Source organism: Streptomyces sp. cg35, from assembly GCF_050410835.1.
Taxonomy (GTDB): Bacteria; Actinomycetota; Actinomycetes; order Streptomycetales; family Streptomycetaceae; genus Streptomyces.
The window spans coordinates 4,538,829-4,764,841 of sequence record NZ_CP191268.1 but is presented as its reverse complement, the minus strand read 5'-3'; the positions used below and the strand labels follow the sequence as shown (position 1 = coordinate 4,764,841).

The window sequence follows — 226,013 nt, the reverse complement described above, 5'->3', positions numbered from 1 at the left end:
GTCGGGCTCGGCCTGGCCGTGCTGCCCGTACCGCTGCTGATATCCGCGTTCCGCTGGCTGGACCGGGTGCAGCCCGGGCCCTGGCGGAACATGGTCTTCTCCTTCGCCTGGGGCGCCTGCGCGGCCGCCCTGATAGCGATCGTCGCGAACAGTTTCGCGACCCGGTGGATCGAGACGGCCACCGCCGACCCGACCGGCGCCGATACCCTCGGCGCCACCGTCATAGCGCCCGTGGTGGAGGAGTCCGCGAAGGCCGCGGCCGTGCTGCTGGTCTTCCTGTTCCGCAGACGGGACTTCACCGGCGTCGTCGACGGGGTCGTCATCGCCGGTGTCACGGCGACCGGCTTCGCGTTCACCGAGAACATCCTCTACCTCGGGAACGCCTTCGGCACCGACCAGCTGACCGGCACCGGCCCCGGCCTCACCTCGGTGACGGCCGCGACGTTCTTCGTGCGCATCGTGATGTCACCGTTCGCGCATCCGCTGTTCACGGTGCTCACCGGCATCGGTTTCGGGCTCGCCGCGGTCATGGCGCCCGACCGGGCCCGCACCCGCCGTGCGTTGCTGCCGCTCGCCGGGCTGCTCGCCGCGATGGGCATGCACGCGTTCTGGAACGGCTCGTCGTCCTTCGGCGAGTACGGGTTCTTCGCGGTGTACGCGGTGTTCATGGTGCCGGTGTTCGGCCTGATCACCTGGCTCGTGGTCCATCTGCGCCACCGCGAACTGCGCACCGTCAGGAACGAGTTGCCCGCGTATGTCGCCGCGGGCTGGCTCGCCCCGCCCGAGCCGTTCGCCCTCGGCTCGCTCAAGGCCCGCCGCCTGGCCCGGGAGTACGCCGCGCACTACGGCGGCAGGGACGCGGCCGCGGCGGTCGCCGCGTACGAGGAGTACGCGACGACGCTCGCCCTGCTCCGGCACCGCGGCCGCAAGGGCCGGGCCGGCGCCGATTTCGTCGTACGGGAGCGGGAGCTGCTCGACGCGCTGTGGGAGCGGCGCGGCTACGCGCGGGCCGCGCTCGCGTACGGCTCCCGGATCGCGGCCCCGATGTGGCGGCCGCCGGTGTACGCGGGCCCGCCGATGGCGCCGGGCCCCGCGTACCACCCGTACAGCGCGTACCCCCCGTACCACTCGTACCGCTCCTGACGGGCCGGGGCCGTCAGGCGGACGCGTTCGTGAGGCGGGTGAGGTCCGCGTCCGTCAGTTCCAGGTCCGCGACCGCGAGCAGCGCCGGGAGCTGCTCGACCGTGCGGGCGGACGCGATCGGCGCCGTCACGGTGGGCTGCGCGGCGAGCCAGGCCAGGGCGACCGTGGCGATCTCGGCTTCGTGGGCCTGCGCGATCTCGTCGAGGACGGTCAGCACCTTGCGGCCGCGCTCGCTCTCCAGGTGCTTGCCCGCGCCCGCGGCCCGCGCGCTGTCGACGGTGACCCCCGGGCGGTACTTGCCGGTCAGGAAGCCGGCGGCGAGCCCCCAGTACGGGACGACGCCGAGCCCGGCACGGGAGGCGATGTCCTGCCGCTCGCCCTCGTACGTGTCGCGCGAGACCAGGTTGTAGTGCGGCTGGAGGGCGACGTAGCGGGCCAGTCCCTCGCGGTCGGAGAGGTCGAGGGACTCCTGCAGGCGGGCGGGCGAGATGTTCGAGGCGGCGATGTTGCGCACCTTGCCCGCCTTCACCAGCTCGTCGAGCGCGCCGATGATCTCCTCGACCGGGATGGTCTCGTCGTCGTCGAAGTGCGTGTAGTACAGGTCGATGTGATCGGTGCCCAGGCGCTTCAGCGAGGCGTCGGCGGCGGCCTTGATGTTGTCGCCGCGCAGGCCCTTGAAGTCGGGGTGGCGGGCGACCTTGGTGGCGATGACGACGTCGTCGCGGTTGCCGCGGGCCTTGACCCACTTGCCGATGATCGTCTCGGACTCGCCGCCGTGGTTCCCCTCGGCCCAGGACGAGTACGAGTCCGCGGTGTCGATGAAGTTGCCGCCCCCGGCGGTGTAGGCGTCGAGGACCGCGAAGGAGGTGGCCTCGTCGGCTGTCCAGCCGAACACGTTCCCCCCGAGGGAGAGCGGGAAGACCTCGAGGTCGGAGGAGCCGAGCTTGCGCAGAGCAGGGGAAGAAGTCATGCCCTGCTTCAACGCCTTTGCGGAAGACGGTATTCCATGGGCATGCGAAACCGGCAGCCCTGACGTCGGGGGGTTGCCGCCAGGACCGCCGGAACTCGGAGGAGACACGCCTCGGAGGGAGGCATGACTCAGGGAGAGGCCCGCCTCGGAGAAGAGACGGGGCTCAGAGGGAGGGGACGCGGCTCAGGGAGTGAGGCCCTTGTCGCGCAGCCACGCCGCCGGGTCGACGCCGGTGGCGTCCCCGCCGGGGTGGACCTCCAGGTGGAGGTGGGCACCGGTGACATTGCCGGTGGCGCCCACGCGGCCGATGACGTCGCCGGTGCTGACCTTCTGGCCGACGCTGACGTTCATCGACGACTGGTGGCAGAACCACAGCTCGGTGCCGTCGTCGAGGGTGAGGACCGTGCGGTAGCCGTACGCGCCCGCCCAGCCGGCCTCGGTGACGGTGCCGCCGTGGATGGCGTAGATCGGCGTACCGGTGGAGGCCGCGAAGTCGAGGCCCGTGTGGTAGCCGGAGGACCACATGGATCCGGGCTGCCCGAAGGTGCCGGTGAGGGTGTACGAGGCGACCGGGAGCTTGTAGCTCTTGGCCAGCTTGGCGAGGCGCTCGGCCTCGGCCTTCGCCTTGGCCTCCGCCTCCGCCTTCTTCTTCTCGGCGGCTTCCTTCTTCTCGGCCGCGGCCTGCTTCTCGGCGGCCTCCTGGGCGGCCTGCTTGGCAGCGGCCTCCTCGGCCGCGGCCTGCGCCGCGGTGTCGGCCGCGTTCTGCTGCGTCTCGGCCTGCTGCATGATGCGGGCCCGCAGTGCCTCGCCCGCGTCCGACTGCCCGTTGCCCACCGTGGTGAGCGGGGCGGCCGAGGCGGCACCGGACGAGGAGTCGGAGTCGTCGGATATGAGCGCGCCCACTCCGGGCAGCGACTTGGCCGCGGGCAGCGAGTCCTTGACCGCCGACAGGTCGGGCATGGAGATCTGGACGGCGGGCTTGCCGCCCTGCGCGGTGGCGATGCCGCCCGCGCCGACGGCGGCGATCACGCCGACACCGAGGACGGTGGAGCTGCGCGCGAGTCCGCCGCGCTGACGGGCCACGCGGTGCCTGCCGCGGACGGGACGGACGGATTCCTCGGTGGGATTCCACTCCTCCCAGGTCTCCTGCTCGACGCCGAACTCGCCGGGGGCGGAGTCGGCGGAGAATCCGGAGAACTCGGGGGCAGGCCGGTTCGACGCCACGGGGGCGCTCTCCTTTCCTTCCTTCTCGCCTACCGGGTTAGCTGACGGGTTCGGAGCAGGAAGGTCTCCTACGAGCACGGCCCGACGCCCGAAAAGCGACGGAACGATGCCTGATTCACCCCAAGTTGGTGGTTCCCCGGCTCCCTTGCGGGATTAAGCGTGTGCGCACGGAGCCGTCGCTTGTGACGGCTGGGACGACCGCGCTGCGTTATCGAACGTTAATAGACAGCCGACAGTATTTCCAAGCCGTTCCCACTGATCGTTCACGTCTTTGGCCTGGACTTAACGGGGCACGACCGGGCGGAATCGGGCGAGTTGACCGACGATTTTGACGCACGGGAAACATGCCTTTTCCTGACGGTGCGTCAATTGTTATGCGCAGGGGGGTCGCTCGATCACCGCTCGTGACAATGATCAAGGGCGGTGCACGGCGAGCAGCGCCATGTCGTCCTTGGTGCCGCCTCCGGTGTGCCGGCGTACTTCTTCGGCCAGTGCCGCGAGGAGTTCCTCGGGGCCGGGGAAGATGCGCCCGGAGAGCCGGTCCGCGGGGTCGTAGAAGGCGCCCTTCGTGTCCCGCGCCTCGGAGAGCCCGTCGGTGTACAGCAGCAGCGTCGCCGCGGCCGGGAACTCCGCCTCGGTGGCCCGGTCCGGCCAGGCACCGAGCTCGCCGAGGCCCAGCGGCAGCGCCGCCTCCTCGGGCCTGACCACCCGGACCGTGCCGTCGCCGAGCAGCACGATCGGCTCGGGGTGACCGCGGTTGAGGACGCGCAGGAGGTCGCCGCCGTGCGGGATCTCGGCGAGCACGGCGGTGGTGAAGCCCTCGAAGTCGTCGATGCCGCGACGCCGGGTGCCCTCCCGGGCCAGCGCCCGCTCCAGGCGCTGGGCGACCGCCTCCAGGCTGCCCTCCTGCTCGGCGGCCTCCCGGAAGGCGCCGATGACGACGGCCACCGCGGCGACCGCGCCCATGCCCTTGCCCCGCACGTCCCCGACGACGAGCCGCACCCCGTGCGGTGTGTCCTGCACCGCGTACAGGTCGCCGCCGATGAACGCGCCGGCCTGCGCCGCCTCGTACCGCGCCGCGATGGCCAGGCCGCCGATCCGCCCGGCCGGTTCCGGCAGCACCGCGAACTGGGCCGCCTCGGCGATCTGCCGCGCCGAGGCCAGCTGTTCGTCGCTGCGGCGCACGATCCGGTTGATGAAGCAGGCCAGCAGGCACACGGTGGCCACGGTCACCATCTCGGTGACGATCGGGGAGCCGAACTCCCGCGTGTATCTGACGTGCACGGCGGCTATGGCGCCGATCGAGCCGACCCCGGCCAGGATCGTCCCGGACAGCGAGAAGAACGGGGCGGCGACCAGAGGCGCCGCGCTGAACAAAGGAGCCCCGGAGAACCCGGACGGGGTGCAGTACTCGTAGACCGCGCCGCCGATGATCAGCAGCGCCGGCAGCAGCCGCAGGAAGACGTGGGTGACGCTGGCGTCCGCCACCTGTCTGTGCCGCCCTCCGCGCTGCCCCACCAGTTGTCTCCTGCCGCGTCCGCGCCCCGGTTTCCGGCGTCTCACCAAGGGTTCCCGGGGAGGGGGCGCGGGGCGACCAGTACGGGTCCGTCCGGGTGAGGCGTCCCGGGAGCCCGCGGGGTGCGGCGCCGCGAGAGCCCCGCACCCGATCTCGGCTCACGGGGCCCCTACGGCGCGAGGGCCCCCGCCTTCACCTCCGCCAGCCGCCCACCCCGCCCGAGCCGGTGCAGCGCCACGGCCCCGACCGCCCCGACAGCGGCCAGCGCCCACCACACCCCGGCCGGGGAGCGCGCGATCAGCGCCCCGGTGCCGAGGTTCCCCACGGTGATCCCGATCCCGCACACCGTGTTGTAGAGCCCGTAGTGCGTGGCGACCCAGCGCCCCCGCGCCAGCGACACCACCGTGTCCATCTCGAAGGGGTAGAGCACGGCCGTCGCCGCCGCGAGCCCCGCCGCGCACAGCAGCAGCCCGGCCACCCCGGTCAGGCCCGCGCCGCCCGCCGCGGGCACCAGGAACGAGGCGCCCATCAGCCCGAGCCCGGCGACCAGGCACTGCTCACGGCTCCACGTGCGCCGGCACCAGTCGGTGATCCGCAGCTGCCCGGCCAGCGCCACGAGCCCCGACACCACGAACAGGGCGCCGGTCGCGACCTGCCCGGCCCGGCCCCCGCCGAGCAGCCGCTCCACGGCGAGCGGCAGGGCCAGATAGACCTGGAACGACAGCACGTACGACCCGGTCATCGCGAGCGAGAACAGCCAGAAGGAACGGTTGCCGAGCACCGTCCGCCACTGGCCCCCCTCGTCACCGGAGCCCGCCGCCGCCCGCCGCCGCACGGGCAGCCGCAGCGCCTGCACGACCGAGAGCACCGCGAACAGCACCGCCGACACCGCGCACGTCAGCCGGAAGTCGACGCCGGTCAGGGCGAGCCCGACGAGCGGCCCGAGCAGGATGCCCGCCTGGTAGTAGACGTTGAACAGCGCGAACGCCTCCACGCGGCGCTCCTCACCGGCCTCGGCGGCGACGTACGCCCGCACCGCCGGATTGAACAGCGCGCCGGCGAGTCCGGTCGCGACCGACGCCGCGATCAGGACCGGCAGGGTGTCCGCGAAGGCGAGCGCGCCGAAGCCGACCGTCCGCAGCGCGCACCCGGCGATGATCATCGGCTTGAAGCCGAGCCGGTCCGCGAGCGCGCCCCCGGCCAGGAACATGCCCTGCTGCGACAGGTTCCGCACCCCGAGCACGAGCCCGACCGCCCAGGCGGCGAGCGACAGTTCCCCCGACAGATGCGCGGCCAGGTACGGCATCAGCATGTAGAAGCCGAGGTTGATGGTGAACTGGTTGACGTACAGGAGCTGGACAGCGGGCTCGAACCGGCGGGTACGGACCAGGAGTTGAGGCGCGGGCATCAGCGGGCCCCCTCCGTCGCGCAGCGGGCGCCACGGGCCGCGGGGCCCGGCACGTACGACCAGCTCTCGATGCCGGGGCCCGGCCCGGCCACCGCCCGCGGGGCCTCGGCCACCGCGCCCGCCAGCAGCCCGTGCGCGGCGCAGAACTCGTCGCTGAAGACCGTGTCGAAGTACCGGTGCGGCCCGTCGGGGAAGACGGCGACGATCCGCGTCCCGGCGGGCCGGGTCCGCGCCAGCCACCCGGCCACGAGCGCCACCGCCCCCACGCTCCACCCGCCGGTCGCGAACTGCCGCTCGGCGAGCCGCCGCGCGCTGCGCACCGCCTCCGCCGGGGCGATCCAGTGGATCTCGTCGAACGCGGCCCGGTCGACGTTGCCCGGGTGGATGGACGAGCCGAGCCCGCGCATCAGCCGCGGCCCGGCCGGCAGACCGAACACGGTGGAGGCGACGGAGTCGACGCCGACGAGTTCGAGCGCGGGCATCCGGTGCCGCCCGCGCAGCGCCCGGGCGAGCCCCGCCGAATGACCACCGGTCCCCACCGCGCACACCAGCACGTCGAACTCACCGACCTGCTCGGCGAGTTCGGCGGCCAGTGGGGCGTACGCGGCCGGGTTGTCGGGGTTGTGGTACTGGTTCGGGCACCAGGCGCCCGGCAGTTCGGCCAGCAGCGCGGCGACCCGGTCCACCCGGGCCTGCTGCCAGCCGCCGACCGGGCTCGGCTCGTGCACCCGGTGCACCCGGGCGCCGTGCGCGGCGAGCATCCGCGCCACGATGGGTTCGAGACCGGGGTCGGTGACGACGTGCACGGGGTGTCCGTAGTGCACCCCGGCGAGCGCGAGCCCGAGGCCGAGCGTGCCGGACGTCGACTCGACGATGGCGCCGCCGGGCCGCAGCTCGCCGCGCTCCCGGGCCCGTTCGACCATGTACAGGGCGGCCCGGTCCTTGATGCCGCCGAAATTGAAGCCTTCGAGTTTGGCCCAGTAGCCGTCGATCCACAGCACGGGGGTGTTGCCCACGGCGGCCGGGGCGGCCGGGGGCTGAAGCTTGCCGATCATGGGGTGAGCAGGTGTCCTTCGAGTGGTCGGATCCGGACGCGGAGGCGGACCCGCCTCAGTTCCGGTCGACCCCGAGGGCGATGAGGAGCCGGTGCCCCGCGACCGGCGGGACCTCCCCGGGGTGGGCGGCCCCGGCACACGGGGCCGGGACCCGGGGCGCGGCCGGACGCCGGGTCACCGGGCCGCCGCCCGGCCCGTCCGGGTGCGCGCGGTCGGCCGGCTGGGCAGCGAGGTGCGGTTCGGCGGGGGTGCAGCGGTGATGGTCGTGACGGGCGGCGGCCGCGGTGTCGTACCCGTCGGGGCAGCTGCCGGAGAGGAACAGCGCGCACAGCGCGAGCAGCAGCGCGAGGGCCGCTGCCCGCCGCGTCGACCGACTCGACCCCTGCCGTACGTCACTCATCGTGCGGCTGAGACTACGACGCGTAGCCGTCCGCGATCAAAAAAGAACCGAGGCCGGAATCTCGAAGGATTCCGGCCTCGGTCTTCAGTAGCGGGGACAGGATTTGAACCTGCGACCTCTGGGTTATGAGCCCAGCGAGCTACCGAGCTGCTCCACCCCGCGTCGGTGAAACCAACAGTACGCCATCAGGAGCGACGAACGCGAATCGGTTCTGCGGGGGCCCTCCGCGCCGCTCTCAGACCGACTGCGCGTGGGTGAGCGTCTCCCAGGCCACGAACAGATCGTCCGTGCCCTCGGGCCGCTGCTGCCGGGTGAGCTTCTCCGTCTCGGGGAGGTGCATCTTCAGCCGGCCCTGGAGGTGGCTGAGCCCCACTTCCGTGTCGGGCCCCATGTCGCGCTGCACCTTGCCGCCGCACAGCCAGGACGGGGCGGTGGCGCCGAGCTGGTACTTGGAGTGGAACTCCAGCGCGGCCGCGAGCCGGTCCTTCACCTCTCCGTACAGGTCGAGGCCCTGGTGCCAGGCGGTCTCGGCGATGTGGGAGGTCGCGGCGAGGGAGTAGCTGGCGTGCTTGAAGTTGCGGCAGGTCTCCTGGGCGAGCCCGTCCTTGAAGGTCTTCTGCCCGAACCAGTACGTCTGCAGCTTGGCCGGGGTGTCGATGTCGCTGCCCGCGGGCTTCACCGGCAGCGGCCCGTCGGAGGAGAGGTAGAAGTACGCGGGGACGCGGGTCCGGAAGTGCGCCACGGCCTTGTCGAAGGCGGCCCGGTCGTTCAGGTACACCGCCATGCTCATGGTGGCGTCGGCCATGACCAGGTCCCAGTTGCCGTTGAAGTCGGCGGAGCCGGTCTGCACCACGGGCAGGTACGCGTCGCGCAGCATCCGCTGGAACTTCAGCTCCTGCCCGTCCGGCCAGCCGTCGTACGTGTACTGCATCAGCTCGGCGGCCTTCGCCCAGGACGTGGCGGCCCAGGCGGTCTGCAGCCCGGCGTTGCCCTCGGTGTGCTCCTTCACCTCGGCGGACCAGGCGTCCATGATCTGCACGGCCTTCTCGGCGTGGGCCTTGTCACCGGTGATGTTCCACAGCAGCGCCTGCGTGTACGCGGCGATGGCGTCCTCGCGCTCCTCGACACAGCCCTGGCCGGGGCGCGTGTCGGGCGGACACTCCACGGTGGCGTACGGCTTGGCCTTGTAGTCGAGGGCGGCGTACTTGCTCCCGCTCATCTCCTTGTACGCCGACAGCCAGGGCTCCTCCTTGCGCGCCACGTGGTCGTGAACGGCCGTCAGCTGCGCCTTGCCGACCAGCACACCGGGGTGCGCGAAGGCCTGCCCCGCGGGGCGGGTGTCGGGGTGCGCCGCGACGTCCGCGGTGGTCCCCGCGGACGTGCCGCACGCCGTGACGGCGCCCATCAGGACTGGGACGAGGAGCCCCAGAAGAACGCCTCGCGCCCGCGTGCCCGCTGCCATGCCATACCTCGCCATGCCTCCGGTACCTCCGGTTCGGTCACTGGCAGCCTGACCCGTGCGGGCGAGCGGCGCAGGATCTGTTGCGCCGGTCGGGAGCGCACGCTTCGTCAAGATTGGTCAAAGCACCCGCAGTACGGCCTTCAGACCCGGCCCGAACAGAGCTTCCCGCCGTCTTAGACCTGACGGGTGGGTGCCCTCCCTCCCCCGTGTCCGCCCGGACTTCCCCGCCGTTGGTGGGACATGACCTCAACTCGACGAGCCATCACCGCTGTCCTGCTCGCGGTCGGAGCCACCGCGATCGCCGTCCCGACGGCGGGAGCCGCTCCGCTTCCGCTGGGCGGTGGGAGCGGCGAAGCCATCTCCCCGACCGCGACGCTCGACTCGGTGTCGACCATGGCGATCCCGGCCGAGCACCGCGCCGAGCTGCCCAGCACGGCCGGCCAGCTCTCCGGTCTCGACCGGCTGAACGAACTGCACCAGCTCACCGACCTGGTGGCCCCGGTCACCAACGTGGTGCCCTCGGTCCAGTAGGTCCACGACGCGACGATGGCGGCGGATCGCACGCGATCCGCCGCCATCGTCGTGTCCGGGCCCGGCGACGGGGCCGGAGCACGGCGGAGGGGCAGCCGCACCGGGCGACTGCCCCTCGGGTACTTCAGTTACTTCAGTGGTTCTCGGCGCCGTTGCCGGAGAGGACCGGGATGTCGTCCAGGATGTGCGACAGCGGCTCGTCGCCCTTGGCCTGGGTCGAGTTCTCGACGCACTGCTGGTTCTGCGGAGCCGACAGGATCGGGATGTCCTGGACGGCGACCGGGACGACACCGACGAGGGAGCCGGCGTTGACCTTGGCCGGCAGACCGACACACGGCTTGTTCAGCGAACCCTGGACGAGACCGAGCTGCGGGCTCATGTCGCCGTGGGTCGCGGAGTTGCCGTACGCCTGCATCGCACCGTTGCCGCTGGCGGACGTCGTGCCGCCGTCGTCACCGATGGCCAGGGCCTGGGGAGCGGCCACCGCCGACAGGCCCGCGACGGATGCGGCGATCGTTGCGGTTGCCCACAGCTTCTTCATGAGTTTTCCCTTCACTGAACGAACTCCGATTGGGGAGTTACGTTTGATCAACTGGTCAGCATTCGGACGGTTGCGGAGCGCGACCCGTTCGGCCCAGTGCCGTCCGCCTCACTTGCAGGCCAGCTTGTCCCCGTGCACGACGGTCTGGACGGTCAGGCGCGGCGGGTCCAGGGGTTCGGTCCGGGAGCCGGGCGGGGCCGCGGGGCGGTCCTCCTGGAGGCTCGCGAAGAGACGCCCGGCGCGCTCCTGGTCCCAGCGCAGCGTGGACCCCACGTTCTCGATCAGCGGGTTGAACCCGTCGATGGGCACCGTCCCGAACTCCGTCTTCGCCAGCGGGATCTTGCGGAGGTCCCGCGCCAGGGACACCAGGTCGCCCACGCTGAATCCCTGGTCGACCGAGGCGGATCCGAGGACCGTCCTCGCCAGCCCCGAGGCCTTGGCCGGGTCGGCGAGGATCTTCCCCAGCCGGTCGCCCCGCATCGCGTTGACCAGGAAGCGCTGCTGGCGCTGTACGCGTCCGAGGTCGGCGCTCGCGTCCAGGTGGCGGGAGCGCACGTACTGCAGGGAGGGGCCTCCGGCGAGGCGGTGGCCGCCGGGGGCGAGGTTCAGCTTGGTGGCCGAGTCCGACAGCCGGCGGGGCGTGCAGACCTTCACCCCGTTCACGGCGTCGACGCTGTCGATGAACCGGCGGAAGTCGATCTGCAGGAAGTGGTCGACGCGCACACCCGTCATCGACTCGACCGTCTGCACCGCGAGCGCCGGTCCGCCTTCCGCGTACGCGGCATTGATCTTGGCCGGGTGCTTCTCCCGCACGGTGCCGTCGGCGTCCGTGTGCTCCGGGATCTCCGCGTAGGAGTCCCGCGGCAGGCTCACCACGCTGACCCGGTCGTGCTTCTGCGACAGATGGATGAGCATCATCGCGTCGCTGCAGTTGCAGGCGACCCCGCCGGCGTGGAACTTCTCCTTCTCCGCGCGGGTGATGGTGTCACGGCCGTCCGTGCCCATCAGGAGGATGTTGGTCCCTTTTCCGTTCTCCGGGCGGTCCTGGTCCCGCAGCCCGCCGAAGACGTCCACCTGGGCCGGCAGGGCGCCGGCCACCTGCCCGGCCACGGCGCTCGAAAATGCCAGGAAACCGAGAGCGAGGGCTCCGAGCGCAATCCCTCTACGGCCACCTCGAAGAACACTTTTCCGCATCGTGACACTCCACTGGGAAGGGGTAGGTGCACGAGGAGGATAGGCAGATCTTCTTTTTTTCCAGGGGAGCCCGCGTCGCGCTCGGCGAAAGTAACCCTTTCGCCTCACAAGGCGATTGGCGCCGTGCGCTCCAGAGGTATGGGAGACCCATCGAACCGCTGGACAGCAAGAGGTGATGACATGGGAGTACCTCACGAGCGCTGGCACCGACAGGCGCTGATTCCAACCAGCAGGACGTCACCCGACACCCCGAGCTCGACCCCCACCTACGCGTCCTTGGTGGACGAATGGCGCGCCCTGGGGAAAACGCTTCCGGACCAGTTCGACGCGGAGTGGAGCGACATCGTTTCCCGCGACTTCTGGAACAACCCCTGAACAAAAAAAGTTGGGCCGCCATAAATGGCGGCCCAACGTGCACTGCGTGCTCCGTCAGTGGTTTCCGGCACCGTTGCCGGAGAGCACCGGGATGTCGTCCAGGACGTGCGACAGCGGCTCGTCGCCCTTGGCCTGGGTCGAGTTCTCGACGCACTGCTGGTTCTGCGGGGCGGACAGGACGGGGATGTCCTGGACCGACACCGGCACGACGCCGACGAGCGAACCGAGGTTGGCCTTGGCCGGCAGACCGACACAGGGCTTGTTCAGCGAGCCCTGGATGAGCGCCATCTGCGGGCTCATGTTGCCGTACGTGGCGGAGTTGCCGTACGCCTGCTGAGCGTTGTTGCCGCTCTCGGAGGTCGTGCCGCCGTCGTTGCCGACCGCCAGGGCCTGCGGAGCCGCCGCCGCCGCAATGCCGACGAGGGACGCGGTGACAGCCGCGGCAGCCACAGCCTTCTTCATCATGGGAGGTTCCCCTTCATTTGCCTTTTGGGAGCACCCGGATCAACTCCGAAACACTGGATCGGTTGCCCAGGTTCACCCGGACGGGGATCGCCGCCGCTATCCGTTGGGCCCCTTGCCGCACACCCCACGGACCCGTGCGGATAATCCGATCCGTATGACAAACATGCCCGTCACACCAAGTGCCCGGGACCTGGCCAATCGAGTGAATCCGCAGAACTATTCACCCGTTCCCGGAGTTGTTTCATTCGCAGTAACCGGTGCCTGTCAGAAAAGGAACAGATCAATGCTCAAGAAGGCTATGGCTGCAGCTGCAGTCGCCGTTTCCGTCGTCGGTGTCTCGGCCGCGGCCGCCCCGCAGGCGCTCGCCATCGGCGACGACACGGGTACCACGTCGGCCAGCGGCAACGGTGCCGAGCAGGCCTTCGGCAACTCCGTGACCGAGGGCGACATGAGCCCGCAGCTCGGCCTGGTCCAGGGTTCGCTGAACAAGCCCTGCATCGGCCTGCCGGCCAAGGCCAACGCCGGCTCGCTCGTCGGTGTCGTGCCGGTGTCGGTCCAGGACATCCCCGTCCTGTCCGCCCCGCAGAACCAGCAGTGCGTCGAGAACTCGACCCAGGCCAAGGGCGACGAGCCGCTGTCGCACATCCTGAACGACATCCCGGTCCTGGCCGGCAACGGCGTGCAGAACGGCTGATCCAGCCGCCGCACGGACAGCCCGGGCCGCCCGCTCCTTCCGGAGCGGGTGGCCCGGGCTTTTTTCATCGCGTTTTCTTCTTGCCGGATCAAATTCCATCCATCACGCATGGAACTTCGTCGGGGTGAATCTGGCCGCCGCGCGAGGCAATGCAGTTTCCAACTCGGACGCTGACTCGTTCGCATTTCAGAGGGGCCGGCCGCCCGGAATAAGTAATCCCATTCCGGCGGTCAGGCATCTCGGTCATTTTTCTGAGCAAATGGAGAGAAACATGTCTCTGAAGAAGAGCGCTGTCATCGTGGCCGGTGCGGTCATGGCCCTCGGCATGGCGGCCCCCGCGTTCGCCGACTCCGGCGCCGAGGCCGCGGCCGTGGGCTCCCCGGGCGTCCTGTCCGGCAACGTCCTGCAGGTCCCGGTCCACGTGCCGGTCAACTTCTGCGGCAACAGCATCGACGTCATCGCGCTGCTGAACCCCACGTTCGGCAACACCTGCGCCAACAGCTGACGCAGCGACTGCGGTCACGCCTCCCGGCCGACCCTGGATGCCCTCGGGAACCAGGGTCGGCTTCCACTTTTCGAGCAGGAAGGGAAACGCATTGAGGCAGGCACTGAGAATGGGCATCATGGCGGCCGCGGCGGCGACCGGCATTCTGTCCATGCCCGGCACCAGCGCGTCCGCCATGACCGGCGACCAGGAGCAGTCGGGCGGTTCGCCCGGCGTGCTGTCGGGCAATTCGGTCGCGGCTCCGTTGTCGGTTCCCGTGAACCTCTGCGGCAACAGCGTCGACGGAGTGGCCGCGGCGAACCCCGCCTCGGGCAACCACTGCGCCGGCCGGTCCGACGCCACCGCCGCCGCTGAGCACGATGCGGACGGGTACGGCGACGAAGCGGCCGGGAGCCACGCCGACGAGGCGCAGACGTCCCAGGCGAGCAGCACGGCGCAGTCCGCGCAGTCCGGGGGTGTCCTGTCCGGGAACTCGGTGCAGGCACCCGTGGACATCGGCCTGGATCTCTGCGGCAACACCGTCGACGTGGTGGGCGCCCTCAACCCGGTGACGGGCAACGCGTGCGCGAACTCCGGCGACGCGTCGGCGACTCCGCCGCCCGCCGAGGCCGAGCTTCCTCCCGCGGGCCCCGGCACCCCCGCGACGCCCGCCACCGACCGGGCCGTTCCGGCGCCGGGCCCGGTCCGTGCGGCCCGGCCGGTCGTGCGGCAGGAGGCGCTGTCCGCGGCGCAGGTGCCCGTCGTGCGTCAGGCGTCCGTCGCGCGGGAGCAACTCGCCGACACCGGAGCCGATCAGAACCTTCTGGCGGCCGCGGCCGCCAGCGCCGGGCTGCTGGTCGGGGGCGGGGTCCTGTACCGCAGGGCGCGTGCCGCAGGGCGATGAGCGCCGGGTCGGGAAGAGCTACCCACACGCTCTTCCCGACCCACGGAGGCCACGGAGACGCCGCGGATACAGGCTGCCTCCACACGGCGTGGAGCCGACGGCTGGGAGGAAGGCAGCGCGGCCGTTCTCATGACGCGTGCCAGTGGACCACCGGCCCGCCCGCCCAGAAGAACCGGTTCACCCATTCGCCCGCGAACTCACCCCAACGGGTCCTGAGGGCCCGCGACTCTCAGCCGTCGGACGCGACGGTGACGGGGTCCGGCAGCTGCCTGCGGCCCGGCGGGACCACCGGGCCGCCCCGCCAGGGCTGCCGCGCCAGATGGCGTACGACCCCGTCGACCAGGGCCGGCGCCGTGTACGACGCCCCGTGGACGAACCGCATGGCCGGCCCGAAGTCCGCCGCGGTGACCAGCCCCGCGAGAAAGAGCCCCGGGTAGGCGGACGCGAAGCCGCGCCCCACGCCCGGTGCGGATTCGGGGTCCCGGGCGAGCAGGTTCCGTACCCGGGGCGCCAGCACGGTCATCCGCGCGCGGCTCGCCCGGAAGCCCGTGGCCGCGATGACGTGATCGGTCTCGAAGTCCTCCGCGCCCGCCGCCGGACCGGCCGTGCGGAGGTGGATCCGCCCCGACGACAGGTTCGCGTCCACCACCGTGCGCCCCATCCGGAGGTCGACGGCCCCCTCCGTCACCCGGTCCCGCACCCACCAGGCGCCCGCGGGCCCCAGCGCCGTCGCGGTGACCTCGGCGCGGGTGCGCTCGGGCAGCCGCCGGAAGGCTCCCGGCCGCTCCGCGTAGAACCAGTTGCGCCAGCCGCAGCCCAGGCCGCTGTGGGGTGCGCGCAGACTCTTCCACCAGGGCCGCACCCAGGGCGGCGGGACACTGTTCCAGGCCAGCCCGGGGGCGCGGGCCACGATGCGTACCCGAGTCCCCTGTTCGGCGAGGAGCGCCGCGGTCTCCAGTGCCGCCTGGCCCGCGCCGACGACCGTGACGTCCGCCCCACGGAACCGGCCGAGGTCGCTGTGCATGCTGCTGTGCGTCACGTGATCCTCCGTCAGCCCCCGCAGGGCCTGCGGGATGTGCAGGTACGGCAGCACCCCGGTGGCCAGCGCGACGGCCCTGCTGCGCAGGATCTGACCGTCCTCGGTCTCGGCCGTGAATCCGTGGGGTGCCGCGTCGACGCGGACGATCATCCGCTCGTCCGGGGGCGTCACCGCGTGGCGGGCGAACCACTGCCCGTACGACGCGAACGTGTCCACGGGGATGGGGTGCCCGTGCCGTGCGTCCACGCCGCGGTCGGCGCAGTACTGCTGGAGGCGGTATCCGGGCCGGGGCGCGGAGAGGTCGGAGGCCCACGGTTCCGACTTGAGGAACATGCCGCGGGGCATGTGGTCCCGCCACGACTCCATCGGCCTCCCGAAGACCCGCGTACCGAGTCCGCGGGCTTCGGCGTGCGCGGCGATGGACAAGCCGTAAGGGCCGGCCCCCACGATCAGCAGGTCGTACATCAGCAGTTCGCCTTTCTTTCGGCTGCGGTGGTCCGGACGGCGGCAGGGGGGTGCGTGGCGTCGGGGCGGGCGTCGGCGGCCGTCGGCCTGGCCCGGCGCAGCAGTCGGCGTGCCGCGTGCTGCGGCCACTCGGTGGCCATGCCCCACGCGGGCGAGGGGTCGTCCCGGGCGTGCCAGGCGAACTCCCGTGCTTCGGAGCCTCGTTGGGCGGGGAGGGCGGAGGTCACCAGGGACTTGAGCGCGGTCAGCGGCGCGTAGTTCTCCACGACGAAGGTGCGGCCCGGCAGCGCGCGCCCGGCGGGGAGCGGCTGATGGGTCAGGTCGAGGTACTGGGCCCGTACGACGTCCAGGCCGTTGCCGTCCGCGAACAGCCTGAACTGCGCTCCGGGCCGGGGGTTGAAGTCCAGCAGGCAGTACCGGCCCGTCTCCGCGTCGACCCGGAAGTCGATGTCGAAGATGCCCCGGTACTCCAGCCCCTCGACCAGGCGCTCGACCATGGCCTGCAGTTCCGGGAGAGGGGCCCAGCGGCCGACGGCGGTCAGCCCGGCGCCACGGGGCCACGCCTGACGCTTGCTGCCGGCTCCCCCTGCGTGCAGGCGCCCGGCCCGGTCGACGTAGCCGTGGAAGAACCAGTCGCTGTCCCGCCCCGCCGCCAGGTACTTCTGGAGCAGGAGCTCGCCGCCGGTGCCGAGGCCGCGCCGGTAGAGGTCGCGCGCCTCCTCCGCGGAGCCGATCAGGCAGGTGCTGCGCAGGCCGGAGCCCTGCGGGAGCAGCCACGGGCGGCTCCACTTCGCGACGGCGGGCAGGCCCAGCTCCGCGACCGCGCGGTACGCCTCGTGCTCGTCGCGCGGCTGCACCGTGACGGGGTGTCCGATGCCGGCGGCCCGGCACAGTTCGGGCAGCCGTGCCTTGTCGGCGACCCGCTCGGCGAGGTGCCGGGGCTGCTCCGGCAGCAGGAACGTCCCGGTCAGCTCCTCGCGCAGTTCGCTCACCGCGATGGCCCCGGCGTCATCCATCGGGATCAACACCGCCGGTCGGGCGACCCGCGCCGCGGTCCGCCACAGGACCCTGCCCACCTCGCCGGGCGTCGCGCCCGGGGCCGGCGGGGTATGCATCTGGCTGACGAAACGGGAGCGGGCCACCGGGCTTCCCCCGGCCTCGGCCGCCACGTGCACCTCCGCACCGCAGCGTCCCAGGGATCTGACGGCGCCCAGCGTTCCGTGGTGGAAGGGGTTGGGATCGATCCGCAGCAGCACGACCGGGACACAGGGGTCGAGCATGTGTCGATTCCTTTCCAGGAATTAACCCGTGAGGGTGACGAAGGGCGGCCATCGGCTGTTCCACGATTGGCGCCATAAGCATTCATATGACTGAGTGTCAGGAATGGAGCGAGTACGGCACGAGGAGCAGGCATGGACGGAAAACGCCGAGGGATGAAGCGCAGGCGACTCCCGCTGATCGCGGCAGGGGTCCTGATCCCCCTGGTGGTCGCGTCAGGATCCGTGTCCATCGAGCGCGCGGACGCGAGCCCGCGCGGCGAGCCGACTCCACCCGGCACCTCGTCGGCCGTCCCGTGGTGGCCGACGGAGACGCCCGGCACACCCGTCCCGGCCGCGGCGAGCACCCCGCCCGCTCCGGAGCCGAGCACCGTCCCGAGCCCCGATCCGACGACGGCCGTCCCGCCGTCCGCGGAGACGTCCCCGAGCCCGGAACCGAGCACCGGGGCGAGCGCCGAGCCGAGTACGGAGCCGAGTGCCGACCCGTCCACGAAGCCAGACAAGTTCCCGGCGTTCGGGGCCTATCTGGACTTCGGGCCGCGCGGCGTGACGCGGATGACCAAGCTGTCGAAATGGCTCGGCGGCGCCGACCTGCGCGTGGGGCACACCTATCTGCCCGGCGACCGGTGGACCAACATCGAGGGCACCCCCTCGTTCCTCGACAGCTGGGCGAAGTGGCGCCGGGAGCGTGACGACCGGCTGTTCGTCCTCAACGTGCCCATGCTGGAGCGCAACGAGGAAGGCGTGTCGGACACCGAGGTACGCGGCCTGCTCCGGCAGGGCGCGGCGGGCGACTTCGACGAGCACTTCCGGGCCCTGGCCGAGCGCCTGGTCGACCTGGACGTGCCGGACACCGTCGTGGTGCTCGGCTGGGAGATGAACGGCACCACGTACACGCACCGCTGTGGTCCCGACCCGGCGGCGTGGAAGAAGTACTGGACCCGGATCGTGACGGTGATGCGGTCCGTGCCGGGGCAGAAGTTCCGCTTCGACTTCACGCCCAGCCGGGGCCGGGACGCCGTGCCGTGGACCGAGTGCTACCCCGGCGACGACGTGGTGGACATCGTCGGCATGGACTCGTACGACCAGCCGGAGGGCAAGTCCTTCGACGAGCAGGTGTCCGAGCCGTACGGGCTGCAGCAGCAGGTCGACTTCGCGGCGCAGCACGGCAAGCCGATCTCCTACCCGGAGTGGGGGCTCTTCCGTAACGGCGACAACTCCGAGTACATGAGCCGGATGCTCGCCTGGATGGACGAGCACAAGCCGCTCTACAACACGCTCACGGACTACTGCCCGCACGGTGTGTGGCAGTGCGACGACAACCCGAAGGCCTCGGAGGTCTACCGGAACGCGTTGACCGGACGCGACAAGCCGACCGAGCCCACGCAGCCGACCGACCCGACCGAGCCCCCGAAGTGTTCGCCGATCGATCTGGGTGACTGGGTCGAGCACTGGCTCGGCGGCAAGCTGTGCCTGCGGTTCGACTGGTGGGAGCGCAATTCCTGAACCGGCGTGACCACAGGACGCGGTGGCGGCCCGGGCTCTAGGCCCGGCCGCCACCGCGCTCCTTCCAGGCCCGTCGCGCCTGCTTGGCCAGGGACCGCGCGCGGCGGTCGGCGAGGAGTGCGGCCAGCTGGGGGGCGGAGCCGCGGCGGGCCAGGAGGAACCGCTGGTTGACCACCTGCTCGGGGCGCCAGTGCAGCTTGTAGGGCTCGGTGCCCCGCAGCAGGCTCAGCACCCCGGCCGGGGAACCGTCCTGCAGATGCTGGGCGCAGGAGCGCAGCAGCATCGTGGCGACGTCGATCTTGCGTTCCCTCAGCTCCGGGTGCGCGCCGTAGAGGTAGCCGCCCGCGAGCCGGGGGGACACGAAGGTCAGATCGGCGGCCACCACGGCGCCGTCCAGGGAGAACTCCGTGACGACGGCGTCCCCCGTCTCGGCCATCAGGGCGACCGAGCGGCTCAGGTGCTCGGCGAAGCGCGGCTTGACGTGCTCCGTCGTCACCTTCCGCTCCTGCCACTGCAGCCGGTGGAGGTCCAGGAGACGGCGTACCGACGAACCGGCCTCGGCCGGGGGGACGACACGGCGCTCGATCCCCATCGCGTCCAGCTTGCGCATCTTGGCCCGGGCGCGCTGGGCCCTGGGCCGGGGCAGCCGCTGCACCAGGTCGTCCATCGGCAGGGCGGGCAGTTCCAGGCACGCCGAGTCGTCGAGCCGGCGGCGCGGTCCCGGCCACCTGTCGTGCAGGGCCTCGACCGCGCTGCCCGGCCGCACCTCGCGGAAGTCGATCACGGCGCCCCTGGCCAGCCGCCACAGTCCGGCGCCCAGGGCGTCGAGGGCACGGTCGGCCGAACCGGCCGGATCCGCCTCGACGAGGACATCGCTGAAGTCGGAGATGTCCGTCCCGAGCGGCGTCAGCGTCGGGAAGGGGCGCGGCCGCCGCATCAGCGGGGCGGCGGCCACGAGCCGGCCGCCCTGGCGTACGAGCACGACGCACAGCCGGCTGCCGCCGCCGTAGGACAGCCACCAGGAATGCAGCCAGGCGTGGCTCTGGAACGGTGTCGCGGTGCCGCAGGCCCGGTGCAGCCGGTTCCACTCCTCGCGCAGCGCCCCGAACTCGGCCGCATCGCCGCACACCGTGACCACGGGCCCGGACGCGCCTTCCGGCATCAGGCGCCGCCCCGCACGCCGGCCGCGGCGGCGGGGGCCGGGACGGTGGGCGTGGCCGGTTCGGTCGTCCGGCGCGGACGCAGCAGCAGCGCCAGCCCGCCGAGCAGTCCGCCGGCGCAGGCGCCGACGAGGGTCGTCAGGCCGCCGGAGGCCGACGAGGGCTCGGTCGGCTTCACCGCCCGCGTGAAGCGCAGCAGTTCGACGTGGGTGTCGTCCTTGGTGTGGCTGGCGTTCGTGGTGAGCGCGCGGGCGACGGCGTTGGCCATCGCCATGGCCTGGGCGGGCTTCTCCGACGACGCCGAGATCGCGACCATGGGCGCGTCCGGCGACGTCTGCGCGCGGACGTCCGACTGCAGCGTCCGGACCGGCACGCCCGCCGCGACCTGCGCGTCGCTCAGCACCGCGACCTCCGTGGCCACGCGGCTGTACGCCTGCGCGAAGCCGAGCGCGGACATGGGGTCGGACTTCTCCGTCGGCACGGCGATCACGTAACTCGTCGCCGTGTACTGCGGCGTACTGGCCACCGCGTACGTGCCGCCGGCGAGGGCGCCGACCACGATGCCCAGCGGCAGCGGCCACCATCGCGGCAGTTTCCTCGTGCGCGCCCCGGTCCGGGCGCGCAGCGTGCGGGAGATGTCCCTGTCCTGAGCGGCTTCGGTCATCACGTACTCACTCCTGAGGTCGGTGCGCCCACGGCCGTCGCGTACACCTCGTGGTGCAGTGCGGCACTGCGGGCGATGCTGTAGTGGAGGGCGGCCTCCGACGGCGGCCTGGCGCCGGCCGGCTCGGTGCGGATTCTTCGGATTTCACGGACGAACGAGGCGGGGTCGCACGGGACACGGACGGCTCGGGCGGCCGTTCCCGGCGGCAGGTCGTCGACCGCGGGGCAGGTCACGTAGAGGACGGGCAGCCCCGCGGCCAGCGCCTCCACCACGGCCAGGCCGAACGCCTCGTCGACGGACGGCGAGGCGAGCACGTCCGTCGCGGACATCAGCGCGGGCAGGTCGACGGCGGCGCCGGGGAGGTCCGGGGCCGTGTGCGGGCGCTCCCCCGCGAAGACGACCCGGTCGAGCACTCCGGCGCGCAGCGCCGCCTGCCCGAGGAGCTCCTGCTCCGGTCCCGTGCCGACCAGCAGGAGCCGCACGTCGTCGGGGAGTTCGCGCAGCGCGGCGATCAGGACGTCGAACCGCTTGCCCGGCACCAGCCGCCCCACCCCGCCGATGACGAAGGCGTCGGGCGGCAGGCCGAGGGCGGCCCGGGTCCTGGCCCGGGCGGCGGGGTCGTAGGCGAAGCGCGCGACGTCGACACCGTTCGGGACGACGCGCACGCGCTGCGGGGCGACTCCCCACAGGTGCAGCCGCTCGGCCACGGCCGGGGACACGGCGATGGTCGTGCGGCCCAGCTTCTCGCCCGCCAGATAGAGGGCCCGTACGCCGCGGGTCAGCGGGCGCCCCTCGATCTGGCCGTCGCCCAGGGAGTGTTCCGTGGCGACGACCGCCCGCACCCCGGCCACGCGGGCCGCGATCCGGCCGTACAGGCAGGCGCGGTAGAGGTGCGTGTGGACGATGTCGTAGCGGCCGGCGCGGATGAGCCGGACGAGGCGGGGCAGGGCGCGCTGGTCCCGGTTCCCGGCCATGTCGAGATGGGCGACGCGGACGCCGTCCCGGCGCAGGCCCTCGGCGACCTGGCCCGGGTTGGTCAGGGTCACGACGTCGTGCGAGTCCGGCATGTGGCGCAGGAGGAGCCGCAGTTGCTGTTCCGCGCCGCCGGCGCCCAGGCCGGTGATGACGTGGAGGACCTTCACCGCGCGCCCTCCCCGACGTGCCAGGCGCGTCTTCGTACCCGGTGGATACGGCGCTTGACTTCGAGCCGCCAGGGGCTGTCCCGCTGCCCGACGTACACCCGGGGCAGCGCGTGCACGCTGGTCAGGGAGCCCGGGGAGATGGCGCAGCCGTAGCGGTAGCCGGCCCGGCGGACGGCGTCCACCGTCGGGGTGTCGACGTATCCGTACGGGTAGCAGAAGCCGTGCACCTCGCCGCCGGTGAGCTCTTCGATCTGCGCCTTGCTCCGCTGGATCTCGGCCCGGCGCTGCTCCTCGTCCGCGCGGGTGAGGTCGACATGCGTCAGCCCGTGCGAACCGATCTCCATGCCGGCCGCCGCGGCCGCCCGGATGCCCTGCGCGGTCAGCAGCGGCTTGCGCGGGCCCTCGGCGTCCCAGCCGTTCTCCCCGCCGAGCCGGCCCGGCAGGACGAAGACCGTGGCGGAGCACTGGTAGTGCTTGAGCAGCGGCAGGGCGTTCTCGACGAAGTCCCCGTACCCGTCGTCGAAGGTGAGGCCGACCAGGCCGCGGCCCGCGCCGCGGGTCCGGGCGTCGAGGAGTTCCGCCATGCTGACGCCGCGCAGCCCGCGCGAGCGCAGCCAGCCCAGCTGTTGCCGCAGACGGTCGGGGGTGACGGTGACGTTGTACGGGTCGTCGGTGCAGTCGTCCACGGAGTGGTACATCGCCACCCACGGAGAACGCCCGGGCAGACGTTCCCTGGTCCTGGGGCCGGGTGGTTCCTGGAGCACTGTTTCAACGGGCATTGCGGAGCTTTCTGGTCGCGATGCGGACGGCGGGCAGAAACGCCTGGACGTTCAGGGCCCACAGAAGGAAGCCGAAGACGGCCCCGATGGCCAGGCAACCGACGGCGAGTGCACCCAGCGGCTGCTCGATCCGGGCCGTGCACAGCAGCCCGGCGGCCGTGGCGGCCACGGCCGCGAGCAGCGTCTTGGCGAGTTCGAGCAGCACCACGGGCAGCCGCACGGGGACGCTGCGCTTGTCCATCGCCGTCAGCAGCAGCACAGCGGTGAACGTGATGCCCAGGGCGTTGGCCGCGGCGATGCCGCCGACCCCCCAGATCGCGACGGCCCAGGTTCCCGTGCCGGCCGTGAGCGTCATGCCCGCGGCCATCGAGGCCACCGGGTACCAGGTGGGCCGGCCGGCGGAGAAGTAGGAGCGGACCAGCGCGCCGACGAGGCAGTGCCCCAGCAGGCCCAGCGAGTAGACGCGCATGATGGACGCGGTGGCCGCGGTGTCGGCGTCCGTGAACGCGCCGCGCTGGAACAGCAGCTGGATGATCTGCGGGGCGCAGGCGAACACCACGGCCGCGCCGCTCAGGACGATGCAGGCGGCGAGCGCCACATCGCGCTCGACCCGGTCCCGCGCCCGCTCGGTGTCCCCGCGGGCCAGCGCCTTCGCCACCACGGGGAAGGTGACCGTGCACAGCATCAGCGAGAGCACCATCGGCAACTGCGCCACCTTCTGCGCGTAGTTGAGGTGCGAGATGGCCCCTGACGGCAGGGAGGAGGCGAGGAAGCGCTCGATGAAGACCTGCGACTGGCGGCACAGCGCGAAGAGCAGCACGGTCGCGATCAGCGCCATGTTCATCGACTGCTTCTTCGCCGCCTCCTTGCCGTCCGCGGCGGCCCGGTACGCGGCGCTCTTCAGCCTGCGGCGCAGTGACGGCGCCTGGACCAGCACCATCAGACAGCCGCCCACCGCCACACCCGCGGCGGCGGCGCGCACGCCCCAGCGGTCGGCCAGCACCAGCAGCGTGACGATGATGCCGACGTTGTACGCGACGTAGATGGCGGCCGGGGCGAGATAGTCGCTGTGGGCGCGCAGCGCGGCGCTGCAGTACCCGGTGAGCCCGAAGGTCAGTACGCAGGTCGCGGTCAACCGCGTGCAGTCCACGGCCAGTTGGGGGTCGGGAAGGCCCGGCGCGAGCAGCTCGACGAGCTGGGGCGCGCCGATCATCAGGAGCACGGCGGAGGCCACGAAGGCCAGCGTGAGCCGGGGCAGCGAGGTGGCCACCAGGGCCCGCACCGGGTCCTGGCCCTTCGGCGCCGCGGCGCGCGCGGCGATCGCGGCACTGAAGGCGGGCACGAGCATGAACGCGAGCCCGTCCTCGATGAGCAGCGTCGAGGCGACCTCGGGCACGGTCCACGCCACCAGGAAGGCGTCCGTCTCGCTGCCGGCTCCGAAGAGGTGCGCCAGCGCCTGGTCCCGTACGAGGCCGAGCAGCGACCCGGCGGCGGAGAGCACGGCCGTCAGCAGCGCGGCCCGGGCCAGGAAGGTGTTCGAGGCGCCGTGGGCGTCGCGGCCCTTGTCGACGACGGGCGGGGCCGGCTGCTGCGGCGGCACCGCGGGGGAGCGCAGTGCCTCGTCGCCGTCGGGGGGAAGCGTGGGTTTCATCGCTCGGCTGCCGCCTCGGAGACCGCCGCCGGGGCCAGCGCCCACCAGGCGACCAGGCCGAACACGACGGCGGTGAGCACCGTCGAGGGCCCGCCGATGTCCGCGTACGCGAAGTCGATCATCTGCCAGACGAGCAGCCCGCACGCGATGAGCCCGCAGTCGAGGCCGCTTCCCCGGCGGTGCGCCCCGGCCAGCCGCCGCGCGCCGCACACCAGCATCGCGGCCCAGGCCCCCACGATGGCGCACAGGCTCAGCAGACCCTGCTCGCTGAGCACCAGCAGGTACATGTTGTGCGGCGACAGCAGCGGCTGGCGGCGGAAGTCCGATCCCGCGCCGGCCACGTCGCTGCCCGCGGACAGCGCGATCGACGCGTGGCTGTCGCGGTAGGCGGGGAAGTTCTTGAGCCCCACGCCGGTGGCGGGGTGCTCCTCCCACATGTCGATCGCCGCCGCCCACATGGTGTACCGGTCCGTCACGGACTGGTCCGGCGCGGCCGTGACCTGCGTGATGCTGCTCAGCCGCTCCTGGAGCATCGACGTGCCCACGCCGAACCCGCCGACCAGGACGACCGCCACGGCGACGCCCACGGTGAACAGGCGGGCGGCGCGGCGCAGTCCGGTGAGGGCGATCTGGAGCACGCAGACCACGGCCGTGGCGATCCAGGCACCGCGGCTGAAGGAGAGCGCCAGCGGCACCACGAGCCCCAGCGCGCAGCCCAGCGCGACGAGCCGCGTGCGCGGCGTCCCGCCCCCGAGGGCCAGGGCCACCGCGCAGATCAGCCCGTACGCGACCACGGTGGACATGCCCATCACATCGGTGGCGCCGAACGTGCCGACGGCCCGGATGTCCTCGCCCGCGTACGAGGCGCCCGTACCGGTCAGGTACTGGTAGACGCCGATCGAGCCCTGCCACAGTCCCAGCGCCACCAGCGCCCAGCCGACGAGCCGGAAGTCGCGCCGGTCCCGTACGAGGAGCAGCACGGCGGCGGGGACGAGCACGAGGATCTGGTAGTAACGCACCAGTCCCTGAAGGGCGTTCGGCAGCGAGTCGGCGCCGAGGGCGGCCACCGCGACGGCGATGACGGGCAGCCCGAGCACGACGTACGCGGTGCGCGTCAGGGGGCGCAGCCCGTGCCGCACGGCACGGCCGACACAGAAGATCACGACGAGCCCGGAGACGGCGTCGGCGGGCGTGCCCCCGCTGCCCGCGTCGTGGCTCCCCTCCCCCAGGGGCAGAGCCAGCATGCTGATCAGCAGCAGGACCGGGAGCACGGGCCCGGCCCGGCGCACGGCCCGCCGGACCACGGCGGCGGGACCGGGGTGGAGCCCGCCGACGGCGGGGAGGACTGTCACTTCGTCAACTTCCCGTCGGGCGGAAGAATTCGGTCGCCGTGCGCACCAGGATGCTGATGTCCCGCCAGAGCGACCAGTTGTCGATGTAGGCGTTGTCGAACCGGCAGCGGTCCTCGATGGACGTGTCGCCGCGCAGCCCGTTGATCTGGGCGAGCCCGGTGATCCCCGTCGGCATCCGGTGCCGTTCGCTGTAGCCGGGATGCGTCTCGCTGAACTGCACGACGAAGTACGGGCGTTCGGGCCGCGGGCCGACCAGGCTCATGTCGCCGCGGAAGACGTTCCACAGCTGGAGGAGTTCGTCCAGCGAGGTGCGGCGCAGGAACCGGCAGAACCAGGGCATCTGGTGCTCGTTGGCGACACTCCAGCGCGTCGCGGACTCGATCGGGTCGGCGGGCCGGTGGGTGCGGAACTTCAGCAGGGTGAACGGCCGGCCGTCCTTCCCGATGCGCTCCTGCCGGAACACCACACCGGGCCCCTCGCTGAGGCGCAGCCAGACGGCGCAGGTCAGGAGCACCGGGGAGGCCAGCACCAGCAGCACGGAGGAGACCGCCAGGTCCAGGGCGCGCTTGCCGGGGTGCAGCGGGAGGACCGGCCCCACGACCGGCCGGCAGCGGAACCCCGCGAGATACCGTCCGGCCGTCCGGTCCGCCGGGACGTACGCCGAGGTGTCCGGCTCCAGCTCCCAGATCTCGCAGTGCAGTTCGGACAGGCTGCGCAGCCAGTTCCGGTACTCCGGGGCGCTGGAGCTGCCCAGCAGGATCGCCCGCCGGACCCCGTTCTGGATCACCGCGCGGCGCATGTCGCCCGCGGTCGTCAGCACCGGCAGCGCCGGTGCCGCGTCGCTCGCGCGCTGCTCCGCCGCACCGTCGCTGACGATGCCCACGAGGCGGACCCCGCTGCGCGGGTGGCGCTGCAGGGCGGCGGCGACGCGCGCGGCCGTCGGCTCCGGGCCCACCAGGAGGGTGGTGCAGGGCCGCCGGACCAGGGCCGCCCGGCGCCGCCAGTAGACGAGCGCCCGCCCCGCGAGAGTGAGCACGGCATGGGCGGCGCCGCCGGTGAGCAGCGCCCGGGAGCCGATCTCGTGCAGCGGCGGCAGACCCGCCGAGACGGCCGCCAGCACGCACCAGGCGATCGCGACGCGTCCGGCGACGGCGGGGCAGTCGTCGAGCATCAGCCGCTCGTCGACGCGGCGGTACAGACCGGCGTTCCGGAGCAGTGCGAGGACGAGGAGGACGAACCCCGCCAGCAGCAGCGGATGGCGCTGGAGCGGGGTGAGGGCGACCGTGCCGAGCAGGGCCGCCGTACTGTCCGTCGCGAGCAGCAGCGCGCGGGAGGAGTGGTCCTGGACGGGGCTGCCGACCAGGGTGATCCGGCTGCCGGCGGCGGCTCTCTGCGCGATGACCGTGGCGGGGGCGCCGGCCTCTTCGGCGGGCTGCCGGGCGACGGCGGAGGCGGTTCGTTCCGGGGTCACGTGGTGATCGGCTCTCTGCACTCGATGGTCTCCAGACCCAGAAGTTCGCCGTACACATCCGCGACCGCCGCGGCGGTGCGCCGGACGTCGTGGTGCGCGTGCACATGGCGGCAGGCGTCCCGGCCCCGTGCGCGAAGGCCTTCGGCGTCGCGCAGCAGATCGACGAGGGCCCGGGTCACAGCGGCGGGGTCGTCCGGCGGGACCAGGCACGAAGGTGCCGGGTGGGGCGGCAGACTCTCGCGGGCCCCGTCCACATCCGTGACGAGCACCGGGCTCCCGCAGGCCATGGCCTCCAGCGGGGCGAGAGCTATGCCCTCCCACCGCGAGGGCAGGACGACCAGATCCGCCGCCCGGTACCAGGGGGCCGGGTCGTCGACCGCCCCGGCGAAGTGGACCGAGGGGGGTGCCGAGGCCCGCAGCCGCGCCAGGTCGGGGCCGTCGCCCACCAAGGCCAGGCGGGCCTGTGGCACCTCGCGCAGGACGCCGTCCCACGCCTCGACGAGGACGTCCTGGCCCTTCTGGCGGCACAGGCGTCCCACGCACACGACGAGCGGGCCCGGGGATCCGTCGGCCGGCCCCGGCTCGGCGGGCCCCTCCGGATGGAAGCGCTCCAGGTCCACCCCGTTCGGGACGAGCCGCCACTGCGCGTCGATCCCGTGGCTCTCGCCCGTCTCCCGCTCGGCCCGGCTGACGCAGACCACCCGGGACGCCCAGCGCGCTCCGCGCCGTTCCCAGGTCAGGGCCATGCGCGCGCCGAGCCCGCCGACCGCTTCGAAGGACCAGGCGTGCGGCTGGAAGACGGTGGGCACGCGGCCCCGGACGACGAGCCGGGTGATCAGGCCCGCCTTGGCGCTGTGGGCGTGGATCACGTCGGGGCGGGTCCGGGCCACCACGTCGGCCAGCCGGCGCGCCTCCCGCACCACGCCCCGGTGCGGCGACCGCACGGCCGGCCATTCCAGGACCTCGCAGCCGAGGGCGGCCACGTCGTCGGGGAGCCCGCCGGAGGGCGGGCAGGCCACCGAGACCTTCATCCCGGCGGCGAGCTGCCCGCGCACGAGGTCGGCCACCACGCGCGCCACTCCGCCATCGACCGGTTGCGTCACGTGAAGCACGCGCGGCGGCAAGGGTGCAGACGTCACAGGTATCGCCTTTTCCATGGCTGAACTGAGGAACGCGGCTAGGCCCGGGCGTCGACGGCGCCGAAGAGCACCCCGACCCACGCCGTGTCCCTGGTGGAGACCAGCCGGAAGTCCAACGCCCTGCCGCCCCGGCCGACGGCCTTGTCGAGGGAGAACACGTCGGAGTCGTAGCCGAGGGTGTTGTCATGAGCGGGAGTCCGCTGCAGCGGCCGCTCGCCCGGCTGGCTGATGGTCGAGTTGAGGACATCGCCCGCGGGGTTGGCCCGGTCGGACAGCGCCACCGGCGCGCCCCGGCCGGTCGAGACCGTCAACGAGTCGCCGGTCCGGCCGCGGTCACCGTTGTAGGCGACCAGCCCCGCGTAGCCGCCCGCCCCTTCGGCGAGCGGCGCCTTCACGTGGAAGGACTTGCCGGCGTGCTGCCCGGCGAAGGTGTCGAACCCGTCCCGCACGAACAGATGCCGCAGCGGCTCGGACTCGTTCTCGTACGCGGCCACGAGCGTCCATCCGCCCCAGGCGCCCGCGGCGGTGCGCCCCATGGCGACGTTCAGCTGCGCGACGGTGTACATGCCGGACCCGCTGGACCGCACCAGGTCGGTGACGTCCGCGGAGGCCTGGTAGGCGTCCGCTCCGCCCGCGACCCGGTGTCCGACCACGGTGTCGGCGAGCACCTGCTTGTACTCGCCGCCGGGCTCCGCGACCAGCACGCGCCCGTTGTCACGCGGCGGCTTCTGCTCTCCGACCCGGAGGTTCCCGCCCCAGTACAGACGTGCGTAGGTCACGCGCGATCCGGCCGGTACACGGACCTCCGCGGCGGACGAGTTGTACGTGTTCGGGTCGCGGTCGATGTCCGTGTAGAACATGTCGAAATCGCCGTTGCCCGCCGTCGCGCCCGCTCGCGCCTCGGCGCACCCGACCTTCTCGGTCGAGGCGGCGCCCCGGCAGGTGATGGCCGCGTTGGCGGCGCGGACGATCCCGCCGTGCAGCACGGCGTCGTACCGCTCGGTGAACGGGATACGGGGCTTCTCGGCGACCGGCTCCGTCGGCGTCGCCGTCGCCTGACAGGGCAGGGACACCGCCGCCAGGGACAGCAGACCCACCGTCACGCGGCGCAGGAAACAGCCTTTCGAATTACGCACGGCCGGCTTCCCTTCCAGGAATGAACAGACGTTCTGCAGCACCAGACAGGTGAATAGGAAAATCACACTTATCTGTTGACCCCTTGCAGCGCATACCGCCCGAACGGGGAGCCGCCAACAGTAGCGGCAAGAAAGTGAGTTTCACTTGATACACGATGTGTGTTGGAGTTGTGAAATTGCCGCTCCGGTCATGTCGACACCCTGCGACGCACTTCAATGACCCAACGGACATTCACCCGTTCGGGGCCGCAACTCCGTACGGGGGCTCCCCGTTGCACCACGAGCCGGGCACCTGTCCCGGCCGAACAGAATGACCTCAAGGAGCATGTTCATGTCGCGTACCGCGAAGGCAGTCGTTTTCTCCGCCGTGGCCGCCGCCGCCATGGCCGGCACCGCCGGCATCGCCGCCGCCGACAGCGGCGCGCAGGGTGCGGCCACCGGCTCCCCCGGCGTGATCTCGGGCAACGTCGTGCAGGTCCCCGTGCACGTGCCGGTCAACGTCTGCGGGAACACCGTCAACGTCATCGGTCTGCTGAACCCGGCCTTCGGCAACAGCTGCGTCAACAGCTGACGCGCGCAGCCCGGCTCTTCCACAGCCGCCCCTCTTCCCAAGGGGCGGCTGTTTCTTTTCGCCCACCCCCGTGCCCCGTATGGAGGTGGGTGCCCGACAGTCGGCCGCAGGGCCTCTCACCAGGAAGAACGACAGGGACGCGAGCACGGGACGAACACGGAGAGCGGCGGTTCGGTTGCAGGTCGTAGTGGGTCATTCCACGGTGATCTCAAGCACCAACACACCCTCGAAGGGGAAAAACATGCCCGCTTTGCCCGTACGGCGCCTTGCGACCTCCGCTCTCTGCGCGTCCCTCCTGATCGGCGCGGCCGCTCCGGTCTTCGCCGCGGACTCCGCCAGTGAGCGCGTCAGCCGCACGGTTGTGTCATCCGCCCCGGTGCCCGGAGCCGATGCCCTGCTGAGTCAGACCAAGAGCCTGCACGACACCGGTGGGGTCCTCACTCCGGTCACCGACCTGCTCGACGCCATCCTCAAGACGAAGGACGGCAAGCTGCCGGCCGACGAGGCCCAGAAGCACGCCGACGCGGTCAAGACCGCCATCGACACGGCCAAGGAGCAGGCCGCGTCCGCCCCGGTGCCGAAGGCTCCCGAGGGGACGGTGCCCGACGACGCGAAGGCGCCGCTCGACGTCAAGGGCGACGCCCTGACCGCACTGCAGTCCGCGGTGGACGCTCTCGTGAAGGCGGCGACGGCGGGCGACGTCACTGCCATCGCCACGCAGGCGCCGGTCGTCGTGACCGGGCTGGTCAACTTCGTCGCGGCCACGCTGCTGAGCGGCGGGCTGCCCGCCCCGAACCTGCCCGGCCTCCCGGAGCTGCCCAAGCTGCCGGCCGCCGAGCTGCCGTCCACCCCGGCGCTCCCCGAGACGCCGGCCCTGCCGCAGACCCCGGCCCTGCCGCAGGCCCCGGCTCTCCCGCAGACGCCGCTCTCCTCCTAGCCGGATCCAGCCGGCGCCAGCCGGAACGCGCCTGTGGCGAAGCAGGCGCCTGAGCCCGTCGGGGCGGCCGAGTCGGCCCGCCCCGGCGGGCTCTCGGCATGCCACGAAACTTCATATTTACGCCCGCAGAACCGTTCTTTCGAGTGGGGAATCAATAATCATGGGCGCCCCGGGGTTTCCGTCGGCGAAGTCGGTCGTTGGGTAAAGAGAAGCGAGACATCGGGCATTCAGAATGCCTCGGACAGTGAATATTCCATGCCGATGACGAATTGTCATCGAGGAAAGGATAAACAATGAAGGCTATGAAGGCCGCTGCTGTTGTCGCCGGTTCCATGGTGATTGCCGGTGCCGCTGCCCCCGCCTTTGCCTCCGACCTCACTCCGACGAGCCTGAACGGTGCCCTGGACACGGTCACCAGCCAGCCGACGCTCGATGTCGCGCCGGTGGACAGCAACCTTCTCGACCCGAAGAACGACGACGGTCTCGTCGGCACCGTCTCGGGTGCCGCGGACGGCCTGAACCCGGGTGGCGCCGCCGCCCCCGGCAGCCTGCTCGGTGGTCTCCCCGTCGGCCAGTAACCCTTCTTCGCCCATTGATCCGAATGGGCGAAGGGTTTATGAGGGTGTGTCTTTGCGGCAGCCCGCGCAGACGGCCCTAATACGATCCAGGAAACCCCCTGTAGGAAGGCTCGTGAAATGAACACTGCCAAGAAGGCCGCCCTCGTCCTCGCCACCGCCGGCCTCGCCGCGGGTGCCGCTTCGGGCGCCGCTTTCGCCGACGGTGGCGCTCACGCCGAGGGTGCCGCGGTGCAGTCCCCGGGTGTCCTCTCCGGCAACCTCGGCCAGGTCCCGGTGCACGTTCCGGTGAACGTCTCCGGCAACACGGTCAACGGCATCGCCGGCCTCAACCCGGCCTTCGGCAACACCGCCGTCAACGACTGACACAGCGCAGCGTTCATTCGCACGCTGGGCCACGCATCGAAGGCTGGTTCGGAACCTCCGGGGTTCCCGAACCAGCCTTCGGCGTTACCGCCCTCAATTCATCGCGAGCGAAAGTCAAACCGCTGTGCGTGAATTCCTCGATCGAGTGTGCTTCGTTCCGCCGATCGAGTGACAGCGCGGCGGCGGACAGAAGCTGTCTCGCTAGGCTTCCTCGGTGACTTCAACGCCGAGCATTGACACCACGTTTCGAGCCGCCGATCTCGGAACTCTCGCCGTCATCGCCTGGAGTGGGGAACACGTCGAAGAGGAAAGCGATATGCCTTTCCTCCTCGCCTACTCCCTGGGTGATTCCCCGGCGGGTCCCGAGGCCGCGGAAGCAGCCGTGGCGGCCCACCTGCACAACAACGGGCTGACCGTGGGCACGACCGTCCACGACGGTGCGCGGCATCCGAGCTTCCCCGTCTCGCTGCTGGTCGAGGCGGGCCAGGCCGTCGTCTCCATGCCGCTGTTGAACGCCCAGTGCCCGGTGCCGCCCGAGTGGCTCGCGGCCGCGGAGGCACGCGGGAGCGCGTACTTCATCTTCACCACCCGGCCCTGGCCCACCGCGGCCCCCGGCCGGCCGGTACCCGAGGGCGAGCTGGAGAAGTTCGCGGGCGCCGAGGAGACCCTGACCGCGGCCGCGCACTGCATCCTGCCCATCCGCCGTATCCGCTCATAACCGCCCCCACATGCGTCCGTGGTGCAGCGGCGGATCGGCGGGCTGCCGACCGACACCTCTGCACCACGGCGGATGACTCCTGGTGGGCCTGCTCAGCCGAGGCCGACGCCCAGGCCCAGACCGAGGTCGAGGCCGTGGTGGTGCCAGTGGTGCCAGCACTCCCAGTCGTCGCCGCACGGGTGGGCTGCCGTGGAGCGGACGGGCGTCTGGGGCGTGGCCGCCTGGGCCGTACCGGCCAGCGGCAGGAAGACGGCGACGGCGAGCAGGGCGGCCACAGAGGTCCGCCGGGCGATCTGCTTCACGAGAGAAGTCCTCTCTGTCTGTGTTGGGGACACGAATGACGCTAATGCCGCCGTCCGCGCTTGTCGCGCCGAGCGTCACCACTGAGGACTCTCCGTAATCATGCCTGTTCGTAGCCAGTTGGAGGATGCGGTGAGCACGGACCAGCAGAGGGCCGCAGCGCCCGCCCGGCCTCAGGTCGGCCGCCAGTACACGCGGGCCGAGGACGCGGCGCCCCACGCCGAGCGGGCCAGGGGTGCGGCGCTGCTCATCGTCCTGACCGGGGTGGCCGGACTGCTCGCCTCCTGGGTCATCACCCTCGACAAGTTCAAGCTGCTCGAGGACCCGAACTTCACCCCCGGGTGCAGCCTGAACCCGGTGGTCTCCTGCGGGAACATCATGAAGAGCGCGCAGGCGTCCGTGTTCGGGTTCCCCAACCCGATGCTCGGGCTCGTCGCGTACGGCATGGTGATCTGCGTGGGGGCGAGCCTGCTCGCCGGCGCGCGCCTGCCCCGCTGGTACTGGCTGGGCTTCAATACCGGCTGCCTCTTCGGCGTCGGCTTCGTGACCTGGCTGCAGATCCAGTCCCTCTACCGGATCAACTCGCTGTGCCTGTGGTGCTGTCTGGCCTGGGCAGCCACCATCGTCCTGTTCTGGTACGTGACTTCGTTCAACGTCCGCACCGGTCACCTGCCGGCGCCTTCCGGGGCGCGCGTCTTCTTCGCCGAGTTCTCCTGGGTGCTGCCCACGCTGCACATCGGCGCCGTCGGCATGCTGGTCCTGACGCGCTGGTGGGACTTCTGGACCAGCTGACTTCGCGTCAGCAGTTCGGGTCCGACGCGCACCCGGCCGCGAACCGCCCGTAGATCGTGAGCAGATAGCGGGCCTTGAAGCGGAGCGCCTGCGGATCCAATGGCGTGGTCAGGACATCCGCGACCTCCAACTGGGCCGCCTCGACCACGAATCCGGGCAGGTGCCGACGATCGGACAGCGTGATGACGGGAATGCAGCGCATGGGCGCGAGCCTGCGCATGTACCGGACGACCTCGAGCCGGTCCGCGGCGGGCGGCCCCACCGACAGCACGACCAGCCCCACGCCACCCCGTATCAGGGCCTTGAGGGCTTCGTCGTTGGAGGAGGCGTCGACGATCGGGACGCTCAGCGGGGTGAGCGCGGCCTCCAACGCCCGGACACCCCAGGCGCATTCATCGATCAGCAGAATCTTCACGCGGGGAGACCTCGACCTTCCTCCGGCCGCCTCGGTCGTGGGCGCAACAGAAAGCAGCGCGCGATCTCGGCTGCGCCGACAGAGGGATTGTCCTGCACATCGGCAGCACAGAAGGCCCACTGTCCACGAATTAGTCCCGCCGAGGGAATTCTGCACTGATGTCGCAGGAAGGATCGTTACCCCTGATGCGTCATCATCCTGAGATGAAGGGGATCAAACCCGAAATGAGCATCAAAGTAAGAGGAACGATCGCGGTACTGGCCGGCTGTATCGCCGCCGCCGCGGGCGCCACCCCTGCCGTCGCGTCGGGGCAGGTGCCCGTCGAGGTACCGCTCGGCGGCGTGGAGAGAGCGCTGCACATGGACGTTCCCCGGCTGAGCACCGCGGCGCCCATCCCGATCCCCGGTACTCCCGAAGGCCCCCGGTACGAGAAGGACCACGTACTGCCGCAGGGCACGGTGCCGCGGCTGCCCCTCAGCAGCGAACTGCCCGCCACCGAGGCCGAGGTGCCGCTGCCTCGGCTGCTGGGCCCGGAGGACGCCGAGCACACCGACCGGCTGGGCCTGGACACCGAGGCGTCCCCCGTGCGGACCCTGACGCCGGGTGCTTCCGTGAATCCGCCGCTGACCGGCCCCCGGCCGCACCGGTTCGGGCTGCCGGAGGTCTCGGCTCCGCAGGCCGCTCTCGGTACCCCTGACGTGCAGGCGCAGCCCGGGGCGGACCTGGCGCTGGGCTGACATCCCGAGGTGGGCCCGGCCCACCCGCCGGCCCGCGCTCGTGACCACAGGCGGGCCCCCACACCTGCAGGAGGAGATGGTCGTGAATCCCCATGTGTCGCTGACCGGCGCGCGGGCGGCGAAGAGCGTCACGGTGCCGGCGGACACCGGCCGGACACCGGGCGCGCAACCGCTCCTGACCCGGCGCAGCGCGGGCCTGATCCTGCTGGGCGTGGCCGCCACCGCGACCGCCGTGGTCCAGGTCCGTCCGTTCCGCTCGCCGGAGCCGGCCGCCACGCCCGAGACGTTCGACGAGACGTATCGCGGGCGGCGGATCACCGGCGTCCGGGTGCCCGGCTCGGGGGCGGGCGCGGCCCCCGAGTGGCAGGTCGCCGTCGACGGGCGCCCGCTGCACCTGATGCGCCGGGCCGACGGTTCCTACCTGAGCATGGTCGACCACTACGAGTCGTACGCGACCCCGCTGGCCGCGGCGCGCGGGGCCGTGGCGGAGCTCGGCGACCAGGCACTGCGGACTCCCGAGCGAGAGGTGTGAGGACCGGTGGCCCACGTTCGGCAGAACCAGAGCACGCTCACCAAGGCGCAGAAGAGGCGTTTCGTGGACGCCGTGCTCACCCTCAAACGCAAAGGCCGCTACGACGAGTTCGTGCGGACGCACATCGATTTCTATATGGGCGACGGTGACGGCGGTTTACGGGTGGCCCATATGACCCCGTCGTTCTTTCCCTGGCACCGGAAATTCCTGCTGGAGTTCGAGAGGGCCTTGCAGAAGGTGGACGCGGGCGTCACGGTTCCGTACTGGGACTGGACCGTGGACCGTACTCCGGCCGCCTCTCTGTGGGGTGAGGACTTCCTCGGGGGCAACGGCCGCGGCTCCGACCGGCAGGTGACGACCGGGCCGTTCGCGCGCCGGCTCGGCCACTGGACCGTCACGGAGGCCGTGACGGACGGCGACTTCCTCATGCGGGACTTCGGTCGGCCGCAGGCCCCGGTCGATCTGCCGAGCAAGGACGAGCTCGCCTGGGCGATGAGCGAGTCCGAGTACGACGCGAAGCCGTGGAACTCGCTCGCGCCCAGCGGGTTCCGCAACCGGCTGGAGGGCTGGCCCACCCGCCGCGGCGATCGCACCTGGTTCAACCACAACCGGGTGCACCGGTGGGTGAGCGGCCACATGCTGGGGGCCGCCTCGGTCAACGACCCGGTCTTCTGGCTGCACCACGCCTTCGTCGACCTGTGCTGGTCGCGGTGGCGGCAGCGCCATCCGAAGGCGGCTCCCTATCTTCCGGTGGAGCAGCCCGGGCTCGGCGACGCGCAGCACGGCCGCGTCCTGGTCGCCGGCGACACCATGCCGCCGTGGAACACGCCCCTGCGCGACATGCTCGACCACACGTCGCTGTACCGGTACGAATGACCGCCCGTACACACGTGACGGCCCCCGGCACCGTCGGTGCCGGGGGCCGTCATCAGGGCGCTGCGCGGGGAACCACCGGTCGTGTCAGCCGGAGTTCACCCGTACTCCCTGGAGAGTCAGCCGCCGTAGCCGGCGTCGCCACCGTCGCTGTTGACGCACGTGTTGCCGAACGCCGGGTTCAGCAGGCCGATGACGTCGACGGTGTTGCCGCAGGCGTTGACCGGGACGTGGACGGGGGCCTGGAGCAGGTTGCCCGACAGGACACCCGGCGAGTTGGTGGCTTCGCCCTGGGCGCCCGCGTCGGCCATGGCCAGACCGGCGCCGCTGAGCACCACAGCACCCGTGCCGAAAGCGACAGCGGCTGCCTTCGCGATGCGAGACATCACGTTCTCCTTTTGCTTGGCAGGTGCGGCCGCGTGGTCGCAGCCGTCGCCTGTTCAACGGGCAGGGCCCACAGGCAGTAACGGCTGATAGCGGGATACATCCTGAAAAAGACAGGAATCCGGCCCGCGTGATCGACCGTCATCCCGTCGTTCCCGTTGTTCCCGTTGTTCCCGTCGTTCCCGTCGTTCCCGTCATCCCGGTCAGAAGACGGGGACCACTGTCTTCCCCGCGTAGACGCCTCCCCGGCACACCTGAGATCCGCCGCCGGCGTCGCCTCCCTCTTCCCAGCGAATGACGCCACCGCCGACCTGGCACTCGGCGGGCGACAGATAGTCCAGGTCGAAATGCGGCCGGCGCACGAAGGCGAACCCCGGGTCGGATCCCTCCGCGGCGGGACCGGCGCCCTTCACCTTCTTGACGCACCGATAGGCGTCACCGCCGCCGTAGACCCGGAACACGGGAGCGCCCCCTTGCGCCCGGCACTCCCGCGCGGTCAACAGCACAGGGGGGTCCTGGGTGTCGGCCGTCGCCGGGGACGAGGGAAGCCAGGCGAGCGCCACGGCACCGAGCAGGAACGCACATCGCGTGAAGAACATTCTTGGGTACGCCTTTCCGTCACCGCCCCCCACCGGAGCGGCCGGGCAATTCCAGACTGATCTCGTCCGCGGCCCTGCGCAGTCGGAGAGGACTGAACGGGGCGTCCCGCTGCCGGGAGAAGAGAACAGCTCAAGAACCACCGGGCCGCCCTGTCGTTTCCTGAGTAGTACCCAATCGGTACTTTCCGGGCTCGCGCGTGTCGTGCCGCGCGGGTCCGGCCGCATTTTTCGAGCAGCGCCATCACCTGAAGCGGAGGAGCTCATATGAAGGTGGTCTGCGCCGGCGGGGGGCCCGCGTCCCTGTACCTGGCCATTCTTCTGAAACTGCAGGACCGCGACCGGGACATCACGGTCCACGAGCGCAATCCCGAGGGATCGACGTACGGGTGGGGTGTCACGTACTGGCCGGACATGCTCGACACCCTCAGGGCGCACGATCAGGTCTCCGCGCGCGCCATCGAGGAGCATTCGGTGCGGTGGAGCGACGGCGTGGCGCACGTCGGCGGGCGCACCACGGTCCACCACGGTGACGAGGGTTTCGCGATCGGCCGCCACCAGTTGCTGAGGATCCTCGCCGAGCGGGCGTCCTCCCTGGGGGTCGAGGTGCGCTTCGGTCATCCGGTCGCGCCCGGCGACCCGGCCCTGGACGGCGATCTGGTCGTGGCCGGGGACGGGGCGCGGAGCGTGCTGCGTGACCAGCACGCGGAACACTTCGGCACCCGGGTCGTGTCGGGGCGCAACCGGTTCATCTGGCTCGGGACGACGAAGGTCTTCCGCTCCTTCACGTTCGCCTTCGTGGAGACCGGCCACGGCTGGCTCTGGTGCTACGCGTACGGCTTCGACGGCGAGCACAGCACCTGCATCGTCGAGTGCTCGCCGGGCACCTGGACGGGTCTGGGCCTCGACACCATGGACCGGGACGCCGCCCTGCGGCTGCTGGAGAAGCTCCTGGCCGAACCGCTGCAGGGGCACGAGCTCATCGGCCGTACAGACGTCGACGGACCGTCGCAGTGGCAGCAGTTCCGCACCGTCACCAACCGCGTCTGGTCGCACGGCAATCTGGTCCTGCTCGGCGACGCCGCCCACACCACCCACTACTCCATCGGCGCGGGCACCACCCTGGCAATGCAGGACGCCATGGCGCTGGCCCGGGCCCTGGAGGGCTCCGCACCGCTCGCATCGGCCCTCGGGCACTACGAGCAGGTCCGCAGGCGCGAGTTGCTGCCCCTGCAGAGCGCGGCACGGCACAGCGCCGGCTGGTACGAGAACCTGACCCGGTACATCCATCTGGAACCGCATCAGATGTTCGCCCTGCTCGGGCAGCGCCACTCCCCGTTGCTGCCCTACGTGCCGCCCCAGCTGTACTACCGGGTGGACCGGGCGGTCGACCGGACGCAGGCGCTGCGGTCACTGAAGCGCTGGCTCGGTCACCGGGTCGCGCGCATCTTTCAGAATCAGAACAAGTGACCCGCCATCAGGTGCCCCGACAAGGATGCGCGGAGATTGCGTCGGGATAACGTCCCGTCCCTCCGGCCGGTGCACTTCGTTGAGCACACCATGGAGCAGAAGAGAATCGATCCGACAGACATGTCGAGTCCTCCATCGGACACTCCGATCTACGAAACCGTGGTGCGCCTGTGGCAGGCCCATGGGAGGACGGTGCCGGGGCGGCCCCGGCCGGCGCGGCCGGCCCGTGGCTGGGTGCGGGTCGACGCGGCGACGAAGCCGCGGTTCTGACCGCCGATACGGCCGCCCGCGTACGGGAATTCGACCGATCCCCCGCCTTTCGGGACACGCCCGCCGACGGCTCAATTCGCCGGGCCGGGCGGCGAGCGGCGGTGTGATGGGAAAGTCATATTCCCGCATCTATCAGGGAGATTCGATGCGTCTTCGCGTATTCGCCGCCGCCACGGTGCTGGCCGGGACCTCCGTTCTGGGTTCCGCGGCCGTAGCCTCCGCGCTGGACGGCCCCGACGGGGCCAGCGCCGCCGCGGTCGCCGAGCACAGCCCCGGCGTGCTGTCCGGGAACGTCGTCCAGATCCCGGTCGATGTCCCGGTCAACGCGTGCGGCAACTCGCTCAACGTGATCGGCCTGCTCAACCCGGCGTTCGGCAACGCCTGCGTGAACGGCTAGGTTCCGGGCTCCACGCGAACGAAACAGCGCTCGGGCCGACCTCGGTCGGCCCGAGCGCTGCTCGGCGATTCAGAGGGGCGAACCCCTCTCCCTCACTCGTAGACCCTGTGGGACTCGAACCCACAACCAATGGATTAAAAGTCCACTGCTCTGCCAATTGAGCTAAGGGTCCACGCACCGGCTCGCGCCGACGCACCCCCGAGCATAGCCCGACGGCGCCGCGACGCCGATCGGGTATCGGCATCCCGGGGTGTCCGGGCCCGAACCACCCCCAGGAAGCTCGAACTGGAAATCGCCCTCGTAGACGTTCCAGCCCGTCGCGATCCTCGTCCGCGACGTGGACGAGCCGTTCCCCTTGCCGTCGTTGCGGTACAGGTTCCCGGAGGTGTCCCGCACAACGAAGTCCGGTGGGCCCGCAGATCCGTACAGCCAACGCCCGGTCGCCTGAAGCTCCTTGACCGTGTGCCCGGCGCCCCGGTGGACACAGAAGTGATGGCGCGTTGCACGGGCTCCCGGACGACAAAGCGGGCCCACCCGTAGAGGGGTGGGCCCGCTTCAGCGATCAGTGCTGACCAAGATCAGCCGTTGCGCTTCCAGCGCGGCTTGTCGTCACGGCGGCCGAACGACGAACCCGAGCCGGAGCCGGCGCGGTCGTCACGACGGCCGTAGGGACGGTGGCCGCCGGTGGAGGGGCGGTCGTCACGGCGGTCACGGTTGAACGGACGGTCGCTGCCGCGGTGGCCGCCGGACGGACGGTCGTCACGGCGGAAGCCGCCACGGTCGTTGTCACGACGCTCGAAGCCACGGCCGCCACGGTCGCGGTCGAAGCCGCCCCGCTCGCGGTTGTCGCGGTTGAAGCCGCCACGGTCGTTGTCGCGACGGTCGTCACGGCGGAAGCCGCCACGGTCGTCACGGCGCTCGAAGGAACGGCCACCGCGGTCGTTGTCGCGACGGTCGTCACGGCGGAAGCCGCCACGGTCGTTGTCACGACGCTCGAAGCCACGGCCACCGCGGTCGTCACGGCGCTCGAAGGAACGGCCACCGCGGTCGTTGTCGCGACGGTCGTCACGGCGGAAGCCGCCACGGTCGTTGTCACGACGCTCGAAGCCACGGCCACCACGGTCGTCACGGCGGTCACGACGCTCGTAGTTGCCCCGCTCGTCGCGGCGCTGACGCGGCTCGTACGAGGACGAGCGCTCGGAGCGCTCCGGCTGCTGCGGCACCTCGGCGGCGACGGCCGCGGCGACCTGCTCGGCGGCGGCCTCCGCGGCGGCGGCGACGGCCGCGGCCACGCCCTCCTCGTCCTCGCCGCGCTCACGGGCGGCGCGGGCGGTGAGGCGGTCGGCCTCCTCGCGCAGCTCGCCGGCGCGACGGGTGGCGCGCTCGAGCTGCTTGGTCAGGTCGGTGACCTCACGCTCGGCCTGCTGCGCCGCGTTGCCCGCGGACTCGGCCTGCACCTCGGTCATGGACCGGGCGCCGGTGATCTCGGCGACCTCCGGGTCGAAGGCGGCGCCGCCCTGGATGATGTGACGCCCGGCGTCGACGCCCGCGTCCTCCATCAGGCGGAAGATCTGGCGGCGCTGGTGCGGCAGGGACAGGGAGACGACCGTGCCCGTGCGGCCGGCGCGCGCCGTACGGCCCGCGCGGTGCAGGTAGTCCTTGTGGTCGCCGGCCGGGTCCACGTTCAGGACCAGGTCGATGCCGTCGACGTGGATGCCGCGGGCGGCGACGTCGGTCGCGACGAGCGCGTTGACGTAGCCGTCCTTGAAGTCGGCGAGGGTGCGGGTACGCGCGCCCTGCGTCATGCCGCCGTGCAGCGCGTCGGCCTTCACACCGGCCTCGCGCAGCTGCTCGGCGATGCGGTCGGCGCCCAGCTGGGTGCGGACGAAGATGATCGTGCGGCCCTTGCGGGAGGCGATGGCCGCGGTGACCGGCGCCTTGTCCTTGGGCTTCACGATGAGGATGTGGTGCGACATGGTCGTGACGGCGCCCTGGGCGGCGTCGACCTCGTGGCTGACCGGGTTGTTCAGGTAGCGCGAGACCAGGGTCTGGATCTCGTTCTCCATCGTGGCGGAGAACAGCATGCGCTGGCCGCCGGCCGGGACCTGGTCGAGCAGCTCGGTGACCTCGGGCAGGAAGCCCAGGTCGGACATCTGGTCGGCCTCGTCGAGGACGGCGACCTCGACGTTCTCCAGGGAGCAGGCGCCGCGGTTGATGATGTCGCGCAGTCGGCCCGGGGTGGCGACGAGGATGTCGACGCCGCGCTCCAGGGCGTAGATCTGGTTGCCCATGGACGTACCGCCGCAGACGACCTTCATCTTGAGGCCGACCTGGTCGCCGTAGGGCTGCAGCGCGTCCGCGACCTGCATCGCGAGCTCACGGGTCGGGGTGAGGATGACGGCGCGCGGCTTGTGCTTCTCGGTGCGGCCGCCGGACAGGCGGGCCAGCGTCGGGAGGCCGAACGAGAGGGTCTTGCCGGAGCCGGTGCGGCCACGGCCGAGGATGTCCTTGCCGGCCAGGGCGTCCGGGATGGTCGCGGCCTGGATCGGGAACGGGGTGGTCACACCGTTCTGCGCGAGCTTGCGCACGACGCCCTCGGGCAGGCCGAGGTCGGCGAAGGTGATGGTGGGCTCGTCGTTCTCGATCACGTCGTTCTCGACGATCTCGGTGTTCTCGACGGCGGCGTCGATGTTCTCGACGGGGGTCTGGTCAGCAGAAATGGACATGCGAAATGCGAAACCTTCCGGAGTCTCGGCACGCGCCCGTCAACTCCGTGTATTCGCAAATTCGCAAATCGACCGCCTCAATGCGGTCCAGCCACGGCAAGGGAGAGTACGCGCCACGCGGCGCTCCTGTGCGGCGCCGGGCAAATGGGATCAAACGATCTACCACCATACGCACCCCCCACCCCCGAAGGCAAACCGCACCCTTGAGACCCCGCTCACACCGGAGGCCGAGGCACGGGGTCTACGCCGGTTCCCCGGCCCGGGGCGCGGGCTCTCCCACCATCTGCGGAGCGGTCTGCTGCTCGTGCGCGGACGACGACGGCTCCGCGGTCGACGGGGACGGCGGCGGCGTGGGCGTCGGCGTCTCCTTCGGCGGCTCCGGCGGCGTCGGCGTGGCGCGCGGGGTGCTCGGCCGGGTCGACGGAGTGCTTCGCGAGGGCGACGCCGGCTTCGAGGGCGCGGCGCTGCGCGACGCGGACACGGCGGGCGACGCGGACCCCGAGGCCGAGGCGGAGGCGTCCGGGCCCGCCGACTCCTCGCCGGCCGCCCGCGCGCCGACCCGGCCCCCGCCGCCGGAGACCACCGTGCCGCCGTCGGGCGCGGCGTCGCCGCCGCGGTGCGCCGTGGAGTGCGAGGGCGCCGGCGGCCGCCCGTCGTCGGCCACGCTCATGCACCCGGCGGCCGCGGCGACGGCCACGGTGGTCGCGGCCAGACGGCCCAGTCGAAGGGCACTAAGCGATACGGACAGCTGGCGCACGGGACGCACCTCCGGGCACGTGACGGGGTCACCGTTCCCAACTCCCGCGCCCCACAAGAGGACACGCGCCACGACGGCACGGCACAAAGCCCGCACAAACGGCGCCCGGCCGAGCCCCTCAGCCGTACCCGAGAGCGTGCAGCCGCGCGTCGTCGATCCCGAAGTGGTGCGCGATCTCGTGCACCACGGTGATCTCGGTCTCCGCGACGACGTCCTCCCTGGACTCGCACATCCGCAGCGTCGGCCCGCGGTAGACGGTGATCCGGTCCGGCAGCACGCCCGCGTACCACTCGCCGCGGTCGGTCAGCGGGGTCCCTTCGTAGAGCCCGAGCAGCTCGGGATCGTCGGCGGGCGGCTCGTCCTCGACGAACACCGCGACGTTGTCCATCAGCCGCGTCAACTCGGGCGGAATCCGGTCGAGCGCCTCGGCCACCAGTTCCTCGAACTCCTCGCGCGTCATCTCCAGCACACGGCCCATTGTCCGGTACGACCCCGCATATCCACCCGTCCACTTGGGCATACGGGAGCAATGGCCCGCTCCCCCGCTGCCGCCATACGCCGAGCCCTGCGCCGTACACGGGGCGCACGCACCGCCCCGTCGGCTCTCCTGCGCCGCTTCAGAACCAGGGAAAAACCCCGGCCCCCGGTCCAGGTCCTGGAACCGGTCCACCAACCCCACCCCTACAGGCGAGCGGTCGGCCTGGTCGCGGTCGTCCTGCTGGGCGCCTGGCTCGGGCTCCTCGTCGTCGGCAGCATCCGCGCCCCGGTGGGCCCGATGGACACCCGGATGACCCTGCGCCCGTCCCTCTCCGGCGGCACGAAGATCAATGTGTCCCCGCTCGGCGCCCTGGAGCTGAAGTCCCACACCGCGCCCATCCGCCTCGACGTCGACGTGGACCGCCTGGACCCCGTCCGCTCCCGGGCCCTCGTCGACCACCCGGAACGCATCTCGGGGCTCCAGGACGAGGTGGCCCGCGACGTCGAGCACGGCACGCTCGACCTGGCCGTCCGCTCCTGCGTGGCCGTGGTCTCCGGCGCGACGGCGCTCGGCCTCGCGGTCTACCGGCGCCCGCGCCGCGCGCTGGCGGCCGGCGGACTGGCCCTCGCGCTCCTCGCGGCGTCGGGCGGCACCGCGTACGCGACCTGGAACCCGAAGTCGGTCCTGGAGCCCAAGTTCTCCGGGCTGCTCTCCTCGGCCCCCTCCGTGGTCGGCAACGCCCGCTCGATCGTCACCGAATTCGATGTCTACCAGGAGGAGTTGGCCCGCCTGGTCACCAACGTCACCAAGCTCTACGACGTGACGTCCACGCTTCCCACGTACCGCCCCGACCCCTCCACCATCCGCGTCCTGCACGTCTCCGACATCCACCTCAACCCGGCCGCCTGGAAGATCATCGCGTCGCTCGTGGACCAGTACCGGATCTCGGTGATCGTCGACACCGGCGACACGATGGACCACGGCTCGGCCGCCGAGAACGCCTTCCTGGACCCGATCAAGGACCTCGGCGCCCCCTACGTCTGGATCCGCGGCAACCACGACTCGAAGACGGCGACACAGCGGTACCTCTCCGACCGGAAGCGGTTCAGGAACGTCCACGTCCTCGACGACGGGAAGGCCGTCACGGTCGCGGGCCTGCGCTTCGCCGGCACCGGCGACCCGCAGTACACCCCGGACCGCTCCACCGAGGCCCAGGGCGACCCGGCCGAGAGGATGGCGGGCATTCGGCTCGCCTCGGCGCTGCGCGACCAGAAGGCGGCCGGCACCCCGGTCGACATCGCCCTCGCCCATGAGCCGGCCGCGGCCCGCGAGACGGACGGCGCGGTGCCGCTGGTCCTGGCCGGGCACATCCACCGGCAGCAGACGGAGCTGCTCCCCCTCGGCACCCGGCTGCGCATCGAGGGCTCGACCGGCGGCAGCGGCCTGCGCGCGGTCGACGACAAGTACCCCGATCCCGTCGAGGCCTCCGTGCTCTATCTGGACAGCACGACCAAGCGTCTGCAGGCCTGGGACGAGATCAGGCTCGGGGGTCTGGGCCTGACGAAGGCCGAGGTCAGCCGCCATCTGCCGAAGGAGAACCAACCAGGTGCGACCCCGTCGCCGCGCACCCCGAGCGGTGCCCCGTAAACCGTTTTGGCGATAGGTCCCCGCATCCCATATGCTTCTCACGTCCCCGACGCGCTGCGAAGCGCCCAGGCGGGCCGATAGCCCTCATCGTCTAGCGGCCTAGGACGCCGCCCTTTCAAGGCGGTAGCACGGGTTCGAATCCCGTTGGGGGCACGCACAACCTTGCGCATGCGAATTCGTTCGCACAAGCAAATATGGTCCTGTGGAGCAGTTTGGAGTGCTCGCCACCCTGTCAAGGTGGAGGCCGCGGGTTCAAATCCCGTCAGGACCGCTTGCAGATCACTTCGGTGAACTGCGTGGCTGGGTAGCTCAGTTGGTACGAGCGATCGCCTGAAAAGCGATAGGTCGCCGGTTCGATCCCGGCCCCAGCCACCAGAAACAGAGTCCCGGACGCCATGGCGTCCGGGACTCTGCTGTTGTGTGCCCCAGCAAAGAATCTGGTCTGACAGCAATCGGCTCCAGAGCCTTACCGATGCTGACACGGTGCTGACATGTCAGCACCGGAATGGCATCGTTTCGGGCTCTCGCACCCCTCCCGCTCCCGCGCAGGACCCGTGCTCCTCCAGAGCCGCGCCACATGCTGCCCCATGCAGCAAACAGCAGAGTTACAGTGCACGCGCAGGTAGGCCAATGCCAGGAGTGGGGAGCCAAAGATGTATGAGCGGGCCCGGCTCAGCCTCGGTGATCTGACTGCAGGGCGTGCCGTGTCGGGCATTGTCACCGACGGTGACGTCACATTGGTCGCTGTACAGATGTTCGGGCCGGCGGCGGCGCAGGTGACGTATCGGCGCCCCGACGGCACTGTGGAGGAGCGAATCCTCTACGAGGAGGATGCTGCGCGACTCGCTGAGGTGGCCTGCGGCTCGGTAGGCAGCGGTTTCGACGCGGATCCTGGCTTGTTCCGGCTGGCGGCCGAAGCGTTGCGGATCCGGATGGCTGCGCGCGGCGACGCAATGCTGGCGGTGTCCACCAGTCTCCTCGATCCGCTGCCCCACCAGATCCAGGCTGTCTACAACGAGCTGCTACCGCGGACCCCGCTGCGTTTCCTCCTCGCTGACGACCCCGGTGCAGGAAAGACCATCATGGCCGGGCTTTACATCAAGGAGCTGGCGCTCCGCGGCGATCTGGAGCGCTGTCTCATCGTCGTGCCGGGAGGGCTCGTCGAACAGTGGCAGGACGAGCTGCTGGAGAAGTTCGGCCTCGACTTCACCCTCCTCACCCGGCAGCTGACCGACGCGACGATCGAGGGCAACGTCTTCGATCGTCATCCCCGGCTCATCGCTCGCATGGACGCGTTGGCGCGCTCCGAGGACATGCAACGGCTGCTCGGAGAGAGTGGGTGGGACCTGGTCGTCGTAGACGAGGCACACCGGATGAGCGCTAGTTACTTCGGCACGGAGCTGAAAACCACGAAGCGCTACGAGCTTGGTCGCCTCCTCGGTCGCCTCACCCGTCACCTGCTCCTGATGACCGCCACCCCACACGCAGGCAAGGAGGAGGACTTTCAACTGTTCATGACGCTGCTGGACAGCGACCGGTTCAGCGGCCGCTATCGGGCGGGTATCCACCGGCACGATGTCTCCGGCTTGGTACGACGCATGATCAAGGAGGACCTGCTCACCTTCGATGGCAAGCAACTGTTCCCAGAGCGCCGCGCTTACACCGTGCCGTACGAACTGTCGCCCGCTGAGTATGACCTGTACGAGCAGGTCACGGAGTACGTCCGTCAGGAGATGAACCGGGCGGAGCGGTTGGACGGCCGACGAGGCAATCAGGTCGGTTTCGCACTTACCGTCCTCCAGCGTCGCCTGGCCTCCAGCCCGGCGGCGATCCACCGGTCCCTCGAGCGCAGGCGAATGCGACTGGAGGCCCGACGTCAGGAGATGTTGTCGGATCAGACCGTGGCGAACTTGGTCCTCGCATCCGCACCGTCCATCCCCGTCGAGGACGAGTTGGACGACTTGACCGGTGGCGAGCTGGAGGATCTCGAGGAGCAGGTCGTCGATGCGGCGACCGCAGCCCGCACCCTCCAAGAGCTGGAGCTGGAGATCGCCGCGCTGAGCGAGCTGGAGCGGCTCGCCGCACGGGTACTGGCCTCCGGCGACGACCGCAAGTGGCGGGAGCTGTCGGGGCTGCTCCAGGACGACCCGCTGCTGCGAGATGAGAGGGGGCTGCCGCGCAAGCTGATCATTTTCACCGAGCATCGCGACACTCTTGATTACCTGTCCCGCCGAATCAGGAATCTGATCGGACGCCCCGAGGCAGTCGTCGCCATCCATGGCGGCACCCCACGCCCACAGCGCCGAGACATCCGCGATGCCTTCAACCAGGACCCCGAAGTTCGCGTTCTTGTCGCTACCGACGCCGCCGGCGAGGGCCTCAACCTCCAGCGCGCTCACCTCATGGTCAACTACGACCTGCCATGGAACCCCAACCGCATCGAGCAGCGCTTCGGCCGCATCCACCGCATCGGCCAGACCGAGGTTTGCCACCTATGGAATCTGATTGCCGCCGACACCCGAGAGGGACAGGTCTTCCAACGACTCCTCGACAAGATCGAGCAGCAGTCGAGGGCATACGACGGCAAGGTCTACAACGTCCTGGGTGAGCTCTTCGAGGGCGAGCCGTTGCGAGGCTTGCTCTTGGAGGCAATCCGCTACGGCGACCGACCCGAGGTCAAGAGCCGCCTGGATCAGGTCATCGACGCCCGGGTAGGTGAGCGGGCAGTGGAGCTGATCAAGGGGCTCGCACTCGACACCCATGTCATGGGGTTGGAGGACGTCGAGGCGGTACGGCTGCGTATGGAGGAGGCTCAAGCCAAGCGGTTGCATCCGCACTACGTACGAGCCTTCTTTCGTGACGCCTTTGACCGTCTCGGTGGTCACCTCAGGGCGCGAGAAAACGGCCGTTTCGAGATCACTTATGTTCCGGCCGTCCTGCGCGATACAGGCCGCTTTGGGCTCGGCCTGGGCGGAGTAGTGCAGCGCCGCTATGAACGGGTGTGCTTCGACCGCGAGCGCGTCAATGTGTCTGGCGCCGCCCGTGCCGACCTCATCGCCCCTGGGCACCCGCTCTTCGACGCGGTTCTGGAAGAGACGGTTCACCGGCACGGGGACCTACTCACGCGAGGCGCGGTTCTGATCGACGCCTCCGATGCAGGGACCACCCCCCGGCTGTTGACCGCGCTGGTCCAAGAGGTCGTCGATGGGCACGGACGGTCAGTGGACCGTTCCTTTGCGTTCGTGGAGCTGAATCCCGACGGAACGGCCCACGATGCGGGCCCTGCTCCCTATCTGGACTATCGCCCGCCCACGCCCCGTGAGGCCGAGGCGGTAGGGGAGATACTCACGGATGAGTGGCTCCGAGATGGTGGGCCCGCCCGTGCCATGGACTGGGCCGTGCGGGAGGCCGTCCCGCAGCACCTGAACCGCACCCGGGAACGACTGCTGCCCGTCATCGAGCGTACTCGTGCCCAGGTCGAGCAGCGGCTGCGGCAGGAGATCAGCTTCTGGCATGCGCAGGCCGGAAAACTCGAACTGGACGTTGCCGAGGGCAAGAAAGTCCGTCACCGTCCGGAAACCGCGCGTGCTTGGGCTGAGGACCTTGAGCGCCGCCGTGAGCAACGTTTGGCCGTGCTCGACAAAGACCAGGCTCTTCAGGCCCGCCCGCCGGTAGTGGCGGGGTGCGCGCTCGTCGTGCCGGTGGGCTGGCTGGCCAGACACCTTGGCCCTGCCGCGACCCCGGTGGAGAAGGCTGTACTCGCCGCTATGTATGCGGCCGACGGCTACGAGACCGACCGGCGGGCTGTGGCTGCGGTACTCGGCGCCGAGCGTGGCCTTGGGCGCGTCCCTGAGGAGATGGCCCACAACAATCCCGGCTACGACATCCGATCGCTTAGTCTTAACGGTCACCTCGTGCACATCGAGGTGAAGGGTCGCCGAGAGGGCGCGGAGCACTTCTACGTCAGCCGAAACGAGGTCCTCGTCGCCAAGAATCGCGGCGCGCAGCATCGTCTCGCCCTGGTCTCCGTCAGCCCGCGCGGGGCGGAGCACGACGAGATCCGCTATTTGACCGACGCCTTCGCTGACACCGACTTTGGCGACCTGCAGACCGAGGGTGTGCTGCTGTCCTGGCAGGACGCCTGGAACAAGGGAGGAACCCCGCAGTGAGCGGTGCAACCGAAGACACGGCCTCTGCTCCGGAGCGCCACACCAAGCTCATCGAGGTGTCTCTCCCTCTGGAGGCGATCAACAGGGAGTCGGCCCGGGAAAAGTCCATCCGACACGGGCACCCCGCCACGCTCCACCTGTGGTGGGCACGCCGGCCGTTGGCGGCTGCGCGGGCGATGCTCTTCGCTCAGCTCGTGGACGACCCGGCTTCGCGGCCTGACCTGTATCCGGGGCTGGAGGAGCAGAAGGCCGAGCGGCAGCGATTGTTCGACCTCATCGAGGAGATGGTGCCTTGGGAGGCCACGCGCGATGAGCGGATCATGCGCAAGGTTCGGGAGAAGATCGCCGAGTCGCATGGTGACGGTCCGCTCCCGCCTGTCCTTGACCCCTTCGCCGGCGGTGGGACGATTCCGCTGGAGGCGCACCGGCTGGGGCTTGAGGCTCATGCCAGTGACCTGAATCCGGTGCCAGTCATCATCAACAAGGCGCTGATCGAGATCCCGCCGAAGTGGGCCGGACGCAAACCTGTGTCTCCGAGTGCGGAACTGCGGCACGAGGGGAGCTGGCGAGGGGCGAGCGGACTCGCGGAAGATGTGCGGCAATACGGAAAGTGGATGCGGGAGAAGGCGTTCGCGAAGATCGGCTCCCATTATCCGAAGGCCAAGCTGGAGGACGGGAGCGAGGCACCGGTCATTGCTTGGCTTTGGGCGCGGACGGCAATGTGTCCTGACCCGGCTTGCGGAGCGGAGATGCCCTTGGTGCGATCGTTCTGGCTGAGCAAGAAAAAAGGCCGGGCGCGTTACGTCCTCCCCGAGCAGGTGGACGGGCGGGTTACATTCACGATCGGCGGCCCGGAGGGCGAGCCTCGTGAGGGGACTGTGGACGGCAAGGGCGCCGAGTGCCTGGTGTGCGGCAACCGAGCCACGCTGAAGTACGTTCGGGCCGAGGGAGCGGCTGGGCGGATGGGGGCGATGCTGATGGCTGTGGTCGCAGAGGGGAAGCGGCAGCGGATTTATTTGGCACCCACGGAGGAGCATGCAGGGGCCGCAAACGTGGGGCGGCCCACCACTGTTCCAGAGTCCGATTTGCCCGAGAAGGCGTTGAGCTTCCGAGTGCAGGCCTATGGGATGACGAAGCACGCTGACCTGTTCACGAACCGGCAGCTACTTGGGCTTACCACGTTTAGCGACTTGGTGGACGAGGCCCGGGAGCGGGTTGAGCAGGATGCGCGGGACACTGGCATGGATGAGGCTGAGGCAGCCAAGTATGGGAAATCCGTGGCGCTGTATCTTGGGTTCCTTGTAAGCGCAGTCGCCGACGACATGTCCACCATCTGTTCTTGGCGTTCCTCGCATGGCACGGGCGCAACCCGATCTACATTTGCTCGACAAGCGCTTCCCATGGTTTGGGACTTCGCCGAATCAAACCCCTTCGCCGGTGCGGCCGGTGACTTGGGAACCGCTGCTGTGTCGATCGGGCGGACCATCGACGCCCTGCCCGCGACCGGTTCAGGGCTGGCGCAGCAAGCCGACGCCCGAACTGCCGACCTCTCAGCCAGTCCCGTCATCAACACAGACCCTCCCTACTACGACAACATCGGCTATGCCGACCTCTCTGACTTCTTCTACGTCTGGCTCCGTCGCTCCCTCGGCACCGTCTACCCCGAGGTGATGAGCACGATCCTCACTCCGAAGGAGCCGGAACTCATCGCCACCCCCTTCCGCCACAACGGAAGCCGGGAGGCGGCAGACCGATACTTCGAGCAGGGCTTCGTAGAGACCTTCACGCACATGCGCGCAGGCCACCACCCTGACTTCCCTCTCGTCGTCTACTACGCCTTCAAGCAGTCCGAGACCGACAACGAGAACGGCATCGCCTCCACTGGCTGGGAGACCATGCTGAACGGCCTCATCCAGGCCGGCTGGTCTGTAACCGGTACTTGGCCCGTCCGTACGGAGCGCGCCGGTCGTTCCGTCGGCATCGGTACCAATGCCCTCGCCTCCTCTGTAGTCCTGGCCTGCCGCCCCCGCCACGTCACCGCCGGCTCCACCGACCGTCGTGGCTTCCTCCGTGCCCTGCGCAGTGAACTCCCAGACAAGCTGCGGAAGCTGCAGGAGGGCAATCTCGCCCCCGTCGACCTCCCTCAGTCCGCGATCGGCCCCGGTATCGCGGTGTTCTCGCGATACTCGAAGGTCACCGAGCCCGACGGCACTCCCATGCGCGTACGCACTGCACTCGGACTCATCAACGACGTCCTCGCCGACGTGCTGAACGAACAAGAGGGCGAGTTCGACCAGGACACCCGGTGGGCGATCCGCTGGTTCGAGCAGTTCCAGTGGAGTAAGGGCACCTTCGGGGACGCCGAGACGCTTGCAAAGGCGTACAACGTGTCCGTGAAGGGGCTCCAGGACGCCCACATCACTGCCTCCGGCGACAGCAAGGTATGGCTCATGGCCCCGGCCGACCTGCCGGAGTCGTACGACCCAGAGACGGACAGCCGTATCTCCGTGTGGGAAGCCGCCATGCACCTGTCCCGGGTGCTGGACGGAAAGGGCGCACAGTCCGGCGTAGGGCCGGCCGGTGAGCTGCTCGCCGGGATCCGGGCGCGCGGGGAATTCGACGAGGATGCCATCCGTGACCTCGCCCACCTGCTCTACAGCATCTGCGACCGACGGCGCTGGTCTGAGAGTGGCCAGCGATTCAACAACCTCGCCAGTGCCTGGTCCGACCTCCAGACCGAGGCCCGTAACGCCGAGAAGCGCGGCCCGCGCAAGCCTCAGCACCAGCCCCTCTTCTGAACGCCCGTCCCACTCACAGGCACCCGGAAAGGCAGGACACCCGCACCATGGCGGTGAACAACCGAGACCGTGTCTACCGCATGATCGACATCCTCGGGGAGGGGCTGCTGCCCTTCCTGGAGAGGGAAATGATTAAGCGACAGGGCGACAGCTGGTTCGAGGACGCGGAGAGCGAGGCTCGAGGGCAAGGGAAGCAGATCGGCAGGACCGATCCGCAATTCCTGCTGAACCTCCTCCAGCGATACTGGAGCACCTACTTCCGGCACCTTCTCCCGGCGAGTGCCCGCGGATTCGCCAGTGAGCTGAACGCCGTGCGCAACCAGTGGGCACACAACGAGAAGTTCACCGCGGACGACACCCTGCGCGCGCTGGACACGGCGGAGCGACTGCTGCGGGCCGTGCACGCGGATCCCGTCCTGGTCGAGGAGGTCCGCGAGTCCCGGCAGACGCTGCACCGGCAGGTAACAGAGGAAGAGACGAAGAAGGCGGCTCGCCGCGCGCGTGCCGTGCCGAGCGTGGCCGCCGAGGGGCTGCGGCCCTGGCGTGACGTGCTCACCCCGCACGAGGACGTGGCGCGCGGTGACTTCAACGCCTCCGAGTTCGCCGCAGACCTATGGCGGGTGGCACGCGGCGAGGGCGCCGCGGAGTACACCGAACCCGAGGAGTTCTTCCAGCGGACATACCTCACCGAGGGCCTCGAAGAACTGCTTTCCAAGTCACTGCGCCGGATCAGCGGTGACCCGAACGCCGCCCCCGTCATCAACCTCCAGACCAACTTCGGCGGCGGCAAGACACACTCCATGATGGCGCTGTACCACCTGTACGCGCCGGACCTGAAGGTGAACCGGCTGCCGCAGGACCTTCAGGAGTTGATCGCCGTCGCGCCCGGCGGTGGGCTGCCTGGCGGGACGGTGCACCGGGCCGTGCTGGTCGGCAACGAGCTGGGTATCGGGCAGGCCGACGTCAAGCCCGATGGCACCGTCGTCAATACCATGTGGGGCCAACTCGCCTGGGGGCTCGGCAAGAGGCAGGCATACGACATCATCGCCGAGGCCGATCGCACCAGCACCAGCCCCGGCACCGCCCTGCTCCAGGACCTGATCGCCGCCTACGCGCCCTGCGTAATCCTCATCGACGAGTGGGTTCAGTACGCCGGACCGTTGCTCGGCAACGACAACCTGCCTGCCGGGTCCTTCGAGACACACTTCTCCTTCGCTCAGTCCCTCACCGAGGCCGTCGCCTCCGTCGACGGGGCTCAGTTGTTGGTCTCCATCCCGGCATCCGCGACCGGCGAGATCAGCGCCGCCGACCAGTACGACATCGGCGGCGAGAACAACCGCACCGCGCTGGAGCGTCTCCAGAACGTCGTCCACCGCAAGGCCGACGCTTGGCGCCCCGCCAGCTCCGACGAGTCCTTCGAGATCGTGCGCCGTCGTCTCTTCCAGACCCCCACCAGTGAGGTCCAAGCCGAGATCAACAAGGTGGCGCGGCTGTACACGCAGTTCTACGGCACCGAGAAGCGCGAGTTCCCGGCCGGCTGCGACACAATGGACTACGAGCGGCGAATCAAGTCGACCTACCCGATCCACCCGGAGCTGTTCGCCCGGCTGTACGAAGACTGGTCCACGCTGCCCAGGTTCCAGCGCACCCGAGGTGTGCTGCGGCTGATGAGCACGGTCATTCACGCGCTGTGGCGGGACCAGAACCAGAGCCCCATGATCATGCCCGGTGACGTGCCGATACACGACACCCGCGTCAACCAGGAGCTGACGTACTACCTAGAGGACCGCTGGAAGCCGATCATCGACGCCGACGTCGACGGACCGGACTCCACGCCGGCCTCCGTCGATGCCGAGAAGCCCGTGCTCGGGCAACGTGGCATGAGCCGCCGCGTGGCCAGGACCGTCTTCATGGGCTCCGCGCCCCGCGTGCACGCCGCTCGTAAGGGCCTATCCGAGCCGCACATCCGCCTTGGCATGGCTATCCCCGGTGAGCCGCTGGGTAACTTCCGCACAGCGCTCAACGCCCTCGCCGACCGCTCCACGTACCTCTACGGCGACGGCGAACGCCACTGGTACGACACCCACGCCAACATCACGCGTACGGCCAAGGACGAGGCGAACAAACTCATCGAGGACCCCGACAGGGTATGGGCGGACGTGGTGCGCCGACTGAGTGTGGTCCAGGGGGTACGCGGCCAGTTCAGCGCCGTCCACGCGGCGCCGCTGCCCGCGAGCGACATTCCGGATAACGACAACGCGCGCCTGGTGCTGCTGCACCCCCGCTTCACGCACCGTAGCGCCCGTGACGTGCCCGACACTGAGGCCCTGAGCTTCGCCCAGGAGGCTCTTGACCAATACCGCTCCAGCACCCGGCAACACCGCAACGCCCTCGTCTTCCTCGCCCCCGACCGCAAGGAGATGGAGGAGGTCGCCGAGGCTGTCCGCGAGTACCTGGGCTGGAAGCAGGTCCTCACACAACACGTCCAGCTCGATCTGACGGAGAACCAGAGGACACAGGCGAGGACTCGGATGGAGAAGGCTGACGAGACAGTCAGCCTTCGCCTCGGCAAGGCCTACCGGTGGGTCCTTGTCCCCGAGCAGATCCCCGGCGCCAAGATCGAGTGGGTCAACTTCAAGGTCGACCTGCAAGCCATTGATGACGCGGCCATCCAGGTCGGTGATCGTCTGAAGCGTCAGGGCATGCTTTACGTCCTGCAGGCTCCTGCCGTCCTGCACCAGCGGATCAACGACGCCCTGAGCCAGGAGTGGAACCGGGACGGCCACATCTCCGTCGGTCGCCTGTGGGAACTGCACACCAAGTACCCGTACATGAATCGTCTGCGTGACCGCTCAGTCCTCGACCAAGGTATCGAGGACGTCCTTTCCCATGTCACCTGGGAGACGGATGGCTTCGCCCTGGCCACCAGCCACGATCCCGAGGCCGGCCGCTATCTGGGGCTCGTCCTGCCCTGCCGCAATGTGTCCTTCGGTCAGATCACCGACAGCACGCTGCTGGTACGAGCCGACCTTGCCATCGCTCAGGAGACCGCGGATCTGGCGGCCGCCGCCCAGCACCAGAAGCAAGCCAATCAGATCCATGATGCCGACGACGGCACAGGCAGCGCGGCCGAGCAGAGCTCGGGTGGTTCGTCGGCGTCACTACGCCCTACGCCCGGCGCCCCGGTCCCGGCGCCGACTCCGTTGCCGCGCGTCCCGACCCGGTTCTATGCCCACGCCCGCCTGGACACCGAGCAATACAGCAAGCACGCCACAAAGTACGCCTTCGAAATCCTCCAGCACCTCGAAGCCATCGGGGCGGACGTCGAGGTCACGGTCGAGATCCAAGCGACCGCGCCCGGCGGTTTCCCCGCGGACAAGGTTCGCACCCTCACGGAAAACGCCAACACCCTGAAACTGCAAGCCCAGTTCGAGGAGGAATAGGGTCGGGCCGCGAGCCTGGTGATCCTCACTGGAACCAGGCCTGATCGTTTCGGCTGTCGACGCACTCGATAGGTTGTCAGATCCTGGTAGACCGACTTCGTCCAGAACACTACGGGGGACCGCAGGCATGGCCGCACGCAACCGGGACAGAATCGTCCATTTCTATGAGATCGCAGACGCCGACGCTCCCGACGGTGCCCGTCTACCCCACCGGGACTGGGCAGAGCACATCCGTCGTCTGTGCGCCCAGCCACTGGCCCGGCGCATCGTTCCTGCGGGGGAGGACATCTTGATCGGTGCCGTCGACCCCCATCAGACGGCTCCGCATTTGCTCCTCGCCAAGTCTCGCCAGGACGTACCGCAGCTCATTAATCACGTCGACGGCACCCTCAGTCGGCTCCAGCTTGCCGCCGACAAGGAATTGGTTGACGTTACAACCGTGTACTTCCTACCCTTCGGCAACGTTGTTGCGACCATGGCCGGCGGCATCTCGGCCCCCCGCGCGCAGGCGCTCAAGCGCTGGCTGGAGGGCATGCGCGTCGCAGCTCCGGACGTCCGCAACCTCGTGCTGCGGCCGGTGGTCAACGCCCGATCCCGGGAAAAACTCCAGCATGCCGTCGCCATCGAGAAACTCACGGTGAAGATCGCTCCCGAGCCCGCTGACAGTCCCTCCACCCTGCGCGCCAGTTCCGACCTCGGCACAGCCATCAGCCGCATGCACACGGATAACCCGGACATGGTCATCACTCTGACCCTGGAGGTCCCAAAGAAGTCGGGCATCCTGTCGACGCGCCGCCGGGCCCGTGGTCACAACCAACTCCTCGGCTCGACAAGGGTTTTCGCGAGTGACATTGAGGACTGGCTGGACAACTCTGACGTCGTTGACACGGCTGCCGCGCAGGCCCGTATGGAGGCATGGCACAGCGAGGCTGATGACGAGAAGATCGACTTCGTGAGCGAGCGCATCACTGCAAAATGCGTCGTCCCCTTCTCCTCTGGCGATGGCCACGCCATCGACCTGCAGGTGGCCCTCAACAAGCTGGAGGGAGTCTCCCTGGAGAACGAAAGGGTGCTACGGGCCGCTGTCAGTGCCGACATCTAGCCTGGAGGGTAACTGGGGTGAAAGCCCTGGTCGGGGCGCGCGGGGGGAGATGCGGCAATGCCGAGCCTTGTGGAAGCGGTTCGCCGAGTTCTTAACGGTTGGCGATCCCGTCCGGCGACGGACTGGCTACTGACGGCAGCTGTCCTCGGCGGGCACGGTTTGCTGGTTGCCCTAACCGGACGCGGTGACATCCTCGGTGCGCCTGAGCGCGAACAGCGCTTGACGATCTATACGACCGGCGCCACCGTCGTCGCACTGGTCGGAAGCTTCGTAACTGCCGCCATCGCTCAGTACGCTTCGGCGAGCGGTCGCCGGATGCGAGTTCTGCGTACCGCGCCTCACCTGGCTTCACAATTCCGGCGGAACTGGGTGAGTGTCCTATCAGCCACTCTGCTCATCTCCGGCACATGTCTGCTTGCAACCGTCCTCGACACCAAAAGCGATCCGGGCGATGTGCACTGGGCCGTGGAAGGCGCTCTGATCCTCGGCGTCGCTCGATCCTATCGCCTGCTATGGCTGTTCAACGCTGTCATCCAGGCATCAGATAAAGACCTTGCAGATCTCCCGCAGACAACGGCCCAAGGTCCTCGCTAGCTTGCGGGCGGGTTGCCTTTCGCAGCGGCTGCATCTGATATCGCGCCAAAACGTTCGACACGATCGCACCTGCAAACTTCCTGCCCCTGTGCTGACGTGTCAGCACAGGGGCAGGATCGAGGAGGACCAAACTGGACTCAGGAGAACCCAAAAGGGTGTAGTTGCTGGGCTCCCGCGCATCGTCACAGGTCAGCGAGGTAACGATTTCGGGTTCGAATCCCGTTGGGGGCACGCAAGTCCGTGTGCGACACTGTTGCACGCAAAGCTTGGTCCTGTGGAGCAGTTTGGAGTGCTCGCCACCCTGTCAAGGTGGAGGCCGCGGGTTCAAATCCCGTCAGGACCGCTGAAGTTCCTCGTGAACTTCGTGGCTGGGTAGCTCAGTTGGTACGAGCGATCGCCTGAAAAGCGATAGGTCGCCGGTTCGATCCCGGCCCCAGCCACAGACAGCAGGCCCCGTCTCCGGACGGGGCCTGTGGCGTTTCCGGACCCCGCCCCTCGAACCGCGGCCCCTCAGACCCCATCCCTCAAGCTGCGGCCCCTCAGACCGCGGCCGCGTGCAGCGGCTGTGTCCCGCGCCCGCCCGGATGCCGGTGCCGCCAGAACCAGAACAGCCCGCTCGACACCAGCGCCCAGCCGGCCAGCACCAGGAACGGGAACAGGTGCTGGTTGCCCTGGAAGTACACCGCCGTGTGCTGCGCGTTGTACGAGGCGCCCGGCGGCAGCCACTGGCCGATGCGGCCGATCACCGTCGGCAGCAGCGGCGGCGCCACGGCACCGCCCGAGGCCGGGTTGCCGAGCAACACCAGCAGGCCCCAGGTCGGGATCATCGCCCAGCGGTGGAAGAACGTGTTGAACATCGTGAAGACCATGCCGCACGTGAACATCGTCAGCGCGAGGATCAGCCAGGACTGGACGAAGGGCAGATCGACCGCCCCGAGCCCCCAGTCCGCGACCGCCGCCACCGCGAAGCCGCCGAGCAGCGCGTAGGCGACCGTGAACGCGATCCGCTCGGCCGGGTTCAGGCCCCGCGCGTGCACGCTCAGCTGGATCGCGCCGACGAAGCCGATGATGACCGCCGCGAGCGTGATGTAGAAGATCGTCAGGCCGCGCGGGTCACCGCTCTGCAGCGGGTGCAGGTCCTTCACCGTCACGGGTACGCCCGTCGCCTTGCTGACCGGGGGCGCCGCCTCCGTGAAGACCTGGGCGACCGTGACGCCGGAGGCGCCGGACACGTCCAGGTCGACCCGCGCACCGCCGTCGCGCACATCGAGGACGGCGTAGATCCGCTGCCGGTCGATGGCCTGCCGGGCCGCCTCCCGCGAGTCGTACGGCTTCAGGTCCAGCTGCGCGTCGAGCGCCTTCTCCATCGCGCCGAGGAACTCCTTGCCGCGCGCCTGCTCGTACTCTCCGGTGACGCCCGTCGGGATGTGGTGCGGCGTCGGGTTCGCCATGGAGTACGTGTACGAGGCCGCGAACAGCGCCGCCGCGGCGGCCAGGATGAACAGGAGCACGGTCGCCGGCAGGAACGGCGACTTCTTGAAGTTGCTCCAGCGGTCGGCCCGCGTCGGCGGCCGCCCGTGCTCGCCGTGCGGCGGGTGCGGACGTGGCTGTTCCTCATCGGGCAAGGGCGACATACCTGCACGCTAAAACACGCATAAGCCGCATACATCCCGAGAAGGGCCACCTGTCCGGCCGCCGTGGCAAAACCATTCGCCACGAATTTCCCCGAGGTGAGATCCTGGAGGACGTATGTCTACGCAGCCTGCCCCCGCCGCCGACCGGATCGCCGCCGTAGCGCGGCGCCTGTCCGAGCTGTCCCTCCGTGACGCGCACCGCCTGGGCCGCAGGCTCGAAGGGGCGCGGAAGATCCGCAAGCCGGAGGCCCGTGCCGCCGTGGTCGCCGAGATCGACGCGGAGGCCGAGAAGGCCGAGGTCCGTTCGGCCACCCGGCGTGAGCGCCGCGCCGCGCTCGACGTCACGTATCCCGAGCAGCTCCCCGTCAGCCAGAAGAAGGACGAGATCGCCGACGCGATCCGCGACCACCAGGTCGTGATCGTGGCGGGCGAGACCGGCTCCGGCAAGACGACGCAGATCCCGAAGATCTGTCTCGACCTCGGCCGGGGCGTGCGCGGCATGATCGGCCACACGCAGCCCCGCCGGATCGCGGCCCGCACGGTCGCCGAGCGCGTCGCCGACGAGCTGCACACGCCGCTCGGCGAGGCGGTCGGCTGGAAGGTGCGCTTCACCGACCAGGTCGACCAGGACGGCACGTTCGTCAAGCTGATGACGGACGGCATCCTGCTCGCCGAGATCCAGACGGACCGCGAGCTGCGCGCGTACGACACGATCATCATCGACGAGGCCCACGAGCGGTCCCTCAACATCGACTTCCTGCTGGGCTACCTGGCCCAGCTGCTGCCCAGGCGCCCCGACCTCAAGGTCGTCATCACCTCCGCGACGATCGACCCGGAGCGGTTCGCGCGGCACTTCGGCGACGCCCCGATCGTCGAGGTCAGCGGCCGGACCTACCCGGTGGAGGTGCGCTACCGGCCTCTCCTGGAGGAGGAGTCGGACGACTCCGACCGCGACCAGATCACCGCGATCACGGACGCCGTCGAGGAGCTCCAGCGCGAGGGCCAGGGCGACATCCTGGTCTTCCTCTCCGGAGAGCGCGAGATCCGCGACACCGCGGACGCCCTGGAGAAGAAGAAGTACCGGTTCACGGAAGTACTCCCCTTGTACGCGCGGCTCTCGCACGCCGAGCAGCACCGCGTCTTCCAGCAGCACACGGGCAGACGGATCGTCCTCGCGACGAACGTGGCGGAGACGTCGCTGACCGTCCCGGGCATCAAGTACGTCATCGACCCGGGCACCGCCCGCATCTCCCGCTACAGCCACCGCACGAAGGTGCAGCGGCTGCCCATCGAGGCGATCAGCCAGGCCAGCGCCAACCAGCGCAAGGGCCGCTGCGGCCGTACCTCGGACGGCATCTGCATCCGCCTCTACAGCGAGGACGACTTCCTCGCGCGGCCCGAGTTCACGGACGCGGAGATCCTCCGGACGAACCTCGCCTCCGTCATCCTCCAGATGACCGCGGCCGGCCTCGGCGACATCGAGAAGTTCCCCTTCATCGACCCGCCGGACCACCGCAACATCCGCGACGGCGTCCAACTCCTCCAGGAACTGGGCGCGTTGGACCCCAGCGAGAAGGACGTACGCAAGCGCCTCACGCAGCAGGGCCGCAAACTCGCCCAGCTGCCGGTCGACCCGCGCCTGGCCCGCATGGTCCTGGAGGCCGACAAGAACGGCTGTGTGCGCGAGGTCATGGTGATCGCCGCCGCGCTCTCCATCCAGGACCCCCGCGAGCGTCCCTCCGACAAGCAGGCGCAGGCCGACCAGCAGCACGCCCGCTTCAAGGACGAGACCAGCGACTTCCTGGCCTTCCTCAACCTGTGGCGCTACGTCCGTGAACAGCAGAAGGAGCTGGGCTCCTCCGCGTTCCGCCGGATGTGCAAGCGCGAGTTCCTGAACTTCCTGCGCATCCGCGAATGGCAGGACATCTACACACAGCTGCGCACGGTCGCCAAGCAGATGGGCATCCATCTGAACGAGGACGACGCCCCCGGCGACTCCATCCACGTGTCCCTGCTGTCCGGTCTGCTCTCGCACATCGGCATGAAGGACGTGAAGGAGTCCAAGGAGTCCACGCAGAAGGACCCCAAGCAGGCCGGCCGCGATCGCGGTCGCAACGAGTACATCGGCGCGCGCAACGCCAAGTTCGCGATCTTCCCCGGCTCGGCCCTCTTCAAGAAGCCGCCGCGCTTCGTGATGTCGGCGGAGCTGGTGGAGACGTCGCGCCTGTGGGCGCGGGTGAACGCGAAGATCGAGCCCGAGTGGGTCGAGCCGCTCGCCGAGCACCTGCTCAAGCGCACGTACAGCGAGCCGCACTGGGAGAAGGACCAGGCGGCCGTGATGGCGTACGAGAAGGTCACGCTGTACGGCGTCCCGCTCGTCGCCCAGCGGAAGATCAACTACGGCCGGATCGACCCCGAGGTCAGCCGCGAGCTGTTCATCCGGAACGCGCTGGTGGAGGGCGACTGGCGCACCCACCACAAGTTCTTCGCCGACAACCGCAGGCTCCTGACCGAGGTCGAGGAGCTGGAGCACCGGGCCCGGCGCCGCGACATCGTCGTGGACGACGACACCCTCTACGACTTCTACGACCAGCGGGTCCCCGAGCATGTCGTCTCGGGCGCCCATTTCGACTCCTGGTGGAAGCGCAAGCACAAGGAGGAGCCCGAGCTCCTCGACTTCGAGCGCTCGATGCTGATCCGCGAGTCCGCGGAGGCGGTCACCAAGGCCGACTACCCGGACGCCTGGCACCAGCGGAACCTGAAGTTCCGGGTGACGTACCAGTTCGAGCCGGGCGCGGACGCGGACGGCGTGACCGTCCACATCCCGCTCCAGGTGCTCAACCAGGTCACCGACGAGGGCTTCGACTGGCAGATCCCGGGCCTGCGCGAGGACGTCGTCATCGAGCTGATCCGGTCGCTGCCGAAGCCGATCCGCCGGAACTACGTGCCCGCTCCGAACTTCGCGAAGGCCTTCCTGGAGCGGGCCGTGCCCCTGCAGGAGCCGCTGCCCACCACGCTGGCGCGCGAGCTCCAGCGGATGGTCGGTGTCCCGGTGAGCGCGGACGACTTCGATCTCACGCGCGTCCCGGACCACCTGAAGATCACTTTCCGGATCGTCGACGAGCGGCGCCGCAATCTCGCCGAGGACAAGGACCTGGAGGCGCTGAAGCTCAGGCTGAAGCCCAAGGCCCGCCAGGCGATCTCCAAGGCGGCCGCGGCGACGGCCGAGCGCTCCGGCGGCGAGTCCGTGGAGCGCAAGGGCCTGACCGACTGGACGATCGGCACCCTGTCCCGCGTCTTCGAGACCCGGCGCGCGGGCCAGCCGGTCAAGGCGTACCCGGCGCTCGTCGACGACGGCGACACCGTGTCCGTACGCCTCTTCGACACCGAGGCCGAGCAGGCGCAGGCCATGTGGAAGGGCACGCGCCGGCTCATCCTGCGCAACATCCCGGTCAACCCCGGCAAGTTCGCCTCGGACAAGCTGAGCAACGCCCAGAAGCTCGCCCTGTCGGCGAACCCGCACGGCTCCGTCCAGGCCCTCTTCGACGACTGCGCGATGGCGGCCGCGGACAAGCTCGTCGCGGACTTCGGCGGCCCCGCCTGGGACGAGGAGTCGTACCGCAAGCTCTACGAGAAGGTGCGCGCCGAGATCGTCGACGCGACGGTGCACACCGTCGGCCAGGCACAGCAGGTCCTCGCGGCCTGGCAGGCCTGTGAGCGCCGTCTGAAGTCCACGAACAGCCCGGTGCTGCTCGCCAACCTCCAGGACGTGCGCACCCAGTTGAACGCCCTGGTGAAGCCCGGCTTCGTGACCGCCACCGGCCTGCGCCGCCTCGGCGACCTGATGCGCTACCTGGTCGCGGCCGACCGCCGGCTCCAGCAGATGCCGACCAACGTCCAGCGGGACACCACCCGCATGGAGAAGGTCCACGAGATGCAGGACGAGTACGCCTGGCTGCTGGAGCAGCTGCCGCAGGGGCGGCCCGTGCCGCAGGAGGTCCTGGACATCCGCTGGATGATCGAGGAGCTGCGGGTCAGCTATTTCGCGCACGCGCTGGGCACCGCGTACCCCGTCTCGGACAAGCGGATCGTGAAGGCGATCGACGCCGCGGCGCCGTGACGGAGCAGGCACGTTAAGTGAGTTCGACCGGCGGGCCTGCACTGCTGTACAGTCCTGTCTCGCAGCGCAACGAAGAAACAAGCGCCGCGAAACCTGGTCCTGTGGAGCAGTTTGGAGTGCTCGCCACCCTGTCAAGGTGGAGGCCGCGGGTTCAAATCCCGTCAGGACCGCAGTAGATGAGAAGCCCGCACCGTTCCGGTGCGGGCTTCTTCGTGTGCCCCGGCAGCCGCCCTTGACTCCTGGACGTCCCCTCGGTACGCCAGAACCAGGGCCCTGGCGGGAGGCGAGCGCATGGCGACACCGATACGACGACGCGAGACCCGCGCTCTCCTGCGCGCCCATCTCTCCGCCGCCTCCGGATACGGCCACGTGACCCGTCACTGCCCGATCTGCCACCGACTCCTGCGGCTCGCCATGGACCCCGCCACAGAGGCCCAGGAGGACCACGAGAGCGCCTGGGAGGGCGGCGAGGACGAAAGTCCCCCGAACGGGTGACGAAAGCCGACCCACAGGGCCCTCGACCGATGGGAGCCTGGAGACAGTCGGAGTCTGGTCGAGGACGCCCAGACGCGCGGATCCCCTCTAGCGCACGGGTGTCACCAGCAACAAGCTCCGCGCTGTGTGACGGGTGTCACCGAAATAGTTTTGGAAACACCGTTTCTTACACCCTCCCTACAACTGCTCAATTTAATATGTGCAATTGCACCACCCTCACAGGCGCCCGCGAGGCGCCGGCCAGAGACCGACCAAGGTCCGACAAGGGCGCGCACAGACCCCCGTCGACCACCGCTTCCAGCCGCTTCCGGCGCACAAAAAAGATCGCGCTGGACCCGGCGGAGTCCAGCGCGATCGACGACGTACCCGTGATGCAGTTGAGATGACGCTTCAGTAGGTGTGGGTCCCGTTGGGGCAGGACCCGCGTCGTGTGGAGCTAAGGGGTGGGTGCGATACGGGTTGGGGGACCCGGAACACCCGGTATTGCTGCGTTATGCGGTGCCTCAGGCCTCGCTGCGCTGCTGCGGGATACCCGCAAGCAGTGCGCGGACCTCGGCCTCGCGGTAACGCCGGTGCCCGCCGAGCGTGCGGATCGACGTGAGCTTGCCAGCCTTCGCCCAGCGCGTGACCGTCTTCGGGTCCACGCGGAACATCGTGGCGACCTCGGCGGGGGTCAGCAGCGGCTCGGCATCAGGGGTGCGAGCGGTCATGAGCGGCCTCCTCGGGAGAACCGAACCTTCTCGGTTCTTTCCTTTAAATTCTGCACCTTGACCCGCGTTGCCCGAAATGGCGGACACGGGTCGAGTCGGTTATAGGACGAACGGCTTGTCCTCGGCACTACAACTACACCATCCGTCCAGCCTCGTCGGCCAAACCGATGGAATTGCCCTCCCAGGTGTTCATCAGCGACGGAAGCCGATGGACCATGCCATAGCGGACAGTCACGCCACAGTGACGATCAGTCACAGAGCGATCAGGAGTCGTCAGACCCCCCAGCGACAGTGCAATGCTGAGTAATCCGTCCATGGTTGGACTTAGTTGGACGGATGGAGCCCTCCCCGGACTCCTTGTCCTATTTTGGCACGAGGAGGGGCGATGGACGCAAGGGCGAAGTTAGTGCAGTCCGTCACGCTTGACACAAAAGCCCGGATCGGGACGTAGGTCCCGAAGAAGCCGGTGAGTGCCGTCAGTTGGCGTTCTGCCGGTCCCGCACCGCTCGCCAGCGTGCCACGAGCCGCGCGTACGCCTCGCCCGCGCCGGCCCCGTCACCGGAGCGCAGCGCCTCGATGCCCTCGGCGACATCCGCCGCCGAGTGGTCCTCGTCCAGGAGGTCCGGCGGCAGGGTGTGCACGAGACCGCCGTAGTCGAGTTCGACGTACGAGCGGGGGTGGAACTCCTCGAGCCAGCGCCCCACATCTACCAGGCCCTCGATCAGGGGCCCCTCGTCGATCGCGTCCTTCAGCGCCTTCAGACCGCGCGCGACCCGTCGCCGGGCCTGCACCATCGGGGTGCGGTAGCGCAGCAGCGGGCCGCTGCCGTCCCCGGCCGTCTCCGGCTCGTACTCTCGCTCCTCGTCGGACACGAGCACGAACCAGTTGAGCGGCACCTGCCACGTCGACGTACGGATCCAGGGCCGCGCGTCCGGATTGTGCTCCAGCCAGCGCTCGTAGTCGTCGGACGCCTGCCGGCGCACCACCGCCGGGAGCACCGCGTCCAGGACCGGGGCCGGCAGCTGCCCCGGCAGCTCGTCCAGCGCCTGCCAGCCGCGCAGCCGGGTGCGCCACGGGCACACGCACAGCACGCCCTCGATCTCGATCACGAACGCGTCGTCGCTCTCGTGCACCGGCACCGGAACGGGCGGGGTGGGCAGCAAGTCGGCCAGGGAGCGACGCAGTTCGTCCTGGTAGGAGGGGTGGCGCTCGCGCTTCGCGTAGCGCTCCCAGTGGCCCCGCTCCGGCTCCGGAAAGGCCGCGAGGGGTTCGTACACACGCAGATACGACGCGTACGGGACGGTCACCGACGACACCTTGGGCACGGCTGCTCCCTCCCCCGCCCACCGGCTGGAAAACACTGCAAATCGTCCCACGGCGGGATGCCGCGCGACGCGGCGGGATTCGACCGTACTTGCGCCACCCCTCGACGCGAGAGAGTGATCCTCGGCACTGCGGCCGTGGCGGGCCTGTACACGCTCTACTCTCTTGCCCACGAACGACGGAAGGCCCGCCACCCGCACGGGATTCCGCCCACCGCCGCTACGTACTTGGGAGTCACCACAGTGACCGATGTGACCGGCGACGCTGTCACCACCTCCGGCACCCCTGCCGCACCGGACGTCCTGCACACCCTCTTCCACTCGGACCAGGGCGGACACGAGCAGGTCGTGCTCTGCCAGGACCGCGCGAGCGGCCTCAAGGCCGTCATCGCCCTCCACAACACCGCCCTGGGCCCGGCCCTCGGCGGCACCCGTTTCTACCCCTACGTCTCCGAGGCCGAGGCCGTCGCCGACGCGCTGAACCTCGCGCGCGGCATGTCGTACAAGAACGCCATGGCCGGCCTCGACCACGGCGGCGGCAAGGCCGTGATCATCGGCGACCCGCACGTCGTCAAGAGCGAGCAACTGCTGCTCGCCTACGGCCGGTTCGTCGCCTCGCTGGGCGGCCGGTACGTGACGGCCTGCGACGTCGGCACCTACGTCGCCGACATGGACGTGGTCGCGCGCGAGTGCCGCTGGACCACGGGCCGCTCCCCCGAGAACGGCGGCGCGGGCGACTCCTCCGTGCTCACCGCCTTCGGCGTCTTCCAGGGCATGCGGGCCAGCGCCCAGCACCTGTGGGGCGACCCGACGCTGCGCGGCCGCACGGTCGGCATCGCTGGCGTCGGGAAGGTCGGCCACCACCTGGTCGAGCACCTGCTGGCGGACGGTGCCCGGGTCGTGGTCACGGATGTGCGCGCGGAGTCCGTGCGCGGCATCACCGACCGGCACCCCGAGGTCGCGGTCGTCGCCGACACGGACGAGCTGATCCGGGTGCCGGACCTCGACATCTACGCCCCGTGCGCGCTGGGCGGCGCCCTGAACGACGAGACCGTCCCGGTGCTCACCGCGAAGGTGGTGTGCGGCGCGGCCAACAACCAGCTCGCGCACCCGGGCGTCGAGAAGGACCTCGCCGACCGCGGGATCCTCTACGCCCCGGACTACGTCGTGAACGCGGGCGGGGTCATCCAGGTGGCCGACGAACTCCACGGTTTCGACTTCGACCGGTGCAAAGCGAAGGCCTCGAAGATCTTCGACACCACGCTTTCGATCTTCGCTCGCGCAAAGACTGACGGGATTCCGCCAGCCGCCGCGGCCGACCGGATCGCCGAGCAGAGGATGGCGGAGGCGCGTTCGCGGCACTGATCGCGGGGCCTACGTAACGAGAGTCACGCCGATCGGCGGGTCGTCCGCCAAGAAGAGGTTAAAATCGCAGCTGACCAGCGAGGACAGGGCTCCTTGCTGGTCCTGTGCACAGGCGCGTCCTGCGGGCGACGTACCGTATGGGCGTGGGCTCAGGTACCGTGGAAGCCCTACGGACCGGTCTCCTCATGGGGAGTCCGTTCCAGATCATGAACGCGTGTCAAGACTCTGGGGCCACCGAGCCCCGTATCCGAGGGGGTCGAGCCATGGGGCGCGGCCGGGCAAAGGCCAAGCAGACGAAGGTCGCCCGCCAGCTGAAGTACAGCAGCGGCGGGACTGACCTGTCGCGTCTGGCCAATGAGCTGGGCGCATCGACGTCGAATCCAGTATCGAATCAGCCGCCGAACGGTGAGCCTTTCGAGGACGACGACGAGGAAGACGACCCGTACGCCCGCTATGCGGATCTGTACGACGAGGACGAGGACGAGGACTCCGACGAGTCCGGCCCGTCGTCTCAGCGCCGCGGCGCTTGACCTCGTAGCACTTCCAGCACGTAGCTGATCTCTACTGCCTGATTTCTGCTTACTGCTGCACTCACCCGGTCCGGGGTGGTCACACGCCGGACCGGGTTTTGTGCTGTCCGCACAGCGCCCGCGGGGGCCTACTGCGCGTAGTCCCCGGTGAGCTCGGCGCCCGTGGTGCGGTCGCCGCGGTCGGTGATCTCGCCGGCCACCCAGGAGTCCACGCCGCGGTCGGCGAGGGTCGCGAGGGCGACGTCCACCGACTCCTGCGGGACGATCGCCATCATGCCGACGCCCATGTTCAGCGTCTTCTCCAGCTCCAGGCGCTCGACAGAGCCGGCCTTGCCGACGAGGTCGAAGATCGCGCCCGGGGCCCAGGTGGAGCGGTCCACGGTGGCGTGCAGGCCGTCCGGGATGACCCGGGCCAGGTTCGCCGCGAGGCCGCCGCCGGTGATGTGGCTGTAGGCGTGGACCTGGGTCGTGCTGGTGAGCGAGAGGCAGTCCAGGGAGTAGATCTTCGTCGGCTCCAGGAGCTCCTCGCCCAGCGTCCGGCCGAGCTCGTCGACCTGCTGGTCGAGCGTCATGCCCGCCCGGTCGAAGAGGACGTGCCGGACCAGCGAGTACCCGTTCGAGTGAAGACCGGAGGACGCCATGGCGATCACCGCGTCCCCCGTACGGATACGGTCCGGGCCCAGCAGGTTGTCGTACTCCACGACGCCCGTACCGGCGCCGGCGACGTCGAAGTCGTCCGGGCCGAGCAGGCCCGGGTGCTCCGCCGTCTCGCCGCCGACGAGGGCGCAGCCGGCGAGGACACAGCCCTCGGCGATGCCCTTCACGATGGCGGCGACGCGCTCGGGGTGGACCTTGCCGACGCAGATGTAGTCGGTCATGAAGAGGGGCTCGGCACCGCAGACGACGATGTCGTCCATGACCATCGCGACGAGGTCGTGGCCGATCGTGTCGTACACGCCCAGCTGGCGGGCGATGTCGACCTTCGTGCCGACGCCGTCGGTGGCGGAGGCCAGCAGGGGCCGCTCGTACTTCTTGAGGGCGGAGGCGTCGAAGAGGCCGGCGAAGCCGCCGAGGCCGCCGAGGACCTCGGGCCGCCGCGTCTTCTTGACCCATTCCTTCATGAGTTCTACGGCGCGGTCGCCCGCTTCGATGTCCACGCCCGCGGAGGCGTAGCTGGCACCGGTGGTCTCAGTCATGGTGAATTGAGAGCTTTCGTGTCGTTACTACGGGGGTCTGCGGACCTACGGACGACGGATCGCGTCGCTCGCGGCCGTGGACGCCGGACCTGCGGCCAGTTCCGTCTCCAGGAGCTGCTTGCCGAGCAGCTCGGGGTCGGGAAGATCCATCGGGTACTCGCCGTCGAAGCAGGCGCGGCAGAGGTTCGGCTTGGCGATGGTGGTCGCCTCGATCATGCCGTCGATGGAGATGTACGAGAGCGAGTCGGCGCCCAGCGAGGTGCCGATCTCCTCGACCGTCATGCCGTTGGCGATCAGCTCCGCGCGCGTCGCGAAGTCGATGCCGAAGAAGCACGGCCACTTCACAGGCGGGGAGGAGATCCGGATGTGGACCTCCGCCGCGCCCGCCTCGCGGAGCATGCGGACCAGGGCGCGCTGCGTGTTGCCGCGGACGATCGAGTCGTCGACGACCACGAGCCTCTTGCCCTTGATGACTTCCTTGAGGGGGTTCAGCTTCAGACGGATGCCGAGCTGGCGGATCGTCTGCGAGGGCTGGATGAAGGTACGGCCCACATAGGCGTTCTTCACGAGACCGGCACCGAAGGGGATTCCGCTGGCCTCGGCGTAGCCGATCGCGGCGGGAGTGCCCGATTCCGGAGTCGCTATGACGAGGTCGGCCTCGACCGGCGCTTCCTTGGCGAGCTTGCGGCCCATCTCCACACGGGAGAGGTACACGTTCCGGCCCGCGATGTCCGTGTCGGGACGGGCCAGATAGACGTACTCGAAGACACAGCCCTTGGGCTTTGCTTCGGCGAAGCGGGACGTTCGCAGGCCGTTCTCGTCGATGGCGACGAACTCGCCCGGCTCGATCTCACGCACGTAAGCGGCGCCGCAGATGTCGAGGGCGGCGGACTCGGAGGCGACGACCCAGCCACGCTCCAGGCGTCCCAGGACCAGCGGGCGGATGCCCTGCGGGTCACGGGCCGCGTACAGCGTGCCCTCGTCCATGAAGACGAGGGAGAAGGCGCCCTGGACCTGCGGCAGGACCTTGGCGGACGCCTCTTCGATGGTCAGCGGCTTGCCGTCGTCGTCGACCTGGCCCGCGAGGAGCGCGGTGACGAGGTCGGTGTCGTTCGTGGCGGCGACCTGGGTGGCCCGCCCGTTCTCCTTGGGGAGATCGGCGACCATCTCGGCGAGCTGCGCCGTGTTGACCAGGTTGCCGTTGTGACCGAGCGCGATCGAGCCGTGCGCGGTGGCGCGGAACGTCGGCTGGGCGTTCTCCCATACGGAGGCCCCGGTGGTCGAGTAGCGGGCGTGACCGACCGCGATATGACCTTGCAGGGACCCTAGGGAGGTTTCGTCGAAGACCTGGGAGACAAGTCCCATGTCCTTGAAGACGAGGATCTGGGAGCCGTTGCTGACCGCGATTCCCGCGGATTCCTGACCCCGATGCTGGAGGGCGTAGAGCCCGAAGTACGTGAGCTTTGCGACCTCTTCGCCCGGAGCCCAGACACCGAAGACGCCACACGCGTCCTGGGGGCCTTTCTCGCCGGGGAGCAGATCGTGATTGAGTCGACCGTCACCACGTGGCACGGCACCGAGTGTAGGCGAGATCGACCACTGGTCCGAATTGGGGATACGGGCTTCTGACGTTGACAGGCTCCGTCCGTACGCGCCCGGGGCGGCCGGACGCGCGTAGCTTCCGGGGCGCCGCCGGCCGGGCGGACGGGTCGTGAGTACGCCGGGACCAGGGCGCACGGCCGGCCGGATGCCACCCCGCCGCACCGCGCTGACCTGCGACGACGCACCGCCAACAGGGTGCCGACCGGAGTCCGCGGCGGGCCTGCCGGTGCCTGCGCCGGGGGCGGAGGCGGCCGCGTCGGCCGCGCTCCGGGGGAGCCGCGCGCCGAGTGTGACGGAACTCGCGCCACCGCGCTCCCGCGGACGTCCGCAGTGCGGACCGGCCGTTGACAGGCACACGTCGTCGTCGGCATGGTCCTGGATCATGCAGCCCCGTTGTGACCGCACGGTCACCCTTGTGGAGCGCCGCCACGTCGACCTGGTCCGTGTCGCGAGCGCCATCTGTCGCTGCGCCTGACGCACTGCATCTCTTGATCCGCTGATCCGCGGCCTCGGGGGCCTCCGCACCGCGGGCCTCGGATCCTTCTGTCGCCGCTTCTGTTCCCGCCGGACCCCTCGTGCCCGGCGGCGGCCATCCCGCTCCTTCGCGCCGGAGGAGCGTGACCCTGCTTCTCTCCCGCTCTCCCTGGAGTGCTCTCCGTGTCCTCGCACGCCTCAGAACCCTCGAAGCTGTCCCGGCGCGCCTTCGGCGGGGTGGTGAGCGCCTCGGCGACCGCCGCCGCGCTCGGCGCTTCGGCCGCTCCCGCCGAAGCCGCGCCCCACCAGCCCCGGGAATCCCAGGAACGCCCGTTCCGCGCCGCCGCCGGCCGACACGCCAAGCGGCCCAACATCCTCTTCATCCTGGGCGACGACCTGGGCTGGGCCGACCTCTCCTCCTACGGGGCGCCGCACATCAAGACCCCGAACCTGGACAAGCTGGCCCGGCAGGGCGTCCGCTTCACCGACGCGTACAGCGGCTCCGCGACCTGCTCGCCGACCCGCTTCAGCCTCTACACGGGCCGCTATCCGGGACGTACGAAGGGCGGGCTCGCCGAGCCGATCGCCGACCGGTCCGTCGGACTCGACCCGAACCACCCCACGCTCGCCTCGCTGCTGCGCGGCGCGGGCTACTCGACCGCGCTGATCGGCAAGTGGCACTGCGGCTATCTGCCGGACTACTCGCCGACCAAGTCGGGCTGGGACGAGTTCTTCGGGAACTTCGGCGGGGCCCTGGAGTACTACTCGAAGCTCGGGCTCGGCGGTGAGTACGACCTGTACGAGGGCGACGTGCGGGAGGGCGACACCGAGTACAAGGACCTGCGGTACTACACGCGGATCCTGACCGAGCGGGCCGGCGAGTACGTGCGGCGCGACCACGGCGGCAAGCCGTGGCTGCTCAACCTGAACTTCACCACCCCGCACTGGCCGTGGATCGCCGACGGGGACGAGGCGGAGAGCGCCGAGGTCGTACGGAAGATCAAGGCCGGGGACGCGCGGGCCCTGTTCCACACCGACGGCGGGTCCGTGGAGAAGTACACGGAGATGGTCGAGGACCTGGACCGGTCCATCGGGCAGGTGCTGACGGCGCTCAAGGAGACCGGGCAGGAGAAGGACACCCTCGTCTTCTTCGCCTCGGACAACGGCGGCGAACGCTTCTCCTACAACTGGCCGCTGTCCGGGAACAAGGCGTCCCTCCAGGAGGGCGGCATCCGGGTGCCGACGATCGTGCGCTGGCCGGCCCGGCTCGATGGCGGACAGGTCAGCCACGAGCCCGTCTTCACGCCCGACTGGACGGCGACGCTGCTCGAAATCGGCGGGGCGCGGCCCGACAAGGCGTTCCCACTGGACGGCACCAGCCTCGCCGGATACCTCCTGCGCGGTGAACGGCTCCAGGAGCGCGACCTGTTCTGGCGGGTGCGCGGGGAGCGGGCCGTGCGCCGCGGCGACTGGAAGTACTACCGCGGCAAGGGCGGCACGGACCAGCTGTTCGACCTCTCCGCCGACCGGCGTGAGCAGGCCGACCGGGCCGCGGACCAGCCGAAGCTGCTGGCCGAGCTGAAGGCGGTGTGGGAGAAGAAGGACAAGGAGCTTCTCCCGTACCCGTCCTGACGGACCGCCGTCGCGCGGCGGCGCGTCACTTGGCGGTGGCCCGCAGGCCGATGCCCTGCCCGTCGGGCCCCGTCAGGGTGAGGCCGTCGCCCCGGATCTCGTACCGCGCCTTGCCCTCCAGGACGCCGCGCATCGCCTTCTCGAGGCTCGCCGCCTCGCCGACACAGCCCATCTTCGTGCTGATCAGCGGGCCGAAGCTGATGTGGCCGTCCTTGACGGTGGCCTTGGCGCTGCCGCTGTTGCAGCCGAGGCGCACGCTGACCTGGCCGTCCTTCTCGAAGACGAGCCGGGCCCGGTCCTTGGCCGCCTTCGGCAGGGACTGGGCCGTCTCGCCGCTGTAGAGGGTGTCGACCATCCACCGGGTGCCGACGAGCTTCGCGTCGCGCTGCTTGGCGAGGGAGACGGTGTCGCCGTTGGCGCGGGTGAGGGTGAGGCGGTCGGAGCCGTGGGCCTTGACGGTGTTCTTGTCGGCCAGGGCGCGGGCGAGACGGTCGTCGAAGGCGCTCTGCTTCTTGTCGAGGCAGGCCTCGGTGGTCACGTCGGCCTGTCCCAGGTCGACGCTGTCGTCGGTGACCCGGGCGTCGGCGTCGAAGGTGTGGCAGCCGTAGTTGCCGCGCACTCGATCGTCGGAGACGAACTGCAGGTACGCGCCGCTCGGTGCCTTCGTCGTCGCCCCGTCCACCGTCATGCTCTGCACGGTCCAGGTGACGCCGGCGACGGGGGCACCGGCGACCTTCACCGTGCCGGGCGCCTTCTCGTTCCCGCAGGCCGCGACCGTGGTGAGGGCGACCAGGGGCAGCGCGGCGGCGAACAGGGTGCGGGTGCTGCGTTGCGTGAACATGCCGATGGGACGGGACGGCCCCCTCGATCGGTTCCGTCCCGCCGAAAGCTTCACGCCATGATCGGCAACAGAGCCGACAGGTCGGCCCGTTCACCACTTGCGCTGACGCGTGCTTCGTCGATCGCGGCCGCCCACTCCGTACGCCCCGTGGCGAGGCGGATCCAGGTGAGCGGGTCGGTCTCCACGACGTTCGGCGGAGTGCCGCGGGTGTGCCGGGGACCCTCGACGCACTGGACGACGGCGAACGGCGGGATCCGCACCTCGGTCGAGGCGCCCGGCGCCTTCACGGCGAGCGCGTCGGCGAGGAAGCGCGTCGCCGCGGCCAGCAGCTGCCGCTCGACGGGCAGTCCGAGCCCGGGCAGCGCATCGTTCAAGTCGTCGGTGTGCACGGCGAGCTCGACAGCGCGGGTGACGAGGACGCCGGTGAGGGGCATCGTCCCGACCCGGTGCGCGACGGGCCGCTCGCCGTCGATCCCCGCGGTCAGATACGTGTCGAGCCCGGCGGCGACCTGCGCGTACAGCTCGCTCAGCGGTGCGCTCCGCGCCAGCTCCTGCACGCCGACGGCAACGGCGGGGGCGGCGGGCGCGGTCAGCGCCGGGTAGTCCAGGAGCGCCAGGTCGGCCTGGGGCGGCGCGGGCTGGGCGAGGCCCCGCGGCAGCATGCCGACGGCCATGGTGAAGTGCGCGGCGAGCTCCCGCACCGTCCAGTCGCCGAGCCGGGTCGGCGCGGCGAGCTGCTCGGGCGTGAGGCCCTCGACGGCCTCGCGTACGGCAGCGAACTGGGCCAGGACGGCAGTCCGGAGCTTCTCGGAATCGTAGGAACGCGGACGCTTCCTGGATGTCTTGGGCGAGACCATGTCCGTGACCCTACGCCCGCACCACGACGTCGCTCAGGCCCCTTTCGACCAGGGCGACAGCCCCCGGCGGTGAGCAGGGCGTCCCCGGGCTCCTCGGCGATGCTGCTCGGCACGCTGCCGGCCACGCGACTCCCGCGACGGCACCCCCGGGCTAGCGCCGAGCCGGCGCCCGGCCGCCCGGCGCCGGATCGGCCTGCTCTCGATCGACCGTGAACGTCTCACCGCCCGCGGGTATCCCGACCCCGCGCCACCGGAACGGTAGGCCCGACGCCGAGTCGAGGTCGGGGCCGTCCATCAGCTGGAAGTGGACGTGCGGCTCGGTCGAGTTCCCCGAGTTCCCGCAGCGGGCTAGCCGCTGGCCCGCCCGCACCCGGTCGCCGGGGCGCACGGAGAGAGAGCCGCGCTGCAGGTGCGCGTACATCGCGTACACGCCGTCGCCCAGGTCGAGGACGATGTGGTTGCCGACGATCCAGCCCGCCCCGAACATCTCCCGTATCGCACCCTCCAGCAGCATCAAGTAGGCCAGTGCGGGCGTGGAGTTGCGGCTGAGATGGTCGCGGCGCCAGTCGGTGGCGTGGACGACCTCGGCGTCGGCGACGGCGTGGAGCGGCTCGCCGAAGGCGGGGAAGGCCCGGGGCCGGCGCACCACGGGCCACACCGCGGCGAACTTCGGGCGGGGCCGGTGCTCGGCGCCCTCCGCCACTATGTCGATCGCGTACGTCTGCCCGTACGCGTGCGTCCCGTGGCTGGGCACCTTGTCCGCGGGGCTGTTGAGCGCGGACCAGTGCCCGCGCACCGGTGGGTCCACCTCGACCGGCTCGCGTGGCGCGCGGTCCCGCCGCCCGGCCCGGCTCCTGGCCAGCACGATGACCACGGACAGCCCGGCCGGTATGAACGCCCACCACGTGGGAAACGGCCAGCCGTCGAAGAGGCCGCCGATGACCATGACCAGAAAGGCCAGTTGAAACACTCGGTACAGCACCATCGCCGTCTTGCGCACGAACACGATCGATCCCCCATCGCTCTGTCGTCGTCCTGTCGCTCTGCTCTCGCCCGGGTCAGGCGGGGCGGGCCGCCGTCAGCGCCACCAGGAGTGGCACGACCCGGCCCGCGGGCACCTCGTAACGTCCCCGGCCCGCCGACCGCAGCCACCCGGCAGCGGTCAACTGCCGCAGGTGGTGGTAGATCTGACCGCTCGTCCCCACGTCGTCGAGCTCGGCCAGCTCCGTGGCCGACGCGCGCCCGCCGAGGACCTCTCTCAGCAGCCTCAGCCGCAATCCGTTCCCCAACGCCGCGAAGGCGTCGGCCACGTCCGTCCAGTCGGACGCGAGCAACTCATCGGTGACCGCCGCGTACTGCCACTCGTACTCCTTGTCTCCCGGCAGGCGCACCGCGCCGGTGAACAGCACACCGCCGCTCGCGACGTCGGCCAGCTGTTCCTTCAGTCCGTCGAGGGCCCAGAACGTGCCTCCGGCGACCGTCGGCGCCGCGGCACCCGACTCCAGCGCGTCGAGACGCCGCTCCAGCTCGGCGACCCGCCGCTCAAGATCCGTCATGCATCGAGATTACGTAATTACGTAAAGCTCGACAACCCCTCGTTCGAGTGGTGCCCGCCCCGGACACGACGAAGCCCCCCGCCCTGCTCGGGCGGGGGGCTTCGCGGCCGGACTCAGGCCAGCAGCGCCGGAATCGTGTTCTCGTGCGCCTCGCGCAGCTCGGCCAGCGGCAGTGCGAACTCGCCCTGCACGTCGACCGTGGCGTCCTCGCCGGAACCGTCCACGACACCGATGCGGGTGACGGGCAGACCCCGCGCACCGCACATGTCGTTGAACCGCAGCTCCTCGCTCCGCGGCACGGCCACGACCGCACGGCCCGCCGACTCGGAGAAGAGGAAGGTGAACGCGTCGAGACCGTCCGGGACGACCAGGCGCGCGCCCTTCTGCCCGAGCAGCGCCGACTCGACCACGGCCTGGATCAGACCGCCGTCGGACAGGTCGTGCGCGGCGTCGATCATGCCGTCGCGCGACGCGGAGATCAGGATCTCGCCGAGCAGCCGCTCGCGCTCCAGGTCGACCTTCGGCGGCAGCCCGCCGAGGTGGTCGTGGACGACCTGCGACCAGGCCGAACCGCCGAACTCCTCGCGGGTGTCGCCCAGCAGGTAGAGGAGCTGGCCCTCTTCCTGGAAGGCGACCGGGGTGCGCCGCGCCACGTCGTCGATGACGCCGAGGACCGCGACGACCGGCGTCGGGTGGATCGCCGCCTCGCCCGTCTGGTTGTAGAGCGAGACGTTGCCGCCGGTCACCGGGGTGCCCAGCTGCAGACAGCCGTCGGCCAGACCGCGGATGGCCTCCGCGAACTGCCACATGACGGCCGGGTCCTCGGGCGAGCCGAAGTTCAGGCAGTCGGAGACGGCGAGCGGCTTGGCACCGGTCGTCGCCACGTTCCGGTACGCCTCCGCGAGGGCGAGCTGCGCGCCCGTGTACGGGTCGAGCTTCGCGTACCGGCCGTTGCCGTCGGTCGCGATGGCGACGCCGAGGCCGGACTCCTCGTCGATGCGGATCATGCCCGAGTCCTCGGGCTGCGCGAGGACGGTGTTGCCCTGCACGAAGTGGTCGTACTGCTGGGTGATCCACTTCTTCGACGCCTGGTTCGGCGAGGAGACCAGCTGGAGGACCTGCGCCTTCAGCTCGTCGCCCGAAGCGGGCCGCGGCAGCTTGCCCGCGTCGTCGGCCTGCAGCGCGTCCTGCCACTCCGGGCGGGCGTAGGGGCGCTCGTAGACCGGGCCGTCGTGCGCGACCGTGCGCGGGTCGACGTCGACGATCTTCTCGCCGTGCCAGAAGATCTCCAGCCGGTCGCCGTCGGTCACCTCACCGATGACGGTGGCGATGACGTCCCACTTCTCGCAGATCTCCAGGAAGCGGGCGACCTTCTCGGGCTCCACGACGGCGCACATGCGCTCCTGCGACTCGCTCATGAGGATCTCCTCAGGAGAGAGCGTGGAGTCGCGCAGCGGTACGTCGTCCAGCTCGACGCGCATACCGCCCGAGCCGTTCGACGCCAGCTCGCTGGTGGCGCAGGAGATGCCGGCGGCGCCGAGGTCCTGGATGCCGACGACGAGCTTCTCGGCGAAGGCTTCCAGGGTGCACTCGATGAGGAGCTTCTCCTGGAAGGGGTCGCCGACCTGGACGGCGGGGCGCTTCGACGGCTTGGCGTCGTCGAAGGTCTCGGAGGCCAGGATCGAGGCGCCACCGATGCCGTCGCCGCCCGTCCGGGCGCCGTACATGATGACCTTGTTGCCCGCGCCGGACGCCTTCGCGAGGTGGATGTCCTCGTGCCGCATGACGCCGATGGCGCCGGCGTTGACCAGCGGGTTGCCCTGGTAGCAGGCGTCGAAGACGACCTCGCCGCCGATGTTCGGCAGGCCCAGGCAGTTGCCGTAGCCGCCGATGCCGGCGACGACGCCGGGCAGCACGCGCTTGGTGTCGGGGTGGTCGGCCGCGCCCATCCGCAGCGGGTCGACCACGGCCACCGGGCGGGCGCCCATGGCGATGATGTCGCGCACGATGCCGCCCACTCCTGTAGCCGCACCCTGATAGGGCTCTACATAAGAGGGGTGGTTGTGCGACTCCACCTTGAAGGTGACGGCATAACCCTGGCCGACGTCCACGACACCGGCGTTCTCACCGATGCCGACGAGCATGGCGTCCGACTGCGGGGCCTTCTCGCCGAACTGGCGCAGGTGCACCTTGGACGACTTGTAGGAGCAGTGCTCGGACCACATGACCGAGTACATGGCGAGCTCGGCGCCGGTCGGGCGGCGGCCGAGGATCTCCACGACCCGCTCGTACTCGTCCTTCTTCAGGCCGAGTTCGGCCCAGGGCAGCTCGACGTCGGGGGTCTGTGCGGCGTTGTCGACGGTGTCGAGGCTCATGAGGCGGCGACCAGCTTCTTGAGGATCGAGGTGAAGAAGGGCAGACCGTCGGTGCGGCCGGACCCGACGAGGGGCTCCACGGCGTGCTCCGGGTGCGGCATCAGACCGACGACGTTGCCCGCCTCGTTCGTGATGCCGGCGATGTCGCGCAGCGAGCCGTTCGGGTTGACGTCGAGGTAGCGGAAGACGACCCGGCCCTCGGCCTCCAGCATGTCGAGCGTGCGCTCGTCGGCGACGTACCGCCCGTCCATGTTCTTCAGCGGGATGTGGATCTCCTGGCCCGCCTCGTAGTCGGACGTCCAGGCGGTGCCGGTGTTCTCCACGCGCAGCTTCTGGTCACGGCAGATGAAGTGCAGGTGGTCGTTGCCGAGCATCGCGCCGGGGAGCAGGTGGGCCTCGGTGAGCACCTGGAATCCGTTGCAGATACCGAGGACGGGCAGGCCCGCCTTCGCCTGGTCGATCAGCGTCTCCATGACCGGCGAGAAACGCGAGATGGCACCCGCGCGCAGGTAATCGCCGTAACTGAATCCGCCCGGCAGGACGACCGCGTCGACCTGCTTCAGATCCTTGTCCTTGTGCCAGAGGGCAACCGGCTCGGCGCCGGCCAGACGGATCGCGCGCTGGGTGTCCCGGTCGTCGAGGGAACCCGGAAAGGTGACGACGCCAATACGAGCGGTCACTTTTCGGCCCCCACCACGGGCTCCGCAGCTTCTTCGACCTTGACGGTGAAGTTCTCGATCACGGTGTTGGCGAGGAAGCTTTCCGCGAGCTCGTGGATACGGGCGAGGGCGGCGTCATCCACCGGCCCGTCCACTTCGAGCTCGAATCGCTTTCCCTGGCGAACGTCGGAGATGCCGTCGAAACCGAGGCGCGGCAGCGCACGCTGCACCGCCTGGCCCTGGGGGTCGAGGATCTCCGGCTTGAGCATGACGTCGACTACGACGCGTGCCACTGGCACTCCCGGTGTGTGGTGCTGAGCAGGTCCGTTCAGCGTACCTGCCCAAATCTTCTACTCGCGTAGACAGTAGGAAGCTACGAGAGCCGGATCACGTTACGGCAACGACATCAGATCCGCACGGAAAATTAAGGGAAAGACTCCGGATAAGAGACCCGGCGGACACGCGGAGGTTTTTAACTGGTCTTCCCAGCACAATGCCGGGCAGGGTAAAAAGGAATTGGCAGATACAGGCAACCGGCCTGAACTCGGGCCGGGACAATGCCCGACCTTTGCCCGACAACAGCTGGACAGTCGGCATCACCGCACGTCAAAGCGGGGTGCTGGACGAAGGGACCGATATTCGTGGCGCAGCGTGTCGTGGTCACCCTCTTCGACGACATCGACGGCGGAGAAGCGGCGGAAACGGTCGTCTTCGGTCTCGACGGCAGGTCGTACGAGATCGACCTCAATCCAGCCAATGCGAAAAAGCTCCGCAAGGCCCTGGCCCCGTACCTGCAGGCGGGCCGCAAGCGGTCCAGCCGGACCGGCAAGGCCTTCAAGCACACCGACCTCAGCCCGGACCCGGCGGCCGTGCGCGCCTGGGCCCGCTCGAACGACTTCGACGTGCCGCCGCGCGGCCGGATCCCGAAGCGGGTCTACGAGGCGTTCGCCGAGGCCAACTGAGTCCGCGGCACCCTCCGTCAGGAGCCCCTCGGGAGAACCGACTTGCGTTGCACCCCCAGCGGTCGGCTAGAGTCTGGAGCACGCCGAGGGGCAAGGCCGAAAGAGCCGCACCTCACGGAGTACATGCGGGTGTAGTTCAGTAGTAGAACATCCCCCTTCCAGGGGGAAGGCGCAGTGTGCAATTCCTGTCACCCGCTCCGCATCGCGTACCGATCACCCATACGGGTGCGGTAGGCTGATGCTCGCGCCGATCAGTGAGAGCTGGTCGGAGGCAATGCGAACGTAGCTCAGTTGGTAGAGCGCAACCTTGCCAAGGTTGAGGTCGCGAGTTCGAACCTCGTCGTTCGCTCCAGTTCGGGAAGCCCCGGATCCACCAGGATCCGGGGCTTCCCGCGTGTCGGGCCGCCTTCTGACATTTGTCATGTACGTCGATGACAGCGCGCACTGCCGACCGGGCCGCGCGGCCGGAAGGCTTGAGGCATGACCAACAACGAGCGCGTGATCGACGTCACTGATCTGCGCCGCGCGTACGGGGACGGGACAAGGGGTTCCTTCGAGGCGGTGCGCGGAGTCTCCTTCTCCGTGGACCGCGGCGAACTCTTCGCACTCCTCGGCACCAACGGCGCCGGAAAGACCTCCACCGTCGAGCTCCTCGAAGGACTCGCCGCACCTGCCGGGGGGCAGGTGCGGGTGCTCGGACACGACCCGTACACCGAGCGGGACCGGGTGCGGCCGCGGATCGGCGTGATGCTCCAGGAGGGCGGCTTCCCCTCGGAGCTGACCGTCGCCGAGACCGCGCGGATGTGGGCCGGCTGCACCAGCGGCGCACGGCCCCTGGACGAGGCGCTGGAGATGGTCGGGCTCGCCGCCCGCGGGAAGGTGCGCGTCAAGCAACTGTCCGGCGGCGAGAAGCGCAGGCTCGACCTCGCGCTCGCGCTGCTCGGCCGGCCCGAGGTGCTGTTCCTCGACGAGCCGACCACCGGTCTCGACGCCGAAGGACGCCAGGCCACCTGGGAGTTGGTGCGGCGGCTGCGTGCCGAGGGCACGACCGTGCTGCTGACCACGCACTACCTCGAAGAGGCCGAAGGGCTCGCCGACCGGCTCGCGATCATGCACGAGGGACGGATCGCCGCCGAGGGCCGCGTCGCCGACGTCGTCGCCGCGCAGCCCTCGCACATCTCCTTCGAACTCCCCGAGGGCTACTTCGTGGGCGATCTGCCGCCGCTCGACGCGCTCGGCGTCACCGGGCACGAGGTCACCGGGCGCACCGTCAAGCTGCGCACCGACGCCCTCCAGCAGGCGGCGACCGGGCTCCTGGTCTGGGCGCGGGACGCTGGCGTGGAACTGCGCCGGCTCGACGTACGAGGGGCCTCCCTGGAGGAGGCGTTCCTGCGCATCGCACGGGACGCCAAGGGCACGGCCGACCAGCGGGAGAAGGAGATGGCGGTATGAGCACCGTGACGATGACGACCACCCCCGCCGGGCGGCTGACGTCGCTCGCCCGGGCCGAGCTGACGCTGCTCGGGCGCAGCAAGGGCGTGCTGTTCACGGCCCTGTTCGTGCCGCTCGTGCTGCCGTTCAGCCTCAGCGCGTCCATGAAGCAGGTCGACCTGAAGGAGCAGGGGCTGAGCCTCGGCCCCGTCGTGCTGTCGTCGGCGATCTGCTTCTCGCTGCTGTTCGCCGTGTACAGCGCCCTGGTCAGCGTCTACGCGTCGCGGCGCGAGGAACTGGTCCTCAAGCGGCTGCGCACCGGCGAGCTGCGCGACGGCGAGATCCTCGCGGGCGCCGCGCTGCCGTCCGTCGCGATCGGGCTGCTGCAGTGCGTCGTACTGGCCGTCGCGGTCACGTTCGTGCTGGACACCGGGGCCCCGCAGGCGCCCCAGCTGGCCGTGCTCGGCGTCCTCCTCGGCATCCCGCTGTGCGTGGCGCTGGCCGCGGTCACCACGGTCTTCAGCCGCAGCGTGGAGAGCGCGCAGGTCGCCGCGATGCCGATGCTGATCGTCTCGATGCTCGGCTCGGGCGCCGTCGTCCCGCTGCAGTCCATGCCGGACGCGCTGGCCACCGTGTGCAAGGCGCTGCCGCTGACGTCGACGCTCACCCTGGTCCGCGGCGGCTGGGACGGGAGTCTGTCCGCCGGGGACACGGTGCAGGCGCTGGTCATCGCGGTGGCCTGGATCGCGGTCGCGGTGTTTGCTGTACGGCGATGGTTCCGGTGGGAACCGCGGCGCTGACAGGAGGGCTTCCGGTGGGCCGGGTGCGGTGGCGGGATCGCAGCAAGATCGAGCGGGTCGAGTGGCAGACCGTGTTCTCGCTGCGCGCGGTCAACTGGCTGTTCTTCGTGGCCTGGTCGGGCACGGGGCTCGCGGGGAGCCTGCGCGGCGACCGGACCGCGTACCTCCTCGGCCTCGCGCTCGTCGTCGTGAACGTGGCGCAGTGCCTGGTCGCCGACCGGCACATGCGCGCCGCCCTCGACCAGTACCTGGGGCGGGGGACGGTGCCCCGGTGGATGACGGTCACGGCCGGTGCGCTGGCCGTCGCCGCCCTCGGCCTCATCGCCGCCCTGGCGGTCACCGACAGCGTGAAGGACGGCCTCGTCGCCATGCCGCTGTTGTTCGCGCCGATGCCGTTCGCCGGTGCGTACACGCTGATGGTGCCGGTGCGGACGTTCGTGCGGCGCGCGGCCGTCGGTGTCGTGGCGGGCATCGCCGTCGCGGCGGCCGTCCGGCCCACGAGCGCCGTGCTCGTGGCGGTCGGCCTGCTGCTGGTCCTGGCCGCCGCGATCAGCCTGGGGTCCTACCGGTGCAGCGGCTGGAACCTCTCCGTCATGTGGGAGTCCGAGCGGGCCCGCGAGGTCGAGTCCCGGCTCGCCGTCGCCGAGGAGCGGCTGCGGTTCGGACGGGACCTGCACGACGTCATGGGCCGCAATCTGTCCGTCGTCGCCCTCAAGAGCGAGCTGGCGGTGCAGCTGGCCCGGCGCGGCCGCACCGAGGACGCCGTGACGCAGATGATCGAGGTGCAGCGCATCGCGCAGCAGTCGCAGAAGGAGGTCCGGGAGGTCGTACGCGGATACCGCGAGGCCGACCTGGGCGCCGAACTCGCGGGTGCACGCGGCGTGTTGAGCGCCGCCGGGATCGACTGCACGGTGACCGGTTCGGCGGCCGGGCTGCCGGCCGAGGTGCAGTCGGCGCTCGGCTGGGTGGTGCGTGAGGCCACGACGAACGTGCTGCGGCACGGGAACGCCGAGGCGTGTTCGGTACGGCTGGTCCAGGATGCGGAGGGCGTGGTGCTGACGGTGGAGAACGACGGGGTCGCGGCCGGCGCGGGACCGGTGAGCGGGCGCGGCTCGGGGCTCGCCGGGCTGCGGGAGCGGCTGGACGCGGTGGGCGGGACCCTGGAGGCGGCGGCGGAAGGCAGCCGGTTCCGCGTCGTGGCGGCCGTGCCGCTGAACGCCACGGCGTCAGGGAAAGCCGCCCCGGCCGCGGAGGCCGTCCGATGACCCTGCGCGTCCTGCTCGCCGACGACGAGCACCTCATCCGCGGCGCCCTCGCCGCCCTGCTCGCGCTGGAGGACGACCTGGTCGTCGTCGCCGAGGCCGCGAGCGGGCCCGAGGCGCTCGCCATGGCGCGGGCGCACCGCCCCGACGTCGCCGTGCTCGATCTGCAGATGCCGGGCGCCGACGGTGTGAGCGTGGCCACAACGCTGCGCGCGGAACTGCCCGGCTGCCGGACCATGATCGTGACCAGCCACGGCCGCCCGGGACATCTGAAGCGGGCCCTCGCCGCCGGGGTGCGCGGCTTCGTGCCGAAGACCGTGAGCGCGCAGCGGCTCGCCGAGATCATCCGGACCGTCCATGCCGGAAACCGTTATGTGGACCCGGAGTTGGCGGCCGACGCGATCTCCTCGGGGGACTCGCCGCTGACCGCGCGCGAGGCCGAGGTGCTCGAACTCGCCGCCGACGGGGCGCCCGTCACGGAGATCGCCGAGCGGGCCGCGCTCTCCCAGGGGACCGTGCGGAACTACCTGTCGTCGGCCGTCTCGAAGCTCGGTGCCGAGAACCGTCACGCCGCGGTGCGGATCGCACGCGAGCGAGGTTGGGTATAGTAGGCGTCGCGCTTCGGCGCACGGAGCACCACTCAGGTGATGCTTTGCGAACGTAGCTCAGTTGGTAGAGCGCAACCTTGCCAAGGTTGAGGTCGCGAGTTCGAACCTCGTCGTTCGCTCGGTGAAGAAGGCCCCCGGTCAGTGACCGGGGGCCTTCTCTCATGACCAGCTCTGGCCGGTCAGCAGCTCGTACGCCTCGATGTACTTGGCGCGCGTCGCGGCGACGACCTCGTCGGGCAGGGCCGGCGGCGGCTGCTCGCTCGCACGGTCCCAGCCGGAGGCCGGCGAGGTCAGCCAGTTCCGCACGAACTGCTTGTCGTAGCTGGGCTGCGCGCGGCCCGGCTGCCACTGGTCGGCCGGCCAGAAGCGCGAGGAGTCCGGAGTGAGCACCTCGTCGGCGAGGACCAGCGTGCCGTCCTTGTCGAAGCCGAACTCGAACTTGGTGTCCGCCAGGATGATGCCGCGCTCCCGCGCGATGTCCCGGGCCCGGCTGTAGACGGCGAGGGTCGCCTGGCGCAGCTGCGTGGCCGTCTCCGCGCCGACCTGGCGGGCCACCTCCTCGTAGCTGACGTTCTCGTCGTGCTCGCCGACCGCAGCCTTCGTGGCGGGCGTGAAGATCGGCGCGGGGAGCTCCGAGCCGTCCTCCAGGCCCTCGGGCAGGGCGAGGCCGCAGACCGTCCGCGAGTCGTTGTACTCGAGCAGACCGGAGCCGGTGAGGTAGCCGCGGGCCACGCACTCGACCGGCACCATCTCCAGGGACTTGCAGACGAGGGTGCGGCCCGCCCAGTCGGCGGGGGCGCCCGCCGGCAGGTCCGTGGACACGACATGGTTCGGCATGAGGTCGGCGAGCTGCTCGAACCACCACAGCGAGAGCTGGGTGAGGACCCGGCCCTTGTCCGTGATGGGCGTGGGCAGGACCCAGTCGTACGCCGACATGCGGTCACTGGCGACCATGATCAGGTCGCCGGCGTCGTTCTGGTACAGCTCCCGCACCTTGCCGGTGTGGAGATGCACCAGGCCCGGGACCTGTACTGGCTCGGGCTTTTCGACGAATCCGGACACGGTTCCTCCCCGTGGTTCTGTACGAGTGCCTCTGATTCTCCCGTACATGGGGACGCGTTCCGGCCACGGGTCCCACCGGGGGCTCGGGGGCGGGCCGTGGCCTCAGTCTCGTTTGCAGATGCGGTCGAGGAGATTGGCCGTCGCCCGCTGGATACGGGGGTCGACGTGGCCCGGCCGGTCCAGGGCCGGGGACCATGCGAACGTTCCGGACGCGAAGACCAGCGCGCCCGACGGTGCCCGGTACAGGGACGTCTCCTGGTGGCGGCGGGTCCTGTCGCTGTCGTGGTACGGCGAATGGGCCAGCAGGATGCGGTCCTGGTGCTCGGGCAGCGCGGTACGCGGGAAGTAGCGGTCGGCCTCGCCCGCGACCAGGCCCTCGATCTCGTCGCCCTCGTGCGCGCCGGTCGCCTCCCACAGCCAGTGGTCCGCGTTCCGCACGACCAGCGGGTGCGGCTCGGGGACGCGGCCCGCGTACTGGATGCCCATGAGCTGCTGCTCCGGCTTGTCGATCTCCCGCCACAGGGCCGCCCGGCCAGGGCCTCTGCGCTTGCGGCAGGTGAGGAGCCGGTCCGGGACACCGGACGGCGACGGGCCCAACTCCACCTGCCAGTACATGGTGTTGGCGGAGAGGAAGACGAGGGACGTGCCGTGCTCGCGGGCCGCCTCGGCGGTCCGGCGCATGTTCGCCGACCAGTACTCGTCGTGGCCCGGGAAGACGAGGCCCCGGTAACGCGTCGGGTCGATGCGGCCCGCGTGCAGGTCACGGGTGTCGGCGTACGCGATGTCGTAGCCGTAGCGCTCGGCCCAGCGGATGAAGTCGTACGCGTGACCGACGTGCAGGGGCAGGCCCGCGCCCGCGTACGGACGGTCGAAGGACACCGTGATCGCGGCCTCGCTCTCGCCGAGCAGCCGGCCCTCCTCGTCCCAGGCGTGGTAGAGGCTGGCGCCGGTGCGGCCGTCCTCCGGGTAGAGGTTGTACGCCTGCCAGGTGATGTCCGGGAGCAGCAGGAGCAGGTCGGCGGGCTGGGTGTCGCGGACCGTGAAGGGGACGTGCGAGCGGTAGCCGTCGAGGGTGGTGAGGACGGCCACGTACGCGCCCGTGCTCCAGTGCGACGGGATCTGCAGGCGCCATGACAACCACCAGTGATGGCAGGAGACCGTGCGGTCGGCGGTCAGCGGGGCGGGCTGCACGATGCCGGACAGGCGCGGGCTCGTGGTGATCTTGCGGGCGCCGTCGCCGCCGTAGTGGCCGATGCGGTAGACGTCCACGGTGAACTGCTGCGGCGGGTCGACCGTGACGTGGAAGTCGATCGCCTCGCCGGGCGCGGCCGCGCCGGTCGAGGTGAAGCCCTTGATCTGGCGGTGCACGTCGTCGGCGGTCCGCGGGCCGCTGGTGCGGGGCGCCGGAATGTTGCTGGCGCCGGGCTGCGGGGCGTGGTCCACGTACCAGGGGACGACCTGGCCGGTGTCGTCGAAGTAGTGCTCGCTGCCGCGCAGCCAGGGCAGCGGGCCCTGCCCGAACGGATCGGACACCGCGTGGGCCATCGCGCCGGACTCCCAGCGGGGGGTGCGCGCGCGAGGTGGCGACGCGGCGCTCTGCCGTGCCGCTTCGTCCGGGTGCCCCGCCCTGTCCGGCCCCATGGCTGCTCCCCTCCCTCGCTCCCCCGAGCCCTCGTGCGCGGAGTTGCTCCGCGACCGGTCCCAGCACATCACATTACGCACGCACTCCGTCACCGTTCGTCGCGAATTGACGAGACTGGAACAACTCCCTCCGGTGCGCGCGCATCGCGCGCCGACGGGTCACACGAGGCGTACGGGCTTCTCGGGGCGGATGCCGAGACGGGCCAGCCAGCCCTTGAGGGGCTCCGGGTCACCGTCCTCGACCAGGCTCAGCACGCGCGGCGCGAGGTCCCCGGCGCGCTCCCCGTCGACGAGCAGCGCGGGCCCGTCGAGCCAGTCGAGACCCGGGGTCGCACCGGCCGTGTCCACGGCGGCGCAGCACACCATCGCGGTGACGTGATCGGCCAGCAACTCCCGTCCGCTGCGCGGCGGTTGCAGCGGGAAAAGCGGCAGCGCGCCCTCGTCCCACAGCGCGCCGTCCGGGCTCTGGCCGGTGGGCGCGGGCGCCTCGGGGCGCGCGCTCTCCTCGCGGGCCAGCTCGGTGCTGAGACCGGCGGAGAGGGAGTCGACCTCGGGGCGCGGCGTGGGCGCGAGCAGGGCGTCGAGCTCGGCGTCGGTGTACGTCTCCGGGGAGACCTCGGTGAGGTCCGGCGCGGGCTCCTCCGGCAGCGTCCCGGGGTCCGCCGCGAGGTGGTCGAGGACCCGCGCCAGGGTCGGGCCCTCCGGTGCGGAGACGGCGGGGCGGGTGCTGTGCACGCCCAGGGTGTCCAGGACCCGGTGCAGACGGGCGGCGTCGATGCGCCATTTGCGGTCCACGACCTCGTCCGGGTACTCCTGCCAGTCCACCGGCGCCCAGTCGGGGCCCGGTTCGGCGGGGCCGCCGTGGAAGAGGCGGGCGGCGAGCAGGGAGGCGGCCTCGTCCACGGTGCCGGGCTCTTCGAGGAGGTCGCAGGCGGGGCGCTCGCCGAGCCGGGAGGCGAAGCCCTCCGCGAGCCGGTCGCGGCGGGACAGCTCGGTGAGGGCGGCGACCACGCCCGCGTCCAGGCGGGACGGCCAGCGGCCCATGCGCCAGGCGGGCAGCGCGACCCGGGTGAGCAGCCGGTCCCAGCCCGCGTACGCGAGTCCGACCTGCTCCTGGGCGACGATCCGCAGGCCGTAGTCCACAGCCTGTGCGCGCTCGGCGCCGGCGGCGGCGACGCCGCGCTCCATCTCGGCGGCGTGCACCCGGCAGCCGCTCAGCATCAGCCGCGCGACCCGGCCGACGCCGCTGAGGACGATCCGGGCCAGCGGGCCGCGCCCGGGTGCCGCGGCGACCGCGACGGCCGCGTCCAGGCCCCGCACGAAGCGCCGGGCCGCGGCTATGTCGGGGTGGGCGGAGGGGCCCGTACCGGCGACGACGGGGGCGAGGACGGCCCGCAGCTCGGCGACCCGCATCCACCACAGGAACGGGGAGCCGATGACCAGGACCGGTGCGACCGGGGCCTTCGCGCTGTCGTCCTTCGGCGGACGCGGCGGGCCGTGGGCCGGATGCGTACGGTCCTCGAGCCAGCTGTCGCAGTCCGGCGTGAGGGCTATCGCCGAGGGCGCCGGGACCTCGAGGCGGTCGGCCAGGTCACGCACCAGGCGGTACAGATCGGGGGCGGTGTGCTCGGCGATCGGGACGGTCGGGCTGACGGCGGGCCTGGCCCGCGCCACGACCAGCGCGACGGCCACCGCGGCAAGCAGCACGAGCACCGCGAGGACGGACACGGCCACCCGCGCGATGTCCCAGCCCCGGCCCGTCAGCCGGCCGGTGGCGCTGCCCGCGAGCAGGATCACCGACGCGGCCGCGGGCAGCAGCGCCAGCGCCGTCGCCCTGCCGCGGATGCGCAGCACGGCGACGGCCCGGGAGCGCGCTGCCTGCGCACCCGCTTCCGCACCCATACCGGACACGATCGATGTCACCCCCTGCTGCCTGTGCCTCTTGTCCGGCCACGGGCCGGAACCCGCGGCAGAACACTGGTGGCGTTGCTCACTCCCCCACTGTGGCACCCGCCACCGACATCGCAATGCCGGTGGTCCGTCTGGTTCTTTCCGGTCCCGACGGGCGGTGGTTCCGCTTCGCGAGTGCCGGAACTCCGTGCGCCGCACCCTAGTTGGGAGTCGGGGCATCGTCAGCCGGATGGGCCATCGGTCACTCGATGGAATGGCTTTGGGCAAAGGTGGCTGACATCAGGGGCCGGACGGGAGAGGGTGTCATCCGTCCGGCCCCTTGTCCGAGCCTGGTGCGTCCGGGCCTGTCCCGGCGGCCGCGACCGTCCGTGGCGGTCGGAGATCATCAGCGACCGTCCGTGGCGGTCAGCTTTCGGCGGCGGCCTTCGCGGCGATGTCCGTGCGGTGCTGGGATCCGTCGAGGCCGATGCGGGCCAGCGCGGTGTACGCGCGCTCGCGGGCCTGCGCGAGACCGGCGCCGGTCGCCGTGACGGACAGCACCCGGCCGCCCGCGCTGAGGACCGGCCCGTTGTCGCCGTCCCGCTTCGTCCCGGCGTGCAGGACGTACGCGTTCGGGGCATCCTGTGCGGCCACCGCGTCGAGCCCGGTGATCGGGTCACCGGTGCGCGGGGTGTCCGGGTAGTTGTGGGAGGCGATGACGACGGTGACGGCCGCGTCGTCGCTCCAGCGCAGCGGCTCCAGGTCGGCGAGCGTGCCGTTCGCGGAGGCGAGCAGGACACCGGCCAGCGGGGTGCGCAGCCGGGCGAGCACGACCTGGGTCTCGGGGTCGCCGAAGCGGGCGTTGAACTCGATGACGCGGACGCCGCGGCTGGTGATCGCGAGACCGGCGTAGAGCAGGCCGGAGAAGGGGGTGCCGCGCTTCTTCATCTCGTCGACGGTCGGCTGCAGGACCGTGTCGAGGACTTCCTGGACCAGCTTCGGGTCGGCCCACGGCAGCGGCGAATAGGCGCCCATGCCACCGGTGTTGGGGCCCTCGTCGTTGTCGAGCGCGCGCTTGAAGTCCTGGGCGGGCTGGAGCGGGACGACCGTCGTGCCGTCGGTGATCGCGAAGAGCGAGACCTCGGGGCCGTCGAGGAACTCCTCGATGACGACGCGCTCGCAGGCGTTCGCGTGGGCGCGGGCCTTCTCGATGTCGTCGGTGACGACGACGCCCTTGCCGGCGGCGAGGCCGTCGTCCTTGACGACGTACGGTGCGCCGAACGCGTCGAGCGCCTCGTCGACCTCCGCCGGGGTCGTGCACACGTAGGACCGGGCGGTCGGCACCCCGGCTCCCGCCATCACGTCCTTGGCGAACGCCTTCGAGCCCTCCAGCTGCGCGGCCTCGCCGGACGGGCCGAACACGGGGATGCCCTCGCCGCGGACGGCGTCGGCGACACCGGCGACCAGGGGAGCCTCGGGGCCCACGACGACGAGGTCGGCCTCCAGCTTCTGGGCGAGGGTGGTGACCGCGGTGCCGTCGAGGGCGTCGACGGCGTGCAGCTCGGCGACCTCGGCGATGCCTGCGTTGCCAGGAGCGCAGTGCAGGGCGGAGACGGCGGGGTCGAGGGACAGAGAGCGGCACAGGGCGTGTTCGCGGGCGCCGCCGCCGATGACGAGGACCTTCACGCCCGTCAGCCTATCCGTCCGGGCGGTGTGCTCTTGTACGGGCTTCCCAACGGGGAGCGGACCGTGGTTTGTGGGTTTCTCCAGGGCGGGGTGCGCCACTACTCGTTGATGAATTCCTCGACCACGGTCGCGCCCAGTTCGCGGACGAACAGGTCCTGTCCGGACAGCGCGTTCTCGTCGAGGTCCGGGTCGTCGTCCTCCGGGACGTCGTCCTCGGCGGAGACCGGCTGACGGGCGGGGGCGGGCGCCGGGGCCGGCGCGGGGGCGGGGGCGGGCGTCGGGGCGGATGCCGCCGCGGGAGGCGCGGGTGCCGGGGTCGGAGCCGGAGCCGGGGCCGGGGCCGGGGGCGGGGTGTAGCCGCCGCCGTAGCCGCCGGGCGCGGGCGGTGCCGGGGGGCCGCCCCCGGCGTCGACCACCGCGTCGACCTTCCACTGCACGCCGAACTGCTCGGTCAGGGCCGCCTTCAGTACGTCCTCGCTGCCGCTGCTCACGAAGTTGTCCCGGGCGCCCGCGTTCACGAAACCGAGCTGGAGGGTCGTGCCGTCGAAGCCCGTCACCTGCGCGTTCTGACTGAGCAGGATCCAGGTGAAGCGGCGCTTGTTCTTGACCGCCTCCAGGATGTTCGGCCAGAGCATGCGGGGGTCCGGGCCGCCGGCGGGCGCCGCGGCCGGAGCCGGGGCGGCGGGAGCGGGCTGCGACGGGGCCGGGGCGGTGGGCGCGGGGGCCGCCGCCGGGGCGGGCGGCTGGCCGGAACCGGCGGCCGCGGCGGTGGGCCAGCCGCCGGGCCGGCGCCCGCCGCCTCCGCCGCCCGCGGGGGCGGCGGTGGGCCAGGCGCCGGGGGCCGCGGCGGGGGGTGCGGCAGCGGGGGGTGCGGCGGCCGGGGGTGCGACCGGGGCGGGCGGGGCCGGTGGTGCGGCTTCCGGGGTCGGGGCGGGTGCGGGGGCCGCGGGTGCGGGAGCCGGGGCCGGGGCGTCGGGAGCGGTGCCGCGCACTGCCGCACGGGCCGCCGCCGGTCCGCCGCCGGGCGGGACCGGGGCCACGGGTGCGGACGGTGCGGGCGGTGCGGGCGGCATGGGCGCGTGGGCATCGGGCCCGGGAACGTAGGCCATCGCGGGACCGGGGCCCTGACCGCCCGGGGTGAAGACGCCGCCGCGCTCGATGCGGTCGAGGCGGGCCATCACGGAACGCGCGTCGTCGTACGCGGCGGGCAGCAGCACGCGCGCGCAGATCAGCTCGAGCTGGAGCCGCGGCGCGTTGGCCCCGCGCATCTCGGTCAGGCCTTCGTTGACGAGGTCGGCGGCGCGGCTGAGCTCGGCGGCGCCGAACGTGCTCGCCTGCGCCTGCATCCGCTCGACGACATCGGCGGGGGCGTCGATGAGCCCCTTCTCCGCCGCGTCCGGAACCGCGGCCAGGATCACCAGGTCCCGCAGCCGCTCCAGCAGGTCGGCGACGAACCGACGCGGGTCGTTGCCCCCCTCGATGACCCGCTCCACGACCTCGAAGGCGGCGGCCCCGTCGCCGGTGGCGAAGGCCTCGGTCATGGAGTCCAGCAGCGAACCGTCCGTGTATCCGAGCAGCCCCGTCGCCATGGCGTACGTCACACCGTCCTCGGCGGCGCCCGCGAGGAGCTGGTCCATGACGGACATGGAGTCACGCACGGAGCCCGCGCCGGCCCGCACGACGAGCGGCAGCACCCCGTCCTCGACGGGGATCTCCTCCTTGCCGCACACCTCGCCCAGGTAGTCGCGCAGGGTGCCCGGCGGCACGAGCCGGAACGGATAGTGATGCGTACGCGACCGGATCGTCCCGATGACCTTCTCGGGCTCGGTGGTCGCGAAGATGAACTTGAGGTGCTCCGGCGGTTCCTCGACGACCTTCAGCAGCGCGTTGAACCCCGCCGGCGTGACCATGTGGGCCTCGTCGATGATGTAGATCTTGTACCGGCTGCTCGCCGGGCCGAAGAAGGCCTTCTCCCGCAGATCACGGGCGTCGTCCACACCACCGTGCGAAGCGGCGTCGATCTCGATGACGTCGATCGAACCCGGCCCGTTGCGCGCGAGGTCCAGGCAGGACTGACAGGTGCCGCACGGCGTCGGCGTGGGGCCCTGCTCGCAGTTCAGACAACGGGCGAGGATGCGCGCGCTGGTCGTCTTGCCGCAGCCGCGCGGACCACTGAACAGGTACGCGTGATTGACCCGGTTGTTCCGCAGCGCCTGCTGCAACGGGTCGGTTACATGCTCCTGCCCGATGACCTCGGCGAACGACTCCGGGCGATAACGGCGGTACAGCGCGAGAGACGACACATGTACGAGGTTATAGGCGCCCACTGACAACCGGCCCCGACCGCCCCGGGAACGCAGACGCCCCCCACGCACCCGCCAGAGCCAACCTACCCTTGCTGCCTTCCGGCCCTGGGGGAGTTCAGTCAGATAGCGCCACGTGAGGGGCTGCGCCCAGAGTACATGCTCCGGCCGGGTGGCAGCGACGGGTCCGGACGACGGAGGGGGCGACGGGAGGGCGACGGGGGCGACCGGCGGGAACGGGTTCGCGAGCACTCCTCAACGTCTTGTATTGTTTGCCGCGGAGGATTCGCCTAGAGGCCTAGGGCGCACGCTTGGAAAGCGTGTTGGGGGCAACCCCTCACGAGTTCGAATCTCGTATCCTCCGCCAGTGCCTCACCGGGCACGATGTCGAAGGGCCCCGCTGCTAGCAGCGGGGCCCTTCGACGTTCTCCGTCTCAGTTGTCGTCTCAGTTGAGTTCTGAGGCCGCCGGGGACGGCTCCCAAAGCGCGTCTCCCACTTGCTGCGCGACCTTCCGCAGCATCGGCCCCGTGATGTGCATGTACCGAGCGCGCATCCGGGCCGCTCCCCCGGGCTCCCAACCCATGATCGCGTCGACCACAACGTCCGGGACACCGAGAAGCAGGAGCACGGTCGCAGCGGTGTGACGTGCGTCGCGAAGTCGGCCGTCCCGTACGCCCGCGTCCCGAAGGAGCCGCTTCCAGAGGTGATAGTCGGTGTTGGGGCTCAGCGGCCCACCGGCAGGAGACGCGAAGACGTATCCCTTCTCCTCCGAGTCGGATCCGGCGATGGTCCTCTCCCGGTCACCTTTGGCTGGGCAGATTGGATCACGCCTTAGCTCCGTGCCCCATCCGTGCCCGATAGACCGGGAACTCACGGGGAACCACGGTTACGAGCGGGCAGCACTCAGGACGAAGGCCCCGACGAGTGTTCTTGGTCAGGGGCCTTCAACCACTGCGGTGGGTGTGGGATTTGAACCCACGGTGACTCTCGCCACGACGGTTCTCAAGACTGCTCGGAGGCTGAGTCAGCCTGATGAGCACCGCAGTGCACGCGACCCAGTGCCGCGCCTAGGATCCCCGCTATGGACAGCGCAGAGCACCCCTTCGACTGGCTTCAGCGGTGGTACACCGAGCAGTGCGACGGAGACTGGGAGCACTCATGGGGTGTCAAGATCGGCCCGCTAGACAATCCTGGGTGGACGATTGAGATCGACCTTGAGGAGACCTCGCTCGAACGCAAGAGGTACGCGGCAGAGCGCATCAGGCGAAGCGACACTGACTGGATCTTCACCCATGTCCAGGCGCTACGTTTCACAGCCTCATGCGGACCGGGCAACCTCACCGAGGTACTTGCCATCTTCCGCAAGTGGGCCGAGGGCGCATAGCTGTACAGCAGCGAAGTACCGCAACTGCAGCAACCGATCATGTTCGCCTGTGGCCCACAAGAGCCGCGCGACGGCCGGAATGAACGCTGCTGACCGCTCTGCATAGAGCTACGGATCAGAAGGCATAACCTGTTGAGTGGTGAGGTCGTCCGCACGGTAAAGGCCGGGACCCGGGGTGCGACAAGGCTCGGCTGCCTCACTGCTCAAGCCCGTGCCAGATCCGTGCCAGGTTGGCCGGGGAGCCACGGGGAACGCCGGGCAACGGAGCGTCAGCGACGAGGGCAGAGTAAGCCGCTCCCCCGCAGGTCAGACGCCTAACTCCCCCTGAATCACCCGAGCTTCCCAAGCTCAGAGCGTTCTCTGACAGATCAACCGCTGCCGTCTTGAGGGCCAAACCAGCCGCTCACGCATCCTGCCCGGGGGCTGCTCCTGACGTTGGCAGTGGAGCCCTTGGATGAGCGGTTCCTGGAACTCACGATCCAGGACGACACGTGGATCAACGAACTACCCCCACCGTCGAAGCCAGGCGCCGCGACGTCCCAGATCCACGACTGGTGGTGGCACCGGCGCCCTGACCCGCTCCCCTGGTAGACGCCCTGCCGGCGGGGCCAGAGGCAGGCGCAGGCCCCGCTGCGAACAGCGGGGCCCTTCGACGTCGGGCGTATCCGTTCGGGTCAGCGGCGGCGCAGTCGGTGGCGGTTGGCTGTGGGTGGGTGCTCGGGCCAGTGCAGGAGCAGCACGGACAGCACGAGGGGGGTCACGGTCAGGATCGTGAACGTCACCGGTGTACTCCCTCGGTGGTGGGCCGGCCGGCGCAGCGGGCGGCTTCCATGAGCCGCTGGACCGCGGGTGAGCTGGTGCGCAGGTGGAGACTCCGCCCGTGGCGGCTCCAGCGGTCGAGGACGTTCAGCAGGGCGGAATCGGCGAAGGTGACCCGCCGTACGTCGAGGCTGAGGTGCCGGTAGCCGTGGACGGCTCCCGCGGCCAGGACCGTCCGGAGCGGTCTCGCGCTGTGGTGGTCGATCTCGCCCTGGAGCTCGATCCACAGCGCGGGCCCCGCGGTGGTGCAGGAACGGATGATTATGTCGCCGGGCGTACTGGTGCCCGCCTCCTTCATGCTCTCGGCGTCGCTGCCGACGGCGAGGGAGGCAGAGGCGGAGGTGGACAGTATGAGAGGGGTGCTTTCGGGACTCACGCCGTGATCAACCCGCGAGCCGGGGCACAGGATGCGGCGGATCACCCGGCTGTGCGCACGGGCCCCTCGGCAGGGGGAAAGCATTCAGTCCAGCGGGTGGAGTCCGGCATGGGATCCGTCACAACGGTGGCAGCCGGCTCCCGGGTCCGGATGCGCCGTCATGCCTCCGGCGGGGTCGAACCGGTCTCCGGATTCTTCAGTGCGGCCAGGACCTGCCGTTGCCTCCGGCGGAGCGGGGGGATGTGGACCGGGTCGTGTCCCGGGTGCGGGGTGCGCTCGGGGCGGCTGTGTTCGGCGAGCTCTTCCTTGAGGGGGCCCTGCTGGATCCTGACGCCGCGCTCGAGCGTGCCGTCCCGGGGCTCCGCTCCTCGATCGCCGGGGGGGGCTCCACCGGAGGGGCTCCATAGGGGTAACCCCACCCTCAAGACACCGAGTTCCCCCATGTCCCGGCCCGGCGCCGGGCGCGACGCTTGAGGCATGACCTCGACGACGACGCTCCCCTACGCGGACACCCACCGCACCGCCTCGGCCGCCGCCCCCGCCCCCGCCTTCTGGCGCGGCCCCTTCGCCCGCTCCACCTACCGCGAGATCGGCCACACGCTCACGTCGCTGCCCGTGGCGGTCGCCGGGTTCGCTTTCGCCGTGACGATGTTCGCCCTGGGCGCGGGCACGCTCGTCGTCTGGATCGGGCTGCCGGTGTACGCGGCCATGCTGGGCGGCGCCCGTGCGCTCGGTGCCGCCGAACGCGGCCGGGCCCGCGCCCTCCTCGGCCTGGACGTGCAGGCCCCGGACGCGCCCGCGCCGGGGCTGCGCGGGCGGCTCGCGGACGCCGCCGGGTGGAAGGCCCTGCTGTTCCACACGGTGATGTTCCCGTGGCGGGTGCTGTCCTTCACCCTGTCCGTGACGTTCCTGGTCACCGGCTGGGTGGTCGCGCTGTTCCCGGCGTACTCCTGGGTGTTCCACCGCTACCTGGACTGGCCCGGCTACCGCGTCTACGACTTCACGACCGACGCGGGCGCGCACCACGCGTACTACATCGAGTCGCCCGCCCAGATCGCCGCGGTCTCCGCGATCGGGTTCGTCCTCGTCTTCCTCACGCCGCTGCTGGTGCGCGGCCTGACGAACGTGGACCGCGCCGCGATCCGCTCACTGCTCTCGAAGTGAACCGCGCCGCGTGAGCACCGGCCGCAGCGCGTCCAGCACAGTCGCGTCGTCGACGGTCGACGGCACCGGTTCGTCGAGCCCGTCGGCGATGCCGCGCATGGTCCTGCGCAGGATCTTCCCGGACCGCGTCTTCGGCAGCGCGGCGACGACCGCGACGTCCTTGAGCGAGGCGACGGCCCCGATCCGGTCCCGTACGAGCTGGACGAGTTCGGCCTCGACGACGCCGGGGTCCGCGTCGACGCCCGCCTTCAACACCACCAGCCCGCGCGGCACTTGGCCCTTGAGCGGGTCCGCGACCCCGATGACGGCGCATTCGGCGACCGCGGGGTGGGCGGCGAGCACCTCCTCCATGCTGCCGGTGGACAGCCGGTGCCCCGCGACGTTGATGACGTCGTCGGTCCGGCCCATCACGAAGACGTAGCCGTCCTCGTCGATGTGCCCGCCGTCGCCGGTCAGATAGAACCCGTCGTACGCGGACAGGTACGAGGCCACGAACCGCTCGTCGTCGTTCCACAGGGTCGGCAGCGCCCCGGGCGGCATCGGCAGTCGCACCACGATCGCCCCGTCCTCCCCCGCGGCCACTTCCTTCCCGGCCGCGTCGAGGACCCGCACGTCCCAGCCGGGCAGCGGCCAGGTCGGAGAACCCGGCTTGGCGGGGGCCGCCTCGATCCCCACCGGGTTCGCGACGATCGGCCAGCCGGTCTCGGTCTGCCACCAGTGGTCGACGACGGGGATCCGCAGCAGCTCGCCCGCCCAGTGGTACGTCTCCGGGTCCAGCCGCTCCCCGGCGAGGAAGAGATACTTCAGGCCGCTCAGGTCGTGGCCCCGCGCCAGCTCCCCCTCCGGATCGACCTTCTTGATCGCGCGGAACGCGGTCGGCGCCGTGAACAGCGTCTTCACCCCGTACTCGGCGGCCACCCGCCAGAACTGGCCCGCGTCGGGCGTCCCGACCGGCTTCCCCTCGTACAGCACGGTCGTCGCACCGGCCAGCAGCGGCCCGTACACGATGTACGAGTGGCCGACGACCCAGCCCACGTCGGACGCGGTGAACATCACCTCGCCGGGGCCGACGTCGTACACGGCCTCCATGGTCCAGCGCAGCGCGACGGCATAGCCGCCGCAGTCACGGACAACTCCCTTGGGTTTCCCGGTCGTTCCGGACGTGTACAGGATGTAGAGCGGGTCGGTGGCGGCCACCGGCACGGGCGCCGCCGGGCTCGCCGTGCGCACGGCCTCCCGCCAGTCCACGTCCCGCTCGCCCAACTCGGCCGGCGCCTCGGGCCGTTGCAGGATCACGCACGCGTCGGGCTTGTGCCCGGCCAGGCCGACGGCCCGGTCCAGCAGCGGCTTGTACTCCACGACGCGCGCGCCCTCGATGCCGCAGGACGCCGAGACGACGACCTTCGGCGCGGCGTCGTCGATCCGCACGGCCAGCTCGTGCGCGGCGAACCCGCCGAACACCACGGAGTGCACCGCCCCGATCCGCGCGCAGGCCAGCATCGCGACGACCGCCTCCGGCACCATCGGCATATAGACGACGACCCGGTCCCCGCGCCCCACCCCGAGCCCCGCGAGCACCCCGGCGAAGGCGGCGACCTCACCGGTCAGCTCCTCGTACGTGTACGTGCGGCGCGTGCCGGTCACGGGCGAGTCGTACACCAGCGCGGCCTGCGCCCCGCGTCCCGCGGCGACGTGCCGGTCCAGCGCGTTGTGGCACACGTTCAGCTCGCCGTCCGGGAACCAGCGGTAGAAGGGCGCCCCCGAGGAGTCGAGCGCCCGGGCGGGCGCCACGTCCCAGTCGATCCCGCCGGCGGCGGCGAGCCAGAACCCCTCGGGGTCCTCGGTGCTCGCGCGGAAGACTTCGTCGTACGTCGCCATCGGCCGTACTCCCCTCGGTAGAGACGGGAACACGATCCGGTCAGGCCGTCACCGCAGTCAACAGCACCACCGCGTCCGTCAGTGCCGTGAGCCCGTGCCGTTCCTGCGGGATCGCGCGGATCTCGCCCTGGGCGAGGGTGACGTCGCCGGAGACCGCGGTGAGGCGGACGCGGCCGCGCAGGACCTGGAGGGTCGCGGCCGGCGGGGCGTTGTGCTCCTCCAGGGCGCTGCCCTCCGTCAGCGCGATGACGCTCTGGCGCAGCGGGTCCTCGCGGATGAGGAGTTCGGCGCTGCGGCCGTGGGCGGCGTCATGGGCGGCGGAGAGGTGCTCGTCGGCGAGGGAGGTGAGGTCGTACGTCGTCGTCATGCGCCCAGCGTGGCCCGGCCGCCCGCCGGGCGCGACGCGGCGTCAGCCGATCGGTTCACGGTGTTCGGGCCCGGCGTCCTCGGGCCTGACGCCCGGGCAGCTGCGGCCCACGAAGTCCGCGAAGGTCCTGGCCAGCGGGGACAGCGCGGACCAGCGGCGGACCGCCCAGCCGACCTGGAGGGGCGGCAGGCAGGGGACCGGGAGCAGGGTCAGGCCGGGCGAGGGAGCTCCGCCGGGGCGGCGCAGGCCCGGCAGGTCGGGGACGACGGCGTGGCCGAGGCCCAGTTCGGCGAGGTGCACGGCGGTGTCCCAGTCGGCGATGCCGGTGCCGGAGGCGGGCCCCTTCGTGAGGCCCAGCTCGGCGAACCGCTCGTCGAGATGGGCGCGGGACGTGGAGTGCTCGGGCGGCAGGATCAGCTGGGCCGAGGCCCTCAGGTCCTCGGGCCCGGCCGAGGATCCGGCGGCCAGGGGGTCGTCGTCGCGCACCGCCAGGACCCAGGGCAGCTCGACCACCGGGCGCAGCTCGATGCCGCGCTCGGGGGCGCCCATCGTGATCCAGGCCAGGTCGAGGTCGTGCGCGGCGAGCGCCTCGAAGCAGCTGCGGCTGGAGCTGACCGTCTGGAACTCCAGGCTGACCTGCGGGTGGGCGCGCCGGAAGTCGACGATCGCCGCCGCCATGAAGTGCCGCACCGAGGTGGCGCCGGTCGTCACCCGGACCGAGCCGCTCTCGCCGCGTGCCAGGTCGCCGAGGCGGCGCAGTGCCTGGTCGAGGGCGCCGATGCCGTCGGCCGCGGCGGCGCGCAGGATGCGGCCCGCGGGGGTGGGCACGACGCCGCGCGCGTGCCGTTCGAGCAGGCCGAGACCGACCTCTTTCTCCAAACGCTTGACGTGCTGGCTCACCGCGGACTGCGTACAGGACAGCTCACGTGCGACGGCGCTGAGGCTGCCCGCGCGGCAGACGGCGACGAAGACGCGGAGGTCGTCGAGGGTCACGCGGGCCAAGCTACAGCTTGGGTATGTGCAAGAAAACCCGAGGATTGACTTGGGTGGGGGATCCGAGCACGATCATCGATGGGACGGCCCAGGGCGGCAACCCGTCGTGGAGGTCGCGAACTTCCGGCGGGTGCCGACCCGTTGAGCGCGGGGAGAGACGGTCTGTGGACGTAGGGGAAGCGGTGGCGATCGGTGCCGCCGGGGTCGCCGCGGGCGGGATGAACGCGGTGGTCGGCTCCGGCACCCTGATCACGTTCCCGACGCTGCTCGCCTTCGGCTACCCGCCGGTCCTCGCGAACGTCTCCAACAACGTGGGCCTGGTGCCGGGCGTGCTCAGCGCCGCGTACGGCTACCGCCGCGAACTGCGCGGCCAGCGGCGGCGGTTGATCAGGTTCGGCGCCGCCTCGCTGCTCGGCGGGCTCGCGGGCGCGCTGCTCCTGCTGCGGCTGCCGGACGCCGCGTTCCGCGCCGTCGTGCCGGTGCTGATCCTCACCGCGTGCGTACTGGTCGTGCTCCAGCCCCGCCTGAACCGCTGGATGAAGAACCGGCCCGGCGCCGGCTCGCGCACCGACGGCGGCGTCCCCATGTGGCTCGGCGTCCTCGGCACCGGTGTCTACGGCGGCTACTTCGGCGCGGCCCAGGGCGTGCTGCTCATGGGCATGTTCGGCGCGGTGCTCCGCGACGACCTGCAGCGCCTGAACGCCGCGAAGAACGTCCTCGCGTCCCTGGTCAACGGCATCGCCGCGGTCGTCTTCATCGCCGTCGCCGACATCGACTGGACGGTGGCGGCACTGATCGCGGCGGGCTCCACCGCGGGCGGCCTGCTCGGCGCCCGGCTCGGCCGGCGGCTGCCGCCGGCCGTGATGCGGGGCGTCATCGTCACGGTCGGCGTCACGGCGTCGGTCCTGCTGATCGCCCGCTCGTGACGCCGCCCCGCGCGCACCCGTGAACTACCGGCTGTAGACGGCGAGTTGCGCGCGTTTCTTCGGCAACTGCACCTCGGGCAGGTCGATCTCCGGCAGCACGATCTCCCCGACGAGCTCGAACCCGCTGCGGGCGAACAGCGCGACGGCCTTGTCGTTGCGGGCGTCCGGCTCGACGACGATCCGCTTCCGGCCGAGCTCGTCGAGCGCGTACGAGACGAGCACGCCCACCAGCGCCCCGGTGAACCCGCGCCGGGCGCCCGCCGCCCCGGCCGGGCCGACCAGCAGGTGGGCGCCGATGTCGCCGTCCCGCACCTCGTAGCACTCGCTGACCCGGTCGGCCTCGGGCTCGTAGGTCTGGAAGAGCGCGACGGGCGTGCCGTCGAGCCGGACGAGATAGGCGTGGTGCGTGTCCAGGGAGTCGAGGTGCGCGTATATCTCGCGCACGTCGTCCCGGCCGAGGCCCGTCATCCCCCAGAACCGGGCCCGCTCCTCGCTGACCCACGCGTACAGGACGTCGATGTCGGCGCCGGCGGGGTCGAGGCGCGTGAGCCGGAAAGTGCCGAACCCGTCGACGCTCCGCTCGTACACAGGGGACAGGCCGGGGGTCGCTTCGGTCACGTCGGGCTCCTTGGTGAGGCGGTCGAAGTCGGTGACGACAGGGGCGAGTTCACCGCGCAGCCACAGCGGCAGCTGGTCCCGGTGGTGGGCGGATCCCGGTGTCCCGGACGCACCGAGCGGCACGATCCAGCGGCTGTCGTCGCGCCGCGCGAGATCCCATACGTAGCGGGCGGCCGGGCCGCGCGCGCTGAGGTCGGTCACTCCGGGCACGCTCGACGTGGACAGCACGCAGTCGTGGTCGCCGTCGAGGCCGGGCCGGTCGGCGTCGGGGTCGGGCAGCGCCTGCCAGGGCGCGAGCCGGTGCCGCTCGCCCCAGGTGCCCTCGGCGGCGCCCGCGGCCTCCTCGACCGCCGCGCGGACGGCGTCGAGCCTGTCCCCGTCCGGTATCCGAGGAGACGTCAGCAGGTTCTCCAGGCCGTACGCGATCCGCGGCACGAGCGCGAGCCACGGCCGGAACACCTCCGGGTAGGCGGGGGCGAGGTCCGTGAGCGGCGCGAACAGTTCGTGCCGGGCGAGCCGCCGTACGACTGCGGAACGCACCCGCGCGTACGCGGCCGCCCGCACACTGCCCGCGGCCATCCGCCGGTCCCAGGTCAGCAGCCGCTCACGCAGCGCGGCCGCCGCCGGGGTCAGCCCGTCGAGCCGCTCGACGAGCGCCAGCAGAGGCGCCGCGGAGGCGAGTTCGGTGTCGGTGTGCACGGCGCTCATGTCGTCGGGCCGCCAGTCCGCGCGCTCCCCGAGCAGTTCACGGATGCGGCGGGCCCGGTGCGGCGGCGCGAACTCGACGCCGAGCGGCGCGGCGAGGGACCGCTCGTTGGCCATGACGGCGACCCCGTCGACGTCGGCGCGCGGCAGGGGCGTGTACGTGCCGCGCCAGGCGTACCGCTCCTCCCAGGCGGGCACCACGCGCAGCATGTTCTCCGGGTCGCGCACGGGCACGGTGCCGGCGACGCGGTGCAGCAGCCCGCCCGCGGTGTCGGCGGCGAGCACCACGTTGACCGGCTCGGCCCAGCGGTCGAAGGCCCGGTCGACATCGGCGACGGTGCGGGCCCGCAGCAGCGCGGGCAGCGCGCCGAATCCCAGGTCGGCGCGGACGCGTGCGGGCTGGCGCAGACTGATGCCCTCGCCCTCGTCGGGGCCGCCGATCACGACGACCCCGCGCTCGGTCTCGACGACCTCGACACCGTCCGAGCCGTCCGAGCCGTCCGAGCCGTCCGAGCCGTCCCTGCCGCCCACGCCTTCCTCGACGTGCGCGTGGGCCGCCCGCCAGCCGTCCGGCCCGAACGCCTCGACGCCGCCGTCCGCGGTCCGGCGCAGCCGCTCCCGGTACAGGTCCTGGTAGTCGGCCATGGCGTTGGTGATGGCCCAGGCGACGCCGCCCGCGTGCCCGAAGTGCCCGATGCCGGGCACGCCCGGCACGGCGAGCCCGACGACGTCGAACTCCGGGCAGGAGAGACGGATCTGCTGGTACACGCCCGGGTCCTCGATGAACCGGTGCGGGTCCCCGGCGATCAGCGTCCCCCCGGCGGCGGCGCGCGCCCCGTCGACCAGCCAGCCGTTGCTCCCCGTGGTCCCGGGCCCGTCGGTGGCGAACAGCCCGACGGCGTCCGCCCCGAGCCGCCGCACGACCTCGTCCCGCCACAGCTTCGCCGGGAACCCGGCGAACAGCACATGCGTCGACAGCCACACCCCGAGCGGTATCCATCCCTCCCAGCGCCCCGGCTCGACCCCGGCCCGCCCGAACTCCGGCGCGCTCCGCCCCCGCTGCGCGAGCCCCCGGTTGACCCCGTCGACGTAGGCGTCCACCCACGCCCGGGTCTCCGCGTCCAGGGCCTCGTAGCAGCGGCGCGCGGTGTCCGCGAGCCGCGCCCGCCGGGCGAACCGGTCCCAGCCGAGCTCGCCCGCCCCGAGCGCCCCGGCGGACGTGCCGAGCAGCCGGTGCCGCTCGACCTCGATCTGCCAGGCGCGGTCGGCGGCGGTCACCCGGCCCTGCGCGTACGCGAGCGACAGCGCGTCGCCCGCGCGCAGGTGCGGTATCCCCCACATGTCACGGAAGACCTCGAAGCGCACGCTTCCCCCACCCCACCTTCACGATTTATTAGGCGAGCCTAACCTAATCTTTCGCACGGATGGACCGACTAGCACCCCGGACCTCCGGGCGCGATCATCGACGTATGAGCCGTATGGACGTCACCCTCCACCTCGCCCAGGACCCCGCCGCCGACGAACTGCTCGGCCGCAGCCCGCTCGCCGCGCTCGTGGGGATGCTGCTCGACCAGCAGGTGCCCATGGAGTGGGCGTTCGCCGGCCCGCGCACGATCGCCGACCGCCTCGGCTCCGACGACCTCGACGCGCACGAGATCGCCGCCCACGACCCCGAGGCCTTCGCGGCGCTGCTCTCCGCCAAGCCGGCCGTGCACCGCTACCCCGGTTCGATGGCGAAGCGCGTCCAGCAGCTGTGCCAGTACCTGGTCGAGCACTACGACGGCGACGCGAGCGCCGTCTGGGAGGGCGTCGGCACCGGCAAGGAGCTCCTGAAGCGCCTGAACGACCTGCCCGGCTTCGGCAAGCAGAAGGCCCAGATCTTCCTCGCCCTGCTCGGCAAGCAGCTCGGCGTGCGGCCCACGGGCTGGCGCGAGGCGGCGGGCCCCTACGGCGAGGCGAAGTCGTACCGCTCGGTCGCCGACATCACCGGGCCCGAGTCCCTCACCAAGGTCCGCGCGTACAAGCAGGAGATGAAGGCGGCGGCGAAAGCGGCCAAGACGGCGTAGACCGCGTCAGCACACCGGCCGTTCCGTAGCCCAAGAGAGCGGATCTGGCGGCCCGGAGAGCAGGTCACGGGCGTGTCCGGGGGACAAGACCTTGCATGAGCGCCGCCACGTCCACCGCAGCCCCGGGCCTCCGTGCCCGGAGCTGGGCCCGTGCGCTCGTCCTGGTGCTCGCCCTGCTGCTCGCCCCGCTGGCCGCGGCGCCCACGGAGGCCTCGGCCCCGCCCCCGGCCGCCGCGTCGTCCTGCGAACCGGGCGAGCTCCAGCAGGAAGCCCCCGAGGCGGCCCTGCGCCTGCCGACCGGCCATCCCACGCGGCTGCCCACGACCCCGCGCCCGCGTCTCCTCCGGGCGCCCGCCCCCGGCCCCGTCCCGGCCGACCCTCCCGCACGCCCGTCCCACCGCGCCCTGCGCACCGTCGTCCTGCGCTGCTGACGGACCCGGCTCCGGCCCGGCCCCGCCATGTACCGACGCACGACTTCGGAAGGACACCCCCTCATGCCCAAGGACCCGTACGCCCTGCTGCGCGCCCTGCTGCGCGCGGAAGCCGCCCGTGACAGCCGGGCGGACAAGACCCGGCGGCGCCCGGACGACCGCAGCCTCCGGACGTCCCCGGCCCCGCAGGAGAAGGACAGCCGCTGACAGCCGCTGACGGATACAGCAGGCGGCGGGCCGGCGGACCTCTCGATCCGCCGGCCCGCCGCCTGCCGGTGCGGGTCGCCCTCGGGGCTCAGCGTCTGCGCGTCCCGAAGATCGACCGGGAGATCTCGCGCCCGAGCTGCGTCCCCACGGACCGGGCCAGCGACTTGAAGATCCCGCTTCCGACCACCTGGTCGACCATGGACGCGTCGTGCGCGGGCTTGCCCCGCGCGGCCGCCTTCGCGGCCTTCTCCGCCTCCGCGGCCTCCGCCTCCGCCTGCTTGCGCGCCGCGGTCTCCGCCTCCTGCGCGGTCAGCCGCTCGTACGCCGACTCACGGTCCACGGCGTCGGCGTACCGCGAGTACAGCAGCGATCCCTTCACGGCGGCGTCCAGCGCCCCCGCCTCCACCGGCCCCATCAGCGACTCGGGCGCCCGCAGCCGGGTCGCCGCCACCGGGGTCGGCGCGCCCTTCTCGCTCAGCACGGTGATCACGGCCTCGCCGGTACCGAGCGAGGTGAGCAGCTCCTCCAGGTCGTACGAGGAGTGGGGGAAGGTCTTGACGGTCGCCTTCAGCGCTTTCTGGTCGTCGGGCGTGAAGGCGCGCAGCGCGTGCTGCACCCGGTTGCCGAGCTGGGCGAGCACGTCGGAGGGCACGTCCTTCGGCGTCTGCGTCACGAAGAAGACGCCGACGCCCTTGGACCGGATCAGCCGCACGGTCTGCGTGATGGCCTCGAGGAACGCCTTGGACGCCCCGTTGAACAGCAGGTGCGCCTCGTCGAAGAAGAAGACGAGCTTCGGCTTCTCGACGTCCCCGACCTCCGGCAGCCGCTGGAACAGATCGGCCAGCAGCCACATCAGGAACGTCGAGAACAGCTGCGGCTTGTCCTGCACCCCGGGCAGTTCCAGTACGGAGACGAGGCCCCGCCCGTCCGGCGCCGTGCGCAGCAGCTCGCTCGTGTCGAACTCGGGCTCCCCGAAGAAGTCGCTCATGCCCTGCGCCTCGAAGGCGGTCAGCGCGCGCAGGATGACCCCGGCGGTGACGGTCGACAGCCCGCCGATCTCCTTCAGCTCGGGCTTGCCCTCGTCGGACGTCAGGAAGGTGACGACGGCCCGCAGGTCCTTGAGGTCGACGAGCTCCAGGCCCTTCTGGTCCGCGTAGTGGAAGATCAGGCCGAGGGACTGCTCCTGGGTCTGGTTGAGCTGGAGCACCTTCGACAGCAGCACCGGGCCGAAGCTGGTGATGGTGGCCCGCAGCGGAATGCCGGAGCCGATCCCGCCCAGCGCGTAGAACTCGCAGGGGAAGCCGGTCGCCGTCCACTCCTGGCCGACCTGCCCGGCGCGCTCGCGCACCTTCTCGCCGTCCTCGCCGGGCGCGGAGATCCCCGACACGTCGCCCTTGACGTCGGCGAGGAAGACCGGCACGCCCTGGGCGGCCAGCTGTTCCGCGATGAGCTGCAGGGTCTTGGTCTTGCCGGTGCCGGTGGCGCCGGCCACCAGGCCGTGCCGGTTCAGCATGGGCAGCGGGATGCGGATCTGGGCGTCGGGGTGGCACGCGCCGTCCCAGAGCAGCGCGCCCAGGTCGAGCGCGGGCCCCGTGAAGGCGTACCCGGCGGCGATCTCCAGGGCCTCGGCGGGCAGCGCGGCGCCGCCGGTCACGGTCTCGGGGTGCGCGTCGGCGTCCCCAGAAGGGGCCGTCGGGGCTGCCAGGGTCTCCGAGGCCTGTGGGGTCTGTGGGGCGTCGGGCGCGGGCGTCGCCGCGGGAGCGACGGGCGGCACGAACCGGCCGCGTGCCCGTGCGCCGGCCCCCGCCGCCGCGGGCGCGCCCGCGCCCGTCAACGCGGCGCCCGGCTCTCCCCCGGACGAGCCCGCCGCACTCTCCGACCCGGCCGCCATCGGCTCGCTCTCACTCATTTCAGGCCCCTGTCCCCGGCTTGAGTGTTCCCATTTCACCCCACTTCAGGGCGTTATTTCCCAGAGTCGCACTCCGTCTCCATGGCTGCGCCCGGAGAGCCTCGCCCGGTAGGCTTTCCGTGTGATCTTCAAGCGCATCGGAAACGGCCGGCCGTACCCCGACCACGGCCGGGAAAGCACCCGGCAGTGGGCGGACGTCGCGCCGCGCCCGGTCCGCCTCGATCAGCTGGTGACGACCAAGGGCCAGCTCGATCTGGAGACCCTGCTCGCCGAGGACTCCACGTTCTACGGCGACCTCTTCGCGCACGTCGTGAAGTGGCAGGGCGACCTGTACCTGGAGGACGGCCTGCACCGCGCCGTCCGCGCCGCGCTCCAGCAGCGCCAGGTGCTGCACGCCCGCGTACTCGAACTGGGCTGACGGCCCGCCAAGTCCGCATTGGCCCTTTTGGGTTGGACTGGGCACCGGGCCGTGATCATTTAATAGGCATCGCCGCCGAGCGGCACTACGCTGCGCCCATGAGCATGCTCACTCCCCCCGGCATGGGCGGCAAGTACCGCATCACGGGGGACAAATACCCTCGTATGCGTCGTGGCCGCCCGCGCAGCAGGATCGTGCTCGCGGTCGTCGCGTCCGTCGCCGCGGTCGCCCTGATCGGCTGGGGAACGCTCCAGCTCGTCCACGTCTTCACCGGCGGCGGCAAGTCCACCGCCGCGGGCCCGGGCGCCGCGGACTGCGAGAAGCGGGCGAGCGCGTCGCCCACCGGCACGAAGCCCGCGGACGCGAAGAAGCTCCCCGCCCCCGCCCAGATCAAGGTGAACGTCCTCAACGCCACGCCTCGCGGCGGCCTGGCCAAGGAGACCGCCGCCGAGCTGAAGAAGCGCGGCTTCGCGATCGGGGACGTGGGCAACGCGACGAAGGCGTACGACAAGAAGGTCAAGGGGCCCGGGATACTGCTGGGCGCGAAGACGGCGACCGACGCGGCGCTGCCGGTGCTCGGCACGCAGCTGTCCGGCGCCGAGCAGAAGACGGACGCCCGCACGAAACCGGCCGAAGTCGACCTGATCATCGGCACCGGCTTCAAGGAGCTGACGGCCAAGCCGGCCGCGGACAAGGCCCTGGCGGCCCTGACCCACCCCAAGCCCGCGCCCTCCGCGTCGCCGAGCTGCGCGTAACCGCACACGACAAAGAGCCGCGGTCGCGTCCGCTCACCGGGTGAGCGGACGCGACCGCGGCTCTTGTGTGACGGGCGGAGCCGCTATTCGGCGGCGCCGTACATGCGGTCGCCGGCGTCGCCGAGGCCCGGCACGATGTACCCGTTCTCGTTCAGCCGCTCGTCGACCGACGCGGTCACCACGGTGACCGGCGTCCCCGCCAGCTCCCGCTCCATGATCTCGACGCCCTCCGGCGCGGCCAGCAGCACCACGGCCGTGACGTCGTCCGCGCCGCGCTTGATGAGCTCCTGGATCGCCGCGACGAGCGTGCCGCCCGTGGCGAGCATCGGGTCCAGGACGTAGACCTGGCGCCCGGAGAGGTCGTCCGGCATGCGCGTCGCGTACGTGGAGGCCTGCAGCGTCTCCTCGTTGCGGACCATGCCCAGGAAGCCCACCTCGGCGGTCGGCAGCAGGCGGACCATGCCGTCGAGCATGCCGAGGCCCGCGCGCAGGATCGGCACCACGAGCGGGCGCGGGTACGACAGCTTCACGCCGGTCGTCCGGGACACCGGGGTGTCGATGTCGACCTGCTCGGTGCGCACGTCCCGGGTCGCCTCGTACGCGAGCAGGGTGACCAGCTCGTCGGCCAGGCGCCGGAAGGTCGGGGAGTCGGTGCGCTGGTCGCGCAGTGTGGTGAGTTTGTGCGCCACAAGAGGGTGGTCGACGACGTGGATCCGCATGTCCTCAACAGTAACCGGGGCCCACGGCCACGGCTCCCCCGCGCAGTGGCATCAAGGGCCCCCACGGAGGGAAAGTGGAAAGAACTCGTCGACCGCGGGGGGACTGGGGTGGTGGTGTCGGGATGACCGACCAGAAGCGCCGAGAAGGGCCGGACCGGGGCCCCGAGCCCGGTGAGCCCATGGAGTCGGACGCCGAACGCAGGCGGCGCCGCGCCATGTTCCTGCGCGAACTGACCGAGGCGCGCGAGCTGCGCGACCGGGTCCAGCCGCGCCGCGCGCGGGCCGCGCGGATGCGCCAGCAGATGCGGATGCGCACCTTTCGCTGGTGACTCGGCGGTCCCGTACAGGTGACGCGCCTCACATCGGACACTCTCCCCGGAGACGCGACGCGAACACAGCGCGCGGAAGACCTCTCTTGAAGCCGTTCTTTCTGCCACGATTCCGAGTGGGCGGGGCTTGAACTGCACTCCCCGCCTCCAAGACTCCGCCGGGGGGACCCCCGACCGGCACCTGAGACCAGTGGGAGAGTCACGGTGTACTTCGCCGCACTGCTCGCGCGCACCGAAGACGGGTGGGAAGCGAGCGATACAGAGCTCGACGACGTGGAGACCCTGTCGGACCTGTCCGACCTGGCCCGCGAGGCGCTGGCCGAGGCCGGCGCCGAGGACGACACCGTCCTCGTCTTCATCGAACAAGAGGATGTGTGGTTCGGCGTCGTCCGCGTGGACGGCGAGGACGACCCTCGCATCTACATCTCGGACGCCGCGGCCGCCGCTCGCAGCAGCTACGGCGAGATCCTGCTCACCGACGAACTGCTCGGCAAGGATCCGGACGCCGACGACGATCTGGATTCCCTCGACCTGGACGGCACGGAGGACGGCGAATCGGAGGCACCGGACGACGACGAGGAGAGCGACGACGGCGCGGGCGCCGAGGCCGTGCCCGCCGGGCCGATCGGGGACACCGAGATCCTCGCCGACCTGGGCGTCCCGGAGAAGGAGCTGCTCGCTCTGGACGGTTCGGACGCGCTGAGCGAGATCGCGGACGCGCTGGGCGCCGCGGAGGTGCTCGAGACCGTGCGCTGAGCGGGCGGGGATAGATTCCTGGCCGTGACACCCACCGAGCCCGAACCCGATCCCGTACGAGACCCCTGGAAGCCGCCCATGCGGCAGGCCCTGGCCGAGGCCGGGCTCGCCGCGCGGGACGGCGACGTACCCGTCGGCGCCGTGCTCCTGGCGCCCGACGGGACGACCGTGCTGGCCACCGCGCACAACGAGCGGGAGCTGACCGGCGACCCCACCGCCCACGCCGAGGTCCTGGCCGTCCGCCGGGGGGCCGAGGCCGTGGGCGAGTGGCGGCTCACCGGCTGCACGCTCGTCGTCACCCTCGAACCGTGCACGATGTGCGCGGGTGCCATCGTCCAGTCCCGCCTCGACCGCGTCGTCTACGGAGCCCGTGACGACAAGGCCGGAGCGGCCGGCTCCCTGTGGGACGTGATCCGCGACCGGCGGCTCAACCACCGGCCCGAGGTCGTCTCCGGCGTCCTCGCCGAGGAGTGCGCGAAGCCCCTCACGAGCTTCTTCAGGGATACGGATTTCAGACCAGGGCCCACCTTGGGCTAGAGTTCCTCTCGGTAGCGTGTCCGAGCGGCCGAAGGAGCTCGCCTCGAAAGCGAGTGTGGGGAAACTCACCGAGGGTTCAAATCCCTCCGCTACCGCTGACAACGCCCCTCTTCCACGGGTTCACCGAGGAAGAGGGGCGTTCTGCATGTTCAGTTGTGCGCCCGATGCGGTGCGCACACGAAGAGCCCCGGCGCCTGACCAGTGGCGCCGGGGCTCTCGTCCCGCTTGGTCGGGGGAAGCGGCATCGGGGGGACAAGCCGCTTCCCCCGATGAGGACGGAATCCCGTAAGTCCGCGCCGCGTCAGGGGGGAAGCGAGCGGCGCGAACCCCGCAGTCGGGGACCGTCCCTGCCCTTCGGATTCCTGCCAGACCCTCCGGGCTCATCACCCATCCTGCGCCACTTCCACACTCCCCGGTCACGGCAAAGGACCTGTAGCCACGGGCCGTTGGTCCTTAAAGGTCAGGTGAGCTGATGACCGGGATAGACTCGCGCCCGGCAACAGGGGCCACACGGTGAACAGCGGTGGCGCAGGCGCGGGCATGGGGAGGCCGAACGTAGTGCAGCCGAAGAAAATCGCTCTGTTCGTCGTGGTCGTCTTCGTGGCCTACGTGATCATCACCGACCCCGCCAAGGCCGCCGACTACGTGCAGATAGGGTTCGAGGGCGTCTCGACCGCCGCGCAGTCCATCGGCGACTTCATGACCTGGGTCGTCAACGGCGGCAAGTAGTCCCGAGCCCTTCGAGGGAGAGCACAGCCGTGATCCGCCATCTGGTCCTCTTCAAGCTCAACGACGGTGTGAGCCGTGACGAACCGCGCGTGGTCGAGGGCGTCGCCGCCTTCCGCGCGCTGGGCGAGCAGATCCCCGAGCTGACGTTCTGGGAGTGCGACTGGAACATCACCGACCGCCCCATCGCGTACGACTTCGCGATCAACTCGGCGGTCGAGGACACCGACGCGCTGCAGCGGTACCTCGAACACCCCGCGCACCAGGCGGGCGTCGCGCTGTGGCGGGAGTTCGCCACCTGGGTGATCGCCGACTACGCGTTCTGAGCCGCTCGCACGACTGAACGGCCCCTCACCGGAACGGTGGGGGGCTTTTTCGCGTCCCGATCCATCGAATGCCCCAACTTGCCCGTCAACACGTAGTTATGCGGTGCTTGCACACAGTGCACATGTCTTGTGATGCTATGACCGCTTTTGACCGATGAGTTGACGGAGACAGAGGTGGCGTTGACCGTGCCGGCCAGTACTGCGCCTCAAGCGCCGCCCGCGACGAAGACCACCCGCGGCGCCGACACCCGCGCCCTCACCCAGGTCCTCTTCGCCCAGCTCAAGGACCTGCCGCCGGGCAGCCCCGAGCACTCCCGGGTGCGCGGCGCGCTCATCGAGGCGAACCTCCCGCTCGTGCGGTACGCGGCGGCCCGCTTCCGCAGCCGCAACGAGCCGATGGAGGACGTCGTCCAGGTCGGCACGATCGGGCTGATCAACGCCATCGACCGGTTCGACCCGGACCGCGGCGTGCAGTTCCCGACCTTCGCGATGCCCACGGTGGTCGGCGAGATCAAGCGGTACTTCCGCGACAACGTGCGCACCGTGCACGTGCCACGGCGGCTGCACGAGCTGTGGGTGCAGGTGAACGCCGCGAGCGAGGACCTGACCACGGCCTTCGGGCGCTCCCCCACCACCGCCGAGATCGCCGAGCGGCTGCGCATCGGCGAGGACGAGGTGCTGGCCTGCATCGAGGCCGGACGCTCGTACCACGCGACGTCCCTGGAGGCCGCGCAGGAGGGCGACGGGATGCCGGGCCTGCTCGACCGGCTCGGCTACGAGGACCCCGAACTCGACGGCGTCGAGCACCGCGACCTCGTCCGGCACCTGCTGGTCCAGCTGCCCGAGCGCGAGCAGCGGATCCTGCTGCTGCGCTACTACAGCAACTTGACCCAGTCTCAGATCAGCGCCGAACTGGGTGTCTCCCAGATGCACGTGTCAAGACTCCTCGCCCGCAGCTTCGCCAGACTTCGATCCGCAAACAGGATCGATGCGTAGCTGAAACGGGTAGACCCACCCTGCGGGGATTTCCCGACGGGAAATGTCGTCCGCCGGGCCCGCACCCCCTGTTTCCTGCGCGGATTCGCCCCTTCCATGTCGACATGTCACTACAGCGTGTTGCCGACATGTGACATTCTGCTGGAACCGCGTTTGGCGCAGCCTCACGTCCGGTATTCAGGTGGAGGCTGCGCTCTTACCTGACGGGAGCGTCCGCCGCGACCGTCCGCGACCTCAAGGGGGTGGCATGTCCGTAGACCAGGGCAGCTCGAAGGTGCTCACGCTCACGCCCGGCGCGTCCGATGACGTGAACGCGTCCACGACCGCCGCGCTGATCGACACTCCTGTCCCGGCCTCCGTTCCGGCGCAGGCTCCGCAGACCCCCGAAGCGTCCACAGCGCCGGAGACCACCGGGTCGTCGGGGTCCATCGACACCCGCACCCTGTCCCGCTCCCTGTTCCTGCGCCTTGCCGCACTCGACGAGGACAGCCCCGAGCGGGCCTACGTCCGCGACACCCTCATCGAGCTGAACCTGCCCCTGGTGCGGTACGCGGCGGCACGCTTCCGCAGCCGCAACGAGCCGATGGAGGACATCGTCCAGGTCGGCACGATCGGGCTGATCAAGGCGATCGACCGGTTCGACTGCGAGCGCGGCGTCGAGTTCCCGACGTTCGCGATGCCCACGGTGGTGGGCGAGATCAAGCGGTTCTTCCGGGACACCTCCTGGTCGGTGCGGGTGCCGCGGCGCCTGCAGGAGCTGCGGCTCGCCCTGACCAAGGCCAGCGACGAGCTCGCGCAGAAGCTGGACCGCTCGCCCACCGTCCCCGAGCTCGCCGCGGTGCTGGGCGTCTCGGAGGAGGACGTGGTCGACGGCCTCGCGGTGGGGAACGCGTACACCGCGTCCTCGCTGGACTCGCCGACCCCGGAGGACGACGGCGGCGAGGGCTCGCTCGCGGACCGGCTCGGCTACGAGGACACGGCGCTCGAAGGCGTCGAGTACCGGGAGTCGCTGAAGCCGCTGCTGGCCAAGCTTCCGCCGCGCGAGCGCCAGATCATCATGCTCCGCTTCTTCGCGAACATGACGCAGTCGCAGATCGGCGAGGAGGTCGGCATCTCGCAGATGCACGTCTCCCGGCTGCTCACCCGGACGCTGGCCCAGCTGCGCGAAGGCCTGATCGCGGACTGACGCCGACCCCTCCGCGGCGTACCGCCCCGTGGCCCTCCGTCGATCAGGAGGGCACCCGGGGTTCCTAATTGACGGACCGTCAGACACACTGGCGCGATGGTACGGACGTGGGTGCGAGGGCGTCGTGGGGCCGCTGTAGGGGCCGCCTCTGTCGCTGTGGTGTGTCTGGGTGCCGTCGCCGCCTTCGGCGGGGGCGACGGGCCGGCCGGGTACGTCGCCGTGGGAGCCGCGGGAGGATCCCCCGGTGCGCCCGGGTCGAGCGTGGCGCCCACCGGAAAGGTGCGGCTCGTACCGCTGGACTCGGCCGAGCCGGACGCCCCCGGGGCATCGAGCGGCTCACCGGACGCCGGCGGATCGAGGACCGAGGGCACGGACGGTTCGGCGGCGGCCGGAAGCGGCGCTGAGCAGGGAGCGTCCGGCAGCGGTTCCGCCGCGGACACCGGTGCGGACGGCGGCGGGGCCGCCGGCGAGGACACGGGCCAGGGCGCCGGCCAGGGCGGTGCCGCCAACTCACCGGACACTCCGAGCAGTTCGGCGCCCGGCGGATCGTCCGGCGGCAGCGGGACGCCGGCTCCGGCCGGGCCGGCCGCCCTCAAGGTGAGCGAGCCCGAGCTCAAGGACGCCGACCAGCGCTGGTGCCAGGACGTGACCCTGGTGCTGCGCAACTCCGGTGGCAGCGCGGTGCGTTCGGGCACGGTGACGTTCGAGACGCACATCATCGGCTCGCTCGGGGTCGACTGGGCGACCATCGAGTCCACCGAGAAGCTCCCCGTGCCCATCGGGGCCGGGGAGGAGAAGAAGAAGACGTGGACCGTGTGCGTCGAGTCCTGGCGGGTCCCGCTCGGGATGCACGTCGAGACCCGTGACGTCTCCGTCGACTGGAAGTAGCCGACGGAGCGCACACGGCGCGCGGCGCGGCCTCGACTACGGCCGCATACCTGCTACTTGAGCGCCAGCCACGCCACCGCCGCGATCACGACGACCGCGACCACGATGCCGATGACCAGACCGGCGCCGGGGCCGGACTTCACCGGGGCCGCCTGCGCGCGCGGAGTGGGGGTGCCGCCCTCGTCGACGAAGGCGCGGAACATCTGGGTGCTGCCCGCGGGGTCGTTGTTGCCTTCGGGGCCCGGGCCCTGGGGGTTGTGTGCCATGGGGCAGGACCCTAGCGAATCGGCGCGACAGGCGCCACAGCCTGCCCATAGGTCACTTGAGCTGCGACTTTACCTGCCCACACCTTGCCTTTGCCGTGATTTTAGGGTCGAACGTCCCTTTTAGTTTGCCTGCGGCAACCAACTGCTTCTATGGTTGCCCTAAGCAACAAATAAGGTTTCGGTCAGGAGGTGCTGTGGCCGCACAGCGTCATTACGACGAGTTGGCCCGACAGCTCAGCGCCTTCGGCGCCGTCAAAAGGGATATGGCGCGCATCCTGCCCCATGACTGTCCGGCAGGTTCGGCTGCCGTCCTCACTCTCCTCAAGCGCTACGGCGACATGCGGATGAGCAGGATGGCCGAGCTGATGGCCGTCGACATGTCCGTGGCCAGCCGGCACGTGACCCACACCGCCGACCGCGGCTGGATCGAGCGCCGTCCCGACCCCGCCGACAAGCGCTCGCGCATCCTCACCCTCACCGCCGAGGGGCACGAGCAGATGGACGACCTCAACGTGCGGACGACACAGCTGCTCGCCGACCGGCTGAGCGACTGGTCCGACGACGAGGTCAACCAGCTGATCGCCCTGATGACGCGACTGCGCGACAGCTTCGGGGACTGCCGGACGACGGCGTCCCGCGGACAGTTCCCCGTCGCCGCGCAGACTTCGACACAGACCACCCGTACACCCGCGTAAACGTAAGAAAAGGATTCCCATGGCAACATCCACACCGTCCGGTGTGCGGGGCAGCCATGCCGCCAAGCACGGAGGAGCGGCCGCCGACGGCGCTTCGATGACGCACCGGCAGATCATGGAAGCGTTGTCCGGGCTGCTGCTCGGCATGTTCGTCGCGATCCTGTCGTCGACGATCGTCACCAACGCTCTGCCCGAGATCGTCGGTGACCTCGGCGGCGGCCAGTCCGCCTACACCTGGGTCGTCACCGCCTCGCTGCTCGCGATGACCGCGACCACGCCCCTGTGGGGCAAGCTCGCCGACATCTTCAGCAAGAAGGCGCTCGTCCAGATAGCCCTGATCGTCTACGTGGGCGGCTCGGTCGTGGCGGGGCTCTCGCAGAGCCCCAGCATGCTGATCGCCTGCCGCGTGGTCCAGGGCATCGGCGTCGGCGGTCTGTCCGCCCTCGCGCAGATCGTGATGGCCGCGATGATCTCCCCGCGCGAGCGGGGCCGCTACTCCGGCTACCTGGGTGCGACCTTCGCCGTCGCCACCGTCGGCGGCCCGCTGCTCGGCGGTGTCATCACCGACACCTCGTGGCTGGGCTGGCGCTGGTGCTTCTACGTCGGCGTGCCGTTCGCGATCATCGCGCTCATCGTCCTGCAGAAGACGCTGAAGCTCCCCGTCGTCCGGCGCGACAACGTGAAGGTCGACTGGGCCGGTGCCTTCTTCATCACCGCCGCGGTCTGCACCCTGCTCCTGTGGGTCACCTTCGCCGACGACAAGTACGACTGGCTGTCGTGGCAGACCGGCGCGATGGTGGGCGGCGCGGTCGTGCTCGCCCTGATCTTCATCCTCGTGGAGACCAAGGCCGCCGAGCCGATCATCCCGCTGCGGCTCTTCCGCAACCGCACCATCACGCTCGCCTCGATCGCCTCGCTCTTCGTGGGTGTCGCGATGTTCGCGGGCACCGTGTTCTTCTCGCAGTACTTCCAGCTGGCGCGCGGCAAGTCGCCGACGATGTCCGGTGTCATGACGATCCCGATGATCGGCGGCCTGTTCATCTCGTCGACCGTCGCGGGCCAGGTCATCACCAAGACCGGCAAGTGGAAGGCGTGGCTGGTCTCCGGCGGCGTCCTCATCACGGCGGGCCTAGGCCTGCTCGGCACGATCCGCTACGACACCCCGTACTGGCGCGTCGCGGTCTTCATGGCCCTGATGGGTCTCGGCGTCGGCATGATGATGCAGAACCTCGTGCTCTGCACCCAGAACCAGGTCGCCCCGCAGGACATCGGCTCGGCCAGCTCCACGGTCACCTTCTTCCGCTCCCTCGGTGGTGCGATGGGTGTCTCGGCGCTCGGTTCGATCATGTCCACCCGCATCACGCACTACGTGAAGGACGGCCTCGCCGACCTCGGTCCCAAGGGCGCGGCCCTCGGCCACGGCGGTACCGGCGGCGGCGCCATCCCGGACCTGGACAAGCTCCCCGCGCCGCTGCGCACGATCATGGAGAGCTCCTACGGGCACGGCATCGCCGACGTCTTCCTGATCGCCGCGCCGATCGCGCTGCTCGCCCTCATCGCCACGCTGTTCATCAAGGAGGTTCCGCTGCGTACGTCGGGCGGCCTGGACCAGGCCAAGGAGACCGAGGCGGCCGCTTCCGGCGCCCCCGCCGGCATCACCGCCACCCCCGCCCAGGCCCCGGCCCAGGGCGAGAACGAGCGGGTGCCCAGCCTGGTCGGTGCGGGTGAGCCCGCCGCCGACACCCAGACCCAGCGTCTCGCCGCCATCGCGTCCGTCGCCGGTGACGTCCCGACGCAGAGCACCGGCGGCGGCACCCCGGTCCGTGGCTACGTCCGCGGCGCCGAGTCCGCCCCGGTCCCGCGGGCCGCGGTCACGCTGATCTCGCTCGGCGGACGGCAGCTGGGCCGCGCGGTGGCCCAGGGCGACGGCTCCTACGGGGTCGACGCCCCCGGCGCCGGCTCGTACGTGCTGATCGCCTCGGCGGACGGCTACCAGCCGCAGGCCTCCACGGTCGTCGTCGGCGAGGAGCCGGTCGCGTACGACATCCTGCTCAGCGGCACCAGCGGGCTGAGCGGTGTCGTCCGGGCCGCCGAGTCCAAGGCCCCGGTCACCGGCGCCATGGTCATCGTGACGGACGTGCGCGGTGACGTGCTCGCCACCGGGATGTCCGGCCAGGAGGGCGAGTTCACCTTCGCCGAGCTGGTGCCCGGACCGGTGACCGTCGCGGTGAACGCCGCCGGACACCGTCCGATGGCGCTGCCCGTCGAGGTCGGCGGCACGGGTGTCACCCGCGTCGAGATCGACCTGAGCTCCGGCTCCCAGGTGCAGGGCACCGTACGGGCCGCGGGCCGGTCGCTGAACGACGCGCGGGTCACGCTCATCGACGCCGCGGGCAACGTCGTCGCGACGTCGACGACCGGTGAGGACGGCGCGTACGCCTTCACCGACCTGGACGGCGGCGAGTACACGGTCATCGCGACCGGCTACCCGCCGGTGGCCACGCACCTCAGCGTGCAGGGCAGTGGCGTCGACGGACACGACATCGAACTCTCGCACCCCGGCGAGTAGTCCGAGCGGTTCCTTCAGGACCCCGGACCGGGCGGCCCGCGCTTCGAGCGGAGACGCGGACCTCCCGGGCCGGTTGTGGGAAATGGGCCCCGGACCCGGTGGCGTCGTTAACGGCAGGGGACGGCCGGAGACGTCACGGGCCGGGGCCCGTTCGCGTCGGGGGTGCGACCAACTCCCCCACGTATGTGAGAACTTGAGCTAGGAGATGTGAACGATGGGACTCAGTGCGCGGATCCGTACGCGGGACGGGTGGGCTCTGCCGCACGCCGTCGTCACGGTGACCGACATGACGGGCGCGCAGGTGCTGCGGGCCGAGGCCGACGACGAGGGCGCCGTGCACGACGCGTCCGCCCTCACGCCCGGCCCCTACACCGTGATCGTGACCGCCGTCGGGTACGCCCCCGCGGCCTCCACCGCGCTGGTCACGGCGACCGGCCGCGCCGAGGTCGGCACGGTCGTGCTGGCCCGGCAGGGCGGCGCCGAGCTGCCGCCGCCCGGGCCGTGGACGGTCGACCCGGCGCACTCCACGATCGCCGCGACCGCGCAGCACCTGGGGATCACGTCCGTGCACGGGCGGTTCACCGACTTCGCCGCCCGCGTCGACATCGCGCAGGACGTCGAGAAGTCCCGCGTCGAGGCCGTGATCCGGTCGGCGTCGATCGACACCGGCAACGGCATGCGCGACGGCCACCTGAAGTCGCCGGACTTCCTGGACGTGGAGACGTACCCGGAGATCACCTACCGGTCGACCGGGCTGAGCCCGGCGGGCCCGGACCGCTGGACGGTGCACGGTGAGCTCACCATGCACGGCGTCGCCCGCCAGGTCGACCTCGACCTGAGCTACCTGGGCACCGGCGCCGACCCGTGGGGCGGCACCCGCGCGGCGTTCAAGGCGACGGCCGAGCTGAAGCGCGAGGACTTCGCCATGAACTACAACCAGGTCGTGCAGGCCGGTATCGCGGCGATCGGCGCGACACTGAAGGTGGAGCTGGACATCCAGGCGGTGCAGGGCGACACGCTGCCGCAGGCCTGAACGGGATCGCGCGGCGGGCTCGAGCGGGGTCGAAGTCGTAAGGTGCGGGGCATGGCTCCGAACATCGCGACCAACACCCGCGTATCGCTGGACGAGTTGCTCGACTTCGTACGCCCCCGCCACCGCGCCCTCCTGATCACCGCCCGCGCCGACGGCACCCCGCAGGCCTCACCGCTGACCTGCGGGGTCGACGACTCCGGGCGGATCGTCGTCTCCACCTACCCGGAGCGCGCCAAGACCCGTAACGCCAAGCGGAACCCGCGCGTGAGCGTGCTCGTCCTCAGCGACGACTGGAACGGCCCGTGGGTCCAGGTCGACGGCACCGCCGAGGTCCTCGACTCCCCCGACTCGGTCGAGCCCCTGGTCGAGTACTTCCGCAACATCTCGGGCGAGCACCCGGACTGGGACGAGTACCGCGAGGCGATGATCAAGCAGGGCAAGTCCCTCATCCGGGTCACCCCGCAGAAGTGGGGCCCCATCGCCACCGGCGGATTCCCGGCCAGGCTCACCGAGGGCTAGGAATCGGCCCGCTCCCGGGCCACCAGGGCTTCGATGCCCGCGATCTGCAGTTCGAGCGCGACCTGGAAGTCCAGGTCGCGCATCTCCTCCACGGTGTCGCCCTCCTCCATGGTCTCCATCAACCGCTCGGCGTGCTTGAAGTTCTCCGCCATCTCCGGCGGCACACTGAACGCGTACATCGCCTCGCGGAAGTACTCGTCCTGCGTCATGCCCGCCTCGCCGCACCGCTGCACGAAGTGGCCCTCGATGGTGCCGTACCCGTAGACGAACTGGAAGACGGACGCGATGGCCCCGCGCTGCCGGGGCAGGGAGAGGCCGGTGCGGGAGATGACCAGTTGCACCGCGCGCGAGAACCGCAGCGAGTTCGGGCCGATGTTGAGGAAGTTGCCGGTCAGTGTCGAGGTCCAGGGGTGGCGGACGATGAGCGACCGGTACTCGGCCGCCAGCTCCCGGAGCTGATCGCGCCAGTCCACGTCCGGCCCCTCGTCCAGGGCGAGGAACCGGGGCTCGCCGAAGACCCGGTCGAGCGCGAGCTCCAGCAGGTCGTCCTTGGTGTCGACGTACCAGTACACGGACATCGCGGTGACCCCGAGCTCGCCCGCGAGGCGCCGCATCGAGAACTTGGCGAGCCCTTCCTCGTCGAGCAGCTTCACGGTGGCCTCGGTGATCCGTTCCCGGTCCAGGCCGCTGGGCTGCTCACTGCGCCGACTGCGCGGCGCCTTGGCCCCTGAGTCCTCGAGCCAGACACTCATCCGCGCTGCCTTCACCATGGCGCACCTTCCCGGGAGTTGTCGTACGCGGGCGGACCCTGGGTTCTTGCGGAACCCGGCGGTCCGCCCGCACCGATGCTATGCGGAAGCCACCACGGCTGAGTCTGCCCGCTCCGCCCTGCGCAGCAACGCCGCGGCCAGCAGTCCGCCGACGAGCACGGCGACGGCCCCGACCAGCTGGCTGGTCCCGAGGCCCGAGGAGAACGAGTCGGCGATCCGGGCCCTCTCCTGCGCCGACCCGGCCGCCGCCAGCGCCGCCGGGAGCGAGGCCGCGGAGACCGACACCAGCGCCGCGAAGCGGGCGTTGAGGACGGCGCCGAGCACGGCCACCCCGAGTCCGTTGCCGAACTCGGCGAGCGTGCCGTTGACCCCCGCGCCCACGCCCGCCTTCTCCGGCGGGATCGCGCTCATGATGGCGTTGGCCATGGCCGGCATGGCGAAGGCGATGCCCACGCCCATGACGACCAGGCCCGCCAGCATCCCGCCGTAACTGTCCGAGCCGAGCAGGGCGATCGCCGCGAGCCCCGCCGCCAGACAGCTCATGCCGGAGGCGATGGTGACCGGGGTGCCCACCTTGGCGAGCAGCCGGGCGCCGACGCCGCTGAGGTTCAGCGCGACGATGGTCAGCGCGAGCGGCGCCGTGCGCAGGCCCGCCTCCAACGGCCCGTACCCGAGGACGAACTGGAGGTGCTGGGTCAGCAGGAAGAGGGAGCCGCCCATGCCGAAGGCGACGAGCACGGCGCCCGCCACCGCGCCCGTGAACTTCTGGTTCCGGAAGAAGTGCATGTCCAGCATCGGGTACGGGATGCGCAGCTCCCACAGCACGAACGCGGCCATCACGAGGATGCCGACCGCGGCCGAGGCGAGGGTCGGCGCGGAGGTCCATCCCTTGTCGGGGCCGGAGATGATCGCGTAGACGACACCGGTCATGCCGATCGTGGAGAGCAGCGCGCCGAGCAGGTCGGGCCGGTCGCCCCGCGGGTTCTTCGACTCCGGTACGAGCGCCAGGACGGCGACGAGGCCGATGACCGCGACCGGGATGTTGATGAGGAAGATCGCGCCCCACCAGAAGTGGTCGAGCATCACGCCGCCGAGCAGCGGGCCGACGGCGAAGCCGAGCGAGTTGACCGTCGCCCACAGGCCGATCGCCTTCACGCGCTCGGCCTCGTCGAAGATCTGCACGACGACGGCCAGGGTGGTGGTCATCAGCAGCGCGCCGCCGATCCCCATGCCCGCCCGGGCGGCGATCAACTGCCCGGTGGACCCGGCCAGTCCGGCGACGAGCGAGCCCACGCCGAACAGCACCAGGCCCGCCGCGAGCATCTTCTTGCGCCCGTAGCGGTCCGCGGCGCTGCCGGCGGTGAGCAGCAGGCCCGACTGCACGAGCGAGTAGGCGCTGATGACCCACTGGATGTCCGAGGTCGACGCGTGCAGCTCCTCGGTGAGGGAGGGGATCGCGACGTTCAGGACCGTGTTGTCGAGCAGCACGGTCAGCTGCGCGAGGCAGATGACACCGAGGATCAGCCAGCGCTGCGGGTGGCCTCCGGCCGGGCCCGGCCGGCCGGTTTCCTCGGCGTTCTCAGCGTTCTCGGCGTTCTCTGCGGTCGTCGCTGTCATGGGCCCCCCTCTTCTTATACGGCGTACGACTGAGCGTCGCCGTACACCGTAAGGGATAAGACGTACGGCGTACAACAAGGTTTTCCGCATACGGTTCCGGCATGCCGATACGCACCCGCGCACTGCCTCAACTGACCCTGTCCGCAGCCCTGTTGAGCCTGGTCCTGGCGGTGCCGCCCGCCTCGGCCGCGGCCGGACCCCACGGCGCGGTCCCCCTCCGGATCGCCACCTACAACATCCACGCCGGGGCCGGCATGGACAACGTCTTCGACCTCGACCGGCAGGCGGCAGCGCTGCGCTCGCTGCACGCGGACGTGATCGGGCTCCAGGAAGTGGACGTGCACTGGGGCACCCGCAGCCAAGGACGCGACGTGGCGCGGGAGTTGGCGGAGCGGCTCGGGATGCAGGTGTCGTTCGCGCCGATCTACAGCCTCGATCCGGACCCGGCCGGGGGACCGCGGCGCGAGTTCGGAGTGGCGGTGCTGTCCCGGTATCCGATCCGGGCCGCCGCGAACCACGAGATCACCCGGCTGTCCACGCAGGACCCGAACCCCGTACCGGCGCCGGCCCCCGGCTTCGGCGAGGTCACGCTGAAGGTGCGCGGGGTGCCGGTGCAGGTGTTCGTGACACACCTCGACTACCGCGCGGACCCGGCGGTGCGGGTGGCGCAGGTCGCGGACACGCGGCGGATCATGGCAGCCGAACGGGGTTCCGTCCCGGGGGCGCGGCAGGTGTTGCTCGGCGACTTCAACGCGGCTCCGTCGGCGCCGGAACTCGGACCCTTGTGGCAGGAGTTGCGGGATGCGGGGCCGGCGAACGGCGGCACGTATCCGGCGGACGCGCCCGTGAACCGGATCGATTACGTGGCGGTGGGGGAGGGGATACGGGTGCGGTCGGTGTCGGTGCCGGGCGAGGCGGCCGCGTCGGACCACAGGCCGGTGGTGGCCGATCTGTCCATGCCCCGCTGAGGGGCGCGGGGAACTGCGCGACCAGCCCCCCACCGGCCGCGCGACGGCGAACGACACGGGGCTCCGCCCCGGGCCCCGCTGCTCAATCGCCGCAGGGGCTTGATCGGACGTGCTCTCGCCCCTTCCCGCTTCGGGAAGGGGCGAGAGCAGGGAGAAGGAATCAGCTCTTCGGCTGCGTCAGGTCGTAGAACGTGGCGCTCCCGACCGTCACCTTCTTGAAGTGGGACTCCACCCACGACGTGATCTTGGACGATGAGCCGGAGCTCGATCCACCCATGCCGCCACCGGAACCGCTCCCGATGAAGTAGTGGATCTTTCCGTCCTCGACGTACTGCTTGAACTGGGCCAGCGTCGGCGACGGATCCGTGCCGTTGAAGCCGCCGATCGCCATCACCGGGTCGCCGGTGGCCAGCTGGTAGCTCGCCTGGTTCTGGGAACCGACCGTGGCCGCCACCCAGGTGTAGTCGTCGGCGTTCTTCTCCAGCAGCTTCTTGGCCTTGGTGCTGACCTGGGCGCCGTTGAGCAGTCCGCCCATGCCGCCGCCACCGCCGGGCCCGCCCTCGCCCATGCCGCCCTGCCGCTGGGTCTTGCCGGTGCCCTGGTTGCCCTGCTGGTTCTGGTTGCCCTGCTGGTTCTGGCCGGGCATGCCGCCGCCGGGGAAGCCGCCGCCCTGCTGGTTGCCGGTGCCGGTGCCGGTGGGCGGCTGGCCCATCTGGCCACCCTGACCGCCCTGGCCGGCTTGGCCGCCCTGACCGCCCTGACCGGCTTGGCCGCCTTGGCCGCCGCCGGGGAATCCGCCCCGGCCACCGCCACCGCCCCCACCGGGCCCGCCGCCGCCCATCATGCTCGCCCCCGAGGGACCCGCCGTGACGATCGACCCGGTGTGCCCGGTGTTCAGCGTGCTGATGGTGTACGCGGTCGGCGCCGCGAGGGACGCCACGAGGCCCAGCCCGGCCGCGCCGAGCGCCAGTTGACGGTTGAGGCGACCCGCGAACGCGAGTCCGAGTCCCGCCACGAGCCCGCCGATGAGCACGGCCCACCGCAGCCACGGCAGATAGTCCGCCGTCCGCCCGAGCAGTACGTGACCCCACACGGCCGTGACCGCGACCGAGACGCCGAGGGTCGCCGACGCCGTGATCCGCGCCCGTTCCTCCCACAGGACCGTCGCGCCCATGCCGATCAGCGCCGCGACGTAGGGGGCCAGGGCCACCGTGTAGTACTGGTGGAAGATGCCGGCCATGAAGCTGAAGACCAGGCCGGTCATCAGCAGCGAGCCGCCCCACGCGAGGAACGCGGCGCGTGCCGTGTCCGTCCGCTTCGCCTTCCACGTCAGGACGACACCCGCGACGAACAGGATCAGCGCGGCCGGGATCAGCCACGAGATCTGGCTGCCGATCTCGGAGTTGAACATCCGGCCGATGCCGGTCTCGCCCCACTGGCCGGTGCCGCCCGTGCCGCCGCCACCGCCGCCGACGGAGCCGGTCTCGTCGCCGCTGATCCGGCCGAGGCCGTTGTAGCCGAAGGTCAGTTCAAGGAACGAGTTGTTCTGGGAGCCGCCGATGTACGGGCGCGAGGACGCGGGCCACAGCTCCACGACGGCCACCCACCAGCCCCCCGCGACGATCATCGCGAGCCCGGCGAGGGCGAGCTGGCCCAGCCGCTTGCGCAGCCGCGTCGGCGCGAGGACCGCGTAGAGCACGGCGAGCGGCGGCAGGATCAGGAAGGCCTGCAGCGTCTTGGTGAGGAAGGCGAAGCCGACGGCGACGCCCGCCCAGACCAGCCACTTGGTGCGGCCGCGCTCCACGGCGCGCAGCACGCAGTGGACCGTGACGGTCATCAGCAGCGCGAGCAGCGCGTCCGGGTTGTTGAAGCGGAACATCAGCGCGGCGACCGGGGTCGTCGCGAACACCGCCATGGTGATCAGGCCCGCGGCGGCGCTGAAGCGGCGGCGCACGGCCGCGTACAGGACACCGGCGGTGGCCAGGCCCATCAGGACCTCGGGGACGAGGATCGCCCAGGAGTTCAGGCCGAAGATCCGCACGGACAGCGCCATGGGCCACAGCGCGGCCGGAGGCTTGTCGACGGTGATGGCGTTCGCCGCGTCGGACGAGCCGAAGAAGAACGCCTTCCAGCTCTCGCTGCCCGCCTGGACGGCCGCCGAGTAGAAGGAGTTGGCGTAGCCGGACGCGGAGAGGTTCCACAGGTAGGCGAGGCCGATGACGAGGAGCAGGCCGAGGAAGGCCGGGCGCACCCAGCGCGCGTCCTCGGGCCGGCCGCGCCACACGCGCCGCGGGAGGGAGTCCTTGGGACGGCCGTGTCCGCCGCCGGGAGGAGGTGATGCCTCGGGCGCCGCCGGAGCGGCGTCGTACGGATGGAGGTCTGTGGTCATCGCGGTGTCCTGGGATCGAGATCGTGGTCGTGGGCGCGTACGGCGTTCAGCTGCGCCGTCGCGTCGTCCCAGGCCTGCGGAACCTGAGGATGGTGCACGGGAGCCGGGGCGGCGGGCGCCGGGGCGGTGCGCTCGGGGAACACCCACGCCCGGAAGAGCAGGAAGCGCAGCACGGTCGCCGCGAGGTTGGCCGCGATGAGCACGGCCAGCTCGGTGGAGTGCGCCGGGCTGCCGGACGCCGCGTTGAGGGCGGCGAGGGAACCGCTGGTCAGGGCGAGCCCGATGCCGAAGACGACGAGGCCCTGGGCCTGGTGGCGGACGGCCCGGTCACGGCCGCGCACCCCGAAGGTCAGCCGCCGGTTGGCGGCGGTGTTGGCGACCGCGGAGACGAGCAGGGCGAGCGCGTTGGCGACCTGGGCCCCCGAGAACGTACGGAAGCCGGAGTAGAGCAGCAGGTAGAGCAGCGTCGACAGACCGCCGACGACGCAGAAGCCGACCAGCTGGCGGGCCAGCCCCTTGGGCACGCCCGGGAGCTGTCGGTCGCGCGGGTCGTCGCCGAAGGGGCGGGCCAGCCGGTCGAGGGAGAGCGAGCCGGTGGCGAGCGCCCGGCCGACGCGCCACACGCCCTTGAGGTCCTCGGTGGCCGTCTTGACGATGTGGACCGTCGAGTTCGGGTCGTCGACCCAGTCGACGGGCACTTCGTGGATACGGAGCCCGGCCCGCTCGGCGAGGACCAGCATCTCGGTGTCGAAGAACCAGCCGGTGTCCTCCACCAGCGGCAGCAGCACCTGCGCCACATCGCGCCGGATCGCCTTGAAGCCGCACTGGGCGTCGGAGAAGCGGGCCTGCAGCGAGCCGCGCAGGATGAGGTTGTAGGCGCGGGAGATGAACTCGCGCTTCGGGCCACGCACGACCCGGGAGGACCGGGCCAGCCGGGACCCGATCGCGAGATCCGAGTGCCCGGAGATGAGGGGGGCCACGAGCGGCAGCAGGGCGTTCAGGTCGGTGGACAGGTCGACGTCCATGTACGCGAGGACGGGGGCGTCGGACGCCGACCAGACGGTGCGCAGGGCGCGCCCGCGCCCCTTCTGCTCCAGCCGGGAGTACGTGACGCCCGGCAGCTCGGCGGTCAGCCCGTGGGCGACCTGGGGTGTGCTGTCGGTGGAGGCGTTGTCCGCGACCGTGATGCGGAAACGGTAGGGGAAGGTGCGCACGAGGTGGGCGTGGAGTCTGCGCACGCAGGCGCCGAGGTCCTTCTCCTCGTTGTAGACGGGGATGACAACGTCCAGGACCGGCACATCGCCGCTGCCCACGGGGAGGTGCTCCCGCGCCGGCAGCGCCCCGAACCTCGCGGCGGTGGGGTCGATGCCCGGAGAAGAGTCGGTTCGCATGCCATCGACATTCGCCAACTGCCCTGTTAGCGCTGTGTGGTGACGCTATGCCCTGCCTGTGAGTACATGACGGGCTCCTGATGGGCCGGCAGATGCACGGTGAACACCGTCCTGCCGGGCACGCTGTCGACGGTCACGGCACCCCCGTGCGCGGCCGCGACGGCCTGCACGATGGCGAGCCCGAGACCGGTGGAGCCGGCCTTGCGGGACCGCGAGGAGTCCCCGCGCGCGAACCGCTCGAAAACGTGCGGCTGCAGCTCTGCGGGGATGCCGGGCCCGTCGTCCTGCACGTCGAGACGGACCCAGGGGCCGTGCCGGTGCACGCGGGCGGTGACGGTGGTGCCCGGGGGCGTGTGCGTACGGGCATTGGCGAGCAGGTTGACCAGGACCTGGTGCAGCCGCGCGGAGTCGGCGAGCACGGTGGCCGGTTCGTCGGGCAGTTCGAGCCGCCAGGCGTGGTCCCGGTCGGCGGCGCGGGCGTCGCTGAGCGCGTCCACGACGAGGGGCGACAGGTCCGTCGGCTCGTACGACAGCGGTCTGCCCGCGTCGAGCCGGGCGAGCAGCAGCAGATCCTCGACCAGGCCGGTCATCCGGTGCGCCTCGGACTCGATGCGGCCGAGGGCGTGCCGGGTGTCGGGGCCGGTCTCCTCGCGGCCGCGCCGGGTCAGTTCGGCGTACCCGCGGATGGAGGCGAGCGGGGTGCGCAGCTCATGACTGGCGTCCGCGACGAACTGCCGCACCCGCGTCTCGCTCTGCTGCCGCGCCTCCAGGGCGCCGTGCACATGGTCGAGCATCCGGTTGAGCGCGGCCCCGACCTGCCCGACCTCGGTCCTGGGATCGGCCTCGGCGTCCGGGACCCGTTCGTAGAGGGTGACTTCGCCGCTGTGGAGGGGGAGTTCGGAGACGCGGGTCGCTGTCGCGGCGACGCGGCGCAGGGGGCGCAGGGCGACGCCGACCATCACGGCGCCGGTCACGCCCGCGGCCAGCAGGCCGGCGCCGGTGACGGACAGTTCTATGACGATGAGGGTGTTGAGGGTGGAGTCGACGTCGCCGGAGGGCAGGCCGACGACCAACGTGCCGTCGTCGGACGACTGGACGCGGTAGTTCCCGAGGCCGGGCAGGCTGACGCTGTGCGGCCGGCCATCACGGGGGACGGAGGCGAGGGCGTCCTTCTGGGACGCGGTCAGATCGGTGGTGCCCGTCAGGGAATCGCGGTCGGAGATCGCCGCCTGCGTGAGCGAGCCGTCGTCGACCAGCGCGCCCACCGTGTACTGGCCGCCGGGACCCGGCAGGCCCAGGAACGACAGGTCGTGTGCGCGCGCCTGCCCCCCGGGTTCCCGGCCCTCGGGGCCACCGCCGCCCCCGGCCATGCGGACGACCTGCCCGACCTTGTCGTCCAGCTGCCCGTACAGATACGAATGCAGCGCCAGGGTCGTCACCGTGCCGATGACCACGCTGACCAGGGCGATGAGCCCGACGGCCGTGACGATGAGCCGGATCCGCAGGGTGCGGGCCCGCTTCACGACACCGTCGTAGCGGCAGGCTTGATCAGATAGCCCGCCCCGCGCCGCGTATGGATCATCGGCTCCCGCCCCGCGTCGATCTTCCGCCGCAGGTACGAGATGTACAGCTCGACGACATTGGCCTGGCCGCCGAAGTCGTAGGACCACACCCGGTCCAGGATCTGCGCCTTGCTGAGCACGCGCCGCGGATTGCGCATCAGGAACCGCAGCAGCTCGAACTCGGTCGCGGTCAGGTGGATGTGGGCCCCGCCCCGCGACACCTCGTGGCTGTCCTCGTCGAGCATCAGGTCACCGACGACGAGCACGGACTCGCTGCGCCGGTCGGCCGCCCCGGTGCGCCGGATCAGCCCGCGCAGCCGCGCGACGACCTCCTCCAGGCTGAACGGCTTGGTGACGTAGTCGTCGCCGCCCGCGGTGAGCCCGGCGATCCGGTCCTCCACGGCGTCCTTCGCCGTGAGGAACAGAACGGGGACCTCGGGCAGCTCACGGCGCAGCCGCCCGAGCACGCTCAGCCCGTCCATGTCCGGCAGCATCATGTCGAGCACGACGGCGTCGGGCCGGAACTCGCGCGCGGTCTGCACGGCTCCGGTCCCGTCACCTGCGGCCCGGATCTGCCAGCCCTCGTAGCGCAGGGCCATGGACAACAGCTCGGTGATCGACTGCTCGTCGTCCACGACAAGCACCCGGACGGGGCTTCCGTCCGGCCTCAGCAGTTCGGTACGCCCCTGGGGCGAGGTCGCGGTCATGTTGCAACCTTGCGACGCTCCTCTGAGAGCACCCTTTTCCGAACCTGTGAATTCCCTGAGAAACGCACAGGTGTCTCTCAGGCACGCCCTTGCACGCGGCCTGCGGTCAGCAGGTCAGCCCGCGCCCCGGCGCGACGTGCAGGAGCCGGGTGAAGGAGACGTACAGGTCGACGCGGTGCCGCATCTGCGCGGTGTTCCCGCCGTCGCACTCGGCGGTCCCGTTCAGACTGCGGATGGTCTCCCCGAACCCGGCCCGCGACACCATCGCGTCGTGCCCGGTCATCGTTCCGGGACCGGTCTGCGTGTTCCAGTACCAGAGGGCGGTCATCCAGGCCACGGCCGGATCCTGCTCGACCAGCCACGGGTTGTTCAGCAGGTCGAGACCGAGGGCGTCCCCCGCGGCCTTGTAGTTGAAGTTCCAGCTGAGCATGATCGCGCCGCGCCCGTAGTAGGCGTCGTGCCCGGCGGGACAGCCGTAGGGCTGCGTCTCGTCGCAGAAGACCGGATACGTCTCCTTGTTCTGCGCGACGACGTAGTACAGCCCTCCCGTCTCATGGCTGACGTTGGCGAGGAAGGCGGCGGCCTCCCGCTTCCGCAGCGCCCGGCCGCCGGTGTGCGCGAAGCGCGGGTACGCCTCGGTGGCCTTCACCAGACCCTCGTACGTGAAGAAGGAGTCCCGCTGCGGGAACATCCGCTCGAACTGCGCCTCGCTGACGACGAAGCGCCCCCTGCCGGCCGGGCCGGACGTGCCCGGCGCGGCGGTCGCCGATCCCGGTACGACGACGGCACCGAGCAACCCGACAGCGGCGGCCAGCACCCACACCGCACATCGCCTCAACACACCAGCACCTCCGGGAAGTTGGTCTGGACCAAGCGTCCGCGCCCGAACCTACCCAGCTCACCTCCCGTCACACCCGCCCTACTTGAGGAAGAGCGCCGCCCCGTTCCCGTAACAGACGGACCGCACCCAGTCCGCCCCAAGACCCAACTCCTCGATCACGTGCAGCTGATGCACATACGGATAGGGAATGTTCGGGAAGTCGCTGCCCAGCAACACCCGGTCCCCCAGATCGGCGAGCCGCCCCAGCTCACCCTTCGGAAACGGCGCCTGCCGCTCGCTGAACCCGGTGAACGCCATCGTCGTGTCGAGCCGCACCTCCCGGTACCGCTCGGCCAGATCCAGGAACTCGGCGTACTCCGGCATCCCCAGGTGGGCGACGACGAGCGGCAGCCGCGGATGCCGGGCGAGCACCCGCGCCATCGGCTCGGGCCCGGTGTGTTTGCCGGGCGCGGGCCCCGACCCGCAGTGCGTCACGACGGGCACACCGGCCTCGGCGAGCAGGCCCCAGACGGGATCGAGCAGCGGATCGTTCGGGTCGTACGCCCCCACCTGCACATGCGCCTTGAAGACCCGCGCCCCCGCCTCGACCGCCCGCCGCACATACGCCTCGACGCCCGGCTCGGGATAGAAGGTGGCGGTGTGCAGGCAGTCCGGCGTCCGCGCGGCGAAATCGGCGGCCCATCCGTTCAGCCACTGCGCCATCCCCGCCTTGTGCGGATACAGCATGGAGGTGAAGGCCACGACCCCGAACTCCCGGAGCCGCGCGAGCCGAACCCCCTCCTCCTCCCGGTACGCGATCGGCCACTCGGCCCCCACCAGCGGCCCGGCCGCGTCGAAGTACGCCCACACCTTGCGCAGTACCCGGTCGGGCATGAAGTGGGTGTGCACGTCGACGAGGCCCGGCAACCCGTGCCGCGCGCGAAACGCGGCGATCTGCCGCGCCTCACCACTCCCGTCGCTCCCATCACTCCCGTCGCTGCCGCCGCTCCCCCTGTGCGTCTCACTCACCCCGCCCACTCCGCCCACTTCACTCACTTCGCTCACTCCGCTCACGCGCGAACCCGTGGCCGCGCACGACCTCGGCGACATGCACGGTGTACGCCTCGTACCACTCGGCCCGCCCCTGCCGCTGCGCGTCCCGATGATCGCCGACCGACCGCCACCGCTCGATGGCCGCGACGTCCCGGAAGTACGACACGGTGATCCCGAGCCCGCCGGGCTTGCGCGCCGACTCGTGCCCCAAGTAGCCGGGGATCTCCCGCACCAGCTCGTCCAACCGCCCGGCCGTCTCCCCGTACCCGTGGTCCCCCTCCGTGCGCACGGAACTGAACACCACGACGTAGTAAGGCAGTTCGAAGGCCGGCAACGGCCGGACAGGCGCATCGCTGTGATCACTCATGTCCCCCACGGTCACCGGTCCCCTCCCCGCTGTCCACCCTCCCGCTCCGCTCCTTGCCGTACGGGAGCCGAGACTTGACCCTCCGGTCGACAACCGGCCGGCCGGTCAGCCGGTCGTTCCAGGGGGGCTGGCCACGTCCGGCGGACAGGACCTAGAACAACCCGCCCTGCACCCCGGGCACCTCCCGCACCACGACCCCCGCCCCGCTCGCACCGGCCGGCGCCCGCTCCAACGGCCAACCGGCCAGCACCCGCGTGTCCACCACGAGCCGCCGCCCGGCCGGCTCGACGAGATGCAGATCGGGCCCGGCGGCCGCGACCACGGTCCCCGCCACCACGGCCCCCTCGACGAGCCCGCTCACCACGGCGTCCACCCGGTCGATCGCCGCGAGCCCGAACGCCTCCCCGTGATCGACGACCCGGCACGGCAGCCGCTCCAACGACTCGGGCCACCCGTCCCCGATCCCCGCGGCGACGGCATGCGCCCGCACCAGCTCGGCGCCCCGCCCCTCGACCCCGGCCAGCCCCGCCCGAACGGCACGCTTGCGCTCGTACGGAATCCGGTCGGGCACCCCGAGCGCCACCCGCAGCAGCTCCTCGGCCCGCCGGGCCGCCATCAACGGCCCCCGCCCCAGCCAGGTGAAGGCCACCGCCCCCTGCTCCAGCAGCCGCGCGCTCCCCCTCCCCACACCGGTGATCCCCACCTTCACCAGTCCGTCCCCGAACCACGCCAGATACACGTGGTACGGCCGCGGATCATCGGCGAGGGTGTCCGCGGCCACGGACCGCGCCCGGTCGATCCCCGCGCACTCCCCGCACTGCGCCCGCGTCCCCCGCACCGGCGCGGCCTCCCGCCCCGGACACGGCGTCCGCCGTCCCCCGCGCCACACCCCCGGACACCGCCGCACCCCACCGACCCGGAACGCGACCGGCTCCCCGAACCTCACCCCGCTCTCCCGCTCACCCCCGTCCCCCGTCCATCCGAACACCGGCCCGCCCCCACGCCATCGCATCCCGGTGCACCACCACGTCATACGGCCAGCATGACGCAGCCCACTGACAACGCCGGATACACGAAGAAGCCCCCGGAGGATCTCCGGGGGCTTCTTATCTGTGTGCACTCGGCAGGATTCGAACCTGCAACCTTCTGATCCGTAGTCAGATGCTCTATCCGTTAAGCTACGAGTGCTTGTCTTTAGTTTTCGTCTCCGCTCCCCGGCCTTTCGGCCCGCTCGCGGCGACAGGAAGAACATTACATGACTGCCGCCGCCATGTGAAATCCGTTTGCCGCACCCGTTGTGACCTGCGAAAACGCGCCCACGGCCGGGAGGAAACGCCGAAGCCCCGGTCCGTGTGGACCGGGGCTTCGGATCTTGGGGCGGAGGCGGAGGGATTTGAACCCTCGATGGGATTTAAGTCCCAAACCGCATTAGCAGTGCGGCGCCATAGACCGGACTAGGCGACGCCTCCAGCACAACCGTCCGCGCGAGCGCGATGCGGTGCGTGCAGATGATGACACAGTTGAGCGCCGTGTCACCAATCGCCTCCCACGGTACTAGGAGGGCAGGCCAGAGGGCAAAGCCCTGGCCGGGGCGCAACGTCGTGGCGGGCACGCGCGTTAGGCACGGCATGTTGCTGCGTCGTCTGTCGTCCCGCCTGCTGCTCACCGCCGCCTCGGCCGCGGCCCTCGCCGCCGTGCCCGTCTCCGCGCACGCCGACACCGGCCCGACGCGGATGCCGCCGCCCCCGTTCGGCGCGCCGGACGGCCCCGGCGGCGACCACCTGACCGTCACCGTCGCCGACTCGGGCAACGGCAGCGACGGCACCCGCGAGCTGGAGTGCGGGCCCGCCGGCGGCACCCACTCCGACCCGGGCGCGGCCTGCGACCGGCTCGACGAGCTCGCGGGCGACGGCCAGGACCCGTTCGCGCCGGTGCCCAAGGGATCGCTCTGCACGATGCAGTACGGCGGGGCCGCCACCGCGCACGTCACCGGGACCTGGCACGGGCGGGCCGTCGACGCCACTTACAAGCTGACGGACGGCTGCGAGATCTCCCGCTGGAACCGGCTGGTGCCCGTGCTGCCTGCGACCGCGCCGTGACCGTGGGTCCAACGGTCACATCGCCATGACCCGGCGTGCACCGGGTCCGCACATCCTCTACGTGTGCTCCCTCTCATCCGGCGCCGCGAGCGCAACCACTGCCCGTAGACTCCCTCCCGTGACACGCTGCGGGCCGCGAGGCAAGATGGCCCGCACGGTCGGCAAGTCGCGGTAATCAGGGAGGAAGCGTCGTCGTGAGCAGCAGGCCATCCCGAGGCGCTGCTCGCCTCGCAGCCATACTTGACGCGCTCCCCGATGCGTTGGTGCTGGTCAACACCAACGGGACCGTCGTCAACGCCAACTCCATCGCGCTCGAGGCCTTCGAGGCGCCGGGCACCGCCCTGGTGGGGCGCGGACTGCTCGATCTGCTGCCCCAGTTCGACTCCCGGCTGATCCCCGGATCGATGCGCAGGCCCGACACGGTGACCGACGAGCGCGGGCGGACGAAGCCGACGCGGATGGTCGCGCGGCGCACCGACGGCAGCGAGTTCCTGGTCGAGGTGACCAGCGCGAACCTCGCCGACGGCGCGCGCGACGCCGTGGATCCGTACGGCTCGAGCGGCGGTTCCGGTTCGTACAGCGGCTCCGAGCTGCTGATGCTCGTCGTCCGCGATCTGTCGGGGACCCTCGACACCGAGGCCGAGCTGGCCCGTTCGCAGCGGCAGACCGAGATGATTCTGCGGGCCGCGGCCGAGGGCGTCGTCGGCACCGACACCGACGGGCACATCGTCCTCGTGAACCCGGCCGCCGCGCAGATCCTCGGCTTCCGTGCCAGCGATCTCGGCGGTCAGGAGCTGCATCCGCTCGTCCTGCACTCACGGCCCGACGGCGAGCCGTTCCCGTACGAGGAGTCGCCGCTCGCCGACACCCTGCGCTCCGGGCGCAAGCACCGGGTGCGCGGGCAGGTCCTGTGGAACAAGAAGGGCGAAAAGGTGCCCGTCGACATGACGACGGCACCGGTGCGCGACGGTGATCAACTGGTCGGCGCCGTCATGACGTTCACCGACCGGCGCCCCTACGACAAGCTCGTCACCGAGCACGCCGAGGAGATCGCCCGACGCGAGGAGACGGCGGAGCAGGAGCGCGAGAAGCGCACCGCCGAGCTGGAGCGGGTCCGCGAGGAGCTGACCGCCGAACTCGCCGCGACGCGCGAGGAGCACGCCGAGGAGCTGTCCGCCGAGCGGGAGCGGGGCGCCGCGTTCGCCGAGCGGGAGAAGGACCGGTACGAGGAACTGGCCGCCCGGCACTCGCAGCTGCTCGCCGTGCTGGGCCAGTCGCTGCGCGGGCCGCTCGACGAGCTGCGGCGCGAGCTGGGCCAGCTGGCCGCGGACGACGCCGGACAGCTGTGGCCCGAGGCCAACCAGGTTCTGCACCATCTGTCCGCGGGCTACTCGCGGATCACGACGCTCGTCGACAACGTGCTCGCGTACCAGCTCCTCGACGCGGGCGGCGAACAGCTCGCCCGTACGCCGGTGATGCTGGACGCCGTCGTCGCCGCCGGTGTCGACGGGGCCGTGGAGCTGATCGGTCCCGGTCGCGTCCAGTTCGCCGTGCACGCGCCGCCGATCGAGGCCGAGGTGGACGCGGGGCGGCTCGCCACCGCGCTCGCGCATCTGATCGCCGACGTGGCCGGGATCGACGCCACCGGGAACGCGCGGGTTCCGGCCGGCGCCGGGTACGTCGACTCGACCGTCGTCGTGGCGGCCGCGCAGCGCGGCGAGAGCGTACGCATCGAGGTGCGCGGCCCCTACGCGGGCGGTGACCCGGTGCACGGGCCGATCGTCCAGGGCATCGTGCGGGCGCACGGTGGTGTGCTGCAGACGCACGAGATGCCCGGGATGAGCGGCAGCGCGTACGTGCTCGAAGTGCCGATCGGGAGCGGCGCCGGGGTCGTCACGGCCCCCGCCGAGCCGCTCGCGGAGCCGGCCGCCGAGCCCACCCCGAACCTGCCCGAGCAGGCCGGCGCCGCCACCCCGCACCTTCCCGAGCAGGCGACCGCCGCGACCGGTGGCGGCCGGCGTCGGGCGCGGCGGAGCTCCGGCCCCTCGGTGGACTCGTTCCTGGAGAGCGGGCTGCCGGGCGGCGAGGCCTCCGGCGGTACGGGCCGGCGGCGCGGACGGCGGGCCCCCGAGGAACCGTCGGCCCCCGCGGACGGCGGCGCACAGCCGGAGGCACCGGCGGCGGAACCCGCTGCCGAGAGCCCGGCAGGCGGTACCGGACGGCGCCGGGCGCGGCCCGCGGAGACCGGTGCGGCCGAGGGTGCCGTGCTGACGGCGGCCGAACACGCGGCGGGTTCCGCAGCACTGGGCGAGACGGTGCCGCCGCAGGGCGTGCCCGCGCCCACCGGGCGACGGGCCAGGCGCGCACACGACTCGGAACAGGCGGCGCTGCCCGCGCTGCCGTCGGGTTCCGCTCAGGAGGGCGACTCGGGTCACGGCGGGCTGGAGTTGGCGGGTGCCGGGGCCGGGCAGCCGACGGGCCGCCGGGCGCGCCGTGCGCTCGGTACGGCTCAGGCAGGCCAGGCCGCGGACGAGGCGGCGGCGCCGCGCGAGATGTTCGCTCTGCCGCCCGCCCAGGCCGACCGCACAGCCGAACCCGTGGCCCCCGAGGCGGCCCCGGCGACCGCGCCCGCCGACGTACGAGAAGACGTACCGGACGACGTACGAGGCGCCCCGCAGCAGGACACGGCCGGGGACGGTGCGGCGCACGGTGGCGCCGGGCAGCCCCTGCCGCTGCCGGACGAGGCCCAGCAGCACGACGCCGCCGCGGGCCACCCGGCGGAGGACCACACGCCGCCGCAGCCGCACCCGGCGCAGAGCACGCCGGCGCAGGGCACGCCCGCGCCGGCCGCGCTGCCGCCGGAGAACGCGGCGCGTGCCGCCCAGCCGCTGCCCGCCGAGGCGCCGCAGCACCCGGCCGGGGACACGACCTCGACGCAGGGCCGCGCCTTCAGCGTGCGCACGCTGGGCCAGGGTGTCCCGTTCGGGCGGCAGGTCGCCGAGCAGCAGCGGCCGCAGGGGGCGCCGAAGGCACCCGCCCGTCCCGGGGCCACGCCGCCGCAGGGCGTGCCGCAGGCACCCGAGGGGCAGACGTCGAACGGTTCGGGCCGGCGGCGCAAGCTGTCCACCCGCCAGGAGCAGCCCGAGGCGACCGACCCGCAGACCCCGGCTCAGGGCACGACGCAGACCCCGCCGCAGGGAACATCGCAGACCCCCGCACGGGGTACGACGCAGGCCCCGGCGCGCGGCACGGCGCAGACCCCGGCGCGGGGGACGGCGGCCCGGCCGCATCCCCAGCCGTCCCTGCTGTCGCCGAACTCCTCGGAGGGCCTCGGCCGTTCCTACGCGATCGGTGCCCCCGACCAGGACGCCGACGAGGGGCCCGAGCCGCTGGACGGTCCGGGCGGAGCGGTCGAGATCGCCAACCGGCCGCAGCCGCAGCCGATGGACGACGAGCTGCCCCCGGAGCCCCTCGACAACCCGCGCCGCCTCCTTGTGTGGCCCGCGCCGGACGTGACGACGCAGCAGGCGCTGAGCGACCGCGGCTACCGTCCGGTCACCGTGCACTCGCGCGAGGAGGTCGACGCGCAGATCGCGGCGTTCCCGGCCGCGCTGTTCGTGGACCCGCTGACCGGGCCGATCACCCGGACCGCGCTGCAGTCGCTGCGGCAGGCCGCCGTCGCGGCCGAGGTGCCGGTGCTGGTCACCGCGGGCCTCGGGCAGGCGACGCGTGAGGCGGCGTACGGCGCCGACCCAGCGGTGCTGCTGAAGGCTCTCGCCCCGCGGGACAGTGAGCAGCATCCGCCCCGAGTGCTGCTGATCGAGGAGCACGAGGAGATCGCGCTCGCGCTGACCGCCACGCTGGAGCGGCGCGGGATGCAGGTCGCACGGGCCGCGAGCGACGCGGACGCGGTGACGCTGGCGGCGCAGATGCGGCCGAACCTGGTGGTCATGGATCTGCTCCAGGTACGCCGTCGCCGCGCGGGCATCATCGACTGGCTGCGGGCGAACGGGCAGCTGAACCGCACGCCCCTCGTCGTCTACACGGCGGCCGTCGAGCCCGCCGACCTGCCGCGGCTCGCGGCGGGGGAGACGGTGCTGTTCCTGGCGGAGCGCTCGACGAGCGCCGAGGTGCAGGGCCGGATCGTGGATCTGCTGGCGAAGATCGGCACCAACTGACACATGAGGGCGGCCCGTTGAGGGCCGCCCTCGTTTCACGTGAAACGTCGTGCACGAGTGCACTTGTGCTGTCGTGCTGTCGTGCTGTCGTGCTGTCGTGCTGTCGACGGTGCGCTCGCTCAGAGCTGGGTGACGTCCAGTTCCCCGTCCGCGTACTGCTTGCGCAGCACCTTCTTGTCGAACTTGCCGACGCTGGTCTTCGGGACCGCGGGGATGATCGTCCAGCGCTCGGGCAGCTGCCACTTGGCGACCTTCTCGGCGAGGAAGGCGCGCAGGGTCTCGAAGTCGGCGTCGGCACCCTCCTTCAGCACGACGGTGGCGAGCGGCCGTTCGCCCCACTTGTCGTCGGGCACGGCCACCACGGCGGCCTCGGCCACAGCCGGGTGCGACATCAGCGCGTTCTCGAGGTCGACACTGGAGATCCACTCGCCGCCGGACTTGATGACGTCCTTGGCCCGGTCGGTGAGGGTGAGGAAGCCGTCGGGGCTGATGGTGCCGACATCACCGGTCTTCAGCCAGCCGTCCTCACTGAACTTGTCGGCGGGGCGCAGCGGTTCACCGCCCGAGTCGGCGCCCGCGAAGTACGCGCCCGCGATCCAGTTGCCGCGTACCTCCAACTCGCCCGCGGACTTCCCGTCCCAGGGCAGGTGCTCGCCGCCGGGGCCGCTCAGGCGCGCCTCGACGCCCGCGGGGAAACGGCCCTGCGTGAGCCGGTACGCGAACTCCTCGTCGCTGCCCGGCTCGACGCCGGCCGGCGGCCGCGAGACCGTGCCGAGCGGCGAGGTCTCGGTCATGCCCCAGGCGTGACAGACCCGCATGCCCAGGTCGTCGAACGCCTTCATGAGCGAGGGCGGGCAGGCCGAGCCGCCGATGGTGACCTGGACGAGCGTGGAGACATCGCGCGGCTTCGCCGTGAGCTCGGCGAGCAGGCCCTGCCAGATCGTGGGAACGGCGGCGGCGTGCGTGGGGCGCTCGGCCTCGATCATCTCGGCGAGCGGCGCGGGCTGCAGGAAGCGGTCCGGCATCAGCATGTTCACGCCCGTCATGAACGTGGCGTGCGGCAGCCCCCAGGCGTTCACATGGAACTGCGGGACGACGACGAGCGAGGTGTCGGAGTCGGTCAGCCCCATGGACTGCGTCATGTTGACCTGCATGGAGTGCAGGTAGATGGAACGGTGCGAGTAGACGACACCCTTGGGATCGCCGGTGGTGCCGGAGGTGTAGCACATGGCGGCGGCCTGGCGCTCGTCCAGCTCCGGCCAGTCGTACATGGTCGGCTTCCCGGCGATGAGGTCCTCGTACTCGTGGACCCGGGCGTGGGCGCCGTCGAGCACGGAGCGGTCGCCGGGGCCGGAGACGACGATGTGCTCGACCGTCGTCAGGCCGGGCAGCAGGGGCGCGAGCAGCGGCAGCAGCGAACCGTTGACGATGATCACGCGGTCGGCCGCGTGGTTCACGATCCACGTCAGCTGCCCCGCCGGGAGGCGAAGGTTGAGGGTGTGCAGGACGGCGCCCATGGCGGGCGCGGCGAAGTACGCCTCGACATGCTCCGCGTTGTTCCACATGAGGGTTGCGACCCGGTCGTCGTCGCGGACGCCCAGGTCGTCGCGGAGGGCGTGCGCGAGCTGCGCCACACGGGCCCCCGCCTCGGCGAACGTACGGCGGTGTGGCTCGCCCTCACCCGTCCACGTGGTGATCTGCGAGGTGCCGTGCACGCGCACCCCGTGATTCAGGATGCGGGTGACAGTCAGCGGTACGTCCTGCATCGTGCTCAGCACGGGCGTCCTCCCGGTGGGCGCTACGGAGCAGTAGGGTTCCGCCGATTCTCACCGCATACCGCGTGGTATGTCACTACTCCCGGGAATGATCGATCACCGAGTGACCCAACCGGACGCCCCACTCAGCTGCGCGCGGGCACCAGTTCGGGGTCCTCGCGGAGCTTGCCGAGCGCCCGCGAGACCGCGCTCTTCACCGTGCCTATGGAGACTCCGAGCACCTGCGCCGTCTGCGCCTCGCTCAGATCCTCGTAGTACCGCAGGACGACCATCGCCCGCTGCCGCGCCGGCAGCTTCATGATGGCGCGCCACATCGCGTCGTGCAGCGCCTGCTGCTCGGCCGGGTCCCCGGCGGGCGGTGTGGCCGGCTCCGGCAGCTCGTCGCAGACGAACTCGTCGACCTTGCGCTTGCGCCACTGCGAGGTCCGCGTGTTCAGCAGGGCCCGGCGCACATAGCCGTCGAGCGCCCGGTGGTCCTCGATCCGGTCCCACGCGACATACGTCTTCGCGAGCGCGGTCTGCAGGAGATCCTCGGCATCGCACGGGTTCGCGGTCAGCGACCGGGCGGTGCGCAACAGCACGGGCTGACGCGCTCGGACGTACGACGCGAACGACGGGTACGCCGAGTGCGCTGCGTGCGCCGGGTGCGTCCCCGCCGGGGTACGCGTCGCCGGCTCCGATGCGCCGGTGCAGACAGACGCCAGGGTTGCGGTCATGGCTCCACGCTATGAGCGACCCCTGCTTCTGCGGATCGGCCGGAGGTCCCGAAGCGGCGTCCGCCTCAGGTTGTACGAGGGGTGCTGTCCCCACCTCCTGAAGGTGGAGGAGCGGGTGAGGATCCCTGAGGGTTCGGCCCTGAGAGTGTGCGGAACCGGCGCTGCGGGTTCGGCCCCGGGCCGCGGGCGGGGCGGGCCCCGCGGGCCCGCGGGGCCCGCTCAGCCGATCCGGGCCACCGGGGCACGCACCAGGTTCCGGTCGATCACCAAGGTACGCCCGCCATGGCGCTCCTTCACGTTCCCCGCGTACTGGTGGATCCTGCGCTGCGGGTGCCAGGCATTCCGCCTGAGCACGGGCTCCCGGTACAGATGGGGCTTGGTGTGCCAGCGCGCGAACCACATCACCGCGGGAAGATCCCGCACCCCCGCCCTTCGCGCCGCCTCCATGTGCCGCACCCCCGATCCGGCGCTGCTGTAGAACCCGGGGACGTACCCGCGTCGCTCCACCTCCCTGTCCCACGCCCGCACGAACGACAGCGTCGTACGGGCGCATCCCCGCTTCCGATAGTTGTAGGCCTCCATGTCGAGATAGAGGGGGCTGTGCCGCTGGATGCCGAGCGCCCCGGCCCGGCGCACCGCGTCCCTCGCCTCCCGCACCCCCTGCCGCCACGGGTGCCGCCCGATCCGCACCCCCCTCTTGTGCCGCGCGCTGACGCAGGGCGCCTGCGATCCCACGTACACCGGCAACACCCGCCATCCCATGCCGGTGACCGCCCTCATCCAGCCGCGGTTCAGCGCGGGCTGGTGCCGGCAGGCCCGGCCTCGGCCCGCGTAATAGACGCCCACCGCGCGGTAGTCGGAGGTCCGCCAGCGCCGCATCGTGTCCCGGGACGGCGCCGAGCAGACGTCGAACGCCCGCCCGTGGAAGGTACGCACCCTGGATCCCCACGGCGCGGAACCCGCGGAGCCCTCCGGTGCGGATCCGTCCGGTACGGAGCCCGCCGATACGGAACCCTCCGATGCGGACCCGTCCGGTGTGGATCTGTCCGCGACAGTCCGGCCCGCCGCGGCCGACGGCAGGTCGGCGGTCCCCGGCACGAGAAGCACAAGCAGTACAAGTCCAATGATCATCTTTGGGCGGTCCATGGATCGAGTGAAGGATCCGCCCTCACGCGCGGGCCGGGGACACGCGCCCGGTTCAGCCGTCCGCCCCCAGAATCAGACCCGATGTGGGGACGCCGGTCCCCGCGGTGACCAACACCGTGGCCGCGCCGGATATCTGGTTCACGGCGGTGCCCCGCAGCTGCCGCACTCCCTCCGCTATGCCGTTCATCCCGTGCAGATACGCCTCCCCGAGCTGTCCGCCATGAGTGTTGAGCGGCAGCCGCTCCTCGGCGACGAACCCGGCCGCCTCGCCGGGCGCGCAGAACCCGAACTCCTCCAACTGCATGAGCACGAAGGGCGAGAAGTGGTCGTACAGGATCCCGACGTCTATGTCGTCGGGCCCGATCCCGGCCGTCCGCCACAACTGCTGTGCCACCAGGCTCATTTCGGGAAGCCCGCTCAGATCGTCCCGGTAGAAGCTGGTCATCTGCTCCTGCGCGCGGCCCGCGCCCTGGGCAGCGGCAGTGATCACCGCGGGCGGATGCCGCAGATCGCGGGCACGCTCGACGCTGGTGACGACGATCGCCTGCCCGCCGTCCGTCTCCTGGCAGCAGTCGAGCAGCCGCAGCGGTTCGACGATCCAGCGCGACGCGGCATGATCGGCGAGGGTGATCGGCTTGCCGTGGAAGTACGCGGCCGGGTTCGTCGCCGCGTACTTGCGGTCCATGACCGCGACATGGCCGAACGCCTCGGGGGTCAGCCCGTACGTGTGCAGATACCGCTGCGCCGCCATCGCCACCCAGGACGCCGGGGTGAGCAGCCCGAACGGGAGGTTCCAGCCGAGCGCCGCGCCCTCCGCCGAGGCTTCCCGGTGCTGCACCCCCGAGCCGAACCGTCGGCCCGACCGCTCGTTGAACGCCCGGTAGCAGACGACCACTTCGGCCACGCCGCTCGCCACCGCGAGGGCCGCCTGCTGCACGGTGCCGCAGGCCGCGCCGCCTCCGTAGTGCACCCGGGAGAAAAAGGAGAGCTCCCCCATTCCCGCGGCCTGCGCCACGGTGATCTCCGGGTTCGTGTCCATGGTGAAGGTGACCATGCCGTCGACGTCGGCGGGGGCCAGGCCCGCGTCGTCGAGCGCCGCGTGCACCGCCTCCACCGCGAGCTTCAGCTCACTGCGCCCGGAGTCCTTGGAGAACTCGGTGGCACCGATACCGACGATCGCCGCCTTGCCGCCGAGCCGGTCCCTGGAATGCACGCTCATGACGGGCTCCCCTTGAGCCGGGGCACGGTGACGGTCACGGTGCCGGTGACATGACTCCCGATACCGTTGCGCCCGACCACCGCCACCTCGGCGGTGTCACCGTCGTCCGCACCGGCGACCTCGGTCACCGTCGCCGTCAACACCATCGTGTCTCCCGGGTAGTTGGGAGCACCCAGACGTATCGCGACCTTCCGCAGCACCGCCGTCGGGCCGAAGTGGTCGGTGATGTAGCGGCCCACCAGCCCATTCGTCGTGAGGATGTTCATGAAAATGTCGGGGGAGCCCTTCTCCCTGGCCAGCTCCGCGTCGTGGTGCACGTCCTGGTAGTCACGGGACGCGATCGCCCCGGCGACGATCAGGGTCCGGGTGATCGGGATCTCCAGCGGCGGCAGCTCCGCACCCGCCTTCAGCAGTACCTCACCCCCGCTCATACGGGTTCTCCTTCCGGTCGCTCGACGACTGCGGCTGTGCGTGCGGCTGCTTCCGTGTCCGCACCTGGGGGCGCGGCTGTGTCCGGGCAGGCGCCCGTCTCCGCCTCCCCTGCTGCGGTGAAGGCGATCAACTCGCCCAACTCATCCAGCACTTCACGGCCTCCGCCGAGATAGCCGTCGAGCTGCCGGCCCCACAGGAAGTGCCGGTGCACCGGATGATCGAGATCGGCGCCCATTCCGCCGTGCAGATGCTGCCCGGTGTGCACGACGCGTCGGCCCCCTTCGGACGCCCACCAGGCCGTGGTCAGCGCATGGCTCCGATACGGGAGCCCCTCGTCGCGCCGCCAGGCCGCTTCATAGGCGGTGACCCGGATGGCGTCGACGTCCATATGCGCTTCGGCCGCGCGGAGTTGCACGCCCTGCTTGGCGGCGAGGGGGCGGCCGAACTGCTCCCGCTGGTTCGTGTACTCCACTGCTCTGGCCAGGGAACCCGCACACACCCCTGCCTGCAGCCCGGCGAACGCGGTCCGTGCCGACGCCCGCACGTCCTCGTACGCCCCCGGACCGCCGATCCGCTCCGCCGGCGCCTCGTCGAGCACGAGTCTGCCGGCGGACCAGGGCGCCGTGAGCTCGACCGGCTCACAGACGACGTCGGACGTCCGCACCATCCACAGGCTGTGGGCAACGTGCACGGCCTCGCCCCGGCGCCCCGCCTCGGCCCGGTCACGCACCGCCACCAGGACGTGCGTCGCCTCCCGCAACCAGGGCACCCACGGCACGACCCCGGTCAGCCGCGCCCGGCCCAGTCCTTCGCCCGCGGCCACCACGATCCCACCGCGCCCCGGAAAGGCCCCGGTCGCCACGGCCGATCCGTCCCGCAGGCCCGGCAACAACCGCTCCCGCTGCTCGGCGCCGCCGTGCGCGCCCACCGCCAGCAGTCCGTAGACACAGCTCGCCGCGAACGGGACCTGGGCCGTCGTCCTGCCCTGCTCCTCCAGCATCAGCACGAGACCGAGCAGCCCGGTCTCCTCCACGGCGCCGGTCAGTCCGGCATCGGCCAGCGCCTTCCACAGCTCGCTGTCCGTGCCGGCGCCGAGGCCCGCCAGCCGCTCCGGCGTGGAGAGGTCACCGAAGATCCGCGCGGCCAGTTCCCGGGCCGCTTCCTGCTCCGGAGTGGGGGTGAAGTCCATGTCACGCCTCACCGCCCTCAAGAGCCCGGAACACCGGCAGCTCCAACTCCTCGTCCACGCGCAGGAACTCGACCCGGACCGGCATCCCGATGCGCACCTTGTCGTAGGGCACCCCGATCACATTGCTGACGATGCGCACCCCTTCCGCCAGCTCGATCAGTCCCACCGCGTACGGCGGATCGAAGGCCGGGAAGGGCGGGTGGTGCATGACGACGTAACTGAAGACGGTGCCCTCGCCGCTCGCCTGGACCGTGTCCCACTCCTGCCCGCCGCACGCGTTGCAGCCCGGCAGCCAGGGGAAGCGCAGCGTCTCGCAGCCGCGGCACCGCTGGATGAGCAGCCGGTGGTCGCTGACGCCTTCCCAGAAACCCGCGTTGTCCCTGTTCACGACGGGGCGCGGGCGCTGCCCCTTCGACGCACCCGATGACTTCGGGACCTTGGCGGCGCCCGAACTGCGCTGTGCGGGGGCGTACTTCAGGATCCGGAACCGGTGCGTGCCCGCGAGCTCTCCGCCCGCCCGTACGTCCATGCGCGTCGTGACGAAGTGGCCCGTCCCCAGCTTCGTCGTCTTCAGCGGCGACACCGACTCGATCACCGCGTCGAAGGTGATCGTGTCCCCCGGTCGCAACGGTCGCAGGTACTCCTGCTCGCAGTCGGTGGCGACGACCGAGGTGTACCCGGCGCCGTCCAGCAGCGCGAGCAGGTCGTCGTAGGCCCCCGCGCGTCCCGCGTACCCGGGCAGGCCCGCCATCGTCCAGGCCTGCAGCATCGTCGGCGGCGCTATGGCGTCCGCGCCCTCGTACGCCGGGTTGGTGTCGCCCATGGCCTCGCACCAGTGCCGGATCATCGGCGCGTTGACCGGGTCCCTGCCCTCGCTCGCCGTGGCCGCGACGAGCCCTTCGAACGCCTTCAACCCCTCGTACGCCAACGCCTCATGGCCTGTCATCGCGCTCACCGCCTCCCCCGCTTCATCCCCAGCCGCATCGAGGCCACGATCTCCCGCTGCACCTCGCTCACCCCGCCGCCGAACGTGTTGATCTGTGCCGCCCGGTTCATCCGCTCCAACTCCCCGTCCCCCACCGCGGGATCACCGCTCCCCGCCGCGAACGCCCCGGGCGATCCCCTCCGCACCCACCCGGTCTCGCCCGCGATCTGCTGACACATTTGGTACACCTCGACCGCCGATTCGGTTCCCGCGAACTTCACGCCGCTGGCATCGCCGGGGGCCAGCCGGCCCGCTCCCACATCGCCCACCAAACGCCAGTTGAGCAGGCGCGTCGCCGCCAGCCGGGCATGTGCCTCGGCCAGCTGGGACCGGACCCACGGAGCGTCAACCCGGCACTCGCCCGTCACTGGATCGGGTGTACGAGCGGCGTCGAGCACCCGGGCGTAGAAGTCCTCGGCCTGCATCCCGATCGCGGCGAGCGCGACCCGCTCGTGATTGAGCTGGTTGGTGATCAGCCCCCAGCCGCCGTTCTCCTCGCCGACCAGGTTCGAGCCGGGGACGCGGATCCCGTCGTAGTACGTGGCCGTCGTGGTCAGGCCGCCGACCGTCTCGATCGGGGTCCACGAGAAGCCGGGCGCGTCGGTGGGCACGAGAACGATCGAGATGCCCTGGTGCTTGGGGGCCTCGGGGTCGGTACGGCAGGCGAGCCAGATCCAGTCGGCGTTCTGCGCGTTCGACGTGAAGACCTTCTGCCCGTCGATCAGCCAGTCGCCGCCGGCGCCGTCCCGCACGGCCCGCGTCCGCAGCGACGCGAGGTCGGTCCCGGCCGACGGCTCGCTGTAGCCGATCGCGAAGACCAGGTCGCCACTGAGGATCCGGGGGAGGAAGTAGGCCTTCTGCTCCTCGGTCCCGTACTTCATCAACGTGGGACCGACCGTGTTCAGCGTGACCATGGAGACCGGCGCGCCCGCGCGATAGGCCTCGTCGAAGAACACGAACTGCTCGTCGGCGCCCCGCCCCTGGCCGCCGCACTCGACGGGCCAGCCGAGCCCCAACAGCCCCTCGGCCCCCATCCGGCGCAGCACCCGGCGCTGCCCGGCGAGGTCGTCGGCCGCGGGCGGCCCCTCCGGCATCAACGTACGGAAGCGTGCGCGCAGGTGAACGCGCAGCTCGCGCTGGCGCTCGGTGGGGGCGAGGTGCACGGCGGCGGCCCTCCCGGACCTCGTACGAACAAGGGTTTCTGACTGTCCGTCAGATGTCGTTGGGTGTCAAGAGATCCGCCGAGCCGCCGATGGACGCGAAAACGCCTGCGCGGCGGTGCCGAGGCACCGCCGCGCAGACTGTCACGCACCCCATGGAAGACCCCTGCCGAACAGGAGCCATGAGGTCACCAGAGCTCGGTGAAGTTCACCGCGATGTTCTCGTTGGACTGGTCGATCGCCGTGAAGGCGGATCCGTTCACCTGAGCGGTGTTGTTCTGGTTCGAGGCGCCACTGCCGACGGCCTGCTGCTGCGTGGTGGACGAGTTGCCGTGGTTGTTGCCGCCCACGCCGCTGCCGCTGATCGTCGACACACCCGCGTTCGATCCGTTGTCCGCGAAGGCACCGTTGTCGGCCATCGCCACCCCGGAGAACAGGGCGGCGGCGAGGGGCAGGGCGGCGACAGCGGCGATGGCGCGGGCAGTACGGATGGAAGCCATGTCTTTTCCTCCAGAAGGAAGTACGCACCGGGGGCTCGGACGGGGGTCCGGCACCCGGGGAAGTACGGGTTGCTCCAAGGCAGTTGGCCGACCGCCTCGGCGATGTTCACGACGTCGCGAGACCAGAGTTGCCCACCGAATCCCCCGCGAACCACCCCGGAAGCGGCTATTCGCTCGCAAGCGTGAGGACATGTCGATAAACATGCTTCACGCCCACAAAACCCCAGCTCAGCACTGAATGCACCACCTTGGGGTGATCACAGCCCAGCGCTCCCACGCGATGAAGCGTTTCGGCACATTTTTGGTAAATAGGGGCCTCGTACGGCCCACACCTCTTCCCCATTTCGAACATTCGTACGAACATGAAGGTATGGCCACCACCGACCGGCACCCCTCGCGCTCCGCCCCGTCCGCGCCCCTGGCGACCCTGGCCCTCGCGCACGCCCTGTCCGCCGCCGCGCGCGGGCTCGCCGTCATCCCGCTCTCCCGCACCAAGCTCCCGGCGCTGCCCTCACCGCATCGCGACGACCCCCCGTCAGCCCCGCGCTGCCATGGCGAATGCGGGCTGCCGGGCCATGGCGTGTACGACGCGACGACCGACCCGCGCCGGGTCCGCGCGCTGTTCGCCGCCGCGCCCAGAGCGACCGGGTACGGGATCGCGTGCGGCCTTCCACCGCACCACCTCATCGGCGTCGACCTGGACACCAAGTCCGGTACGGATTCCTCCGCTTCGCTGCGTGAGCTGGCCTTACGGCATCTGTTCACGATCCCCGACACCGTGGTCGTGGCCACCCCCAGCGGCGGTCGGCACCTGTGGCTGTCCGGCCCGCCGGACGTCGTGGTGCCCAACTCCGCCGGCCGCCTCGCCCCCGGCATCGACATCCGCGGCGCCGGCGGCTACCTGGTGGGCCCCGGCTCCCGCACCGAGCACGGGGTCTACAGCACGGTGCCCGGCACGGCCCATCTCGCGCCCGCACCCTGCCCACCGGCGCTCCTGCGGCTGCTCACGCCCCCGCCCCGCGCGCACCACCCCGAACCCGACACCCGCACCGGCCAACACGGCGCGGGCCTCGTCCAGTTCGTCCTCGGCGCCCACGAGGGGCAGCGCAACACCCGCCTCTTCTGGGCAGCCTGCCGCGCCTACGAGAGCGGCCTCGGCGACACCCTCGCCGACGCCCTGACGACTGCCGCGGTCCGCACGGGCCTGACAGCCCGCGAAGCCCGCTCGACGATCGCCTCGGCGGCACGGCTGACGACGGGACCGTAGGGAATGCCACCGCCTACAGGTGCGCCGCCGCGCATACAGGCGGGCCTGCCCGCCTACAGGTGCGCCTGCCCGCCTACGGAGACGTGAACGGCCCCGACCGGAAGCCCGGTCGGGGCCGTTCACCTACGCGGTGGGTGTGGGATTTGAACCCACGGTGACTCTCGCCACGACGGTTTTCAAGACCGTTCCCTTAGGCCGCTCGGGCAACCCACCCCGCGCCCCGAAAGCCGTGCGGCTGTGATCCGGTGGCGCGGGGACCAGGGTAGCGGGTTCGGCGACGGGGTCCGTCAGCTGTCGCCCTTGCGCTCCCCGAGGGTCACGTCGGTCGTGCGCTCCTTGCCGTCCCGCGTGTAGGTCAGCTTCACCGTGTCGCCCGGCTTGTGCGTCCAGATCTGGCCGATCAGGGTCGGTCCGGAGTCGACCACCGTGTCGTCCAGCTTCGTGATGACGTCGCCGGGCTTCAGGCCCGCCTTGGCCGCCGGACCGTTCGGCGTCACGGCGGCGGAGCCGCTCGCGCCCTGCTCGGTGATCTTCGCGCCGCCCGTGCCCTCCTCCAGGGAGACCGAGGCGCCGATCACCGGGTAGACCGGCTGGCCGGTCTTGATGAGCTGCTGGGCGACCATCTTGGCCTGGTTGATCGGGATGGCGAAGCCGAGGCCGATCGAGCCGGACTGCCCCGAGCCGCCGAGGCCGCCGCTGGAGGCGGACTGGATGGCCGAGTTGATGCCGATCACGTTGCCGTTGCCGTCGAGCAGCGGGCCGCCGGAGTTGCCCGGGTTGATCGACGCGTCGGTCTGCAGGGCGCTCATGTAGGAGGCCTTGCTGCTGCCGGTGCCGTCGCTGGAGGCCACCGGGCGGTCCTTCGCCGAGATGATGCCCGTGGTCACCGTGTTCGACAGGCCGAAGGGGGCGCCGATCGCGATGGTCGAGTCGCCCACGGCGACCTTGTCGGAGTTGCCGAGCACGAGGGGCTTCAGATTGCTCGGCGCGTTCTTCAGCTTGATGACCGCGACGTCGTAGCCCTGCGCGTGGCCGATCACCTCGGCGTCGTACTTCTTGCCGTTCGAGAACGTCGCCGACAGCTTGCCGCCGTCCACGGCCTCCGCCACCACGTGGTTGTTGGTGAGGATGTGGCCTTCCTTGTCGTACACGAAGCCCGTGCCGGTGCCGCCCTCGCCGTTGTTGCCCTCGGCCTCGATGGTGACCGTGCTGGGCAGCGCCTTGGCGGCCACGCCCGCGACGGTGCCCGGGTCGCGCTTGAGGTCGGCGGGGTTGGAGGCGGAGACGGTCGTCGAGCCGGTGCCCCCGTCGTCGTTCCGCTGGGCTGCCCAGTAGCCGACACCGCCGCCGACGACGCCCGCGATCAGGGCGGCCGCGATGACACCGGCGAGCAGCCCACCGCGCCGGCCGCCCGGCTTGGGCTGCGGCTGCTGGTAGGAGGCGCCCCACGACGACCCGCCGCCACCGCCCGCGTACGACGGGATCGCCGGCGGCGGGGGCGGCCAGTCACCGGCGGGCGCGGGGCCGGCCGGTCCGGCGGGCGCCCCGTGGTCGACGGCCACCGCGCCCTGGCCCACCGTGTCGTGGCCTGCGCCTTCGGGGGCCGATGGCGCGGGTCCGGCCGGGGCCTGTGCGGGAGCAGCGGGAGCGTCCACCGGCACGGGAGGTGCGGACGGGGCCGGGGGGACCGCAGTGCCCTCGTTCTCGGTGCTCACAGCTTTCTCTCCTCGATCCACGGCTTGTTGTCGCCGGTCCGGCCTGGGGCAGTGCTCGATCATCCTCAAGCACAGTTCGATCTTTTTCAGTCTCTACAGCGGCGCTTGAACGACCACTGTCACCCATCGTTCCGGCATGGTCCTGTCACGGTCCAGTTGTGCTGTTGTACGCCGTCAGCCTTTCCCATGGGGCGTCAGGGCACCATAAGGCGTTCCTGTGCGTCCGAGGCCATCCTTTATGCCGGGCGAAACGGACGCATCCGCTAGGCCGAACTTTCTCGTCGGCCGGCCCCGCGGTGGCACCATGACGCGGTGACCCACGCACGACAGCAGCGCATCCAGGTCGTCGCCCACCGCGGTGCCTCGGAGGACGCCCCCGAGCACACACTGGCCGCATACAAGAAGGCGATCGAGGACGGTGCCGATGCCCTCGAATGCGATGTGCGGCTCACGGCGGACGGCCATCTCGTCTGCGTGCACGACCGTCGCGTCAACCGTACGTCGAACGGCCGCGGAGCGGTCTCGGCACTGGAACTCGCGGATCTCGCCACCCTCGACTTCGGCTCCTGGAAGGACCGCGAGGAGGGCCCCGACTGGACGGTGGGCTCGGCCGACACCTCCGTACTGACCCTGGAGCGCCTCCTCGAACTCGTCGCCGACGCCGGCCGGCGGGTCGAGCTGGCCATCGAGACCAAGCACCCCACACGGTGGGCGGGTCAGGTGGAGGAGAGGCTCCTGCTTCTCCTCAAGCGGTTTGGCCTGGACGCGCCCCCTCCGGATGAGCCGTCGCCGGTCCGCGTGATGAGTTTTTCGGCCCGTTCCTTGTTGCGCGTCCAGGAGGCGTCGCCGACGCTGCCGACCGTCTATTTGATGCAGTTCGTCTCGCCTCGTCATCGCGAAGGACGCCTTCCTCAGGGCGTGCACATCGCGGGCCTCGGCATCCGTATCCTGCGCAGCCACCCCGGTTACGTCGAGAAGCTCACGCGCGCGGGCCACCAGGTTCACGTCTGGACGGTGAACGAGCCGGAGGACATCGACCTCTGCGTGCGGCTCGGCGCCGACGCGATCATCACCAACCGGCCCGCGGCGGTGCTGCACCGTCTCGGCAGGAGCTAGTTCCGGCCACCTTCACCCCTGGTTGTCACGGGGAGTGCTCCGGCGCGTTCGGTCCGTATTCGATCGTTACGAGTGCGTCACCGGACATGGATTGGCCGGTTTCCGGTCCAGTCCATTGGGGCATTCACTCCGTGGCGTGGGGCAAAGGAGGTCTCGGGGGTGGCGTTGGTGGTGGCACAGGAGGTGCCGGCGTCGTCGAGCATGGCCGTTCCCCATGGCCCTGCGGGCGTGGGCGAGGCACGACACCGGATGCGTGATCAGCTGCGCAGCAGCGGGGTGTCGGACTCGGTCGTCGACGACGCGGTTCTGATCCTTTCCGAGCTGCTCAGCAATGCGTGCCGGCACGGCAGGCCGCTCGGCGACGACATGGCCGGCGACGGGGACGTACGGGCAGCGTGGCGCGTGGACGACCGGGGTTGCCTCACGGTCGAGGTGACGGACGGCGGCGGCCCGACCCGCCCGGTTCCGGCCACCCCTTCCGTGACCGCGCACGGCGGCCGCGGGCTCAACATCATCACGGCGCTGGCCGACGACTGGGGCGTGCGGGACGACGCCCGGGGCGAGGTCACCGTCTGGGTGATCGTGCACAAGGACGTGCACGCGCAGGCGGCGGCGTGCCGCCGCGACGGCTTCGCGACCCGGATCGCCTCTCCACCCGTCGGGGACCTGGCGGGTCTCGACTTCGCGGACGCCTTCGACGACCTGGGCTGAAGGCCGCTCCGCGCAGGGCACTTGGAGCGGATCCCACCCTTGTCAGTACGAGCGGCTAGGCTCGCGCCCGTACGTACGAGTGCCGTATCCGGGAGACATCCAAGATGGCCAAGAAGCGCCCCCAGACCAAGGGCAAGCCGCAAGTCACCAGTGGAGAGATCCCGGTCGTCGGTGCCCGCGAGCCCTGCCCCTGCGGCAGCGGCCGCCGCTACAAGGCCTGTCACGGCCGGGACGCGGCGCACGCGGTGACCGAGCTGGTGCAGCGTCCCTTCGAGGGCCTGCCGGGCGAGGGCGACTGGGTCGCGCTGCGCGAGCTGGTGCCCGCGGCGACGGTCGAGCTGCCCCTGAAGGGCGAGCTGCCCGAGGGCGTCCCCTCGGTCACCCTCGCGACCGTGCTGCCGATGGCGTGGCCCGCGCTGCGCCGCGACGACGGCTCGGTCCTGCTCGGCCTGCAGAACGACACGTCGTCCGGCGACATCAGCCGCGACCTGGCCGACACCCTGCAGCGCGCCCTGACCGCCGAGCCGGGCAGCCCGGTGCAGGCCCGCCGCGCGCCGGCCGACGGCCCGCGCCTGCAGGACCTCCTCGACCCGGACGGCACTTTCGAGCCGGTCGTGCACACGGGCTTCGAGTTCTGGGTGCCGGACTCGGAGAACGCGTCGGGTGAGGTCGCCGCCTCCCTGGAGCGGGCCAACGCCGCGGCCATCCCGACCGTGAAGCTCTCCGGCGTGGACAGCGCCTACTGGTGCGAGACCCCGGAGAAGAATCACCTGCGCTGGGTGATGCCGCACCCGGAGGAGAAGCTCCTCGACGCGCTCGCGCGGCTGCACGCGGCGGGCACGTCCTCGCTCGGCGAGGGCACGCGCCTCGTCGGCTCGTTCCGGGCGCACGGCCTCACCGTTCCGGTGTGGGACCTGCCCAGCCCGGTGAAGGCGGAGGACGTCGAGAAGCCGGCCGCCGAGTTCGCCGAGCGGCTCGCCGCCGCGCTCGCCACGGACGCGCCGCTGACCGCGGACGAGCGTCGCGCGCGGGGCGGCCTCACCAACCGACAGGTGACTCTCAGCTGATCCACAGCATCCACCTGGACTGACCGACCGGTCAGCCGCTCGGACCGCCGGAAGCCTGCTCGGAATGGGTGACTCCGGTCACAACTCCCGGTAGTTGCAGGTAAATCCATGTCCGAATAGAAGAGATCGAATTTGCTAACTGCCGATCTCTTGTTACCGTTCAAGTAGCCCGGTTGCTGGTGCATCCCCCGTCGCCAGCAACCGGGCGCTTTCATGCCTGCGAACGGTCGGCGCGCCTCAACCCCCGTACGCGGGCGCCGAGTTGCTGCCCGACCTCAGCAGCAGCGGCTCATCGGCACCGGCCGCGTACTCCACGACCGCGGCGTAGCGGGCGAGGTCCGCCCGGGTCCGTTCCCGCGGGGTCTCGCACATGCCGGGCTCGTCCTCCGCGGCCACCGCGCAATGGATCTGCACCGTGCGCCCGCCGGGCGCCATCAGGGTCAGCACGGCGGTCAGCTCCGCGCCCGTCGTGTTGCGGTAGTAGGTGCGCGCCCAGGTGTCCTGCCCCTTGCTGAGCACACAGGTCTGCGCCTCGATGCCCTCGGGGGAGGCGAGTTGGGGACCGCAGTGGGCGGCGACCGTCAGGCCCAGTCCGGTCAGGAGGGAGGACCGGGGACGGTCCGGCGCCGCATCGGGCTTCTGGTCCGCGGCGCCGCCCGTCGCACCGTCCTTCGTACGATCCGCCGTGCCGTCGGTCTTGTCGTCGACCTTGTCGGCCGTGCCCTCCGACGCCGATTCCGCCTTCTCGGCGGCCGGTCGCCCGGACCCCTCGCCCACCGGACCGGCGGACGCGCCCGCCAACGGCAGTACGGCGGTGAGCACCACCACGGCGAGAAGTCCGAACAGACGGAGGCGCGAATGGGGTCTCCCCTGCTCGGGCCCGTTCGAGAGCGTGGAGAAGGGTGGCGCGGCAGGCATGCGCCGAACATATCGGCGCACACCCCTGCCGGCCGCTCGCCGCGCGCCCGATTCCGCTACAACTCGGGCGCGCTCACACCCGTACGAGTGAGGGCATCCACGACCGCGTCGACCACGGCCTCCACATCGGGCGTCCAGGGCGCCGCCGAACCGGGCAGCGGCGCACGCTCCCAGCGGACCTGCCCCGCGCCCGTGGTGGACGGAGGCAGCGCGATATAGCCGCCCTCCCCGTGGAAGCGGAGCGAGCCGGGGACGAAGTCCTGCGCATACAGGAGCTCACCCAGCTGCTCCATGGAGTACGGCGCCACGAGGATGAACAGGCGCTCCGGGGTCGCGATGACCGGGCCGAGCCGTACGTCGGCACGCTCGAGTGCGGCGAGCGCACGGGCGCCCGCGACGGCCGGGAGGCTCACGGCGCAGGGTGCGCGCCCCCCGGAGGCTCCGGACGAGGCACCTGTAGCGAGCACGATCGGGGCTCCGGGGCGGTTGGTCCACCACCAGCGGACCATGCGCTCGTCGGTCGTCGCGGTGAGGAGTCCCGGGTCGAAGGGGTGGGCACCGGGCACCGTGCACTCCGGGTCGGGGCAGGCGCAGCGAACGCCGTCGCGGCGTCCCGCCGCCGCGAGCCCTATGCCCGGCAGGACCGGCCACTGCCACGCTGTCGCGAACGTGAGGGCCGCGCTGATCAGGTCAGACTTCCCGCTGTCACGCCTGGACAGGAGCCTGCGTCGCCTTCCGAGGATCTCGCGCATGAGCGCTCGTTCCTTTCCGTTGAACGCCGAGGGCCACATCACACCATGTGTCGATCAGTCACTGTGCGTACGTGCTGGAGCACCTGACCTCAGCCTGGATCGTCGGCCTGAGGCAGCGGTGACCCCTATAGTCCGAGCGCCTGCTGTGTCCTTTAAAAGCCTGGCGTGGGGTGGCGGTGCCTGGCGTTTGCCGTCCCGCGTATTTCTCGCCGCCTCCCCCACGGGAGGATGGGGCACGGTCGTCGATGGTTATGACGCCCGGGTCCGTCACCAGGTTCCGGGTGGATCCCAACTACCCCTGGTCTTCTCCGAGTACGTACCCACCGCGGCCGCTATGACGCTCCGTCGAACAATGCCAGTCGACCTCAATATGCTGTTCCCTGAGTCGCTTTTTGGCCAACTTGGAACGATCACGATCGGTACGTGATCACGAGGGAGAACAGAGATCGCATTACCGCAGAAGCCACTTGAGCACCATGGACACCAGGAATCCCAGCAGGACAATGCTGGACATCCCCTCTCCAGTGCGTGTAGATGTGGAGACATTGCTAGCGGCGCAGAGCTAATAAGGCTGACATGGGGGTTTGCGATGCTATTGAGCAATATGCACCAGCCGGAAAGCCGGAAGCCATGACAGCCCCACGCCTGCCGAAAGTGGCTGGAATCGATTCCCCTCCTGGACAGGTTCCCTCTCCCGCCCACACCGTCGCGCCCGCGCCTGCGGCCCCACCGGTCGCTCCCGCACCGGCCGCCCCCGGAGCCGTGATCCAGGACAGACTCGCCGGCTGGGTCTCCGACCTCACGACCCTGCACGAACTCACGGAACGGCTGGCCCGCACGGCAGCACTCGACGAGGCACTGCACGAACTCCTGCGCGCCGGAGCCGCCCTGGTGGGCGCCCGGCGCGGTCTTGTCGTGCTGGAACCGGCCGACGGGCTCGGCCCCGACACCACCGTCGGCCTCGGCCTGTCCCGGCCCGACCTCGGCCACATCGAGACGGTGCCCCGCGGCGCGACGTCGTACGGGCGGATCCTCGACGGATTCAGCACCGAGGACGAGGCGCGCGCCGACCTGCTCTCCGAGGACGGCCTCGACCCGCGCCACCGCGAGGTCGCCGCGCGCCTCGGCTACGCGGCGAGTTACGCCCTGCCGCTCGCCACCGACGACGCGGGCCGGCTCGGCGCCGCCGTCTGGCTCTACGACGAGCCCGCCGAGCCCGTCGAGCGCCAGCGCCACCTCATCGGCCTGTACGCCCGGCACGCCTCCGAGCACCTGGCCCGCCTGCTCGAACTGGAGCGCACGCGCGCGTGGTCGCGCACGATGACCGACGAACTGCTGCCCGCACGGCTGCCGCGCGTCTCCGGTGTGCAGCTCGCCGTCCGCCACCGCACCGGGCCGCGCGGCGGCGGCGACTGGTACGACGCGCTGCCGCTGCCCGAAGCGGCGCTCGGCCTCGCGGTCGGCTCGGTCACCGGATCCGGCGCGAGCGCCGTCGCCGCGATGGGCCGGCTGCGCGCCTCCCTGCGGGCGTACGCGGTGATGGAGGGCGAGGACCCCGTCGCGGTCCTGTCCGACCTGGAGCTGCTCCTGCGGCTGACCGAGCCGGCCCGCAGCGCGACCGCCCTGTTCGCGTACTGCGAGCCCGGCCCGCGCAAGATCGTCCTCGCGGGCGCCGGGCACTGCCCGCCCCTGGTGATCGGGGAGCGGCGCACGGAGTTCGCGGAGACGACCCTGTCCGCGCCGCTCGGCATGCTCGCCTGCTGGGAGGCGCCGAGCGTGGAGATCTCGCCGGACCCGGGCGAGACGGTGCTGCTGTACACGGACGGCCTGCTGCGTCGCACCGGCGATCCCATGGACCGCGCCTTCGCCCGGCTGCACGCGGCCGCGGCGAGCGTCCCCAGGGCGATCCGCGACGACCCCGGCGCGATCGCCGACCACGTGCTGCGCGCGGTGCTCCCGGACGGACTCGACGCGGTGGACAGCGACGAGGACGTGGTGCTGCTCGCGGCCCGCTTCGAGTGACCCCGCGAACGCTGCTGGTAACAGGCCCTCCGCCCCTGGACCCCCTTCCGTACGCTCGTACGATGGAGGGGGTCCACTGCCATTTCAGGCCATACCCAGGTCATACCCGGGCCTTTCACCAGGCCCGCGTCGAGGAGGAACCGTGTCGGAGGAGCTCACCCCGGAGATCCCGGAAGCCCCTGAGGGCGACGAGCCCATCAAGCAGCGCAAGAACGGCCTCTACCCGGGCGTGTCCGACGAGCTCGCCGAGAACATGAAGGCCGGCTGGGCCGACACCGAGCTCCACGACCTGCAGCCGATCGCCCAGGCCGCCGAGACGGCCGCGCGCCGCAAGGCCCTGTCCGCCCGCTTCCCGGGCGAGCGCCTCGTCGTCCCCGCGGGCAACCTGAAGACCCGCTCGAACGACACGGAGTACGCCTTCCGCGCCTCCGTCGAGTACGCGTACCTCACCGGCAACCAGACCGAGGACGGCGTCCTCGTGCTGGAGCCGACGGCCGGCGGGCACAAGGAGACGATCTACCTCCTGCCGCGCTCGAACCGGGAGAACGGCGAGTTCTGGCTGGGCGGCGACGGCGAGCTGTGGGTGGGCCGCAGGCACTCCCTGGCCGAGGCCGAGAAGCTCCACGGCATCCCCGCCTCCGACGTGCGCGAGCTCGCCGAGGCGCTGCGCGAGGCCACCGGCCCGGTGCGCGTCGTGCGCGGCTACGACGCCGGCATCGAGGCCGCGCTGACCGACAAGGTCACCGCCGAGCGTGACGAGGAGCTGCGGGTCTTCCTCTCCGAGGCGCGGATCGTGAAGGACGCGTTCGAGATCGGCGAGCTGCAGAAGGCCGTCGACTCGACGGTGCGCGGCTTCGAGGACGTCGTGAAGGTCCTGGACAAGGCCGAGGCGACCAGCGAGCGCTACATCGAGGGCACGTTCTTCCTGCGCGCCCGCGTCGAGGGCAACGACATCGGCTACGGCTCCATCTGCGCCGCCGGCCCGCACGCCTGCACCCTGCACTGGGTCCGCAACGACGGCCCGGTCCGCTCCGGCGACCTGCTGCTGCTCGACGCCGGTGTCGAGACGCACACGTACTACACCGCCGACGTCACGCGCACGCTGCCGATCAACGGCACGTACAGCGACATCCAGCGGAAGATCTACGACGCCGTGTACGAGGCCCAGGAGGCCGGTATCGCGGCCGTGCAGCCGGGCGGCAAGTACCGCGACTTCCACGACGCCTCGCAGCGTGTGCTCGCCGAGAAGCTCGTCGAGTGGGGTCTGGTCGAGGGTCCGGTCGAGCGCGTCCTGGAGCTGGGGCTGCAGCGCCGCTGGACCCTGCACGGCACCGGCCACATGCTCGGCATGGACGTCCACGACTGCGCCGTCGCGCGGACCGAGACGTACGTGGACGGCACGCTGGAGCCCGGCATGGTGCTCACCGTCGAGCCGGGTCTGTACTTCCAGGCCGACGACCTGACCGTGCCCGAGGAGTACCGCGGTATCGGCGTCCGCATCGAGGACGACATCCTCGTCACCGAGGACGGCAACCGGAACATGTCGGCCGGGCTGCCGCGCAAGGCCGACGAGGTCGAGGCCTGGATGGCCCGTTTGAAGGGCTGATCCTCGGCAAACAGAAGCAGGTGTGGCCGGGGGCCGTGCACGACCGCGTCGTGCACGGCCCCCGGCGCGTGGATCGCCCCCACAGGAGACATGTATGACGTCAGTCGAGCTGAGCGGCGTACCGGAGACGCTGCTGTGGAACCTCTACCACCGTGCCTTCGAGGCGCGGCAGCCCGATCCGGTCCTCGAGGACCCGAAGGCCGTCGAGCTCGTCGAGCGCGTCGACTACCCCTTCGAGGAGACGTTCGGCGCGCCCAGCCCGCTGCTCGCGCAGGGGCAGGCGCTGCGCGTACGCACCTTCGACGACGCCGTACGGGACTTCCTGGCCGACCATCCGGACGGCACGGTCGTCACGCTCGCCGAGGGCCTGGAGACGCAGTTCTGGCGCGTGGACAACGGGCGGGCGCGGTGGCTGTGCGTGGAGCTGCCGGAGACCGCCGGGGTGCGGCGCGCGCTGCTGCCGGGCGGGGAGCGGCAGCGCATCCTCGCCCGGTCGGCCCTCGACCTGTCCTGGCGCGACGAGGTCGACCCCTCGCGCGGGGTGCTGATCACGGCACAGGGCCTGCTGATGTATCTGCGGCCGCCGGAGGTCCGGCAGCTGATCGCGGGCTGCGCCGAGCGGTTCGGCGGCGGGGCGCTGGTGTTCGACGCGGTGCCGCGCTGGTTCAGCGAGCGCACGATGCGCGGGGAGATGCGTACGAAGCAGGGGTACGAGACTCCGCCGATGCCCTGGGGCCTGAACGCGGGGGAGCTGGACAGGGTACGCACGGCGCATCCGGCGATCCGCGAGGTCCGGGAACTGCCGCTGCCGCGCGGCCGGGGCGCCTACTACAGGACGCTCGCACCCCTGCTGGGGAAGGTGCCGGCGCTGCGGAACCTGCGGCCCACCATGACGGCCGTCGTGCGTTTCGCCGACGCTTCTTGAGGGCGCCGGATCACACCGCCATCAGCGGGGTGTCCTTCTTCCACTTGAGGATCTTGTCGAAGCTGACCACGGCACCGCCCCTGCCGGGCTTGTTGGCGACATGTACGTGGTCGGCGAGTTCGTGGATGAGACAGAGTCCGCGGCCGTTCTCGGCCTCGTCGGGTGCCGGTCGGAGCGCCGCGCGGCTTCTGGAAGGGAAGCCCGGGCCGGAATCGGCGACTTCAATGCGGCACTTCTCGCCGTCCAGGTAAGCGGTGACCCTGTATGCGCCCGAAGACTCGCTGGCGATCGTGTTCCCGCCGTGCTCGACGGCGTTCGCACACGCCTCGCTGAGAGCGACCGCCAGGTCGTAGGAGATGTCGGGGTCGACACCAGCGGTCTCCATGGTGCCCATGAGGAGACGCCGGGCGAGCGGAACGCTCGCAGCATCGCGCCGCAGATGGAGGGACCACCAGATGCTCATGTTCCAGCCTCCAGGCCGCGGCTCGACATACCGATACGTATTGCCGCCACGGGCCGCGTGCAATCGCGGAGTTGAGGTGATACCGCCCATACGGCCGATGCGAGAGGGGCGTCCCTGCCTGTAAAGGAGATTCCGGACCTTGTGGACCTGCCGTATGGGACCGGTAAGGCCAGTGGGATGATGAGCCCGCCATGTCTGCCCCCCACACGCGCAAGGCGCACAGCGCGGCCGATCTCCGGCTGCTGAGGGCCGCGATGTTCGCCGCGGTCTGCGTCGTGCTGTCCGCGGCGGGGCACGTCCTCGGTTCGACCGCCACGGTTCCGTGGTGGACGCTGTCGCTCGGCTTCCTCACCGCCTTCTGCGTGACCGCGCCACTGGCCGGCCGCGAGCGGTCGCTGCCGGGCATCGCCGTCACGCTGGGGATCGGGCAGATCGGCCTGCACAGCCTCTTCGCGCTCGGGCAGCACGGCGGCTCGATGACCATGAGCGCCGGGGAGCCCTCCGTCGTGGAGCGGGCCGCGCGGCTGATGTGCGGGGCGGGTGCCTCGGCGCTCAGCCCGGTGCAGGCGCAGCGGATCCTCGACCAGGCCCGGGTCCCGTCGGGCGCCGCAGGTGGCACGCACACCGACATGGCGGCCATGGCCGGCTCCTCGATGCCGCTGCTGCCGTCCCTGCCGATGCTCATCGGACACCTGCTCGCCGCGGTCGGCGCCGGCTGGCTGCTGCGCCACGGCGATCTCGCCCTGGGCCGGATCGTGCGGCTCTCGAAGCTGTCGGCGCAGGGAGTCGCGGAAGGGGCACTCGTCCGTTCCCTGCGCGCGGCTCTCGCTCTCGTACGCGCTCTGAAGGCGGGCCTTCCCGGCGCGCACGAGGTCCTCCCGTGCGCGCCCCGCGCAGGGTTCACCGCTCCACCCGCCCCGCGGGCCGCGGTGCTTCAGCACTCGGTGATCCGGCGCGGGCCACCCGCCGCCGAAGCGTTCCTTCTCGCTGCCTGACACAGCATCCGTACTCCGCCGCGACCCGCGTGGTCCCGCGTGAGGTGAGGCGTGCTGTGCGGCACGCGCGCGTACCCGCTGTCCGCCGCTCATACTGCGGTTTCTTCGCCGCTCTGTAGTGCGGTGTTTCGCGGGCGCGCCCTCTCACCCTTCGTTGGATCCCGCTGAACGTGGAGTTCTCACTGCCATGAAGAAGATGTCCCGCGCCGCTCTCGTCGGTGCCGCCGCCGTCTCCTCCGTCGTCCTCGTGTCCGCTCCGGCCTTCGCGCACGTGAGCGTGCAGCCGGAGGGCCCCGCCGCCAAGGGCGGCTACGCCGTGGTCGACTTCAAGGTGCCGAACGAGCGCGACGACGCCGCGACCACCAAGCTCGAGGTCACCTTCCCGACCGACCACCCGCTCGCCTCGGTCATGCCGCAGCCGATCCCGGGCTGGAAGGCCGAGGTCACCAAGTCGAAGCTCGACAAGCCGATGGAGATGCACGGCGAGAAGATCACCGAGGCCGTCTCCAAGGTCACCTGGACGGCGACCGGCTCCGGCGACGACAAGGGCGTCCAGCCCGGTTACTTCCAGAAGTTCCCGGTCTCCATCGGCGCACTGCCGACCGACACCGACGAGCTCGTCTTCAAGGCGATCCAGACGTACGACAACAAGGAGGTCGTGCGCTGGATCGAGCCGCAGCAGAAGGGCCAGGAGGAGCCGGAGAACCCGGCACCCACCCTGGCGCTGACGGCGGCCACCGACGACGAGCACGGCGCGTCCGGCGCCTCCTCCGACGACGACAAGAAGGAGGCCACCGCGGCCTCCAGCACGTCGTCCGACAGCTCCGACAGCGACACCACCGCCCGCGTCCTCGGCATCGTCGGCATTGTCGTCGGCGTCGCCGGTGTGGCGTTCGGCGTTCTGGCCGGCCGTCGGCGTACCAACAGCTGAGCCACCCATGGCGGGTGCCGGGGTCGCGGTGGGCGACCCCGGCACCGGCCGGACCCCTCACATCTGGGACATTTCTCTATGCGCAAGACCACGAAGATGAGCAAGAAGACCCTGCTCGCCGCCGCCGGACTGGTCACGGCGGCCGCCCTCGCCCTGTCGGCCTGCGGCAGCGGCGACGACAGCGACAAGTCCGTCGCCGACGTGTCCACCGAGACCGGTTCACAGAAGGCCGCGACGGTCCTCGACAAGCCCTTCGAGAAGCCGGACCTGGTCCTCACCGACACCCACGGCAAGAAGTTCGACCTGCGCGAGCAGACCAAGGACAAGCCGACGCTGATCTACTTCGGCTACACGCACTGCCCCGACGTCTGCCCGCTGACGATGAGCAACATCGCCGTCGCCAAGAAGGCCCTGCCCAAGTCCGAGCAGGACAAGCTCCAGGTCGTCTTCGTCACCACCGACCCCGACCGGGACACCCCGGCCGTGCTCGGCAAGTGGCTCAAGGCGCAGGACCCCGATTTCATCGGCCTGACCGGCGACTTCGCCACCATCCAGGGCAGCGCCCGCACGCTCGGCATCTCCATCGAGCCGACGCAGAAGGACAAGAACGGCAAGCTCGTGTCGATGCACGGCACGCAGGTCATCGCGTTCTCGCCGAAGACGAACGGCGGCTATGTCCTGTACGGCGAGGACGCCACCGTCGACGACTACACCAAGGACCTGCCCAAGATCATCAAGGGGGCGAAGCCGTGAGGCGCACGCCCGTCGCGCTGGGCGCCATAGTGCTGGCCTCCGGGCTCGCGCTCACCGCCTGCGGCTCCGACAGTTCCGATGACACACCGGAAATGAAGGTCTCGGGCGCGTTCATCCCCGAGCCCGCGTCCGGTGACATGGCTGCCGGGTTCTTCCTCGTGCACAACAGCGGCGGCGCCGACACCCTCGACTCCGTCAGCAGCGACATCGCCGGGCAGGTCACCCTGCACAGCACCAAGGGCGGCGTGATGAAGGAACAGAAGTCCTTCGCCGTGCCCGCGAACGGCGAGCTGGACTTCGAACGGGGCGGCAACCACCTCATGTTCGAAAACCTCAAGCGGAAGCCGAAGGAAGGCGACAAGGTGTCGGTGAAGCTCCACTTCACCAAAGCCGGAACCCGCACCGTCTCCTTCCCTGTGAAGGCCGCCACCTACAACCCGACGTCGCACACCGCGCACGCTGCTCACTGAAGGGGCTGACCCGTACGTGAAGACCATCGCGCCCCGTTTCCGGCACCTGGTGCTGCTGTTCCTCGCCGTCACCGGCGCGCTGCTGTCCGGCGCCGCCCCCGCGTCCGCGCACGCCGCGCTGACCGGGAGCGACCCGGAACAGGGAGCGGTGGTCGAAGCGGCGCCGAAGCAGGTGTCGCTGACCTTCTCCGAGGACGTCGCCATCTCCAGCGGCGCCGTGCGCGTGCTCGACCCCGCGGGCAAGCGCGTCGACAGCGGGAAGATCGGCCACACCGGCGGCACGACGTACACCGTGGGGCTCCACTCGGGCCTGCCGGACGGCACGTTCACCGTCGCCTACCAGGTCGTCTCGGCCGACAGCCATCCCGTCTCCGGCGCCTTCACCTTCTCCATCGGCGCCCCCTCCAAGACCTCGGCGGTCCTGACCGACCAGAACGCCGGCGGGGGCGTCGTCGGCGCCCTCTACGGCGTCGCGCGCTACGTCTCGTACGCGGGCTTCATCCTGCTCGTGGGCGGCGCCGCGTTCGTCCTCGGCTGCTGGCCGCGCGGGGCCGGCATCAAGCCGGTCCAGCGGGTCGTCGTCAGCGGCTGGACCGCGCTCACCGCGGCCACGCTGGCCCTGCTGCTGATGCGCGGCTCGTACACCGGCTCCGGCAAGGTCGGCGACATCTTCGACATGTCGCTGCTCGGCCAGGTGCTGCAGACCAAGACGGGCGCGGCGCTCACGTCCCGTCTTCTGTTGCTCGCCGCGGCCGCCCTCTTCATTGCGGTGCTTTTCGGCGCTTATGTGAAGCGGGCCGAAGACGGCGACAAGAAGGAGGTCAAGGACCTCACCTTCGGGCTCGCCATCGGCGGTGCCGTCGTCGCGGCCGGGCTCGGCGCGACCTGGGCCATGGCCGAGCACGCCTCGACCGGTATCCAGGCCGGACTCGCCATGCCCGTCGACGTCCTGCACCTGCTGGCCGTGGCCGCGTGGCTCGGCGGTCTGACGACGCTGCTCGTCGCGCTGTACCGGGCGCCCTCCATCGAGGCGTCGGCGGTGCGCCGCTTCTCGCGGGTGGCGTTCTGCAGCGTCGTGGCGCTCACCGCGACGGGGCTCTACCAGTCGTGGCGGCAGGTCGGCTCCTGGTCCGCGCTGACCGGGACGCGCTACGGGCAGTTGCTGCTGCTCAAGGTCGGGCTCGTCGCCGTGCTCGTCGGCATCGCCTGGATCTCCCGCAGGTGGACGAGCCGGCTCTCCGAGAAGCCGGCCCCCGAGGCCACCGCCGCGACCGTGGTGGAGCAGCGTTCGTCCGAGAAGAAGAAGCCGGTCACGGTCGGCGCCGCCAAGGGGGACGACCCCGAGCGGGCCGCCCAGCTGGCCCGTCAGCGCGCCGCGGTGGCCAGCGCCCGCGAGAAGCGCGTCCGCGACGCCGACCCGCACCGCTTCGGCCTGCGCCGCTCGGTGCTCGCCGAGGCGGGTGTCGCGGTCGTGCTGCTCGCCGTCACCACGGTGCTGACCTCGACCGAACCGGGCCGCACGGAGGAAGAGGCGACGTCCGCGTCCTCGGCGGCGCAGCCCCGGTCCGGACCGCTCTCGCTCAAGCTGCCGTTCGACACCGGCGGCGAGGACGGCAAGGGCACGGTCCTGCTCGACCTGGACCCCGGCCGCACCGGCGACAACGAGATGCACCTCTACGTGGAGCGGCCGGGCGGGAAGGCCTTCGACGTCCCCGAGGTGAAGGTCGCCTTCACTCTGGAGGCGAAGAAGATCGGCCCGCTGTCCGTCGTGCCCGACCGCATCGCCACAGGGCACTGGACCGCGAGCGGCGTACAGATCCCCGGGGCGGGCGACTGGAAGATCGCGGTCACCGTGCGCACGTCCGACATCGACCAAGTGACCGTCATCAAGAACGCGAAGATCGGCTGAACCACCATGGCTGACACCGAAAGCCGTACGGCGTCCCCGGACACCGTCCCGACCGGCATCTCCCGGCGCCGTCTGATCGGGACGGCGGGCGCCACCGGCATCGCCCTCGGTGCCGTCGGCGCGGGCGCGGGATACGCCGTGGCCTCCTCGGACTCCCCTGACCAGCAGGCCGCGCTGACCTCGCTGGGCGCGGACGAGGTGATGTTTCACGGGAAACATCAGCCCGGCATCACCACCCCGATGCAGGCCCGCGGCCATCTCGTCGCCTTCGACCTGGCCGCGGGAGCGGGCCGCAAGGAGGCGGCCGCCCTGCTGCGTCGCTGGTCGGCGACCGCCGAGCGGCTGATGGCGGGCAGGGCGTCGGCGTCCGACGACACCGACGTCGCCCGGGACGCGGGCCCGTCCTCGCTCACGGTCACCTTCGGGTTCGGCCACAGCTTCTTCTCGCGTACGGGCCTGGAGAAGCAGCGTCCCGCCGCGCTGGACCCGCTGCCGGACTTCTTCTCCGACCATCTCGACAAGGCCCGCAGCAACGGCGACCTGTGGGTGCAGATCGGCGCCAACGACTCCCTCGTCGCCTTCCACGCGCTGCGCGCCCTCCAGAAGGACGCGGGCGGCGCGGCGAAGGTGCGCTGGCAGATGAACGGTTTCAACCGCTCACCCGGCGCCACCGCCCAGCCCATGACGGCCCGCAATCTGATGGGCCAGATCGACGGCACCAACAACCCCAAGCCGTCCGAGTCCGACTTCGACAAGCGGATCTTCGTGCCGGGTTCGGGCTCCCCGGCATGGATGGCGAACGGCTCGTACGTCGTCGTACGCCGCATCCGGATGCTCCTCGACGACTGGGAGAAGCAGTCGTCGGCGGCGCAGGAGGGCGTGATCGGGCGCCGGAAGTCGACCGGTGCGCCGCTGACCGGCGGCAAGGAGACGACCGAGCCGGACCTGGAGAAGACGGACGCGAACGGCAACCTGGTCATCCCGATCAACGCGCACGCCCGCATCAGCCGCCCCGACCAGAACGGGGGCGCCGCGATGCTGCGCCGGCCGTTCTCCTTCCACGACGGGTTCGCCGCGGACGGCGCCCCGGACGCCGGGCTGCTGTTCGTCTGCTGGCAGGCGGATCCGCTGCGCGGCTTCGTGCCCGTGCAGCGCAAGCTCGACCGCGGCGACGCCCTCTCCCGGTTCATCCGGCACGAGGCGAGCGGCCTGTTCGCGGTGCCCGGCGGCGCGGCCGAGGGCGGCTACGTCGGGCAGGCGTTGCTGGAGGGGTGAGCGCCTCCGGGTGCTGCCGTCGCCGGTCGGGGTGGCCGGTGGCGCATCCAGGAGCCGGGCGGTACCGGGCCCATTAGGGTGACCCCATGCCAGCCAGCTACGCCTATCTCGGCCCCGAGGGAACCTTCACCGAGGTCGCCCTGCGCACGCTTCCGGAGACGGCCACCCGGGAGCTCGTCCCCATGGTGTCCGTGCCGGCGGCGCTCGACGCCGTCCGCAACGGCGAGGCCGAGGCCGCGTTCGTCCCGATCGAGAACTCCGTCGAGGGCGGCATCACCACGACCCTCGACGAGCTGGTCGCGGGCGAGCCGCTGATGATCTACCGCGAGGTGCTGCTCGACATCACCTTCGCGCTGCTCGTGCGCCCCGGCACGACGCTGGGCGAGATCAAGACGGTCACCGCGCACCCGGCCGCCCAGCCGCAGGTCCGCAACTGGATGAAGGCCCATCTGGGCGAGGACGTGACCTGGGAGTCCGCGGCGTCGAACGCGGACGGGGCGCGGCTCGTGCAGGAGGGGCGCTACGACGCCGCCTTCGCCGGGGAGTTCGCGGCCGAGCGCTACGGCCTGGTGCCGCTGGTCACCGAGATCCACGACGCGGAGAACGCGCAGACCCGGTTCGTGCTGGTGGGCAGGCCCGCGCGGCCCGCGGCGCCGACCGGCGCGGACAAGACGTCGGTGGTCATCTGGCAGGCCGACGACCACCCCGGCGGGCTGATGGAACTGCTCCAGGAGTTCTCGATCCGCGGCGTCAACCTGGTGCTGTTGCAGTCCCGGCCCACCGGCACGGGCATCGGCGACTACTGCTTCGCGATCGACGCGGAGGGGCACATCTCGGACCGCCGGGTGGCGGAGGCGCTGATGGGGCTGAAGCGGGCCTGCCCGCAGGTGCGCTACCTCGGTTCGTACCCACGCGCGGGCGTCGCCGTCGAGGACGTGCGGCCGCTGCGGACGGGGACGTCGGACGGCGAGTTCGTGGCGGCGTCCGACTGGCTGGCGCGCTGCCAGGACGGCCGGTTCTAGGGGCGGGCCTCAGGGGCCGTCGTCCCCTGTCCGACCCCTGCCGGATCCGGTTCTCCACCGCCGGATCCGGCTTCTTGTTGCCGTCACACCCGGTCCGACCAGCGGATTTTCTTCATCCACAAAAGTTATCCACAGGTGACCTTCTCGACCTGGGGACAAGTCGACAGGAAGGCATGACATGGTCGACAAATCGCCCTACAGCCCACAAGTCCGTCCACAGCCCCCCACGTCACCCCTCGTCCATCCTTTTCCTTTGATCAACTCTTTGGAGTGAAGCATTTCCACCCGAAAGTGAGCATGAAGCGGGTTTGGATCGGGAATCCTTCGTCGTACATGCGGCTTTCGGAACGACCCCTTCCGGTGTCCACAGTTCTTTCTCACAGCCTGTGGATAACTGGCCGAAGATGCACACTCCTGTGGACAACGGGTGCCCAAGTCCCGCCTCCAGCAAGGGAGTCAGGTCAAGAGGCCGGGGCGATCATGGCCCTTTCGGGGAAAGGGGGCGCTCTTATTGACGTGCCCCCACAGGGTCCCTAGTTGATCTTTTCCGGCCGCACTCCGCCCTTAATTCACATTCCGGCAAATAGGGCATAAAGCCACGCACCGGATATCGGGTCGAGAGCCGGAACCGCGCACCGGTAGCCTGGAGGGGTGATTGACCTTCGCCTGCTCCGTGAGGACCCCGACCGTGTTCGCGCCTCCCAGCGCGCCCGTGGAGAGGACGTCGCGCTCGTCGACTCCGTCCTGTCCGCCGACGAGCGGCGCAGGTCGTCCGGGCTCCGCTTCGACGAACTCCGCTCCGAGCAGAAGGCCCTCGGCAAGCTGATCCCCAAGGCCTCCCCCGAGGAGCGCCAGGAGCTGCTGAAGAAGACGGGCGAGCTCTCGGCCGCGGTGAAGGCCGCCGAGGCCGACCAGCGGGACGCCGAGGAGGAGACCCAGCGTCTCGCCCTCCAGCTGGGCAACGTCGTGCACCCCGACGTCCCGCGCGGCGGCGAGGAGGACTTCGTCGTCCTGGAGACGCACGGCACGATCCGCGACTTCGGTGCCGAGGGCTTCGAGCCCAAGGACCACCTGGAGCTCGGCGAGGCGCTCGGCGCCATCGACGTCGAGCGCGGCGCGAAGGTCTCCGGCTCGCGCTTCTACTACCTCACCGGTGTCGGCGCCCTGCTGGAGCTGGCGCTGGTCAACGCGGCGATCGCGCAGGCCACTGAGGCCGGCTTCACGCCGATGCTGACGCCGGCCCTGGTGCGCCCGCGCGCCATGGAGGGCACCGGCTTCCTCGGCCAGGCGGCCGAGAACGTGTACCACCTGGAGAAGGACGACTACTACCTGGTCGGCACCTCCGAGGTCCCGCTCGCCGCGTACCACATGGACGAGATCGTCGAAGCGGACCAGCTGCCGCTGCGCTACGCGGGCTTCTCGCCGTGCTTCCGGCGCGAGGCCGGCACGTACGGCAAGGACACCCGCGGCATCTTCCGGGTGCACCAGTTCGACAAGGTCGAGATGTTCTCGTACGTCCACCCCGACGACGCGGAGAACGAGCACCAGCGCCTCCTGGAGTGGGAGAAGCAGTGGCTGACCGGCCTCGAACTGCCCTTCCAGGTGATCGACGTCGCCACCGGTGACCTCGGCTCCTCGGCCTCGCGCAAGTTCGACTGCGAGGCGTGGATCCCGACGCAGGGCAAGTACCGCGAGCTCACCTCGGCGTCGAACTGCAACGGCTTCCAGGCGCGCCGCCTGTCCATCCGCATGCGCGAGGGCAAGAAGGTCCAGCCGCTCTCGACGCTGAACGGCACGCTGTGCGCCGTCCCCCGCACGATCGTCGCCATCCTGGAGAATCACCAGCAGGCCGACGGCTCCGTGCGGGTGCCCGAGATGCTGCGGCCGTACCTCGGGGGACGAACCACTCTTGACCCCAAGTAATCGCAGCCTGGAGCCGATCACCAAGTGAGCCATCCCGCTCCCACCGCCCCCGCCTTCCCGTACAAGCTCGTCGCGACCGACCTCGACGGAACGCTACTGCGTTCCGACGACACGGTCTCCGAGCGGACGCGCGAGGCGCTCACCGCGGCCACCGCGGCGGGCGCCGCGCACATCGTCGTGACCGGCAGGGCCGTGCCTTGGACCCGCCACATCCTCGACGACCTCGGTTACGACGGTCTCGCGGTGTGCGGCCAGGGCGCGCAGGTCTACCACGCGGGGGAGCACCGCCTCCTCACGTCGGTGACCCTCGACCGGCAGCTCGCCGGGCTCGCGCTGTCCAAGATCGAGGCCGAGATCGGGCCGATGGCCCTGGCCGCGAGCCGTGACGGCATCGAGGGCGAGGTCATCGTCGGCCCCGGCTACCGAGTGCAGGAGGGACCGCTCCCGGTCATCCCGTTCACGGATGTCGCGGAGCTGTGGGCGGCCCCCCTCAACAAGGTGTACGTCCAGCACCCGGGCCTGACCGACGACCAGCTGGCGGAGGTCGCGCGCACCGTGGCCGGTGACCTGGTGGGCGTCACGATGGCGGGCGAGGGCATCGTGGAGCTGCTCCCGCTCGGTCTCTCCAAGGCCACGGGGCTCTCCCTGGCGGCCCGCCGCCTGGGCGCGAAGTCGTCCGACACCATCGCCTTCGGGGACATGCCCAACGACATCGCGATGTTCGGCTGGGCGTCCCACGGCGTGGCGATGGCCAACGCCCACGAGGACCTGAAGGCGGTCGCGGACGAGGTGACGGCGTCGAACGAGGACGACGGCATCGCGGTCGTCCTGGAACGCCTGCTGGGCTGAGCGCGCCCCTCTGGGGGCGCGGGGAACTGCGCGAGCGACCCACCACACCTCGCATCCGGCAACCGACCTGCGGCACCAACGGCTAGACGCCGTCGCCTGGCCGCAGGCCGGCCCGGACACCGCTGAAGCCAAGCGCAGCAAAAAACGTGGAGGATGCGCGGATCGAACGCGCGCGGGGGTTCCAGCCCCGACGACGGCCTAGCAAGCCGCTGCCTTACCACTCGGCCAATCCTCCGGGTGGGCGGCCCGCGTGCCACAGATGGCACGCGCTCGAAGCGGCCGCCCCGGGCAGCACCCCTGGGCGGGGCTCAACGGAGTGCAGTGACTACTCCGGAGCCTGCCTCGGGCTGCCCTGCCGGGAGCTCGACGGACTACTGACGGACATCGTCGCGCTCCTCTCCCGGTCGATGGACGCCGGTGGTGGACCGGCGCGGTGGTACGACAACTACTGTGCCGCGGCACCGAGTTCGGCGCCACTGAATTAATCGCGGGTGCTTATCGGCGGCGGCGCCGCTTGCGGCGGCGTGCCTTGCTGAAGAACCATCCGGCGGGCGGCTCGTCCGACCGCCACGGCTGCGGGTCCGGGCCCCCGTCGCGCCAGCGCGCGGTGAGCATCCGGGCCCGTGCCGACGGCTCGGTCGTCTCCGCGGAACGGATGAAGTCGGCGTCCAGGACCACGTCGTCCCAGGCGTCGCCCTGCTCGGGCGTATCCCCCTCACGGATCGGCTCGGCTGCCATCGTGGGACCTCCTCGGGCGGCGTAGCGGACAGCGCACCCTCCCACCAGTGTCCAGGTGGGAGGGTGAAAGCGGCGTCAAGACCAGTGCGGGCGGTGCCCGGACCGGCTCCTACTCCTCTCCGGCCAGCTTCAGGGACCGCAGCCGCTGGCCCGCGTACCAGGTCGCCAGCACGGTCACGGCGACGAGCAGTACCGTCGCGAGCGGCAGCCCCACGTCCGAGGTGACGAGGTCGCCGCCGGCCACCTTGTGGGCGACCGCGAGGGACCACTGCTGCACGCTGAGCGTGCGGGCCCCGGCGACCAGGGAGCCGAAGAGCGCCTCCCACACGAGGGCGTAGACCAGGCCGAAGACGACCGCGTGCCGGGTCACCGTGCCGAGCAGCAGGAAGATCGCGGCGTACGCGATGGAGGCCACCAGGGCGGCGATCGTGTAGGCGACGGCGATCTGCTGCCCGTTCCCGTTCAGGATCAGGCCCGCGATCAGGGTCGGGACGGCGGAGAACACCATGGTCACGGCGATCGCCACGATGAGCTTGGTGAAGATGATCGTGGGGCGCTTGACCGGCTTGGACAGGAGATAGACCACGGAGCCGTCGTCGATCTCGGGGCCGATGGCACCCGTGCCCGCGATGACACCGATGAGCGGCACCATCGTGGCGAGCGCGAAACCGCCGAGGAGGTCGGACGCGGTCTGGTCGTCGGCTCCCGTGAGGCCGCGCACCAGCGCGGAGATCACGACGAGCAGCACGGGCAGCGCGAAGAGGATGAGGGCCCGGCGGCGGCCGAGCAGGGCCCGGTAGGTGAGCCGGGCGACAGTGGGGTCGTACATCAGGGCCTCCTACGCCGTGACTAGGCCGCAACCAGGTAAGAGAAGACGGACTCGAGGGACTCGTCGGACGGCGAGACCGTGAGCAGGCGGATGCCGTGTGCCCGGGCGACCTTCGGCAGCAGCGTGGTGAACCGGCCGAAGTCGACGGCCTGGATGCGCAGCGCGCCCTCCTTGAGGTCGACTTCGATGCCCGCGGTCGACGGGTCCGCGATCAGCGCGGCGGCCAGGGCCCGGTCGTCGCTGGAGCGGATGAGGTAGCGGTGCGGGCGGTCGGTCATCAGCCGGCGGATCTTGCGGAAGTCGCCGCTGGCCGCGTGCCGTCCGGCGACGATCACCTCGATGTGGGAGGCGAGCTGCTCGACCTCTTCGAGGATGTGCGAGGAGAAGAGCACGGTGCGGCCCTCGTCCCCCATGCGGCGCAGCAGGTCCATGAGCTGCATGCGCTGGCGCGGGTCCATGCCGTTGAACGGCTCGTCCAGGAGCAGCACGGACGGCTCGTGGACCAGCGCGGACGCCATCTTCACGCGCTGGCGCATGCCCTTGGAGTACGTCGAGATCTTGCGGTCCTGCGCGTACTCCATCTCGACCGTGGCGAGCGCCTTCTGGGCCTCCTTCTTGCCGAGGCCGTGCAACTCCGCGTTGGCGACGACGAATTCCTGTCCGGTGAGGAAGTCGTACATGGCCTCGCGCTCGGGGACGATGCCGATGTGGCGGTAGATCTGTTCGTTGCGCCAGATCGGCTGTCCGTCGAGCGTCACCGTCCCGTTCGACGGGGCCAGGAAGCCGCCCATCATGTTGATGAGGGTGGACTTTCCCGCGCCGTTCGGACCGAGCAGGCCGGTGACGCCCGGGCCGATGTTCATCGTGACGTCGTTGACTGCGACGACGTTGCCGAACCAGCGTGATACGTGGTCGATGTTGATGGCGGTCACAGTCCGACCTTCCGGTAGCGGCGCATCAGCAGCCCGTAGGAGCCGGCGATGAGCCCGAGGACGACGAGCAGATAGACCACGCCCTGGCCCGCCGAGGGGCCGTCGGCGCCGGGGAAGGCGGACGAGGCGCCCAGGAAGGCGGTCTGTACGCCGTCGATGAGCGTGATCGGCGAGAACAGGCCGAGCCAGGACACCGCGCTGCCGTTGTCCTGCGCGTAGGCGATCGCCTGGACCGTGGAGACCGCCCCGTAGGAGATGGTCAGCACGGCGATGACGGCGGCGATGCCGAAGCCCCGGCGCGGTGTGACGGCGGAGACGACAAGACCGATGCCGGCGAAGAGCAGTGACAGCAGCGCCACGGAGACCAGTCCCTGGGCGAATCCCTTGGTCTGCTCGGTGAAGTCCAGCTTGGCGAGCAGAGAGCCTACGTAGAGGACGAGCAGCGGTGCGGCGGTGAGGATGAACAGGGCCGACGCCATGGCCGCGTACTTCGCGACCACGTAGTCGACGCGCTCGATGGGGCGCGAGAAGTACAGCGGCACCGACTTGAAGCGCAGGTCGCGGGAGACGGCCTGGGGTGCCTGCGACGCCACGTAGAGGCCGACCACCGCTTGGAGGAGGACCGCGTAGCGCGTGTAGTCGACGGGCAGGTCCTTCGCCTTGGTGGCGACGGCGACCGCGACCATGATCAGCGCGGGGACGCACATCACGACGAAGAGCAGCATCGGCAGCACCTTGGACTTGGCCGAGCGGCCGAGTCCGTACGCTCCGCGCAGGCTCTGCGAGAACAGCGAGCGGCGGGCGTACGCGCGGCCCAGACGCGGGCCGTCGTAGTGGCGGTAGCCGATGTTGTGGATCTGGGTGGACGCGCGGTCCGTGGGCATGGGCTCAGTGGTCATCGCGCGAGCCTCCCGTCTGCTGTGTGGCGGCGGTGGCCGCCCAGGCGGCGGCCCGCTCGGAGGCCTGCTCCTGCCGCGGCTCGTCCTGGGGGCGGAAGACCTCGGCGATGTGGTGCCTGCGCTGTTCCATCCGGACCAGGCCGAGGCCGAGGTCCGCGACGACGTCGCGCACGATGTCGTACGTCTCCTCGCCCTGCGCGGTGATGAGGACGGTGTGGCCCGCGCCGGGCAGTTCGCCGCCGGTGGTCGTCTCGATCCCGCGCTGGGCGAAGGCCTCGCGCAACGCGCCGGTGCCGTCGGGGTGTTCGTCGCTGTCGGTGACCTCGATCGCGAGCGTCGCCGTGTTCTGCGTGAAGTCCGTGGTGGAGCTGGAGCGCAGCAGCTTGCCGCCGTCGATGACAACGACGTGGTCACAGGTGCGCTCCAGCTCGCCGAGCAGGTGCGAGGTGACCAGGACCGAGATGCCGAAGTCCTGGTGGACGCGGCGGATGAGGTCGAGCATGTCGTCGCGGCCGACCGGGTCCAGACCGTTCGTCGGCTCGTCCAGGAACACCAGCTGCGGGTCGTGGACGAGGGCCTGGGCCAGCTTCACGCGCTGCTTCATGCCCGTCGAGTAGCCGCCGATGGGGCGGTAGCGCTCCTCGTACAGGCCGACGTGGCGCAGTGTGTCGGCGGTGCGCTCGCGGGCGGCGGTGGGCGGCAGGCCGGACATGCGCGCCATGTGGACGACGAACTCGGTGGCCGAGACGTCGGGCGGCAGGCAGTCGTGCTCGGGCATGTACCCCACGCGCTCACGGATCTCAGCGCCCTTGGTCGCGACGTCGAGCCCGAGCACTTCGGCACGGCCCTCCGAGGCGGGGGACAGACCCAGCAGGATCTTGATCATGGTGGACTTGCCGGCTCCATTGGCTCCGACGAGTCCGGTCACCCCGGGCCCGATGTCCATGGTCAGCCGGTCAAGCGCGGTCACCCGGGGGAACCGCTTGCTCAGGCTTTCGGTCGCGATCACAGTCACGGTTCGACGGTAGTGGCGCAGACCACAGCGATTCGTCAGACCACAGGCTCGACCTCGTATGAGACCTGAGTATTACGGGTCCCTAGGGGTCCTCCCTGAGTAGCCCCTCGCGCCCCGGGTCGTCACTCGTCACGGTGCCGACTCTGTGCACATCGCGGACGTTTTCCACAGTCTGCCGCAGGCCTCTTGACGTCGCCGCCAGGCATTGTCACATTCATCAGTGTCAAGTTACGAGCGCGTACGGCGACGGCCCGGTCACGGGACCCGGGCGGCCGGGACACGGACGGACGGTGGCATGACCCCAGCAGTGGTACGGGAACTCTCCGCGGAACTGAGGGGGTTCCGGGAGGTTCAGACGCTCGCGTACGAGTGCGCGGAAGCGGTCGCGGCGCAGCTGAAGCCCGGTGTGACGGAGCGCGAGGCGGCGCGGATGCAGCGGGACTGGCTGCGCGAGCGCGGGGTGCGGGACTGGTTCCATCTGCCCTTCGCCTGGTTCGGGGACCGCACGGCGTTCGTGAACTTCCGTGTACCGCTGCAGTTCTTCCCCACGAACCGGAAGCTGGAGCCGGGGATGCCCTTCATCCTCGACATGGCTCCCGTCCTCAACGGCTGTACGGCCGACATCGGGTACTCCGGCTGTCTCGGGCTCAACCCGGTGCACGACAAGCTCCTCGCGGACCTCGAGGCGCACCGGGAGCTGCTCCTGCGCGAGGTGCGCGAGCGCCGGCCGCTGCGCGAGATCTACGAGGACGTCGACCGGCTGATGGTGCGCCAGGGCTATGCGAACCGGCATCGCGCGTATCCCTTCGGCGTCATCGCGCACAAGGTCGACCGGGCCAAGGAGCGCCGCTTCAACCCCACCCTCTTCGGCTTCGGCACGCAGTCGCTCAAGGGCCTGGCGAGCGACGCGCTGCACGGACACCGGGACGGCTGGTCACCGCTGTGGTCGCCGTACAGATTCTCGGACCATCCGCCGCAGCCGGGGCTGTGGGCGGTGGAGCCGCACCTCGGATTCCGCGGCACGGGCGCCAAGTTCGAGGAGCTCCTCGTGGTCACCGACTCCAAGGACCCCGAGGAGAGCGCCTTTTGGCTGGACGACGATCTGCCGCACGTGCGGCGCTGGGCGGAGGGCATCTGATGACGGACCTGACGAAGATCCACGGCGCGCGCGAGCGCTGGGTGCACACGGGCGGCATCGAGCTGTGCGTGGTCGAGCTGGGCGACGCGGCGCGGCCGACCGTCGTCCTCGTGCACGGCTACCCCGACTCCAAGGAGGTCTGGTCGGAGGTCGCCACCCGCCTCGCGGACCGCTTCCACGTGGTCCTCTACGACGTGCGCGGACACGGCCGTTCCACGGCGCCGGCCCCGCTGCGCGGCGGCTTCACCCTGGAGAAGCTGACCGACGACTTCGTGGCCGTCATCGACGCGGTGAGCCCGGACCGGCCCGTCCACCTGGTGGGGCACGACTGGGGTTCGGTGCAGTCGTGGGAGTTCGCCACGGTCGAGCGCACCGAGGGCCGCATCGCGTCCTTCACCTCGATGTCGGGTCCGTCGCTCGACCACTTCGGGCACTGGATCAAGCAGCGCATGAAGCGGCCCACGCCCCGCAAGGTGGGGCAGCTGCTGGGGCAGGGCGCCAAGTCCTGGTACGTGTACATGCTGCACACGCCCGTCCTTCCGGAGCTGGCCTGGCGCGGGCCGCTCGGCAAGCGCTGGCCGGGCATCCTGGAGCGCGTGGAGCGGGTCCCGGCGGGCGACTACCCGACGGCGTCGCTCCCCTCGGACGCGGCGCACGGCGCCTGGCTGTACCGGGACAACGTACGGGCGAGACTGCGCCGCCCGCGCGAGGACGCGTACGCGCACACGCCCGTGCAGCTCATCACGCCCCTCGGGGACGCCTTCCTGTCGCCGAAGCTCTACGACCAACTGGAGCAGTGGGCGCCCCAGTTGACCCGCCGCACGCTGCCCGCCAAGCACTGGGTGCCGCGCACCCGGCCGGACCAGCTCACGGCGTGGATCGGCGAGTTCGTCACCGCGAACGAGCAGCGGGAGGCGGGCGTGCCCGCACAGCGCAGGACGGCCGACGGCAAGCACGCGGACCGGTTCGGCGGCCAGCTCGTCCTCGTCACCGGCGCGGGCAGCGGCATCGGGCGGGCCACCGCGTTCGCGTTCGCCGAGGCCGGCGCGCGCGTGGTCGCCGTGGACCGCGACGCCGAGAGCGCGGCCCGTACCGCCGAGATGGCCCAGCTCATAGGCGCCCCCGAGGCATGGGCGGAGACCGTCGACGTCTCCGACGAGCAGGCCATGGAGAAGCTCGCCGAGAAGGTCGCCGCCGAGTACGGCACCGTCGACGTCCTGGTGAACAACGCGGGGATCGGTCTGTCGGGGTCCTTCTTCGACACGACCCCGGAGGACTGGAAGAAGGTCCTCGACGTGAACCTGTGGGGCGTCATCCACGGCTGCCGGCTGTTCGGCAGGCAGATGGCCGAGCGCGGACAGGGCGGCCACATCGTCAACACCGCGTCCGCGGCGGCGTATCAGCCCTCGAAGGCGCTGCCCGCCTACTCCACCTCCAAGGCCGCCGTCCTCATGCTCAGCGAGTGCCTGCGCGCCGAGCTGGCCGGGCAGGGCATCGGGGTCTCCGCGATCTGCCCCGGCCTGGTCAACACGAACATCACGTCGACGGCCCGCTTCGCCGGGGTCGACGCGGACGAGGAGAAGCGCCGCCAGAAGAAGTCCTCGCGCCTGTACGGCCTGCGCAACTACCCGCCGGAGAAGGTCGCCGAGGCGATCCTGCGCGCCGTGGTCGACAACAAGGCGGTGGTCCCGGTCACCCCGGAGGCCCGCGGCGCCCATCTCATGTCCCGCTTCACGCCCAGGGCGCTGCGCGCGATCGCACGGATGGAGCCGCCGTTGTGAGCACCGCGGACCGTACGTACGGCCCCGAGGAGTCTTCGGGGCAGCACACGATCGCTGCGCGCCGCGTCTCCTTCGACTGGGAGTCGACGCCGCTGCACTGGATACCGGACGAGCCGACCGCCACCCACGTCATCAACGTGCTGCATCTGCTGCTGCCCGCGGGGGAGCGGTGGTTCGTGAAGGTGTTCAAGGAGGCGCTGCCGCTGGTCGACGATCCCGAACTCCTCAAGGACGTGAAGGGGTTCATGGGTCAGGAGGCCACGCACAGCGTGCAGCACGCGTACGTCCTCGACCACCTGGCCGTCCAGCGGCTGCAGACCGCCGACTACACGAAGTACGTCGACTTCCTCTTCGAGAAGCTGCTCGGTGGGACACCTCCTCCGGGGATGCCGATACCGGCGCAGGAGTGGCTGCGCCTCCGCCTGTCGGTGATCGCGGCGATCGAGCAGTTCACGGCGGTGCTCGGCGACTGGGTGCTGTCTGCCGACGCCCTCGACCGGGCGGACTGCGACGCGGTCATGCTCGACCTGCTGCGCTGGCACGGTGCGGAGGAGGTCGAGCACCGCGCGGTCGCCTTCGACATGTACCAGCACTGCGGCGGCCGGGGGCTGCGCCGCTACGCCCGCCGGACAGCGGGTATGGCGGTCACCGCGCCCGTGATGCTGTACCTGTGGGCGTGGGGCGCGGCCTATCTCGTCCGGCACGACCCGCAGCTCGCCGGGCGGCTGCGCTACTCACTGGCCGAGCACAACAAGGCCGTGCGCAAGGGGCTGCTGCCGAGCTGGCGGGAGCTGGGTGCGGCCGTACCCCGTTATCTGCGCCGGTCGTACCATCCCTCGCAGGAGGGTTCGCTGCGCAAGGCCGTCGAGTATCTGGCGGCCTCGCCCGCGGCCCGGGCCGCGGCCGGTGCGATCGGCCGCTCGGCCATGGCGTGACCGGCCGGCGCACGACCGGACCGGCCCGTCCGCAGGGACGTACGACCGAAGGGCGTGGGGTGTGACGGAGCAGTCGGTCGCCGAGTACCGGATCGAGGACCTGGCCCACCACAGCGGAGCCACGGTCCGCACGATCCGTGCCTACCAGGACCGTGGGCTGCTGCCCCGGCCCGAGCGCCGCGGCCGGGCCAATGTGTACACGGCCGCGCACCTGTCCCGGCTGCGCCAGATCGCCGACCTGCTCGACCGCGGCTACACCCTGGCCTCCATCAAGGAGCTCCTGGAGGCCTGGGACGCGGGCCGGGGCCTCGGCGGGGTGCTCGGCCTGGTCGCCGAGGTGGACGGACCGTGGACGGACGAGCGGGCGGGCCGTATCACGCGGGCGGAGCTGGACGAGCGGTTCGGTGGCCGTCCCGACGAGGCCGCCGTGCAGGACGCGATCGAGCTCGGTGTGCTGGAGCGGGTTCCGGGACGGGACGACGAGTTCCTCGTACCCAGCCCCCAAGAGCTCGCTGTGGCCGTGGAGTTGTACGCGGCGGGCGTGCCGCTGTCCGCGATCTCGGGACATCTGCGGGAGTTGAGGGGACAGATCGAACATATTGCGGCTCGTTTCCTGGAGTTCACCACCGAGCACGTCTTCGCGCGCTACCTCGGCCCTTATCCGCCGACCGACGCGGAAGCCGCCGAAGCCGCCTCGCTCGTGCGCCGTCTGCGCCCGCTCGCCCAGCAGTCGGTCGATGCCGAACTGGCGCGCGCCATGCGTCTGTTCGCCACCAAGCACCTCCACCGGCACCTCGCGGAGGGTCCGGTCGCATCACCGGCGGACGAACCGCAATCCGTCTCCCTGCCCGCCGGGACAATGCGCGCCGTACGCGGGCTTGTTGGGGCTGAGGGCGTGTCCGCCTTCATCGCCGCGGCGGCTGAACGAGAGGTACAAGCAAGGACATTGGACGCACTGACGTCAAAACACCGCAAGTAGAACTTTGTTGATCAAAAGCCTCCTTTCGCGCGGGAGTTGTCCACAGAATCGCCAATTCCCCTGTGGATAACAAGACTTGGCTGTGGATCAAACATGCGAGCGGAAACTCGTGGAAGAAATCCGCGTGCACGGCGGACAGGCCCCCGGGCACCCTGACGCCATGAAGGAACGCATGGATGAACAGCGGACCGTGAAGGTCTCGAAGTACCTCTCGAAGCATCTGCGACATCAACCGGACCGCATCGGGCTGACGCTCGACGAGGCAGGCTGGGTGGAGATCGACACGCTGCTCGCCGCGGCCGCCGCGCACGGCTTCCGGGTCAGCCGGGCCGAACTGGACCAGGCGGTCGCGGAGAACGACAAGCGGCGCTTCACCGTCGACGGCACCCGCATCCGCGCCAACCAGGGCCACACGATCGACGTCGACCTGGGGCTGGCGCCGGAGCGGCCACCGGCGTACCTGTACCACGGCACCGTCGCCCGCTTCCTCGACGCGATCCGCGCCGAGGGCCTGCGCCCCATGAGCCGGCACGACGTGCACCTGTCCGCGGACCGCGAGACCGCCACCCGGGTGGGCGCCCGCCGTGGCCGTCCGATCGTGCTGTCGGTGGACGCGGGCGCGATGCACCGCGACGGCCACACGTTCCGGGTGAGTGCCAACGGCGTCTGGCTCACCACCGCCGTTCCCCCGGGCTACCTGCGCTTTCCCGGCTGAGACCGGCCGACCGGGCAGGACAGCGCCGCCACGGCCCACGGGCCCGGTGGCGACACCGCACGTGCCGACCGCCCCGAGCACCGGCGGAGCCGCCCGCATACGCTCACTGACATGACCGACAAGGCCCGCACGCCCCAGCCCCCGCTCCGCCTGAGCACCGTGATCCTGCCCTACCGCCGCTGGCACGAGGGCGCCCGCGAGGCGTGGCTGCGCGCCGAGGAGCTGGGCTTCCACACCGCGTACACGTACGACCACCTGTCCTGGCGCGTGCCGTTCCGCGACGGGCCGTGGTTCGGCGCGATCCCGACGCTCACCGCCGCGGCGGGCGTCACCGAGCGGATGCGGCTGGGCACCCTGGTGACCTCACCGAACTTCCGGCACCCGGTCACCCTCGCCAAGGAACTGATCTCGCTCGACGACATCTCGGGCGGCCGGGTCACGCTCGGCATCGGCGCCGGCGGCACCGGCTTCGACGCGAGTGCCCTCGGCCGCGGCGACCAGGAGCCGTGGACGCCCCGGGAACGGGCCGACCGGTTCGCCGAGTTCGTCCCCCTGCTCGACCGGCTGCTCACCGAGGACACGGTCTCGTACGACGGCACCTTCTACTCGGCGGGCGGCGCGCAGAACATCCCGGGCTGTGTGCAGCGCCCCCGGCTGCCCTTCGCGGTGGCCGCGACCGGGCCGCGCGGCCTCAAGCTCGCCGCGCGCCACGGTCAGGCGTGGGTCACCACCGGCGACCCGAAGCTGTACGAGACGGGCACCCCGGAGGAGTCGATTCAAGCCATTCGCGGTCAGGTCGAGAAGCTGACCGCCGCATGCGCCGCCATCGGCCGCGACGTGGCCGAACTCGACAAGATCCTGCTCTCCGGATTCACCCCGGACCGCGGCCGTCCCCTGGAGTCCGTCGACGCCTTCGTGGACTTCGCGGGCAGGCACCGGGAGCTGGGCTTCACCGAGATCGTGGTGCACTGGCCGATCCCCGACACCGGCTTCGCGGCCGACCAGAAGGCCTTCGAGGCCATCGCCACGGAGGCCCTCGCCCAACTCGGCTGAAACACGTGGTGTGACAGCGGGCGCCAGGCGGGGCGCATGCGCCAGGACCGTACTCATCTGCGCGCCCCGCCGCACGCCCGTGCGCGCATATGCGCGACCATAGGGCGGTGACCTCACCGACCCCTGGGCCCTGGACCCCGGCCCCCTCCGCCCCCGCGCCCCGGCTGATCGCCACGGACCTCGACGGCACGCTGCTGCACGACGACAAGACCGTTTCCCCGCGGACGGTCGCCGCGCTGGCCGCGGCCGAGGAGGCCGGCATCGAGGTCTTCTTCGTGACGGGCCGCCCGGCCCGCTGGATGGACGTCGTCAGCGACCATCTGCACGGTCACGGCCTGGCGATCTGCGGCAACGGCGCCGCCGTCGTGGACCTGCACGGCGGCCCCGGCAACCACCGCTTCGTGAAGATCCGGGAGCTGGCCGTCCCGGCCGCGCTCGACGTCGTCGCCGTCCTGCGCGCGGCCGCCCCCGGCACGTCGTTCGCGGTCGAGCGGACCGGCGGCCTGCACCACGAGCCGACGTACCCGCCGCTGCACCTCGAACCCGGCGAGAGCGTGGCGGCCGCCGAGAAGCTGCTCACCGCGGACTTCGAGGGGTCCGTCGTCGCGGACCAGCCGGTCCTGAAGCTCCTCGCCTACCACCCGGAACTCGGCCCCGACGCGTTCCTGGCCCTGGCCCGGACCGCGGTCGGCGACCTCGCGGCCATCACCCGCTCCAGCCCGAGCGCCCTCCTGGAGATCAGCGGACGGGACGTCTCCAAGGCCAGCACGCTCGAACTGTGCTGCGCCGAGCGCGGCATCTCCCCCGCCGAGGTCGTCGCCTTCGGGGACATGCCCAACGACATGGAGATGCTCGCCTGGGCGGGCACTTCCTACGCGATGGGCAACGCGCACCCGGACCTGCTGACCGCGGCGACCGGCCGGACGGCGACCAACAACGAGGACGGTGTGGCCCGCGTCATCGAGGACATCCTGGCCGCCCGCTGAGCCCTACAGCCGCACGCCCCGCTCGGCGAACCACTTCACCGGGTCCACCCCGGACCCCAGATACGGCGTGAGCCGCACCTCGAAGTGCAGGTGCGGCCCCGTCGAGTTGCCGGTGGTCCCCGACTGCCCGAGCCACTGTCCCGCGCGCACCTTCTCGCCCTGGTCGACGGTGACGGCCGCGAGATGCGCGTACTGCGTGTAGTAGCCGCCCGGGTGCCGCACGACGACCTCGATGCCGAAGCCGCCGCCGCAGGACACGCTGACCACCCGCCCGGCGCCGGCCGCCCGCACGGGCGTGCCGATGTCGACGGCGAAGTCCTGTCCGGTGTGCCGGTGCGCCCAGCGCTCGCCCGCGCTGTCGAAGCCCGCGGACAGCGTGTACGTCTCCACGGGAGGCATCCACGCGCGCGTGGTGCGGAATTCCGGCTGTGCGAGGCGGACGGCGCCACGGCACTGCCCCGCTGTCACCGACCGGTCGGCCTCGCCCTGCAGCGCCCACTGCGCCTGTTCCAGCTTGCCCGCGATGCTCTTCTTCAGTTGTGCGAGGCGGACGTTGCGCGCCTGTAGGGAGTGCCATTGGGCGGCCGCCTCGCGCTGCCCCTCCGCGAGCTTCTTCTCGGCGCGGCGGCTCTTGTCCACGGCGTTGTTCAGGGCCAGGTCGGCCTGCCATACCGCCCGTTGACCGTGCATCAGCTCTTCGGGATTGGCGGAGAGCAGCATCTGGGCCGTGATCGGGATGTCGCCGCCGCTGCGGTACTGGGCGCGGGCGATGCGGCCGAGATCGTCGTGCAGCACGGCGATCTCACGCCGCTCCCGCACGAGCAGCCGCTCCATCTTCTGCGCCTTGCTCTTCTGTACGGCGGCGGCTCTGCGCCCCGCTTCGTAGTGCTGCGTCGCCGCTGACGCCTCCTCAAAGAGGCGCGCCACTTCGGTGCTTGCTTCCGGGCCGTCCGCCCCCTGGGACAGCGTGGGCGGGCCGCCGAGTGCGACAAGTGCGCACAGCAGCGCCGGGACGACGAGGGAACGGCGAGGTCGTTGGCGCATGTCTCGGATCGTTGCCCGCTGCGCGGCCGCCCTCCTGCGGGACTCGTACGGCCGGGGGAACGCTTGCCCCGTACGGCGCAGAAACGTACCGCCGAATCAGGTACGCCGGGCGTCGCCGGTCAGTACGGCGCCTGCCAGACCACCGTCGTGCCGCCCTCGTCGTCCCCGAGGCCGGGGCCGTACCAGCTGTCGCCGCCGAGCGACTCGGCCCGCCTCTTGAGGTTCTTCAGGCCGCTGCGCCGCCCGCCCTCCGGGATGCCCACGCCGTCGTCGGCGACCGTCAGACGGACGCCCTGCTGCCCGTCGGGCAGGATCACGGTCGCGTCCACGACGACATCGATCCTCGCGGCGTGCGCGTGCCGGAACGCGTTCGAGAGGGCCTCCCGCAGGGCCGCGATGAGGTTCTTGCCGGTGAGTTCGCCGACGACCGTGTCGACCGGCCCCAGGAAGCGGTGCGAGGGCTTGAAGCCGAGCGGCACGGCGGCCATGTTGATCTCCCGCAGCACGCGTGTGCGCAGGCCCGACGGTGCCTCCGTGGGCCCCTGCTGGAGCGCGAAGATGGCGGTGCGGATCTCCTGGATGGTGACGTCCAGCTCGTCGACGGACTTGCCGATGCCCGCCTGCACCTCGGGCACCACGGAGCGGCGCTGGGCGGTCTCCAGCATCATCCCGGTGGCGAAGAGCCGCTGGATGACGAGGTCGTGCAGGTCGCGCGCGATGCGGTCGCGGTCCTCGAAGACGGCCAGCCGCTCCCGGTCGCGCTGCGCCTCGGCCATCATCAGCGCGAGCGCGGCCTGCGACGCGAACTGCGTGGCGAGGGTCCGCTCCACCTCGGTGAAAGGACGCCCCCCACGCGCGCGGGGCGTCACGAGCGTCCCCAGGACGCGTCCGTCGCTCTGGAGGGGCAGCATCATGGCCGGGCCGTAGCCGCGCGCGAGGTCGGTCATCACGCGCGGGTCGGTGGCCGCGTCCTCCACGAACACGACCTCGCCGCCCAGGAGATCGGAGATGATCTCGCTCTCCGGCGGAATGATCACGCCGAGTGCGGCGGAGGGCTCCTCCGAGGCGACGGCGACGATCTCCATACCGCCCTCCTGGGCCGGCAGCAGCACTATGCCGGCCGCCGATTCCGAGAGCTGGCGGGCCTGTTCGGCGACCACTTGGAGCGCGTCCTCGGCGTCGCCGCCCGAGAGCAGCGCGGTGGTCACGGCCACGGACCCGTCGATCCACCGCTCCCGCTGTTTGGCCGCTTCGTAGAGGCGCGCGTTGCCGATCGCGATGCCGGCCTCCGTGGCGAGCACCCGGACCATGTTCAGGTCGTAGTCGTTGAAGTCCCCACCGTCGTGCTTCTCCGTGAGATAGAGGTTTCCGAAGATCTCTCCCTGTACGCGGATGGGAACGCCGAGAAACGTCCGCATCGGGGGATGGTGCGCGGGAAAGCCGCACGAGCGCGGGTCGGCCGCGAGGTCCGCCAGGCGCACCGGCACGGGGTCCTGGATGAGCGCGCCGAGCAGCCCCTTGTGCCCGTCGGGCAGCCGTCCGATACGCCGCGCGGTCTCCTCGTCGACGCCGTAGTAGACGAAGTCCGAGAGCCCCTCGCCGTCCTCGGTGATCACCCCGATCGCCGCGTACTTGGCGTCGGCGAGCTCGGCGGCGGTCTCGCAGATCCGGTCGAGCGTGGAGTGCAGCTCCAGGCCGGTGCCCACGGAGCGCATCGCTTCCAGGAGCTGCGGCACCCGCGCGGTCAGCTCGGTCGACAGCCCCTGGAGGCTGCGGGTGGCCTGGGTCGCCGCCTCCACGGCGTTCTGGGTGGGCTCGGCCGGGGAGGAAGCGGCGGGATCCGTGGGTGCTGCCATGCCCTTGAGACTAGTTAGTCCTATTTAGCGAGGAAAGTCGGGGTTCTCGCTGCCGGGCGCCGGAGATCACCGGGGCGCCCCCGATCCGATCAGCAGCTCCGCAGCGCCCTCCCGGTCCCGCAGTTCCCGCAGCGGCCCGTCGACAGCGGTCAGCTCGGCATACGAGCCGCGCTGCGCGACCCGCCCGCCGTCGAGCACGATCACCTCGTCGACGGCGTCCAGACCGGCGAGCCGGTGCGTGATCAGCACCGTCGTCCGCCCCTGGGTCGCGTCCAGCAGATCCGCGGTGAGCGCGTCGGCCGTCTCCAGGTCGAGGTGCTCGGCGGGCTCGTCCAGGACCAGGACGGGGAAGTCGGCGAGCAGCGCGCGGGCCAGCGCGAGCCGCTGCCTCTGACCGCCGGACAGCCGCGCGGCGTGCTCGCCCACCAGGGTGTCGAGCCCGCCGGGCAGCGCGTCCGCCCACTCCAGGAGACGTACGCGGCCGAGCGCGGCCCGCAGTTCGTCCTCGGTGGCGTCCTTCTTCGCGAGCAGCAGGTTCTCCCGGACGGTGCTGTCGAAGAGGTGCGCGTCCTGGGCGCACAGCCCGACCATGCGCCGTACGGCGTCGCCGTCGAGGGCACACGCGTCGGTCCCGCCGAGCGTGTACGTCCCCGCGTCCGCGTCGAGGAAGCGCAGCAGCACCTGGGCGAGCGTGGTCTTGCCCGACCCCGAGGGGCCGACGACGGCGATCCTGCGGCCGCGCTCCAGGGTCAGGCCGACGCCGGCGAGCGCGTCCCGCGCCTGGCCCTCGTACCGGGCGGTGAGGCCCCGGACGACGAGCGGGAAGGGGGTCTGCGGCGCCTGCGCGGGCCGCTCGGGCTCCCGTACGGGTTCGGGGGCGTCCAGGACCTCGTACACGCGCTCGGCGCTCTTGTGGACCCGCTGCCGGTACTGAACGGCGAGCGGCAGACCGAGCACCGCCTCGAACGCGGCGAGCGGCGTCAGCACGACCACCGCGAGCGCGACCCCGTCGAGCTGCCCGGCGCGTACGCCCTGCACGCCGACGAGCGCGGCGGCGGCCACGGTCAGGCCGGTGATCAGCGCGCTGAGCCCGTCGCCGAGCGCGGTCGCGGTGGCGGCGCGCGACGCGATCCGGGTCAGCACGGAGTCGGCGTCCTTCGCCTCCTTCGTGCGCCGGGGAAGCGCGCCGGCGACGGTCAGTTCCGCGGTCCCGGTGAGCAGCTCGGCCACCCGGGTCGCGAGCACCCCGCGCGCGGGAGCCAGTTTCCGTTCCGCTCGGCGGGCCACGGCCCCGGACAGCAGCGGCACCCCGACCCCGGCGAGCAGCAGGCCGACGGCGAGCACGGCGCCGGCCGCGGGCAACATCCACGCGGTGAACGCCACCGAACCCGCGCCCACGAGGCCCGCGACGGACGCGGGCAGCAGCCAGCGCAGCCAGTAGTCCTGGAGGGCGTCCACGTCGGCGACGAGCCGGGAGAGGAGGTCGCCGCGCCTTGTCGTGCGCAGCCCGGCGGGCGCCAGCCGCTCCAGGCGCCGGTAGACGGCGACCCGGGTGTCGGCCAGCATCCGCAGCACGGCGTCGTGCGAGACGAGCCGCTCCGCGTAGCGGAAGCAGGCCCGGCCGATGCCGAACGCGCGCGTGGCCGTCACCGCGACCATCAGGTACAGCACCGGCGGCTGCTGCGAGGCCCGCGAGATCAGCCAGCCGCTGGTCGCCATCAGGCCGACGGAGCTGCCGAGCGCGAGCGCCCCGAGCAGCAGCGCGAGCGCGAGCCGCGAGCGGCGCGGACGGGCGGCCGCGCGCAGCCGGGTCAGCACGTGGCGCCGGTCCTCGGGGGCCGCCTGAGCAGCCCGGGCCGGCTCGGCCGAGGCGGCTCCGGCCTGCGCCGGGACGGGGAGGGACGCGGCGGCACGTGCCCGCCCCGGCTGTCCCGCCCGCGGCACGTCGATCCGCACCACCCGGTCGGCCAGGGCCAACAGCGCCGGGCGGTGCACGACCAGCAGCACGGTCCGGCCCACGGCGAGCCTGCGCACCGCTTCGACGATGCCCGCCTCGGTCTCACCGTCGAGCGCGGCCGTCGGTTCGTCGAGCAGCACGACGGGCCGGTCCGCGAGGAACGCCCGCGCCAGCGCGAGGCGCTGCCGCTGCCCGGCCGAGAGCCCGGCCCCGTCCTCGCCCAGCGCGGTGCGCACGCCGCCGGGCAGCGCCTCGACGAACTCCAGGGCCCCGGCCTCGCGCAGCGCGGCCAGCACCGCCGCGTCGTCGGCGTCCGGCCGGGCGAGCCGTACGTTGTCCGCGATCGACCCGGCGTACAGCTGCGGCCGCTGCGGAACCCACGCCACGCGCGCGTGCCAGGCCTCCCGCGACATCTCGGCGAGATCGACGCCACCGACCAGAACCCGGCCACTACAGGGACGTACGAAACCCAACAGGGCACTGAGCAGCGTCGACTTACCCGCGCCGCTCGGCCCCACGAGGGCCACGGTCTCCCCTTCGGCGACTTCGAAGGAGACATCGGAGACCGCGTTGTCGACGCGCTCTTCGTAGCGGACACACACGCCGTCGAACCTGATACCGCCGTCGGAAGGGACCGTCCCCGTGCCGGACGGGGGCAGCGGCGTCTCCAGGACGTCGAAGATCTCCTCCGCGGCGGCGAGTCCCTCGGCCGCCGCGTGGAACTGCGCCCCGACCTGCCGCAGCGGCAGATACGCCTCGGGCGCGAGCACGAGGATCACCAGACCCACGTACAGGTCCATGTCCCCGTGCACGAGCCGCATGCCGATGGTCACGGCGACCAGCGCGACCGACAGGGTCGCGAGCAGCTCCAGCGCGAACGACGACAGGAAGGCGATCCGCAGGGTGCGCATCGTCGCCCTGCGGTACTCGCCGGTGATCTTGCGGATGGAGTCGGCCTGCGCCTTGGCGCGGCCGAACACCTTCAGGGTCGGCAGGCCCGCGACCACGTCCAGGAAGTGCCCCGACAGCCGCGACAGCAGCCGCCACTGACGGTCCATCCGGGACTGGGTGGCCCAGCCGATGAGGATCATGAAGATCGGGATGAGGGGCAGCGTGCCGACGATGATCGCCGCCGACACCCAGTCCTCGGTGACGACGCGGGCGAGCACCGCCACCGGGACCACCACCGCGAGCCCCAACTGCGGCAGATAGCGCGAGAAGTAGTCGTCCAGCGCGTCCACGCCCCGCGTCGCGAGCGCCACCAGCGAACCGGTGCGCTGCCCGCTCAGCCAGCCCGGACCGAGCTGCGAGGCCCGCTCCAGAAGCCGCCCGCGCAGCTCCGACTTGACCGCCGCGCTCGCCCGGTGCGCGGCCAGTTCGGTCAGCCAGGACACCAGAGCGCGCCCGGCCGCGACCGCCGCCAGCAGCAGCAGCGGCGTCCGCAGTGAGGAGACCCCGAATCCGTGCTGGAAGGCGCCCACCACCACCTCGGCGATGAGCATCGCCTGAGCGATGACCAGGCCCGCCCCGGCGGCGCCGAGGACGACCACCGCGATCAGGAAGAGACGGGTGGCCCGGGCGTACCGGAGCAGACGCTGGTCGATCGGTTTCACGTGAAACACACCCTCGTGTAGGTGGGTTCGGGGTCAGTGCGCGGCGTCGGCGATGTGCTTGGTGCCGATCCGCTTGCGGAACACCCAGTAGGTCCACGACTGGTAGAGCAGCACGATCGGCGTCGCGATCCCGGCACACCACGTCATGATCTTCAGGGTGTAGGGGCTCGACGAGGCATTGGTGACCGTGAGGTTCCAGTCGGAGTTGAGCGACGACGGCATGACGTTCGGGAACAGCGTCAGGAAGAGCATCGCGACGGCCGCCGCGATCGTGACGCCGGACAGCGCGAACGACCAGCCCTCACGGCCGATCTGGTTGGCGCCGAGGGCACCGACCAGCGCGACCACGGCCACGATCATCGCGACGAGCGAGCTGCCGTCGCCCTTGTCGACCTGGGTCCAGATCAGGAAGACGAGTGCCAGCACCGCGGTGATCAGCCCGAGCGTGCGCGCCAGCGTCCGTGCCCGTCCCCGGATGTCGCCCTCCGTCTTCAGTGCGGTGAACACCGCACCGTGGAAGGTGAACAGCGTCAGAGTGACCAGGCCGCCCAGGATCGCGTACGGGTTGAGCAGGTCCCAGAAGTTGCCGACGTACTCGAAGTCCTTGTCGATCTTCACGCCGCGCACGATGTTGCCGAAGGCCACACCCCACAGCAGCGCCGGGATCAGCGAGGTCCAGAAGATCGCGTGCTCCCAGTTGGTCTGCCACTTCTCCTCGGGCCGCTTCGCCCGGTACTCGAAGGCCACACCGCGGACGATGAGGCAGACCAGGATGATCAGCAGCGGCAGGTAGAAGCCGGAGAACAGCGTCGCGTACCACTCGGGGAAGGCCGCGAAGGTCGCGCCGCCGGCGGTCAGCAGCCACACCTCGTTGCCGTCCCAGACGGGCCCGATCGTGTTGATCAGGACCCGCTTCTCGGTGCGGTCACGGGCCAGCAGCTTGGTGAGGATGCCGACCCCGAAGTCGAATCCCTCCAGGAAGAAGTAGCCGATCCAGAGGACCGCGATGAGTACGAACCAGACGTCGTGAAGTTCCATGACTCGTCAGCTCCCTGGGCCTCAGTAGGAGAAGGCCATCGGCTTGTCGGCGTCACGGTCTCCGCCGATCTTGGTGGGCGGGTTGAGGTCGTCCTCGGTCAGCTCCGGCGGGCCGGCCTTGATGTACTTCACGAGGAGCTTGACCTCGATGACGGCGAGGACGGCGTACAGCAGGGTGAAGACGATCATCGAGGTGAGGACCTCGCCCTGCGAGACACCGGGGGAGACCGCGTTGCGGGTCTGCAGGACGCCGTAGACGACCCACGGCTGACGGCCCATCTCGGTGAAGATCCAGCCCCAGGAGTTGGCGATCAGCGGGAACCCGAGGGTCCACAGGGCCACGATCCAGTAGAGCTTGGTGAACTTCGGACTGAGGGCCTTGTTCTTGAAGAGGACGAGGTTCGGCACTTCGTCCTCACCCACCCTCATGGCCTGCGGCAGCATGAACTTCTTGCGGGTGAGCCAGAGTCCGACCAGGCCGACGGCGAAGGACGCCATCCCGAAGCCGATCATCCAGCGGAAGGCCCAGAAGGTGACGGGGATGATCGGGCGGTAGTCGCCGGGCCCGTACTTCTCCTGCTCGGCCTTGTTGGTGTCGTTGATGCCGGGGACGTACGAGTTGAAGTCGTCGTCGGCGAGGAACGACAGTATCCCGGGGATGGAGAGCTCGACGGTGTTGTGGCCCTTGCTCACGTCTCCGTAGGCGAAGATCGAGAACGGCGCCGAGTCCTGCCCGTCCCACAGCGCCTCGGCCGCCGCCATCTTCATGGGCTGCTGCTTGAACATGACCTTGCCGAGCAGGTCACCGCTGACCGCGGTGAGCAGACCGGCGATGACGACCGTGACCAGGCCGAGCCGCAGCGAGGTCTTCATCGTGGCGATGTGCTTCTTGCGCGCCAGGTGGAACGCCGCGATGCCGACCATGAACGCGCCGCCGGTCAGGAACGAGGCGGTCAGCGTGTGGAACGCCTGGGTGAGCGCCGTGTTCTGCGTCAGCACGGCCCAGAAGTCGGTGAGCTCGGCCCGCCCGTTCGCCTTGTTGTACTTGTAGCCGACCGGGTGCTGCATCCACGAGTTGGCCGCCAGGATGAAGTAGGCGGAGAGGATCGTGCCGATCGACACCATCCAGATGCAGGCCAGATGGATCTTCTTCGGCAGCTTGTCCCAGCCGAAGATCCACAGACCGATGAACGTGGACTCGAAGAAGAAGGCGATCAGCGCTTCGAAGGCCAGCGGCGCACCGAAGATGTCACCGACGAAGCGGGAGTAGTCCGACCAGTTCATGCCGAACTGGAACTCCTGCACGATGCCGGTGACGACACCCATCGCGATATTGATCAGGAAGAGCTTCCCCCAGAACTTCGTGGCCCTGAGGTACTTCTCGTTCTCCGTCCGCACCCAGGCGGTCTGCAGCCCGGCGGTCAGTGCCGCGAGCGAGATCGTCAGGGGGACGAACAGGAAGTGGTAGACGGTCGTGATGCCGAACTGCCATCGCGCCAGGGTCTCCGGCGCCAGAGCCAGGTCCACTGCGTCTCTCCTTACATCGCTGTGGTCACAGCGGCAGTTTGCCCCTTTAATCCCACAAATCCCGGGAGGAACCGGGACACGCTTGTGAACGCGTTCACATTCACAAGCATTATGTCGTACCGGCTGTCGGGATCCGAAGGGGGGTCCCCTTACTGCGAGCAACGCCACAGGGGTGGGCGGCGAGGGGTTCCGAAGTTCTTCAACATATTGTTGAATTCGCGGCATGCAGCCCACGCCCGAACAGCCTCGGACCCGCATCCGCATCTCCTGGCCGGCCGGACACATCACGGCGACGGTCGAGGACACCCCGACAACACAGGCCCTGCTCACGGCACTTCCGCTCGCCGCCACGGCGAACACCTGGGGCGAGGAGGTGTACTTCGACACGGGCGTCAGCGTCCCGCGCGAGGCCGACGCCCGACAGGTCGTGGAGCCGGGCACGGTCGCTTTCTGGACGGACGGCGACGCCCTCGCCCTCCCCTACGGCCCCACGCCGATCTCGCGCGGCGACGAGTGCCGCCTCGCGAGCCCGTGCAATCTGCTCGGCCGGCTCGACGGGGATCCGCGGACGCTGGCCACGGTGCGCGGCGGCGACCCGATCCGCGTCGAGCAGGTCTGATCAGCCTCCGTCAGAGCCGGTCGAGCCCGATCGGCGCAGAAGGCGTCACAGCTCCTTGCGGAACGCCTCCGCGGCCTGCAGGAAGATGTCGTTCGCCTCGGTCTCGCCGACCGTGACCCGCACGCCCTCACCGGCGAACGGCCGCACGACGACCCCGGCCCGCTCGCACGCGGCCGCGAAGTCGACGGTCCGGTCCCCCAGACGCAGCCACACGAAGTTGGCCTGCGTCTCGGGCACCGTCCAGCCCTGCGCCCGCAGCGTCCCGACGACCCGGGTGCGCTCGGAGACCAGCGAGCCGACACGGCCCAGCAGTTCGTCCTCCGCGCGCAGCGAGGCGACCGCCGCGTCCTGCGCGAGCTGACTGACGCCGAACGGCACCGCCGTCTTGCGCAGCGCCGCCGCCACCGGCTCGTGGGCGATGGCGAAGCCGACCCGCAGCCCCGCGAGCCCGTAGGCCTTCGAGAAGGTCCGCAGCACCGCCACGTTCGGCCGGTCCCGGTAGATCTCCACGCCGTCCGGCACCTCGGCGTCACGGATGAACTCCCGGTACGCCTCGTCGAGCACCACCAGCACGTCGGAGGGCACCCGGTCGAGGAACCGTTCCAGCTCGGCCCGGCGGATGGCGTTGCCCGTGGGGTTGTTGGGGTTGCACACGAAGATGAGGCGCGTGCGCTCGGTGATCGCGTCGGCCATGGCGTCGAGGTCGTGGTCCTCGCTCGGCGTGAGCGGCACCTTCACGGACGTCGCGCCGCTGATCTGCGTGATGATCGGGTACGCCTCGAAGGACCGCCACGCGTAGATGACCTCGTCCCCCGGACCGCTGGTCGCCTGGAGCAGCTGCTGCGCGACGCCGACCGAGCCCGTGCCGGTGGCCAGGTGCTCGACCGGCACCCCGAAGCGGTCGGCCAGCTCGGCCATCAGGCCCGTGCACGCCATGTCCGGGTAGCGGTTGAAGGTCCCGGCCGCGGCGATCGCCTGCTCCATGACGCCGGGCAGCGGGGGATAGGGGTTCTCGTTGGAGGACAGCTTGTACGCCACCGGGCCCCCGGCAGCCGCCGGCCTGCCCGGCTTGTAGGTGGGGATCCCCGCCAGCTCCGCGCGCAGCTTGGGGTTCGTCTCGCTCACCGCAGTCCTCCTTGTGGCCACCGTTCCAATACTGCTCACCTTAAGAGGATTCGCCGCCCGCCCCAATGGGCCGGTCCCTTCCGTCCCGCACGAGGGCATCCGAAGGCGTACAGGGAGGGGGGAGCGCTCTGCAGCCTGGCGCGCGCCGGTGGCTCGCGCCGTGGCGCGCATCACCCGTGAAGGTGAGTTGAGACCTACTCGCAACATCGCCGACTTGGCAGGCCCATGCGCGCCGACAAGTGACGCATCCCTGTCGACACCCGCAACTCCCTTGTTTTCCAAGGTCGTTGAGCGCCTTTCGCCTTGCAGAAACGTGCCTGTCAACCCCGGCATATGCGCCCCCGCCATGCAACCGCATGAGCCCTACTATCGGCTCGCCATGACAGCAGCAGGGAAGCACCAGGTGAGCCGGGCGGAGACGACCCGCAGGGGCACCCGGCCGGGCCGGGCAGGCATCAGAGACGTTGCCGCCGCCGCCGGGGTCTCGATCACGACTGTCTCCGATGCGCTCAACGGCAAGGGCCGGCTCCCGGACGCCACCCGACGCCATGTCCGCGAGGTCGCCGATCGGTTGGGCTATCGCCCTTCCGCGGCCGCCCGCACGCTCCGTACCGGCAAGTCGGGCCTGATCGGCCTGACAGTGACGACCTACGGGGATGAACCTTTCACCTTCACAGAATTCGCGTACTTCGCGGAGATGGCGAGAGCCGCGACGTCCGCGGCGCTCGCCCGCGGCTACGCCCTCGTCATCCTGCCCGCCACCTCACGCCACGACGTGTGGTCGAACGTCGCCCTCGACGGCACCGTCGTCATCGACCCCTCCGACCACGACCCGGTCGTCAGCGAGCTGGTCCGCCAGGGCCTGCCCGTCGTCTCGGACGGACGTCCCGCGGGCACCCTGCCCGTGACCGCCTGGGTCGACAACGACCACGAGGCCGCCGTCCTCGGCATCCTCGACCACCTCGCGGAAGCCGGCGCGCGTCGCATCGGCCTCCTCACCGGCACCACCACGGACACCTACACCCACCTCTCCACCTCCGCCTATCTGCGCTGGTGCGAGCGGATCGGGCAGGAGCCGGTCTACGAGTCCTATCCCGCGCACGACCCGTGCGCGGGGGCCGTCGCCGCCGACCGCCTGCTCGCCCGGCCCGACCGCCCCGACGCGGTCTACGGGCTGTTCGACCCCAATGGCACGGACCTGCTCGCCGCAGCCCGTCGCTACGGCCTACGCGTCCCGGACGACCTGCTGCTCGTGTGCTGCAGCGAGTCGAACGTCTACGCCAACACCGAGCCGCCCATCACGACCCTCTCGCTCAAACCGCGCCGCATCGGCACGGCCGTCGTCCAGCTCCTCATCGATGCCATCGAAGGGGTCGATTCGGATCAGCCGGTCGAGCAGGTGATACCGACCGAACTGATCGTGCGGACCTCCTCGCAGCGCCGCCCGCAGCGCACCACGGTCAGCCCGCCCCGTTCCCCGGGGCAGGGCTGACCGGCCCTCGCCACCCACAGCAGCCCCGCAGACGAGAGGAAAAGTACGCACCAATTCGGGAGAAAAGCGTGGGGAACAGCCGCCCGTCACCGATTCACCACCCCTGGTGCATCACACAGCGCGAGCCGCATTCCTATGATGGGCGCACGACACCGCGGGCCGCTGCGACCAGGCAGTCCGATCCGGTGCACAGGCGGCGCAATGGTGGAGGGGTCGATGACTCAGGGGGCCGGTCAGGGACCCGCAGCGCGCACGGAGACGCTGCGTGATTTCCGCGTTCCCGCGTACGTCCATGACGTACCGGCGAACGTGGTACCGGCCGACCCGGTCCCGGGCTCCCCCGACCCAGCCCCGTTCCCCGACGGCTACACCCCGACGGAGCGCGACCTGCCGGTCATCAACCGAGGGGACACCGTGCAGGTCGAGGTCCCGCAGGCCGCGCCCCGGGCGAGCGACGAGATGGGCCCGCTGTACGTCGTCGGCGACGTGCACGGCTACATCGACGAGCTGCTCGCGGCGCTCCGCGAGAAGGGCCTGGTCGACGCGGCGGGCAACTGGGCGGCGGGCAACGCGCGCCTCTGGTTCCTCGGCGACTTCACCGACCGCGGGCCCGACGGCATCGGCGTCATCGACCTCGTGATGCGCCTCAGCGCCGAGGCGGCCGCGGCGGGCGGCTACTGCAAGGCGCTCATGGGCAACCACGAGCTGCTGCTGCTCGGCGCGAAGCGCTTCGGCGACACCCCGGTCAACTCCGGCGCCGGCACCGCCACCTTCCAGGCGGCCTGGTTGCTCAACGGCGGCCAGAAGTCCGACATGGACCGCCTCCAGGACGTACATCTGCAGTGGATGTCCCGGCTCGACGCGATCGAGATCGAGGACGACCACCTCCTCATGCACTCCGACACCACCGCCTACCTCGACTACGGCGACTCCATCGAGGCGGTCAACGACACGGTCCGCGAGACGCTCACCCGCAACGACGCGGACGAGTGCTGGGACCTGTTCCGCAAGTTCACCAAGCGCTTCGCGTTCCGGGACGACGAATCGGGTCCCGGTGCCGTCCGCGAACTCCTCGGCACCTACGGCGGCTCGCGCGTCGTGCACGGCCACAGCCCGATCCCGTACCTCCTGGGCGAGGTCGGCACCGAGGACGCCGACGGCGAGGACAGCGGGCCCGTCGTCGAGGGGCCGCATGTGTACGCGGGCGGTCTGGCCATCGCCATGGACGGCGGCGTGACCATGGCCGGAAAGCTGCTGGTCCAGCAACTCCCCATGGATATCTGAGGGTTGATCGGGCAGACGCGGTAAACGGAGGCTTCGGCTGACAGAGGGGCAATTTCCGGAAACCCCCTGTCACCGCGTGCCGTGACCGCTCTACCATCGGCTTATCCGTAGCAGGCTCCCCTCCGTTTCTGCCCGACGGCTCGTAACCATGCGGGCCACCAAGCCCTACGGAGCATCGGGGGATGCACATGAACAGCGCTCCGCATTTGCTGAACGAGGACCGCCCCGAGTTCGAGCGGATCCTCGATGAGGCGCTGCGTACCGCACCGAATCGGCCTGATCTCGCCGCAGTGGGCCAGCGGCTCAACCCCGAACAGCTGCGCACCATGGCGCTCAACGCCGCCGCATTGATCAGCACGGCGGCCGTCGCCGAGTACCAGCATTACGTCAAGGTCCGCGAGGAACTGCGTACGGCCCCGCGGCCCGTCCGTCCGCTACGTGAAGGAGGCACCTCCAGCACGGCCGAGTCCGGCGGCGGCAGCTCGATGGGCTTCGCCGCCACCGTGGGCGAGGTCGCGGAGACCACGGGACCCGGTGTCGCCGCGGTCGCCGTCGTGCTCGCACCGGTCCTCGCCGGGACCGCCGCAGCGATCTTCCTGCTGGTCGGCTACATCCTGAAAATGCTCAACCCGCCGCCGGACTTCGCCGACACCTTGCTGTCGGTCGGCTGGGTCTTCGGCGCGCTCACCGCGGCGGGCATCCTCGTCGCGGCCGTGTGCCTGCTCCTGACGGCTCTGCGCAACGGGTCGACCTCGCTCCAGGCGAGCGCCCACGGCGAGGCCAACGAGGAGGTGGCACGAGCCAGGGAAGCCTGGGGCAAGGCGCTCCTCGAGCGCGGCATCCTGCCGTTCCTGCGGGACGCCCTGACGGACCCCCCGACGGGCGGCAGCGCGCCGCTCGGGGGCCGCGGCGGCTCGGCGAGCCGGATGCCCCAGCTCGGCTACAACAGGCCGGGGTTCAGCAGCCCCGATGGCGGCGGCACCGCCACGGGACAGCGCGCCGGCTTCTCCAGCCCGGACTTCTCGAGCCCGGACTTCGGCGGTCCCGAGCACCAGCCCGACTGACCCTCGGTCGGACCACGGGGCCATGACCTCGGCTCGGGGCGGACTGCGCGCACCCCGAGCCCGCGGTCAGGCGCGCGCCCGGCGGGACCGGGCGCGCGGCCCCACCGGGCTGTGGCGGTCGTGACCGGCTGCCGGCGTCAGTCCGCCAGCGGCAGGTACACCCGGTTGCCCGCCTGCGCGAACTCCTTCGACTTCTGCTCCATGCCCGCCTCGACCTCCGCCTTGGTCGAGCCGTGCTCGCGGCGGATGTCCTGGGAGATCTTCATCGAGCAGAACTTCGGACCGCACATCGAGCAGAAGTGCGCGGTCTTCGCCGGCTCCGCGGGCAGCGTCTCGTCGTGGAACTCCCGTGCCGTGTCCGGGTCGAGGGCCAGGTTGAACTGGTCCTCCCAGCGGAACTCGAAGCGGGCGTCGGACAGCGCGTCGTCCCACTCCTGCGCGCCGGGGTGCCCCTTGGCGAGGTCCGCCGCGTGCGCCGCGATCTTGTACGTGATGACGCCGGTCTTCACGTCGTCCCTGTTCGGCAGGCCCAGGTGCTCCTTGGGCGTGACGTAGCAGAGCATCGCCGTGCCCCACCAGGCGATCATCGCGGCGCCGATCCCGGACGTGATGTGGTCGTACGCCGGGGCGACGTCGGTGGTCAGCGGGCCGAGCGTGTAGAACGGCGCCTCCTCGCAGATCTCCTGCTGGAGGTCGATGTTCTCCTTGATCTTGTGCATCGGGACGTGCCCGGGACCCTCGATCATCGTCTGCACGTTGTGCCGCTTGGCGATCGTGTTCAGCTCACCGAGGGTGCGCAGCTCCGCGAACTGGGCCTCGTCGTTGGCGTCCGCGATCGAGCCGGGGCGCAGGCCGTCGCCGAGCGAGTACGTGACGTCGTACGCCGCGAGGATCTCGCACAGCTCCTCGAAGTGCTCGTAGAGGAAGCTCTCCTTGTGGTGCGCGAGGCACCAGGCGGCCATGATCGAGCCGCCGCGCGAGACGATGCCGGTCTTGCGGTTGGCGGTCAGCGGGACGTACGGGAGGCGGACGCCGGCGTGGACCGTCATGTAGTCCACGCCCTGCTCGGCCTGCTCGACGACCGTGTCCTTGTAGATCTCCCAGGTCAGTTCCTCCGCCTTGCCGTCGACCTTTTCGAGGGCCTGGTAGAGCGGCACCGTGCCGATCGGGACGGGGGAGTTGCGCAGCACCCACTCGCGCGTGGTGTGGATGTTGCGGCCGGTGGAGAGGTCCATGACGGTGTCGGCGCCCCAGCGGGTCGCCCATGTCATCTTCTCCACCTCCTCCTCGATGGAGGACGTGACGGCGGAATTGCCGATGTTGGCGTTGACCTTCACCAGGAACCGCTTGCCGATGATCATCGGCTCGATCTCCGGGTGGTTCACGTTGGCCGGCAGGACCGCCCGGCCGGCCGCGATCTCGTCGCGGACGACCTCGGGCGCCACGTTCTCCCGGATGGCCACGTACTCCATCTCCGGGGTGATCTCGCCCCGCCTGGCGTACGCGAGTTGGGTCACGGCCTGCCCGTCCCTGCCGCGGCGCGGCTGGCGCGGGCGGCCCGGGAAGACCGCGTCGAGGTTGCGCAGTCCACCGCGCGGCGAGGTGTGCTTGATGCCGTCGTCCTCGGGTCGGACGGGGCGTCCCGCGTACTCCTCGGTGTCGCCGCGGGCGATGATCCAGTTCTCACGGAGGGGCGCGAGGCCCCGGCGGACATCGGTGTCGACGGTCGGATCGGTGTACGGGCCTGAGGTGTCGTACAGGGTGACCGACTGCCCGTTGGTGAGGTGCACCTGGCGGACCGGCACGTGGAGGTCGGGGCGCGAGCCCTCGATGTACCCCTTGTGCCAGCCGATGGACTTCCCGGCCTCGTTCAGGTTCTCGCCCTGGCTGGAGGCAGGCGTGCGTGCGTCCGTTGTGGTCATGAGACCTACTCCCTACGCCGGCATTACCCGGTAACAGGTTCGGCGGTCGACGCAGCGATGTCCGTCCCACGGTGTTCCACGCCGTTTCACGTGAAACACGCTTCGGTACGGAGGTCAGCGCCCTCTCAGCCCGGTGCTCCGAGCTCCCGCGTGTGCAAAGGTGCCTCCACGCTAGCGTCATGTCGGACGCGTTGAACAGAGGGCCCCTGCCGTTCTTGCGATGATCGGGCGGTGACCACCACGCAGCAGTCCCCGCCTCCGCCGCCCCGACCGCCGCACGGATCGGGCCCGTCCGGGGCAGGACACGGCCCCGGTGGCCACGGCCACTCGCACAGCCACGGCCCCGCCGCACCCGTCTCGAAGCACCTGCGCAAGGTGATCGCGGCGATCCTGGTGCCGTTCTCCGTCGCGGTCGTCGTGGGTCTGGCGGTGCTGTGGCCGGGCGGCGCACCGGCGCACGAGCGCACCGGCGTCGGCTTCGACCGGCAGACGCAACAGGCCACGGTCACCAAGGTCGAGAAGGTCGACTGCAAGTCCGTGAACGCCTCGGGCGACACCCCCACCGGCGACACCTCCACGGCCGAGGGCTCCGCCGCCCAGCAACAGGCCACGGGCATCTGCGGGAACGCCACGATCCGGATCGACACCGGCAAGGACACGGGCCGTACGTTCACCGAGGTCGTCCAGCCGGACTCACCACGGCAGTTGCACGAGGGCCAGAAGGTGATCGTCGCCTACGCGCCCGACGCTCCGGACAATCTGCAGTACTCGGTCACCGACGTGAACCGCAAGATCCCCATGGCCCTGCTGGCCGGGATCTTCGCCGTGGCCGTGGTCGTGGTGGGCCGCCTGCGGGGTGTGATGGCGCTGGTCGCGCTCGCGGTCAGCTTCATGGTGCTGACCTTCTTCATCCTCCCGGCGATCCTGCAGGGCTCGAATCCCCTGGTGGTGGCGGTCGTCGGGGCGAGCGCGATCATGCTGATCGCGCTCTACATGTGCCACGGCCTGTCGGCCCGGACCTCGGTCGCCGTGCTCGGCACGCTCGTATCGCTGCTGCTGATCGGCCTGTTGGGCTCGCTGTTCATCGGCTGGGCGGCGCTGACGGGCAACACCGACGACAACACCGGCCTGATCCACGGCCTGTACCCGCACATCGACATGAGCGGTCTGCTGCTCGCCGGCGTCATCATCGGTTCGCTCGGCGTCCTGGACGACGTGACGGTGACGCAGACCTCGGCGGTGTGGGAGCTGCACGAGGCCAATCCGACGATGGGCTGGCGCGGCCTGTACCGGGCGGGGATCCGGATCGGCCGCGACCACATCGCGTCCGTCGTCAACACGCTGGTGCTCGCGTACGCGGGCGCGGCGCTGCCGCTGCTGCTGCTCTTCTCGATCGCGCAGAGCAGCGTGGTCGACGTGGCCAACAGCGAACTGGTGGCCGAGGAGATCGTGCGCACGCTGGTCGGCTCGATCGGCCTGGTGGCCTCCGTGCCGGTGACCACCGCGCTGGCCGCCCTGGTGGTCTCCGCCGACCGCCCGGGATCCCACGGGCCCGAGGAGGCCGCTCCGGTGCGCGGTGGCAGGGGCCGGCGACGTAAGCGCTGAGCGACGCGGAACTGCTCGGGCGCACCGCGGCTGCTGAAGCGTTACGTCAATGGATGCACCGGGCTGGTAAAAAGATCAGCCCGCGCTCTGCTCCTCGGCGAGGATCCGGTCGAGGACCTCGTCGAGGTCGGCGCCGAAGTCGGCCAGCGCCTGCTCCTGACCGAGCGGGACGAGCTTGTCCGTGCGGTCGAGGAACGCGATGAGGGGCGCGACCCCGGCCCGGAACAGCGCCTGATCGCTGCCGACTTGGAGCCGGATGTGCACCTCGCCCGGCAGCTCGCCGGTCCCGCCGCCACCCGCGCATTCCACGGGGGAGATCCGCACATCGCCGTCACCCGTGGCCCCGTTGACCCCGTCGACGAGGAGCTCCCGGCCGAACGCCCAGGTCACGGGCGCGTCCCCGGGGAGATGGAAGGTCAGCCGCACCGCGTACGGATCCCCGGCCTCGTACCGGAGCTCCACCGGGATGCGGAACGAGAGCTCCTCGGAGACGAGGAAGCTCATCATGACCTCTGCCTGAACTGCTTGTACCGACTCGCGCATCGCCTACCCCGTCAACTTGCCGTCGATTGGCCAGGAATGACCTCTCTGACACTGCTGGCATCTTGCTTAAAGTACACAGGAGATTACAAGGAGTGAGTTTTCAGATGCTGATAGAGAAGGCGAGTGTCCCTACGAGCTTTCCGATCTCGTCCTGCAACTGCCGGACCGCGGGCAGCAGTTTCCCGGCCTGATGGGAAGGGAGAGAAATGGCCAGAGCCGCCGCCGTCGAGCCGATGGTGATCGGGAACGCGGCGCAGGCCGTGCCGAGCGCGTACTCCTGACGCTCGATGACGGGTTCCATCCGCCCCACGGACCTCAACTTGCGCAGCAGTGACCGGTTGTCGCGTACCGAGTACGGCGTGATGGAGCGGGCCGGATAGCGGTCGAGGTGGTCCCGCCTGGCCTCCTCGTCGAGCTGGGAGAGCAGGCACTGGCCGATCGCGTGGGCGTGGCCGGTCTCGCGGAAGTCCGCCCATTCCTCGACGGCCGGGGCGGCCGGAGTGTCGGCGACGGCGACGATCTCGATCTCACCCTCGCGGTAGATCGCGAAGTAGACGGGAACGCCCAGGGTGTCCCGCCAGTGGCGCAGCGCGTCGGTGGTCATACCGCGACGGTTCTGCTGCGCCCCGCTGCTGCTCAGCCGCTCGGCCGCGGCCCCGAACATGAAGACGCCCTTGTCCTTGCGGAGATAGCCCTCGTGGGCGAGCGTGCGCAGCAGGTGGTAGGCCGTGGGAAGGGCGACTCCGGCCTCTCTGGCGAGTTGCTTGGCGGGAGCCCCTTCGTCGTGCGCAGCGACCGCCTCCAGCAGCCGCATGGCCCGCTGGACGGAGCCGATGAGCGTCTGCGGGGCTGCGGGTGCGGGGTCAGCCGTGGCCAAGTTCACTCCCGATGCGCGTGGGTCCCCCGCGTCCCCGGGACTCACGGGGGGTGAAGCCGTCGGATTCCGGACTTTAACCCTTGGCCACCGCTTGGTGCGGGCCCGGAACGGAAACTTCCCCCGGTCGTGCGAACGGTCGCACCGCGCAACGACCGGAGCCCTCCGCCGCGTCCGTGCCGCGGCTCACCAGTCGCTGCGCGAGGACGATCCCGCCATGAACTTCCGTACGACGTAGATGAGTCCACCGACGAGCGCGGCGAACACCAGTACCTTGAAGAGCAGGTCGATCACGAAGCCGACGACGCTGAGGATCAGCCCGCCGAACACGACCAGGGCGATGACCGGCACCGCGACCCACTTCACCCACCACGGCATGCCCGCGAATATCTCTCGCACTGCCATCGCTCCCTTCGCTTCCGGAGCCCTTGCCGGACCCCACTGACTTCCTGCATCGATGCTGACACGTCGGGGAGCCGTGCGGGGCCCCGCGATCCCTTGTCCTCCCCTGACCCGACCCTTAGGGAACCCCGGGGTCCGGGTCAGCTCTCCGGGGGAGAGAAGACGACCAGGACCCGCAGGTCCTCGCTGATGTGGTGGAACTTGTGGGCGACACCGGCCGGCACGTACACCACGCTGCCGCGGCCGACCTGGGTGGTCTCCATGCCGACGGTGATCGAGGCGCGGCCGCTGACCACGAGGTAGACCTCGTCCTGGTGGTGCGGCTGCTGCGGGTCGTGCTCCCCCGCGTCCAGCGCGTACAGCCCGACCGACATGTTCCGCTCACGCAGGAACTGCAGGTACGCGCCGTCGTTGGCGACGCGCTCCGCCTCCAGTTCGTCCAGCCGGAATGCCTTCATCGCCCTCGTCGTCCTCGCCGTCCGCACTTGTCACCGGCCATGTCACCGGTCTCGTCTGCCACGATCAGACACATGAAGAATTTCGTAGTCAAGACGCTCGCCAACGCGGGGGCCCTGGCCGTCGCGGTCTGGGTGCTCGACAAGATCACGCTGACCGGGGACAGCACCGGCAAGAAGGTCGGCACCCTGATCCTGGTGGCGCTGATCTTCGGCCTGGTCAACTTCTTGGTGAAGCCGGTCGTGAAGGTCCTCACCTTCCCGCTGTTCATCCTCACGCTGGGCCTGATCACGCTGATCGTGAACGCCCTGATGCTGTTGCTGACCTCCTGGCTGGCCGACAAGCTGGACCTGAGTTTCCACGTCGACGGGTTCTGGACCGCCATCGTCGGCGGCCTGATCATCTCGATCGTCTCCTGGGCGCTGAACGTCGTCCTGCCCGACAACGACTGAGCCGCCGCCATGACTGCCACCCCGTTCCGCGTCTGTTTCGTCTGCACCGGCAACATCTGCCGCTCGCCCATGGCCGAGCACGTGTTCCGCGCCCGCGTCGAGGAGGCCGGCCTGTCCGGCGCCGTCGAGGTCGACAGCGCCGGCACCGACGGCTGGCACGAGGGCGACGGCGCCGATCCGCGCACCGTCCACGTCCTCCGAGAGGGCGGCTACTCCAGCGCGCACACGGCCCGCCGGTTCCACCGGGACTGGTTCGACCGTCTCGACCTGGTCGTCGCCCTCGACGCGGGCCATCTGCGGACGCTGCGCCGCCTGGCACCGACGCCGCAGGACGCCGAGAAGATCCGTCTCCTGCGTTCCTACGACCCCGCGGCCGACACCTCGGCGCTGGACGTCCCCGACCCGTACTACGGCGACCTGGACGGCTTCGAGGAGTGCCTGAGGATGGTCGAGGCGGCGAGCGACGGTCTGCTCGACGCCGTGCGCGACGCGGTGGAGGGGCGGGCGGCATGACCGGAGCGGGCGGGGTCGGCGACGGCACACGGGCCGTGCGAGCGGGGCTTCCCGAGCCGGTCAAGAACGAACCGACCCTGCCCGGGCCGGTGTTCGCCGCCCACTTCCATCTCCCCGGAGAGGTGTCGGGGCCCTACAGGTACGGCCGTGACGAGAACCCGACCTGGACCCATCTGGAGCGGGCCGTCAGCGCGTTGGAGGCCCCTGGCCGCGAGGACGTCGAGACGCTGGTCTTCGCCTCCGGCATGGCGGCGGTCTCGGCCGTCCTGTTCTCGCAGCTGCGCGCGGGGGACGCGGTCGTCCTGCCGTCCGACGGCTACCAGGCCCTCCCTCTCGTGCGCGAGCAGCTGACGGCGTACGGCATCGAGGTGCGCACGGCGCCGACCGGCGGTGACGCGCAGCTCGAACTCCTCGACGGGGCCCGGCTGCTGTGGCTGGAGACGCCGTCCAATCCCGGGCTCGACGTGTGCGACATCCGGCGCCTCGCCGACGCCGCCCACGCGCGCGGGGCGCTGGTCGCGGTCGACAACACCCTCGCGACGCCGCTCGGACAGCGCCCGCTGGAGCTCGGCGCGGACTTCTCCGTGGCCAGCGCCACCAAGCAGCTCACCGGGCACGGCGATCTCCTGCTCGGCTACGTGACCTGCGCCGCCGCCGAGCCGGCGGCTTCGGTGCGGCGCTGGCGCAAGATCGTCGGGGCCGTTCCCGGCCCCATGGAGGCCTGGCTGGCCCATCGCTCACTGGCGACGCTGGAGCTGCGGGCCGAGCGGCAGAACGCCAACGCGCTGGCCGTGGCGCAGGTGCTGCGGGAACGGGTCGGCGGGGTGCGTCATCCAGGGCTGCCCGACGACCCGTCCCACGCCGTCGCCGCGCGCCAGATGCGCCGCTTCGGCTGTGTCGTCTCCTTCGAACTGCCCTCGCGCGAGCGGGCCGAGCGCTTCCTCGACGCCCTGACGCTGGTGGACGACGCGACGAGCTTCGGCGGCGTACGGTCCACTGCCGAGCGGCGGGGACGCTGGGGCGGAGACGCCGTCCCGGACGGCTTCATCCGCTTCTCGGCCGGCGCCGAGAACACCGAGGATCTGGTGGCGGACGTACTGCGGGCGCTGGATGATACGGCCGACGGGGCCGCCCCGCGGTGATTTCACCGACCACCTAGTACCGGGCTACGCACAACAGACGGCCCGAGCCTCCCCCCTCGTGGCTCGGACCGTCACGGTTCTGCGCGCGAAGAACCGCGCAAACAAGGCTAGTTGACTCTGTGTCAGTGTCCAATCACGGTAGCGACAGGAACCTATCGACATATTTATAGTTGGGCGCGACGCGGATGCCGGACGGGAGGGACGTGGCCATGGATCTCGCCCTGCTGCGCACCTTTGTGACGGTCCATCGCGCCGGGTCCTTCACGCGCGCCGCCACGCTGCTCGGACTCTCGCAGCCCGCGGTGACCTCCCAGATCCGCACACTGGAACGGCAGTTGGGCAGACCGTTGTTCCTGCGCCAGGCGCGCGGCGTGACTCCCACGACCACCGGTGACGAGCTGGCGCACAAAGCGGCCCCGCATCTCGACGCCCTCGTGGAGATCACCGAGGCCGGGCTCGACGAGGAGTCGGCCGTCCGCACCCTGCATCTCACGGGGCCCCCGGAGTTCACCGCGGAACGGGCCCTGCCCGCTCTCACGGCGCTGACCAGGGACGACGGCTGGAGCGTTGCCTTACGCGCCTCCTTCGGCACGGCCGAGGAGTCCCTGGAAGGGCTGGCCGCCGGACATCAGGATCTGGCCATCACGACGGCCCGTCCACGCGGCTCCCTGCTCACGGCGACTCCGCTCTGCGACGAGGAGCACGTCCTCGTCTCCGCCCCCCGCTGGGCCGCCCGGATCGGCTCCGGCAAGCTGCACCGGGACGCGGCGCCCTCCCTGGAGAAGTTCCCGGTGGTCGAGGTCCATGAATCGCTGCCGCTGGTCTCCCGCTACTGGGCCTCGGTCTTCGATCACCGCCCTGCCGTCTCCGGCACGGTCGTCGTACCCGACCTCCGCGCGGTGCTGGCGTGCGTGATCACGGGCGCGGGCCTCGCCGTCCTGCCGCGCTACCTATGCGCACCCGCCCTGGAGCGCGGCGAGGTCGTGGCCCTGCTCGACCCGCCCGTGCCGCCACTGCGTACGTATTTCCTGGTGGTCCGCACCGGCACACTCGCTCTGCCGCACATCGCGCGGGCGCACGAGTGGCTGCTGCGCGCTGCTGTCGACTGGTCGTGAGCGGGGGTCTGCGCGATGCGGAATGTTTCACGTGGAACCGGCCGGGCCACATTTCTCCCATGACCGTCCGACCCGTGGTCAAGCGCACCGCACGCGCCGTTCTGCTCGATGGCGACGACCTGATCCTGATCAAGCGGACCAAGCCCGGCGTCGATCCGTACTGGCTGACTCCCGGTGGCGGAGTCGAGCCGGAGGACACGACCGTCGTGGACGCCCTCCATCGCGAAGTGCACGAGGAACTCGGCGCCAAGATCGTCGATGTGGTGCCCTGTTTCGTGGACACCGTCGAGCACATCGGCGAGGACGGCGGCGCGACCGGCGTCAAAGTCCAGCACTTCTTCGTCTGCCGACTGGAGTCGATGGACCTCGACCAGCGGCACGGCCCCGAGATCGAGGAGCCGTGCGGCGAGTACGAGGTGGTGCGCGTGCCCTTCACGCGTGTCGGCATCGCCTCGGTCCACCTGGTGCCGCTGTCCCTGCGCCATTACCTGGACGGCAACATCGAGGGCGTACGGGCGATGCACGCGCCGGACCTGGGCTGATCCTCGCCCCTGCGGCACGTCCGGCCCGCGCGGCTCAGTCCCCGGCCCCGACCAGTTCCTCCACGGAGTCGTGGCGGATGCGGTCGCCCGGGATGCCGATGGAGCGCAGGGCGTCGACACCGCTGCGGATCATGCCGGGCGGTCCCGAGAGATAGGCGTCGTACTCGTTCCAGGGGCCGTACTCGCGCACGGCGTCCGGCAGCTGCAGATGAGCCAGCTGGTCCACGATCGGCCGCACCGAGAGCCACGGGTGGCTCTGCTGGAGGCGCAGCATCGTGTCGATGTCGTACAGGTCGTGATCGGTGCGGGCGCCGTAGAACACCTCGACCGGCCGCCGCTCCCCGTGCTCGGCGACGTCCTCGACGAGCGCCTTGATGGGCGCGATGCCGGTGCCGCCGCCCAGACAGAGCAGGCCGCTGTCGGTGCTGTGGTCGACGGTCATGGAGCCGGCGGGCGGGCCGAGCCGCAGCACGTCGCCGGGGCGGGCGCGGTGCACCAGGGCGTTGGAGACCCAGCCGGCCGGGACCGCCTTCACGTGGAACGAGAGCAGCCCGTCGGAGCGGGGCGCCCCCGCGAAGGAGTAGTGCCGCCAGATCCGCGGCCACCACGGTGTCTCCAGCGTCGTGTACTGGCCGGCCAGGAACGGGTACGGCTGGTCGGGCCGGACCGTCACGACAGCGATGTCGGGCGTGCGCAGATCGTGCGCGACGACCTCCGCGAGCCACCAGGCCGGGGACTTGAGCTCGTCCTCGGCCGCCGCGTCGATCATGACCTGGGAGATGGTCGTGTACGTACGCACCCAGGCGGCCTCGGTCTCCGCGTCCCAAGTGGTCGTGGCGTATCTGGTGAGCGCCGCGATGAGGCACTCGCCGACGGCCGGGTAGTGGTCGGCCTGCGTGCCGTACTTGCGGTGCCCCCGGCCCAGGTTCTTCAGGTACGGGACCAGGACGAGCTTGTTGTCGACGTGCTCCGCGGCGGTCAGCAGCGCCTTGAGCAGCCGGTCGCGCTGGGTGTCCATCGCGGCGGGGAACAGCGGGCGCAGCTCGGGGTGGCGGACGAAGAGCAGCGCGTAGAAGTACGAGGTGACCTTGTCGGCGACGGGGCCGACTTCCTCCATGGTGCGGCGGACGAGGATCGCGTCGGGGGAGGCGTTCGCCCGGACGGGGTGAATCCGACGGGGCTCTGCGACGGGGCCCGCCGGGGCGGTGGGCTGCTGGGCGGGCGGGGCGCCAGGGGACTGCCGCGGGTCGGGCTCCGGCTCACGGCGCGTGCGCGGCTGGGGTATTCGGCCCTCGTCCGGCTCGTCCTCGGCCGGTGCCGCCGCGGGCCGGCCGACGGGACGGATCGGGGTCACCCGGCGGTCGTCGCCGGACTCCCGGTCGGGTCCGGAGGGGGTCGGATGCGGTGCCGGGGTGGTGCGCGGCGTGAACCAGCCGCCCCCGCCGCCCGAACCGGAATCGGCCGACGTAGTGGTCGGAGCGTCCATGCTGTGCCTCGCCTCGAACATCTTTCGGTCGGTCTACGTACTTCCGTGCTCTGCCACGGTCTTCCGCTGCGCGGAAGCTGTGCGCTTTCCCCCGTTTGCCTCGACAGCCAATGCGGCCCACATTGAACCCTGCATTCCTGCCCGCTACGGACAAGTAAGGCAAGAATGTGACATTGTCCGCAGTCCTCTCACCACAGCGTGCCACCACGTGTCATTGCGCAGAACGCAAAGCGGAAAGTGCGGGTCTTCGATCTCTTCGTCCGGTTAGGCTGCGTCGGCCTGCGTGCGCGCCGCCCCAGTCCCCCCAGCCTCCTCAAGGTTCCGTGCGTGAACCGGAGTCGACCATACCGGCAGCCGCCAGTGGTACAAGCCCTTCTCGCCTTAACCGCCGATTAAGCGATCCTCAGGATCCCTGCTAATTCCTCAATTACCGGTCGCGCGGCACCAATTCGTCCCCCTCCAGCAGATCACGACCCGCATAGGGACGCGGTGCGAGTCCTGCACCGTACCGGTCCGCATTGACCGCGATCGATACCGTCCCGGTCCCGAAGAGTTCCACGTGCGACCGGACCGGCAGCGCCGCGTCCAGGTCGCTGCGATGCCGCCCCGGCCCGCCGTGTACGCCGAGGCCAGTACGCGGGATTACTCCCGCCGTCAGACGCCCTGGGGAGCCGATGCCGGGACGGTGTTTCACGTGAAACTTCAACGCCGCCCTCGACGGGCACTCCTCGTCGTCCACGTCGCCGCCTCCGCCTGCTGGCTCGGTGTCACGCTCGGGCTGGTGGCACTCGCGGTCACGGCGACGTCCACCGGTGCCGGTCCGGCCGTGGAGGCCTCGGCCCGTGCCATGAAGCTCTTCGCGGACTGGCTGGTGATCCCGCTCGCCCTGCTGACCCTGCTGAGCGGTCTGGCACTCTCGCTCGGTACCCCGTGGGGCCTGGCCAGGCACCGGTGGATCTACGTCAAGTTCTGGCTGACCCTCGCCACGACCGCCGCCTCGGTTCTCGCCCTGCGGCCGGGCGTCGACGAGGCGGTGAGGACGCTGTCGGCCGGCGGGTCGTCGACCCGCCCGATCGATCTGCTGGCCGGCCCGGTCGTCTCACTGGTCGCGTACGTCTTCATGACGGCGATCTCGGTGCTCAAGCCCTGGGGACCGACCCGACGTGGCCGAAAGCACCGGGTCACTGCACCCAAAGCGGTGGACGCCACCGGGCTCCGTCCGACAGCCTGACCTGCGTGTCGACACCTTCCCTCTCCGACCTGCCCATCCGCCGCCTCACCCGGGGTGACGTGCGCGCGTGCGCCGACCTCTCCGAGAACCGGGGCTGGCCCCGCGAGGAACACAAGTGGGGCCTGCTGCTCGCCGCCGGTACCGGCTACGGCATCGACGCTCCTGACGGCGGGCTCCTCACCGCCTGCGTCGTGACCGCGTACGGGCCCGGCGACCGGCCCGAACTCGGCGCGATCGGCATGGTCCTGGTCGCCGAGCGGTACGCGCGCCAGGGGGTCGGCCGACGCCTGATGCGGTACGTCGTCGAGCAGGCGGGGACGACACCGCTGACGCTGCACGCGACGCCGTACGGGCGACCGCTCTACGAGGAGCTGGGCTTCAAGGTCACCGGGCAGGCCGAGATGGTGCGCGGCCGCTTCGTCGCCGACGGCACGGCGCCCGCAGTCGCCACGCGTCCGGCCACCGCCGAGGACCTGTCGGCGATCCTGCGCCTGGACGCCGAGGTGTTCGGCCCCGACCGCACGCACATCATCACGCGCCTTCCGGCCTTCGCGGACCAGCTGCGCGTCGCCGAGGACGGCGGCGAGCTCATCGGCTACGCCGCGGCCTGGCCCAATATGGACACCCACGTCGTCGGCCCGCTGATCGCCCGTGACACCGAGACCGCGAAGGCCCTGGTCGCCTCGCTGGCGGCGGGCACGGACCGGCCGCTGCGGACGGACATCGACGTACGTCACGAGGAGCTGCGCGCCTGGCTCAAGGAGCGCGGGCTGGAGGGCATCAGCATGAACGCGGTGATGAACCTCGGCGCCCCGGACCTGCCCGGCGACTGGACGCGCCGCTTCGCCCCGCTGACGGTCGCGGCCGGCTGACGAACGCGACGGGCCCGCCCCCTAGTGCCGCGGTGATGCGGCTGCTCGGGGGCGGGCCCGTGTCGGTGCGGGGCGCTGCTAGGCGAGCGACTCCACGGCCGTCGTGGCGAAACCGTGGTCCTGCTCGGGGGCACCGCCGCCGACCCCGATGGCGCCGATGAGACGGCCGTCGCGGTGGACCGGCAGACCACCGGCGATGAACAGCAGCGGCCGGTCGAGGGCGGTGGGCAGGCTGTGGAAGGGACCGTCGGGCTTGACCAGGTCGACGAGGTCGGCGGTCGGCGCGTTCAGCTGCAGCGCGGTGTACGCCTTGCGGGTGCTGGTCTCACCGGAGATCAGGACGGCGCGGTCGTCGCGGCGGAAGGCGAGGAGATGACCCCCGGCGTCGAGAACGGTGACGCTGACGGTGACTCCGGCGGCCTCGGCGGCGCGACCGGCTGCGGCGACGAGAGCATCGGCGTCCTGCGTGGTCAGCGGGGCGACGGCGGTGGTGGTGCTCATGGGGTGCTCCTTGCGGGGTGGTGCGTGGTGCTCTTGGCGAGGGGTTCTTGGGGCAGAGGCCCGAGGGACCGAGGGAAGAGGTCCGGCTCAGTGGTGGACCGGCTCGGCGTGCCGCTGCTCGGCGCCTGCGCCGGCGACGACCAGGCCGGGCGCGGGTTCACGGCGCTCCAGGGCGGCCGACACGACGGCCAGGACGAGGGCGCTCGCGGCGAGCACGGCGCCGACCCAGTTCGGGGCGGTGTAGCCGAGGCCCGCGGAGATCACCATGCCGCCGAGCCAGGCGGACAGGGCGTTGCCGAGGTTGAAGGCGCCGATGTTGACGGCCGAGGCGAGCGTGGGCGCGCCGGAGGCCTGGTCGAGGACCCGCTTCTGCAGCGGCGGCACGGTCGCGAAGCCGAGGGCGCCGATCAGGGCGATGGTGATCGCGGCCAGGATCTTGTTGTGCGCGGTCACCGTGAACAGGCCGAGCACGACGGCCAGAGCGCCCAGGGAGACGTACAGCATGGGCATCAGGGCGCGGTCGGCGAACTTGCCGCCGACGAGGTTGCCGCCGACCATGCCGAGTCCGAAGAGGACGAGCAGCCAGGTCACGGAGCCGTCGGCGAAGCCGGCGACGTGCGTCATCATCGGCGCGATGTAGGTGATGGCCGCGAAGACACCGCCGAAGCCGAGCACGGTCATCGCCATGGCGAGCAGGACCTGCACGTTCTTGAACGCGGCCAGTTCGTGGCGCAGGTGCACGCCCTCGGGCTTGGGCAGGTCCGGGACGAGCTTGGCGATGCCGGCGAGGCCGACGACACCGAGCGCGGCGACGATCGTGAACGTGACACGCCAGCCGGCCGACTGGCCGACGAGGGTACCGAGCGGGACGCCGACGACGTTGGCCACGGTCAGGCCGGTGAACATCATGGCGATCGCGCCGGCCTTCTTCTCCGGGGCCACCAGTTCGGCCGCGACGACCGAGCCGATGCCGAAGAAGGCACCGTGGGCGAGCGAGGCGACCACACGGCCGATCAGCATCACGGCGAAGACGGGAGCGACGGCGGAGAGCAGGTTGCCGACGATGAAGAGGCCCATCAGCAGCATCAGCATGCGCTTGCGGGAGACGCGGGTGCCCAGGGCGGTCATGAGCGGGGCGCCGAGCATGACGCCGAGGGCGTAGCCGGTCACCAGGAATCCGGCCGTGGGGATGGAGACTCCGAAGTCACCCGCGACCTCTGGGAGCAGTCCCATGATCACGAATTCGGTGGTTCCGATCCCGAAGGCCCCGATCGCGAGGGCGAGAAGCGCCAGAGGCATGGGGTTCACCTTCCAGACTGTTGCGGGTGCGCTTTACGAGATCTCACAATAATTGCAGACGCTGGCTAATAGCAAACGCGGGCAATTTCGCGCATCGACTACCCTGGTGTGCAGCCGCTCCGGGACGGAGGATCCACGAGCCATGACAGCGACAGACCCCGCACTCACCGCCCTTTCCCAGGGCTGGTGCGCGCTCTCCCTGCTCCACGGGAGGATCGAGGCGCACATCGAGCGCGCCCTGCAGGCCGAGCACGATCTCAGCGTGCGCGAGTACTCCCTGCTCGACGTCCTCAGCCGACAGCACGACGGGGAGGGCGGCCATCTGCAGATGAAGCAGGTCGCCGACGCCGTCGTGCTCAGCCAGAGCGCCACCACCCGTCTGGTGACCCGCCTCGAGGACCGCGGCCTGCTCCTGCGCTACCTGTGCCCCACCGACCGGCGCGGCATCTACACGAACGTCTCCGAGGCCGGCCTCAAGCTCCTCGAGGAAGCCCGCCCCACGAACGAGACGGCCCTGCGCGAGGCCTTGGACACCGCGGCGGAGAATCCCGAGCTCGCCCCGCTCGTGCGGGCCGTCGAGGGGCTGCGCGTCCCTGTGTGACCCGGGCCGGTCGGTCCCGCCCGGGGTGATCCACGCCCCGGGACAGCCGTCGGGGACGTCCCGCCTAGGCTGCGGCCATGGGAGATCTTGAGATCAGACCGGCCGTGGCCGAGGACGTCCCCGCGATCGTCGCGATGCTGGCCGACGATCCGCTGGGAGCCCGGCGCGAGTCGCCGGAGGACCTCACGCCGTACCTCGCCGCCCAGGCACGGCTGTCCGCCGATCCGAACCAGCATCTCGTCGTCGCCGTACGCGAGGGCCGCGTCGTCGGCACCCTCCAGCTCACGGTCGTCCCCGGCCTCTCCCGGAAGGGGTCCACTCGCTCGATCATCGAGGGCGTACGCATTCACGCCGATGAACGCGGCAGCGGTCTGGGGACGCACCTCATCACGTGGGCCGTCGAGGAATCGCGGCGCCAGGACTGCCAGTTGGTGCAGCTGACCTCCGACGCGACCCGCACCGACGCCCACCGCTTCTACGAGCGGCTCGGCTTCGTGGCATCACACGTGGGCTTCAAACTCCAGCTGTGACGGCCCGCTTCAGTGACAAGGCAGGGCCCCTCGCCCGCTTCAGTGACAAGACAGGGCCCTCGCCCCGCTTCAGTGACAAGACAAGGTTCCTCGCCTGTTTCACGTGAAACAGGCGAGGGGCCGTTTCACGTGAAACGGCCCCTCACGAGATGCCCTCGCCTACTGCGGAATCCCCCGCCACCCCTCCGGGTCCACCCCGCCCGGCACCGGCGCGTCCGAGGCGTAGGGCTCCCGCGTGAAGACGAACGACCCGAGGTCCAGGTGGCTCACCGTGCCGTCGGCCCGCCGCACCGCCTGGAGCAACTCCCCCGCATAGTAGCCGTCGAGGCCGGTCCAGGTGCCGTCGCCGTTCGCCCGGAACCGGGAGCGCCGACCGCCACCGGTCGCCGGCCCGAGGTCCACCCCGCCATCGGCCGTCAGACGCAGCGCCACGACCTGCGTTCCCCAGTACCAGGGCCCTGCCAACTCCAGGACGGCAGAGTCGACTTCGGTGAGCGGCCGCCACGGCGCGGGGATCCGCGGCTCCGCCTCACCAACGATCTTCAGCAGGTCGGCGGCCACCGCGGAGACGGGCACCCCCGACGTGCAGTTGGCCAGAGCGACGGCAGCCAGCCCGTCCTCCTCGCTCAGCCACAGCCCCGCCACGAACCCGGGCAGCGACCCGCCGTGCCCCGCCAGCGTCCGCCCGTCCCGGCGCAGCACCTGCAGGCCGAGCCCGTACGAGGCCTCCCAGTCGCCGGGCAGGACCGGCGCCGCCGGCGTCCGCATCTCCCGTACCGAATCCGCGCTCAGCACGCGGTCGTCACCCCCGGCGAGGAAGGCCGCGAAGGCAGTCAAGTCCCGCGTGGTGGACCACAGTTGACCCGCGGCCGCCATCAGGCCGAGATCCTCGCTGGGTTCGGGCAGCATCACATCGGCGTACGGGTGCACGGCCCAGCCCCCGGCGTGCGGCGCCTGGGGCTCGACGCTGGTGCGGCTCAGGCCCAACGGCTCGAGGATCTCGCCGCGCAGGGCCTCCTCCCAGGTGACGCCGCGCACCGCCTCGACCAGCGAGCCCAGAAGCGTATAGCCCGGGTTGGAGTAGTGGTGGCGGCGGCCGACCGGATGCCGGAACGGCTGCTCACCGAGGACGTCCGCAAGAGTCGGGCGGAGCGTGGCGGGCGAGCGCTCCCACCATGCGCCGGGCGTCTCGGCCGCCAACCCGGCGGTGTGCGCGAGGAGTTCGGCGATCGTGACCTCTCCCGCTCCGGTCCCGGGGAGGTGCTTCTCCAGCGGATCACCCAGGTCGATCAGCCCCTCGTCACGCAACCGCAGTACGAGCACGGCGGTGAAGGTCTTCGTGATCGAACCGATCCGGTACTGCACGTTCTCGTCCGGCCCGTGCCCGTCCACCGAGGTGCGCGAACCGGTCCACACGAGCTCCCCGTCGCGGGCGACCGCGGCAACGAGGGACGGTGCGCGCCCCTCGCTCTGCGCGACGGCGATGCGGTGCAGGAGGGCGCGACGTGTGGTGGGCAACAGCTCTGGAGGTGTCGTCATGCGCCCAGTCCACCCCGGGCACCGGTCAGCGTCGAGCCGATTTCACCGGAGGCTGATCACCGGGCCGCTCGCCGTCCTCGAGGCGAGCCCCCGATCAGGTCTGCGCCATGTCCACGAAGCGCGAGTAGTGGCCCTGGAAGGCGACCGTGATCGTGGCCGTCGGACCGTTACGGTGCTTGCCGACGATGATGTCGGCCTCGCCCGCGCGCGGTGACTCCTTCTCGTAGGCGTCCTCGCGGTGGAGCAGGATGACCATGTCGGCGTCCTGCTCGATGGAGCCGGACTCACGCAGGTCGGACACCATCGGCTTCTTGTCCGTGCGCTGCTCGGGGCCACGGTTCAGCTGCGAGAGCGCGATCACCGGGACCTCCAGCTCCTTGGCCAGCAGCTTGAGGTTTCGGGACATGTCCGAGACCTCCTGCTGGCGGCTCTCAGAACGCTTCGACCCACCGGCCTGCATCAGCTGCAGGTAGTCGATGATGACGAGCTTGATGTCGTTGCGCTGCTTGAGCCGGCGGCACTTCGCGCGGATCTCCATCATCGACAGGTTCGGGGAGTCGTCGATGTAGAGCGGCGCGGCCGAGACCTCGGGCATCCGGCGCGCGAGCCGCGTCCAGTCCTCGTCCGTCATCGTTCCGGACCGCATGTGGTGCAGAGCCACCCGCGCCTCGGCCGACAGCAGACGCATCGCGATCTCGTTGCGCCCCATTTCGAGGGAGAAGATCACGCTGGGCAGGTTGTTCTTGATCGACGCCGCCCGCGCGAAGTCCAGCGCCAGCGTGGACTTACCCATGGCGGGACGGGCCGCGATGACGATCATCTGGCCCGGGTGCAGACCGTTGGTCAGCGAGTCGAAGTCGGTGAAGCCGGTCGGCACACCGGTCATCTCGCCGCTGCGCGAGCCGATCGCCTCGATCTCGTCGAGCGCGCCCTCCATGATGTCGCCGAGCGGGAGGTAGTCCTCACTGGTGCGCTGCTCGGTGACGGCGTAGATCTCGGCCTGCGCTCTGTTGACGATCTCGTCGACGTCGTCGTCTGCCGCGTATCCCATCTGCGTGATGCGCGTGCCCGCCTCGACGAGGCGCCGCAGCACCGCCCGCTCGTGGACGATCTCCGCGTAGTACTCCGCGTTCGCCGCGGTCGGGACCGTCTGGACGAGGGTGTGCAGATACGATGCGCCACCGACCTTGTTGATCTCGCCACGCTTGGTCAGCTCGGCGGCGATGGTGATCGGGTCGGCCGGCTCGCCCTTGGCGTAGACGTCGAGGATCGCCTGGAAGATCGTTTCGTGAGCGGGCTTGTAGAAGTCGGCGCCCTTGAGGACCTCGACGACGTCGGCGATCGCGTCCTTCGACAGCAGCATGCCGCCGAGAACCGACTGCTCGGCGTCCAGATCCTGCGGCGGTACGCGCTCGAAGGTGGCCGGACCGTCGTCCCAGCCCCCGTCGTCCCGGCCGCGCTCGTGCTGATCGCCCTTGCCGCGGCCGCCGTTGCGGTTCTGCCGGGAAGGGGGCAGACGGTCACTGGGACCGCTGTCGGCCCAGGGGTCGTCCAAGGGCTCGGAGATACTCACCGGGCCACCTCCTCCCGTCCGCCGAGCGGACCTCGCCGTGCCTCTCATTCCTACGACACGACACTGACAAATCAGCGGCCCGATTCCGGTTCTGACGCGTCGGTTTCACAAGGTTTCCGAGGCCGGAGGACACGGTGGGCGCCGCACCACGTTAGGCCTGCGGGCACCGTCAGCCAATCTGGTTATCCACAGGCGCTGTGGACGACGGCCCTCTCGCTGTGGAGAACCGGGGAAAACCTGTGCACGACCCGGTGGACAGGCCTGTGAACAAGCCCTCAGACACTTCCCCGGATACGCCCTGACCTGCGCATACCCCGTCCACCGGCTGTGCAGAAGAAAAACTTTCCCGGTCGGCCCAAGATCTCCACGAGCCCCGCCCGACGACACGCGGAAGCCCTCCGCAAGTAAGGGTCACAAAGCAATTGCATCTCTTACCTGTGGAAGATTAGATTGGTGCTCATGACACAGGCTCCCGCGACGTCCAGAACCGCCCGGCGTCGGCACGACCGAGAGATCGTCGCCCTCGCCGTCCCCGCCTTCGGCGCGCTCGTCGCAGAGCCTCTCTTCCTCATGGCCGACAGCGCCATCGTCGGCCATCTCGGCACGTCCCAACTCGCCGGACTCGCCGTCGCCTCGGCCCTCCTCACGACCGCGGTCAGCATCTTCGTCTTCCTCGCCTACGCGACCACGGCCGCCGTCGCCCGCCGCGTCGGCTCGGGCGATCTGCGGGCCGCGATCCAGCAGGGCATGGACGGCATCTGGCTCGCCGTCCTCCTGGGCGCCGCCGTCATCGCGATCGTCCTGCCCACGGCCCCGGCCCTGGTCGGACTCTTCGGAGCCTCGGACACAGCCGCACCGTACGCGGTCACGTATCTGCGCATCTCCGCACTCGGCATCCCCGCCATGCTCGTGGTGCTGGCCGCCACCGGCGTGCTGCGCGGCCTCCAGAACACGAAGACCCCGCTGTACGTGGCCATCGCCGGCTTCGTCGCCAACGCCGCGCTCAACCTCGGACTCGTCTACGGCGCCGACCTCGGCATCGCCGGTTCCGCCTGGGGCACCGTCATCGCCCAGCTGGGCATGGCCGCCGTCTATCTGATCGTGGTCGTCCGGGGAGCCCGACGCCACGGTGCGTCCCTGCGTCCGGACGCCGCAGGTATCCGGGCCTGCGCCCAGGCCGGCGTGCCCCTGCTCGTCCGTACGCTCTCGCTGCGCGCGGTCCTGATGATCGCCACGGCGGTCGCGGCCAGGCTCGGCGACGCGGACGTGGCCGCGCACCAGATCATCCTGTCGCTGTGGAGCCTGCTGGCCTTCGCGCTCGACGCCATCGCCATCGCCGGGCAGGCCATCATCGGCCGTTACCTCGGCGCCGACGACGCCGAGGGCGCGCGCGACGTCTGCCGGCGCATGGTGCAGTGGGGTATCGCCGCGGGAGTGGTTCTCGGTGTCCTGGTCGTCGCCGCGCGCCCGCTGTTCGTCCCCCTGTTCACGAGCGACTCCGTCGTCCAGGACGCGGCCCTGCCCGCGCTGATCGTCGTGGCGCTGGCCCAGCCCATCTGCGGCATCGTGTACGTGCTCGACGGCGTCCTCATGGGCGCGGGCGACGGGCCCTACCTGGCCTGGGCCATGCTGATCACCCTGGCGATCTTCACCCCGGCGGCGCTGTTGGTACCGGCCCTCGGCGGCGGGCTCACCGCTCTGTGGGGAGCGATGACGCTGATGATGGCGGTACGCATGGCAACACTCTGGGTCCGCTATCGCTCCGGCCGCTGGGCCGTCACCGGCGCGACGCGCTGACCGAGGAGCGCCGTTTCACGTGAAACCGTGACACGGCGCAGCCGTGGAACACGACCACAAGCGTGTGGGGCCGCACCCCGAAGGGTGCGGCCCCACATGTGCTTCAAGCTCTGCTCAAGGGCAGTGCTCAGGCAGCGACGACCTCGACGTTGACCTTGGCGGCAACCTCGGGGTGCAGACGCACGGACGTCTCGTGGGCGCCCAGCGTCTTGATCGGCGAGCCCAGCTCGACGCGGCGCTTGTCGATCTTCGGACCACCGGCAGCCTCGATCGCCGAAGCGACGTCGGCCGGGGTGACGGAACCGAAGAGACGACCGGCGTCGCCGGAGCGGACGGCCAGACGGACCTTCACGGCCTCGAGCTTGGCCTTGATCTCGTTGGCCTGCTCGATCGTGGCGATCTCGTGGATCTTGCGGGCGCGGCGGATCTGCGCCACGTCCTGCTCGCCACCCTTGGTCCAGCGGATCGCGAAACCACGCGGGACCAGGTAGTTGCGGGCGTACCCGTCCTTGACGTCGACGACGTCGCCGGCGGTGCCGAGGCCAGAGACCTCGTGGGTCAGGATGATCTTCATTGTTCGGTCACCCTTCCCTTATCGCGCGGTGGACGTGTAGGGCAGCAGCGCCATCTCACGGCTGTTCTTCACGGCCGTGGCGACGTCACGCTGGTGCTGCGTGCAGTTGCCGGTCACGCGGCGGGCACGGATCTTGCCGCGGTCGGAAATGAACTTCCGCAGCATGTTCGTGTCCTTGTAGTCCACGTACGTGACCTTGTCCTTGCAGAAAGCGCAGACCTTCTTCTTCGGCTTGCGCACAGGCGGCTTCGCCATGGTGTATCTCCTGTGTGATCAAGAAGTGGGGGTACGGCCCACCTTCGGCCCGAGGGCTTAGAAGGGGGGCTCGTCCGAGTAGCCGCCGCCGGAGCCGCCGGAGCTTCCGCCCCAGCCGCCACCGCCACCGCCCTGCTGCTGGCCGCCGCCGGCCGGCGCACCGGTCGCCCAGGGGTCGTCGGCGGGAGCACCGCCGCCACCCTGCTGCTGACCGCCGCCGGAGCCACCGCCCCAGCCGCCGCCCTGCTGGCCGCCACCGCCGCCACCGAAGCCACCGCCCTGGCCACCGCGACCGCTGGTCTTGGTGACCTTGGCCGTGGCACTGCGCAGGCTGGCGCCGACTTCCTCGACGTCCAGCTCGTAGACCGTGCGCTTGACGCCCTCACGGTCCTCGTAGGACCGCTGCTTCAGCCGGCCCTGCACGATGACGCGCATGCCTCGCTGGAGCGACTCCGCGACGTTCTCCGCCGCCTGACGCCAGACCGAGCAGGTCAGGAACAGGCTCTCGCCGTCCTTCCACTCATTGGTCTGCCGGTCGAAGGTGCGGGGAGTGGACGCGACACGGAACTTCGCGACCGCCGCACCGGAGGGGGTGAAGCGCAGCTCGGGGTCGTCGACAAGATTGCCGACGACCGTGATGACGGTCTCGCCTGCCATGGGGTACCTCTCGGCGGGTTTGCTGCGGACTGCTTGCTGCTACTCGAATCCCGATGACTGCTGAACTAGGAAGTTCAGTGGGTCTCGGGACGGAGGACCTTGGTCCGGAGGACCGACTCGTTCAGGTTCATCTGGCGGTCGAGCTCCTTGACGACCGCAGGCTCGGCCTGCAGGTCGATGACCGAGTAGATGCCCTCAGGCTTCTTCTTGATCTCGTACGAGAGACGACGACGGCCCCAGGTGTCGACCTTCTCGACCTTTCCGTTGCCCTCACGGACGACGGAGAGGAAGTTCTCGATCAGCGGGGAGACAGCACGCTCCTCGAGATCGGGGTCGAGGATGACCATCACCTCGTAGTGACGCATGTGGAACCCACCTCCTTTGGACTCAGCGGCCACGGTCGTTCCGTGGCAGGAGGGTTGTTATGCGTGAGCAACGGTATCGGCCGCCACTGACAATCGGGCCCCACGAAGGAGCGCCGGGTGGATCAGCGGGTACCAGTCCCTCGTCGGGACATGGGCAGACACCAATGCAGACGGTACAGACTACCCGCACCCCGGCTTCCGGTTGAAATCCGACAGCGGACCACCGCAATCTGTACACATCGGGTGTGTATGGCGCTACGATGCGCCGTCTTCCGCAGGAGGTGCCTCATGGCACAAGCAATGCGACCGAACAGCACGACGGCCGGCTCTCTCTTGGCCTCGGACGGAAAGTCCCATCCCCTTCCCGACACCCTGCTCGCGGTGACCGCGGTACTGGGCGCGATCGCGATCATCTCCTCCCTCTGGACGGGCCTTCATCTCCTCAGCTCGTGGACAGGCCTCGTCGGCATCCTGACCGGGGCCTACGGCCAGTTCGTCTCGGAGACGACCCGCGAGCGCTTCGGCCTGATCCTCGGCCTGGGAGCCTCGGCCGTCGGCTTCTTCATCGGCATGGCCCACGGAGGTCTCTTCGGCGGCGTCATCGGCTGAGGTCAGCACCTCCGCGGCGGCCGACTCCGGTACGGCCAGTCGGGGCGCTCACAGGGCGCAGTAGGCTTCGCGCGAGAGCCGGAGCCCCTGTACCCATGGGGACACACCAGCCCGAGGAGCGCCCCGAATGAGCCTGACCCTGAGGACCATCAGCCGAGAGCAGCATCTGGCATACATCCAGAGCCTGCCCTCGGCGAGCCACATGCAGGTCCCGGCCTGGGCTGATGTGAAGGCGGAGTGGCGCTCCGAGAACATGGGCTGGTTCGACGACCGCACCGGCGAGATGGTCGGCGCGGGCCTCGTGCTGTACCGCCAGCTGCCCAAGATCAAGCGGTATCTCGCGTACCTCCCCGAGGGCCCGGTCATCAACTGGTACGCGCCCAACCTCGACGACTGGCTGCGTCCGATGCTCGCGCACCTGAAGCAGCAGGGCGCCTTCTCCGTGAAGATGGGCCCGCCGGTCATCATCCGGCGCTGGGAAGCCGCTTCGATCAAGAAGGGCATCCAGGACCCGGACGTGAAGCGCCTGCGCGACATCGAGGCGGACTTCATCGAGCCGCGCGCCTTCGAGGTGGCCGACAAGCTGCGCCGCATGGGCTGGCAGCAGGGCGAGGACGGCGGCGCCGGCTTCGGCGACGTACAGCCGCGCTACGTCTTCCAGGTGCCGCTCGCGAACCGCTCCCTGGAAGAGGTCCACAAGAACTTCAACCAGCTGTGGCGCCGCAACATCAAGAAGGCTGAGAAGGCCGGCGTCGAGGTCGTCCAGGGCGGCTACCAGGATCTCGCCGAGTGGCAGCGCCTGTACGAGATCACGGCCGTGCGCGACCACTTCCGCCCGCGCCCGCTCTCGTACTTCCAGCGCATGTGGACGGCCCTCAACTCCGAGGACCCCAACCGCATGCGGCTGTACTTCGCCCGCCACAACGGTGTGAACCTCTCGGCGGCGACGATGCTCGTCGTCGGCGGGCACGTCTGGTACTCCTACGGCGCCTCCGACAACATCGGCCGCGAGGTCCGGCCCTCGAACGCGATGCAGTGGCGGATGCTGCGTGACTCCTACGCGCTCGGCGCCACCGTCTACGACCTGCGCGGCATCAGCGACTCGCTGGACGAGACCGACCACCTCTTCGGCCTGATCCAGTTCAAGGTCGGCACGGGTGGCGAGGCCGCCGAGTACCTCGGCGAGTGGGACTTCCCGCTCAACAAGCTGCTCCACAAGGCGCTCGACATCTACATGTCCAGGCGCTGACCGGGAACCGGGCACGGAGCCCCCAGGGGCCCGTCCCGGCACACCCTGCTCCGCTTTCTCCGCGGACCCGGCACAATTCACGTAGCTCCAAAGTTTCTCCATACCTCTGATACACCGCAGCCACGAGAAAGGTTCCGGGACCGGCCATGGCGCTCACGCTCTACGTCGACACCGCGCGCTGGCGGGCACACCACAAGCACGTGCTCGAGCAGTTTCCGGGGCTCGTCCCCGTCTGCAAGGGCAACGGTTACGGCTTCGGTCACGAACGGCTCGCGGAGGAGGCCACCCGCCTCGGCTCCGACATCCTCGCCGTCGGGACCACGTACGAAGCCGCCCGGATCAAGGACTGGTTCAGCGGTGATCTGCTGGTCCTGACCCCGTTCCGGCGCGGCGAAGAACCGGTTCCGCTGCCCGACCGTGTGATCCGCTCCGTCTCCTCCGTCGACGGCGTGCACGGCCTCGTCGGCGCCCGCGTCGTCATCGAGGTCATGTCCTCGATGAAGCGGCACGGGGTGACCGAGCAGGACCTGCCCCAGCTCTCGCACGCCATCCAGGACGTCCGTCTGGAGGGCTTCGCGATCCACCTGCCGCTCGACCGCACCGACGGCTCGGACGCCGTCGAGGAGGTCATCGGCTGGATGGACCGGCTGCGCGCGGCCCGGCTGCCGCTGCACACCATGTTCGTGAGCCACCTCAAGGCCGAGGAACTGGCGCGCCTGCAGCAGCAGTTCCCGCAGACCCGCTTCCGCGCGCGCATCGGCACGCGCCTGTGGCTGGGCGACCACGAGGCCACCGAGTACCGCGGTTCCGTCCTGGACGTCACGCGCGTCGCGAAGGGCGACCGCTTCGGCTACCGCCAGCAGAAGGCGGCCTCGGACGGCTGGCTGGTGGTCGTGGCGGGCGGTACGTCGCACGGCGTGGGCCTGGAGGCCCCGAAGGCGCTGCACGGCGTCATGCCGCGCGCCAAGGGCGTCGCCCGCGCCGGCCTCGCGACGGTGAACCGGAACCTCGCGCCCTACGTCTGGTCGGGCAAGCAGCGCTGGTTCGCCGAGCCGCCGCACATGCAGGTGTCGATCCTCTTCGTGCCCTCGGACGCCGCCGAGCCGAAGGTCGGCGAGGAACTGGTGGCCCACCTGCGGCACACCACCACGCAGTTCGACCGGCTCGTGGACCGCTAGCCGGCATCTGTCGACGTCGTACGAAGACGAGGCCGGGCACCGTCAAGGTGCCCGGCCTCGTTCTTGTTCCCTTCACTCCGTTCGCTCAGAGTGAACTTCCCTGATCCTTGCCCCAGTTCACCGGGGGCGGCTGTTCGCCGGGGTGGACCGCGTGCCGCGGGGGATGGGCCGCGTAACCGAGCACGAAGACGTCCTCCGCGCCGTCCAGCACGCCGCCTGACGGGTCGTCCTCACCGGAGCGGCGCACCACGTCCCGCTCGGGCATCCAGATGTCGCGCAGGATGACGGCACACAGGTACAGCGTGCCCACGAGGTGGGCCCCGATGGCCAGTTGATAGCCGTCGGTCGGCAGCCCCTGATGCTTGTCACCGCTGGTCGTGTACGCGAGGTACAGCCAGATCCCCAGGAAGTACGCGACCTCGCACGCCTGCCAGATCAGGAAGTCCCGCCACTTCGGCCGCGCCAGAGCGGCGAGCGGGATGAGCCACAGGACGTACTGCGGCGAGTAGACCTTGTTGGTGAGGATGAAGGCGGCGACCACCAGGAAGGCCAGCTGCGCGAAGCGCGGCCGCCGCGGTGCGGTCATCGTGAGGGCCGCGACACCGAGGCAGGCCAGCACCATCAGGGCCGTGGCCAGGGTGTTGACGACGTCGGTGTTGAGCGGCGTGTCCATGTGCTGGGAGATGATCAGCCAGAAGGAGCCGAAGTCGACGCCGCGTTCCTGGCTGAACGTGTAGAACTTCGACCAGCCCTCGGGCGCCAGGATCATCACCGGCAGGTTCACGACGAGCCACGAGCCGGCCGCGCCGAGCGCGGCGACACCGAAGTCCCGCCACTTCCCGGCCCGCCAGCACAGCACGAACAACGGGCCGAGCAGCAGCACGGGATAGAGCTTGGCGGCGGTCGCGAGCCCGAGCAGCACGCCGAAGGCGAGAGCGCGGCCGCGGGACCACATCAGCATCGCGGCCGCTGTGAGGGCCACTGCGAAGAGATCCCAGTTGATGGTGGCCGTCAGCGCGAACGCGGGCGCCAGAGCCACCAGGAGGCCGTCCCAGGGCCGCCTGCGGTGAGTGCGGGTGACGCAGGCGGCGATGACCACCGCGCAGATCATCAGCATCCCGGCGTTGACCATCCAGTACACCTGCTCCTGGTGCTGGATGGTGCCGCTGCCCGGCGTCAGCCACGCGGCGACCTCCATGAACACACCGGTGAGGACCGGGTATTCGAGGTAGTCCATGTCGCCGGGGAGCTTGTCGAAGTACGGCACGAGGCCGTCGGCGAAACCACGCCCCTGGTACAGGTGCGGAATGTCCGAGTAGCACGCGTGCGTGTACTGGGAGCTCGCTCCGTAGAACCACGCGCCGTCGTAGCAGGGGAACTTCTGCACCATGCCGAGCGCGAACATACCGATCATCACGAGCGCGATGACACGGACCGGGGTCCACCAGGAGCGGCCGAGCAGCGCCCGTCGCCCGAGGGGGCCGCCGATGAGCTCGCTGCCTGCTGCCGCGACCTCGTCCTCCCTGGTCGGCGGTACCGGCTCCGGCTCCGGTCGGCTCACATGCGTCGTCTCTGCACTGGGCATGCCGCACATCCTGCCGTACCCGGCTGAGAACGGGGCGAGGGCCGCCGCACCCGATCGGTGCGGCGGCCCTCGTCGGCCGTGGAACACGCAGTGTTTCACGTGAAACACGCTGCGTGGCTGTGGCGTCTGTCAGCCACCGCCTCCCAGGAACCCGCCGTTCTGATTGCCTCTGGTGGTCCCCTCCGACGGATCCGACGACGCTCCGCCATCGGTTGTCCCGCCGTCCGTCGTACCGCCGTCAGCGGTACCACCATCGGTCGTTCCGCCGTCAGTCGTGCCACCGTCGGTGCCGCACGTCCAGTCCTCCCACTTGTTGCAGGTCTCGCTGGTCGACGGCGACGGATCGGGCGAGGACTCGCTCGGCGACGGGCTGGCCGGAGCGGACGAGGACGGAGGCGTCGAGATCGACGGCGTCGGCGTGGGGCTCGGCGTCGCGCCGACGACCTTGCCGATGGGCTCGGGGGTCGGGAACGGCTCGTTCGGCTGACCCGCCATGGCCTTGGACATGTAGTCGTGCCAGATCTCCGACGGGAACGAGGCGCCGTGGATCTTCTCCTGGCCACCCGTTCCGTACATCTCCAGGAACTTGCGGTCCTTGGCCTTCTCGTCGTCGTCCATCCGGTACATGGTGATCGCCGTGGACAGCTGCTTGGTGTAGCCCACGAACCAGGCGGACTTGTTGCCGTCGGTGGTACCGGTCTTGCCGGCCACGTCGCGGCCCGGCAGCTTGGCCGCCGTACCGGTGCCCTTGTCGACGACGGTCTTGAGGACGTCGGTGACGTTGTCGGCCACCTCGGAGTCGAAGGCCCGCGTGGGCTTTGTCTTGTGCGTCCAGGCGTTCGTGCCCTCGTGCTCGACGGACTTCACCGAGTACGGGTCGTTCTGCTGACCGCTGCTCGCGAAGGTCCCGTAGGCGCCGGCCATGCGGATCGCGCTGGGGGAGGAGGTACCGAGGGAGAACGACGGGTAGTTGGCGCTGGCGAAGCTGGTGTCCAGGATGCCGGCCTTCTGCGCGGCTTCCTTCACCTTGTTCAGGCCCACGTCCATGCCCAGCTGCACATAAGCCGAGTTCACGGATTCGCGCATCGCCTCGCGCAGGTCGATCTGGTAGCTGGGCGGGTTGTACGACTGCTTACCGTCGTTCGTCTGGTTCCACTGCTTGCCCTTCTCGTTCATCCAGATGTCGCCGTTGTACTGCTTGATCTTGAGCCCGTTCTTGCCGCTGTAGAGGCTCTTCGGCGAGACGATGGTGCGCTGGGAATCGTCCTGCTCCTCCGGCCCGTCGGGGTCCTTGACGCCCCACTGGAAGGCCGCGGCCAGGACGAAGGGCTTGAAGGTGGAGCCGACCTGGGCACCGGTCACGTCGGCGTTGTTGGTGAAGTGCTTGGTCGCGTCCTCACCGCCGTAGATGGCCTCGATGGCGCCGTCCTTGGGGCTCACGGAAGCACCGCCGAACTGGACGTACTTGTCGACGTACTTCCCGTTGACCTTGCGCTTCTCGTTGAGGTTCTCCTTGCGGACCTTCTTGACCGCGGCTTCGAGCTGGTTCACCTTCTTCTGGTCGAAGGTGGTGTGGATCTCGTAGCCGCCCCGCTGCAGGTCGTTGGCGGTGATCTTCCCGTCGCTGTTGTTGATCACGTACGCCTTGGCGAGGTCGACGAGATAGCCGATCTGGCCACCGAGCTGGGCGTTGGAGCGCGGGTTCTGCAGCTTCGGGAACTCGGTGTACCCCTTCCGCTCCGCGGCGGGCAGACGGCCGTCCTTGACCTCTTCGTCCAGGATCCAGTTCCAGCGCGCCGTGGCCCGCTCGGTGTTCTTCTCCTTGGTGGCGTTCACCGGGTCGATCTCGGGGGAGCCGGCCGGGTCGTAGTACGTGGCGCCCTTCAGCACGGCCGCGAGGACAGCGGTCTGGTTCGGTTCGAGCTCCGAGGCGTCCTTGCCGAAGTAGGCACGGGCGGCGGCCTGGATGCCGTAGGCGCCTCGTCCGTAGTACGCCGAGTTCAGGTACCCGGCCATGACGTCGTCCTTGTTGACCGTGCGGCCGACCTTTATGGAGACGAGGAGTTCCTTGAACTTTCGGGAGACCGTCTGCGACTGGTCGTCCAGCATCGCGTTCTTCACGTACTGCTGAGTGATCGTCGAGCCGCCCTGGGTCTGGCCGCCCTTCGCCATGTTGAACACGGCACGGGCGATGCCCATCGGGTCGACGCCCTTGTCGGTCTCGAACGTCTTGTTCTCCGCCGACATGACGGCGTAGCGCATGGACTTCGGGATGTCCGCGTACTTGATGATCTGCCGGTTGGTCTCGCCACCGGTGGCGATCATCTGCTTGCCGTTGGACCAGTAGTAGACGTTGTTCTGTGCCGTGGCCGTGTCGGCCGTCTTGGGCACGCCCACCATCGCGTAGGCGATGCCCGCCGCCAGCATCATGCTGCCGATGAGCCCGACGCCCGCGCCGGTCACGAGCCGCCAGGAGGGCACCCAGCGGCGCCAGCCGTACTTGTTGGCGCGCGGGTAGTCGATCGCCCGCTTCTTCTCCGGGCCGCGGCCCCTGCCGCGTCCGGGCCCGTTCGGCCCGCCCGGCCCGCCGCCACCGCGGCGGCCGCCTCCGCCGGCGCCGCCGCGTCCGGCGCCACCGCCGTCGGGCGCTCTGCGCCTTCCTCCGCTGCCGCGCTGGGCCGCGCGGCGGGCTTCCGCCCGGCCGCCCCAGGGACGGTCCTCTTCCTGCCCGCCGTACGAGCCCGAGGAACTCGGGGGGTCGTAGGAACCGGAGGGCGACCCGGTGCTGCCGCGCGGTGCCGCACGGCGGCCCGACGGTGCTCCTGACGCTCCGCGACGGGCCGCGGCGCGCCCGCCGCCCTGCGGCTGCGGCGGTTTGCGACGGTGCTCGCTCATCGAACGACTACTCCTCGGGCAGGCGCGGCCTCGCGCGCCTGGAAACGGCGTCGGTTTTCCGGTCCCCCCGAAGTACGGACACGCCCCTGACGGGACTCACCCGTACTGCACCCGGGACGACGACGCCCCCAGGCGTCACTTGGTTCCCGGTGGTCTGCATGGCGGACAGACTACGCACCGTCAAAACCCACCGAGGGCCGAAGTTCACCCCAAATCAGGCAAGTTGCTTCCTACGAATCGGTGATGTGACGCCGTTCACCGTGATCCCTCTTGTCGCAGTCGCAGGGTCGTTCTATCGTGCTGATGTATCGAGTCGATACATCAGCACGACATAAAGAGTCGATACATGGGCCCGCGACAGTGAGGAGGCGACGATGAGCCGGCGCTCCGGCATCCTCGAGTTCGCCGTACTCGGACTGCTCCGCGAGTCCCCGATGCACGGCTATGAGCTGCGCAAACGACTCAATACGTCGCTGGGGGTCTTCCGCGCCTTCAGCTACGGAACGCTGTACCCCTGCCTCAAGACGCTGGTCGCGAGCGGCTGGTTGATCGAGGAATCGGGTGCTGGTTCCGCCGATGCCTCTGCTCCACTCGCAGGGCGTCGCGCCAAGATCGTCTATCGGTTGACGGCGGAAGGTAAGGAGCACTTCGAGGATCTGCTCTCGCAGACCGGCCCCGATGCCTACGAGGACGAGCACTTCGCCGCGCGTTTCGCCTTTTTCGGGCAGACGTCGCGCGACGTGCGCATGCGCGTCCTCGAAGGGCGTCGCAGCCGGCTGGAGGAGCGACTCGAAAAGATGCGCCTCTCCTTCGCCCGCACCCGGGAGCGCCTGGACGACTACACGCTCGAGCTGCAGCGACACGGCATGGAGTCCGTGGAGCGCGAAGTGCGCTGGTTGAACGAGCTCATCGAGAGCGAGCGCGCGGGCCG

Annotated in this window: 203 protein-coding genes, 17 tRNA genes, 1 other RNA gene, 1 pseudogene and 1 riboswitch (2 of these 223 cut by a window edge); of the genes and pseudogenes, 111 read left to right on the top strand and 111 right to left on the bottom strand. The window is 70.7% G+C overall.

The window, feature by feature from the left end:
* Positions 1-1,143: the 3' portion of a PrsW family intramembrane metalloprotease gene (locus ACQUQD_RS21665; protein ID WP_428953776.1), read on the top strand. The gene continues 192 nt to the left of window position 1, outside the view; only the last 1,143 of its 1,335 coding nucleotides appear in the window; its start codon lies beyond the left edge, outside the window; the stop codon is at positions 1,141-1,143.
* 13 nt (positions 1,144-1,156) lie between these two features.
* Here the strand turns inward: ACQUQD_RS21665 and ACQUQD_RS21660 are convergent, their stop codons facing one another.
* From ACQUQD_RS21660 to ACQUQD_RS21625, 8 genes are all read right to left on the bottom strand, one after another.
* On the bottom strand, positions 1,157-2,113 hold the full coding sequence (locus tag ACQUQD_RS21660; protein WP_428953775.1) for an aldo/keto reductase: 957 nt from the start codon (positions 2,111-2,113) through the stop codon (positions 1,157-1,159).
* A gap of 183 nt (positions 2,114-2,296) precedes the next feature.
* Positions 2,297-3,337, bottom strand: a complete 1,041-nt coding sequence (locus tag ACQUQD_RS21655; protein ID WP_428953774.1) for a M23 family metallopeptidase — start codon at positions 3,335-3,337, stop codon at positions 2,297-2,299.
* 11 nt (positions 3,338-3,348) lie between these two features.
* A riboswitch (cyclic di-AMP (ydaO/yuaA leader) is annotated at positions 3,349-3,507 on the bottom strand.
* 244 nt (positions 3,508-3,751) lie between these two features.
* Complete coding sequence (locus tag ACQUQD_RS21650; protein ID WP_428953773.1) at positions 3,752-4,855, bottom strand: PP2C family protein-serine/threonine phosphatase; 1,104 nt, start codon at positions 4,853-4,855, stop codon at positions 3,752-3,754.
* Positions 4,856-5,022: 167 nt separating this feature from the next.
* Positions 5,023-6,261 (bottom strand): MFS transporter, encoded by a 1,239-nt coding sequence (locus ACQUQD_RS21645; RefSeq protein WP_428953772.1) that lies wholly within the window; start codon positions 6,259-6,261, stop codon positions 5,023-5,025.
* Complete coding sequence (locus ACQUQD_RS21640; protein WP_428953771.1) at positions 6,261-7,316, bottom strand: PLP-dependent cysteine synthase family protein; 1,056 nt, start codon at positions 7,314-7,316, stop codon at positions 6,261-6,263. The genes ACQUQD_RS21645 and ACQUQD_RS21640 overlap by 1 nt, the downstream gene beginning before the upstream one ends.
* A gap of 55 nt (positions 7,317-7,371) precedes the next feature.
* Positions 7,372-7,716: a hypothetical protein gene (locus tag ACQUQD_RS21635; RefSeq protein WP_428953770.1), complete on the bottom strand. Its 345-nt coding sequence runs from the start codon at positions 7,714-7,716 to the stop codon at positions 7,372-7,374.
* 88 nt (positions 7,717-7,804) lie between these two features.
* Positions 7,805-7,878 (bottom strand) — tRNA-Met (locus tag ACQUQD_RS21630).
* Positions 7,879-7,951: 73 nt separating this feature from the next.
* Positions 7,952-9,178, bottom strand: coding sequence for an alginate lyase family protein (locus tag ACQUQD_RS21625; RefSeq protein ID WP_428953769.1), 1,227 nt, complete (start codon positions 9,176-9,178; stop codon positions 7,952-7,954).
* 240 nt (positions 9,179-9,418) lie between these two features.
* On the opposite strand from ACQUQD_RS21625, the gene ACQUQD_RS21620 reads away from it, so the two are divergent.
* Positions 9,419-9,709, top strand: coding sequence for a hypothetical protein (locus ACQUQD_RS21620; protein ID WP_428953768.1), 291 nt, complete (start codon positions 9,419-9,421; stop codon positions 9,707-9,709).
* Between the two features lie 133 nt (positions 9,710-9,842).
* Here the strand turns inward: ACQUQD_RS21620 and ACQUQD_RS21615 are convergent, their stop codons facing one another.
* Both ACQUQD_RS21615 and ACQUQD_RS21610 read right to left on the bottom strand, forming a co-directional pair.
* The gene (locus ACQUQD_RS21615; RefSeq protein WP_428953767.1) at positions 9,843-10,250 is read right to left on the bottom strand and encodes a rodlin; all 408 of its coding nucleotides are present in this window, start codon (positions 10,248-10,250) and stop codon (positions 9,843-9,845) included.
* 108 nt (positions 10,251-10,358) lie between these two features.
* Positions 10,359-11,360: an LCP family protein gene (locus ACQUQD_RS21610; protein WP_428953766.1), complete on the bottom strand. Its 1,002-nt coding sequence runs from the start codon at positions 11,358-11,360 to the stop codon at positions 10,359-10,361.
* Positions 11,361-11,624: 264 nt separating this feature from the next.
* Here ACQUQD_RS21610 and ACQUQD_RS21605 point away from each other — a divergent pair, with 264 nt between their 5' ends.
* A complete protein-coding gene (locus ACQUQD_RS21605; RefSeq protein ID WP_428953765.1) occupies positions 11,625-11,819 on the top strand; it encodes a hypothetical protein in 195 nt (64 codons plus the stop codon).
* A 54-nt stretch (positions 11,820-11,873) separates the two neighbouring features.
* Here the strand turns inward: ACQUQD_RS21605 and ACQUQD_RS21600 are convergent, their stop codons facing one another.
* Positions 11,874-12,284 carry a rodlin gene (locus ACQUQD_RS21600; RefSeq protein ID WP_428953764.1) on the bottom strand — a complete coding sequence of 137 codons (411 nt, stop codon included), beginning with the start codon at positions 12,282-12,284 and terminating at the stop codon, positions 11,874-11,876.
* Positions 12,285-12,567: 283 nt separating this feature from the next.
* Between ACQUQD_RS21600 and ACQUQD_RS21595 the strand changes: the two genes are divergently transcribed.
* The 3 genes from ACQUQD_RS21595 (at position 12,568) to ACQUQD_RS21585 (ending at position 14,366) form a co-directional block, all read left to right on the top strand.
* Positions 12,568-12,978: a rodlin gene (locus tag ACQUQD_RS21595; RefSeq protein WP_428953763.1), complete on the top strand. Its 411-nt coding sequence runs from the start codon at positions 12,568-12,570 to the stop codon at positions 12,976-12,978.
* Positions 12,979-13,249: 271 nt separating this feature from the next.
* The gene (locus ACQUQD_RS21590) at positions 13,250-13,483 is read left to right on the top strand and encodes a chaplin (protein WP_428953762.1); all 234 of its coding nucleotides are present in this window, start codon (positions 13,250-13,252) and stop codon (positions 13,481-13,483) included.
* A 118-nt stretch (positions 13,484-13,601) separates the two neighbouring features.
* Positions 13,602-14,366: a chaplin gene (locus tag ACQUQD_RS21585; RefSeq protein WP_428953761.1), complete on the top strand. Its 765-nt coding sequence runs from the start codon at positions 13,602-13,604 to the stop codon at positions 14,364-14,366.
* 229 nt (positions 14,367-14,595) lie between these two features.
* On the opposite strand, the gene ACQUQD_RS21580 is transcribed toward ACQUQD_RS21585, so the two are convergent.
* Entirely contained in the window at positions 14,596-15,870 is a 1,275-nt protein-coding gene (locus ACQUQD_RS21580) for an NAD(P)-binding domain-containing protein (RefSeq protein WP_428953760.1), read from the bottom strand.
* The gene (locus ACQUQD_RS21575) at positions 15,870-17,150 is read right to left on the bottom strand and encodes an ATP-grasp domain-containing protein (RefSeq protein WP_428953759.1); all 1,281 of its coding nucleotides are present in this window, start codon (positions 17,148-17,150) and stop codon (positions 15,870-15,872) included. The genes ACQUQD_RS21580 and ACQUQD_RS21575 overlap by 1 nt, the downstream gene beginning before the upstream one ends.
* Before the next feature lie 132 nt (positions 17,151-17,282).
* On the opposite strand from ACQUQD_RS21575, the gene ACQUQD_RS21570 reads away from it, so the two are divergent.
* The gene (locus ACQUQD_RS21570) at positions 17,283-18,653 is read left to right on the top strand and encodes a glycosyl hydrolase (protein WP_428953758.1); all 1,371 of its coding nucleotides are present in this window, start codon (positions 17,283-17,285) and stop codon (positions 18,651-18,653) included.
* Positions 18,654-18,690: 37 nt separating this feature from the next.
* Here ACQUQD_RS21570 and ACQUQD_RS21565 read toward each other — a convergent pair whose 3' ends face one another.
* The 9 genes from ACQUQD_RS21565 to ACQUQD_RS21525 all read right to left on the bottom strand — a co-directional run bounded on the left by ACQUQD_RS21565 (position 18,691) and on the right by ACQUQD_RS21525 (position 29,147).
* Positions 18,691-19,815 (bottom strand): GNAT family N-acetyltransferase, encoded by a 1,125-nt coding sequence (locus tag ACQUQD_RS21565; protein ID WP_428953757.1) that lies wholly within the window; start codon positions 19,813-19,815, stop codon positions 18,691-18,693.
* The gene (locus tag ACQUQD_RS21560; protein WP_428953756.1) at positions 19,815-20,477 is read right to left on the bottom strand and encodes a lipopolysaccharide biosynthesis protein; all 663 of its coding nucleotides are present in this window, start codon (positions 20,475-20,477) and stop codon (positions 19,815-19,817) included. Before ACQUQD_RS21560 ends, ACQUQD_RS21565 begins: the two co-directional genes overlap by 1 nt.
* Positions 20,477-21,619 (bottom strand): glycosyltransferase, encoded by a 1,143-nt coding sequence (locus ACQUQD_RS21555; protein ID WP_428953755.1) that lies wholly within the window; start codon positions 21,617-21,619, stop codon positions 20,477-20,479. Before ACQUQD_RS21555 ends, ACQUQD_RS21560 begins: the two co-directional genes overlap by 1 nt.
* The gene (locus tag ACQUQD_RS21550; RefSeq protein ID WP_428953754.1) at positions 21,616-22,317 is read right to left on the bottom strand and encodes a polysaccharide deacetylase family protein; all 702 of its coding nucleotides are present in this window, start codon (positions 22,315-22,317) and stop codon (positions 21,616-21,618) included. The genes ACQUQD_RS21555 and ACQUQD_RS21550 overlap by 4 nt, the downstream gene beginning before the upstream one ends.
* Positions 22,318-22,387: 70 nt before the next feature.
* Positions 22,388-24,049, bottom strand: coding sequence for a murein biosynthesis integral membrane protein MurJ (gene murJ / locus ACQUQD_RS21545; protein WP_428953753.1), 1,662 nt, complete (start codon positions 24,047-24,049; stop codon positions 22,388-22,390).
* Complete coding sequence (locus tag ACQUQD_RS21540; protein ID WP_428953752.1) at positions 24,046-25,401, bottom strand: O-antigen ligase family protein; 1,356 nt, start codon at positions 25,399-25,401, stop codon at positions 24,046-24,048. The genes murJ and ACQUQD_RS21540 overlap by 4 nt, the downstream gene beginning before the upstream one ends.
* 4 nt (positions 25,402-25,405) lie before the next feature.
* Positions 25,406-26,872: a sugar transferase gene (locus ACQUQD_RS21535; protein WP_428953751.1), complete on the bottom strand. Its 1,467-nt coding sequence runs from the start codon at positions 26,870-26,872 to the stop codon at positions 25,406-25,408.
* Positions 26,869-28,029, bottom strand: a complete 1,161-nt coding sequence (locus tag ACQUQD_RS21530; protein WP_428953750.1) for a glycosyltransferase family 4 protein — start codon at positions 28,027-28,029, stop codon at positions 26,869-26,871. Before ACQUQD_RS21530 ends, ACQUQD_RS21535 begins: the two co-directional genes overlap by 4 nt.
* A 20-nt stretch (positions 28,030-28,049) precedes the next feature.
* A complete protein-coding gene (locus ACQUQD_RS21525; RefSeq protein WP_428953749.1) occupies positions 28,050-29,147 on the bottom strand; it encodes a DUF3344 domain-containing protein in 1,098 nt (365 codons plus the stop codon).
* Between the two features lie 331 nt (positions 29,148-29,478).
* On the opposite strand from ACQUQD_RS21525, the gene ACQUQD_RS21520 reads away from it, so the two are divergent.
* The 5 genes from ACQUQD_RS21520 to ACQUQD_RS21500 all read left to right on the top strand — a co-directional run bounded on the left by ACQUQD_RS21520 (position 29,479) and on the right by ACQUQD_RS21500 (position 32,314).
* A complete protein-coding gene (locus ACQUQD_RS21520; protein WP_428953748.1) occupies positions 29,479-29,718 on the top strand; it encodes a chaplin in 240 nt (79 codons plus the stop codon).
* Between the two features lie 241 nt (positions 29,719-29,959).
* Complete coding sequence (locus tag ACQUQD_RS21515) at positions 29,960-30,655, top strand: hypothetical protein (RefSeq protein ID WP_428953747.1); 696 nt, start codon at positions 29,960-29,962, stop codon at positions 30,653-30,655.
* Positions 30,656-30,948: 293 nt separating this feature from the next.
* The gene (locus ACQUQD_RS21510; protein WP_428953746.1) at positions 30,949-31,233 is read left to right on the top strand and encodes a hypothetical protein; all 285 of its coding nucleotides are present in this window, start codon (positions 30,949-30,951) and stop codon (positions 31,231-31,233) included.
* A 117-nt stretch (positions 31,234-31,350) separates the two neighbouring features.
* Positions 31,351-31,596 carry a chaplin gene (locus ACQUQD_RS21505; RefSeq protein ID WP_428953745.1) on the top strand — a complete coding sequence of 82 codons (246 nt, stop codon included), beginning with the start codon at positions 31,351-31,353 and terminating at the stop codon, positions 31,594-31,596.
* A 214-nt stretch (positions 31,597-31,810) separates the two neighbouring features.
* Positions 31,811-32,314: a DUF5949 family protein gene (locus tag ACQUQD_RS21500; RefSeq protein ID WP_428953744.1), complete on the top strand. Its 504-nt coding sequence runs from the start codon at positions 31,811-31,813 to the stop codon at positions 32,312-32,314.
* A 92-nt stretch (positions 32,315-32,406) separates the two neighbouring features.
* On the opposite strand, the gene ACQUQD_RS21495 is transcribed toward ACQUQD_RS21500, so the two are convergent.
* On the bottom strand, positions 32,407-32,616 hold the full coding sequence (locus tag ACQUQD_RS21495) for a hypothetical protein (protein WP_428953743.1): 210 nt from the start codon (positions 32,614-32,616) through the stop codon (positions 32,407-32,409).
* A gap of 100 nt (positions 32,617-32,716) precedes the next feature.
* Between ACQUQD_RS21495 and ACQUQD_RS21490 the strand changes: the two genes are divergently transcribed.
* Positions 32,717-33,406, top strand: coding sequence for a vitamin K epoxide reductase family protein (locus ACQUQD_RS21490; RefSeq protein ID WP_428953742.1), 690 nt, complete (start codon positions 32,717-32,719; stop codon positions 33,404-33,406).
* A gap of 7 nt (positions 33,407-33,413) precedes the next feature.
* Here the strand turns inward: ACQUQD_RS21490 and ACQUQD_RS21485 are convergent, their stop codons facing one another.
* Positions 33,414-33,821, bottom strand: a complete 408-nt coding sequence (locus tag ACQUQD_RS21485) for a response regulator (protein WP_428953741.1) — start codon at positions 33,819-33,821, stop codon at positions 33,414-33,416.
* A gap of 224 nt (positions 33,822-34,045) precedes the next feature.
* On the opposite strand from ACQUQD_RS21485, the gene ACQUQD_RS21480 reads away from it, so the two are divergent.
* The 3 genes from ACQUQD_RS21480 to ACQUQD_RS21470 all read left to right on the top strand — a co-directional run bounded on the left by ACQUQD_RS21480 (position 34,046) and on the right by ACQUQD_RS21470 (position 35,966).
* Positions 34,046-34,558 (top strand): hypothetical protein, encoded by a 513-nt coding sequence (locus ACQUQD_RS21480; protein ID WP_428953740.1) that lies wholly within the window; start codon positions 34,046-34,048, stop codon positions 34,556-34,558.
* 82 nt (positions 34,559-34,640) lie between these two features.
* Entirely contained in the window at positions 34,641-35,090 is a 450-nt protein-coding gene (locus ACQUQD_RS21475) for a tyrosinase cofactor (RefSeq protein ID WP_428953739.1), read from the top strand.
* 6 nt (positions 35,091-35,096) lie between these two features.
* Positions 35,097-35,966, top strand: a complete 870-nt coding sequence (locus ACQUQD_RS21470; protein ID WP_428953738.1) for a tyrosinase family protein — start codon at positions 35,097-35,099, stop codon at positions 35,964-35,966.
* Between the two features lie 116 nt (positions 35,967-36,082).
* On the opposite strand, the gene ACQUQD_RS21465 is transcribed toward ACQUQD_RS21470, so the two are convergent.
* Both ACQUQD_RS21465 and ACQUQD_RS21460 read right to left on the bottom strand, forming a co-directional pair.
* Positions 36,083-36,349: a chaplin gene (locus ACQUQD_RS21465; RefSeq protein WP_428953737.1), complete on the bottom strand. Its 267-nt coding sequence runs from the start codon at positions 36,347-36,349 to the stop codon at positions 36,083-36,085.
* A 201-nt stretch (positions 36,350-36,550) separates the two neighbouring features.
* Complete coding sequence (locus ACQUQD_RS21460; RefSeq protein WP_428953736.1) at positions 36,551-36,946, bottom strand: hypothetical protein; 396 nt, start codon at positions 36,944-36,946, stop codon at positions 36,551-36,553.
* A gap of 264 nt (positions 36,947-37,210) precedes the next feature.
* Between ACQUQD_RS21460 and ACQUQD_RS21455 the strand changes: the two genes are divergently transcribed.
* Positions 37,211-38,413 carry an FAD-dependent monooxygenase gene (locus tag ACQUQD_RS21455; protein WP_428953735.1) on the top strand — a complete coding sequence of 401 codons (1,203 nt, stop codon included), beginning with the start codon at positions 37,211-37,213 and terminating at the stop codon, positions 38,411-38,413.
* A 415-nt stretch (positions 38,414-38,828) separates the two neighbouring features.
* Positions 38,829-39,080, top strand: coding sequence for a chaplin (locus ACQUQD_RS21450; RefSeq protein WP_428953734.1), 252 nt, complete (start codon positions 38,829-38,831; stop codon positions 39,078-39,080).
* A gap of 99 nt (positions 39,081-39,179) precedes the next feature.
* Here the strand turns inward: ACQUQD_RS21450 and ACQUQD_RS21445 are convergent.
* The 4 genes from ACQUQD_RS21445 to ACQUQD_RS21430 form a co-directional block, all read right to left on the bottom strand.
* A tRNA-Lys gene (locus ACQUQD_RS21445) sits at positions 39,180-39,252 on the bottom strand.
* A gap of 406 nt (positions 39,253-39,658) precedes the next feature.
* Positions 39,659-41,806 carry a DEAD/DEAH box helicase gene (locus ACQUQD_RS21440; protein WP_428953733.1) on the bottom strand — a complete coding sequence of 716 codons (2,148 nt, stop codon included), beginning with the start codon at positions 41,804-41,806 and terminating at the stop codon, positions 39,659-39,661.
* Positions 41,807-42,047: 241 nt separating this feature from the next.
* Complete coding sequence (locus tag ACQUQD_RS21435) at positions 42,048-42,563, bottom strand: hypothetical protein (protein WP_428953732.1); 516 nt, start codon at positions 42,561-42,563, stop codon at positions 42,048-42,050.
* 118 nt (positions 42,564-42,681) lie between these two features.
* A complete protein-coding gene (locus ACQUQD_RS21430; protein WP_428953731.1) occupies positions 42,682-43,032 on the bottom strand; it encodes a metallopeptidase family protein in 351 nt (116 codons plus the stop codon).
* A 60-nt stretch (positions 43,033-43,092) separates the two neighbouring features.
* On the opposite strand from ACQUQD_RS21430, the gene ACQUQD_RS21425 reads away from it, so the two are divergent.
* From ACQUQD_RS21425 to ACQUQD_RS21375, 11 genes are all read left to right on the top strand, one after another.
* Complete coding sequence (locus tag ACQUQD_RS21425) at positions 43,093-44,688, top strand: metallophosphoesterase family protein (RefSeq protein ID WP_428953730.1); 1,596 nt, start codon at positions 43,093-43,095, stop codon at positions 44,686-44,688.
* Between the two features lie 80 nt (positions 44,689-44,768).
* Positions 44,769-44,841 (top strand) — tRNA-Glu (locus ACQUQD_RS21420).
* Between the two features lie 43 nt (positions 44,842-44,884).
* A tRNA-Asp gene (locus tag ACQUQD_RS21415) sits at positions 44,885-44,959 on the top strand.
* Positions 44,960-44,986: 27 nt separating this feature from the next.
* A tRNA-Phe gene (locus tag ACQUQD_RS21410) sits at positions 44,987-45,063 on the top strand.
* Between the two features lie 278 nt (positions 45,064-45,341).
* Positions 45,342-48,857 carry a helicase-related protein gene (locus tag ACQUQD_RS21405; RefSeq protein WP_428953729.1) on the top strand — a complete coding sequence of 1,172 codons (3,516 nt, stop codon included), beginning with the start codon at positions 45,342-45,344 and terminating at the stop codon, positions 48,855-48,857.
* The gene (locus ACQUQD_RS21400; protein ID WP_428953728.1) at positions 48,854-51,655 is read left to right on the top strand and encodes a DUF1156 domain-containing protein; all 2,802 of its coding nucleotides are present in this window, start codon (positions 48,854-48,856) and stop codon (positions 51,653-51,655) included. Before ACQUQD_RS21405 ends, ACQUQD_RS21400 begins: the two co-directional genes overlap by 4 nt.
* Before the next feature lie 47 nt (positions 51,656-51,702).
* Positions 51,703-55,098, top strand: coding sequence for a DUF499 domain-containing protein (locus tag ACQUQD_RS21395; protein ID WP_428953727.1), 3,396 nt, complete (start codon positions 51,703-51,705; stop codon positions 55,096-55,098).
* 127 nt (positions 55,099-55,225) lie between these two features.
* A complete protein-coding gene (locus tag ACQUQD_RS21390) occupies positions 55,226-56,200 on the top strand; it encodes a hypothetical protein (protein ID WP_428953726.1) in 975 nt (324 codons plus the stop codon).
* Positions 56,201-56,257: 57 nt separating this feature from the next.
* Positions 56,258-56,794, top strand: coding sequence for a hypothetical protein (locus tag ACQUQD_RS21385; RefSeq protein WP_237305375.1), 537 nt, complete (start codon positions 56,258-56,260; stop codon positions 56,792-56,794).
* 268 nt (positions 56,795-57,062) lie between these two features.
* Positions 57,063-57,137: transfer RNA gene (locus ACQUQD_RS21380), tRNA-Asp, on the top strand.
* A gap of 23 nt (positions 57,138-57,160) precedes the next feature.
* Positions 57,161-57,234, top strand: a tRNA-Phe gene (locus tag ACQUQD_RS21375).
* 99 nt (positions 57,235-57,333) lie between these two features.
* Here the strand turns inward: ACQUQD_RS21375 and ACQUQD_RS21370 are convergent.
* Positions 57,334-58,428: an ABC transporter permease gene (locus ACQUQD_RS21370; RefSeq protein WP_428953725.1), complete on the bottom strand. Its 1,095-nt coding sequence runs from the start codon at positions 58,426-58,428 to the stop codon at positions 57,334-57,336.
* Positions 58,429-58,543: 115 nt separating this feature from the next.
* On the opposite strand from ACQUQD_RS21370, the gene hrpA reads away from it, so the two are divergent.
* The 3 genes from hrpA to ACQUQD_RS21355 all read left to right on the top strand — a co-directional run bounded on the left by hrpA (position 58,544) and on the right by ACQUQD_RS21355 (position 63,043).
* On the top strand, positions 58,544-62,548 hold the full coding sequence (gene hrpA, locus ACQUQD_RS21365; protein ID WP_428953724.1) for an ATP-dependent RNA helicase HrpA: 4,005 nt from the start codon (positions 58,544-58,546) through the stop codon (positions 62,546-62,548).
* A 95-nt stretch (positions 62,549-62,643) separates the two neighbouring features.
* Positions 62,644-62,718, top strand: a tRNA-Asp gene (locus ACQUQD_RS21360).
* A 121-nt stretch (positions 62,719-62,839) separates the two neighbouring features.
* The gene (locus ACQUQD_RS21355) at positions 62,840-63,043 is read left to right on the top strand and encodes a DUF6274 family protein (protein WP_428953723.1); all 204 of its coding nucleotides are present in this window, start codon (positions 62,840-62,842) and stop codon (positions 63,041-63,043) included.
* Positions 63,044-63,546: 503 nt separating this feature from the next.
* On the opposite strand, the gene bldC is transcribed toward ACQUQD_RS21355, so the two are convergent.
* Together bldC and ACQUQD_RS21345 are read right to left on the bottom strand one after the other, a co-directional pair.
* Positions 63,547-63,753, bottom strand: coding sequence for a developmental transcriptional regulator BldC (bldC, locus tag ACQUQD_RS21350; protein ID WP_003949541.1), 207 nt, complete (start codon positions 63,751-63,753; stop codon positions 63,547-63,549).
* A gap of 476 nt (positions 63,754-64,229) precedes the next feature.
* Entirely contained in the window at positions 64,230-65,078 is an 849-nt protein-coding gene (locus ACQUQD_RS21345) for a hypothetical protein (RefSeq protein ID WP_428953722.1), read from the bottom strand.
* A 240-nt stretch (positions 65,079-65,318) separates the two neighbouring features.
* Between ACQUQD_RS21345 and ACQUQD_RS21340 the strand changes: the two genes are divergently transcribed.
* Complete coding sequence (locus ACQUQD_RS21340; protein WP_428953721.1) at positions 65,319-66,440, top strand: Leu/Phe/Val dehydrogenase; 1,122 nt, start codon at positions 65,319-65,321, stop codon at positions 66,438-66,440.
* 263 nt (positions 66,441-66,703) lie between these two features.
* Complete coding sequence (locus tag ACQUQD_RS21335) at positions 66,704-66,970, top strand: DUF3073 domain-containing protein (protein WP_428953720.1); 267 nt, start codon at positions 66,704-66,706, stop codon at positions 66,968-66,970.
* 128 nt (positions 66,971-67,098) lie between these two features.
* On the opposite strand, the gene purM is transcribed toward ACQUQD_RS21335, so the two are convergent.
* Complete coding sequence (gene purM / locus ACQUQD_RS21330; protein ID WP_428953719.1) at positions 67,099-68,166, bottom strand: phosphoribosylformylglycinamidine cyclo-ligase; 1,068 nt, start codon at positions 68,164-68,166, stop codon at positions 67,099-67,101.
* A gap of 45 nt (positions 68,167-68,211) precedes the next feature.
* Positions 68,212-69,738 (bottom strand): amidophosphoribosyltransferase, encoded by a 1,527-nt coding sequence (gene purF, locus ACQUQD_RS21325; RefSeq protein WP_428953718.1) that lies wholly within the window; start codon positions 69,736-69,738, stop codon positions 68,212-68,214.
* 175 nt (positions 69,739-69,913) lie between these two features.
* On the opposite strand from purF, the gene ACQUQD_RS21320 reads away from it, so the two are divergent.
* Entirely contained in the window at positions 69,914-70,243 is a 330-nt protein-coding gene (locus tag ACQUQD_RS21320) for a putative leader peptide (protein WP_428953717.1), read from the top strand.
* A gap of 182 nt (positions 70,244-70,425) precedes the next feature.
* A complete protein-coding gene (locus ACQUQD_RS21315; RefSeq protein WP_428953716.1) occupies positions 70,426-71,874 on the top strand; it encodes a sulfatase family protein in 1,449 nt (482 codons plus the stop codon).
* 25 nt (positions 71,875-71,899) lie between these two features.
* Here ACQUQD_RS21315 and ACQUQD_RS21310 read toward each other — a convergent pair whose 3' ends face one another.
* From ACQUQD_RS21310 to purS, 7 genes are all read right to left on the bottom strand, one after another.
* Positions 71,900-72,715, bottom strand: coding sequence for an META domain-containing protein (locus tag ACQUQD_RS21310; RefSeq protein ID WP_428953715.1), 816 nt, complete (start codon positions 72,713-72,715; stop codon positions 71,900-71,902).
* A gap of 50 nt (positions 72,716-72,765) precedes the next feature.
* Positions 72,766-73,572 carry a sterol carrier family protein gene (locus ACQUQD_RS21305; RefSeq protein WP_428953714.1) on the bottom strand — a complete coding sequence of 269 codons (807 nt, stop codon included), beginning with the start codon at positions 73,570-73,572 and terminating at the stop codon, positions 72,766-72,768.
* A 151-nt stretch (positions 73,573-73,723) separates the two neighbouring features.
* Positions 73,724-74,578, bottom strand: coding sequence for a M23 family metallopeptidase (locus tag ACQUQD_RS21300; RefSeq protein ID WP_428953713.1), 855 nt, complete (start codon positions 74,576-74,578; stop codon positions 73,724-73,726).
* 52 nt (positions 74,579-74,630) lie between these two features.
* Positions 74,631-75,128 carry an ArsR family transcriptional regulator gene (locus ACQUQD_RS21295; protein WP_428953712.1) on the bottom strand — a complete coding sequence of 166 codons (498 nt, stop codon included), beginning with the start codon at positions 75,126-75,128 and terminating at the stop codon, positions 74,631-74,633.
* A gap of 113 nt (positions 75,129-75,241) precedes the next feature.
* Complete coding sequence (gene purL / locus ACQUQD_RS21290) at positions 75,242-77,503, bottom strand: phosphoribosylformylglycinamidine synthase subunit PurL (RefSeq protein ID WP_428953711.1); 2,262 nt, start codon at positions 77,501-77,503, stop codon at positions 75,242-75,244.
* The gene (purQ, locus tag ACQUQD_RS21285) at positions 77,500-78,183 is read right to left on the bottom strand and encodes a phosphoribosylformylglycinamidine synthase subunit PurQ (RefSeq protein WP_428953710.1); all 684 of its coding nucleotides are present in this window, start codon (positions 78,181-78,183) and stop codon (positions 77,500-77,502) included. The genes purL and purQ overlap by 4 nt, the downstream gene beginning before the upstream one ends.
* Positions 78,180-78,455, bottom strand: a complete 276-nt coding sequence (gene purS / locus ACQUQD_RS21280; RefSeq protein ID WP_428953709.1) for a phosphoribosylformylglycinamidine synthase subunit PurS — start codon at positions 78,453-78,455, stop codon at positions 78,180-78,182. Before purS ends, purQ begins: the two co-directional genes overlap by 4 nt.
* Before the next feature lie 348 nt (positions 78,456-78,803).
* On the opposite strand from purS, the gene ACQUQD_RS21275 reads away from it, so the two are divergent.
* The 8 genes from ACQUQD_RS21275 to ACQUQD_RS21240 all read left to right on the top strand — a co-directional run bounded on the left by ACQUQD_RS21275 (position 78,804) and on the right by ACQUQD_RS21240 (position 83,344).
* Entirely contained in the window at positions 78,804-79,124 is a 321-nt protein-coding gene (locus ACQUQD_RS21275) for a histone-like nucleoid-structuring protein Lsr2 (RefSeq protein WP_428953708.1), read from the top strand.
* 125 nt (positions 79,125-79,249) lie between these two features.
* Positions 79,250-79,321: transfer RNA gene (locus ACQUQD_RS21270), tRNA-Gly, on the top strand.
* A gap of 79 nt (positions 79,322-79,400) precedes the next feature.
* Positions 79,401-79,476, top strand: a tRNA-Gly gene (locus ACQUQD_RS21265).
* 128 nt (positions 79,477-79,604) lie between these two features.
* A complete protein-coding gene (locus ACQUQD_RS21260) occupies positions 79,605-80,576 on the top strand; it encodes an ABC transporter ATP-binding protein (protein WP_428953707.1) in 972 nt (323 codons plus the stop codon).
* On the top strand, positions 80,573-81,355 hold the full coding sequence (locus ACQUQD_RS21255; RefSeq protein ID WP_428953706.1) for an ABC transporter permease: 783 nt from the start codon (positions 80,573-80,575) through the stop codon (positions 81,353-81,355). The genes ACQUQD_RS21260 and ACQUQD_RS21255 overlap by 4 nt, the downstream gene beginning before the upstream one ends.
* A 14-nt stretch (positions 81,356-81,369) precedes the next feature.
* Positions 81,370-82,620 carry a sensor histidine kinase gene (locus tag ACQUQD_RS21250; protein WP_428953705.1) on the top strand — a complete coding sequence of 417 codons (1,251 nt, stop codon included), beginning with the start codon at positions 81,370-81,372 and terminating at the stop codon, positions 82,618-82,620.
* The gene (locus tag ACQUQD_RS21245; RefSeq protein ID WP_428953704.1) at positions 82,617-83,225 is read left to right on the top strand and encodes a response regulator; all 609 of its coding nucleotides are present in this window, start codon (positions 82,617-82,619) and stop codon (positions 83,223-83,225) included. Before ACQUQD_RS21250 ends, ACQUQD_RS21245 begins: the two co-directional genes overlap by 4 nt.
* A 46-nt stretch (positions 83,226-83,271) precedes the next feature.
* A tRNA-Gly gene (locus ACQUQD_RS21240) sits at positions 83,272-83,344 on the top strand.
* 40 nt (positions 83,345-83,384) lie between these two features.
* Here the strand turns inward: ACQUQD_RS21240 and ACQUQD_RS21235 are convergent.
* The 6 genes from ACQUQD_RS21235 to ffs all read right to left on the bottom strand — a co-directional run bounded on the left by ACQUQD_RS21235 (position 83,385) and on the right by ffs (position 91,955).
* Complete coding sequence (locus tag ACQUQD_RS21235; protein WP_428953703.1) at positions 83,385-84,287, bottom strand: phosphoribosylaminoimidazolesuccinocarboxamide synthase; 903 nt, start codon at positions 84,285-84,287, stop codon at positions 83,385-83,387.
* Between the two features lie 102 nt (positions 84,288-84,389).
* Positions 84,390-85,832, bottom strand: coding sequence for a N,N-dimethylformamidase beta subunit family domain-containing protein (locus ACQUQD_RS21230; protein WP_428957620.1), 1,443 nt, complete (start codon positions 85,830-85,832; stop codon positions 84,390-84,392).
* A 255-nt stretch (positions 85,833-86,087) separates the two neighbouring features.
* Positions 86,088-87,830 (bottom strand): hypothetical protein, encoded by a 1,743-nt coding sequence (locus ACQUQD_RS21225; RefSeq protein WP_428953702.1) that lies wholly within the window; start codon positions 87,828-87,830, stop codon positions 86,088-86,090.
* Positions 87,831-88,244: 414 nt separating this feature from the next.
* Positions 88,245-89,504 carry a phosphoribosylamine--glycine ligase gene (purD, locus tag ACQUQD_RS21220; protein ID WP_428953701.1) on the bottom strand — a complete coding sequence of 420 codons (1,260 nt, stop codon included), beginning with the start codon at positions 89,502-89,504 and terminating at the stop codon, positions 88,245-88,247.
* A gap of 98 nt (positions 89,505-89,602) precedes the next feature.
* The gene (locus ACQUQD_RS21215) at positions 89,603-91,807 is read right to left on the bottom strand and encodes a DNA polymerase III subunit gamma and tau (protein ID WP_428953700.1); all 2,205 of its coding nucleotides are present in this window, start codon (positions 91,805-91,807) and stop codon (positions 89,603-89,605) included.
* A 53-nt stretch (positions 91,808-91,860) separates the two neighbouring features.
* An RNA gene (ffs, locus tag ACQUQD_RS21210) (signal recognition particle sRNA small type) lies at positions 91,861-91,955 on the bottom strand.
* A gap of 131 nt (positions 91,956-92,086) precedes the next feature.
* On the opposite strand from ffs, the gene ACQUQD_RS21205 reads away from it, so the two are divergent.
* Positions 92,087-92,174: transfer RNA gene (locus ACQUQD_RS21205), tRNA-Ser, on the top strand.
* A 79-nt stretch (positions 92,175-92,253) separates the two neighbouring features.
* Here the strand turns inward: ACQUQD_RS21205 and ACQUQD_RS21200 are convergent.
* Positions 92,254-92,607: pseudogene (locus ACQUQD_RS21200) on the bottom strand (tyrosine-type recombinase/integrase); the annotation flags it as partial.
* Positions 92,608-92,889: 282 nt separating this feature from the next.
* Here ACQUQD_RS21200 and ACQUQD_RS21195 point away from each other — a divergent pair.
* Positions 92,890-93,192, top strand: coding sequence for an immunity 53 family protein (locus ACQUQD_RS21195; RefSeq protein ID WP_428953699.1), 303 nt, complete (start codon positions 92,890-92,892; stop codon positions 93,190-93,192).
* 778 nt (positions 93,193-93,970) lie between these two features.
* On the opposite strand, the gene ACQUQD_RS21190 is transcribed toward ACQUQD_RS21195, so the two are convergent.
* On the bottom strand, positions 93,971-94,387 hold the full coding sequence (locus tag ACQUQD_RS21190) for an STAS domain-containing protein (RefSeq protein ID WP_428953698.1): 417 nt from the start codon (positions 94,385-94,387) through the stop codon (positions 93,971-93,973).
* A 477-nt stretch (positions 94,388-94,864) separates the two neighbouring features.
* On the opposite strand from ACQUQD_RS21190, the gene ACQUQD_RS21185 reads away from it, so the two are divergent.
* Positions 94,865-95,551 carry a sensor domain-containing protein gene (locus ACQUQD_RS21185; RefSeq protein ID WP_428953697.1) on the top strand — a complete coding sequence of 229 codons (687 nt, stop codon included), beginning with the start codon at positions 94,865-94,867 and terminating at the stop codon, positions 95,549-95,551.
* Here the strand turns inward: ACQUQD_RS21185 and ACQUQD_RS21180 are convergent.
* The 3 genes from ACQUQD_RS21180 to ACQUQD_RS21170 are packed head-to-tail and all read right to left on the bottom strand — an operon-like array spanning position 95,534 to position 98,789.
* Positions 95,534-97,429 carry a propionyl-CoA synthetase gene (locus ACQUQD_RS21180; RefSeq protein WP_428953696.1) on the bottom strand — a complete coding sequence of 632 codons (1,896 nt, stop codon included), beginning with the start codon at positions 97,427-97,429 and terminating at the stop codon, positions 95,534-95,536. The genes ACQUQD_RS21185 and ACQUQD_RS21180 overlap by 18 nt on opposite strands.
* 40 nt (positions 97,430-97,469) lie before the next feature.
* Positions 97,470-97,796, bottom strand: a complete 327-nt coding sequence (locus ACQUQD_RS21175; protein WP_428953695.1) for a cupin — start codon at positions 97,794-97,796, stop codon at positions 97,470-97,472.
* A 42-nt stretch (positions 97,797-97,838) separates the two neighbouring features.
* Complete coding sequence (locus tag ACQUQD_RS21170) at positions 97,839-98,789, bottom strand: LysR family transcriptional regulator (protein WP_428953694.1); 951 nt, start codon at positions 98,787-98,789, stop codon at positions 97,839-97,841.
* A gap of 164 nt (positions 98,790-98,953) precedes the next feature.
* Between ACQUQD_RS21170 and ACQUQD_RS21165 the strand changes: the two genes are divergently transcribed.
* On the top strand, positions 98,954-99,715 hold the full coding sequence (locus tag ACQUQD_RS21165) for a sulfite exporter TauE/SafE family protein (RefSeq protein WP_428953693.1): 762 nt from the start codon (positions 98,954-98,956) through the stop codon (positions 99,713-99,715).
* Positions 99,716-99,739: 24 nt separating this feature from the next.
* Here ACQUQD_RS21165 and ACQUQD_RS21160 read toward each other — a convergent pair whose 3' ends face one another.
* Positions 99,740-102,379, bottom strand: coding sequence for a GNAT family N-acetyltransferase (locus ACQUQD_RS21160; RefSeq protein ID WP_428957619.1), 2,640 nt, complete (start codon positions 102,377-102,379; stop codon positions 99,740-99,742).
* 137 nt (positions 102,380-102,516) lie between these two features.
* Here ACQUQD_RS21160 and ACQUQD_RS21155 point away from each other — a divergent pair, with 137 nt between their 5' ends.
* The 3 genes from ACQUQD_RS21155 (at position 102,517) to ACQUQD_RS21145 (ending at position 103,742) form a co-directional block, all read left to right on the top strand.
* A complete protein-coding gene (locus tag ACQUQD_RS21155) occupies positions 102,517-103,104 on the top strand; it encodes an HhH-GPD-type base excision DNA repair protein (RefSeq protein ID WP_428957618.1) in 588 nt (195 codons plus the stop codon).
* A gap of 95 nt (positions 103,105-103,199) precedes the next feature.
* A complete protein-coding gene (locus ACQUQD_RS21150) occupies positions 103,200-103,535 on the top strand; it encodes a hypothetical protein (protein ID WP_428953692.1) in 336 nt (111 codons plus the stop codon).
* A gap of 63 nt (positions 103,536-103,598) precedes the next feature.
* Entirely contained in the window at positions 103,599-103,742 is a 144-nt protein-coding gene (locus ACQUQD_RS21145) for a hypothetical protein (protein ID WP_428953691.1), read from the top strand.
* An 88-nt stretch (positions 103,743-103,830) separates the two neighbouring features.
* On the opposite strand, the gene ACQUQD_RS21140 is transcribed toward ACQUQD_RS21145, so the two are convergent.
* The gene (locus ACQUQD_RS21140) at positions 103,831-105,651 is read right to left on the bottom strand and encodes a helicase HerA-like domain-containing protein (RefSeq protein ID WP_428953690.1); all 1,821 of its coding nucleotides are present in this window, start codon (positions 105,649-105,651) and stop codon (positions 103,831-103,833) included.
* A gap of 121 nt (positions 105,652-105,772) precedes the next feature.
* Between ACQUQD_RS21140 and ACQUQD_RS21135 the strand changes: the two genes are divergently transcribed.
* Both ACQUQD_RS21135 and ACQUQD_RS21130 read left to right on the top strand, forming a co-directional pair.
* Positions 105,773-106,069: a type II toxin-antitoxin system VapB family antitoxin gene (locus tag ACQUQD_RS21135; RefSeq protein WP_003955420.1), complete on the top strand. Its 297-nt coding sequence runs from the start codon at positions 105,773-105,775 to the stop codon at positions 106,067-106,069.
* 98 nt (positions 106,070-106,167) lie between these two features.
* A complete protein-coding gene (locus tag ACQUQD_RS21130; protein WP_428953689.1) occupies positions 106,168-106,824 on the top strand; it encodes a LytR C-terminal domain-containing protein in 657 nt (218 codons plus the stop codon).
* An 83-nt stretch (positions 106,825-106,907) separates the two neighbouring features.
* Here ACQUQD_RS21130 and upp read toward each other — a convergent pair whose 3' ends face one another.
* Positions 106,908-107,543, bottom strand: a complete 636-nt coding sequence (upp, locus tag ACQUQD_RS21125) for a uracil phosphoribosyltransferase (RefSeq protein WP_428953688.1) — start codon at positions 107,541-107,543, stop codon at positions 106,908-106,910.
* A 122-nt stretch (positions 107,544-107,665) separates the two neighbouring features.
* On the opposite strand from upp, the gene ACQUQD_RS21120 reads away from it, so the two are divergent.
* The 9 genes from ACQUQD_RS21120 (at position 107,666) to ACQUQD_RS21080 (ending at position 113,287) form a co-directional block, all read left to right on the top strand.
* The gene (locus tag ACQUQD_RS21120; protein WP_428953687.1) at positions 107,666-107,872 is read left to right on the top strand and encodes a hypothetical protein; all 207 of its coding nucleotides are present in this window, start codon (positions 107,666-107,668) and stop codon (positions 107,870-107,872) included.
* 204 nt (positions 107,873-108,076) lie between these two features.
* The gene (locus ACQUQD_RS21115; protein ID WP_428953686.1) at positions 108,077-108,628 is read left to right on the top strand and encodes a hypothetical protein; all 552 of its coding nucleotides are present in this window, start codon (positions 108,077-108,079) and stop codon (positions 108,626-108,628) included.
* Between the two features lie 78 nt (positions 108,629-108,706).
* Positions 108,707-109,165 (top strand): tRNA adenosine(34) deaminase TadA, encoded by a 459-nt coding sequence (gene tadA, locus ACQUQD_RS21110; RefSeq protein ID WP_428957617.1) that lies wholly within the window; start codon positions 108,707-108,709, stop codon positions 109,163-109,165.
* A 10-nt stretch (positions 109,166-109,175) separates the two neighbouring features.
* Positions 109,176-109,260: transfer RNA gene (locus ACQUQD_RS21105), tRNA-Ser, on the top strand.
* A 445-nt stretch (positions 109,261-109,705) separates the two neighbouring features.
* Positions 109,706-109,894 (top strand): hypothetical protein, encoded by a 189-nt coding sequence (locus ACQUQD_RS21100; RefSeq protein ID WP_428953685.1) that lies wholly within the window; start codon positions 109,706-109,708, stop codon positions 109,892-109,894.
* Between the two features lie 29 nt (positions 109,895-109,923).
* Complete coding sequence (locus ACQUQD_RS21095; protein ID WP_428953684.1) at positions 109,924-110,217, top strand: Dabb family protein; 294 nt, start codon at positions 109,924-109,926, stop codon at positions 110,215-110,217.
* 174 nt (positions 110,218-110,391) lie between these two features.
* On the top strand, positions 110,392-111,213 hold the full coding sequence (locus ACQUQD_RS21090; RefSeq protein ID WP_428953683.1) for an RNA polymerase sigma factor SigF: 822 nt from the start codon (positions 110,392-110,394) through the stop codon (positions 111,211-111,213).
* A 247-nt stretch (positions 111,214-111,460) separates the two neighbouring features.
* Positions 111,461-112,399 (top strand): RNA polymerase sigma factor SigF, encoded by a 939-nt coding sequence (locus ACQUQD_RS21085; RefSeq protein ID WP_428953682.1) that lies wholly within the window; start codon positions 111,461-111,463, stop codon positions 112,397-112,399.
* A gap of 261 nt (positions 112,400-112,660) precedes the next feature.
* Positions 112,661-113,287, top strand: a complete 627-nt coding sequence (locus ACQUQD_RS21080; protein WP_428953681.1) for a hypothetical protein — start codon at positions 112,661-112,663, stop codon at positions 113,285-113,287.
* 53 nt (positions 113,288-113,340) lie between these two features.
* Here ACQUQD_RS21080 and ACQUQD_RS21075 read toward each other — a convergent pair whose 3' ends face one another.
* Positions 113,341-113,553: a hypothetical protein gene (locus ACQUQD_RS21075; RefSeq protein ID WP_428953680.1), complete on the bottom strand. Its 213-nt coding sequence runs from the start codon at positions 113,551-113,553 to the stop codon at positions 113,341-113,343.
* Between the two features lie 194 nt (positions 113,554-113,747).
* Between ACQUQD_RS21075 and ACQUQD_RS21070 the strand changes: the two genes are divergently transcribed.
* The 4 genes from ACQUQD_RS21070 to ACQUQD_RS21055 all read left to right on the top strand — a co-directional run bounded on the left by ACQUQD_RS21070 (position 113,748) and on the right by ACQUQD_RS21055 (position 118,369).
* Positions 113,748-114,248: a MarR family winged helix-turn-helix transcriptional regulator gene (locus tag ACQUQD_RS21070; protein WP_428953679.1), complete on the top strand. Its 501-nt coding sequence runs from the start codon at positions 113,748-113,750 to the stop codon at positions 114,246-114,248.
* A gap of 19 nt (positions 114,249-114,267) precedes the next feature.
* Entirely contained in the window at positions 114,268-116,817 is a 2,550-nt protein-coding gene (locus ACQUQD_RS21065; RefSeq protein ID WP_428953678.1) for an MFS transporter, read from the top strand.
* Between the two features lie 214 nt (positions 116,818-117,031).
* Positions 117,032-117,850, top strand: a complete 819-nt coding sequence (locus ACQUQD_RS21060) for a YceI family protein (RefSeq protein WP_428953677.1) — start codon at positions 117,032-117,034, stop codon at positions 117,848-117,850.
* Positions 117,851-117,901: 51 nt separating this feature from the next.
* Positions 117,902-118,369: a PPOX class F420-dependent oxidoreductase gene (locus ACQUQD_RS21055; protein ID WP_428953676.1), complete on the top strand. Its 468-nt coding sequence runs from the start codon at positions 117,902-117,904 to the stop codon at positions 118,367-118,369.
* Here the strand turns inward: ACQUQD_RS21055 and ACQUQD_RS21050 are convergent.
* Both ACQUQD_RS21050 and ACQUQD_RS21045 read right to left on the bottom strand, forming a co-directional pair.
* Positions 118,366-119,121, bottom strand: a complete 756-nt coding sequence (locus ACQUQD_RS21050; protein ID WP_428953675.1) for a TetR/AcrR family transcriptional regulator — start codon at positions 119,119-119,121, stop codon at positions 118,366-118,368. The two genes, ACQUQD_RS21055 and ACQUQD_RS21050, sit on opposite strands and share 4 nt — an antisense overlap.
* A gap of 96 nt (positions 119,122-119,217) precedes the next feature.
* The gene (locus ACQUQD_RS21045; RefSeq protein ID WP_428953674.1) at positions 119,218-120,756 is read right to left on the bottom strand and encodes an MFS transporter; all 1,539 of its coding nucleotides are present in this window, start codon (positions 120,754-120,756) and stop codon (positions 119,218-119,220) included.
* A 101-nt stretch (positions 120,757-120,857) separates the two neighbouring features.
* On the opposite strand from ACQUQD_RS21045, the gene ACQUQD_RS21040 reads away from it, so the two are divergent.
* The gene (locus tag ACQUQD_RS21040; RefSeq protein ID WP_428953673.1) at positions 120,858-121,724 is read left to right on the top strand and encodes an endonuclease/exonuclease/phosphatase family protein; all 867 of its coding nucleotides are present in this window, start codon (positions 120,858-120,860) and stop codon (positions 121,722-121,724) included.
* 160 nt (positions 121,725-121,884) lie between these two features.
* Here the strand turns inward: ACQUQD_RS21040 and ACQUQD_RS21035 are convergent, their stop codons facing one another.
* The 10 genes from ACQUQD_RS21035 to ACQUQD_RS20990 form a co-directional block, all read right to left on the bottom strand.
* On the bottom strand, positions 121,885-124,113 hold the full coding sequence (locus ACQUQD_RS21035; RefSeq protein WP_428953672.1) for an ArnT family glycosyltransferase: 2,229 nt from the start codon (positions 124,111-124,113) through the stop codon (positions 121,885-121,887).
* Entirely contained in the window at positions 124,110-125,504 is a 1,395-nt protein-coding gene (locus ACQUQD_RS21030; protein ID WP_428953671.1) for a glycosyltransferase, read from the bottom strand. The genes ACQUQD_RS21035 and ACQUQD_RS21030 overlap by 4 nt, the downstream gene beginning before the upstream one ends.
* A 26-nt stretch (positions 125,505-125,530) precedes the next feature.
* Entirely contained in the window at positions 125,531-127,027 is a 1,497-nt protein-coding gene (locus tag ACQUQD_RS21025) for an ATP-binding protein (RefSeq protein ID WP_428953670.1), read from the bottom strand.
* Entirely contained in the window at positions 127,024-127,773 is a 750-nt protein-coding gene (locus tag ACQUQD_RS21020; protein WP_428953669.1) for a response regulator transcription factor, read from the bottom strand. Before ACQUQD_RS21020 ends, ACQUQD_RS21025 begins: the two co-directional genes overlap by 4 nt.
* Positions 127,774-127,879: 106 nt before the next feature.
* The gene (locus ACQUQD_RS21015) at positions 127,880-128,614 is read right to left on the bottom strand and encodes a chitinase (protein ID WP_428953668.1); all 735 of its coding nucleotides are present in this window, start codon (positions 128,612-128,614) and stop codon (positions 127,880-127,882) included.
* A gap of 78 nt (positions 128,615-128,692) precedes the next feature.
* The gene (locus ACQUQD_RS21010; RefSeq protein WP_428957616.1) at positions 128,693-129,547 is read right to left on the bottom strand and encodes an amidohydrolase family protein; all 855 of its coding nucleotides are present in this window, start codon (positions 129,545-129,547) and stop codon (positions 128,693-128,695) included.
* A 94-nt stretch (positions 129,548-129,641) separates the two neighbouring features.
* Positions 129,642-130,013, bottom strand: coding sequence for an antibiotic biosynthesis monooxygenase family protein (locus tag ACQUQD_RS21005; RefSeq protein WP_428953667.1), 372 nt, complete (start codon positions 130,011-130,013; stop codon positions 129,642-129,644).
* A gap of 151 nt (positions 130,014-130,164) precedes the next feature.
* Positions 130,165-130,851 carry a DUF2797 domain-containing protein gene (locus ACQUQD_RS21000; protein ID WP_428953666.1) on the bottom strand — a complete coding sequence of 229 codons (687 nt, stop codon included), beginning with the start codon at positions 130,849-130,851 and terminating at the stop codon, positions 130,165-130,167.
* A gap of 277 nt (positions 130,852-131,128) precedes the next feature.
* Positions 131,129-131,201 (bottom strand) — tRNA-Arg (locus ACQUQD_RS20995).
* A 190-nt stretch (positions 131,202-131,391) separates the two neighbouring features.
* A tRNA-Ser gene (locus tag ACQUQD_RS20990) sits at positions 131,392-131,482 on the bottom strand.
* Between the two features lie 159 nt (positions 131,483-131,641).
* Here ACQUQD_RS20990 and ACQUQD_RS20985 point away from each other — a divergent pair.
* Together ACQUQD_RS20985 and ACQUQD_RS20980 are read left to right on the top strand one after the other, a co-directional pair.
* Complete coding sequence (locus ACQUQD_RS20985) at positions 131,642-132,112, top strand: SSI family serine proteinase inhibitor (protein WP_428953665.1); 471 nt, start codon at positions 131,642-131,644, stop codon at positions 132,110-132,112.
* 194 nt (positions 132,113-132,306) lie between these two features.
* Positions 132,307-136,290: a PAS domain-containing protein gene (locus ACQUQD_RS20980; RefSeq protein WP_428953664.1), complete on the top strand. Its 3,984-nt coding sequence runs from the start codon at positions 132,307-132,309 to the stop codon at positions 136,288-136,290.
* A 119-nt stretch (positions 136,291-136,409) separates the two neighbouring features.
* Here ACQUQD_RS20980 and ACQUQD_RS20975 read toward each other — a convergent pair whose 3' ends face one another.
* From ACQUQD_RS20975 to ACQUQD_RS20935, 9 genes are all read right to left on the bottom strand, one after another.
* A complete protein-coding gene (locus ACQUQD_RS20975) occupies positions 136,410-138,068 on the bottom strand; it encodes a long-chain fatty acid--CoA ligase (RefSeq protein ID WP_428953663.1) in 1,659 nt (552 codons plus the stop codon).
* A 122-nt stretch (positions 138,069-138,190) separates the two neighbouring features.
* Positions 138,191-138,781 (bottom strand): SigE family RNA polymerase sigma factor, encoded by a 591-nt coding sequence (locus ACQUQD_RS20970; RefSeq protein ID WP_428953662.1) that lies wholly within the window; start codon positions 138,779-138,781, stop codon positions 138,191-138,193.
* A 219-nt stretch (positions 138,782-139,000) separates the two neighbouring features.
* Positions 139,001-139,927, bottom strand: coding sequence for a DUF1906 domain-containing protein (locus tag ACQUQD_RS20965; protein ID WP_428953661.1), 927 nt, complete (start codon positions 139,925-139,927; stop codon positions 139,001-139,003).
* A 52-nt stretch (positions 139,928-139,979) separates the two neighbouring features.
* Positions 139,980-141,146: a lipid-transfer protein gene (locus tag ACQUQD_RS20960; RefSeq protein ID WP_428953660.1), complete on the bottom strand. Its 1,167-nt coding sequence runs from the start codon at positions 141,144-141,146 to the stop codon at positions 139,980-139,982.
* Positions 141,143-141,556 (bottom strand): MaoC family dehydratase, encoded by a 414-nt coding sequence (locus tag ACQUQD_RS20955; protein ID WP_428957615.1) that lies wholly within the window; start codon positions 141,554-141,556, stop codon positions 141,143-141,145. The genes ACQUQD_RS20960 and ACQUQD_RS20955 overlap by 4 nt, the downstream gene beginning before the upstream one ends.
* Positions 141,557-141,573: 17 nt before the next feature.
* Positions 141,574-142,767, bottom strand: a complete 1,194-nt coding sequence (locus tag ACQUQD_RS20950) for an acyl-CoA dehydrogenase family protein (protein WP_428953659.1) — start codon at positions 142,765-142,767, stop codon at positions 141,574-141,576.
* Between the two features lies 1 nt (position 142,768).
* Complete coding sequence (locus ACQUQD_RS20945; RefSeq protein WP_428953658.1) at positions 142,769-143,713, bottom strand: bifunctional MaoC family dehydratase N-terminal/OB-fold nucleic acid binding domain-containing protein; 945 nt, start codon at positions 143,711-143,713, stop codon at positions 142,769-142,771.
* A gap of 5 nt (positions 143,714-143,718) precedes the next feature.
* Positions 143,719-144,915, bottom strand: coding sequence for an acyl-CoA dehydrogenase family protein (locus ACQUQD_RS20940; protein ID WP_428953657.1), 1,197 nt, complete (start codon positions 144,913-144,915; stop codon positions 143,719-143,721).
* Between the two features lie 185 nt (positions 144,916-145,100).
* Positions 145,101-145,412, bottom strand: coding sequence for a hypothetical protein (locus ACQUQD_RS20935; protein ID WP_428953656.1), 312 nt, complete (start codon positions 145,410-145,412; stop codon positions 145,101-145,103).
* 370 nt (positions 145,413-145,782) lie between these two features.
* Between ACQUQD_RS20935 and ACQUQD_RS20930 the strand changes: the two genes are divergently transcribed.
* A complete protein-coding gene (locus tag ACQUQD_RS20930; protein WP_428953655.1) occupies positions 145,783-146,679 on the top strand; it encodes a bifunctional DNA primase/polymerase in 897 nt (298 codons plus the stop codon).
* Positions 146,680-146,807: 128 nt separating this feature from the next.
* On the opposite strand, the gene ACQUQD_RS20925 is transcribed toward ACQUQD_RS20930, so the two are convergent.
* Both ACQUQD_RS20925 and ACQUQD_RS20920 read right to left on the bottom strand, forming a co-directional pair.
* Positions 146,808-146,892: transfer RNA gene (locus ACQUQD_RS20925), tRNA-Ser, on the bottom strand.
* Between the two features lie 74 nt (positions 146,893-146,966).
* Positions 146,967-148,394 carry a S1C family serine protease gene (locus ACQUQD_RS20920; RefSeq protein ID WP_428953654.1) on the bottom strand — a complete coding sequence of 476 codons (1,428 nt, stop codon included), beginning with the start codon at positions 148,392-148,394 and terminating at the stop codon, positions 146,967-146,969.
* Positions 148,395-148,706: 312 nt separating this feature from the next.
* On the opposite strand from ACQUQD_RS20920, the gene ACQUQD_RS20915 reads away from it, so the two are divergent.
* The 3 genes from ACQUQD_RS20915 (at position 148,707) to ACQUQD_RS20905 (ending at position 151,288) form a co-directional block, all read left to right on the top strand.
* Positions 148,707-149,510 (top strand): glycerophosphodiester phosphodiesterase, encoded by an 804-nt coding sequence (locus ACQUQD_RS20915; protein WP_428953653.1) that lies wholly within the window; start codon positions 148,707-148,709, stop codon positions 149,508-149,510.
* A gap of 72 nt (positions 149,511-149,582) precedes the next feature.
* Entirely contained in the window at positions 149,583-150,221 is a 639-nt protein-coding gene (locus tag ACQUQD_RS20910; RefSeq protein WP_428953652.1) for an ATP-binding protein, read from the top strand.
* Positions 150,222-150,325: 104 nt separating this feature from the next.
* On the top strand, positions 150,326-151,288 hold the full coding sequence (locus ACQUQD_RS20905; RefSeq protein ID WP_428953651.1) for a DUF5926 family protein: 963 nt from the start codon (positions 150,326-150,328) through the stop codon (positions 151,286-151,288).
* A 237-nt stretch (positions 151,289-151,525) separates the two neighbouring features.
* Here ACQUQD_RS20905 and ACQUQD_RS20900 read toward each other — a convergent pair whose 3' ends face one another.
* Both ACQUQD_RS20900 and ACQUQD_RS20895 read right to left on the bottom strand, forming a co-directional pair.
* Positions 151,526-152,206 carry a hypothetical protein gene (locus ACQUQD_RS20900; RefSeq protein WP_428953650.1) on the bottom strand — a complete coding sequence of 227 codons (681 nt, stop codon included), beginning with the start codon at positions 152,204-152,206 and terminating at the stop codon, positions 151,526-151,528.
* A 56-nt stretch (positions 152,207-152,262) separates the two neighbouring features.
* On the bottom strand, positions 152,263-152,958 hold the full coding sequence (locus ACQUQD_RS20895; protein ID WP_428953649.1) for a bifunctional DNA primase/polymerase: 696 nt from the start codon (positions 152,956-152,958) through the stop codon (positions 152,263-152,265).
* Between the two features lie 630 nt (positions 152,959-153,588).
* Between ACQUQD_RS20895 and ACQUQD_RS20890 the strand changes: the two genes are divergently transcribed.
* The 3 genes from ACQUQD_RS20890 to ACQUQD_RS20880 all read left to right on the top strand — a co-directional run bounded on the left by ACQUQD_RS20890 (position 153,589) and on the right by ACQUQD_RS20880 (position 157,511).
* Positions 153,589-154,980 carry a PP2C family protein-serine/threonine phosphatase gene (locus ACQUQD_RS20890; protein ID WP_428953648.1) on the top strand — a complete coding sequence of 464 codons (1,392 nt, stop codon included), beginning with the start codon at positions 153,589-153,591 and terminating at the stop codon, positions 154,978-154,980.
* 142 nt (positions 154,981-155,122) lie between these two features.
* The gene (locus ACQUQD_RS20885) at positions 155,123-156,586 is read left to right on the top strand and encodes an aminopeptidase P family protein (RefSeq protein ID WP_428953647.1); all 1,464 of its coding nucleotides are present in this window, start codon (positions 155,123-155,125) and stop codon (positions 156,584-156,586) included.
* 94 nt (positions 156,587-156,680) lie between these two features.
* A complete protein-coding gene (locus ACQUQD_RS20880; protein WP_428953646.1) occupies positions 156,681-157,511 on the top strand; it encodes a class I SAM-dependent methyltransferase in 831 nt (276 codons plus the stop codon).
* Positions 157,512-157,521: 10 nt separating this feature from the next.
* Here ACQUQD_RS20880 and ACQUQD_RS20875 read toward each other — a convergent pair whose 3' ends face one another.
* Positions 157,522-157,974: an ATP-binding protein gene (locus ACQUQD_RS20875; protein ID WP_428953645.1), complete on the bottom strand. Its 453-nt coding sequence runs from the start codon at positions 157,972-157,974 to the stop codon at positions 157,522-157,524.
* Positions 157,975-158,165: 191 nt separating this feature from the next.
* Here ACQUQD_RS20875 and ACQUQD_RS20870 point away from each other — a divergent pair, with 191 nt between their 5' ends.
* The 9 genes from ACQUQD_RS20870 to ACQUQD_RS20830 all read left to right on the top strand — a co-directional run bounded on the left by ACQUQD_RS20870 (position 158,166) and on the right by ACQUQD_RS20830 (position 168,101).
* Positions 158,166-158,969, top strand: a complete 804-nt coding sequence (locus tag ACQUQD_RS20870) for a hypothetical protein (protein ID WP_428953644.1) — start codon at positions 158,166-158,168, stop codon at positions 158,967-158,969.
* 187 nt (positions 158,970-159,156) lie between these two features.
* Complete coding sequence (locus ACQUQD_RS20865) at positions 159,157-159,900, top strand: YcnI family protein (protein WP_428953643.1); 744 nt, start codon at positions 159,157-159,159, stop codon at positions 159,898-159,900.
* 96 nt (positions 159,901-159,996) lie between these two features.
* On the top strand, positions 159,997-160,653 hold the full coding sequence (locus ACQUQD_RS20860) for an SCO family protein (protein WP_428957614.1): 657 nt from the start codon (positions 159,997-159,999) through the stop codon (positions 160,651-160,653).
* Positions 160,650-161,123 carry a copper chaperone PCu(A)C gene (locus ACQUQD_RS20855; protein WP_428953642.1) on the top strand — a complete coding sequence of 158 codons (474 nt, stop codon included), beginning with the start codon at positions 160,650-160,652 and terminating at the stop codon, positions 161,121-161,123. Before ACQUQD_RS20860 ends, ACQUQD_RS20855 begins: the two co-directional genes overlap by 4 nt.
* A gap of 16 nt (positions 161,124-161,139) precedes the next feature.
* Entirely contained in the window at positions 161,140-163,032 is a 1,893-nt protein-coding gene (locus ACQUQD_RS20850) for a copper resistance CopC/CopD family protein (RefSeq protein ID WP_428953641.1), read from the top strand.
* A 6-nt stretch (positions 163,033-163,038) separates the two neighbouring features.
* The gene (gene efeB / locus ACQUQD_RS20845) at positions 163,039-164,307 is read left to right on the top strand and encodes an iron uptake transporter deferrochelatase/peroxidase subunit (protein ID WP_428953640.1); all 1,269 of its coding nucleotides are present in this window, start codon (positions 163,039-163,041) and stop codon (positions 164,305-164,307) included.
* An 86-nt stretch (positions 164,308-164,393) separates the two neighbouring features.
* Positions 164,394-165,329 (top strand): prephenate dehydratase, encoded by a 936-nt coding sequence (gene pheA / locus ACQUQD_RS20840; RefSeq protein WP_428953639.1) that lies wholly within the window; start codon positions 164,394-164,396, stop codon positions 165,327-165,329.
* Positions 165,330-165,980: 651 nt separating this feature from the next.
* Positions 165,981-167,252, top strand: a complete 1,272-nt coding sequence (gene serS / locus ACQUQD_RS20835) for a serine--tRNA ligase (RefSeq protein ID WP_428953638.1) — start codon at positions 165,981-165,983, stop codon at positions 167,250-167,252.
* 24 nt (positions 167,253-167,276) lie between these two features.
* Positions 167,277-168,101 (top strand): HAD family hydrolase, encoded by an 825-nt coding sequence (locus ACQUQD_RS20830; RefSeq protein ID WP_428953637.1) that lies wholly within the window; start codon positions 167,277-167,279, stop codon positions 168,099-168,101.
* A gap of 147 nt (positions 168,102-168,248) precedes the next feature.
* On the opposite strand, the gene ACQUQD_RS20825 is transcribed toward ACQUQD_RS20830, so the two are convergent.
* From ACQUQD_RS20825 to ACQUQD_RS20800, 6 genes are all read right to left on the bottom strand, one after another.
* A tRNA-Ser gene (locus tag ACQUQD_RS20825) sits at positions 168,249-168,336 on the bottom strand.
* A gap of 260 nt (positions 168,337-168,596) precedes the next feature.
* On the bottom strand, positions 168,597-168,839 hold the full coding sequence (locus tag ACQUQD_RS20820) for a hypothetical protein (RefSeq protein ID WP_428953636.1): 243 nt from the start codon (positions 168,837-168,839) through the stop codon (positions 168,597-168,599).
* A 109-nt stretch (positions 168,840-168,948) separates the two neighbouring features.
* A complete protein-coding gene (locus tag ACQUQD_RS20815) occupies positions 168,949-169,668 on the bottom strand; it encodes an ABC transporter permease (RefSeq protein ID WP_428953635.1) in 720 nt (239 codons plus the stop codon).
* A gap of 20 nt (positions 169,669-169,688) precedes the next feature.
* Positions 169,689-170,600 carry an ABC transporter ATP-binding protein gene (locus ACQUQD_RS20810; RefSeq protein WP_428953634.1) on the bottom strand — a complete coding sequence of 304 codons (912 nt, stop codon included), beginning with the start codon at positions 170,598-170,600 and terminating at the stop codon, positions 169,689-169,691.
* The gene (locus ACQUQD_RS20805; protein ID WP_428953633.1) at positions 170,597-171,499 is read right to left on the bottom strand and encodes an ABC transporter permease; all 903 of its coding nucleotides are present in this window, start codon (positions 171,497-171,499) and stop codon (positions 170,597-170,599) included. The genes ACQUQD_RS20810 and ACQUQD_RS20805 overlap by 4 nt, the downstream gene beginning before the upstream one ends.
* On the bottom strand, positions 171,489-172,508 hold the full coding sequence (locus tag ACQUQD_RS20800) for an ABC transporter ATP-binding protein (RefSeq protein ID WP_428957613.1): 1,020 nt from the start codon (positions 172,506-172,508) through the stop codon (positions 171,489-171,491). The genes ACQUQD_RS20805 and ACQUQD_RS20800 overlap by 11 nt, the downstream gene beginning before the upstream one ends.
* Before the next feature lie 301 nt (positions 172,509-172,809).
* Here ACQUQD_RS20800 and ACQUQD_RS20795 point away from each other — a divergent pair, with 301 nt between their 5' ends.
* The 7 genes from ACQUQD_RS20795 to ACQUQD_RS20765 all read left to right on the top strand — a co-directional run bounded on the left by ACQUQD_RS20795 (position 172,810) and on the right by ACQUQD_RS20765 (position 180,101).
* Positions 172,810-173,652 (top strand): M24 family metallopeptidase, encoded by an 843-nt coding sequence (locus tag ACQUQD_RS20795; protein ID WP_428953632.1) that lies wholly within the window; start codon positions 172,810-172,812, stop codon positions 173,650-173,652.
* On the top strand, positions 173,652-175,433 hold the full coding sequence (locus ACQUQD_RS20790; protein WP_428953631.1) for an SDR family oxidoreductase: 1,782 nt from the start codon (positions 173,652-173,654) through the stop codon (positions 175,431-175,433). The genes ACQUQD_RS20795 and ACQUQD_RS20790 overlap by 1 nt, the downstream gene beginning before the upstream one ends.
* Positions 175,430-176,368 (top strand): metal-dependent hydrolase, encoded by a 939-nt coding sequence (locus tag ACQUQD_RS20785; RefSeq protein WP_428953630.1) that lies wholly within the window; start codon positions 175,430-175,432, stop codon positions 176,366-176,368. Before ACQUQD_RS20790 ends, ACQUQD_RS20785 begins: the two co-directional genes overlap by 4 nt.
* A 61-nt stretch (positions 176,369-176,429) precedes the next feature.
* The gene (locus ACQUQD_RS20780) at positions 176,430-177,347 is read left to right on the top strand and encodes a MerR family transcriptional regulator (RefSeq protein ID WP_428953629.1); all 918 of its coding nucleotides are present in this window, start codon (positions 176,430-176,432) and stop codon (positions 177,345-177,347) included.
* A gap of 172 nt (positions 177,348-177,519) precedes the next feature.
* The gene (locus ACQUQD_RS20775; protein ID WP_428957612.1) at positions 177,520-178,062 is read left to right on the top strand and encodes an RNA 2'-phosphotransferase; all 543 of its coding nucleotides are present in this window, start codon (positions 177,520-177,522) and stop codon (positions 178,060-178,062) included.
* A 111-nt stretch (positions 178,063-178,173) separates the two neighbouring features.
* Positions 178,174-179,115, top strand: coding sequence for an LLM class flavin-dependent oxidoreductase (locus ACQUQD_RS20770; protein ID WP_428953628.1), 942 nt, complete (start codon positions 178,174-178,176; stop codon positions 179,113-179,115).
* An 89-nt stretch (positions 179,116-179,204) separates the two neighbouring features.
* Entirely contained in the window at positions 179,205-180,101 is an 897-nt protein-coding gene (locus ACQUQD_RS20765; protein ID WP_428953627.1) for an HAD-IIB family hydrolase, read from the top strand.
* 3 nt (positions 180,102-180,104) lie between these two features.
* On the opposite strand, the gene ACQUQD_RS20760 is transcribed toward ACQUQD_RS20765, so the two are convergent.
* The 5 genes from ACQUQD_RS20760 to ACQUQD_RS20740 all read right to left on the bottom strand — a co-directional run bounded on the left by ACQUQD_RS20760 (position 180,105) and on the right by ACQUQD_RS20740 (position 189,136).
* Positions 180,105-181,145 carry a M23 family metallopeptidase gene (locus tag ACQUQD_RS20760; protein ID WP_428953626.1) on the bottom strand — a complete coding sequence of 347 codons (1,041 nt, stop codon included), beginning with the start codon at positions 181,143-181,145 and terminating at the stop codon, positions 180,105-180,107.
* A 119-nt stretch (positions 181,146-181,264) separates the two neighbouring features.
* The gene (locus ACQUQD_RS20755; protein WP_428953625.1) at positions 181,265-183,001 is read right to left on the bottom strand and encodes a sensor histidine kinase; all 1,737 of its coding nucleotides are present in this window, start codon (positions 182,999-183,001) and stop codon (positions 181,265-181,267) included.
* A 66-nt stretch (positions 183,002-183,067) separates the two neighbouring features.
* Complete coding sequence (cydD, locus tag ACQUQD_RS20750) at positions 183,068-186,571, bottom strand: thiol reductant ABC exporter subunit CydD (protein WP_428953624.1); 3,504 nt, start codon at positions 186,569-186,571, stop codon at positions 183,068-183,070.
* A gap of 33 nt (positions 186,572-186,604) precedes the next feature.
* Positions 186,605-187,609: a cytochrome d ubiquinol oxidase subunit II gene (gene cydB, locus ACQUQD_RS20745; protein ID WP_428953623.1), complete on the bottom strand. Its 1,005-nt coding sequence runs from the start codon at positions 187,607-187,609 to the stop codon at positions 186,605-186,607.
* A 21-nt stretch (positions 187,610-187,630) separates the two neighbouring features.
* A complete protein-coding gene (locus tag ACQUQD_RS20740) occupies positions 187,631-189,136 on the bottom strand; it encodes a cytochrome ubiquinol oxidase subunit I (protein WP_428953622.1) in 1,506 nt (501 codons plus the stop codon).
* 223 nt (positions 189,137-189,359) lie between these two features.
* Here ACQUQD_RS20740 and ACQUQD_RS20735 point away from each other — a divergent pair, with 223 nt between their 5' ends.
* A complete protein-coding gene (locus ACQUQD_RS20735) occupies positions 189,360-189,755 on the top strand; it encodes a cyclophilin-like fold protein (RefSeq protein WP_428953621.1) in 396 nt (131 codons plus the stop codon).
* A 45-nt stretch (positions 189,756-189,800) separates the two neighbouring features.
* Here the strand turns inward: ACQUQD_RS20735 and hisC are convergent, their stop codons facing one another.
* Positions 189,801-190,880: a histidinol-phosphate transaminase gene (hisC, locus tag ACQUQD_RS20730; protein ID WP_428953620.1), complete on the bottom strand. Its 1,080-nt coding sequence runs from the start codon at positions 190,878-190,880 to the stop codon at positions 189,801-189,803.
* A 379-nt stretch (positions 190,881-191,259) separates the two neighbouring features.
* Here hisC and ACQUQD_RS20725 point away from each other — a divergent pair, with 379 nt between their 5' ends.
* The 3 genes from ACQUQD_RS20725 to ACQUQD_RS20715 all read left to right on the top strand — a co-directional run bounded on the left by ACQUQD_RS20725 (position 191,260) and on the right by ACQUQD_RS20715 (position 194,720).
* The gene (locus tag ACQUQD_RS20725; protein WP_428953619.1) at positions 191,260-192,372 is read left to right on the top strand and encodes a LacI family DNA-binding transcriptional regulator; all 1,113 of its coding nucleotides are present in this window, start codon (positions 191,260-191,262) and stop codon (positions 192,370-192,372) included.
* 216 nt (positions 192,373-192,588) lie between these two features.
* Positions 192,589-193,656: a metallophosphoesterase gene (locus ACQUQD_RS20720; protein WP_428953618.1), complete on the top strand. Its 1,068-nt coding sequence runs from the start codon at positions 192,589-192,591 to the stop codon at positions 193,654-193,656.
* A gap of 182 nt (positions 193,657-193,838) precedes the next feature.
* Positions 193,839-194,720 (top strand): hypothetical protein, encoded by an 882-nt coding sequence (locus ACQUQD_RS20715; protein ID WP_428953617.1) that lies wholly within the window; start codon positions 193,839-193,841, stop codon positions 194,718-194,720.
* Positions 194,721-194,857: 137 nt separating this feature from the next.
* On the opposite strand, the gene thiC is transcribed toward ACQUQD_RS20715, so the two are convergent.
* A complete protein-coding gene (thiC, locus tag ACQUQD_RS20710) occupies positions 194,858-196,642 on the bottom strand; it encodes a phosphomethylpyrimidine synthase ThiC (RefSeq protein WP_428953616.1) in 1,785 nt (594 codons plus the stop codon).
* Between the two features lie 231 nt (positions 196,643-196,873).
* On the opposite strand from thiC, the gene ACQUQD_RS20705 reads away from it, so the two are divergent.
* A complete protein-coding gene (locus tag ACQUQD_RS20705) occupies positions 196,874-198,247 on the top strand; it encodes a YibE/F family protein (RefSeq protein ID WP_428953615.1) in 1,374 nt (457 codons plus the stop codon).
* A gap of 75 nt (positions 198,248-198,322) precedes the next feature.
* Here ACQUQD_RS20705 and ACQUQD_RS20700 read toward each other — a convergent pair whose 3' ends face one another.
* The 4 genes from ACQUQD_RS20700 to ACQUQD_RS20685 all read right to left on the bottom strand — a co-directional run bounded on the left by ACQUQD_RS20700 (position 198,323) and on the right by ACQUQD_RS20685 (position 200,524).
* The gene (locus tag ACQUQD_RS20700) at positions 198,323-198,790 is read right to left on the bottom strand and encodes an SsgA family sporulation/cell division regulator (RefSeq protein ID WP_428953614.1); all 468 of its coding nucleotides are present in this window, start codon (positions 198,788-198,790) and stop codon (positions 198,323-198,325) included.
* A 100-nt stretch (positions 198,791-198,890) separates the two neighbouring features.
* Positions 198,891-199,667, bottom strand: coding sequence for an IclR family transcriptional regulator (locus ACQUQD_RS20695; protein WP_428953613.1), 777 nt, complete (start codon positions 199,665-199,667; stop codon positions 198,891-198,893).
* A gap of 183 nt (positions 199,668-199,850) precedes the next feature.
* A complete protein-coding gene (locus tag ACQUQD_RS20690; protein WP_428953612.1) occupies positions 199,851-200,063 on the bottom strand; it encodes a DUF5326 family protein in 213 nt (70 codons plus the stop codon).
* A gap of 143 nt (positions 200,064-200,206) precedes the next feature.
* Complete coding sequence (locus ACQUQD_RS20685; protein ID WP_428953611.1) at positions 200,207-200,524, bottom strand: cupin domain-containing protein; 318 nt, start codon at positions 200,522-200,524, stop codon at positions 200,207-200,209.
* Positions 200,525-200,596: 72 nt separating this feature from the next.
* On the opposite strand from ACQUQD_RS20685, the gene ACQUQD_RS20680 reads away from it, so the two are divergent.
* From ACQUQD_RS20680 to ACQUQD_RS20660, 5 genes are all read left to right on the top strand, one after another.
* A complete protein-coding gene (locus ACQUQD_RS20680) occupies positions 200,597-200,974 on the top strand; it encodes a phage holin family protein (protein ID WP_428953610.1) in 378 nt (125 codons plus the stop codon).
* 9 nt (positions 200,975-200,983) lie between these two features.
* Positions 200,984-201,487 (top strand): low molecular weight protein-tyrosine-phosphatase, encoded by a 504-nt coding sequence (locus tag ACQUQD_RS20675; protein WP_428953609.1) that lies wholly within the window; start codon positions 200,984-200,986, stop codon positions 201,485-201,487.
* Positions 201,484-202,629 carry a cystathionine gamma-lyase gene (locus tag ACQUQD_RS20670; RefSeq protein ID WP_428953608.1) on the top strand — a complete coding sequence of 382 codons (1,146 nt, stop codon included), beginning with the start codon at positions 201,484-201,486 and terminating at the stop codon, positions 202,627-202,629. Before ACQUQD_RS20675 ends, ACQUQD_RS20670 begins: the two co-directional genes overlap by 4 nt.
* 209 nt (positions 202,630-202,838) lie before the next feature.
* On the top strand, positions 202,839-203,744 hold the full coding sequence (locus tag ACQUQD_RS20665) for a LysR family transcriptional regulator (RefSeq protein WP_428953607.1): 906 nt from the start codon (positions 202,839-202,841) through the stop codon (positions 203,742-203,744).
* Between the two features lie 59 nt (positions 203,745-203,803).
* Positions 203,804-204,286, top strand: a complete 483-nt coding sequence (locus tag ACQUQD_RS20660) for an NUDIX domain-containing protein (protein WP_428953606.1) — start codon at positions 203,804-203,806, stop codon at positions 204,284-204,286.
* Between the two features lie 34 nt (positions 204,287-204,320).
* Here ACQUQD_RS20660 and ACQUQD_RS20655 read toward each other — a convergent pair whose 3' ends face one another.
* Positions 204,321-205,772 carry a globin domain-containing protein gene (locus ACQUQD_RS20655; protein WP_428953605.1) on the bottom strand — a complete coding sequence of 484 codons (1,452 nt, stop codon included), beginning with the start codon at positions 205,770-205,772 and terminating at the stop codon, positions 204,321-204,323.
* Positions 205,773-206,466: 694 nt separating this feature from the next.
* Here ACQUQD_RS20655 and ACQUQD_RS20650 point away from each other — a divergent pair.
* Together ACQUQD_RS20650 and ACQUQD_RS20645 are read left to right on the top strand one after the other, a co-directional pair.
* Complete coding sequence (locus ACQUQD_RS20650) at positions 206,467-207,003, top strand: DUF2269 domain-containing protein (RefSeq protein WP_428953604.1); 537 nt, start codon at positions 206,467-206,469, stop codon at positions 207,001-207,003.
* Positions 207,004-207,008: 5 nt separating this feature from the next.
* Positions 207,009-207,875 (top strand): GNAT family N-acetyltransferase, encoded by an 867-nt coding sequence (locus ACQUQD_RS20645; RefSeq protein ID WP_428953603.1) that lies wholly within the window; start codon positions 207,009-207,011, stop codon positions 207,873-207,875.
* A gap of 78 nt (positions 207,876-207,953) precedes the next feature.
* On the opposite strand, the gene ACQUQD_RS20640 is transcribed toward ACQUQD_RS20645, so the two are convergent.
* Positions 207,954-208,376: a GlcG/HbpS family heme-binding protein gene (locus ACQUQD_RS20640; protein WP_428953602.1), complete on the bottom strand. Its 423-nt coding sequence runs from the start codon at positions 208,374-208,376 to the stop codon at positions 207,954-207,956.
* Between the two features lie 87 nt (positions 208,377-208,463).
* Complete coding sequence (locus ACQUQD_RS20635; protein WP_428953601.1) at positions 208,464-209,675, bottom strand: MFS transporter; 1,212 nt, start codon at positions 209,673-209,675, stop codon at positions 208,464-208,466.
* 142 nt (positions 209,676-209,817) lie between these two features.
* Here ACQUQD_RS20635 and ACQUQD_RS20630 point away from each other — a divergent pair, with 142 nt between their 5' ends.
* Both ACQUQD_RS20630 and ACQUQD_RS20625 read left to right on the top strand, forming a co-directional pair.
* Entirely contained in the window at positions 209,818-210,276 is a 459-nt protein-coding gene (locus ACQUQD_RS20630) for a MarR family winged helix-turn-helix transcriptional regulator (protein WP_428953600.1), read from the top strand.
* A gap of 77 nt (positions 210,277-210,353) precedes the next feature.
* A complete protein-coding gene (locus ACQUQD_RS20625) occupies positions 210,354-210,806 on the top strand; it encodes an N-acetyltransferase family protein (protein WP_428953599.1) in 453 nt (150 codons plus the stop codon).
* Between the two features lie 159 nt (positions 210,807-210,965).
* Here ACQUQD_RS20625 and ACQUQD_RS20620 read toward each other — a convergent pair whose 3' ends face one another.
* Entirely contained in the window at positions 210,966-212,345 is a 1,380-nt protein-coding gene (locus tag ACQUQD_RS20620) for a serine hydrolase domain-containing protein (RefSeq protein ID WP_428953598.1), read from the bottom strand.
* Positions 212,346-212,439: 94 nt separating this feature from the next.
* The gene (gene dnaB / locus ACQUQD_RS20615) at positions 212,440-213,918 is read right to left on the bottom strand and encodes a replicative DNA helicase (protein WP_428953597.1); all 1,479 of its coding nucleotides are present in this window, start codon (positions 213,916-213,918) and stop codon (positions 212,440-212,442) included.
* A gap of 459 nt (positions 213,919-214,377) precedes the next feature.
* Here dnaB and ACQUQD_RS20610 point away from each other — a divergent pair, with 459 nt between their 5' ends.
* Positions 214,378-215,715: an MATE family efflux transporter gene (locus ACQUQD_RS20610; protein WP_428953596.1), complete on the top strand. Its 1,338-nt coding sequence runs from the start codon at positions 214,378-214,380 to the stop codon at positions 215,713-215,715.
* Between the two features lie 127 nt (positions 215,716-215,842).
* Here ACQUQD_RS20610 and rplI read toward each other — a convergent pair whose 3' ends face one another.
* The 4 genes from rplI to rpsF form a co-directional block, all read right to left on the bottom strand.
* Positions 215,843-216,289, bottom strand: a complete 447-nt coding sequence (gene rplI / locus ACQUQD_RS20605) for a 50S ribosomal protein L9 (protein ID WP_428953595.1) — start codon at positions 216,287-216,289, stop codon at positions 215,843-215,845.
* An 18-nt stretch (positions 216,290-216,307) separates the two neighbouring features.
* Positions 216,308-216,544: a 30S ribosomal protein S18 gene (gene rpsR / locus ACQUQD_RS20600; protein WP_003949403.1), complete on the bottom strand. Its 237-nt coding sequence runs from the start codon at positions 216,542-216,544 to the stop codon at positions 216,308-216,310.
* Between the two features lie 57 nt (positions 216,545-216,601).
* Complete coding sequence (locus ACQUQD_RS20595) at positions 216,602-217,201, bottom strand: single-stranded DNA-binding protein (protein WP_428953594.1); 600 nt, start codon at positions 217,199-217,201, stop codon at positions 216,602-216,604.
* A gap of 74 nt (positions 217,202-217,275) precedes the next feature.
* Positions 217,276-217,566 carry a 30S ribosomal protein S6 gene (rpsF, locus tag ACQUQD_RS20590; protein ID WP_006604399.1) on the bottom strand — a complete coding sequence of 97 codons (291 nt, stop codon included), beginning with the start codon at positions 217,564-217,566 and terminating at the stop codon, positions 217,276-217,278.
* Between the two features lie 288 nt (positions 217,567-217,854).
* Here rpsF and ACQUQD_RS20585 point away from each other — a divergent pair, with 288 nt between their 5' ends.
* The 3 genes from ACQUQD_RS20585 (at position 217,855) to ACQUQD_RS20575 (ending at position 220,602) form a co-directional block, all read left to right on the top strand.
* Positions 217,855-218,175 carry a hypothetical protein gene (locus ACQUQD_RS20585; RefSeq protein WP_428953593.1) on the top strand — a complete coding sequence of 107 codons (321 nt, stop codon included), beginning with the start codon at positions 217,855-217,857 and terminating at the stop codon, positions 218,173-218,175.
* Positions 218,176-218,302: 127 nt separating this feature from the next.
* The gene (femX, locus tag ACQUQD_RS20580; protein WP_428953592.1) at positions 218,303-219,424 is read left to right on the top strand and encodes a peptidoglycan bridge formation glycyltransferase FemX; all 1,122 of its coding nucleotides are present in this window, start codon (positions 218,303-218,305) and stop codon (positions 219,422-219,424) included.
* Positions 219,425-219,570: 146 nt separating this feature from the next.
* Complete coding sequence (locus ACQUQD_RS20575; protein WP_428953591.1) at positions 219,571-220,602, top strand: alanine racemase; 1,032 nt, start codon at positions 219,571-219,573, stop codon at positions 220,600-220,602.
* An 85-nt stretch (positions 220,603-220,687) separates the two neighbouring features.
* Here ACQUQD_RS20575 and ACQUQD_RS20570 read toward each other — a convergent pair whose 3' ends face one another.
* Complete coding sequence (locus tag ACQUQD_RS20570) at positions 220,688-222,187, bottom strand: glycosyltransferase family 87 protein (protein WP_428953590.1); 1,500 nt, start codon at positions 222,185-222,187, stop codon at positions 220,688-220,690.
* Between the two features lie 129 nt (positions 222,188-222,316).
* Positions 222,317-225,082 (bottom strand): transglycosylase domain-containing protein, encoded by a 2,766-nt coding sequence (locus ACQUQD_RS20565; RefSeq protein WP_428953589.1) that lies wholly within the window; start codon positions 225,080-225,082, stop codon positions 222,317-222,319.
* Between the two features lie 374 nt (positions 225,083-225,456).
* Between ACQUQD_RS20565 and ACQUQD_RS20560 the strand changes: the two genes are divergently transcribed.
* Positions 225,457-226,013, top strand: partial view of a helix-turn-helix transcriptional regulator gene (locus ACQUQD_RS20560; protein WP_428953588.1) — the 5' portion only. It continues 121 nt past the right edge of the window; the window shows 557 of its 678 coding nt (coding positions 1-557); the start codon lies at positions 225,457-225,459; the stop codon falls past the right edge of the window.

Bases quoted from the DNA above. Each gene is read 5' to 3' on its own strand.
- ACQUQD_RS21255 (WP_428953706.1), top strand. From the start codon at position 80,573: ATGAGCACCGTGACGATGACGACCACCCCCGCCGGGCGGCTGACGTCG.
- ACQUQD_RS20625 (WP_428953599.1), top strand. From the start codon at position 210,354: ATGGGAGATCTTGAGATCAGACCGGCCGTGGCCGAGGACGTCCCCGCG.
- upp (WP_428953688.1), bottom strand. From the start codon at position 107,543: ATGCGGATCCACGTCGTCGACCACCCTCTTGTGGCGCACAAACTCACC.
- ACQUQD_RS20720 (WP_428953618.1), top strand. From the start codon at position 192,589: ATGACTCAGGGGGCCGGTCAGGGACCCGCAGCGCGCACGGAGACGCTG.
- ACQUQD_RS21035 (WP_428953672.1), bottom strand. From the start codon at position 124,113: ATGACCACAGACCTCCATCCGTACGACGCCGCTCCGGCGGCGCCCGAG.
- ACQUQD_RS20970 (WP_428953662.1), bottom strand. From the start codon at position 138,781: ATGACCGCAACCCTGGCGTCTGTCTGCACCGGCGCATCGGAGCCGGCG.
- ACQUQD_RS20935 (WP_428953656.1), bottom strand. From the start codon at position 145,412: ATGGCTTCCATCCGTACTGCCCGCGCCATCGCCGCTGTCGCCGCCCTG.
- purM (WP_428953719.1), bottom strand. From the start codon at position 68,166: ATGACTGAGACCACCGGTGCCAGCTACGCCTCCGCGGGCGTGGACATC.
- ACQUQD_RS21295 (WP_428953712.1), bottom strand. From the start codon at position 75,128: ATGACGGATCTTGAGCGGCGGGTCGCCGAGCTGGAGCGGCGTCTCGAC.
- ACQUQD_RS20815 (WP_428953635.1), bottom strand. From the start codon at position 169,668: ATGTACGACCCCACTGTCGCCCGGCTCACCTACCGGGCCCTGCTCGGC.
- ACQUQD_RS20890 (WP_428953648.1), top strand. From the start codon at position 153,589: ATGACAGCCCCACGCCTGCCGAAAGTGGCTGGAATCGATTCCCCTCCT.
- ACQUQD_RS21490 (WP_428953742.1), top strand. From the start codon at position 32,717: ATGCCTGTTCGTAGCCAGTTGGAGGATGCGGTGAGCACGGACCAGCAG.
- ACQUQD_RS21085 (WP_428953682.1), top strand. From the start codon at position 111,461: ATGTCCGTAGACCAGGGCAGCTCGAAGGTGCTCACGCTCACGCCCGGC.
- ACQUQD_RS21585 (WP_428953761.1), top strand. From the start codon at position 13,602: ATGGCGGCCGCGGCGGCGACCGGCATTCTGTCCATGCCCGGCACCAGC.
- ACQUQD_RS21100 (WP_428953685.1), top strand. From the start codon at position 109,706: ATGGGGAGGCCGAACGTAGTGCAGCCGAAGAAAATCGCTCTGTTCGTC.
- murJ (WP_428953753.1), bottom strand. From the start codon at position 24,049: ATGAAACCCACGCTTCCCCCCGACGGCGACGAGGCACTGCGCTCCCCC.
- ACQUQD_RS21460 (WP_428953736.1), bottom strand. From the start codon at position 36,946: ATGTTCTTCACGCGATGTGCGTTCCTGCTCGGTGCCGTGGCGCTCGCC.
- ACQUQD_RS20895 (WP_428953649.1), bottom strand. From the start codon at position 152,958: ATGCGCGAGATCCTCGGAAGGCGACGCAGGCTCCTGTCCAGGCGTGAC.
- ACQUQD_RS20595 (WP_428953594.1), bottom strand. From the start codon at position 217,201: ATGGCAGGCGAGACCGTCATCACGGTCGTCGGCAATCTTGTCGACGAC.
- ACQUQD_RS21130 (WP_428953689.1), top strand. From the start codon at position 106,168: ATGAGCATGCTCACTCCCCCCGGCATGGGCGGCAAGTACCGCATCACG.
- ACQUQD_RS20860 (WP_428957614.1), top strand. From the start codon at position 159,997: ATGAGCAAGAAGACCCTGCTCGCCGCCGCCGGACTGGTCACGGCGGCC.
- femX (WP_428953592.1), top strand. From the start codon at position 218,303: ATGAGCCTGACCCTGAGGACCATCAGCCGAGAGCAGCATCTGGCATAC.
- ACQUQD_RS20755 (WP_428953625.1), bottom strand. From the start codon at position 183,001: ATGGCAGCACCCACGGATCCCGCCGCTTCCTCCCCGGCCGAGCCCACC.
- ACQUQD_RS21355 (WP_428953723.1), top strand. From the start codon at position 62,840: ATGGCGACACCGATACGACGACGCGAGACCCGCGCTCTCCTGCGCGCC.
- ACQUQD_RS20680 (WP_428953610.1), top strand. From the start codon at position 200,597: ATGAAGAATTTCGTAGTCAAGACGCTCGCCAACGCGGGGGCCCTGGCC.
- ACQUQD_RS20725 (WP_428953619.1), top strand. From the start codon at position 191,260: ATGACAGCAGCAGGGAAGCACCAGGTGAGCCGGGCGGAGACGACCCGC.
- tadA (WP_428957617.1), top strand. From the start codon at position 108,707: ATGCGGCAGGCCCTGGCCGAGGCCGGGCTCGCCGCGCGGGACGGCGAC.
- ACQUQD_RS20660 (WP_428953606.1), top strand. From the start codon at position 203,804: ATGACCGTCCGACCCGTGGTCAAGCGCACCGCACGCGCCGTTCTGCTC.
- hrpA (WP_428953724.1), top strand. From the start codon at position 58,544: ATGTCTACGCAGCCTGCCCCCGCCGCCGACCGGATCGCCGCCGTAGCG.
- ACQUQD_RS20735 (WP_428953621.1), top strand. From the start codon at position 189,360: ATGCAGCCCACGCCCGAACAGCCTCGGACCCGCATCCGCATCTCCTGG.
- ACQUQD_RS21550 (WP_428953754.1), bottom strand. From the start codon at position 22,317: ATGTACCACTCCGTGGACGACTGCACCGACGACCCGTACAACGTCACC.
- ACQUQD_RS21560 (WP_428953756.1), bottom strand. From the start codon at position 20,477: ATGACCGAAGCCGCTCAGGACAGGGACATCTCCCGCACGCTGCGCGCC.
- ACQUQD_RS21030 (WP_428953671.1), bottom strand. From the start codon at position 125,504: ATGCGAACCGACTCTTCTCCGGGCATCGACCCCACCGCCGCGAGGTTC.
- ACQUQD_RS21590 (WP_428953762.1), top strand. From the start codon at position 13,250: ATGTCTCTGAAGAAGAGCGCTGTCATCGTGGCCGGTGCGGTCATGGCC.
- ACQUQD_RS21505 (WP_428953745.1), top strand. From the start codon at position 31,351: ATGAACACTGCCAAGAAGGCCGCCCTCGTCCTCGCCACCGCCGGCCTC.
- ACQUQD_RS21150 (WP_428953692.1), top strand. From the start codon at position 103,200: ATGAGCGCCGCCACGTCCACCGCAGCCCCGGGCCTCCGTGCCCGGAGC.
- ACQUQD_RS21335 (WP_428953720.1), top strand. From the start codon at position 66,704: ATGGGGCGCGGCCGGGCAAAGGCCAAGCAGACGAAGGTCGCCCGCCAG.
- ACQUQD_RS20900 (WP_428953650.1), bottom strand. From the start codon at position 152,206: ATGCCTGCCGCGCCACCCTTCTCCACGCTCTCGAACGGGCCCGAGCAG.
- ACQUQD_RS21450 (WP_428953734.1), top strand. From the start codon at position 38,829: ATGCGTCTTCGCGTATTCGCCGCCGCCACGGTGCTGGCCGGGACCTCC.
- efeB (WP_428953640.1), top strand. From the start codon at position 163,039: ATGGCTGACACCGAAAGCCGTACGGCGTCCCCGGACACCGTCCCGACC.
- ACQUQD_RS20795 (WP_428953632.1), top strand. From the start codon at position 172,810: ATGACCCCAGCAGTGGTACGGGAACTCTCCGCGGAACTGAGGGGGTTC.
- ACQUQD_RS21520 (WP_428953748.1), top strand. From the start codon at position 29,479: ATGTCGCGTACCGCGAAGGCAGTCGTTTTCTCCGCCGTGGCCGCCGCC.
- ACQUQD_RS21160 (WP_428957619.1), bottom strand. From the start codon at position 102,379: ATGTGGGGGATACCGCACCTGCGCGCGGGCGACGCGCTGTCGCTCGCG.
- ACQUQD_RS21390 (WP_428953726.1), top strand. From the start codon at position 55,226: ATGGCCGCACGCAACCGGGACAGAATCGTCCATTTCTATGAGATCGCA.
- ACQUQD_RS20630 (WP_428953600.1), top strand. From the start codon at position 209,818: ATGACAGCGACAGACCCCGCACTCACCGCCCTTTCCCAGGGCTGGTGC.
- ACQUQD_RS21575 (WP_428953759.1), bottom strand. From the start codon at position 17,150: ATGCTCGACCCCTGTGTCCCGGTCGTGCTGCTGCGGATCGATCCCAAC.
- ACQUQD_RS21645 (WP_428953772.1), bottom strand. From the start codon at position 6,261: ATGCCCGCGCCTCAACTCCTGGTCCGTACCCGCCGGTTCGAGCCCGCT.
- ACQUQD_RS21405 (WP_428953729.1), top strand. From the start codon at position 45,342: ATGTATGAGCGGGCCCGGCTCAGCCTCGGTGATCTGACTGCAGGGCGT.
- ACQUQD_RS21625 (WP_428953769.1), bottom strand. From the start codon at position 9,178: ATGGCAGCGGGCACGCGGGCGCGAGGCGTTCTTCTGGGGCTCCTCGTC.
- ACQUQD_RS21055 (WP_428953676.1), top strand. From the start codon at position 117,902: ATGGCTCCGAACATCGCGACCAACACCCGCGTATCGCTGGACGAGTTG.
- ACQUQD_RS21530 (WP_428953750.1), bottom strand. From the start codon at position 28,029: ATGGAAAAGGCGATACCTGTGACGTCTGCACCCTTGCCGCCGCGCGTG.
- ACQUQD_RS20575 (WP_428953591.1), top strand. From the start codon at position 219,571: ATGGCGCTCACGCTCTACGTCGACACCGCGCGCTGGCGGGCACACCAC.
- ACQUQD_RS20585 (WP_428953593.1), top strand. From the start codon at position 217,855: ATGGCACAAGCAATGCGACCGAACAGCACGACGGCCGGCTCTCTCTTG.
- rpsR (WP_003949403.1), bottom strand. From the start codon at position 216,544: ATGGCGAAGCCGCCTGTGCGCAAGCCGAAGAAGAAGGTCTGCGCTTTC.
- ACQUQD_RS21305 (WP_428953714.1), bottom strand. From the start codon at position 73,572: ATGGTCTCGCCCAAGACATCCAGGAAGCGTCCGCGTTCCTACGATTCC.
- ACQUQD_RS21595 (WP_428953763.1), top strand. From the start codon at position 12,568: ATGCTCAAGAAGGCTATGGCTGCAGCTGCAGTCGCCGTTTCCGTCGTC.
- ACQUQD_RS21185 (WP_428953697.1), top strand. From the start codon at position 94,865: ATGACCTCGACGACGACGCTCCCCTACGCGGACACCCACCGCACCGCC.
- ACQUQD_RS21635 (WP_428953770.1), bottom strand. From the start codon at position 7,716: ATGAGTGACGTACGGCAGGGGTCGAGTCGGTCGACGCGGCGGGCAGCG.
- ACQUQD_RS20675 (WP_428953609.1), top strand. From the start codon at position 200,984: ATGACTGCCACCCCGTTCCGCGTCTGTTTCGTCTGCACCGGCAACATC.
- ACQUQD_RS21140 (WP_428953690.1), bottom strand. From the start codon at position 105,651: ATGAGTGAGAGCGAGCCGATGGCGGCCGGGTCGGAGAGTGCGGCGGGC.
- ACQUQD_RS21065 (WP_428953678.1), top strand. From the start codon at position 114,268: ATGGCAACATCCACACCGTCCGGTGTGCGGGGCAGCCATGCCGCCAAG.
- ACQUQD_RS21580 (WP_428953760.1), bottom strand. From the start codon at position 15,870: ATGTACGACCTGCTGATCGTGGGGGCCGGCCCTTACGGCTTGTCCATC.
- ACQUQD_RS21600 (WP_428953764.1), bottom strand. From the start codon at position 12,284: ATGATGAAGAAGGCTGTGGCTGCCGCGGCTGTCACCGCGTCCCTCGTC.
- ACQUQD_RS20760 (WP_428953626.1), bottom strand. From the start codon at position 181,145: ATGCGCCAACGACCTCGCCGTTCCCTCGTCGTCCCGGCGCTGCTGTGC.
- ACQUQD_RS20640 (WP_428953602.1), bottom strand. From the start codon at position 208,376: ATGAGCACCACCACCGCCGTCGCCCCGCTGACCACGCAGGACGCCGAT.
- ACQUQD_RS21230 (WP_428957620.1), bottom strand. From the start codon at position 85,832: ATGGCCCACGCGGTGTCCGATCCGTTCGGGCAGGGCCCGCTGCCCTGG.
- rplI (WP_428953595.1), bottom strand. From the start codon at position 216,289: ATGAAGATCATCCTGACCCACGAGGTCTCTGGCCTCGGCACCGCCGGC.
- ACQUQD_RS20700 (WP_428953614.1), bottom strand. From the start codon at position 198,790: ATGCGCGAGTCGGTACAAGCAGTTCAGGCAGAGGTCATGATGAGCTTC.
- ACQUQD_RS21620 (WP_428953768.1), top strand. From the start codon at position 9,419: ATGACCTCAACTCGACGAGCCATCACCGCTGTCCTGCTCGCGGTCGGA.
- ACQUQD_RS21120 (WP_428953687.1), top strand. From the start codon at position 107,666: ATGACCGACCAGAAGCGCCGAGAAGGGCCGGACCGGGGCCCCGAGCCC.
- ACQUQD_RS21005 (WP_428953667.1), bottom strand. From the start codon at position 130,013: ATGAGTGATCACAGCGATGCGCCTGTCCGGCCGTTGCCGGCCTTCGAA.
- ACQUQD_RS21615 (WP_428953767.1), bottom strand. From the start codon at position 10,250: ATGAAGAAGCTGTGGGCAACCGCAACGATCGCCGCATCCGTCGCGGGC.
- ACQUQD_RS20945 (WP_428953658.1), bottom strand. From the start codon at position 143,713: ATGACAGGCCATGAGGCGTTGGCGTACGAGGGGTTGAAGGCGTTCGAA.
- ACQUQD_RS20790 (WP_428953631.1), top strand. From the start codon at position 173,652: ATGACGGACCTGACGAAGATCCACGGCGCGCGCGAGCGCTGGGTGCAC.
- ACQUQD_RS20635 (WP_428953601.1), bottom strand. From the start codon at position 209,675: ATGCCTCTGGCGCTTCTCGCCCTCGCGATCGGGGCCTTCGGGATCGGA.
- pheA (WP_428953639.1), top strand. From the start codon at position 164,394: ATGCCAGCCAGCTACGCCTATCTCGGCCCCGAGGGAACCTTCACCGAG.
- ACQUQD_RS21640 (WP_428953771.1), bottom strand. From the start codon at position 7,316: ATGATCGGCAAGCTTCAGCCCCCGGCCGCCCCGGCCGCCGTGGGCAAC.
- ACQUQD_RS20685 (WP_428953611.1), bottom strand. From the start codon at position 200,524: ATGAAGGCATTCCGGCTGGACGAACTGGAGGCGGAGCGCGTCGCCAAC.
- ACQUQD_RS20770 (WP_428953628.1), top strand. From the start codon at position 178,174: ATGACCGACAAGGCCCGCACGCCCCAGCCCCCGCTCCGCCTGAGCACC.
- rpsF (WP_006604399.1), bottom strand. From the start codon at position 217,566: ATGCGTCACTACGAGGTGATGGTCATCCTCGACCCCGATCTCGAGGAG.
- ACQUQD_RS20950 (WP_428953659.1), bottom strand. From the start codon at position 142,767: ATGGACTTCACCCCCACTCCGGAGCAGGAAGCGGCCCGGGAACTGGCC.
- ACQUQD_RS20960 (WP_428953660.1), bottom strand. From the start codon at position 141,146: ATGAGCGTGCATTCCAGGGACCGGCTCGGCGGCAAGGCGGCGATCGTC.
- thiC (WP_428953616.1), bottom strand. From the start codon at position 196,642: ATGACCACAACGGACGCACGCACGCCTGCCTCCAGCCAGGGCGAGAAC.
- ACQUQD_RS20565 (WP_428953589.1), bottom strand. From the start codon at position 225,082: ATGAGCGAGCACCGTCGCAAACCGCCGCAGCCGCAGGGCGGCGGGCGC.
- ACQUQD_RS21395 (WP_428953727.1), top strand. From the start codon at position 51,703: ATGGCGGTGAACAACCGAGACCGTGTCTACCGCATGATCGACATCCTC.
- ACQUQD_RS20930 (WP_428953655.1), top strand. From the start codon at position 145,783: ATGGCCACCACCGACCGGCACCCCTCGCGCTCCGCCCCGTCCGCGCCC.
- ACQUQD_RS21060 (WP_428953677.1), top strand. From the start codon at position 117,032: ATGGGACTCAGTGCGCGGATCCGTACGCGGGACGGGTGGGCTCTGCCG.
- ACQUQD_RS21660 (WP_428953775.1), bottom strand. From the start codon at position 2,113: ATGACTTCTTCCCCTGCTCTGCGCAAGCTCGGCTCCTCCGACCTCGAG.
- ACQUQD_RS21180 (WP_428953696.1), bottom strand. From the start codon at position 97,429: ATGGCGACGTACGACGAAGTCTTCCGCGCGAGCACCGAGGACCCCGAG.
- ACQUQD_RS20865 (WP_428953643.1), top strand. From the start codon at position 159,157: ATGAAGAAGATGTCCCGCGCCGCTCTCGTCGGTGCCGCCGCCGTCTCC.
- ACQUQD_RS20775 (WP_428957612.1), top strand. From the start codon at position 177,520: ATGGATGAACAGCGGACCGTGAAGGTCTCGAAGTACCTCTCGAAGCAT.
- cydB (WP_428953623.1), bottom strand. From the start codon at position 187,609: ATGGAACTTCACGACGTCTGGTTCGTACTCATCGCGGTCCTCTGGATC.
- ACQUQD_RS20610 (WP_428953596.1), top strand. From the start codon at position 214,378: ATGACACAGGCTCCCGCGACGTCCAGAACCGCCCGGCGTCGGCACGAC.
- ACQUQD_RS21570 (WP_428953758.1), top strand. From the start codon at position 17,283: ATGGACGGAAAACGCCGAGGGATGAAGCGCAGGCGACTCCCGCTGATC.
- ACQUQD_RS21175 (WP_428953695.1), bottom strand. From the start codon at position 97,796: ATGACGACGACGTACGACCTCACCTCCCTCGCCGACGAGCACCTCTCC.
- ACQUQD_RS21050 (WP_428953675.1), bottom strand. From the start codon at position 119,121: ATGAGTGTCTGGCTCGAGGACTCAGGGGCCAAGGCGCCGCGCAGTCGG.
- ACQUQD_RS21020 (WP_428953669.1), bottom strand. From the start codon at position 127,773: ATGACCGCGACCTCGCCCCAGGGGCGTACCGAACTGCTGAGGCCGGAC.
- ACQUQD_RS21260 (WP_428953707.1), top strand. From the start codon at position 79,605: ATGACCAACAACGAGCGCGTGATCGACGTCACTGATCTGCGCCGCGCG.
- ACQUQD_RS21310 (WP_428953715.1), bottom strand. From the start codon at position 72,715: ATGTTCACGCAACGCAGCACCCGCACCCTGTTCGCCGCCGCGCTGCCC.
- ACQUQD_RS21385 (WP_237305375.1), top strand. From the start codon at position 56,258: ATGCCGAGCCTTGTGGAAGCGGTTCGCCGAGTTCTTAACGGTTGGCGA.
- ACQUQD_RS21370 (WP_428953725.1), bottom strand. From the start codon at position 58,428: ATGTCGCCCTTGCCCGATGAGGAACAGCCACGTCCGCACCCGCCGCAC.
- ACQUQD_RS21145 (WP_428953691.1), top strand. From the start codon at position 103,599: ATGCCCAAGGACCCGTACGCCCTGCTGCGCGCCCTGCTGCGCGCGGAA.
- ACQUQD_RS21155 (WP_428957618.1), top strand. From the start codon at position 102,517: ATGGACGTCACCCTCCACCTCGCCCAGGACCCCGCCGCCGACGAACTG.
- ACQUQD_RS20570 (WP_428953590.1), bottom strand. From the start codon at position 222,187: ATGCCCAGTGCAGAGACGACGCATGTGAGCCGACCGGAGCCGGAGCCG.
- ACQUQD_RS21515 (WP_428953747.1), top strand. From the start codon at position 29,960: ATGCCCGCTTTGCCCGTACGGCGCCTTGCGACCTCCGCTCTCTGCGCG.
- ACQUQD_RS20965 (WP_428953661.1), bottom strand. From the start codon at position 139,927: ATGGACCGCCCAAAGATGATCATTGGACTTGTACTGCTTGTGCTTCTC.
- ACQUQD_RS20765 (WP_428953627.1), top strand. From the start codon at position 179,205: ATGCGCGACCATAGGGCGGTGACCTCACCGACCCCTGGGCCCTGGACC.
- ACQUQD_RS21320 (WP_428953717.1), top strand. From the start codon at position 69,914: ATGCCACCCCGCCGCACCGCGCTGACCTGCGACGACGCACCGCCAACA.
- ACQUQD_RS21045 (WP_428953674.1), bottom strand. From the start codon at position 120,756: ATGACAGCGACGACCGCAGAGAACGCCGAGAACGCTGAGAACGCCGAG.
- ACQUQD_RS21225 (WP_428953702.1), bottom strand. From the start codon at position 87,830: ATGGGTGCGGAAGCGGGTGCGCAGGCAGCGCGCTCCCGGGCCGTCGCC.
- ACQUQD_RS21040 (WP_428953673.1), top strand. From the start codon at position 120,858: ATGCCGATACGCACCCGCGCACTGCCTCAACTGACCCTGTCCGCAGCC.
- ACQUQD_RS21195 (WP_428953699.1), top strand. From the start codon at position 92,890: ATGGACAGCGCAGAGCACCCCTTCGACTGGCTTCAGCGGTGGTACACC.
- ACQUQD_RS21510 (WP_428953746.1), top strand. From the start codon at position 30,949: ATGAAGGCTATGAAGGCCGCTGCTGTTGTCGCCGGTTCCATGGTGATT.
- ACQUQD_RS21425 (WP_428953730.1), top strand. From the start codon at position 43,093: ATGGCCCGCTCCCCCGCTGCCGCCATACGCCGAGCCCTGCGCCGTACA.
- ACQUQD_RS20655 (WP_428953605.1), bottom strand. From the start codon at position 205,772: ATGGACGCTCCGACCACTACGTCGGCCGATTCCGGTTCGGGCGGCGGG.
- ACQUQD_RS21245 (WP_428953704.1), top strand. From the start codon at position 82,617: ATGACCCTGCGCGTCCTGCTCGCCGACGACGAGCACCTCATCCGCGGC.
- bldC (WP_003949541.1), bottom strand. From the start codon at position 63,753: ATGACCGCTCGCACCCCTGATGCCGAGCCGCTGCTGACCCCCGCCGAG.
- ACQUQD_RS20905 (WP_428953651.1), top strand. From the start codon at position 150,326: ATGGCCAAGAAGCGCCCCCAGACCAAGGGCAAGCCGCAAGTCACCAGT.
- ACQUQD_RS20820 (WP_428953636.1), bottom strand. From the start codon at position 168,839: ATGGCAGCCGAGCCGATCCGTGAGGGGGATACGCCCGAGCAGGGCGAC.
- ACQUQD_RS21440 (WP_428953733.1), bottom strand. From the start codon at position 41,806: ATGTCCATTTCTGCTGACCAGACCCCCGTCGAGAACATCGACGCCGCC.
- ACQUQD_RS20670 (WP_428953608.1), top strand. From the start codon at position 201,484: ATGACCGGAGCGGGCGGGGTCGGCGACGGCACACGGGCCGTGCGAGCG.
- ACQUQD_RS20985 (WP_428953665.1), top strand. From the start codon at position 131,642: ATGTTGCTGCGTCGTCTGTCGTCCCGCCTGCTGCTCACCGCCGCCTCG.
- ACQUQD_RS21075 (WP_428953680.1), bottom strand. From the start codon at position 113,553: ATGGCACACAACCCCCAGGGCCCGGGCCCCGAAGGCAACAACGACCCC.
- ACQUQD_RS21480 (WP_428953740.1), top strand. From the start codon at position 34,046: ATGAGCATCAAAGTAAGAGGAACGATCGCGGTACTGGCCGGCTGTATC.
- ACQUQD_RS20875 (WP_428953645.1), bottom strand. From the start codon at position 157,974: ATGAGCATCTGGTGGTCCCTCCATCTGCGGCGCGATGCTGCGAGCGTT.
- ACQUQD_RS21565 (WP_428953757.1), bottom strand. From the start codon at position 19,815: ATGCCGGAAGGCGCGTCCGGGCCCGTGGTCACGGTGTGCGGCGATGCG.
- ACQUQD_RS20715 (WP_428953617.1), top strand. From the start codon at position 193,839: ATGCACATGAACAGCGCTCCGCATTTGCTGAACGAGGACCGCCCCGAG.
- ACQUQD_RS21605 (WP_428953765.1), top strand. From the start codon at position 11,625: ATGGGAGTACCTCACGAGCGCTGGCACCGACAGGCGCTGATTCCAACC.
- ACQUQD_RS20805 (WP_428953633.1), bottom strand. From the start codon at position 171,499: ATGACCACTGAGCCCATGCCCACGGACCGCGCGTCCACCCAGATCCAC.
- ACQUQD_RS20620 (WP_428953598.1), bottom strand. From the start codon at position 212,345: ATGACGACACCTCCAGAGCTGTTGCCCACCACACGTCGCGCCCTCCTG.
- ACQUQD_RS20870 (WP_428953644.1), top strand. From the start codon at position 158,166: ATGTCTGCCCCCCACACGCGCAAGGCGCACAGCGCGGCCGATCTCCGG.
- ACQUQD_RS21455 (WP_428953735.1), top strand. From the start codon at position 37,211: ATGAAGGTGGTCTGCGCCGGCGGGGGGCCCGCGTCCCTGTACCTGGCC.
- purL (WP_428953711.1), bottom strand. From the start codon at position 77,503: ATGAGCCTCGACACCGTCGACAACGCCGCACAGACCCCCGACGTCGAG.
- ACQUQD_RS20665 (WP_428953607.1), top strand. From the start codon at position 202,839: ATGGATCTCGCCCTGCTGCGCACCTTTGTGACGGTCCATCGCGCCGGG.
- ACQUQD_RS20880 (WP_428953646.1), top strand. From the start codon at position 156,681: ATGACGTCAGTCGAGCTGAGCGGCGTACCGGAGACGCTGCTGTGGAAC.
- ACQUQD_RS21465 (WP_428953737.1), bottom strand. From the start codon at position 36,349: ATGTCTCGCATCGCGAAGGCAGCCGCTGTCGCTTTCGGCACGGGTGCT.